The sequence below is a fragment of the Rhizobium sp. NLR10b genome (assembly GCF_019685435.1).
Lineage (GTDB): Bacteria > Pseudomonadota > Alphaproteobacteria > Rhizobiales > Rhizobiaceae > Rhizobium.
In genome coordinates this window covers 1-223,774 of sequence record NZ_JABDWV010000012.1, presented here as the reverse complement: position 1 = coordinate 223,774, position 223,774 = coordinate 1, and the positions used below count along the sequence as shown (strand labels likewise).

The window sequence follows — 223,774 nt, the reverse complement described above, 5'->3', positions numbered from 1 at the left end:
CGATAAATATGAAGAAGACGACGGCCACCATGAAGAAAATCGATTCCGAGGAAGGGACCGGGCAAGCCTCTCCCTCTCAACTGATTGATGCGAGGATCGAGGAACTCAAGGATTGGCGCGGCGACGTGCTCGCGCGGGTCCGCGCGCTCATCAAGCAGGCCGAGCCCGAAGTGGTCGAGGAATGGAAATGGCGAGGCGTTCCGGTGTGGGAGCACGCCGGCATCATCTGCACCGGTGAGACCTATAAGAGCGTGGTCAAGCTTACCTTCGCCAAGGGAGCCTCGCTTGAGGATCCGAAAAGCCTTTTCAACTCCAGTCTCGACGGCAACACCCGGCGCGCCATCGACCTTCATGAAGGCGACGAGATCGACGAGGAGGCGCTGAAGGCGCTCATTCGAGCCGCCGCGGCGCTAAATGCGTCGGTGCGGGCGGCCGGTTCGCGGAAGAAATCAAGCAGCGTGTGACGCTTCATCCGGCCGCGTTAGTGAATTGGGCTTGCCTCGCGTTCGAGAAAGAGTTCGAGATTGGTGAGGCCGATTTCTGTGCCCTGAAGGCGGGCGCCGTTGTCGGCGTAGCCGTCGAGGAAAACCACTTGCTCGGTGAAGACCATTCTGGTTCCGCTGGCTTCGGTGTCGAAGGCGACGGTGACGAGCGAGGCTGAGATGCGGCTTTGCCCGAGCTTCATCTCATAGGCATAGATGATGCGAGTATCCGGGACGATATCGATGTAGTGGGCGTCATAGGCGTGCAGAAGCCCCTCGGTGTCGGCGGTATAGTTCCTCTCTGTACCGCCCGGCCTGAAATCGAGCGCGTATTCTATGGGCACCCATTCGCCGTGGCAGGCAAACCATTGCCGCTTGGACTCCGGCGTCGACCAGGCGCGGAAGACCCGGGCGACGGGTGCCGTCAGGCGGCGTTCTATGACGAAGGTGGCATGTTCGGCAGATCGTATCGTCATTCGGGGAGTGTCTCCGGCTCATCGGCGAGAAATTGATCCAGCCCGTCAAAGGCGGCGGTCCAACGGGTCTTTCGCTGTTCCACCCAGCGTTCGACAGCGGCGAGCGCATCCTGCTGCAGCCGGTAGGTCCGCACTCGGCCGGATTTTTCGGAGAGGACGAGCCCGCTCTCCTCCATCACCTGCAGATGTTTCATCACCGTCGGCAGGGCGACGGCGAGCGGAGCGGCCAGTTCGGTGACCGAGGCCGGGCCGCGGCCGAGCCGGTCGATCATGCCGCGGCGGCTGCGGTCGGAAAGCGCGTGGAACATGCGGTCGAGATCCGCCTGGCTTTCGATCATTCCGCTTCATCCCGAAAGCGGGCGGGCAGTCTGTCGTGATAGGGATAGAACTTGAAATAGGGGCGGGCCTCTTCCAGCGCCCTGGCGAAGGACGGGCGCGCCAGCAGCCGCTCGTAATAGGCGCGAAGCTTCGGCTGATCTGATGAAAACGCAACCAGCGTCTCGGCGTAGAAGAGAGAGGGGGCTGCGGCGCAGTCGGCCATGGTGAAGGCCTCGCCGGTTATCCAAGGGCTTTCGCCCAGTTGTTTTTCGATCATGGTATAGGCCGTGGCTAGCGTCGCCCGGGAAGCGGTCATCTCGATTTCGTCCGCCTTGCCTTCAGGGCGGCGGCGATTGCTGACCAGCGTCTGCATCGGCATCTGGACATAATGGTCGAAGAAGCGGTCCCAGAGACGGACCTGCAGTGCCCGGTCGATCTCCAGCGGCAGCAGGGGCACGGCGCCGGGATAATAGTGATCGAGATATTCGATGATAATCGAAGTCTCGGGGATGGTGCTGTCCCGGGCTTCGTCGCGGAGCAGCGGCATCTTGCCGATCGGCCAGAAGCGAAAGAGATCGGCGCGTGAGGCCTCGTCGGACAGATCGACGATACGGTTCTCAAAGGGGGTCTCGTTTTCATAAAGCGCGATCAGCACCTTGTGGCAGAAGGAGGCGAGCGGATGCCCATAAAAGACGAGCGACATGCGGCGACCTTTCCTGTCTGGCTGAAAACTTTGCCGACTGACTAACTATCAGGTCCGCAGGCATCGCGCAACAGATAGTTCACCGATCGTGAAACTATTATCTTCAGCCGATGTATCTGGCGATCACCAGATGGCCCGGCGTCGGCTGTCCGTCTTCCATGCGCACGTTGATGTCGGATATCTCGACAAGCGCGAAACCGGTGGCCGTCAGCCGTTCTCTCACATAGGCGTCGGCATGGGCGAAGCGCTGGTGTGGTCCAACCATGTAGGGGCGGCCGGCAAGCAATTCGTCAGGCAGGGTCTCCGAGGAGAAAATGAACAGGCCGCCCGGCGTCAGATTTTCGGCGGCGCCGAAGAAGAGCGGTTCGAGCGCGCCGAGATAGGGCAGCACGTCTGTGGCGGTGATGAGGTCGAAAGCGTCCTCGTCATTGTCGTCGAGAAAATCCTCAACCTCGGCGACGAAGAGCGTCTCGTAAAGATCTTTTTCGTGGGCGATCTCGACCATCTTCTCCGATATGTCGATGCCGGTCATGTCCTCGCACAGCTCGCGCAGCGCGCCGCCTGTGAGACCGGTGCCGCAGCCGAGATCGAGCAAACGCTTGAACGGCCCGAGCTTCAATGCCTGCAGGCGCTGGCGCACCAGCATCGGCACGTGATAGCCGAGTTGCTCGACGAGCACGTCCTCGAAGACCTCGGCATGCTGATCGAACAGGGTCTCGACATAGGCGTCGGGCGCCTTGACCGGGGTTTCGCCGCGGCCCATCGCCGCGATGCGCACGGCGGCTCCGCCGTGGTCCTCGGGATCGATCGCCAAAACGTCCTCGTAGGCCGCTACGGCCGCCTCGACATCACCTGATTTCTCCAGCGCCAGTGCACGATTGTAGGCCTCGGCAAGGGCTTCTTCGTCGATCTTCTTTGCCATCGCGGTGCATGTCCTTCTGTTTCAGGCATGGCTCTACGGCGGCTTTCGAAGTTTTGCAATGGCGCGGCAACAGGCGCAGAATGGCCAAAAAGAAGACGATGGGAGGAAACGCCATGAAAGCGGAGCACGACAGGGTGCCACCGGCAAGGAAAGAAGGGGGCGAGCGCCCCTTGCTGCTGCCCACGACGCCGGGCGAGATCACCAATACGCTCAGCCATTATTACCGCGGCGAACTCGGGCGGATGACGAGCTGGCGCGACCGCATCGACCGGACGTCCAACTGGGCGATCACCGTGGTCGCGGCGCTGCTTTCGGTGTCGTTGTCGACACCAAGCTCGCATCACGGCGTGTTGTTGTTCGGCGTGATGCTGATTACGCTGCTTCTGATGATCGAGGCGCGGCGCTACCGCTTCTTTGATATCTACCGCGCCCGAATCCGGCAGGTCGAGCGCTGTTATTTCGCGCAGATCATGGCGCCGAACGCTGCGGCCGGCAGCGAATGGGCCGCGGTGATTGCCAACAGCCTGCGTCATCCGCGCTTTCTGCTCAGTTATGGAGAAGCGATGCATCGGCGGCTCAAACGCAATTACGGCTGGATGTATTTAATCCTGCTGCTTGCCTGGTGCCTGAAGATCTCGACGCCAAAACTGCAGACGGAGGGCGCGCCGGCGCTGCAGGCGCAGTCCTGGGCCTATGTCATCGACAATGCCGTGCTCGGGCCACTCCCCGGCCTTGCGGTCATTTCGATCGTCGTCACCTTTTACCTGGGCATGCTCTATTTCGCCCTGCGTCCAGACCGGGACGAAGGCGAATTCGGCCATGGCGAGGCGCATGTGTGATCAATGCAGGATGAACTCGCCCTTCAACGCCCGCCACTCTGTCGCCGAGATCAGCTTGCGGTGGACGTAGCGCACTGAATGCAGCGGCCCGTCGAGCTTCTCCTGCCAGAATTTAAGGAAGCCCCGCATCTCGGGAAAATCGGGTGCCAGATCATAATCCTGCCAGACATAGGTCTGCAGGATCGTCGGGTGATCCGGGAGGTGGTAGAGGATCTGGGCGGTCGTCAGACCGTAACCCTGCAGTTGCTTTTCCATGTCCTTGTGCATCGTATTCAGCTTCTTCTCGTTCCCACTCGCGCTTTATTAGCGCCACGTGAAATGGAAGCACGCGAATGGTTAACGCAAGCTTAACAGATACGTTGCGAAGGAAGTATTGTTTTTTGTTTTCAACGGTTTGGCAGCATGATAATACGAGTGCTGCCACGCTTCTTTAGCAATCCCAAAACCGCGATACACTTTTGCCCTTCATGCTCAGCGCTTGAGATGCCGCGTCAGTCGACGCTCGATCCAGGCCCAGAGATGGCGCAGCGCCTCGACAATGGTGAGGTAGAAGATCGCTGCCCAGAGATAGGTCTGGTAGTCGAAGGTGCGGGAGAAGGCGTAACGGGTTTCGCCCATCAGATCGAGGACGGTGATGATGGCGACGACCGCCGAGCCTTTGATCAAAAGGATGATCTCGTTGCCGTAGGGGCGAAGCGCCACGATGAAGGCCTGCGGAAGGATGATCTTGCGGAAGGCGATGGTCTTATGGATGCCGAGGGCTGCTGCTGCTTCGCGCTGGCCGTGCGGCACGCTTTCGATCGCGCCGCGCAGAATTTCCGCCTGATAGGCCGACGTATTGATCGTCATGGCAAAGAGGCCGCAATACCAGGCTTCGCGGAAAAACCACCAGATGCCAACGGCTTCCAGCTGCGGGCGGAAGACGCCGAGGCCGTAATAGACCAGGAACAGCTGGGCAAGCAGCGGCGTGCCGCGGAAGAAATATATATAGCCATAGGCGAACCAGTTAAGAGCCCGGTTCTTCGACAGCCGGGCCATGGCGAGCGGCAGGGACAGGATGGCGCCGCAAACGACGGAGATGGCAACCAGACTGAGGGTTACCCAGAGTCCGTGCAGATAACGCGGTCCGTAGCGAGTGAATTTGTCCGGATCCCAGCCATTGATGACGGTGAAGATCAGCAGCGCGGCAAGCAGAGCCCAGACCGCAACGAAGACGTAGCCGCACAGGCGTGCCACTGTGACCGGCTTTGCCACCTCGCGGGGCGCAGGCTGCGGGGGGATCAATGTCTCAGCGTAGCTCATCGGCGGACATCCGAACGTTTGGCCCAGCGGTCGACATAGATAAGCAGGAAGGAGGAGAGAATGGCGAGCACCAGATAGAGACAGCAGGCAATGCCATAGAAGAAGAACGGCTCCTTGGTCACCCGCACTGCGACGCTCGTCTGGCGCAGGATATCGGCAAGGCTGATGATCGAGACGTAGGAGGTGTCCTTCAGGAGCACCATCCAGAGGTTCGTCAGACCGGGAAGGGCGATGCGAACGAGTTGCGGCAGGATGACGAGCCGTAGCGTGCGGCCGCGATGCAGGCCGAGCGCATCTCCTGCCTCATATTGGCCCTTGGGAATGGCGCGGAAAGCCGAAAGCAATACTTCCGAGCAATAGGCGGAGAAGACAACCGACAGAGCGATCACGCCGGCCAGGAAGGCGTTGATCTCGACCGGCGGCCCGACATAGCCGGCAAGCTCCAGAAGAGACTGGATGAGCATCTGCATGCCGTAATAGATGATGAAGAGCGTCAAAAGCTCCGGCAGGCCGCGGAAGATAGTCGTGTAAATGCCGGCCGCCAGCCGCAGCGATTTTTCTTCCGACTGCTGGCCGAGAGCCACGAGGAAGCCGATGACGAGGCCGATCGGCAGGGTGACGATCGCCACCGATACGGTGACCTGCAGGCCAAGGGCGATCTCGTCGCCCCAGCCGGTGTCGCCACAGGCTAGGATCGTCGACGGACCCAACCAGGTGAAGATGCCGACGGGTCCGCATAGCGGATCGAAAATGTGCACAAGTGAGCTCCAGAAGGAGCCGAGCGCGGAAAACAATCCGCCCATGCGTGAATTCCCCTCACGGCTTTTGCCGTTTTGATCTTGCCACCTTTGTCAAACAAAAATGGCGGAAGAGCAAGCCTTCCGCCATTCGCTTGATCGGCCAGATACCGAATTTCTTATTCGCCGTAAACGTCGAAATCGAAGTACTTGTCCTGGATCTTCTTGTACTCACCGCTGGCGCGGATCGCAGCGATCGCGGTGTTGAGCTTTTCCTTCAGCGGGTCGCCCTTGCGGATGGCGATACCGGCGCCGTTGCCGTTGATTTCCTTGTCGACCGGCAGGGTCGTCAGGATCTTGCAGCAGGCACCGGCGTCGGACTTGACCCATTCGGAGAGAACGACGACGTCGTCGATGACAGCATCGACACGGCCGCTGGAAACGTCGAGCTTGTATTCGTCGGCCGTGGGGTAGAGCTTCAGCTCGGTGTCGGCGAGGTGCTTCTCGGCGTAGTTGGCATGCGTCGTGGAAGTCTGTGCGCCGATCACCTTGCCCTTGAGGCCGGCAACGTCAGTGATCTTCGAATCCTTCGGTACGGCGATGGCCGGAGGGGTGTTGTAGTACTTGTTGGAGAAGTCGACGAGCTTGAGGCGCTCGGGCGTGATCGACATGGAGGAGACGATCATGTCGAACTTCTTGGCGTTCAGCGCCGGAATGATGCCGTCCCAATCGGTGCTGACGAAGGAGCATTCGGCCTTCATCTCGGCACAGAGCGCCTTGGCGATATCGATGTCGAAGCCCTGGATGGTGCCGCTGGCATCGACAAATTCGAAGGGCGGATAGGTCGAATCGGTGCCGATCACGTATTTCTCGCCATCGGCCATGGCGGAGCCGGCAAAGAGCGACATTGCCGCGAGCGAGGCTGCCGCGAAGATACGGGTGGAGATATGCATGAGGATCCTCTCTGTTGGTAGCCATCGCGCTTTTTTCTCTTGGGCTGACGGCTGCTGTTCAACGGTGACGGGCACCGCCTTGCGGCGATAATCAGACTTTTTTTCATGGAAATGCAACAGAAATTCCCGGGCTATTCGCGGCGCAAACAGCAGGCGAGATGAACGGCGGCAGACCGCTACATTCACCTGAGGTTAATCCCCGGCTTCCTAGAACCGGAACAAATCGGCGGGTTGGCGCTTTGCCATTTCGCCGTTTCGCCTCAATGCGACGCTAGGGGCGGAACTAGGGCCTGTCGGCCTTCAGGAAGCTCAAACAGGATCGAGGAAACCCGATGGGCAAGAAATCAAGATTGTTCGCAAGCGCGGCTTTTCCGCTGCTTTCCCTCTCGCTGGCGCTGCAGCCGGTGTCGGCGATGGCCGCCGTGCGCGGCGCTGAGACGCAGGCAGCCGCCGCGCGGCAAGTCGAACAGGGGAGCTTCGAAGTGGCGCAGGATGCGCCCCAGGATGCACCTTCCGAAGAAGAGCTGCTGAAGAAGAAAAAGCACAAGGAGAAGCAGGAGGCCCCAGCCGAACAGGCGCCAGCCGCCGAGAAGCCAAAGGAAGCACCTGCGGAAAAGCCGAAGGCCGAAGCACCCAAGGAGGCTCCGGCGCCTGAACCCAAGGCCGCGCCCGAACCCAAGGCAGCACCCGAACCCAAGGCCGCGTCACCGAAAGCCGAGGCGCCGAAAGAGGCGCCGGCGGAACAGCCCGAAAGCAAGCCCGCGCGGAAAGCCAAACAGGAGGCTCAGCCCGAGGCAAAGCCGGAGGCCGCGCCGCAGCAAGAACAGCAGCCGGTAACGCAGGAAAAGCCGAAAAAACCCAAGAAGCCTGAGGCTCAGCAGGCCGAGCCCGAGGCGCAGCAGCCAGCCGCAAAGGAGGCCCAGCCGCAAACGGAGCAGGCTGCACCGGAGGCCAAGCCGGAAGGAAAGCAGCGCCCCCGCGATAAAGGCAAGAGCAAGGCCGAGACAGCCGCTCCCGAGGCGGTGACGCCGACCGAAGAACAGGCCAAGCCCGAAGCCAAGCCGGAGGCAAAACCCACAGCCGAAGCGCCGGCCGAAAAGAAGCCCGCAGCCGGCGAGACTGTGGCGCCCGCAGATAAAGCGAGCCAGGACAAGGCGACCCAAGACAAGGCGACCCAGGACAAGGCCGTTGCCCCGGAAGCCGCTCCGGCCGAAAAACCGAAGGAAGGCATGGCGGCGAAACCTGCAGGCGAACAGCCCGCCGGCGAACAGCCGGCAGCACCCGCCACCGGCGCGGCCCAGCCGCTGCCTGAAGCCAGCGGCGGTCAGCAGGCCGAGCAGGCCATTCCTGCGCCTGAAAAGGTTTCGCCGGAAGAGCTGCAGCGCCGCAAGAAGATTGCCGAAGATCCGGCCAAGAGCAACGAGACCGTTGTCCTGCCGGTTGAAAACGGTGCGGCCGTGCTCGACAGCGATAAGGATGCCGACCGCAGCAAGGGCAGGGAAGTCCGCCGCGACCGCGACAAGATGCGCGCCGAGAGCAAGGACTTCAAGGTGCCGACCTCTGATGCCGAGGCGCAGGCCGCCACCGCGGATAGGGCACCGACGGTCAAGCTCGAGGCGGTGACTAGCGAGAAAGGAACCAGACTCGACGCCCGGCCGCAATTCGTTCGCCCGGACGGGGCGCGTGTCGACGACCAGACTGACGACAATCGCGTGATCATTCAGTACAACAATCAGGTGATCGTGCGCAGCGACGACGACAGGCGGTTCCTGCGCGACGGCGAACGGCCGATCTACGAAGAGCTCCCGGGCGACCGTTACCGCGAGACGATTGCGCGACCGGAGGGTTACCGCATCGTCACGATCCGCAACCGCTACGGCGACATCATCCAGCGGTCGCGCGTCGATGCCCGCGGGCGTGAGGACGTTCTCTACTATTCGCCCGATCTCTATGAGGATCCGGACCGCGACTATTTCGAGGATGCGGGTGCCGACTTGCCGCCGATGCGGCTGCGCGTGCCACTCAACGAATACATCATCGATACTCGCAGCGATCCGGACAGGGACTATTACGAGTTCCTGAGCGAACCTCCCGTCGAGCCGGTGGAGCGTGTCTATTCGCTGAATGAGGTGAAGTATTCCGCTCGTATTCGCGACAAGGTCCGCCGAATCGATCTTGATACGATCACCTTTGCGACCGGCAGCGCGGAGATCCCGATGACTCAGGCGCGCACATTGCGTAAGGTCGCCGACGCGATCAGCCAGGTGCTGAAGAAAGATCCGAGCGAGACCTTCCTGATCGAGGGCCATACGGATGCTGTCGGTTCCGACCAGAGCAACCTGGTCCTCTCCGACCAGCGGGCGGAATCGGTCGCCAATGTGCTCTCCGACGTCTATGGCATTCCGCCGGAAAACATGGCGACGCAGGGCTACGGCGAACGTTACTTGAAGGTCAACACGTCGGGCCCCGAACAGGAAAACCGCCGCGTCACCATCCGCCGCGTCACTCCGTTGGTGCGTCCGGTCGCCGCCAACCAGTAGCTGCTTCCGCCCCTCCCCGGTGTCAGGGAGGGGCGCTGACCTCCTCTTCTCCCGCCGGGAGAAGGGGGCGCGCTCTTGTCTTACCCCTCTCTATCGGCCGGCTTTCGCAGCCGCCTTTTCAATGACGTCGGCGACTTTTTCCGGCTGGGATGCGAAGACGGCGTGGCTGGCCGTGATCTCGGTCACTTCGCTGCCAGCTCGTTTCGCCATGTCACGCTCCAGCTCGGGATTGATGGAGCGATCCTGGGTGGCGACGATCGTCCAGCTCGGCTTCGTTCGCCATGCCGGCTCTCCGATCTTGGTCGAGAAGGCCTGCTTGGCGGCGAAGACCTGCGATCTTGCCAGGAAATCGGCTTCGGCTTTCGGCAGGTCGGCCGCGAAAGCCGCGGCGAAGGCGCCGGGGTCGAGGTAAAGATATTTGCCGTCCTCAGTTTCCTTGATGTCCATACTGCCGGCCGGCTTCGAGCTGGCGAGGCTCAGCAGGCTTTCCCCCTTGTCTGGCTGTAAGGCGGCGACGTAGACGAGGCCCGCAACGCCTGGATTGTTGCCGGCTTCGGTGATGACCATGCCTCCATAGCTGTGGCCGACGAGCAGCGTCGGTCCTTCCTGCAGGTCGAGAATCCGCTTCGTTGCCGCCACATCGTCATCGAGCGATGTCAGAGGCTCCTGGACGATGGTGACGTTGAAGCCGCGCTTTTCGAGGATATCGGTCGCTTTTCGCCATCCAGAGCCATCGGCCAGCGCACCGTGGACGATCACGATGTTCTTGACCGCGGCAGCCTCGGCCGCAAAAGCGATTCCGGCGGTGGCAAAGGCCAGGCTTGCGATGAAAGTCAGATGCTTGTTCATGGGGTCACTCCTTGTGGTTGACGTTGCGGGGCGGGAATCTTGAGGTTCAGCCGAAGGTGAAGGCGTAGCCCTGGACGCCCGGATCGAGGAAGCGGATTTCGAAGGTGCGGGCTGCGACGGCGCCGGCCTGGCGAACGAGTTGGTAAAGCCGCGTTCCGGTGACCGTGCCGTTGCCGTCGGCATCGATGTCGGAGCCATGATCGGGTCCCGGCGCCTTGCCGTCGAGCCTCACCTGGAAACGGATCGGTTTGGCGTCGGCGCCGGGTCCGAGAACGAGATGCAGATCGCGGGCGCTGAAACGATAGGCGATGCCGCCGCCTGCCTCATCGAGCGTTGCCTGATCCTTACCGATGGTCCAGGTGCCGGACAGGCCCCATGCGTTAATGCCGGGCTCGGTGATCGAGTAGTTCTGCGGCATATCGGCTTGCAGCCCTTCGGGCGAGACAAAATTTTCGGCCTGCCCGTAGCCGAGGTAGGTCTCTCCGGACCGGATATTGGCGAGGTCGGGACCTGCCTCCACGCCCTTGGCAGCGGGCGCAACCGGTGCCGTTTCCGCCATCTGGCTGCCCGCTTCGCGCAGCAGATCCTGGATGGCTTTTTCGGTCCTGCCGTAATTGCCTTCGCCGAAATGGTGATAGCGGATCTGGCCTTTGGCATCGATCAGATAGGCGGCAGGCCAGTAGCTGTTTTCAAAGGCGCGCCAGATTTTGTAATCATTGTCGATCGCAACCGGATAGCCGATCCGAAAGTCGCCGACAGCCTTCTTGACATTGTCGATCGTCTTCTCAAAGGCAAATTCCGGGGCGTGCACGCCGATGACGACCAGGCCCTGATCCGCATATTTTTCCGCCCAGGCACTGACATAGGGAATGGTGCGAATGCAGTTGATGCAGGAATAGGTCCAGAAGTCGACGAGCACCACCTTACCCCGCAGTTGCTCCTTGGTCAGAGGCTCCGAGTTCAGCCATTCGACCGCGCCGTCGAACGAAGGCGCATAAGCTTCGACGGGCAGATCACTGCGGAAAGGCTTGCTTCCATCGGCCGCGGGAATGATCTTGTCGTTGCTCGCCACCTCAGAGGGCGTGCCCCCGGCCGGCCTGGCATGCAGCCTGTCCAGAACGGCCTGTTCCAGCGAGGCAGTGCTGGCATAGGAAAGCCGCGCCAGCAGGCTGGTGTCGAGACCGAGCGCGATAACCGCCACGCCCGCCAACACGGCAGCGCCGACAGCCTGGCGGATTCGATCACCAAGGCCGAGCGAGCGCTTCATCGCGGCGAAGATTTTACCGCCGACCAGCAAGGCGACGGCAAGCGAGGTCGCAGCACCGGCGGCATAGGCGATCAAGAGGGCGGTTGTCTGCAGGTTGGCGCCCTGCAATGCCGCGCCCGTCAGCACGAGGCCGAGAATTGGTCCGGCGCAGGGCGCCCAGAGCAGGCCGGTGGCGACGCCGAGGATGAGCGCGCTCCTGACCGTCGGCGCAGTGCGTCCGCCGCCGCTGGCGTTCAGTAGATTGTTGCCGAGATCGACGATCGGGCGGGCAAGCGTGCTTGCGAAGCGGGGCGAAAGCAGGCTCACTCCGAAGAGCGCGAGCAGGACGATCGCGGCAAGCCGGCCATATTCATTGGCACGGATCGCCCAGCTGCCGCCGACCGCGGCAAGCGTCGCGACCAGCGCGAAAGTGGCGGCCATGCCCGCTAGCATCGGCAGCGTGCTCTTGAGGAAAGGCTGGCCGGAGCGGGCGAAGACGAAGGGGAGGATAGGGAGGATGCAAGGGCTGAGAATGGTCAGCACGCCTCCGAGATAGGCAATGATCAGAAGTGTCATCATCGTTTCCTTTGAAACCGTTTGATCGGGCTCTGGACGGCGATGGGCCCGAACCAGCAACGGCGGCGAGATAGCCGGGCGGAGGTATCTCCGATGTGTCTGGTTTGACGGGAAAATGTACCGAACTATTGCGCTGGAGCGCGGACGATACAAACGAATACAAACTGCCTATCCGCAGAGGCGGCGGCGAAAACTGCGACCGTCCGCCCATGCCCTGCCGAGGCGGCGCTTTTGTATCAGAATGTATCTCGGCAGGCGGAGGTTACACTCGCATTCAAAAACCGCAGCCTGTGACATATGGCCGATACAAGCCGAACGTCATCTCAGCGCCGTGATCCATTCGACAGGAGAGACCGATGTCAGAGCAAATCAATCATCATCGCCGCCGTTTCTTTGGCATGACGGCAATCGCGCTTGCAGCCGTCGAATTCGGCGTGGCCGGAGCGGCCGCAGCCCAACTGCCGCAGTCTTCCAGCGCCGCGCTGCCTGACGTAAAGGCCGGGACCAATGCGTCATTCGAAGCGCTGAAGCAGGTCAAGACCGATGTGCTCGATATCGGTTATGCCGAGGCCGGAAAGGCCGATGGTCCGGTCGTGCTGCTGCTGCACGGTTGGCCCTATGACATCCATAGCTTTGTCGATGTCGCGCCGCTGCTTGCCTCGGCCGGCTACAGGGTGATCGTGCCTTATCTGCGTGGCTACGGCACGACCCGCTTCCTCGATGACAAGACACCGCGCAACGGCCAGCCTTCGGCGCTTGCCGCCGACATGATCGCCCTGCTCGATGCGCTCAAGATCGAAAAGGCTGTCATTGCCGGTTACGACTGGGGCGGACGGACCGCCAATATCATGGCCGCGCTGTGGCCCGAGCGCTGCAAGGCGATGGTATCGGTGAGCGGCTACCTGATCGGCAGCCAGGAGGCCAACAAGAAGCCGCTGCCGCCGAAGGCGGAACTTGCCTGGTGGTACCAGTTCTACTTCGCCACCGAACGCGGCCGCCTGGGCTATCGGAGCAACACTCACGACTTTGCAAAGCTCATCTGGCAGACGGCGTCACCGAAGTGGAATTTCGACGACGCGACTTTCGACAGATCGGCGGCCGCCTTCGATAATCCCGACCATGTGGATATCGTCATCCACAATTACCGCTGGCGCCTGGGGCTTGTCGAAGGCGAGGCGAAATATGGTGCCTATGAGAAGAAGCTTGCCGCTCTGCCGATGATTTCGGTGCCGACGATCACCATGGAAGGCGATGCAAACGGTGCGCCGCATCCGGAACCTTCCGCCTACGCCGGAAAATTTTCCGGCAGATACGAACATCGCACGATCGGTGGCGGCATCGGCCACAATCTGCCGCAGGAGGCGCCGCAGGCCTTCGCCCGGGCGGTCATCGACGTCGACCGCTTCTGATTGGCGGCAAAGCTTCGTTGCTCACGCGGGCGGAATATGCGTAGGTCGCGTCTGGCACTTCGACAAGAGCGAGGCGGCGGGCGCGGCCGCAATCGTTGAGGAATAGGCAATATGGATCATGTCGATCACATCCTGATCGTCGACGACGATCGTGAAATTCGCGAGCTGGTCTCGGTCTATCTGCAGAAGAACGGCCTCAGGACCAGTGTTGCCGCGGATGGGCGCCAGTTGCGCAGTTTTCTGGAAGCCAATGCCGTCGATCTGATCGTACTCGACGTGATGATGCCCGGCGACGATGGGCTGGTGCTGTGCCGGGAACTGCGCGCCGGCCGGCACAAGGCGATCCCGATTCTGATGCTGACGGCCCGCACCGACGATATGGACAGGATCCTCGGGCTGGAGATGGGCGCCGACGACTATCTTGCCAAACCCTTTGCGGCGCGCGAGCTTCTTGCCCGCATCAAGGCGGTGCTGCGGCGTACGCGCATGCTGCCGCCCAACCTGCAGATCAGTGAGGCGGGTCAATTGCTGACCTTCGGCGACTGGCGGCTCGATACTGTCGCCCGTCATCTTCTCGACAAGGACGGGACCGCGATTGCGCTGAGCGGCGCCGAATACCGCCTGCTTCGTGTCTTCATCGACCATCCGCAACGGGTGCTTAACCGCGACCAGCTTCTGAGCCTGACGCAGGGCCGTGACGCCGAACTCTTCGACCGCTCGATCGATCTTCTCGTCAGCCGCCTGCGGCAGCGTCTCGGGGATGATGCGCGCGAGCCGACCTATATCAAGACGGTTCGCAGCGAAGGTTATGTCTTCTCGGTTCCGGTCGAAATTTCGGAGCCGCGCCGATGAGGGCTGATATCCCCATGCTATCGGGCCTGATGTGGCCGAGAACGCTCAGATCGCGGATCTTCCTCATTCTTTTGGTGGGCCTGGCCTTCGCCTATGGGCTCTCCTTCAGCGTGCTCTACATGGAGCGCTACATGTCGGCCAAGGCGGTGATGCTCGGCACGCTGGAGAACGACGTCGCGACATCGATTGCCGTTCTCGACCGACTTCCGGCAAGTGAGCGCGGCGACCTGCTGGATTGGCTGAGCCGCGGCAACTACCGTTTCGAGCTCGGACCCGGCCTGGCCGGTGTGCCCGACAGCTCCAGCAAGGCGAGGGAGATCGCAGGAAAAATAGAGGCGGCCGCCGGGCATCGCTTTCCCATCCGCATCGAACGGATTCCGGGTGAGGTGAACCGGCTGCAGGCGCATCTGACGCTGAGCGACGGAACGCCTCTGACGATCGATGTCACGCCGAGAGGCGTCATGCCGATCGCCGCATGGCTGCCTTACGTCTTCGCAATCCAAATGGCGCTGCTCATTCTCTGCACCTGGTTTGCCGTCCGCCAGGCGATCCGGCCGCTCGGCGAACTCGCTGCTGCCGCCGATGCACTCGATCCTGATAAAGACGGTCAGGCTTTGAGTGAGGCCGGGCCTAGCGAGGTGGCGCATGCGGCAAGAGCATTCAATGCGATGCGGGAGAGGATCGCCCACTATCTCGAGGAACGGGTCCAGATACTGGCGGCGATCTCGCATGATCTGCAGACGCCGCTCACCCGGATGCGGCTGCGCGCCGACATGGCGGAGGATTCACCCGAGAAGGACAAGCTGGTGCATGATCTCGCCGAGATCCAGCGTCTCGTCCAGGACGGCATCGCCTATGCGCGCAGCGCACACGGCAGCGGGGAAAAGAACACTCGCATCGATTTAGCATCGTTTATCGACAGCATAGCCTACGACTATCAGGACACAGGAAAGGCCGTGACGGTCGTCGGGCTGGTTGAAGGCGCCGCCTTCACCAGGCCGCACGCCCTTCGCCGCATCCTATCGAATTTCATCGACAATGCCTTGAAGTTTGCCGGCGCCGCCGAGCTCAGCGTCGAGCGCGGCGCTGACAATTCCGTCGTCATCAGCGTCATGGATCGCGGACCCGGCATCCCGGATGATATGCTCGAAGCCGCGATGCAGCCCTTTTTCCGGCTCGAGCAATCTCGCAACCGCGAGACCGGCGGCACAGGTCTCGGGCTGGCGATTGCCCAGCAGCTGACGGCGAAGATCGGCGGATCTCTGAAGCTCTACAATCGCTCGGGTGGCGGACTGGCGGCTGAAGTCACCATTCGGTGATGTCAAAACTATCAGAATGTTTTGTAGGCGAAAATGTCGTGGACGCCGGATGCTACGTTTTGTGACATTTCGGCCGTTTCCGGAAACATGCCTGATATATCGATCCATCAAACCAACTCCGTCAACCCGGCCGCAGTAGCGGCCAGTCGCATGAAGCGACGCAACAAGGAGTGTTTCCATGACCAAGATCGACAAGGTTCTTTATACCGGCAGAACCCGCACCACCGGCGGGCGCGACGGCGCTTCGCAGAGCGATGACGGAGAGCTGGACATCAGGCTCTCGCCTCCCGGCAGCGCCCAGCCCGGCACCAATCCCGAACAGCTTTTCGCAGCCGGCTGGTCGGCCTGCTTCATCGGCGCGATCGGCATTGCCGCCGGCAAGTTGAAGGTCAAGGTGCCGGCAGAGACCGCCGTCAATGCCGAGGTCGATCTCGGCACAACCGATGGCGACTATTTCCTGCAGGCCCGCCTTAAGGTCAGCCTGCCTGGCATCGAAGCGGATGCCGCAAAGGCGCTCGTCGATGAGGCGCACCGGACCTGCCCCTATTCGAAGGCGACACGCGGCAATATCCAAGTCGAATTGAGCATTGCCTGACGGGCAGGAGCCGAAAGCACAAAGGGCGAGGCCAGTCGGGGCCTCGCCGACGGAGGATAAAATGAGATTGATGATCATCTGCGTGCTGGGGGCGGCAGTGTTTGCCGCACCCTGCATCTACGACATAAGCTCGCAGGAGCCTTCGCCGCTTGCAGGCCTGGTGAAAGCGGCATCGGCAGCTTCCGCGGCGCAAGGGCGGCCATTCATCCGAGGCCATGAGGGAGAAAGACAATGAAGCTCTATCAGAACGAAATCTCCTCGGCGACGTCGCGCGTCAGGATCGCGCTCGGCCTGAAGGGGCTGACGGCCGAGGCGTTGCCGGTCACCATTCTTGGCGAGGAGGCCGAGAGCCGGCAGGCCGGATACCGCAAGATCAATCCGCAGGGGCTGGTGCCGGCCTTGCTGACGGATAGCGGCATCCTCATCACCCAATCGCTGGCGATCATCGAGTATCTCGAGGAAATCGAGGCTGAGCCGCCGCTGTTGCCTGACACGGCGGAGGATAGGGCGCTGGCCCGCTCGATTGCACTTGCCATCGCAGCCGAGATCCATGCGCTGCTGCCGCCGCGGATCGGCCTGCATCTCAAAAGCACCTTCAACGCCGATGCCGATGCGGTCGCCGCATGGAGCCGTCACTGGGTCGGTGAGGGAATGTCGGCTGTGGAAACGATGATTGCCGGCCGCAGGCAAGGCGCCTTCGCCGTCGGCGACCGGCCAAGCATTGCCGATATCTTCCTTTTTCCGCAAGCGGTTAGCGCCCGGCGCATGGGATTCGATCTCGCCCGGTGGCCCAATATCTCGGCGATTGTCGCCAAGCTGGAGGCGATCCCGGCTTTCCAGGAGAACGCGCCGGCGCCGCGACGGTGATGCGGTCAATCAAGAAGCGGCCGTCAAAGAAGGTGGTCGTTTTTCTTTTGAGCGGTTGACCCTTGCCTGCAGATGCGCGGGATACCGGTCACCTTCCACCTTGATGGTGGCGAGCGCGCTTTCGATATCGGCGAGATCCTCGGCGATGACATCGGTCTTCAGGCGCTTCAGCGCCTGATCGGTAACCGCGCGGATCTGTTCCGGCCGGCTGTTCATCCCACCCTGGCCGCCATTGGCATCGAAGTCGAAGCCGAATTTCGTGGCGATCACCACCTCGCTGCGGAAGAGAGCAAGCGCCTCTCCTAAAGCTCTTCGTGGCTATAGGGTCCCTAGGCCTCGGCAGTATCGAAGAAGGTCACGCCGCGTTCGAACGCCTTCCGGATCAGCGCGACCGCTTCCTGAATGTCTTTCCCCGGGCCATAAATACTTCAGCCCCATGCAGCAGAGACCGATCCCCGAGACTTCGAGACCGCTCCTTCCAAGTTCACGCTTCTCCATAGCCGTTTGCCTTCCAAGCCTGATACTCACTGTCGGTGACATGCTCCATCCAGTCGACGACCTTGCCATCGAGCTGTTCCTGGATGGCGATATGGGTCATTGCCGTCGTCGGCGATGCGCCATGCCAATGGCGTTCACCGGGGGAGAACCAGACGACGTCGCCAACGCCGATCTCCTCGATTGGCCCTTCCTTCGCGCTGCACGCGGCCGCAGCCGGATGTGACGATCAGCGTCTGACCGAGAGGATGGGTGTGCCAGGCGGTCCGCGCGCCGGGCTCGAAAGTGACACTGGCGCCAGCCGCGCGTGCCGGGTGGGTCAGCTGAAAGAGAGGATCGAGGCGCACCGTGCCGGTGAACCAGTCCGCCGGTCCCTTGGCTGAAGGCTGCGAGCCGCTTCGCTTGATTTCCATCATCGTCCTTTCCTGTGTCTGAGCTTGTGGAACGGTTCGTCCACCCCGTGGCGCATGTCTTCGTCCTGCGATGACCGATATTTAGCGCGTGCCTTTGGTGGCGATTAGATGGTAGTCATGGCAAGGACCTATGAGAAAGTTTCATGAATGCCGCGTCCTGCCGTCAATGATCTGATCGTCTTCCTTGCCGTTGCCCGCGCACAGAGTTTCACGAAGGCGGCGGCGAGGCTGGGTGTGTCGCAGTCGGCGCTCAGCCATACTATCCGGGGGCTTGAGGAGCGGCTTGGTTTGCGATTGCTGACACGTACGACGCGCAGCGTCTCGCCGACGGAGGCCGGTGAAAGGCTGCTTCTCACCATTGGTCCGCGGCTCGACGAGATCGAGTTCGAGCTTGCCGCCCTGAGCGCATTTCGGGAGAAGCCGGCCGGCAGTATCCGCATCAACGCCGGCGAACATGCGGCGGATGCCATCCTCTGGCCCGCCCCTGGAAAGGCTCCTACCTGATTATCCCGATATCAATGTCGAGATCATCGTCGATTACGGCCTGACCGACATTGTCGCGGAACGCTACGATGCGGGCGTGCGGTTGGGGGAGCAGGTGGCGAAAGACATGATTGCAGTGCGCATCGGTCCGGACATGCGCATGGCCGTGGTTGGTGCCCCCGCCTATTTCGAAGGGCGCCCAAAACCGCTGACGCCGCAGAATCTTACCGAGCACAATTGCATCAATCTCCGCCTGCCGACCTATGGCAGTGTTTATGGATGGGAATTCGAGCGGGCCGGGCACGAGTTGAAGGTTCGCGTCGAGGGACAATTGACCTTCAACAATATCGCGCTCAGGCTGAATGCGACGCTCGCCGGGCTAGGGCTGGCATATCTGCCGGAGGACGCCGTGCAGGCGCATCTAACGAATGGGCGGCTGGTGCGCGTGCTCGAAGACTGGTGTCCGCCGTTTCCCGGTTACCATCTCTATTATCCAGGCCGCCGGCACGCCTCGGCGGCTTTCGCTCTCATCGTCGATACGCTTCGCTATCGAGGATAGTTGGCGGATTCGGGTCCCCAACAAGCGGTTGTCCATGCTTGCTGTAACACTATGAGAGGCGTTTTGCCGGGGGTGAAAACCTGCAGTGCCGGCGATTTGACATTCCATCACTCCCCACTAATTCACACTTGAAAATGAAGGAAACAATGAATGAATACTGCGCTGCCTGCCGCGAAAGCCCGGACCGGAGTGTCCGGTTTGGATACAATTCTGGCGGGAGGGCTTTCGGCGGGCCATGTGTTCCTCCTCGAGGGAAATCCGGGAGCAGGCAAGACCACCATTGCGCTGCAGTTTCTGATCGAAGGCGCACGGCTTGGCGAACAGGGGCTCTACATCACCCTTTCCGAAACCGAGAGCGAATTACGGGCGGGTGCGGCGTCGCATGGCATGGTGATCGACGGCAATATCGAGGTCTTCGAAGTCGTGCCTCCAGAAAGCCTGCTGGACTCCGACCAGCAGCAGAGCCTGCTTTATTCGTCGGATCTCGAACTGGGCGAGACGACGAAGGAAATCTTCGCGGCTTTCGAGCGGGTAAAGCCACAGCGCGTCGTGCTCGACAGCCTGTCGGAAATCAGGCTGCTTGCGCAAAGCTCGCTCCGCTATCGCCGGCAGATCCTGGCGCTCAAACATTATTTTGCCCGGCAGGGAGCGACCGTCCTATTGCTCGACGACCTAACGTCCGACGTACTCGACAAGACGGTGCACAGCGTCGTGCACGGTGTCATCCATCTCGAGGAACTTGCGCCGAGCTACGGCTCCGAACGCCGCCGTCTGAGGGTCGTTAAATATCGTGGACAGGCCTTCCGAGGCGGTTATCACGATTTCATCATCCAGACCGGCGGCGTCATGGTGTTTCCGCGCCTGGTCGCCGCCGAACACAAATCGACTTACCTCCGCGATCGGATTTCCTGCAATATCCCGAAACTGGACCTTCTTTTAGGAGGCGGCCTGGAGCGAGGTTCCAGTACCCTCATCCTCGGTCCTGCCGGCACAGGAAAAAGCACTTTTTCGTTTCAGTTCCTGGCGGCAGCGGTTGCGCGCGGCGAGAAAGCGGCGGCCTTCATTTTCGACGAGGAGCTCAGTCTGCTCTTTGCCCGGCTGAAGGCATTTGGAATGGATCTCGAAGCGATGAGGGACGCGGGCCAGGTCCATATTGAACAGCTCGATGCCGCCGAACTGTCGCCGGGCGAATTCGCCCACCGCGTGCGGGACTGCGTCGACAAGTCGGATGCGAAAACTGTCATCATCGACAGCATTAACGGTTATCAGGCTTCGATGCCGGATGAGAATTCACTGATCCTTCACATGCATGAATTGCTGCAGTATTTGAACAGGCAAGGCGCCAACACCTTCCTCACCGTTGCCCAGCACGGGCTGGTCGGTGACATGAAGGCACCTGTCGACGTTACCTATCTCGCCGATACCGTCATTCTGCTGCGTTATTTCGAGGCTGCCGGAAAGGTGCGCCGCGCCGTCTCCGTGATCAAGAAGAGGACCGGCTTTCATGAGGATACCATCCGGGAGTATCGCATCGACAGTTCCGGCCTGACGTTCGGAGATCCTCTCGTCGAGTTCCAAGGCGTCCTTCGTGGCGTTCCCGAATTCATCGGAACGTCGGCGCCGCTCCTGTCGACCGATGGCGGGGATGGCGGCGATTCCTAATTCCGGCAAACCGAAAGCATTGATCTACACGCCCGCCGGCCGTGATGCCTGGGTGGCGGTTTCGCTGGTCGACGAGGCCGGACTGGCCTCGATCGCCGCCGCCGACCTTTCCATGTTTGCGTCGTCGCTCAGCGATGACATCGCGCTTGGTGTCCTGACGGAAGAGGCCGTTCGCTCGGGCGACCTCAAGCCGATCGCCGCCTGGGTTTCGGCCCAGCCGAGCTGGTCGGACCTGCCGTTCATCGTGCTCACCACCCGCGGCGGGGGGCCTGAGCGAAATCCATCCGCTGCCAGGCTTTCCGAGGTTCTCGGCAACGTCACCTTCCTGGAGCGGCCGTTCCATGCGACTTCCTTCATCAGCATCGCCCGTACCGCGTTGAAGGGGCGCCTGCGCCAATATGAGGCGCGCGCACGGCTCGAGGCTCTGAGCGAAAGTGAGCGGCGATTGCAGACGGCGCTCGCCGCCGGCCGTCTCGGGGCGTGGGAGCTCGAACTATCGTCGATGGCATTGTCCGTCTCGGCGACGTGCAAAGCCATCTTCGGCCGAGAGCCGGATGAGGAGGTGACGTACGACGAGCTGATTGCAAGCATTCATCCCGGCGACAGGGATCTCGTGCAGGCGCGCCTGCGCCAGACGATAGACACCGGACGCGACTATTCGATCGCGCACCGGACGATCTGGCCGGATGGATCGCTGCATTGGACCGAGGTTCACGCGCAGCTCTATGCAGGCAAATATGGCTCCGCCAGGAAACTCGTAGGCGTCTGCTCCGATACCACCGCCCGCAAGGCGGCCGAGGAGAATCTGAGACGTCTCAACGAAAACCTCGAAGAACGCGTCAGGGAGCGGACCAGAGAGGTCAACGCCGCCCACCAGACACTGCTCGAAGAAGTCGCCCAGCGCGAGAGAGCCGAGGAGCAGCTTCGCCAATCCCAGAAAATGGAAGCGATCGGCCAGCTCACTGGTGGCGTCGCGCATGATTTCAACAATCTGCTGATGGTAGTTCTCGGAAATCTGGAGCTGCTCGGCAAGCACGTTGCGGGAGATGCCAAGGCCACACGTCTGGTGGAGGGTGCGCTCCAGGGTGCACGTCGGGGAGCGGCGCTGACGCAGCGCCTGCTGGCTTTCGCCAGGCAGCAGGATCTGCAGGTCAGGCCCGTCGATCTGGCCGAGCTCGTCTCCGGGATGAACGACTTGCTACGGCGCTCGGTCGGACCTTCGGTCAGCATCGAGACCCTCCTGCCGAATGGGCTGCCGCCGGCGCTTGTTGACGCGAACCAACTCGAACTGGCGCTGCTCAACCTTGCGGTCAATGCCCGCGATGCGATGCCGGAGGGGGGAAGGCTGTCCATCTCGCTGCGCGAGGAAGAGGTCGTCGGCAATGGCGCCGATCTCGGCGAGGGGGCCTACCTCGTCTTGGCGGTGGCCGACAGCGGCACCGGCATGGACGCGGAGACGCTGAAGAAGGCCGTCGATCCGTTCTTCTCGACCAAGGAACTCGGAAAGGGCACGGGTCTGGGTCTATCGATGATCCACGGACTTGCCGTTCAGCTCAATGGCGCACTCCTTCTGAAAAGCGAGCTTGGGGTGGGAACGACCGCCGAGTTGTGGCTTCCGGCGACCGAACGGCGCCCCGTGCTGCTGGCCGAGGCGGAGCTCTCCGTCCCGCAGGCCGCGTCCAGACTGAAGATCCTTCTGGTCGATGATGATGCCTTGATCGCCATGAGTTCGGTCGACATGCTCGAAGATCTCGGCCACGAGGTCATCGAGGCAAATTCCGGCTCGCAGGCGCTTGATCTGATCAGGAGCGGCCAGCCTTTCGATCTGATGATCACCGATTATTCGATGCCCGGTATGACCGGCGCACAGCTCGCTGAAGCCGCGCGGGACATCCTGCCAGCGCTGCCAATCGTGCTGGCAACTGGCTATGCCGATCTACCCGCCGGCACCGACATCGATCTTCCGAGATTGGGAAAGCCCTATAATCAGGCGCAGCTTGCCAAGGAAATCAGCAAGGCGGTGACAGGCGAAGCGGCGCCGGGTCTCAGATGTGGCAGCGGCGCCGGTGCTTCAGGACCTCGCCCGGCCAAGGCCGACGACCGCTGCGATGAAATCGGCGATGGCGCCCGTATCGTCTAGATCGAAGACGGGCAGGGCCGTATCCCCGACGGCATGATCGGCGGCGATGGCGCAGATATTGGGATCGCTCGGCGCCAACGCTTCACGATTGGCGGCCTCCAGGCGGCGAGCCTCGATCTTCGGGATCGGCTCGCGCTTGTAGCCTTCGATCAGCACGAGATCGCAGGGGGCGAGACGCGCGAGAATCTCCTCGAACGCGGGTTCGGGCGCGCCGCGCAGCTCATGCATGATGGCATAACGCGTGCCGGAGACGATGGTGACCTCGTGGGCGCCGGCCTGGCGGTGGCGGTAGCTGTCGGCTCCGACTTTGTCGATGTCGAAATCATGATGCGCATGCTTGATCGTCGAGATCCGGTAGCCGCGGCGGGTGAACTCCGTCACCAGCCGGACGGCAAGCCCTGTCTTGCCCGAGTTCTTCCAGCCGGCAATGCCGAAGATTTTCGGTGCGGTCATGTGCGCAGGGCCTCCAGCCAGCGTTGCGCCTCGATGAGATCGTCAGGCGTGTTGATGTTGAAGAAGGGGTCGAGCAGGCTGGCGCGGGTCGGATGCAGCGGAAAGTCCACTTCCGTAACGTCATGCCGCAACAGGAAGTCGCGCACGCGGCGTTTCTCGTCGGTAGCGATCCAGGCTTCCAGATCGGCTGCCAGTGTCACCGGCCAGAGACCGAAGACGGGATGATTGCGGCCCTCGGAGGCGGCAATGGCGATCTGCGACGGCCGCGCCAGGGCTGCGGCCAGGCGGGCGACGAGATCGGTGGGAAAGAACGGGCAATCCACCGAGACGGTGACGACATGGGTAATCGCGGGAAGGCCGGCGCCGTAGACCATGGCCGCGTGGATGCCGGCCATCGGCCCGGCCTTGCCAGGAATGCGGTCGGGAACCACCGGCACGTCCTCGGCGACTGCGTCGGCGTTAACGGCAACGGAGATGACCTGCTGCGAGAGACGGAGCAGTACATGGCGAAGCAGGCTCTCGGTTCCGAGCATCACCTCCGCCTTGTCGCGACCCATGCGTTGCGAGCGGCCGCCGGCCAGCACGACGCCTGCTATATCGGATCTGTCGAGCGGGAATTCAGTCATCATCCTGCCTCAAACCGGTGAGCGCGGCGCCGATTCCTGCGCGATCGGAGGCACGCGGCGCTTGGCTTCACGATAGAACGTATAGAGGCCGGAAGCGATGACGATTGCGGCACCGAGGAGCGTCCAGTTGTCAGGTACTTCGGCGAAGAAGAAAAAGCCGAGCAGCGAGGAGAAGATCAGGCTGGTATAGCGGAAGGGCGCGACGAAGGAAATTTCCCCGGTGCGCATGGCGAGGATCACCGACTGGTAACCGACGAGCACCAGCACCGAGGCAAGCAGGAGATGTCCAAGGGAGGTCGCGCTGACCGACTGCCAACTGCCAAGCACGGGAATGAGAAGCGCGCCGAAAAAGGAGATGGAGGTCGCGGTGATGACGGTGATCATCAGCGAGGGAATCTTCGGATCGATGGAGCGGGTAGCGAGATCGCGGCCGGCCGTCGTCAGTACCGCGCCGACGCAGAGCAGGGCGGCAGCGGTGAATCCTTCCGGTCCGGGGCGGATGATGATCATGACGCCGACAAGACCGACTGTTATCGCCGACCAGCGCCGCCAGCCGACGGGCTCGCGGAAGAAGAGCGCCGCACCGAAGGTGACGACCAGCGGCAGCGATTGCAGGATCGCCGAGGCATTGGCGATCGGCATCATGCCGAGTGCGGTGATATAGGTGACGGCGGACAACATCTCACAGATGATGCGCAGGATGATAACCGGCTGCAGCACGACACGCCAGGAGCGCAGAGCGCCCATTTTCCTGGCGATCAGATAGACGAGCAGGCTGGTGAAGAGGCCGCGCAGGAACATGATCTCGCCGGCATTCATATAGGCGACCACCGATTTGGAGAGGGCATCGCTCGCGGAAAAGCCGGCCATCGCCATGCTCATATAAATGGCGCCCTCAGTATTGCGTGACCGCGGCATGAAGAGATTCCCTTACCTGTGCGCCCTTTCTTAGTCGGGAAGATACATGAAGGGAATCGGATGAATGTCACACCTGGGATAAATCGATGGTGCGCTGCACAAAGCTGCTGACGTAACGGCAGGCGCTTATGTGGAAACTACAGCAAGCGGCGGTTTTGTCTGGTGAAACCGGCATGTCGGATGCGGCGATCCCGACGAAACTGATCTGACCGAGACGATATGCCATCGGGGCCTTTGTTGTTGCGCGCAGGAACCGGGTGGCTGCAGCGCCGAATGTCTGAGATCTGGGATGCCTCAACAATCGAGGAGAACCGACATGACACTTCTGAACGGAAAAACCGCAATCGTCACCGGCGCAAGCTCGGGCATCGGCCGCGCGGCTGCCAAGGTCTTTGCACGGGAAGGTGCGAAGCTGGTGATCAACGGCCGGCGGCAGGATGCACTCGACGCCGTTGTCGCCGAAATCGAAGCGGAGGGTGGAGAAGCCGTCGCCGTTGCCGGCGATGTCAGGGACGAGGTGCTGCAGGCAAGGCTTACCGACATGGCGGTCTCGCGCTTCGGCGGGCTCGACATCGCCTTCAACAATGCCGGCGGTCTCGGCGAGATGGGGCCGGTTGCCGGATTGTCGCTGGAGGGCTGGCGCGAGACGATCGAGACCAATCTCACCGCCGCTTTCCTCGGCGCGAAGCACCAGTCGGCGGCGATGGGTGAGGGTGGCGGTTCGTTGATCTTCACCTCCACCTTCGTCGGCCACACTGCCGGCATGCCCGGCATGGCCGCCTATGCGGCGAGCAAGGCGGGGCTGATCGGCCTCGTGCAGGTGCTCGCCGCCGAACTCGGGCAGCAGAATATCCGCGTCAATGCCCTCCTTCCCGGCGGCACCGATACGCCCGCCAGCATCACCAATGCACCGGATGCAACGCCTGATCTGCTCGCCTTCGTCGAAGGATTGCATGCGCTGAAGCGCATGGCGCAGCCTGAAGAGATCGCCAATGCGGCGTTGTTCCTGGCGTCGGATCTGTCGAGCTTCGTGACGGGGACGGCGATGCTGGCGGATGGTGGGGTTTCGATCAGCCGGACGTAGGATGGGTGAGGGGGCATTTTGCCCAGGCAATGAAAGATGTGCCATGTGCCGTGCGCCCCCTCATCTGCCTGCCGGCATCTTCTCCCCGCTGGGGAGAAGCGGAATCGCGGCGGCGCCTCGCTCCATTTGAGACGTCGCGATAGGTGTGGCCACCGTGTGTTGCTCCCCCTTCGCCCCAGCGGAGAGAAGATGCCCGTAGGGCGGATGAGGGGGGTGAGGAGCGTCAGCGACGACGCCTTGAGCGGGAAGCCAAAGGCAGTGGCTGCTTCAATGCCGCCCCAAGGCCACCTAAGACATAATCAACCCGCCGTCGACATTGATCGTCTGGCCGGTGATGTAGGCGGCGTCGTCGCTGGCGAGGAAAGTGACCAGGCCGGCGACGTCCTCGCCGGAGCCGGCGCGTTTCATCGGGATGCCTTCGACCCATTCCTTCATCAGTTCGCCGGGGGCATAGTTGCCGAGCAGTTTGCCCCAAGCCTGGTCGTTATAGGCCCACATATCGGTTTCAATGATGCCGGGGCAGAAGGCGTTGACGGTGATGTTTTCGGTCGCGACTTCCTTGGCCAGGCTCTGGGTGATGCCGACGACGCCCATTTTCGAGGCGGCGTAATGCGGGGTGTAGATGAAGCCGTCGCGGGCCTGGCCGGAGGCGGTGTTGATAATGCGGCCGCCGCGCTTTTGCTTGCGCATTCTTGCAATGGCCTCCTGGGCGCAGAGGAAGACGCCCTTGGTGTTGACGGCCATGACCTTGTCCCACTCATTTTCGGTCAGGTCCTCGACACGGGCGATGGTGATGACGCCGGCATTCTGGATCGAGACGTCGAGAGTGCCGAATTCCTTTTCGGCCGCATCGTAGAGCGCTACGACGCTCGCCTTGTCGGTGACATCGCCCACGAAAGAGATCGCCTTACCGCCTTCGGTTCTGATGTGCTCGGCGACACCGTGGACCAGATCTTCATTGGCCGAGACGACGAGATTGGCGCCTTCGCGCGCAAAGCGCCTGGCGATCGCGGCGCCGATACCGCGGCTGCCCCCGGTAATGACGACAGTCTTTTGCTCAAAGCGTTTCATGGCTTTCCTCGCATCCTTCAATAGACGGCAAATGGGCGCGGCAGCGGCTGTCCGGCGTGAAGGGCGGGCAGACGACGATATCGCACGTCATCATGCCCGTTAGTCCCTTCAGCGCCTCGATCTCAGCCAGGGAGGGAGCGAGACCGTTCATATTCCAACTGCCGGCTTCTGATCGCATCACCAGCAGCAGAAACCGCCGTCGACGAGAAGATCGACGCCGGTTACAAAACTTGCTGCATTCGACAGCAGGAACACCGCCGGACCCACCATCTCGTCGACCGTTGCCATGCGCTGCATTGGCGTCTGCTCTTCGAAGAGCTTGGTCTGGTGGACCATTTCCGGACGGGTGTTCATCGGCGTTGCCGTGTATCCGGGGGAGATTGTGTTGACGCGAATGCCGCGGTCGACCCATTCCATCGCCAGGGATTTCGACATGTGGATGACGCCCGCCTTGGAGGCGTTGTAATGCGCCTGGCTCAGGCCGCGGTTGACGATCACACCGGACATGGAGGCGATGTTGACGATGGAGCCGCGTCCATTCTTCAACATGGCACGGGCCTCGGCCTGGCAGGACAGGAATATGCCCTTGAGGTTGATATCCATCAGCGTCTGATATTGATCTTCCTCCATCTCTTCCGCCGGGTTGGCGTTGGCGATGCCGGCAGCATTGACGGCAAGCGTCAGAGCGCCGAGATCGGCTTCGGTGCGTGCGACCGAATCTGCAAGGGAGGATTTGTTGGTAACGTCAGCCGCGATCTGGATCGAGCGGCAGCCGGCAGCGCGGATATGTTCAGCCGTCCTGGCCAGTCCGTCATCGGTCCGGCGGTCCAGCAGAGCCACGTCGGCGCCGCATTGCGCAAGGCCGATAGCAATTCGCTGCCCAATGCCGCTCCCGGCGCCGGTAACGATGGCAACCTGACCGCTGAGATCGAAAAGCTTAGGGGCGTTCAGAGTGATGTCGGACACCGCTCTTCCTTTCTCTGTCTGTTCAGAGCATTTCCGTTTTTCTTCGAATCTCGAAAAAGCTCTATCTCTTTTTTTTCACACAGTTCCTAACGCAAAACCGCTGCACACTTTTGCTGGAATTGCTTTAGATGGTAGCCAGTTCCATGACCGAAACGTCATTGGCCTGGTCACGATTGAGGATCCCCGCCTGCTTGCCTTGTGCAAGCACGAGAATGCGATTGGAGACGCCGAGAACTTCCTCGAGGTCCGAGCTTACGACGATGACCGCCACGCCCTGTTTGGCAAGATTGACGATGATGTCGTAAATGCCGGCGCGAGCGCCGACATCGATGCCTCTGGTCGGTTCGTCAAGCACGACGACCTTGGGATCGCGCATGAGCCACTTGGCGATCACGACCTTCTGTTGGTTGCCGCCTGAAAGGTCCGAGGCGTATTGCTCGGCACGGCCCTTGACGCCGAACTTGGCCACCGCCTTTTCCGCAAAGGAGCGCTTGAGGCGCGGTGTGATCCAGCCACCGCCCAGCTTGTCGAGATTGGCGTAGATAATGTTCTCGCTGATCCGGTGCCCGACAATCAGGCCTTGCTCCTTGCGGTCTTCCGGAACCATCACGATTCCCTTGGCGATCGCGTCCGCCGGGTCGCGCAGCCTGAGTTCCTCGCCTTCCAGCTTGATCGAACCGGCACTGATCGGATCGGCGCCCGAAATTGCGCGCACCAGTTCGGTGCGGCCGGCGCCGACCAAGCCGGCGATGCCGAGAATTTCACCGGCCCGCACCTCGAAGGTGACGTTACGGAAGGAGTCGTCCGGCGAGCTCAACCCGGAGACTTGAAGCACCGGACGATCTGTCGGAACGGGCAGGGTGGGGAACAAGCGGTCGAGCGGGCGTCCGACCATGCTCTCAACGATCGTTCGCACCGGGGTCGCGCTGTCGGAGAATTCCTGCACGCGCTCGCCGTCACGAAGAACGACGATGCGGTCGGTGATCTGCTTGATCTCTTCCATGCGGTGGGAAATATAGACGATGCCGACGCCTTCCGAGCGAAGCTTGCGAACCTGTTCGAACAGAGCTTCCGTCTCTGCGCCGCCAAGGGCGGCTGTCGGCTCATCGAGGATCAGCAGCTTTGCGTTGAGAGCCAGCGCCTTGGCGATCTCGATAAGTTGCTGATTTGCGGTGGAGAGGCCGGCGACCGTCCGCGTCGCGGGTATGTGAAGGTTCAAGCGGGCGAGCTGGTCTTGGGCCCGGCGAACCATCTGGGCACGGTCGACGGCGCCGTTCTTCATCGGCCAGCGTCCGATGAAGACGTTTTCTGCGATCGACAGCTGCGGCAGAAGCTGCAGCTCCTGGTGGATCAGGACAACGCCCTTGTCGATCGCTTCCCTCGGGGTGGCCGGGGCATAAGGTTGCCCCAGCCATGTCATCGATCCTTCGGAGGGCGTGCGGGATCCGGCAATGATGCCCGACAGCGTCGACTTGCCCGCTCCGTTTTCACCGAGAAGTGCAACCACTTCGCCCGGATAGACGTCCAAGCTGACATCCTTCAGAACTTGGAGCGGCCCATACCACTTGGATATGCCCCTCAGGGAAAGAACGGGATCAGTCACGGCACACCTCCTCAAGACCTACTTTATCAGGGATGGTTGGCGATGAAGCCTGCCACGTTTTCCTTGGTTGTCAGCGTGGCATCCAGGAGCTGGACCGGCGGCACCTTTTCTCCGGCGACAAGCTTGGCGGCATTTTCAACCGCATCGCGGCCCATCTTCTGCGTCTGCTGCGTCGCAGTCACGTTGAAGACACCTTTGCTGAGGGCTTCGAGCGCTGCGGTGTCGCCATCGAAGCCGCCGACCACGATCTTCTGCGACGGATTGGCGACCTTGATCGCCTGGGCGGCGCCAAGGGCGAGACCGTCAGCCTGTGCGAACACGATCGAAACGTCCGGATTTGCCTGCAGCATATTCTGCATGATCTGGAAGCCTTCGTCCTGGCTCCAGATGTTGGAGAACTGCTCGGCGACGACCTTGACATCAGGATATGCCTTCAGGGATTCAGCGCAGCCCTTCGAGCGATCAACTTCCGGCGTCGTGCCCTTCTGGCCATGGATGATGACCATCTTACCCTTGCCGCCGGCTTCCTTCAGAATGTAGTCGCAGACGGCCTTGGCAGAGGCGACGGAGTCCGTCGCAAGGAATGTATCGCCCGGTGCTCCCTCGGCGTTGCGGTCAACGTTTACGACCGGGATGCCGGCGCTCTTTGCGAGCTTGACCGGAACGGTCGCAGCCGCCGCACCGGCCGGAATGTAGATCAGAGCGTCGATTTTCTGGGTCAGAAGATCCTGGATCTGGTTGACCTGTGTCGGCCCGTCGCCCTTTGCGTCGACCGTGATGACTTCGATGCCGCGCTTCTTGGCTTCGGCCTCGACCGATTGCTTGATCTGGTTGAAGAAGTTTGCCTGAAGGTTGGCAACGGCGAGGCCGAGCTTCTTCAGTTCCGCCGCGTGTACGGGGCCAAGCATGAGGCCGAGCAGTGCAGCAGACGCGAGCATGGTGCGCGCTATTTTCATTGTATTTCCTCCGTTGTTTGATGGAACCCTCGGGTATGTCCTCCCCCTCGGGGTATTGATCCGTCCCGAAGCCCGGGGCGGAATTCCGGGTCCGCCAACGCGGCGGACCCCGCTCGTCAGGCGCGACGCCGCCGAATGGTCTCCGCGCCGACCGCAAGCACGATGACGATTCCGATGATCACTTGCTGAAGAAACGGTGAGACGTTGAGAAGGTTGAGACCGTTGCGCAGGACACCGATGATCAGAACGCCGATCAGCGTTCCGCCGATGCCGCCGGCGCCGCCGGAGAGCGAAGTGCCGCCAATGACGACCGCAGCGATGGTGTCCAGCTCATAGCCCAGACCACTGGACGGCTGGACGGAATCCAGCCGGGCGGCGAGCACGACGCCGGCAAGCCCCGCAAGGACCGCACTCATGACATAGACGCCGATCGTCACCAGCGGAACGTTGATGCCGGCGAGGCGCGCGACTTCGGCGTTGCCGCCCACCGCATAGAGCATCCGGCCTTCGGACCGAAAGTGCAGGAAAAGCCAGGCCGCAAGAACCACCGCCAGCATCAGAAAGACCGTGGCTGTCATGACGCCGAAATGGCGATCGATCGCCAGCATCATGAACCAGTCGGGGAAGCCGACGATCTGCTGGCCATCGGTGATCATGTTTGCAACGCCGCGGGCGGCCGACATCATTGCCAGAGTGGCGATAAAGGCCGGAACCCTGAATTGCGTCACCAGCAGTCCGACGATCAGGCCCGATACCGCCGAGGCGATCAGCGCAAAGGCGATCCCGACCGGCAGCGGCAGGCCGGCGACGTTGGCAGTCCAGCCCATGACCATCATCGCCAAAGCGAGTGCCGAGCCGACGGAGAGATCGATGCCGCCGATCAGGATGACGAAGGTCATTCCGACCGCCATGATGCCGAGAACGGTGATCTGGTCGAGGATGTTGAGGCCGTTTCGAAGCGAAAGAAACGTGTCTGTGCTGACGCTCAGAAAGACGCACAGCACGAGCAGCCCGACGAGTGGGCCGGTCGCTCCCTTGAGCTTGCTCAACCACGCACCGGACGAAAGCCTGTGTTCATTGATATCGAGCGCCACCATTGCTCCTCCCTCTGCGTAGGCCTGTATCCGATATTTGTTCAGGCTAGAATAATTATTCACTCCTGCTGGAAAATTCATTAACAACTTGCTTTCCAGCTGTCAACAGGATTTCGTCGGGTGGATGTCTGTGGTACTTGGTACAAGGGGGGTTGACTAATCAGAGTCTTGTGCAAAAATATTGACTAGTGAATATTTATGCACGCGAGGAAATCGATGGATACGACAGAACTTGAGCGCATCGCCCGCGAGATCCGATTGCGCGATCTTCAGGCGGTCTTTGAAGCGGGCGCCGGCCATATTGGCGGGGAAATGTCAGTGATCGACATATTGACGGCGCTCTATTTTCGTGTGCTGAAAGTCTGGCCAGATCAGCCGAGACATCCCGACCGCGACAGGTTCGTTCTCTCAAAGGGACATACGGCATGCGCCCTCTATGTGACACTCGCAAAACGCGGTTTCATCCCGGAGGAGGAGATTTCCACCTTCCTGCAGCCGCATTCGAGGCTGAACGGACATCCGAACTGCAACAAGGTTCCGGGCGTCGAAACGAATACCGGCCCGCTCGGCCACGGTCTCCCGGTCGCAGTCGGAATGGCGAAAGCGGCCAAGCTCTCGGGTGCGAAATTTCACACCTACGTTGTCACCGGTGACGGCGAGATGCAGGAAGGCTCCAACTGGGAAGCGATCATGGCGGCAGCCCAGTTCAAGCTCGACAACTTGACGCTGGTCATCGACCACAACAGGTTCCAGCAGGGCGCGGCGCTGGCCGAAACCAACGATCTCGCGCCGCTTCGTCCGAAGCTTGAAGCCTTCGATTGGGAAGTCACCGAGATCAACGGCAACACGATGAGCGAAATCGTTCCTGCTCTCGAACACCGGGGGGCGAGACCGCATTGTATTGTCGCCCGTACCAACAAGGGCCATGGAATCTCGTTCATGCAGGACCGGGTTGACTGGCACCACAAGGTGCCGAGCAAAGAACAATACGAAATCGCATTGGCAGAATTGTCGGAGGCACTGTAATGAACGCGACAATCAACCCTCCCAAGCTCTATGATTGCCGCGACGCATTCGCCGCCACGCTTGAGCGGCTGGCCGCTGAAAACGAAACGATCGTTGCCGTCTGCAACGACTCTGTCGGTTCGTCCAAGCTCGGCGGCTTCAAGTCCAAATTTCCCGAACGCCTCGTCAATGTCGGCATCGCAGAGCAGAATATGGTCGGCGTCGGCGCAGGGCTCGCCAATGGCGGACGGCTTCCGTTCGTCTGCGCCGCCGCTCCATTTCTCACCGGGCGGTCGCTCGAGCAGATCAAGGCCGACATTTCCTACTCGAACGCCAACGTCAAGCTGGTCGGCATCTCCTCCGGCATGGCCTATGGCGAGCTCGGCCCGACCCATCACTCGATCGAAGATTTCGCCTGGACACGGGTCCTGCCCAATCTTCCGGTCATTGCGCCTTGTGACCGCATCGAAACCGCTGCTGCCGTTGCCTGGGCCGCGACCTATGACGGGCCTTGTTTCCTGCGTCTGTCACGGGTCGGCGTGCCCGACCTGCTTCCGGAAGGCCATAAGTTCGAACTTGGCAAGGCAAATCTCCTTCGCCAGGGTTCCAACGTCACCCTGATCGCCAACGGCACTTTGACCCATCGCATTCTCAAGGCGGCCGAAATCCTCGCTGAGCGCGGCATCAATGCCAGAGTACTCAACCTTGCAACGGTTCGTCCCATCGACGAGGAGGCTATCATCACTGCTGCCAGGGAGACCGGGGCGATCGTCACAGCCGAAGAGCATTCGATCTTTGGCGGGCTCGGCTCCGCCGTCGCCGAAGTGGTGGTCGACAATGCGCCGGTGCCGATGAAGCGTCTCGGCGTTCCCGGCGTCTACGCCCCGACCGGATCGGCAGAATTCCTGCTCGACGAATTCGGGATGGCGCCTTTCGCAATCGCCGACGCCGCGCAAGCGCTGATCAAGCGCAAGTAATAGGATCCAGCGACCGGCCGAAACGTTTTTGCCGTTTCGGCCGTGACTTGATCCGGGGAGGATAGAATGCGGGCAATTCTGGCAATCGACCAGGGCACGACCAATTCGAAGGCGGTTCTGGTTTCCGAGAACGGAGAAATCGTCGGCAGAGGTTCGGCGCCGGTCGGCATCTCCTATCCGAAGCCGGGCTGGGTCGAACAAGACCCACGCCGGCTCTACGCCTCGGTCTGCGAGGCGGTCGACGCCTGCCTGACGGCCGGTCGCGATGTGACGATCGAGGCCGTGGCCGTTTCCAACCAGCGCGAGTCCGTCACTGCCTGGGACGCCGATACTGGAGAGGCTCTTGGGCCGGTGGTCAGCTGGCAGTGCCGCCGAACGGCGCAGGATTGCGAACGTCTGATTGCCGAAGGCCAGCTTGACCGGGTGCAGGCGCTCACCGGCCTGCCATTGGATGCGATGTTCCCAGGTTCGAAATTCCGCTGGCTGCTCGACCGGGTTCCGGCTGGGCGATCGGTGCGGCTGGGAACGATCGACAGCTGGCTCGTCCACTGCCTGACGGGCGGGCGCCGGCATGCCTGCGACGCGTCGAATGCCGCCAGGAGCCAGTTGTTCGATCTGAAGGAGCAGAGATGGAGCGAGGAACTCGGCGAGATTTTCGGCGTCGATATCGCGCTGCTGCCCGAGGTGCTCGACAGCTCGGCCGATTTCGGCAGAACGCAAGGGTTGCCGGGTGTGCCGGACGGCACCCCCATCATGGCCGCGATCGGAGACAGCCACGCCGCCCTGTTCGGTCATGGGGCATTCAAGCCGGGCGACGGCAAGGTGACCTTCGGGACCGGCTCGTCGGTCATGACGACGCTTCCGCACTTCATTCCCCCGCGTAACGGCGTGACAACAACCGTCGCGTGGCGTATCGGGGGGAGGCCGACTTTCGCCTTCGAAGGCAATATTCTCGTTTGTGCCGCCAGTCTTCCCTGGATGGCCGATATTCTCGGCCTTGCGGATGTGGCGGCGCTCGTCGAACTTGCAGCGAGCGCCGAGCCGGGCGGGCCTGGCTTCGTGCCGGCATTCGTGGGACTGGGGGCGCCTTACTGGAATGCCGACGCCCGAGCCCTGTTCTCCCAGATCAACTTCAATACGACACGCGCGCAAATGGCCCGGTCGGTGACCGACTCCATCGCCCTGCAGGTGCATGACGTGATCGCGGCCATGCGGACGCAGAGCGGCGGCGCGCTTGGCGCGCTCTATGTGGATGGCGGCCCGAGCCGGAACCGCTTCCTGATGCAGTGCGTCGCCAACCTTATCGAACATCCGGTGATCCAATGCGAGGCACCCGAGGCGTCGGCGTTGGGCGCGGCCTATTTGGCGGGGCTGTCACTCGGTCTGTGGGGCGATCTTCAGATTGTCGCGGAGCTGCCGCGAAACACCGAGATTATCGAGCCGCAATCCCTCGATCGGGCGGGACTTCTCGATCGCTGGAATGATGCGCTCGTCCGCTCGACGTTCCGCGAAACAAAGGCTAAAGGTGAATAAAAATTCAATCTGGGATTAGCGATGACTCGCCTCAACGAACTCCGCCTCATTTCAAGGGTCGCCCAGATGTACCATATCGAGGGACGGCGACAGGCGGAGATCGCGGAGCACCTTCGCTTGTCGCAGGCGACGGTGTCGCGCATGCTGAAGCGCGCCGAGGCTGAAGATATCGTCAGAACCAGTGTGATCCCTCCCGTCGGCACCTATAGCGAGCTCGAGGCGGCGCTTCGCGAGAAATACGATCTGCCGGAGGCGATCGTCGTCGAGTGCACGGAAGATCGGGACGGCGCCATCATGGCCCGTATCGGCGAGGCAGCGGCTCATCTCCTGGAGGTGACGCTTGCGCCGGGTGAGATCATCGGCGTTTCGAGCTGGAGCCAGACCATTTTCAAGATGGTCGAGAACATTCATCCTCAGAAAAGCGCCCAGGCGAAATACGTCGTCCAGACCCTTGGAGGCATGGGAGATCCTTCGGTGCAGACGCATGCGACGCAGCTGACCACGCGGCTTGCACGGCTGACCGGGGCCGAGCCGAAACTGCTTCCCGTGCAGGGCGTGACGACGTCAAGGGAGGCAAAACTTCTGATGCAGTCCGATCCGTACGTCCGCGAGACGATGGACCTCTTCGGCAGCATAACGCTTGCGATCGTCGGCATCGGCGCCGTCGAACCATCCGAACTTCTTGCGCGTTCCGGCAACATTTTTTCGGCCCGCGAACTCTCCGATCTCGCGGAAGCGGGAGCCGTGGGCGATATTTCGCTTCGCTTCTTCGATAGGAACGGCAAGCCGGTCAAGACACCGCTTGATGATCGGGTGATAGGGCTTCCGCTCGAGGATCTCGAACGGGTGGACCGGGTCATTGCCCTTGCCGGTGGCGCCAAGAAGACCGAGGCGATCGCCGGCGCGCTGCGCGTCGGGGTGATCGATATGCTTGTGACTGACAAGTTTACCGCGCAGCGACTGACCGATTGATGGGGTAGGGGGAAGGCCCGCCTCGTCCTTCAAGGCTTCGCTCCCCTGAGTCAATGCGCCGTCCCATCGACGATGACATGATCGTGGTCCAGCGAGCATTTCTCGATCCGGGCTTTGACCATGTAAATCTCCCGCAGCATCTCCGCAGTGACCACATCTCTCGGCGCGCCGCAGGCGCGCATGCGGCCGTTGGCGATGACCATCACCTTGTCGGCGAAGCGCAGCGCCTGGTTGAGGTCGTGGATGGCGATCAGGACGAGCATGCCTTTGGCACGCGCCCGGCGGCGCATGAAATCGAGGACTTCGATCTGGCGGTGCAGGTCGAGGGCGCTTGTGGGTTCGTCCATCAGCATGATTTCGGGCTCGCGCACCAGCGCCTGGGCGATCGAGACGAGCTGGCGCTGGCCGCCGGAGAGCGCGCCGAGATCGCGGAAGGCGAGCAAAGTGATATCGAGCGCTGCCATGATCTCGTCGATGAAGCGCAGGTCGCCATCGCCGACGGCCCAGGACTGGCCCTGCTTGCGGGCGAGCAGGATGGATTCGTAGACGGTCAGCACCGCATTGGCGGAGGTATCCTGCGGCATGTAGCTGATGGCGTTTTTCGCCTTTGAGCCTTCGACGACGACACGGCCCGGGCCCTTGAGCAGGCCGGTGATGCGCTTGAAGAGCGTCGACTTGCCGGCGGCGTTCGGGCCGATCACCGCGATCAACTCGCCCGATGTCATCACCGGCGTCGTCACATCTTCGACGAAAAGCTTGCGGCCGTGATAGGCGCCGACCGACTGCAAATGAAGCGCTACCATGATCGGCTCCTGTTCGAGAGGATGAGCGAAAAGAAGAAGGGCACGCCGACGAGTGCGGTGATGATGCCGATCGGGAAGACGACGCCTGGGATGATCGATTTCGAGACGATCGAGGTCAGCGACAGCAACAGTGCGCCCGAAAGGATCGAGCCCGGCAGGAAGAAGCGCTGGTCCTCGCCGAGGATCATGCGGGCGATGTGCGGTCCGACGAGGCCGACGAAGCCGATGGTGCCGACGAAGCTGACCGGCACGGCGGCAAGCAGCGAGACGACGAGCATGGTTTCCAGCCGGATGCGGCGGACATTGACGCCGAAGCTTGCGGCCTTGTCCTCGCCGAGGCGGATGGCGGTCAGCGCCCAGGCATTGCGGGCAAAGAGCGGAAGGGCAGCCAGCAGTACGGCGAGCGTCACCCAGATCTTCGGCCACGTCGCCTTAGTGAGGCTGCCCATCGTCCAGAAGACGACCGCCGACAGTGCCTGTTCGGAAGCGAGATATTGCAGGAAGGCGAGGGCGGCATTGAAGGTGAAGACCAGGGCGATGCCGAGCAGCACCACCGTCTGTACCGAGACCCCGCGGGCCTGCGAGACGAAATGTATGAACAGCGTGGCGATCAGCGCCATGATGAAGGCATTGACCGGCACCAGCAGGCCGGCAGCAACGGGCAGAAGCGGAACGCTGGTGACGATCGCCAGGGCCGCGCCGAAGCTTGCCGCCGCCGAAATGCCCAAGGTGAACGGGCTGGCGAGCGGATTGGCGAGGATCGTCTGCATCTGCGCGCCGGCGACGGAGAGCGACGCGCCGACGACGATCGCCATGATGGCGACCGGCATGCGGATGCCCCAGACGACGGCGCGGATCTGATCGGAAACGGAGGCGGGGTCGAGGAGGGCGGAGACGACGTCGCCGAGACTGTAGCGAGCCGGCCCCCAGGCGAGATCGACGGCGAAGGACAGGCAGAGCGCTGCCGTCATGGCGAAAAGGATCAGCAGCTTGCGCCGGGCGAGAGCGCGGTAGCGCTCCCTCCCGGCTTCCACGTCGATCGAATGTGCGGCAATCTCGGCCATAGCGATTTACTGTCCGATCCTGGCGTCGACCCAGTAACCCGGCTGATAGGCGACCGGCAGGAATTTTTCGTGAAACTCCTTGAAGGTGGCATCGGGATCGAGATCGGCAAAGAGGTTCGGGTGGAGCCATTTGGCCAGTTGCTGGACGGCGACGAACTGGTAGGGGCTGGTATAGAACTGGTGCCAGATCGCATGAACATTGCCGCCGGCCACGGCCCTGGAGCCGGTGAAAGCGGGGTTTTCCATCAGCGTGATCAGCGCCTTGCGGCTGTCGCCGATGGTGGCTGTGGCATTCGGGCCGACATTGACATAATCCTTGGCATTCTTGGTCTGGCTCCAGTTGGAGCCGGTGACGACGATGACCTCGGGATTGGAGGCGACGACCTGTTCGGCATTGATGGAGCCGGTATAACCGGGCAGGAAATCGGAGCCGAGATTGTGGCCGCCGGCCAAATCGACCATCAGGCCGAAATTATCCGGGCCGAATGTGCCGCAGCATTCCACCAGGCCGGCGGCGCGATACATGAAAACACCAGGCTTCGGCGGATTGGCCGCCTTCAGCCTGTCGGTGACGCGCGCCATCTGTTCCTTCCAGAAGCTGGCGACAGCCTCGGCACGGTCCTCATGGCCGAAGAGCTTGCCGAGAATCTTCAGGCTCGGCACGGTGTTGGCGAGAATATGCTCGCGGAAATCGATGTAGACGATCTTCACTCCGATGCCGGAGAGCATCTCCTCGAGCTTCACTTCGTCAGCCGCGTTCTTGTTGCCGATCGGCAGAAGCAGCACGTCCGGGTGAAGCTTGACGACCGCTTCGGTCTGCAGCGTGCCGTCGGTCAGGTTCCCGAGGAAGGGCAGGTCCTTGCCCTTGGGAAACTTCTCGACATAGGCGGTGAAGCCGTCCTTGTCGGTGGTCCAGAGATCGTTGCGCCAGCCGACGATCTTGACGAAGGGATCTTCCTTCTCGATCGGCGCGACGGCGTAGAGCATGCGGCCTTCTCCAAGGATCACACGTTCGACCGGCTTGTCGAAGCTGACTTCGCGGCCAGCCACATCCTTGATGGTAAAGGACTGGGCGGGCGCCGAAAGCGGCATCAAGCCGGCAATCGCAGCTGCGGAAACTGCGAGCATTTTCACGAAATTCATCTGGAAATTCCCCTGACGTCTGAATAATGTCCGCAGGCATAAGAAATATGACTTTGTGAATCAAGTTATATGTTTTAGAGCATTTCCAAACTGATACGACCGGGGGTGCCTGCGATGAATTCCATGAACACGAACTACACGATCCGCGATGAAATCCGCGATTTCTGGTCGGAAAGAGCGGCGACCTTCGATCAAAGCGTCGGCCATGAAATCTTTTCCGAAGCGGAACGGAAGGGCTGGCGGCGGCTGATCCGAAAGCATCTCGGCGAGGGGCAGGGGCGCGCGGCGCTCGACCTTGCCTGCGGCACGGCCGTCATTTCGCATCTGATGAACGATGCCGGCTTCAAGGTGACGGGGCTCGACTGGTCGGATGCGATGCTGGCGCAGGCGCGCGCCAAGGCGAAGAAGCGCGGTACCGATATCCGCTTCGTCTCCGGCGACGCTGAAAACACCATGGAGCCGAAGGATAGCTACGACGCCATCACCAACCGCCATCTCGTCTGGACGCTGGTGGACCCGGCTTCGGCCTTCAAGGAATGGTTTTCAGTGCTGAAGCCGGGCGGCAAGGTGCTGATCGTCGACGGCAATATGGGCCGGGAAACCTGGGTGAAGAGCCTGCAGAAGTTTTGGACAAAGGTGACGGGCAAACCGGCGGCAAGCCACATGTCACCGGAGATGATGGCACGGCACCAGAGTATCCGCTCCCGCGTGCACTTTTCCCACGAGATGCCGGCCGAAGCGATCGTCGATCTTCTCAGCAAGGCCGGCTTCGTGGAGATTGTGGTCGACCGCAAGCTTGGCGATATTCATTGGGCGCAGGCGCGCAAGATGCCGTTCCTGCGCGGGCTGGAGCGGATGATGCAGGAGCGGTTTGCGATTTGTGCGCGTAAGCCTGGGTGATGGGGAGGGCGCTGAGCGCCGCCAGCCGTGAATGACCCCTATCACAGGAAGGGACTCTCTCGCGCCCAAGGACTTGGACGCATTGGATTCCTGTGACAGGCACAGGAATGAGGGTGGATGGGCTTTCTCGTCAAACATCACCCGCCAGTGACACTCATATGCCGGGCCACAGCGGGACGATTATGAGTCCGGTCGATAATGAAGTCGTGGCCTTTGGGCTTGCGGGTGATGGCTTCGTCGATGGCGGCGTGGAGGAGGGCGTCGTCTTCGGTGGCGCGGAGTGCGGCGCGGAGATCCGCGGCGTCGTTCTGGCCGAGGCACATATAGAGCGTGCCGGTGCAGGTGAGCCGGACGCGGTTGCAGCTTTCGCAGAAATTATGGGTCATCGGTGTGATGAAGCCGAGACGGCCGCCGGTCTCGGCAACCCTGGCGTAACGCGCCGGGCCGCCGGTCTGGTAATCTATGTCAGTTAGCGTGAACTGACGTTCGAGATCGGCGCGCAGCTCGGAGAGCGGCAGGTATTGATCGGTGCGGTCCTCTTCGATCTCGCCCATCGGCATGGTTTCGATGACGGTGAGGTCCATGCCGCGGCCATGGGCGAAGCGCAAGAGATCGGGAACCTCGGCATCGTTAAAATTCTTCAGCGCCACGGCATTGAGCTTGATCTTCAGACCGGCTTTCTGCGCCGCGTCGATGCCTTCCATGACTTTGTCGAAATCGCCCCAGCGGGTGATCTTACGGAATTTGTCGGGATCGAGCGTATCGAGCGAGACGTTGATGCGGCGCACGCCGCAATCATAAAGTTCGGCGGCATGGCGGGAAAGCTGCGAGCCGTTGGTCGTCAGCGTCAGTTCGTCGAGGCCGGAACCGATCTTTTCGCCGAGCTTGCGCACCAGATACATGATGTTCTTGCGCACCAGCGGCTCGCCGCCGGTCAGCCTGATCTTGCTGACACCCTTGGCGATGAAGGCGGAACAGAGACGGTCGAGCTCTTCGAGCGTCAAGAGATCCTTCTTCGGCAGAAAGGTCATATTCTCCGCCATGCAATAGGTGCAGCGGAAGTCGCAGCGGTCCGTGACGGAGACGCGGAGATAGGTGACCGTCCGGCCGAAAGGATCGATCATCGGATGTGCATCTGCCTTGAGCGGCGATGCGCTGCCTATCGTTCCCACTCTCGTATTCACCAATTCCTCCGCGGCGCGATTGTAGCGCGCCAAGCCGAACCCCGGCCGTTTTCAAGCGACATGTTTCTATTTGTGCATATGTGATTGCCCCGTCAAGGGAAACGGATTTCGCACACGCTAATTTGCGCTTGCCTCGAAAAAGCCGAACGCCTACTTCTCCAAGGGAAAGAGGGTGATAGAGATGAACGATATCTGGCCGAGCGAACTTCGCGTTTCAAAGGACCGGCAGCGGCTGGTGGTGACCTTCAACGACGGCCAGAGATTCGATCTTTCGGCCGAACTCCTGCGCGTTCTGTCACCGTCTGCCGAGGTGCAGGGCCACGGGCCGGGACAGAAGGTGACGGTGCCGGGCAAACGCAATGTCGCGATCATCTCGATGACGCCGACCGGCAATTATGCGGTTCGAATCGGTTTCGACGACATGCACGATACCGGTATCTACACCTGGACCTACCTGCGCGAACTGGGCGAACGGGGGGCAGAGCTGTTTTCGGCCTATGAGGACGAGCTTCGGGAAAAGGGCATGAACCGCGACACGGCGGAAAAGCCGCGCTGAATTTCAATACATGGCCACCGGGGGACACATGGCGAAAGCGAATAGGAAGAACTGGCTGCGCGCCAAGGGCAGCGCCGCCGGCAGCAAGGTGACCTTCCTTGAACTGTTCTTCGACCTGGTCTTCGTCTTTTCGATCTCGCAGCTTTCGCATGCGCTCGCCGCTCATTATACGCCGCTCGGCGCCGTCGAAGCGGCGCTGATGACCTTCGCCGTCTGGTGGGTGTGGATCTTCACCGCCTGGGTGACGAATTGGCTCGATCCCGACAGGATGCCGGTGCGTGGCATGCTGGTGGTGCTGATGATGCTCGGGCTGGTGCTTTCCGCCTCCATCCCCGAGGCCTTCGGAGACAAGGGATTGCTCTTTGCCGGGGCCCATGCGGCGATGCAGGTCGGACGCTCATTGTTTACGACCTACGCGATGACCCGCGTCGACCGGGCCAATACGCTGAATTTCGTGCGCATCACAAGCTGGCTAGCGGCGGCCGGCGTCTTCTGGATCGCCGGTGGCTTGCTCGAGCATGAAGCCAGGTTGATTGTCTGGATGATTGCGCTTGCTATTGAATATGCCGGGCCAGCCGCAGGCTTTGCAGTGCCGGGGCTCGGCCGTTCGGTTCCAAGCGACTGGGACGTGTCCGGCGCGCACATGGCCGAGCGCTGCGCGCTCTTCGTTATTATCTGCCTCGGCGAAGCGATCCTCGTTTCCGGCCGTACCTTTTCCGAGTTGCCGATCTCAGGACTGACGAGCATCGTCTTCGTCACCGGCTTCGTTGGCACCGTCACCATGTGGTGGCTCTATTTCCGCTTCGGCCACGGGCGCGCAGCTCATCGCATTGAGCATGAGGAAACGCCGGGTGCCTTGGCCCGGCAGGCCTTCACCTATGGGCATATTCCGATTCTGGCCGGCATCATCGTGCATGCGGTGGCGGTCGAATTCATGTTCTCGCATCCGCACGAGACGGGCGATTTCGGCGTCGCCGCGGCGGTGCTCGGCGGCTCCGGCCTGTTCCTCGTCGGCAATCTCTGGTTCAAGGGCGCGACTAGCGGTCAGATACCGCTGTCGCATCTTGCCGGCCTCGTGCTTGTGGTCCTGCTGGCCTTCGTGGCCCCCTTCATCGAGATCTATCTGCTGGGTATTCTGGCGACGCTGGTGCTGATCATCGTCGCCGCCTGGGAGTACCGATCGCTGAGCGGCGCGTCGACGGCACCGTCGCTGCATTGATCATCACCCGTCATCGCGCAGATCTTTCAGCAGCACGGCGATGATGCGCTCCATCGAGGTGGCGGTCGCCGTGCATTGCTCGATCGGCTCGTCGGAGAGCGTGCGCTCGATGAGATCGGTCTGGATCGCCATCGCTGCCTCGGTTACTTTGCGGCCTTCTCCGGTGAGATAAAGGCGCAGCACCCGCTTGTCACGCTCGTCGCCGCGCCGCTCGATCAGCCCGCGCCTTTCCATCTGCGGTAAGAGCATGCTCATATTGGAGCGGCCGACGAGGAGCTTGCGCGCCAGTTCCTGCTGCGAGATGGCCTCGAAACGGTAGAGATTCACGAGGATATCGAGATGCGGCGGCTTGATGTCGAGATCGGCAAGCGAGCGCGCCAGGGACTGTTGCATGAGCTGACAGGCGCGCGCCACCGCAATCCAGCTGCGAAAACGCGGATGATCCCAGGGAAGGGATTGATTTTTGTTCATCGTTGCACTTTATTGTTCAGTGTTGAACAGTCTTTTGGATTCCCACTATGGCAAATTTCGCGCTTAAGGTCACCCGCCTCGGATTCCGGCTTCTGCAGACGATTTCGCCGCGGCTGGCGGGCAGGGCGGCATTCCTGCTGTTCTGCCGCACACCATCGCGACGGCCGACGGGCGAAAAGGCGAAGGCAGCGTATGCTGCTGGTGCGGCACGGCTTGCCGGCGCGGAACGTTTCGTGCTCAGGCTCGCCGGCGGCGCCAAGGCGCATGCTTATCGCCTGAACGGAGGGCCAATCGGCCAGCGCAAGCGCTACCTCGTCACACATGGCTGGGGCTCGAGCGCCGTCTATATGACAGATCTCGTTTCGGTGCTGGCGGCGACGGGCGCCGAGGTGGTGGCGCTCGATTTTCCCGGTCACGGGCGGGCGGGCGGGCGCTTCCTACATATGGGACTTGCTGTCCAGGCAGTCGCAGCGGCAGGAGAGCGGTTCGGTGCATTCGACGCTGCAATCGGCCATTCCTTCGGGGGCGCAGTACTGATGGTCTCGGCGGCAGGCCTGATTCCCGATGCGGCGCCGGCCATCTGCGAGCGACTGGTGCTGATCGGCGCGCCGAGCGACATGGCCTGGCTCTTTACCGATTTCGGCCGGATGATCGGGCTTCACCCGGCTGCGCAGGCTGCGCTGGAGAATGAAGTCCATCGTGTCACTGGGCGGAGACTCGAGGATTTCGAAGCTAGCGAGACGGCCGGCATGCTTGGTTGGCCTGTGCTCGTCATCCACGCCGAGGACGACAAAGAGGTGTCGCCGGCCCACGCCAGGCGTTATGACGCGGCGGGCGAGACTGTGCGGCTGTTCTGGGCGAACGGCTTCGGTCACCGGCGCATCGTCGGCGCGGCTCCCGTGCTCGGTGCGATCGCGGCCTTTCTTAAAGGCGACGCGGACGAGGACGCCGGCGAAAGCATCAAAAAAGATGCAGAGATCATTCCGTTTTTTGAGCTTCCGGCGAGGCGCGCGGCATTGTAGCGTCCGTGGCAAAGATCAGCCGCGGCGGGACGCTTCATGAAAATCATCAGCAGCATCGAAGAGCTCAATACGATCTATGGCGCCGGGCTGTCGCAGGCCTCGGTCGACAAGGTGACCCAGCGGCTGACGCCGCTCTATCGCCAGATGATCGAAAGCTCGCCGTTTGCGGCACTGGCGACCGTAGGCCCGGAAGGGCTCGATTGTTCGCCACGCGGCGATCTCGGTGGCGTAGTTCGCGTTGTCGACGACGAGACGCTGCATCTGCCGGATTGGCGCGGCAACAATCGCGTGGATTCGCTCTCCAACATCGTGCGCGACCCTCGGCTTGCGCTGATGTTCCTGATCCCCGGCTCGAACACGACGATGCGTATCAATGGCCGCGGTGTCGTTTCAAATGACGAGATACTGCTTTCGAGTTTCGAAATGGACGGCAAACATCCACGCACCGTCGTCGTCATCTCGATCGACGAGGTCTATTTCCAGTGCGCGCGAGCGGTGATGCGGGCCGAACTGTGGAACGCTGCGCATTTCACCGATCCGGCGAACTTGCCGACGCCGGGCCAGATGCTGAAGGCCGCCGTCAGCGATTTCGATCAGGAAACCTACGACCGGGAATGGCCGGGACGGGCGGCGAAGACGATGTGGTAAACACTGTCATCTCATTGCGACGGTGCAGTTTTGACAAAGCTCGCCCTTTAATCGACGTCATCCTTGGCCTTTGCCGAGGAGCTGCTGCACTGGCGGCAGATGCTCGAGACAAGCCCGAGCATGACGAAAGAAGGGTTGTCACCTAGTGGCGACAGCGTGCCCTATCATGAGGGTTCAGCGTCAAGCCTTGTAGATCAGCCAGCTCTTGCTGAAGTCCTTCTGCATGCCATCCTGATAGAGGACGATGCAGTTGCGGCCGGCGTGCTTGGCGCCGTACAGCGCGATGTCGGTCTTGCTGTAGAGTTCGCCGGCATCCTCGGCATTCGAGGCCATGCAGATGCCGATCGAAACAGTGATCGGGCCGTAATTCACCCGGGTCCGGGAATTCTTGAACGGCGTGGTTTCCAACGTGCGGCGGATGCGTTCGGCGATCGCCGTCACTTCCTCGGCCGTGTTGCCCTCGATGATCAGGGCAAATTCCTCGCCGCCGGCACGGGCGACAAAGACATCTCGCCGGACATTGCTGCGGATGACGGAAGCGACGGTGGCCAGGATCTTGTCGCCGACAGGATGGCCGTAGGTGTCGTTTATCTTCTTGAAATTGTCGATGTCGGCGAGCAGCAGGGCCGTTATCGGCCGCATGCCGGGATTGTTGAAGACCGCTGCCAGCCGGTCGTCGAAGGCGCGACGGTTGGAAAGGCGCGTCAGCGAATCGGTGTTGGCAATGCGCTTGTATTCGTCGAGTTCCTTTCGGACCTGGTCCATCTCCTGCGAGCGCTGGACAACGTCCTCGACGGTACGTTCGCCATGCGCCATGGTATCGCCGGTCGCCTGGCTCAAAAGTTCGATAGCGCTTTCGATCAGTTCGACGCTGGCATTGCTTTTGGAGGTGATGCGCTTATGAGTCTCGCCGAGCAGCCTTGTATAGCTTTCGAGCGAACTTTGCTCCTGCCTCAGTATCCGCAGCAGGCCGTCGAGTTCGCCTGATATGCGCGTATGGGCATCGTCGAAAACGCGTACGGGGGTGCTGGTGAAATACTGCGCGCCCAGCGCATCGAGTTCGGCCTGTGTCGCCTGGCTGCCGAGAGCTGCGAGTTCGCGGGTGAGGGCCGGATTGGAGCCGATATAGGCTTCGTAGAAGAGTTCGTAATTGCGGGGTATCGGCGCAACGCCCATCGAGCGCATGGCATAGGTGATCTGGCCCGCTACGTCGGGAACCTGCACCTTGGGCGCGACAGCCGTATTCATTCGGCAAACTCCTCATTTTTTCGAAGGCAATATTTATTTGTTAGCTTAAATTTCTTGGGAAAAGATTAAAGCGATATATACCAAAGATTACATATGAAAACTTCGCAGTGGGTCTATACTTCAGGCAGGTCTCTGATTCTTCATGGAAAAATGCATCTTCATCGGGACAGTGTATACCCGTTGCGCGGGAGGCGTATTTAAAAAACTTACACATCTTTTCTGGTTGAAGATCGTATTCATCTTGTCGACAGCAAGTTTGGTTGTCTCCTATTTCGTATGCATATTGCGGAATGACAATTTTCACCGGCAAACCTGAAATACTGCCAGAAAATCAGGACGTGAGATTATGGAAAGGTCCCGCGCCATTTCTTCGCCATCCTCGTTTTCACCGTCTTCGCAGGGGGCGCCGTGCTGCTGGAGCACACCGGTCTCGCCTTGCGCATTCGGACGGAGATCCTGGGGTGGGTGATGATGGAGATGTGACAAGCGCTGGAGATATTCAGTGAGCGCGCAAATATCTGAAAGGCGTGCGGCACCTTCTCCGGCAGGCGGACAGGGGCTTGACGGCAAGCCGTCAGTTGCCCTTCACCTGCCTTCGAAGACCACACCAGACGATTATCCCAAATTCAATTCCTGGAAGAAATCATTGCCCTTATCGTCGATGACGATGAAGGCGGGAAAATCTTCCACCTCGATCTTCCAGACTGCTTCCATGCCGAGCTCGGGATATTCCAGCACTTCGACCTTGCGGATGCAGTCCTTGGCGAGACGGGCGGCGGGGCCGCCGATCGAACCCAGGTAGAAGCCGCCATGTTTCTTGCAGGCTTCGCGCACGGCGCGCGATCGGTTGCCCTTGGCGAGCATCACCAGCGAGCCGCCGAAGGACTGGAACTGGTCGACGTAGCTGTCCATGCGGCCGGCCGTCGTTGGGCCGAAGGAGCCGGAGGCATAGCCGGCCGGTGTCTTGGCGGGACCGGCATAGTAGACCGGGTGATTTTTCAGGTAATCGGGCATGCCTTCGCCCTTTTCCAGGCGATCGCGGATCTTGGCATGAGCGAGGTCGCGGGCGACGATAATGGTGCCGGTCAGCGAAAGGCGCGTCTTGACCGGATGCCTGGAGAGTTCGGTGAGCACTTCGGCCATCGGCTTGTTGAGGTCGATATGCACGGTCGATTCCGACAGTTTCGCCTCGTCGATCTCGGGCATGTATTTCGACGGATCGGTTTCGAGCTGCTCCACGAAAATGCCGTCGCGCGTGATCTTGCCCTTGGCCTGGCGATCGGCGGAACAGGAGACGCCGAGGCCGATCGGCAGCGAGGCGCCGTGGCGGGGCAGGCGGATGACACGCACGTCATGACAGAAATACTTGCCGCCGAACTGGGCGCCGACGCCCATCTGCTGCGTCAGCTTGTGGATTTCCTTTTCCATTTCGACGTCGCGGAAGGCATGCCCGCTCTCGGAGCCTTCGGTCGGCAGCGCGTCGAGATAACGGGTCGAGGCGAGCTTGACCGTCTTCAGGTTCATCTCGGCCGAGGTGCCGCCGATGACGATCGCCAAATGGTAGGGGGGACAGGCTGCCGTCCCCAACGTCAGAATCTTCTCCTTAAGGAAGTCGATCATCTGGTCATGGGTCAGGAGCGAGGGCGTGCCCTGATAGAGGAATGTCTTGTTGGCCGAACCGCCACCTTTGGCGACGAAGAGGAAGTCGTAAGAGTCGGTGCCTTCCTGATAAATATCGATCTGAGCCGGCAGGTTGTTCCTGGTGTTCTTCTCTTCGAACATCTTGATCGGCGCGAGCTGCGAATAACGCAGGTTCTTCTTTTCATAAGCGTCGAGCACGCCTTTCGAAAGCGCCGCCGCATCACCGCCCTCCGTCCAGACCCTGCGGCCCTTCTTGCCCATGATGATCGCCGTGCCGGTGTCCTGGCACATCGGAAGCACGCCGCCGGCGGCGATATTGGCGTTCTTCAGCAGATCGTAGGCGACGAAACGATCATTGTCGGTCGCTTCAGGGTCGTCGAGGATGGCGGCAAGCTGCTTCAGATGCGTGGGGCGCAGCAGGTGGTTGATGTCGGCAAAGGCAGTTTCGGCAAGCAGCCGGATGCCCTCGGGATCGACCGTCAGAATTTCCTGACCCTTGAAGCTGTCGGCCGAGACGTAGTCGCTGCTGATCTTGCGGTAGGGGGTGGCATCCTCGCCGAGGGGGAAGAGATCGTCAGCCATCCAAGTGACCTTTCTGGTGGGCGTCGCTGAAATTGGAACCGGTCTAAATCTGCTGCGATGCAAATGCAATTGGGAACGGCGGAGTGTGGAGTTGGAGCCATGTCGTGCCACGTTTTGCAACCCGCCCGTTGCACGCAATAAGAGAGTGAAACAAGGGAGAACTCGACATTTGTCGCGAAACAACCGACTTCAGGTTGCCTTCAATTCAAGCCCAGTTCATATTCTCGGCAGCGTTAACCTGCCGGGGCTTCCAATGACAAATGCAAAGCCAACTGCTGTCGACGACCTTCTGGTTTTTTTCGAACATGACTGGATCAGGGGCGATCTGCTGCGCCTCGCCAGCGATCCCGAAGGTGCGGACATGTATGTTCGCTTCGTCAATGGCGTCCGTATCGACGCCAAACATGGGCCTGACCACGAAACGATCATTCAGGGCAAGTACGGAACCTTCAAGGTGAAGCCTGACGGTCACTTCACATATGAGCTGGATACCACGCTGGATGTGGTGAAGAATTTAGGGAAGTCCGATCAGCTCATCGAAAAACTGAGTTACAAGATGTCCGACGGCTCGGGGGGCACGGACCTCGGCGTGTTGACCCTTGCGATCGACGGCGTCAACGAAGGCGAAAAATACCACGAAGTCCTGGATTTCGATGATATGGGCGTCTTATCGAGGGCGGATAATTTCTCTCTCCCCAATTATCGGGGCTTTGCGCTCTCCGTGAACGGCAGCCACGATGTGACGCTTCTGAACGGCATTGTCTACGATACCATTCCGGGCGTCGACGCCATCACCGAAGACGGTTTCAGCGACACCGTTTTATCCCCCGGCTCGGCGCCCGTAAGCTTGAAAATGGTCGATGGCGGGGAGTTCACCTTTCAGAGCGTCTCGATCGCCGAACTGTCGGCATCGCCCTTTCATCTGACGCTCACTGCCCTGAACGACGGCCAGATCGTCTATCAACAGGAGCTCGAGGTTACCGGGCCCAATCTCGAGGTCAATCTCGAAGACATCGAAGAAATCCGCTTCGACTTCATGGGCAATTCTGTGGTGATGGACAATTTTTCGCTGTTGGTTTGAGGCTTGTCTGATGTCGTGCGGGGTTCCCCGTCCGATGCCAGCAGGGGCGACCGCGATGGCAAGAAATATGAGGGCGCCTACTCACCCCCTCATTCCTGTGCTCGTCACAGGAATGAGGGAGCAAGTGCCAAACTTGCCCGCTCCCTCTTGCTTCGACCATGGAGAAGAAGGAACGAGTGGAGAAGAGGAGCAGACCTCCTTAACCGATTACTTCGGCCCGATCATCGTCTCCGGACGCACGATCGCGTCATATTCTTCCGATGTCACCAGTCCGCTGGCAAGTGCCTCTTCCTTCAGCGTCGTGCCGTTCTTGTGCGCCGTTTTGGCGATCTTGGCGGCGGCGTCGTAGCCGATCTTGGGGGCGAGGGCGGTGACCAGCATCAGTGAGCGTTCGAGGCCGGCCTTGATGTTGTCCTCGCGCGCCTCGATGCCGACGACGCAGTTGTCGGTGAAGGAGACGGCGGCGTCTGCGAGCAGCTGCACCGACTGCAGGAAGTTATAGGCCATCATCGGATTGTAGACGTTGAGCTCGAAATGGCCCTGGCTGTCGGCGAAGGTCAGTGCGGCGTGGTTGCCGAAGATGTGGATGCAGACCTGCGTCAGGGCTTCGCATTGGGTGGGGTTCACCTTGCCGGGCATGATCGAGGAGCCGGGCTCGTTTTCCGGCAGCGCCAGCTCCCCCAGGCCGGCGCGCGGGCCGGAGCCAAGCAGGCGGATGTCGTTGGCGATCTTGAAGAGAGCGGCAGCCGCCGCATTGATGGCGCCGTGGCTGAACACCATGCTGTCATGGGAGGCGAGCGCCTCGAATTTGTTCGGCGCGCTAACGAAGGGCATGCCGGTGATGTCGGCGATCTCCTCGGCGACTTTCTCGGCAAAGCCGACCGGCGCGTTGAGGCCGGTGCCGACGGCGGTGCCGCCCTGGGCGAGTTCGCAGAGGCCGGGCAGGGTCATCTCGATGCGCTTGATGGCCGAGCCGAGCTGGGCGGCGTAGCCGGAAAATTCCTGGCCGAGCGTCAGTGGTGTGGCATCCTGAGTATGGGTGCGGCCGATCTTGATGATATGGCTGAACTCGGTGACCTTCATGTCGAGGGCGGCATGCAGGTGCTTCAGTGAGGGCAGCAGGTGGTGAGCGATCCGCTCGGCGCAGGCGATGTGCATGGCCGTCGGGTAGGTGTCGTTCGACGACTGGCTCATATTAACGTGATCGTTCGGGTGCACAGGCTTTTTGGAACCCATGACTCCGCCGAGCATTTCTATGGCACGATTGGAGATGACTTCATTGGCGTTCATGTTGGATTGCGTGCCGGAGCCGGTCTGCCAGACGACCAGCGGAAAATGGTCGTCGAGCTTGCCGTCGATCACTTCCTGGGCGGCATCGACGATGGCGTTGCCCAGCGCCGGATCGAGCTGGCCGAGCGACATGTTGGCGCGGGCGGCCGCCTGTTTGACGATGCCGAGCGCGCGAAGGATCGACAGCGGCTGCTTTTCCCAGCCGATCTTGAAATTGCCGAGCGAACGCTGCGCCTGGGCGCCCCAATATCGGTCGGCGGCGACTTCGATGGGGCCAAAAGTATCGGTTTCGGTGCGGGTTGCGGTCATGAGCCTTGCCTTCCTGTCACATGCTGTTTTCTGGCATCTTCGAAAGATGTGGTCTTATAGGTTGGAAACCAGAGCAAGAAAACCGAATGCCGTGCGAAATATTGATGATCACAGTCATGTTTGTGCCTGCCGGGCGGCGTGCTTTTTCGGCCACGTTGGAAATTTTATGCATCGGCGCGTTTTTGCCACACTGGTCCGGCGGCGAAAATTCGGTAAAAAATTAACTAATAATTTCATAATTTTGTGTGAACTGCTGTGCGGCGCCGCGCAGGATTCCTCTCACATGAAATTGAGTCCGCCGGCGCTGGCGGCGAAGGCCGGTTTCTGATCAATGAGGCCCTACGCTGCTTGAGTTTCGCGGGATTTGAGCTGAGAACAGCATGACATCGGGACTGGAATATATATGACGTTCGTTTTGAAAAGCGCGGTATCCGCATTGGCAGTTTCCTGCGGTCTGGCAATGATGGCCGCTCCCGCGCATGCCTATACGCTGATGGATATGCTTCGCGGCGACAGGCAGCGGACCCAGAGCACCATTTTCATGGATCAGATGCCGCCCGGGCGTGTGGCGCCGCGTGGCGGCGAAGGTGGATCGCTTGGCGGACTTGACCCGGAGGCGCCGCTGCCGAAGGTGAGCGGTCCGCGTTATTATACCTACAAGACCGAAGCCCTGCAGTTCGTCGATACCAGCAAGTTCGCCGATCCGATCGTCACTGGTGCGGTTGCTGAGGTTTCGCCGGCGGGCGATTCCGAACCGGTGGTGCAGCGCCGTTTCCTGGCGCAGGCCAAGGTTCGCGCCAATTCCGACGTCGCCAAGGCACTCGAAACCTATTACAGCGATAGCCGTAATCCGCTCGTCTGGGTCGACGGCAACCAGATCAGCGAACGCGCCCAGTCGGCAATGGCGGCGCTGGCCGATGCGGCTTCCGTGGGCCTCGACCCTGCCGATTACGCCGTGCAGGCGCCGGCGGTCGATCCGGCCAATCCTGATCCTGCCGCGCGTGACCGGGCGCTGACGCAATTCGAGCTGGAACTTTCGGCCAAGGTGCTTGCCTTCGTGCAGGACACGGTCCGCGGCCGCATCGATCCGAACAAGATTTCGGGTTATCACGATTTCCAGCGCAAGGCGGTCAATCTGGCGCCGGTGCTGAAGCTTGCCCGCATGAGCCCGAATGCCGGCGCCTATATCGCCAGCCGGTCGCCAGATAGCGCGCAGTTCGAGGCGCTGAAGGCGGAGCTGGCCAAGCTTCGCGCCGCGGATAGCAATGAGGAGCAGGTCGTCATTTCGCTCCAAGGGCTGCTCAGACCCGGCGACAGCTCGTCCGAGATCGCCAATATCGTCAAGGCGCTGCAGAAGCACGGGTCCGAGACGTTGAAGACTGATCACGCGGCGACGTTTGCAGCCTACGCCGGCGGCAGCGACTATTCGCCCGACATCGTCTCGCTGGTCGAGGACTTCCAGAAAGAGCACGGTCTGAAGCCAGATGGCGTCATCGGCCAGGCGACGGTGCGCGCCATGACCGGCGGCGACACCAATGCCTCGAAGATCGACAAGCTCGTCGTTGCCATGGAACAGGTGCGCTGGCTGCCGGAAGATCTTGGTTCCCGCTACGTCATGATCAATCAGCCGGCCTACATGGCCTATTACCATAATGACGGCAAGGAGCAGCTGTCGATGCGCGTGGTGGTCGGCGGCAAGAACAACCAGACCTATTTCTTCAACGACGAGATCGAGACGGTGGAGTTCAACCCGTTCTGGGGCGTGCCGCAGTCGATCATCATCAACGAAATGCTGCCGAAGCTGCGCTCGGACCCCAACTACCTCGATCAGCTCGGTTATGAGGTTGAGGTGAATGGCCATGCTGTCGCCTCGTCCAGCGTCGACTGGTACGGCTCGACCGCGAATGTTTCGGTGCGCCAGCCGCCAAGCGGCGATAACGCCCTCGGCGAACTGAAGATCCTGTTCCCGAACAGCCACGCGATCTATATGCACGATACGCCCTCGAAGAGCTTCTTCAAGCGCGACATGCGAGCGCTGAGCCACGGCTGCGTGCGCCTTGCCAATCCGCGCGCGATGGCAGCCGCCGTGCTCGGCACGACGGCGGACGATGTCGCCAAGCAGATCGCGAGCGGCCAGAATCATGCGGTGAAGGTGCCGCAGAAGATCCCGGTCTACGTCTCCTATTTCACCGCCTGGCCGAACAAGGATGGCGTGGTGGAGTATTTCGACGACGTCTACGGCCGTGACGCCTATGTCGACAAGGCTTTCGATGCGACGACCAAGGCGCGTGGGGCGCAGATCTGACGCCTAATTTTGTGATGGTTTGACGGGCGGTTTTCGGGCCGCCCGTTTTGTTTTTGAGGTTGTGAGTAGTGAGCCTTGGCAGATTGGCGCCACAAACTCGTCCCTCATTCCTATGCTTGTCACAGGAATCCAGCAGACGCGTTTCCACGCGGCGGAAGAATCGCAGCCTGTCGGTACATGGTTCCGCTGCTGCCAGCGATCTCCCCAGCAAGTCGCGCGTATTGTTCCCGACTCTAAAGTCTTATCGGCTTGCGGACGGAAGCCGGCTGGATTCCTTTGACAAGCACAGGAATGAGGGAGGATAGGCGAGCGGAGAACTCAAACAGCAATCTTCTCCGCAAACTCCCGCAGCAATCTCTCCACCAGTTCCGGCGTCAGTTCATCGTAGTGGGTGATGATGACATCCGGATCGAGGCTTGAGACCGGTACATCCGAATAGCCGAAAGGCACGGCGATCGACGGCACGGCGGCGTTTCTGGCCACGGCGATATCGTTGATGCTGTCGCCGATCATCACGGTTCGGGAAATATCGCCGCCGGCGCGCTCGATGGTGCCGGTGAGATGGCGGGCGTCGGGTTTGCGGTATTGGAAGGTGTCGCCGCCGGTGACTGCTTCGAAATAGCTGTGGAGGTCGAGCTTGTCGAGTAGGCCGAGCGCGAGGCTCTCCATCTTGTTGGTGCAGACGGCGAGGCGGTAGCCAGCGGATTTCAGGCGGTTCATGGCGGCGACCAGACCGGGATAGGGTTCCGTATGGCCGGGCATGTTGCCTGCATAATGGGCGACGAAGCGTTCCACCAGCAGCGGCAGGTCGTCTCCAGCGAGCGAATGGCCGCGCAGCCGGCAGGCGCGCTCGATCATAACCCGCGCGCCCTGGCCGACGAGATGGGTAAGATCGTCATAACTGACCGGGTCGAGGCCGAGGGCTGCGACCGTATGATTCAGGCTTTCGACCAGATCGGCATGGGTGTCGAGAAGGGTGCCGTCGAGATCGAAGACGACGAGCGGAGCGGGGGCAGGGGTCAAGGGTTTGCCTCTTTGTGCGATGGGCGTCTTGCGAGCGGCGTTCGATCGACGAGGTGTCATTCCTGGGAAAGACGCGTCATTCCCGAGAACGATGATATTGCTCCTGAGGTAGGCGATCGCGCGACGGAAAGCAACGGCCTGAGGATTAGCGGGAAGGCCGCAGGCGTTTGTTTCGGCTTTTCATTTTCCGTGATGATTTTGACTTTCGTTTGCCAGGCGAGCCGTGTAAACAGCACATCCAACGCAATAATTCGGAGCTGGCGGCGCATGGATGCCCGCGAAATGAAGATCAAGGCCGCCGAGGCCGCGCTCGCCCATGTCGAAAGCGGGATGCGTCTCGGCATTGGAACCGGGAGTACGGCGGAAGAATTCGTCCGCCTGCTGGCGGAGAAGGTCGCAGGCGGCTTCCAGGTCGAAGGTGTTCCGACGTCCGAACGAACGGCGCGCCTCTGTGTCGAGCTCGGTGTTCCGCTAAAGTCGCTTGACGAGCTGCCGGCTCTCGATATGACGGTCGACGGCGCCGATGAGATCGATCCGGCGCTCAGGCTGATCAAGGGCGGCGGCGGCGCGCTGCTGCGCGAGAAGATCGTCGCTGCGGCTTCGCAGAGGATGATCGTCATCGCTGACGAGAGCAAGCTGGTCGAGACACTCGGCGCCTTTGCGCTGCCGATCGAGGTCAATCCGTTCGGCCTCGTCTCGACGCGGATGGCAATCGAAAAAGTTGCGGCCCGGCTCGGCCTTTCCGGCGAACTCAGCCTGCGCCAATCCGGTGACGGAGAGTTTACCACGGACGGCGGCCATCACATCATCGATGCATTTTTTGGCCGCATTCCTGATGCAGAGGCGCTGTCGAGCGAGCTGAATTCCATACCCGGCGTCGTCGAACACGGGCTCTTCATCAATATGGCGGCACTTGCGATCATTGCCGGTCCTGCGGGTGCGCGCACGCTGCAGGCAAACAGATAACAGGAGCATACACTCATGATGAACATTGCAGGTCTTGGCCGTCTTGCCGCTGCGACCGTGGTTCTTTCCGGTCTTGCCTTCGGCTCCGCCGTCAAGGCGCAGGAAGTTTCCGAAGAGCAGCTGAAGGCTGCGCGCGCGGCGATCGACGCGATCGGTGCTACGGCCCAGTTCGACAATATCCTGCCCGGTCTTGCCGAACGCCTGAAGGCCGGCCTGATCCAGGATTCGCCGAACTACCAGGACATCATCTCGTCGACCGTTGATGCGCAGGCGCTGGCACTGGCGCCGCGCCGCGGCGATCTCGAGAAGGAAGCAGCACTTACATACGCCAAGGCCTTCACGGTCGATGAGCTGAAGGCGATCGCCGCCTTCTACACGTCCGACGTCGGCAAGAAGCTGCTGAAGGACGGCCCGGTCGCCTCGCGCGAGACAGCCAAGGCCGCGGATATCTGGGCCCAGGGCATTTCGCGCGACCTGGAAAAGCAGAGCAACGCCGAGCTGTCCAAGGTCATCAAGGCACCGCCACCGGCGACCGACAGCCCGGTTGCTCCGGCTCCCGCTGCCCAGCAGTAAGGCCTGCCTCATCGAATTTGCAAAAGCCCGGCATCGCCCGGGCTTTTTTGTTATGATGGATCCGGCAATAGCGGCGAGCTCTTGGTGAGGCTACATGTCCGATCATTACGAGGCAGTGCGAGTGCGGATATCGGGCAGAGTCCAAGGTGTCGGTTTTCGCCTGTGGACACGCGATCAGGCCTTGCAGCTCGGAGTAACGGGTTGGGTGCGCAATGAAGCGGACGGATCCGTCACCGCTCTGATCGCCGGAGCCGGTAGCGCGATCTCGACGATGTTGGAGTGCTTGAAGCGTGGTCCTGCAGGGGCATCGGTCTCAAGCATAGAGACGGAAACGGCTGAACTTGAGGATATGCTGACGGGTTTCCGCGTTACCGGCTGACGGCCGCAAATCCCCGAGAGCCAAACACGCTGCTGGCGATCAGCCCCAATCCTTGGAACTCTTGGCCAATCGCCACATGCCAGTCTCATCCGGCTCCACGCGTTTGTTGCCGCGGTAGAAGATCGGCAGTCCGGTTTTCTTGTCCATGGCAAAGCGGCTCGGCGTAAATTTCTCGTTCTCGTGGCCCTGGATGGCGAGGTTCAGCGCTTCCTTGAATTTGCCGGCCTTGCACAGGTTGGCGAAGAGAGTTTGATCCATCTTTTGCTCCGGCATCCTTTCAGTCTCGTGCATTGCCTGCCAGCCTCCGTCGACGGGGTCAACCGTAAACGGTGACCGGGTCAGATTCCGGCCAATATTCGGCAATGGAGTACAGGAAGACGCGGGAGCGGGGCTTTTGTTTTCGTGACGATCGCCCCTATATCAGGAACGTCCTTCCTGCGATTCCCTTCCGGAGCTTCTTATGTCTTCCTATGATTACGACCTTTTCGTCATCGGCGGTGGTTCCGGAGGCGTGCGCGCTGCGCGCGTTGCCGCCTCGCTCGGCAAGAAGGTGGCGATCGCCGAGGAATACCGCTATGGCGGCACCTGCGTCATCCGCGGCTGCGTGCCGAAGAAACTCTTCGTCTATGCTTCGCAGTTCCACGAGCACTTCGAGGATGCAGCGGGTTTCGGCTGGACGGTCGGCCGAAGCAGCTTCGATTGGAAGAAGCTGGTCGCCGCCAAGGATGCGGAAATCGCGCGGTTGGAAGGCCTCTACAAGAAGGGGCTCGCCGGCGCCAATGCCGAGATCCTGGAAACGCGCGCCGAACTCGTCGATGCCCATACGCTGCGGCTCGTGAAAACAGGGCAGACGGTGACGGCCAAGACGATCGTGATCGCGACCGGCGGACGCCCGAACCCGCATGTCGCGCTTCCCGGACACGAGCTTTGCATTTCCTCCAATGACGCCTTTCATCTCGAGGAACTGCCAAAATCGATCGTGATCGCAGGCGGCGGTTACATCGCCGTCGAATTCGCCAATATCTTCCATGGTCTCGGCGTGGCGACGACACTGATCTATCGTGGCGCCGAAATCCTGTCTCGCTTCGACGAGGATCTGAGGCGGGGCCTGCACGAGGCAATGGTCGCCAAGGGCATCCGCATCCTCTGCCACGATACGCTGCGGCAGGTTTCCAAGGCCGACGATGGACTGGTGCTGGAGACGCTGAACAGCGGCACGCTGCAGGCCGATGTCGTCATGCTGGCCCTCGGGCGCGATCCGAATACGGAAGGTCTCGGTCTCGAGGCAGCCGGCGTAGCCGTCGACGAGCGCGGCGCCATCATCGTCGACGATTATTCCCGTACCAATGTCGAAAATATCTATGCTCTCGGTGATGTCACCAATCGAGTACAACTGACGCCGGTGGCGATTCACGAAGCGATGTGCTTCATCGAGACCGAGTACAAGAACAATCCGACCCGGCCGGACCATGAACTCATCCCCACCGCCGTCTTCTCACAGCCCGAGATTGGCACCGTCGGCCTGTCGGAAGAAGAGGCGGGCAAGCGGCACAGTGAGCTCGAAGTATACCGCGCGCAGTTCCGACCACTGAAAGCGACGCTTTCCGGCCGGCCCGAGCGGATGATCATGAAACTGATCGTCGATTCTGCGAGCCGAAAGGTTGTGGGGGCTCATATCCTCGGGCACGATGCCGGCGAGATGGCGCAGTTGCTCGGCGTCACGCTCAAGGCCGGCTGCACCAAGGACGATTTCGACCGGACGATGGCGCTGCACCCGACAGCGGCCGAAGAGCTCGTCACCATGTATGCGCCGAGCTATCGAATCCGCGACGGAAAGCGCTTCTAGGCAAGACTCTCAACTGGTGATGCGCGGCGCACGGATGACTTTAAGGAAAAGAGCCTTCATAGCATCGGCGATGCCTTCGGTCGGCGTCACCTCGAAATAGAGGCCCGGCGAGGCGCATTCCTGCATCTTGGTCGGGATCTGGCTCTGGAAGGGGCTGATCCAGGTATTGTACCAGCTGTTTTTCGGGAGAGGCAGGTAGGTCGTGTAAAGTACCGCGATCCTTATGCCCTTATCCTTCAGCGGCTTGCAGAAGGAGGTGTCGATCGGTTCCTGACAACGCTTGCCGGTGAGTTTCTTGGTGCAGCCCTTCGGCTTCTCGCTGTCACCGACCCCATCCGAGACAAAGAACAGGATCTTCTGCGGCGTCGTTGAGGTGCTGCCGTCTCCGGGGGTAGTAATGATGTCTTTCATCTGTGTCAGCGCGTTGTCAAAGCTCGTCTGCTGGTCGTTGTTGTAGCCCTGATATGGAATGGTCATCAGGTCGACGGCGTCGGTGTAGGTGCGCACCTTGTCGAGGTCATCCGTCGGCTCGGATATGGTCGTGAGCTTCGCATCTTCGGCCTTGGTGCCGAAAGTATAGACGCCCATTTGGAATTGATTGGAGGAAACCCGCGTCGCTTTTGCGGTCTGCGTCAATTCCTTGGTCGCCTGGCGCACGACGTCGATACGCATGCTGACGCCGAGCTTCTTGGCAAGATTGTAGTAGTTGTTTTTGTTTTGAGTTTCGTGGCAGGCGAAGGCGCAGCTGTCACTGGTGTTCTTTTCCATCGTCGAGACGTCTTTGGCGGTGGCGCCGACGCCCATCGACGGCGTGTTGTCCAGCAGGATGTAGAAATCCATGAAAGAAGCCGTCTGATACTCGGCTGTCGCCGTGCCCGAGATTGTGATCGAATCCCGGCCGAGAACGCGCATGAAGGTGGTCGGCACGTTCGCCGTAAAAGAAACCTGAGAGTTCAGCTTGTTTGCGGCCTTGGTGACGTCGATGCCGAGATCGACTTGAATGCCGGTCAGCTCGCCTGACATCTGGGACATGAATATGTTACGGGCGTCGGTGCTGCCAAGCGATATCGTGCCGTTGCCGCTCATCGTCATCGCGGCGGCGACCGCGCCCGATTTTTCGGCGATCGAACCGACGGCAGCGGCATCGGCGGCGGCGTAGAGCTGCGTCCTCAGACTCAGTGCGTGGGCCACATCCACCGCCATGCCGGCCGCACCCACGAGCGGCACCATAAGCAATGCGGTCATGATGCCGAAATTGCCCGAGCGGTCCAAAATGAAGCCGGGCGGAAGGATCGCCATGACATGTCCCCAATGTTGAAACTCCTTCGGGTTCTACATGCAAAATCTGAAATATGGGGAAATCGACATGGTATATGCTGGTTTAAAGCGGCCGGTGATTGGCCTTTGCAAGCTTGATCTAAAGGTCTATAAGCCGCCGGATATTAAGACAGGGCATCCGAGGATTGGATGTGAGTGAGGTTAGTAAGATGGCAGAGAACTGGACCCCGAGCAGCTGGCGGCAAAAACCGATCCTGCAGGTTCCCGAATATCCCGATGCAGCCGCTTTGGCGGCAACAGAGGCCACTCTCGCCAGCTATCCGCCGCTCGTCTTCGCAGGCGAAGCGCGCCGTCTGAAGAAGCATCTCGCCAATGTCGCTGAGGGCAATGGTTTCCTGCTGCAGGGTGGCGACTGCGCCGAGAGCTTCGCCGAACACGGCGCCGACAACATCCGCGACTTCTTCCGCGCTTTCCTGCAGATGGCCGTCGTGCTGACCTTCGGGGCGCAGCTGCCGGTCGTCAAGGTCGGCCGCATCGCCGGTCAGTTCGCCAAGCCGCGCTCCTCGAATGTCGAGAAGCAGGGTGACGTGACGCTTCCGGCCTATCGCGGCGACATCATCAACGGCATCGAGTTTACCGAGGAGTCGCGGATTCCGAACCCCGAACGCCAGGCCATGGCCTACCGCCAGTCGGCCGCGACGCTGAATCTTCTGCGCGCCTTCGCGATGGGCGGCTACGCCAATCTCGAAAACGTGCATCAGTGGATGCTCGGCTTCGTCAAGGACAGCCCGCAGGGCGAGCGTTACCGCAAACTTGCCGACCGCATCAGCGAAACCATGGATTTCATGAAGGCGATCGGCATCACTTCGGAAAATCACCCGAGCCTGCGCGAGACCGATTTCTTCACCAGCCATGAGGCGCTGCTGCTCGGCTACGAGGAGGCGCTGACCCGCGTCGATTCCACCTCGGGCGACTGGTATGCCACGTCGGGCCACATGATCTGGATCGGCGACCGCACGCGCCAGGCCGACCATGCGCATGTCGAATATTGCCGCGGGATCAAGAACCCGATCGGACTGAAATGCGGCCCGTCGCTGCAGGCCGACGATCTGCTGCAACTGATCGACATTCTGAACCCCTCGAACGAGGCCGGGCGTCTGACGCTGATCTGCCGCTTCGGACACGAAAAGGTCGCCGAAAACCTGCCGCGCCTCATCCGCGCCGTCGAGCGCGAGGGCCGCAAGGTCGTCTGGTCGTGCGATCCGATGCACGGCAACACGATCACGCTTAACAACTACAAGACACGTCCCTTCGAGCGGATCCTGTCGGAAGTCGAAAGCTTCTTCCAGATCCACCGCGCCGAAGGCACGCATCCCGGCGGCATCCATGTCGAGATGACCGGCAAGGACGTGACGGAATGCACCGGCGGTGCCCGGGCCGTCACCGCCGACGATCTGCAGGACCGCTACCACACGCATTGCGATCCGCGCCTCAACTCCGACCAGGCGCTCGAACTCGCCTTCCTGCTTGCCGAGCGCATGAAGGGCGGCCGAGATGAGAAGCGCATGGTTGCAAACGGCTAAGCCAGCCGGAAACGTGATAAAAAACCCGGCGCGATGCCGGGTTTTTTGTTGCCTTCAGATGCTCGCCTGAATGCTGTGCAGGTTGGCATAGACACCGCCCTGCGCCATCAGATCATCATGCGTGCCCTGTTCGACGATGCCGTCGCCGGTCAGGACCAGGATGCGGTCGGCATGTCGCACTGTCGACAGCCGGTGGGCGATGACCAGGGTGGTGCGGCCGTTCGCCAGAGTGAGCAGCGCCTGCTGCACCGCCCGTTCGCTCTCGTTGTCGAGGGCGCTGGTCGCCTCGTCGAAGATCAGGATTTCCGGATCTTTCAGGAAGGCGCGGGCGATCGTGATGCGCTGGCGCTGGCCTCCTGACAGTTTGACGCCGCGCTGGCCGATATCGGTATCATAGCCAATGGGCAGGGCCATGATGAAGTCGTGCGCATTGGCGGCGCGGGCAGCCGCCTCCAGCTCGGCATCGGTCGCATCCGGCCTGCCGTAGCGGAGGTTTTCCGCGACGGTGCCGGCAAAGAGATAGACGTCCTGCTGCACCACGCCGACATGGCGCCGGAGCGAGGCCAGCGTCACGTCGCGGATATCGATTCCGTCGATGCGGATCGCTCCGGCGTCGATATCGTAGAAGCGCGGTATGAGCGCGCAGAGCGTGCTCTTGCCGACCCCCGAAGGCCCGACCAGGGCGACGAATTCTCCGGGGGCGATGGTGAGGGAAAGCCGCTCCAGCACCCTGGGACCATCGGCTTCGTAGCCGAAGGCGACGTCGGAAAAACTGATCTCGCCCCTCGGCACCGGCATCGGACGGGCGTTCGGCCGGTCGGTGATATCGGGATCGATCTCCAGGATTTCCATGGCTCTGATGAAGCCGGTATAGCCTTCCTGCCAGAGGCGCACGAAATTGGCGAGCCGCTGCACGGGATCAACCAGCACGCCGACGCAGAGCAGGAAGGTCAGCATATCCGGGACGGTCAGGTCCGCCGCCAGGATGCGCAAGCCTCCTGCGATGATTACCAATATGGTAACGAGCTGGGCGAAGGTTTCGGTGCCGACCGAAAACCACGCCTCGCTGCGGTAGCCTTCGGCGCGGCTTTGCAGAAAACGCTGGTTTTGCGCGGCGAAGCGCTGCCGTTCCAGTGCCTCGTTGGCGAAGGACTGGACGACACGGATGCCGGCGAGCGCATCTTCGACACGCTCGTTGACGGCGGCGATCTGCCGCTTGCTGGCTTCGAGCGCACGGTTCATGCGCCGGTTGAAATAGAGCGCATAGACCACTGCCACCGGAGTGAGCAGCAGGATGAGAGTCGCCAGCAGCGGATCGATGAAGAACAAGACCAGCATGGCCCCGCCATATTTCAGAACGGCAATGGAGAGATCCTCCGGGCCGTGGTGAAAGAGCTCGCCCAGCCAGAGGGAGTCATTGGTGATGCGGCTCATTAGCTGGCCGGTGCGCTGGCGGTCGTAGAAGCTGAACGAGAGTTTCTGGCAATGCTCGAAGAGTTCCTGCCGCACTGTCGCTTCGATGCGGGCGCCCATGACATGGCCGCGATAATCGACGAAGAAGATCGCCGCTATCTGGACCGCGAGAACGGCCAGCATCACACCGCCCATCGCAAGGATCTGAGCGAAGGCCTGCGGGGTGTCCGGTAGAGCAAGAAGCCGGCTCGTGACGATGTTGGCGCAGAGCGGCAAGGCAACCGCCGTGCCGGCGACGAGGATGGCGCAAAGCAGATCCGCAAGTAGCAACGGCAGATGCGGACGGTAATAGGAGATGAATTTGCGCATTCGCGACCGGCGCCGCTCGCGGTCGGCGGCTTTCCAATCGCCCCGGAAGAGGTTCAGAAAGAGGTTATGGCGTCGCGAGCTTTTCCTCGCGCGGGAGAACGGAGTATGCATGAAGCAGAATGTCCTTGTGGGCGATGTTTCCTTTCTGTTTGGACAGGGTCGCTCTCATTTCAGTCTCCCGGCGGTTGAATAAATCGAGGCTATAGTATCACCGAGAACGGCGTCCGGTTCAACGCGGTGACGATAGGCGATGGGCCGGTGTGGTCGATGGGCAACAGCGAGGGGTCGCCAGCCATGCTTGGGCGAGTGCCGCTTTTGGCGTGCACCTTCAAGATTTCTGATCGCTCGTTCAGGGGAATGGATTTGACGGCAGGGCCGAGTGGCCGCACTTTCTCCAGGAGCGAGGAGAGAACGATCATGCGCGAACAAAACACAGGCGGCTGCCTTTGCGGCGCCGTGCGATATTCAATCGCGGCGAAGCCAGGACCGGTGGTTGGCTGCCATTGCTCGCAATGCCGCCGGCAGACGGGATTTTACTATGCCGCGGTCAACGTGCCGCGCGCCTCTCTTTCGATCGAGGGAGCAGAAGCCATCCGCTGGTATCGGTCCAGCGAAGAGGCGCAGCGCGGCTTCTGCTCGAATTGCGGCTCGGCATTGTTCTGGCAGGGTGACGGACGATCGGAAGTCTCGGTGATGGCAGGCACTTTCGACGAACCGAGCGGCCTCACCTTCAGCCACCATATCTACTGCGCCGACAAGGGCGATTTTTACGAGATATCAGACGGTCTGCCGCAATATGACAGGTATCCGCCTGGTTGATGTGAGGATGCCTCGCGTCAGGTCTTGGTCGCGAGCGCGGCAGTGAGACGCGCGACGTCTTCGCGCAGCGCCGTCAGTTCGGTCAGCACGCTCATGTCGATCTTCTGATGCAGCGAGAGCACTTCGAGTTCGGCCTTGAGGTTGACTTCGTAATCCTTGGCGGCCTCGAAGCGGTCGCGCTCGGCCTGGCGGTTCTGCGACATCATGATGATGGGCGCCTGGATGGCGGCGAGCATTGACAGGATCAGGTTCAGGAAGACGAAGGGGTAGGGGTCGAAAGCGCCACTCGCCAAAACGATGGTATTGATCACCGTCCAGACGACGAGGAAGGCCAGGAAGCCGAGGATGAATGACCATGAGCCGCCGACACGGGCGATGCTGTCGGCGACACGTTCTCCAAACGAGGCCTCGGCAGAAAGGGCGGCGTTGACGTCGGTCGAGATGATCTTGCGCTCGTGCGCTTTCGCCAGCACGCGCTTTTCGGTGTCGCCGAGTTCTTCGGCCGGTTTGTCGAAATGATGGTGCACGAAATTCGAGAGATTATTCATGGCCTGTTTCCGATGACCGTTATCGATATTGCCGCTTTCGCGCGTCAGTATTCCGCTCCGCCGGTAAATTGCAATGCATCGGTGCCGTAAGCCTTCAGCGCGCCTGTTCACAAAAAATTCGTGAGCCCGATGCAACGCTTTGGCCGCGAACGTGTTGCGGTAACGGGAGCCGCAGGCTAAACAGATGACATGACACAGGAAAACGCTCTCTCCGATATCTTCCGCATCGCGATCGGCCAGCTCAATCCAACGGTCGGCGATGTCGCCGGCAATCTTGCCAAGGCACGTGAAGCGCGCGCCGAGGCAGCCCGAGAGGGCGCGCACCTACTCGCGTTGACCGAGCTTTTCATCTCCGGCTATCCGCCGGAGGACTTGGTGCTGAAGCCGGCCTTCATCCGCGCCTGCTGGAACGCGGTGGAAAGCCTTGCGGCCGACACCGCCGATGGCGGGCCGGGCGTCATCATCGGATTCCCCAGGCAGGACGAGACGGGGCGCTATAATTCTGTTGCCGTGCTCGACGGCGGCAAGGTCGTCGCGGTGCGCGACAAGGTCGATCTGCCGAATTACGGCGAGTTCGACGAGAAGCGGGTCTTCGTGCAGGGGGCCATGCCGGGGCCGGTGAATTTCCGCGGCGTGCGGCTCGGCATTCCGATCTGTGAAGATATTTGGGGCGAACTCGGCGTTTGCGAGACGCTTGCCGAAAGCGGGGCGGAGATACTGCTGTCGCCCAATGGTTCTCCCTATTATCGAGGCAAGGTGGATATCCGGCATCAGGTGGTGCTGAAGCAGGTGCTGGAGACCGGCCTGCCGCTGATCTATGCCGCCCAGCTCGGAGGCCAGGACGAGCTCGTGTTCGATGGGGCGAGCTTCGCCTTCAACGCCGACAAATCGCTCGCCTTCCAGATGAGCCAGTTCGAGACGGCGCTTGCAGTGACGACCTGGAAACGTCGGGAAGCAGGTTGGCACTGCGCCGAAGGGCCGATGGCGCGTATCCCCGAAGGCGAGGAGGCCGATTACCGCGCCTGCCTGCTCGGCTTCCGCGACTACGTCAACAAGAACGGCTTCAAAACCGTCGTTCTCGGCCTTTCCGGCGGCATCGACTCGGCGATCTGCACAGCGATCGCGGTCGATGCTCTCGGAGAGGAGCGGGTGCGAACGGTCATGCTGCCCTATCGCTACACCTCGGAAGATTCACTGAAGGATGCAGCCGACTGCGCCAAGGCGCTCGGTTGCCGTTATGACATCGTACCGATCGAGCAGCCAGTAACCGGATTCAGCAGCGCGCTGTCCAACCTCTTCGAGGGTACAGAGAGTGGTATCACCGAGGAGAACTTGCAGAGCCGCGCGCGCGGCGTCATCCTGATGGCGATCTCCAACAAATTCGGCGCGATGGTGGTGACGACGGGCAACAAATCGGAAATGTCGGTCGGCTACGCCACGCTCTATGGTGACATGAACGGTGGCTTCAATCCGATCAAGGACCTCTACAAGATGCAGGTCTATGCGCTGGCGCGCTGGCGCAACGAAAACGTGCCGCCGACTGCGCTCGGGCCGTCGGGCGAGGTGATCCCGCAGAATATCATCGACAAGGCGCCGTCCGCGGAGCTGCGTCCCGACCAGAAGGACCAGGATTCGCTGCCGCCTTATCCCGTGCTCGACGATATCCTCGAATGCCTCGTCGAAAAGGAAATGGCGGTCGAGGAGATCGTGGCGCGCGGCCATGATGTGGCGACGGTTCACCGGGTCGAGCATCTGCTCTATCTTGCCGAATACAAGCGTCGGCAATCGGCGCCGGGCGTGAAGATCACCAAGAAGAATTTCGGCCGCGACCGGCGCTATCCGATCACCAACCGATTCCGCGATCGCTGACGTAATCGACATATCGGGGAGGCAATATGCGAAGCTCGGTCGAGATCTACAATGTCAGGACGGGCAGGGCTCGCGAGGTCTGGCAGACGGACAGGCTGGTGGAGGCGCCGAACTTCTCGCCCGATGGTTCCTATCTCCTGCTGAACGGCGACGGGCTGCTCTTCCGGCTGCCGCTCAATGGCGGCGAGGTGGTTCAGGTCGATACCGGCTTTGCCGTCAACTGCAACAATGACCATGGTATCTCGCCTGATGGCACCGAGATCGCCATCTCCGACAAGACCGAATTCGGCAAGTCAGCGATCTATATCCTGCCGATCGAAGGCGGCACGCCGCGGCTCGTCACCCAAAACCAGCCATCCTACTGGCACGGCTGGTCGCCGGACGGGCGTCAGCTGGCCTATTGCGGCATTCGCGACGACCTCTTCGATATCTATACCATCTCCGTCGATGGCGGCGTCGAGACGCGGCTGACCCATGGCGAGGGCCGTAACGACGGGCCGGATTATTCCGCCGACGGGCAATGGATCTATTTCAACTCCAGCCGCACCGGGCTGATGCAGATCTGGCGCATCCACCCCGATGGCACGGGTCTCCAACAGGTGACTTCGGATGATCAAGGGAACTGGTTCGCCCATCCGTCACCCAGCAATGACAAGGTGCTGATCCTGTCCTACGACCCATCGGTTTTCGACCATCCGCGCGACCTCGACGTGCGGCTGCGGCTGATGGATATGGACGGCGGCAATCTGAAGACGCTGTTCGAGCTTTTCGGCGGGCAGGGCACGATCAACGTGCCCTGCTGGTCACCGGATGGTGATGAGTTTGCCTATGTCAGGTATTTTCCGGTGAGATCTTGAAAGCGGCGCACCGCCATTTGATGATGGGGCGGTGGGAATTTGATGATATCGAGAGACCGCCTACTGAGGATGAATCTGGAGGTATAGACTTGCTGGCTGTCTTGAGATGGGCGTGGACGCTGCGTGGTTTCACGATCGCCGGCTCCGTGGTGGGAATGGGTTTCACGCTCGCAGGATGTTCATATCTTTTTGTCCGCGGGGTCGAGGGAAGCTACCTCGCAACGGGTACTCCGGTGCTCGGAAAGGTGATCGCAAGTAACGAGAGTGAGCAGACGGGGGGAACGATTGAGATTGGCTCGGCCGAAAGGCAGCAATGCAAGGGTCGCTACAGCGTGTCGCAGGTGAAGACAAATTTCTGGAAGCTGGAGACCGGCGAGCGAACCTATCGCGGGAAGATCTACTGTCTGGATGGTCGAGCAGGGGCGTTTGAACTCATATCGAAGGATAAGGGGAAAACCGGCTCGATCACCGGCGAAATCAATGGCGAGGAATTTCAACTCGATATGTTCGAATCGAAGAGCCGTGAGTGCATGACGGACGAATGCAGATGGGGCTTGAAGTGGACTTACGAAAAAGAGCGCGACGATATGCGTACCTATTACAGGGTCGCGACTGAACACGAGCCCGATTCAACGGATCCATGGCTGCTCTATTAAATCTGCTCCTATTCCGCGTGCTGCTGATCCGGCCCGGACCCCACCCATGATGGCGGGCGGTGGGTTAGTAACCCACGTTGCTCGTGCCAGTTTCAAATCGGAACTTGGATCGATCAACTGGGCGTGAGTTATGAGCCGTATCCGGTAGGCGTAGCCGTGAGATAACGGGGTTGGCCCCACCGCCCTGTTAGGCGGTGGGTCTGCTCGCCGTGCTTGATGTTGTCTGTCAGGCTGCGACGGCTGCCTTGCGCCGCTCGCGGGCAGCTTTCGCCAGATCTTCCAGCACGCCAACAGACATATCCCAGTCGATGCAGCCATCGGTGATCGACTGGCCGTAGACCAGCGGCTTGCCGGGAACGAGATCCTGGCGGCCGGCGACAAGGTTGCTTTCTACCATCATGCCCTTGATATGATGGTTTCCGGCGGCGATCTGCGAGGCCACGGAATGGACGACGAGCGGCTGGTTCATCGGATCCTTGCCACTATTGGCATGGCTGGCGTCGATGAGGATGCGGGGGACGACGCCGAGTTTAAGGCATTCCGCTGTGACGGCTTCGACATCAGCCGCCTCGTAATTCGGCCGCTTGCCGCCGCGCAGAATGATGTGGCAGTCCTCATTGCCCTTTGTCGAAGCGATTGCCGCCTGTCCGTCCTTGGTGACGGCCGGGAAGTGATGCGGCTGTGAAGCGGCCAGGATCGCGTCGAGCGCGACGCGTGCGCCGCCGTCGGTGCCGTTCTTGAAGCCGATCGGACAGGAGAGGCCGGAGGCGAGCTGGCGGTGGATCTGGCTCTCGGTCGTGCGCGCGCCAATCGCGCCCCAGCTGACGAGGTCGGCAATGTATTGCGGCGTGATCGTCTCAAGGAATTCGACGCCGGCGGGAAGGCCCATCGCATTGATGTCGAGCAGCAGGCGTCTGGCAGTCCTCAGTCCTTCCTCGATACGGTAGCTGCCATCGAGGTGCGGGTCGTTCATCAAACCCTTCCAGCCGACCGTGGTGCGGGGCTTTTCGAAATAGACGCGCATGACGATTTCCAGATCACTGGAGAAGCGCTGTCGCTGCTCGGCCAGCCGCGAGGCATATTCGAGCGCGGCAACCGGATCGTGGATGGAGCAGGGGCCGATGACGACGATCAGGCGGTCGTCTTCAGCCTTGAGGATCTGGTGGATGGCACTGCGGTTGCTGGTCACCGTCTCGCTGACTGAAGCGGTTCGGGGAATTTCCGCGATGATATCGGCGGGTTTGGTCAGTGGGGTGATCTCGAGGATACGCAGATCATCGATGGTATCGGACACGGCATGGCTCCTGTTTGGTCATACCGTGCGGAACAAAAAAGCCGCCAGGTAGACTAGCGGCTGTTCGGGTGGTCGTCGCGTCGAATTCAGTTACGCACGGACCCGCATCCGCTGAGAGCAGCGGTACGAATAAAATCGCGAGGCGTAGATTGAAGTCGTGGACATGGCGCGTATGTAGCGTCGCCGCCGTCCATTGTCACGCAAAATTTGCAAGCTGAAATCACCGTTCAAGGGAGCGGCTTCCTGGTTCGGGAGGCAAAGCCTATGGCCCGGAAGCGTCCACTTCCGGGCCATATGGTCTATAATTCGCGCGAAAAATGCGCATGCCGCAATCAGAGGGCGTCGACGTTCACGCCGACGGTGACCGCGCCGATCGGCGTTCCCGCTTCGTCCGAGATCGTGATGCTTGCCTGCGACTGCAGTGTCTGGGTCGATTCGTCCTTCTCGATCTCGTCGACGAAGACGGCATCCTTGCCGGCGCCGAAGGACTTCTGGAATTTCGCCTCGTCGCCCTGCCAGTAGTCGGAGGTGACGTCGCTTTGACCGACATTCAGCCCTTTTGCGTCCATGACAAAGATCTCGGTAATCTTGCCGCCAGACGCTTCTTTCTTCGCCTGAAGGAATTTCGACAGCTGATTGCCAAGCACGCCATCGATCATGGAATGGTCGGAGCCGTCGACCTCGCCACGCCATTTCTTGTCGAGAGCGTCGATGTCGGCTTCGCTTAGCTTGGCGTTCGCAGTGTCCTGCGCCTTGATGGCCTCGATGATGGCGGGATCGTTCAGCCAGGGCTTCACGTCGCTCTTCACGTAGTCGGCGATAGGGGCAAGCTTGGCATCCTCAGCCATCGATACGCTCATGGGCGCGACGATAGCGGCAGAGGTGAAAAGCAATGCGGTCACAACTCTCTTCATAACTGTTCCCTTCCTGTGATCAGTTGCTGAAAAATAAAGTCTCGTCGGGGGGGCGGCGTCAGAACTCCTCCCAGGCACCGGGAGAAGCGGCAACGGCTGCATTTCCTGCAAGCCGCGGCACGACGGTTCTGGTTTCCGGACGAGATTGACTGGCGCTCGGCTGGACCGGCCTGGGCTGACTCGCCAAGGATGCGCCGACGAGGAACCGGCCGGCCGAATCCTGCAGCCGGCGTCCCTGCGACAGCAGTTCCTGGCAGGCCGCGTTCGTTTCTTCGACCATCACCGCGTTCTGCTGCGTCGCATGATCCATCTGGTTGATCGCGCCGTTGATTTCCTGCAGACCGGTCGCCTGCTCGCGATAGGACTGAACGAGGGTAGCGATGCTGTCGCTGATGCGGTTGATCTGCTCCTCGATCTTCAGGAGAGCGTCGCCGGTCTCGTTCACCAGCCCGACGCCGGCAGCAACCTCTTGGCCGGAAACGTTGATCAGGTTCTTGATTTCCTTTGCCGCATTTGCCGAGCGCTGGGCGAGTTCACGAACCTCCTGTGCGACAACCGCAAATCCCTTGCCGGCCTCGCCGGCACGTGCGGCCTCGACGCCGGCATTCAGCGCCAGCAGATTCGTCTGGAATGCGATTTCGTCGATGACGCCGATGATGCGGCCGATCTGACTGGAGGAGGTTTGGATCCGGTCCATCGCGCCGATCGCGTCGCGCACCACCGTCGCCGAGACGTGAGCACCTCGCTTGGTTTCCTCGACCAATTGTCCAGCATTTTCAGCCCGCTGCGACGATGTTTTGACTGTCGTCGTCACTTCATCTAGTGCCGCAGCGGTCTGTTCCAGTGCTGCCGCCTGCTGTTCGGTCCGTTTGGCCAGCTGATCTGCGGAGGAAGCCAGCTCGCTCGATCCGCCCTCAACCGCGACGGAAGCGATCTTTATCTCTGTCAGCGCGGCTGCGACGGCCTGGACCATGTTGTTGAAGTCCTGCCGCAATTTATCGAATTCAGGGCCGAGATCGGCAAGCTGGATCGAGAAGTCGCCGGCGGCCAGTCTTTCCAATGCGTTCGCAAGAGTGGTCATCACCAGCCGTTGCCTGTTGCCGGCTTCTTCCGTCAGCAATGCGTTGCGGGCCCGTTCGGCGTCGAACGAGGCGGTCTGCTCGGCAGTGACTTGCTCTCTTTCGACCTTTGCGATCGCCTCGTGACGGAAGACCTCCAGCGCACGGGCGAGGAAGCCGATTTCGTCGCCATTCTCCTTGTAGGCGACGGAGGAGGCGAGGTCGCCATTCTGCAGCGCGCCAATTCGTTTGCTGAGGATCCTGAGCGGCCTGCCAACGAGGCTGCGCATGGCGAGGAGGAAAGCGATGACGGCGAGAACGGTGATGGCGGACTGCGTGAGCAGCGAAACGAGGACCTTCTGGCGGACTTCGGAAGTGATTTTTTCGACAGACCAGTTCGTGACGATGTAGCCGGTTGTCTTGCCCGACTTGTCCAGCGGCAGCGGCGCGATAATCGTGACCAAACCGGCGGACATTCCGCTGTCATCGATCGTCGTTTTGTCGGGTTTTGCGCTGAGGCGGGTCGCCAGGTCGGCCGGCGTTGGCAAACCGGAAACGCCGTCGCGGGTCCAGCTGTCGACGGCAGCGAGCTCTGCGTTGAATGCGGCAAATTGCACAAGATCGAGCGAGGGATCGTCACGATACAGCGAATAAGCCTCGCGAACGGCGTTCGCCTTGCCCCATTTGACGCCGCCGGCGGCCAGAGATGCAAACTGCTCCGCATCCTTGGACCAATTTGCGTGGGCGCCGTCAACCAGCGCCCGGGTTTCATACATCCATGTATAGGTGGCCAAGGCGGAAATGCCGCAGAGATTGACGGCAACGATAATCGCCGCCAGCTTGGCTGTCAGGGGCATCGTTTTCAAGAATTGGAACATCCGTGGAGCCTGGAATTGCGGCTCGGTCGACCATCTTCGCGACCGGCACATCAGCGCGGCATCGACGCTGACGGTCACATCACGAGCGCTCATGCCCATGTCGGAGTTTGCGACCCAAAACGCGCAAAGGCAGTGTGGATTTGATGTGTGAATAAATCATAAAGTAGAGGAGGATGGGCGGGCACACAGAGGCTGTTTCCTCCTGCGACCAAAAGATCGCCGAGGAGGGGGTTGTCTGCCCGGTGATCCGCCCCTCGATCAGCCATATGCAGCCGTGGTTTCAGGTTCGGTCTGCGTGCACTTGCCGCCGCGTCGGTTTCCTGAAATAGATGCGCCGTCAGGTGCCCGCCGTCCAGGCGGGAGAATCGGGAATCCGGTGCAAGGCCGGAACGTGCCCAACGCTGTAAGGCCGACGTCTGCCGCTTCATCGCGCCACTGGCTTTTGCCGGGAAGGCTGCGGCAGATGGATGAAGCCAAGTCAGAAGACCGGCCTGGCGAGATAGACCCAACCCGCGCGGACGGCGGGCGGTTGCGTTGTTGGGGATTTGACGATGCGACCCTTTGATGCGGATGCCCTTTCGGCGGCGTCCGGTTTTTCGCTGGCTGAGCGCGAAGCCGTGTATCACGCGATCATGACGCGGCGTGACGTGCGCAGCCAGTTCCTGCCCGATCCGTTGCCCGACGACGTCGTGGCGCGGCTCCTGACAGCCGCCCATCATGCGCCGTCGGTCGGCTTCATGCAGCCATGGAATTTCATTCTGGTGAATAGTCCAGCTGTCCGTGCGCGCGTGCGCGACGCCTTTGCCAAGGCCAACGAAGAGGCGGCGTCGATGTTCGAAGGCGAGCGGCGGCAGGCCTATCGGTCCCTCAAGCTCGAAGGCATCGTGGAGGCGCCGCTCGGCATATGCGTGACCTGCGATCCCACTCGCGGCGGCAGCGTGGTGCTGGGACGGACGCACAATCCGCGGATGGATTCCTATTCGACCGTTTGCGCCATCCAGAACCTCTGGCTTGCGGCCCGCGCCGAAGGGGTCGGCATCGGCTGGGTCAGCATCTTTCGTGAAGGCGACCTGAAATCAATTCTCGGCATACCCGAGCATATCGAGGTGGTCGCTTGGCTCTGCGCCGGCTTTGTCGATCGGCTTTATGATGAACCGGAACTCTCGGTCAAAGGCTGGCGGCAGCGGCTGCCGCTCGAGGAACTGGTTTTCCACGACGGATGGGGACGCAACGACCCTTAGCAATTACTGCTGTTGTGGTTGCGGGCCCGGCGTCGCCGGATTGGCAAGGTCGATCGAGCCCTGGTCGCCAGCAAGGAATTGCGGGCCGACCTGACGGACCTTGTTCTGCGTGGGGTCGTAGGGACGCTCGGGAACGGATGGCTGCGGCGGGACTGCTGCTGCCGCAGTATCTTTCGCCGGCGGATTGGTGCGGACCGTCGTGATCGAGCCCTGCTGCGGCGGTTCGCCCAGGGTCTGCTTGCCGCGCATCTCCTCGTAATAGGCGGTCAGATTGCAGGCGCAGGTATTTTTCTCGCCGGGAGCGCGGTTCTTGTAGGCAAAGGCGTTCTTCATGGCGCTATAGGGCGCGCCTGTTGCGACCGAGATCATGTTCGAGGCTTCGGTGCTGGTCACGTCGCGATAGAAGAGCTCGGTCTCGATGCCGGGGCACATCTTGGCGCAGGTCTGCGCATCGCGGCCGAAATCGACCGAGGTGGTGTTCGAACTGATCGGGAAGAAGCCGCCGTCGCAGCTGCGAACGCAAATGGTGCTGACCGGCGAAAACATTTCGGCCCTCGGCAGGCCGTAAAATGGATCGGCCTCTTCACCGCCGCCAAGCGGGATGAAGGTGTCGGTGCGCATCGCCTGTTCCTCGACGCTTGGGGCAGGATCGCTGGCGCTGCGCTCGGTCGGGGCATAGAAATTGTCGCTGCTGCAGCCATTGCGTTCGAGGGCCGCCGTCAATTCCCGGCGCGCGTCGTCATCGCCGGCCTGGCTGCGCAACTCGTCGCGCTGATCCTGGAGATAACGGATATTGTCGACCATCCGGGCTTCGGCATCAGAAAGCTCGGCGCAAAAATCGGCATTCTCGCCGCCGATCACCACCATGCTACCCGAGGTGCAGCCATAGCTGCGCAGATCGTTGCGGACCTTGCGCAGCTCGAGGTTCTGCTCGGCGATTGCGCTGGCATATTGGCGCGCTTCCTGCCCGTTATTGTTGCCGATCGATCGTGGTAGGTCGGCCAGGCGACCACGCAGGTCGTTGCAGACGGCGCTGCTGTGTGCGGCAGCCGGCGATGCCAGCGCAAGCACAAGAGCAAGAGACAGGTTTCGGCGTTTCACGGCATCGTCCGGAAGTGAGAAAGTGTCGATCGGTCAAAGGTGGCGTCCATTCGCCGTACCTTGTCTCTTAAGGTATTTCTCTTAATAAGCTTGGATCAATTCCTAGCGCATTTTCGCGATTTTATCCAGAAGATGCGGGCAACAGCGTTGCCCCGGCGACGGACACTGCAGCCGTTAACAGCAGTTCCCTTCTTCATCCGAATTGTTATTCTCCCAGCTTGCTCCTGCTGGGGATTGGTTTTCACTGGGGATAAAGCAAATGCGCTACATGCTGATGCTGCATGCGGACGAAGCTGCCGGGAAGTCCATAGCGCCCGAGGACATGGCGCGCTTCATGGGCCAGATGTATGCCTATCAGCAAGCGCTGGAGAAAGCGGCAGCATTCGTCTCCAGCAATGCCCTGGTCGGTTCCTCTGAGGCGAGTGTCGTTCGCGTTCAAGGGAATGACGTCAGTGTTCTGGACGGCCCTTATGCGGATGTTCGCGAACAGTTCGGTGGGTACTTTATCATAGACGTTGCCGATATGGACGAAGCCAACAAATGGGCGGCGCGCTGCCCTGCTGCGTCCTGGGGAACGGTTGAGGTTCGTCGCATCAGGGATGCGTCGGAACATGCAGGATGACGGTTTCGGGTTCCACCGTTGCCCGAGGTGTAGCAGAGCGAGTGGCGCGCGAGAGCTATGGTCGCCTCGTCGCCTATCTTGGCGCGCGCTTGGGTGATATCGCGTCCGCCGAGGATGCGCTCGCGACTGCTTTCCTCACGGCTCTCGAAAAATGGCCTGTCGATGGCGTGCCCGATAACCCCGATGCCTGGCTGTTGACGATCGCGCGCAGGCGCAAGCTCGACGACTGGCGCAAGGACAAAGTGAAGGCGAAGAGCGCCGATCGTCTTACCCTCATCGCCGAGGAACTCTCGGCAGCGGCGGAAATGGATGAGGAAATTGCGGACAGGCGACTGGCGCTCATGTTTGCCTGCGCACATCCTGGCATCGATGCCTCCGCGCGAACGCCGCTGATCCTCCAGACCGTGCTGGGCCTGACCGCTGCAGACATCGCCGCGCGGTTTCTCGTCTCTCCGAGGGCCATGGGCCAGAGGCTCGTAAGAGCCAAGGCGAGGATCAGGGATGGGAAAATTCCGTTCCTCGTGCCGGAAAAGGAGGAACTATCGCACCGGCTGCCGCCGATACTCGCCTCCATCTACGCCGCCTATACCAGCGGGTGGATGGACATCGACAGGGCGGAAGCGCTTGGACAAGAGGCAATCTGGCTTGCAAGCGTGGTTGTATCCCTGCTTCCGCATGAGCCGGAGCCGAAAGGTCTTCTTGCGCTGATGCTTTATACGGAGGCGCGGCGATCATCCCGCAGGGCCCCCGACGGTGCATTCGTACCGCTGGACAGCCAGGATGTCGGACTTTGGGATCACGATCAATTGCGCCTCGCCGAGGGTCTCCTGCGAGAAGCCAACGCAAAGGGTCCGACTGGCCGCTACCAGATAGAGGCGGCCATCCAATCTGCCCATGTCGCGCGCCGTTTGAGCGGCATCTCAAACTGGCAGGACGTCGTTTCCCTCTATGACGTGCTGGGCAGGATTGCTCCGTCGCCCGTCGTGACGCTCAATCGGTCCGTGGCTCTCGTGCGGATAGGGCAGGCAGACGCGGCGCTTGGTGACATACATGCGCTTGCCGGCGATCCGCGAATGGCCGACTACCTGCCGTACTGGACGGCCCGCGCGCAGATTTGCGCCGAGCTAGGCAGGCATGTCGAGGCGGCGGAAGCTTTCACAGTCGCTATCGGATTGTGTTGGTCGGAGGCAGAACGGCGCCACCTCGAAGAACAGCGCTCAAAAGTTTTGTGATGACCGCAAGCTTTTTTGCGCGGCCTGTCGAAATCGAGAACTCCTGCACGACATCCATTTGTCCAACAAGGAGTACAACATGACCACCACTTCAATAACTGTCCAGAGCATCTTCGCCTCCGCCACCGTTTCCAACTTTGACGAGGCGCTCATCTGGTATGAAAAGCTCATGGGACGCCCCGCAGATAGCAAACCGATAGCGGGCATGGCTCAGTGGCGTAACATGGGCGGGGCCGGCCTGCAGGTCTGGAAGGATGACAAACGCGCCGGCAACGGGATCATAACGATCGTCGTCCGCGAGCTCGAGGTTGAGCTCGAAAGGCTTTCGCGTCAGGGCTTGCAACTCGCCAAAAAAATCGAAGGCGACTTTGGGCTCGTGGCTCAGATATTCGACGGTGAGGGCAACCGGATCAACCTGGCCGAGCCTCCCAAGCCACCTGCGAAGAACTGACTTCGCCGTCTCCAGACCATTGAGCCCTTTGGCCCAGAGCAATGCCTGCTTTGGGCCAAGACCGGTGATGACTGAATGGCGCCAGAAGCGGCTGCCAGACCATCAAACACCCTTGGAGCGGGCTATTTCGGCACGCATCCAGCTTGAGTCTCCCCATGTCGAGAGCCAGATCATCTGGTCCGTGAGCGCGGCGATGACTGGCAGAAGCAGGGCGTGGCCGATGCCGCGTTTCGTCTGGTTCCTCTCGGCCTCCCTGAGATGCGCCAACTCCTCTTCTTGGATCGAAGCGATGAGGCCGTGAAGCTGTGGATCGCGGCTCTTGAGGAAGATCAATTGATCTTCGAGATGGCGGTGAACTGTGCTTTCAACCGCCTCGGTGCAGACCCAGATCATGTTACGCCCGCCGAGGGCCGTCAGGAAACCGAGCAGATAACCGCCGAGGCTCCAGAATGCCATGACGCGACATGGCTTGGCATTCCTGGATGGCATCGCGTCGCGAAACAGGCGGCAATGCTCGATCTCGTCGTCCCGCATTTCGCGAAGTGCGGGCCCGATCTCAGGAAACAGCCGACGGGCCATCCAGATCTGTGCCCCGTAGATGCGAATTGCGCCGAATTCGCCGGCGTGATTGACCTTGAGAATACGGCGAACGGTTACGGCATGATCCCGCTTGCCGGCCCTGCTCAACGGATTGTCCATGGCGCTGCCCCTCACAGTTTCCCATCGGCAGTAGGCGCTGTCGGCCCCACGGTCGTCAATAGTTGACACAAGGGAACGTTCAATTCCAATGTCGGCTTCGGGTGGCCGTCGCAAATCGCGCCGGTCCGGGCGGGGCGCAGCGAAGGCGAAAATGGCGGGCATTTCCAATGAGCTAGGCTCCCCCACAACGACGGCCGGACTACCGAAAAGCCACGGTCTCCACGTCTTTGTGGACGGTTGTTATGACCCCGGTTCCGGGCACGGAGGCTGGGCCTTCGTCGCCTATCGCGAGGCTGCGGAAATCGCGTCCAGCTTCGGCGGTATGCGTGATTCCGCCAATAATTCGATGGAATTGACCGCCGTCTTGAAGGCAATCATGTGGATCAATAGCGAAGCAACGGGCGAAGCCGCGACCATCTGGTCGGATTCGATCTATGCCGTCAAAGGCTGCAACGACAGGCGGCACATTTGGAAGAATAACGGCTGGAAGAAAAGCAGTCCGAATGGGAACGCCCGAAGCCGGACGATCGCTAATGCGGAACTCTGGAAAGCGGTCGATCTTCAATTCTCGCAGAACGCCCTGGTGACCATTGCCTGGTGCAAGGGCCATTCCGGCATAGCCGGCAACGAACGCGCGGATGAGCTTGCGTATGGAGGGCGGCTGTCGGTACGAGGTGCATGATATGGGGATATCAACTGGCTGCGGATGGTTGAGATGGCACGGCGCCAAAACTCCAGGCGGTTCCATTGCATAAAAGCCACGAGGTCATGCCGGAGGTGGCGAAAAATGCACCCTCCAGCGATTTCCGGTTATCCCAAGTTCCAGCAACAGCTGCCGCGTCATCGAGGCCGATCAAGCTTGAAGAATGTGCCTGCGCGTCAGCTCCATCAGACCATCGGTGTCGCGTCTCTCTATCGCATCGACCATCTGTTGATGTTCGCGACCGGATTGCTCGATGCGGGCGCGCGTTCGCCACTGCGACACCGGCGCAGAGGATGTCCGCTGCCGAATCTCCGTGATCAGTTCCACGAGTTCCTGGTTGCCTGCGAGAGCAAGCAGATGGCGGTGGAAGGCGAGATTGGCTTCGTAAAGTTCAAGCATGGTGCCGTTCAGCACCAGATCGTCGAAGCGTGAAGCTAGAACCCGTAAGTTCGCAATATCCGTCTCGCTCGCATTCGCGACGATGCGGTCGCTGACGGCGACTTCGAGGATGACGCGAATGTCGCTGACCTCCTGGGCGCGGCGCCCGTCTTGCTCATGGACATGATAACCTCGATTGGGGACATGCTCCACCAGTCGCTTCTGCACCAATCTGTCGAGAGCCCTGCGGACCTCGGGTCGCGTACAGTTATACCGCCTTTCGAGATCGATCTGCTTCAACCAGGTTCCAGGCGGGAGACGGCCGGCAAGGATATCCTGGAGAATGAGTTCGGTCACATCGGAGGTTTGCGGCTCTTGTGCTTGCGCCGTCGCTCCGCTTTTCAGCGAATTCATGTAGTTCTCCCCAGCCCGATTTCGGCGATGACTATCATAGCTCTCCCCAGGCCAACAACGAGGCCGATTGACAGCCTGAAAAATATTCCAAGCTCATGGCTTGCGTGTCCGATTCAATTGGAGCATAAAATTGGCGCCAATTTGATTACCATTATACGAGGCGGATTGTAAATCCATGCAGAACTCCGATGCGGTTTGGGAAATAGTCGAGAGAAAGCGCGCGTCGTTCTTCGAGTTGAGTGATCGCATCTGGGATATTCCCGAGACCAATTACCTCGAATATCAGTCCGCCGAAGAGCACGCCCGCATGCTGGAAAGGGAAGGCTTTCGTGTCGAGCGCGGCATTGCCGGTCTGCCGACAGCAGTCATGGGAGAGGCAGGCGAGGGTGGCCCGGTCATTGCAATTCTTGGCGAGTTCGACGCGCTGCCGGGACTGAGCCAGGAGGCCGGTATTGCCGAGCAGCGCCCCTTGGTCGACGGCGGCAATGGTCATGGCTGTGGCCATAACATGCTCGGAGCCGGATCCATGCTCGCTGCCGCCGCGGTCAAGGATTTCCTGGCCGAAAGCGGCTTGAAAGGAAGGGTGCGCTATTACGGATGCCCGGCCGAGGAAGGCGGCTCTTCGAAGGGCTTCATGGTGCGCGCCGGCGTTTTCAACGACGTCGATATCGCGATCTCTTGGCATCCGGCAGCCTTTGCCGGGGTCAATAACCCCATTTCGCTCGCCTGCAATGAGATCAATTTCCATTTTTCGGGCCGCGCATCGCATGCCTCCGCCACACCGCATCTCGGCCGTAGCGCTCTCGATGCGGTGGAGCTTATGAATGTCGGCGTCAACTATATGCGCGAGCACATGCCTTCGACCGCGCGCATCCACTATGCCATCACTGATGCGGGCGGCGGGGCGCCTAACGTCGTGCAGGCGCGCGCGACGGTACGCTATCTCGTCCGCGCGAGGACCTTGCCGGAACTCCTGTCTCTGGTCGCCCGCGTCAAGAAGGTTGCCGAAGGTGCGGCTCTGATGACCGAGACGGCCGTCCGCAGTGAAATCGTCAGCGGCGACGCCAACCTCGTCGGCAATACACCACTCGAAGAATGCATGTTCTCGCATCTGCAGCGCCTTGGCCCGCCCGTGTTCGATGACGCGGATCGAGAAATGGCCCGCAAGTTCCAGCAGACCTTCAATGCAGAGGATATCGCAGCGTCCTATGGTCGTTTCGCGCTGAAACCGAAGGAGGACCAGCCGCTCTGCGAGGAGATTTTTCCGTTGAATGCCGGTGACGGCACATTGGTTGGTTCCACCGATGTCGGGACCGTCAGCTGGGTGGTGCCGACCGTGCAGATGCGAGGAGCTACCTATGCTGTCGGAACGCCAGGACATTCCTGGCAGCTGGTTGCGCAAGGGAAGCTACCGGCTGCCCACAAGGGAACCGAACACGCGGCCAAGGTGATGGCGAGCACGGCCGCCGATCTCATCGGTAACCCCGGATTGATCGAAGCTGCCAAGGCCGATCACAGGGCGCGTCTGGAGCGTACGCCTTTCATCAATCCGATCCCGGATGACGTTGAGCCGCCATTGCCGGAGCAGGCTGATGCCTAACCAGGACTTGCAGCCCGATCGTGAACGCCTGACAGCGCTTATCCGCGAGTTTGCCCGTCGGGTGAAATTGTCCGGAACGCGGGAGGAGCTCGAGAGCTTTCTGCATCTGAAGGACCGGCCGGTGTCTCCTCTGCCGATGCTCGGCGAACGGCCGAATTTGAACGACAAGTCCAAGGCCGATCCGGTGATTGCCGGAATCGGCGAAGCCCTCAAAGGCAAGACGGTCGGCGTCGTTCAGTCGACCAGCCACGCTATGACAATGTCAGTTCCTGCAAAAACATGCTCTTCCGGGGCAGCAACATGAGCCAGCCTGGTTTTTTCGAGCTTGCCGGCTTCGGTCCGGATGGCTGGGGCCATGCTCTTCTAGCCGGAGCGTGGATGACCATCCTTGTTGCAATCGCCGGCTATGCCGTCGGCGCCTGTATTGGGACGCTTGGGGCATGGGCCAAGATTGCAGGTAACGGCTTTGCTCGCGCAGTCGCCGACGCTTATACAACGGTGCTGCGGGGCATTCCCGATCTGCTGGTCATCTATCTCTTCTATTTCGGCGGTAGCGCCGTGGTTACGGCGGTGGGCCGGCTTTTCGGCGCCGAAGGTTTCCTCGGCTTTCCGGGCTTTCTTGCCGGCTCCCTCGCCGTGGGCGTCACCTCCGGCGCTCAGTTCACGGAAGTGCTGCGAGGTGGTTTCAAGGCGGTCCATCCGGGTGAGATCGAGGCGGCTATCGCCTGCGGCATGCCGCGCTGGCTTCGTCTGCGGCGGATCGTTGCGCCGCTGACCCTACGTCACGCGCTTCCCGGTCTCGGCAATGTCTGGCAGGTCGTCCTGAAGGAGTCGGCACTGGTATCGATCACCGGTGTTGCCGAGCTTCTGCGCCAAGCCCAGGTCGGCGCCGGATCGACCGGGCTTCCGTTCGATTTCTATCTGATGGCCGGCGCGATCTACCTGATGATCTCGACAGTTTCGAGCCTCGTCATCCGACAGGCGGAGCGGCGCCTGTCGCGCGGCGTGAGGAGCGCGTGATGGACTGGCCCTTTCTCCAGGAAACATTTCTGAGCCTGGTCTCCGCAATTCCGCTGACGATCGAGCTTGCCGTGACGTCGATCTGCCTTGGGGCCATTCTGGCGATGCTGCTGGCGCTTGCCCGCCTCTCCGGGGTTGCAGTGCTGGACTGGTTCGCACGGCTCTATGTCTTTGTCTTCCGCGGCACGCCGCTATTGGTGCAGATATTTCTCATCTATTACGGTCTCGGTCAGTTTCCAGCCATACGGCACAGCGTCTTCTGGCCGTTTCTCCGCGATCCTTACTGGTGCGCGGTTCTGGCGCTGACCTCGAATACAGCCGCCTACGCCAGCGAAATCATACGCGGCGGGCTGCTCTCGGTACCGCACGGTCAAATCGAGGCTGCCCGCGCCTGCGGCATGAACCGTTTCCTGATGTTTCGCCGGATCGTCCTGCCGCTGGCAATCCGACAGGCATTGCCCGGATACGGTAACGAGATGATATCGATGGTCAAGGCGACATCGCTTGCCTCGATCATCACGCTGATGGAGGTAACGGGAGTTGCCGCGAAGATCATCTCCGAAACCTATCGGGCAATCGAGGTCTTCGCCGTCTCTGGGGCTATCTATCTCGCTCTCAATTTCTTGCTCACACGTCTCATTCAATTTGCCGAATACAGGCTTAGCCCGCATTTGCGCGCGCCTCTTCCCGTCATCCGAGTGAGTGCCGTTACGGCGTCCCCTGCAGGAGAACATCGATGACAACTACACCGATCGCCCTCAGCGTGCGCGACATGCACAAGAGCTTCGGGCCTGTACAAGTCATCAAGGGCATCTCCCTTGACGCTTTAGAAGGCGATGTCGTCTCCATTGTCGGTTCGTCCGGCTCCGGAAAATCGACTTTCCTGCGTTGCATCAATCTGCTGGAAACGCCGGATTCCGGTGAAGTGACCGTTGCCGGCGAAACGATCTCGATGCAGCGCAGTGCCGGCGGCGCACACCGCGCGACGGATCGATGGCAGGTCGACCGTATCCGCTCTCAGCTCGGCATGGTGTTCCAGAGTTTCAATCTCTGGTCTCACAAGACGGTCCTGGAAAACCTTATCGAGGCGCCGATCCATGTTCAGCGCCGTTCACGCGCCGAATGCATCGAGGAAGCTGAAGCTTTGCTCGCTAAAGTCGGCATCGCCGATAAACGCAATTTCTATCCCGCTCATCTTTCCGGCGGCCAGCAGCAGCGCGCCGCCATTGCCCGCGCGCTGGCCATGCATCCAAAGGTGATGCTCTTCGATGAGCCGACATCGGCGCTCGATCCGGAGCTTGTGGGAGAGGTTCTGCGCGTCATGCGCGCCTTGGCAGAGGAAGGGCGCACCATGCTGGTCGTCACACATGAGATGGGATTTGCGCGCGACGTCTCCAGCCGCGTTGTCTTTTTACACAAGGGTGTGGTCGAGGAAGAGGGCAAGCCTCAGGATGTCTTCTCGAATTCGAAGTCGGAGCGCTTCCGCCAGTTCATCAATCAATAGTTCATCAGGCTCAATCAAGAAGGGGAACTCAAGTATGAAATACCTGACCGCAATCATGGCCGCGATCACTATGGTCGCCACCTTAGCCGTTTCCACGGCGGCACGCACCGAGGAGAAGAACTGGACACATGTGACGATTGCGACCGAGGGAGCGTTTCGGCCGTGGAACTTCACCAAGGCAGACGGTAGCCTGGATGGTTACGAAATCGAGCTGATCAAGTATTTTTGCGCCCATATGAAGGTCGAATGCACGACCGTGATCCAGCCTTTTGACGGTATGATCCCGGCCCTGAATGCCGGAAAGTTCGACGCAATCATTTCGGGGATGTCTGCAACCGCCAAGCGTGAGGAGGTCATTGCCTTCAGTGATTCCTACGGCACGACCGGGCAGACCTTTGCGACATTGAAAGACTCCCCGCTTGCCACTCTGCCTTTGAAGGGAGAGGTGTTTTCGCTCGCAACGGACGAGGCCGGCGCTGTCGCTGCGCTGAAGCAGCTCGAGCCGTTGCTCAAGGGCAAGACAATCGGCGTGCAGACTGCATCGATCGCCGCGACCTTCCTCGACAAATATTTGAAGGGCGTCGTCGATATCCGTGAGTACAAGACGACGGAACAGCACGATCTCGATCTGAAGGCCGGTCGCGTCGACCTCGTCATGGCGTCGATGGCATATCTCTCGACAGCGGCGGCAAAGCCGGGCAACGAGGACTTGATCGTCACAGGCCCTCGTTTCCAGGGCGGCATGCTCGGGCGAGGCAGCTCGGTTGGTTTGCGTAAGGAGGATATAAAACTGAAAGCCATGTTCAACGACGCGATCGCAGCAGCCAAGGCGGACGGCACGATCGTCAAGCTATCGCAGAAGTGGTTCGGCTTTGACGTAACGCCGAGGTAAAACGCGGCAGGATGCCAGCACTTGCGAAATATCTCGGCGAGTGCTGGTTATCCGTGAATCTCCTGGTCGCAAAGCCGGCTTATGCCGGCTGCGATGCCTCGACGACGGCGAGTGCGGCCATGTTGACGACGCCGCGGGAAGTGACCGAGGGAGCAAGAATGTGAGCGGGCAGGGCGGCGCCGAGCAGGATCGGGCCGACATGCAGTCCGTCTGTCATCGACTTCACCACGCCGAAGGTAATGTTGGCGGCGTCGAGGTTCGGGAAGACGAGCAAGTTCGCCTCGTCATGCAGCGTCGTATCCGGCATGACCCGCTTGCGCAGCGCTTCGGTGATGGCGCTTTCGCCGTGCATTTCGCCGTCGACTTCAAGATCGGGCGCGGTTTCACGAATGAGTTGCAGGGCGTTGCGCATCTTGGTCGCACTTTCGGATTCGCGCGAGCCGAAATTGGAATGCGAGACGAGGGCGGCGCGCGGCGTGATGCCGAAGCGGCGAATTTCCTCGGCCGCCATCACCGTCGCCTCGGCGACCTCTTCTGCGCTCGGGTTGAAGGTCACGTAAGTGTCGGTGAAGAAGGTGGCGCCGCGCTGCGAGATCATCAAGCTGAGGGCCGAGAAATCGCGGACATTCTTGCGCTTGCCGATGATCTGGCGGACGTCGCGGAGGTGCTTTTCGTAGCGGCCTTCCAGGCCGCAGATCAGCGCATCGGCCTCGCCGCGCCTCAGCGCCAGCGCGCCAATGACGGTCGTGTTGGTGCGCACGATGGTGCGGGCGGCTTCCGGAATGACGCCGCGGCGGCCGACGAGCGAGAAATAGAGATCGACATATTCGCGGAAGCGCGGATCGTCTTCCGGGTTGATGACCTCGAAATCCTGCAGTGGCCGGATGCGCAGACCGTAGCGCTTGAGGCGTGTCTCGATGACCTGCGGGCGGCCGATCAGAATCGGTTTGGCCAAGCCTTCCTCAAGCAGCACCTGGGCGGCGCGCAGCACGCGCTCATCCTCGCCTTCGGAGAAGATGACGCGCTTGCGCTCGGCGGCCTTTGCCGCAGTGAAGATCGGCTTCATGACGAAGCCGGAGCGGAAGACGAAGCGGTTCAACTGATCGAGGTAGGCGTCGAAATCCTGGATCGGGCGGCGCGCGACGCCGCTCTGTTCGGCGGCCTTGGCGACGGCAGGGGCGATGCGCAGGATGAGGCGCGGATCGAAGGGGGAAGGGATCAGATAGTCGGGGCCGAAGACCGGGGTCTCGCCGGAATAGGCGCGAGCAGCGACATCGGAGGGTTCTTCGCGGGCAAGCGCTGCGATGGCGCGCACGGCGGCCATCTTCATTTCCTCGTTGATCGTCTCGGCGCCGCAATCGAGCGCGCCGCGGAAGATGTAGGGGAAGCAGAGGACGTTGTTGACCTGGTTGGCGAAGTCCGAGCGGCCGGTGCAGATCATTGCGTCGGGGCGGGCAGCGCGGGCGAGATCCGGCATGATCTCCGGCGTGGGATTGGCGAGCGCCATGATCAGCGGCTTGTCGGCCATCTGCGCCAGCAGTTCCGGCTTCAGGACGCCGGCGGCCGAGAGACCGAGGAAGACATCGGCGCCGCCGATATTTTCGGCGAGCGTGCGCGTGTCGCTCTTCTGGGCATAGACGGACTTCCATTCGTCCATCAGTTCGGTGCGGCCCTCATAGACGAGGCCTTCGATATCGTGGACCCAGATATTTTCGCGCTTGGCGCCGAGCGTCACCAGCAGATTGAGGCAAGCAAGGGCGGCCGCACCCGCGCCCGAGGCGACGATCTTGACGTTATCGATCGCCTTGCCGGCGAGTTCCAGCCCGTTCAGGATCGCGGCGGCAACGATGATCGCGGTGCCGTGCTGGTCGTCGTGGAAGACCGGGATTTTCATCTTCTCGCGCAGGCGCCGCTCGACCTCGAAGCATTCCGGCGCCTTGATGTCTTCAAGGTTGATGCCGCCGAAGGTCGGCTCCAGCGAGGAAACGGTCGAGACCATCTGTTCGACGCTCGCGGCGTCGATCTCGATGTCGAAGACGTCGATACCGGCGAATTTCTTGAAGAGCACGGCCTTGCCCTCCATGACCGGCTTCGAAGCCAGCGGCCCGATATTGCCGAGTCCGAGCACGGCGGTGCCGTTGGAAATCACGGCGACGAGATTGGCGCGCGAGGTATATTCGGCTGCCATTTCCGGGTTGTCCCGGATGGCAAGGCAGGGGGCGGCGACACCCGGCGAATAGGCGAGCGCGAGATCGCGCTGGTTACCGAGCGGCTTGGTCGCCTGGATCTCCAGCTTGCCGGGGCGGGGATAGCGATGGAAGAAGAGCGCCTGCTCGTCGAGATCGCCGCCCGGCAGGTTCTTGTCCGTCTTGGATTTATCCTGGTGATCCATTGCCGCCTCCGTGCACGTCTTTTTCTGGAGTTCCCTCCATACATCAATCGGATACGGGCGACAGTATGGAAATGAGGGCTGGAAGAAGTTTTCGCGAGACGGGCGTGTCCCACGACGCCGCAGGCCGGCCGAGTATCGGCATCGCCAGTACTAATCCTTTTGGAAAACTTGTTTGACGCCCCCTGCGAGCGCAAGATGCTGGCCGCGACGGTGCGGGGCGCCGGTCGCATGGAGGAAATCATGGACAATTTGAACCTCACGACCCTGCAGCGGGGTCAGACGATGGTCAATGACGTGGCCATGGATGCGTTTGCCGCCGGTTTTCGCGGCAGTCTCCTGACCAGCAACGACGTGAATTACGGCGAGGCGCGGGCGATCTGGAATGCGATGATCGATCGCCGGCCGGGGCTGATTGCGCGCTGCGCAGGGGCAGCTGATGTCGTGCGCGCGGTGCGTCTTGCGCGCGATAACAATCTGCTCGTTTCGGTGCGCGGCGGCGGGCACGGCATTGCCGGCAATGCCGTCTGCGAGGGTGGTGTTGTCATCGACCTGTCGCCAATGAAGTCAGTGCGGGTCGATCCCGAGACGCGCCGCGCCAGGATCGAGCCGGGCGCTACGCTCGGCGACGTCGACAAGGAAACGATGGCTTTCGGGCTGGTGCTGCCGACCGGCATCAATTCCACGACCGGCATAGCCGGCCTGACGCTCGGCGGCGGTTTCGGCTGGCTCACCCGGAAATTCGGGCTAACCCTCGACAATCTGATTTCGGTGGATGTGGTGACGGCCGATGGCGAACTGGTGAAGGCGAGCGAGACCGAGCGGCCGGACCTGTTCTGGGCCCTGCGCGGCGGCGGCGGCAATTTCGGCGTCGTGACCTCCTTCGAATTCCAGCTCAACCCGCTCCATCCCGAAGTTTTCGCCGGACTGGTGGTGCATCCCTTCGCCGATGCGGAAAAAGTTCTCAGAGAGTATCGCGAGGCGCTGGAAACAGCACCCGACGAGCTGACCTGCTGGGTGGTGATGCGCCAGGCGCCGCCGCTGCCGTTCCTGCCGGCTGAATGGCACGGCAAGGAAATCGTGGTGCTCGCCATGTGCTATTGCGGGGACATGGCGGCGGGCGAAAAGGCGGCGGCGAGATTGCGTGGGATCGGAAAGCCGATCGCCGACATCGTCGGCCCGATGCCATTCATCGGCTGGCAGCAGGCATTCGACCCGCTTCTAACGCCCGGCGCCCGTAACTACTGGAAGAGCCAGGATTTCGCCTCCCTCTCCGATGCGGCGATCGAGGTTCTCACCAATGCCGTGCGGAAGTTGCCAGGGCCGGAATGCGAAATATTCATCGGCCATGTCGGCGGCGCCGCCGGCCGCGTGCCGACCGAAGCCACAGCATTTCCACAGCGCAGTTCGCATTTTGTCATGAATGTCCATGCACGCTGGCGGGAATCCGAGATGGACGGAAACTGCATCGGCTGGGCACGCGAACTCTTTGAGGCAACCAAACCGCATGCTGTGGGTACTGCCTACATCAACTTCATGCCGGAGGACGAGACCGATCGGGTCGAAATGGCTTACGGGGCCAATTATGCGCGCCTTTCCGAAATCAAGCTGCGCTACGATCCGAACAATCTGTTCCGGATGAACCAGAATGTGAAGCCGATGGCGGCCGTGCGGGCTGCGTGACGGGCCGCGACGCGCGTCGGCTCAAGCGGTCTGGTCAGGCACGAGTATTGGACCGATGGAGGCAGGTGATTGGCAAGCCACCAATGTCGACGCTGTACCTCAATTGGAACGCTTCTTGTCGCAGGAGACAGGCCTTTGCGACAGGTTTGCGAAATTAGGCTGCCGCACTTCAAGCGCTGGCAGCTTTTCGCGGAATTGCGAATTACGCGGCAACTGTGGTTGGAGCTGCGGAATCGTTGGAGAACCATACGTCGCGGAAGATCGCGGCGGCGCTTTCGTCGGGTTTGCGATCTCTGGTGAGCCAGGCGGAGCGGATGGTTCGTGCGCCGGTGCGATCCGGGACTCTAAGGCTCTGGCGAGGGTCACTTGCGCCAATGCAGGGAATGAACCAAGCTGGCATTAATGGCTGCGCCGAGAATTCCGATTGACCTCGAGTGATGAGCATCGTGACGGCAACATCCTCGTTCGGGCGCCAAGGAAAGATCATACGACCGCCTGGACGCAATGATTCGAGCCAATGTGCTGGCGGGGCCACAACGCCGGCATTCACGTAGATCACGTCGGATGACGGCAGCGTCAGCACAGTAGCGTCACCATGAGTAACCGAAACCCCTTCGAAGGGAACGAGGTTCTCACGCGCACGCTCAGCAAGATTGTCATCGATTTCAAAGGCATGCACGCTGCCGTATGGGAGCGTCAACATCGAGAGCATTGCGGTGTAGTAGCCAGTGCCTGCTCCGATATGGGTCACCACTTCGCCGCGCTGTGGATTCACGCTCCCGAGCCAACCTGCATGCAACAGGGGCTCGCCGTTGTTGATGCCCTTCGTCCGATCAAGTGCGACCAGCACGTTCTGATTAACATGCACCGGATCGTCGCTCGGAGTTTCAATGTAGCGATGCCGGTAGGATTTCTTCCAAGGATGGACGGCGATATGCCACGGACCGGGACCAAGGAAGGCTTCGCGGGGTACAAGGTCGAAAATGCGTTCATACCGTTCATCCGGCGAGCCTGTGGCCGCGGCCATCATCCTTGCGTTTAGCCGACGGACTTCTTGCAGTACGAGACTTGATCTCCTCGTCATTTCGACATCTCTCCTTCATCGTCTCCGAACCGTCATGCGGATGGCAGTGTTGAAATAGAGCTTTCAGAATGTCTCACGAGCTATTTCGGGAAAATGAACCATCTGCAACTCTGTGCCGCAAGTGAATATGGCACCAATCTCTGCTTGAATTCACATTTGCCTGGGACTGGCCGAACCTCGTGCACATGGATGAGTGCGCGAACTCAGGAACGGTTTACCCACCGCACTTCGGCGTCATCCTCACGTCAGCGCCATAGGCATCGCGCAGTTTGTCCTCCTGTCCCGGCTGCCGGTCGGCGGCCTGGTGGAGCAGGATCGTGTCGTAGCCCTGCAAACGCGTTCCCTCGATCAGCGTGACGTCGGAATTCCCAGGATTGTCGGATCGCTCGAACCAGTCGACGGAGTGGTGCAGGAAATTCATTTCGACCGCGCGGTTGGTGACGCCATGGCCGACGATCGCGACATTGTGGTCGCCGGTCTCGGCTTCGCGCATGACGGTCTGGAGGAAGAGACGCACCCGCTGCGCCACGTCCGCCCGGCTTTCGCCGTCCGGCGGCCGTGCATAGAACTTGCCGCTGTTGTTGCGGAGCCTCGCCCATTTTTCGAATTCCTCGGGGAATTTCTGTTTCTGCTCGGCATGATCGTAGATTTCGGTGAAGAGGCCGAAATCCTGCTCGCGCAGAAGATAATCTTCCCTGACATCGCCGACGAAGTTTTCCGGCAGCACTTCGAGCAGCGCATCCTTGCTCTGGCGCGTGCGCAGGAACGGCGAATACCAGATATGCAGCTTCTGGAATCCCTCGCTCGGCAGCCCTCTCAGGTACGAGGCGATGACAGCGCCTGCCTCCGCCGCCTGGCGATAGCCCCACTCGGTCAACGGCACGTTATGATCGCCGAACTGACGGTAGGCCTGTTCGTTGATGTTGCCGAGGGATTCGCCGTGGCGAACGAGAAAGAGACGCATCGGCCATCCCCGCTTCATCGGATATGGAATCGTCGTCATCATGAACGCGCTCGATTGGCAGGGCAATATCGTCGGTCGGAAAAGGGGGCGAGCGTCTGGTCGCCGCTTGCCCCAATCCGCTTGGCCCGTCGATCTTGTTCACTCGGTTCCAAAATCAAGGAGCGAGGGAGGGTCTTCCGCGCTATCAGCGGCCCTGGAAGATCTTGACGAGCTTTGGCGTAAACCGGTGAGCCTTGATGTCGAGCAGATCCTGATACGTGGCCCGACCGGAGATCGCGGCCGCCAGATATCGCTGGCAGGCGACCCTCGGAGCGTCCTTGTCAGAGACGTTTGTCACGATCCCGGCGGTGCGACGCGCATTTGCATCGAAATCCTTTGCGCACACTTTGACGAACTCATTTCTCGCTCTGGTGCTGCCTTGCAGCAACGTGACGGTCGCATCATAATCCTGCTGCGTCGGTGCACAGCCTGCAAGTATTGCAATAGAAATCATTATCGTCGCGGTGCGGACATGCATCATCAACCCCCAAGGATACGCCAAATCGGCACCTGCTGTTAATTTGATTCTCGGCATGCGGGAAAGATCTAGAACCTCGCGGCACGAAATTATGGTGATCGGATTTCCGATTTCGGTTTTGCGACCTTCGTGACCGACGGGATCGGCGTTTACCATCCAGACGGTATGGGTCGGTCTGCAGGGCTTTTCCCCAGCTTGTCATCTTCCTGAAACACGAGTCTGGTTTTGGAGGGCTAGATGAAAGATGGGGCACGAGCACTGTTCGTGACAAACATGATGGAACCCAGACATTTCCGCACGCTCTTCATTTCCGATATTCATCTCGGCTCGAAGGCCGCGAAGGCTGATTTCCTGCTCGATTTCCTGCGCTACCACGAGGCAGACACCATCGTGCTCGTCGGCGATATCGTCGACGGCTGGCGTCTGAAACGCAGCTGGTACTGGCCGCAGGTCTGCAACGACGTCGTCCAGAAGCTGTTGCGCAAGGCGCGCAAGGGCACGCGCGTCGTTTATATCCCAGGCAATCACGACGAATTTCTGCGCGACTTCCCGGGCATGCATTTCGGCGGCATCGAGGTCGTCGAGCGTATGATGTATGACGGCGCGGACGGCAAGAGATACCTGATCCTGCACGGCGACGAGTTCGATGTCGTCGTCCGCAACGCCCGCCTGCTCGCCTATCTCGGCGACTGGGCCTATGATACGGCGATCCGCATCAACATCCTGCTCGCGGCCGTACGCCGCCGCCTCGGCATGCCTTATTGGTCGTTCTCCGCCTGGGCGAAGCTGCAGGTCAAGCACGCGGTCAATTTCATCGGCGAGTTCGAGCGCGTCGTCGCCGAAGAGGCCCGCAAGAGCGGCGCCGACGGCGTGATCTGCGGCCACATCCACCACGCCATGATCCAGGATATGGACGGCATTCGCTACATCAACACGGGTGACTGGGTGGAAAGCTGCACGGCGGTTGCCGAACATGCCGACGGCACCTTCGAACTGATCACCTGGCGGGCGCTTGCCACCGCCGTACCGGCGCTTACCGCCATCGAGAGTACCGAAGAGGCGGAACTCGCCCCGCAGGCGGCGTGATTTTACGGCCGTCGCTGTCGCGGCGGCTCGCCGGCAATTTAGCCGTTACCGCGAGGTAACAGGCCATATTTATTTTCTAAAACGTTTCCGGACTGCTATTTCTCGCAATAGTCGCCCCCCGGGTGGTGTGTTAGGAAAACATCCAGTTTCCTTCAGGTCCACAGATGATTCCCGCTCAACATTCCACGGGTGAGGGAGCGCCGCCGCGCTTCCGGCTGCTCAGTGCGCTGTCTTATTGCGCGCCGCTGCTCGTCAATGGCGTCGTGCTGCCATTCTTCCCGGTATGGCTGGAAACCCATAGTTTCAGCGACCATGAAATCGGCATTATCCTCGCCATACCGATGGTGGTTCGAGTCTTGGTGGCGCCTGTCGTCGCCATGATCGCCGACCGCATGAAGGAGCGCGCCACCGTGCTGCTCTGGTCGGGGAGCCTGTCGCTGCTGACGGCGATCGCGCTTTACTGGTCGACCAGCTTCTGGCCGGTGACAATCGTCTTCGCGCTGCAGGGCGCCAGCTTTGCGCCCTATGTGCCCGTGGTCGAATCGATCGTCATTTCAGGCGTGCGGCGTTGGGGGCTCGATTATGGGTCGATGCGCGTGTGGGGCTCCATCGCCTTCATCGTCTCGACGCTGGTCGGCGGTCAGCTGATCAGCCGGTGGGGCGGCGGCATGGTGCTCATCGTCATGGTGTTCGGCTTCATGATGACGGTAGTGATGGCGATCTTCTGTCCGCGTATCGGGCCGACCCGGCGGCGCGGTCTGCCGATCGACCTTCCTGCCGCCACCGGCAGCGGCCTGCGCGAACCGCATTTGCTGCTGCTTCTGATCGGCGTCGCCATCCAGCAGTCGAGCCATGCCGTGCTCAATGCTTTCTCCTCGATCTATTGGCATCAGCTCGGCTTTTCCGGCACGCAAGTCGGCCTGCTCTGGAGCGCCGGCGTTGCCTCGGAGGTGACGGTGTTCTTTCTGTCGAAGCGGCTCAATCGGCGCTTCACTGCCTGGACCCTAATCCGCTTCGGCTGCGCCGTCAGCGTCTGCCGCTGGATCCTGTTTCCCATGAATGCCGGCTTTGCCGGCTTCCTTCTGCTGCAATGCTTCCACGGCTTCACCTATGCCTTCGTGCATACCGGCGTGCAGCGGCGGATCGTGGCGACAGTGCAGGAGACGCAGGAGGCCTCGGCGCAGGGCGCCTATTTCTTTTATGTCGGCATGGCGATGGGGTTAATGACCATCGCTTCGGGTTATCTCTACGCTTGGCTCGGTCTCGTCAGTTATTACGTCATGGCGCTCGTCGCTCTTACGGGCCTCGGGATCGTCATCTCAGCCTATTATCTTCAGCCCCAGAGGGCGCTTTCCGGCGGAAAGACCAGGGAAGCGGCGTAGCGCAGGCCGGGCTCGCGGTCGTGGGCAAGCAGCAGCGGGCCGTCGAGATCGACAAAATCGGCATTCTGCGCGAGCAGCACGGCCGGCGCCATGGCGAGCGAGGTGCCGACCATGCAGCCGATCATGATCGAAATGCCGAGTCTCTCGGCTTCGGTCTTCATTGCCAAGGCCTCGGTGAGGCCGCCTGTCTTGTCGAGCTTGATATTGATCGCATCATAGCGGTCGGCAAGGCTTGCGAGATCGCCGGTGTGGTGCACACTCTCGTCGGCGCAGACCAGCAGCGGGCGGCGGATTTCGGCAAGCAGCGCATCGCGGCCCGCTGGCAGCGGTTGCTCGACGAGGGCAACACCCGCCTCTGCGGCGATCTGCAGATGACGTTCCAGCACCGCCTCCGGCCAGCCCTCATTGGCGTCGAGAATGATCGCAGCTTCGGGTGCCGCCGCGCGGACGGCGCGGATGCGGCTTTCATCGTCGCCGGTTCCCACCTTGACCTTGAGCAGAGCGCGACCGGCATGTTCGCGCGCCTGCGCGGCCATTACGTCCGGCTCACCGAGCGAGATGGTGTAGGCTGTCGTGAGCGGTTTGAGCGATGTGAGGCCGAGGCGGGCGGCGACCGTTTGGCCCGTCCGTTTTGCTTCGAGATCCCAGAGAGCGCAATCAACCGCGTTGCGTGCCGCACCCGGCGGCATCGCCGACAAGAGATCGTCGCGCGAAATGCCGGATTCGATCAGCGGGCGCGCCGCCTCGATCTGGGCGAAGACGCTCTCCATGGTCTCACCGTAGCGGCGGTAGGGCACACATTCGCCGTGCCCTTGCGCGCCTTCTTCCGTGACTGTGCAGGTAATGACCTCGGCCTTCGTCTTCGCGCCGCGCGAGATGGTGAAGGTCCCGGCAATCGGAAAGGAATTCATCTGGATATCGAGGGTGCGCGGCATTATTGCTATCCTGCGAGCATGGAAATTGGACGTTGCTTCTGTATATTGACGCGCCGGCGGCGATCCGCTTCGCGAGTCGGCAATGTCGCCGTAAGCCTTGAAAGACACAAGTATCTTGAACGCCGAGAATCGCAACGCCGCCTCACTGCAAGTGGACGACCGGCCAGATGGTTCGGGGCAGCATGTTCGTCTCAGCGGCAATTGGCGCAGCGCCTATGTGCATCTTGTGCTGCGCGACTTCGATAAGCTTCGGCGAGAGAAGATCGGCAATCTGACGCTGGACCTTTCTGATGTATCGGACATCGATACTGCCGGTATCTGGCTTCTTTGCCGGCTAAAGAAGGAGGAGGAAGCGGCCGGGCGCACGGTGCGCTTCGTCGGCACCAATCCGCATATCGACGAAATGCTGGAGATGTTTTCGGAGGAGCCAGCCAAACCGGAGCCGGAACAGAAGGAGAAGGTCTCGCTTGCCGCGCGCATCTTGGCGCCGATCGGCAAGATGACTTACGACATCTGGGACAATCTCGCCGCCTCGATGTATATCCTCGGCTCGGCGGTGCGCGGCGCGCAAATGAAGCTCGGCCGCGGCAGCGGCGTCTCGCCGGCCTCGATCGTCAACCAGATCGATCACATGGGTGTGCGTGCCGTTCCGATCATTCTGCTGATGTCATTTCTGATCGGTGCGATCATCGCCCAGCAGGGTGCCTTCCAGCTGCGTTATTTCGGGGCGGAGGTGTTCGTTGTCGATCTGGTTGGAATTCTGCAGCTGCGCGAAATCGGCGTGCTGCTGACCTCGATCATGATTGCCGGTCGTTCCGGCAGCGCGATTACCGCCGAAATCGGCTCGATGAAGATGCGCGAGGAGATCGACGCGCTGAAGGTGATGGGGCTGAACCCGATCGGCGTGCTGATCTTCCCGCGGCTGGTGGCGCTGACCATTGCATTGCCGCTGCTGACGGTGTTGGCGAACTTCGCGTCGCTGGCGGGGGCTGCGGTCGTCGCCTGGGGCTATTCCGGCATCACTTTCGCCAATTTCCTGGCGCGGCTGCACGAGGCTATTACGCTGTCGACCGTGCTGTCGGGCATGATCAAGGCGCCGTTCATGGCGCTCGTCATCGGCATCGTCGCCGCCGTCGAGGGGCTGAAGGTCGGCGGCAGTGCGGAGTCGCTCGGTCAGCATGTGACGGCCTCGGTGGTGAAGGCGATTTTCGTCGTCATCCTGATGGACGGGCTTTTTGCGATGTTCTATGCAGCGATCGATTTCTAGCATGGCGGGCAGCGTGGACGAGCAACCGATAGAAAGCGAAGGACAGGGCAGGGATGTCGTGCTTTCGGCGCGCGACGTCACCGTCGCCTTTGGCTCCAAGGTGGTGCTCGACAAACTGAACCTCGATATCTATCGCGGCGAGATCCTCGGCTTCGTCGGCGCGTCGGGCACCGGCAAATCGGTGCTGATGCGCACGGTGCTGCGGCTGCTGCCGCGCCGCTCCGGCACGATCAAGATCCTCGGCCAGGACTTCGACGAGCTCAATGAGCCGCAGCGCAACGCGCTCGACATGCGGCTCGGCGTGCTCTTCCAGCAGGGCGCTTTGTTTTCGTCGCTGACCGTCAAGGAAAATATCCAGGTGCCGATGCGCGAATATCTCGACCTGCCGCGCTCGCTGATGGATGAGCTGGCGCACTTGAAGATCCGCATGGTGGGGCTTGCGGCCGACGCCGCCGACAAATATCCGTCCGAGCTTTCGGGCGGCATGATCAAGCGCGCCGCGCTTGCCCGCGCCCTGGCGCTCGATCCCGAGCTCGTCTTTCTGGACGAGCCGACTTCAGGTCTCGATCCGATCGGCGCGGCCGAGTTCGACGAACTCATCGCCAATCTGCGCGATAGTCTCGGACTGACCGTCTACATGGTGACGCACGATCTCGACAGCCTGTTTTCGGTTTGTGACCGTATTGCCGTGCTCGGAAAGAAGCGGGTAATGGTGGAAGGCACGATCGACGACATGCTGGCCTATGACGATCCGTGGGTGCAGGCCTATTTCAAAGGTAAACGGGCACGGTCGATCGTGCCGCAGGACAATGGCGCGCGGCACGGCAACGGCAGCGGCGGGAAGTGATCGGATAGATGGAAACCAAAGCCAATTATACGATTGTCGGTTTTTTCACGGTGCTGGTGATCGCGGCCGCCTTCGGCTTCGTCTACTGGATGGCCGAATATGGCCGCGGTGGCCCGATGACGGAGCTGATCGTGCGTATTCCCGGCTCGGCGAACGGGCTCAGCGTCGGCTCGCCCGTGCGCTTCAATGGTATCCAGGTGGGCTCGGTGCAGACGCTGTCGATCGATGCCGACGATCCGCAATATTCGCTGGCCTTCACCCAGGTGCGCGCGGACGCACCGATCTACCCCTCCACCAAGGCCGCCCTTGAAATTCAGGGCCTGACGGGGGCCGCCTATATCGAACTGTCGGGCGGCCGCAAGGGTGAGGAGAGTATCCTCAAACATGCGATCGAAAACGGCAAACGCGCCGTCATCGTGGCCGACCAGTCGAGCGTCACCAATCTTCTGGCGACCGCGGACAAGATCCTCGATCGCGCCAATGACGCGGTCGGCGAACTTCAGGGTTTCATCGAAGATTCGCGTGCTCCGCTGACCCAGACGTTCAAGAATGCCGAAACCTTCTCGGATGCGCTGGCCAAGAATTCCGACAATATCGACTCCTTCCTGCAGAGCGTCGGTGAGCTCTCCAATACGGTGAAGGCGGTTTCCGGGCGTCTCGATTCGACGCTCCAGGCTGTGGAATCGCTGGTCAAGGCGGTCGACGCTCAGAAGATCGACAATATCGTCTCCAATGCCGAGAAGATCACTGCCAATGTCGCCGACGCCTCGGGCGATCTCAAGGGCGCGATCCAGAAGTTCGACGAGACGGCCACCACCTTCAACGATTTCGGCAAGCAGGCGCAGGCGACGCTCGATCGCGTCGACACGCTCGTCGCCCAGATCGACCCGGCGAAGATCAAGGGTTCCGTCGACGATATCTCGCAGGCCACAAAGGATGCACGTGCGGCAGTCGCCTCGATCCGCGACGTCGCCAACACGGTTTCGTTGCGCCAGAAGGATATCGACCAGACAATTCAAGACGTGTCGCAGCTTGCCAACAAGCTGAATTCAGCCTCGACACGTATCGACGGCATTCTCATCAAGGTCGATGCGTTGCTCGGCACCGACAATACGCAATCTCTGTTTACCGAGGCGCGCGCGACGCTCGAATCGTTTAAGAAGGTCGCGGACAATCTGAATTCGCGCATCGGTCCGATCGCCGACAATCTACAGAAATTCTCGAGCGGCGGCTTGCGCGACGTGCAGACTCTCATCAATGACATGCGCGGAACCGTGAGCAATCTCAACGATACGATCAGCAACTTCGACCGCAATCCGCAACGCCTGATCTTCGGCGGGGACACGGTCAAGCAGTACGACGGCCGGACGCGGCGTTAACAGGGGAAGTCAGGGGTAGCCTAATATGGTCGCATCGCATCTGCTGTCGCGCCGTTCTTGGATCAGGGGAACGGCGATCGCGCTGCCGCTGACGGCGCTGATCCTTTCCGGGTGCGGTACCACTGCCAAGAACGACACCTATGACCTGTCGGGCGCCGTCGATGGCGATGGGCCCGCGGCCAAATCCCGCCAGATCCTGATTGCCACCCCGACGGCGCTGAGGGCGCTCGACAGCGACCAAATCGTCATCCGCGTCTCGTCCTCGGAAATCCAGAATCTGTCGCGAGCGCAGTGGGGCGACAAGCTGCCGCGCATGGTGCAATCGAAACTGGTCGAGGCCTTCGAGAATTCGGGCAAACTCGGCGGCGTCGGGATGCCGGGCCAGGGGCTTGCAATCGATTACCAGGTCGTCACCGACATCCGCTCATTCGAGATCGACGCTTCGAGCGGCAACCTGGCGGTGGTGGAAATTTCCGCCAAGATTCTGAACGACCGAAATGGCTCGGTGCACGCTCAGAAGGTGTTCCGCGCCACGGCCCCGGCGGGCGGCGACAATACGGGCTTTGTCAAAGGTCTCGACCGCGCCTTTTCGGCGGTAGTTTCGGAGATCGTAAGCTGGACCCTGCGTTCAATCTGAGAGGGCGTTTCGCGACTGCCGCGTCAACATCAAGGGTTGCGGGTTCCAAAAAAATTGGGCGCCACGAGGTTGAGGCGTTCGTCGTATTAAATTTCTTCACGAATTTGTGGAATGCCTCGTGTTAGCGCTGTCAGGAGGCATGCTGCATGGTGGTCGCACGAGTATTCGGAAAGTCGTCATCGGAAGCGCTTCAGCGAGAAAAGGACCGGCTGGCCGCGTTGCAGCAGCTCGATCTGCTCGACACGCCGAGGGACGAGGGATTCGAGCGGATCGTCCGCCTGATAAAGCAGATCTTTTCCGTCGACATCGGCATCGTGTCGCTGATCGATGCGCACCGGCAATGGTACAAGGCCTGTTCCGGCATGTCGGCCGACGAGGTGTCGCTGGAAGACACGTTCTGCCGCTGCGTAGTCGACTGTGATGAGCCCGTTATCGTTCCGGATGCCAGCAAGGATCTCCGCTTTGCAAGGCATCCAGCGGTCACGGGCGAGGACCATATCCGCTTTTATGCCGGCGTTCCGCTTAGAACGAAGGCTGGCCACATGATCGGAACCGTGTGCGCCATCGATCGCCGGCCGAGATCATTCGGCAGCAAGGACCTCGGTCTTCTCGAGGAATTGGCGGGAGCGGCGATGGACCGCATCGAGCTCGTGCAGTCTGCCGCCACCGACAGTCTGACCGAGGCGATGACGCGGCGTGCATTCAAGCAGGAAGCCGATCAGCTGATTTCGCTCGCGCTGCGGCGTCAGCACGACCTGTCATGCATCGTTTTCGATATCGATCACTTCAAGCAGGTGAACGATGGGCACGGGCATGCCACAGGAGACGCGGTTCTCAAGGCGGTCGCATCGATCTGCAGGTCGACGCTTCGCGCCGGTGATTTGTTTGGCCGTATCGGGGGCGAGGAATTCGCCGTCGTTCTGCCGCATGTCGATCGGGAAGGAGCGGCGGCCGTCGCCGAAAAACTCAGGGCCGCCATCGCCTCGCAGGTCATTTTCGGCCATCACGGCTCTCTGAACGTCACGGCAAGCCTCGGAACGTCGGCGCTTTCGATCGTCAGCAAAGACATCGAAACGCTGCTCGCTCAGGCGGATGCGGCGATGTATCAGGCAAAGCAGAGTGGGCGCAACCGCTGCGTCTCATCGAGTTCCATTCACGCCGACCACGCCATCGGCGCGCGGCGGCGCGTGCTGAAGGCAGGTGCGATCCTGTTCAACGACCGGCGCTCGACCATCGACTGCACGGTGAAATCGATCGGCGTGGAGAGCGCCGGCATTTCGGTCTCCAGTACAGCGGGCATTCCTTTGGAATTCATTCTTGCCATCAAGGGCGAAGGTTTTGAAACCAATTGCCGGGTAATTGCGCAAGACCGGCAAAACCTGGAGGTGGCTTTCCGGTAGCGAAAGTGCGCCGCGCCCTTTCAGCTTGGCTTGCCGGTTATTTCGTCGGTTGCGCGTCGGTCATCGTCGCTGCAGGCTGGCTGCCTGGGGTGGTGGAGGCGGTGGCGGTTGGTGATGAGGGCAGGGTGCTGTCGAGGAGGCTCGCCATTTTGTCGTCGCGCAGGCTTGCAGTCTTTTCACCCATGACGACGCCGACGACGCGGCGGCCATCCTTCAACGCCGAGGTCACGACATTGTAGCCCGATGCATCGGTATAGCCTGTCTTGATGCCGTCGACACCGTCATAGCGATACATCAGATTGTTGTGGCCGCGCAGTTTCATGCCTCGGAACTGAAAGCCGCGCATCGAGAAGAGCTTGAATTCCTCGGGGAAGTCCCGCATCAGCGAAAGGCCGAGCGTGGCCATGTCACGCGCCGTGGTAACCTGCTCCGGATCGGGAAGGCCCGATGGGTTCTTGAAGACCGTGTCCTGCATCCCCAGCTGGCGCGCCTTGTCGGTCATCGCTCTGGCGAAAGCCTGTTCGGAGTCGCCGAGCTGTTCAGCGATTGCCACGGCGGAATCGTTGGCAGACAGCACGACGATGCTTTCGACCGCTTCACGCAGCGTCACCTTGCGGCCAGCGCCGACGGCAAGCTTGAAGGGTTCCTTGCTCTCGGCGTTTTCCGACATGGTGAGCTTCTGATCCCAGGTGAGGCGTCCATCATGCAGCGCCTCGAATGCGAGATAGAGCGTCATCATCTTGGTCAGCGACGCGGGATAGTTGAGATCGTCCTGGTTGGAAGCTTCAAGAACCTTGCCAGACTGCGCATCGATGACGAAGCTTGCCTGACCGGCTTCTGCCGGAATGAAAGCGCCCATCAGCAGGGTGGAGGAGAGCGCGATGGCAAGGAGCCGGGATGTCGTCGTGGTCATCGGTATTGCTGTCTCTTTCGTTGCACGGCCGAGGAGCCGTTGGCTTTAAACGCAAGCGGATCGAAAAAGTTTGTGACGGAATGAAGGAAGGCGGGCAAATAAAAAAGGCCCATCCACAGATGATACCTTTTGTCCCGGGCCCTGCGGTTTTGACAATCGCGCGCATGGCACGTCTAAATTCGTCATGAGCATGAAGCGCGCCTTTCACACGAATTTTCCGCTGCACTTCGAATTGCTGCAGGCGTGGGGGGGCGATCATGGTCGAAACGGCTGCAGGAGGCGCCAGGAGATCGACCAGGCGCTGATCGGACCGATTACCTGCTTCCGATTTGATGTCAGGCGTTGTTGCCAGAGCCTTTACGAAAAGGCAATGTCGACGGCGGGGCGGACCTCCACCGTCGCGTCACCCGCATCGAAACCATCAAGCGTTTCGTTGTGGTGGGCGACAATCTCGGAGAAACTGAAGGTCGCCGTGTCGCCGGTTGTGTGGCCGTCGGCAACCAAGGTCACGTCATAACCGAGCGAAACGGCACGCCTGACGGTCGTGTCGACGCAGAATTGCGACATGCAGCCGCCGACAACGAGGTGGGTAATCGAACGTTCTTGCAAGCGGTCGGCAAGATCGGTCCCGAAGAAGGAGTCGGCGCTCGTCTTGCGCACGACGACCTCACCTGTTTGCGGTGCAATTTCGCGGCGCAGCGCCCATCCTGGCGTGTCTACGGCCAATCGATGGCCGCTATCGCCATCATGTTGCACCAGCACGATCGGCACGCCCGCCTGTCGCGCCTTTTCCTTGAGCAATGCCAGTCGAGCAACGGTCTCATCAAGTGCGGAATCGACCTGTGGTTGGCGGTCCGGCATGGCCTTTCCCGAGAGAATTGCATTCTGCACGTCGATAATCAAAAGGGCCTTGGTCATTTCGTTCGCGGTTCCGGGCTGGGGAGCAGAGCATACCCCCGTCATCAGTGAAAGCCGCCTGACACATGTTCAGGCGGCTTCAGCTCCACGATATCGGCCAGACTCTATCTCAGCCTGCCCGCTGCATGGGCGAGCATGGTGTAAACCTTCCCCGTATCCGAGGTCAGATAGGACTGTGTGACTGTCTGGTTCGGGTCGGTTCGGGCGACGTCGGCGAGCAGCTTTTCGAAATCGCCGATATAGCGGTCGACAGCGGTGCGGAATTCCGGTTCGCGGTCGTATTTGCGCTTGATCTCGTCGAAGGTCTGCTGGCCCTTCAGCGTGTAGAGGCGGCGGGTGAAGACGTCGCGCTCACCGCGCTGGTAGCGGCGCCAGAGATCGACCGACGCATCGTGATCGATGGCCCGGGCGATATCGACGGAGAGCGAATTCAGCGATTCCACGACATGGCGCGGATTGCGGCTGTCGTTGCTGCGTGCGGCCGGTGCGGCGGTTTCCGCCGGGCGGGCGGGAGCACGGGTCGGCGCTTGGTCCGCGGCCTCTTCACGGGATGCGCCCCGCAGAAGATCGCTGATCCAGCCGCCACTTTCCCGGGCCGGTTCCTGGCGGCCCAATTCCTGGCGAGTGGGAGCTGGCTGCTGAGCGGCCCGCTGAGGAGCGGCGGCCGGAGCGGACGGCGCAATCGTACCGCGCAGACCCGCCGCTTCGATCGGCGCAGGCGCTGACGGCTGCGGCGGCTGAGCTGCGACCGGCGGAGTCGGGCGCGGAGCCGGCTGCGCCTGGGCAAGCGAGCGGGCGGCAGGCTCGGAGATTTCCAGCTGCTGGCTGGAGCGGCCGACAAGCTGCGAGATATCCTGCAGGGCCTTGATCTGTTCGGCGACGGCGCGGCGCATGGCCGAGGCGCTTTCCTTGGCTTCCTCGGGCAGGTCGAAGGCGCCGCGCTTCAGTTCGGCGCGGGTGGCGTCGAGCTCGTTGCGGATGTCGGCAGCGGAGCGGCGGATGTCCTCGGTGGCGCCGGAGAAGCGGCCGACGGCATCCTCGATCGCCTCGCGCAGCGATTCCCGCATGTGCTGGGCGGCACCGTCGGAGGCGCGGCCGGCTTCGCCGAGCATGCGCTCGACTTCCGACAGCGAGGCGGTGAGGCCGCCGCGAATACGGTTGGAGAGATCACCGGAACGGCGCTCGACATTGGCGAAGGTGCTGTCGATCGTCGTGTTGGCCTCGTCGCCGGCGCGGGTGATCGCCTCGCGCATCGTCTCGGCGGCCTCCTGTGCGCGCTTCTCGGTTTCCGTCAGAACGCGGCCGATATCGGCGAAGGACGACTGCACGCCCTGGCGCAGATTGCCGGTGACCTGGTTGGAGCGCTGCTCGGCCCGCTCAAACACGGTTTCAATCATGCCGCCGAGGCCGCGCATGGTCTTTTCGATCTCGTCGGAGCGCTGGACCAGGCTGACGGAGAGGGCCTGCAGCGCACCTTCACGCTCCTCGAGCGTCGAGGCGAGGTTGGATTGGGCAGCACCCAGAAGCTGTGAGGCCTGAGTCAGAACCTTGGAGTGTTCGTCGAAGCGGCCGATGATGCTGCCGACTTGGGCCAGCGTCTGGCCAGATATGTCGGATAGGCGGTCGACCTTGCCTTCGAGAAGCCTGGTCGAGGCATTGACCATTTCGGCAGCCTTGGTGGCGGAGTCGGCAAAGCGGGTCGTGGTTTCGCCGAGACGCCCGTCGACGCTCGTCAACTGTTCGGCGGCGCGGTTCATCATCATCGCCATCGCCGCGCTGCTTTCCGACATGCGCTGAACCAGGCCGTTGACGTTGCCGACCAGACTGTTCTCGATGGCGCTGACGGCGTTGGCGACATTCTCGGTGCGGGCGGCAACGGCGCTGGCGAGCGCTTCGTTCTCGGCGCGCAGGCGGTCGGCGCTGAGATTGGCTGCGGCGGTAATGCGGGCAGCGGCCTGCTCGCCGGCATCGGTGTAGCGATCGATGATCGGGCGGGCGGTTTCGTCGAGAATGCGGGTCAATTCGACAGAGCGGCCTGATAGCATCGAGTTGAGGTCGCGGGTGCGTTCCTCAAGCGTCGAGCGGATCGAGTTGCCACGCGCTTCGAGCGCCCGGTCGACGTCGGAGAGGGAAGTATCGATCTCGCGGACGCGCTCCTCGAGATTGGAGCGGATGGCGCTGCTGCGGGCTTCGAGCGCCCGCTCGACATCCGCCATGGTGGCGGAAATCTCGCTGCCGGCCCCGGACAGGGTCGTGCGGATGGCATTGCCGCGTGCCTCGAGCGACTGGCCGGCATCCGACAGGGCCTTGGAAATGGCATTGACCTGGGTGCCGACAACCGTCTCGGCCTCGGCGACCTTGTTGACGATTGCATTGCCGGCTTCCGAGAAGGTCTGGGCGACGGCAGCGGCCTGAGTTGCCAGGCGGTTCTGCGCTTCGGCAACCCGCGTGACGATCTGCGACGAGCGCTCATCCATGGTGCGGGTGAATTCGTCGCTTTTCGCATTGAGATCCTCGGCGAACTGCTGGCCGGTCTTGCCAAGCAGTTCCGTCGTTCTCGTTGCTTCGCCTTCCATTCCCTGGGCTGCTTCGGCCACCGCGCTGCGCAACGTCGAGGCGAGGCCGGCGGCCTTGCCCTCGATGGTGCGGTTGACGGCTTCGAGGCCGACGGTCAAGGCGCGATCCATGGTGGACAGGCGTTCCTCGATGCGTTCGTTGCCGCGGTCAAGGGTTTCGCCGAGACTTGCCGTGCGGCCCTCGATGGCGCCTGCAAGTGTGGTCGTGCGGCTGTCCAGCGTCTCGGCCAGACTGGCCGTGCGGCTGTCGATTGCCTGCGTAAGATTGGCGGCGCTGCCTTCGAGCGTCGTCGAGATGCGTTGAGTGGCGTCGTCACCGAGTGCGCCAAGTCGGGAAATGCCGTTGGCAAGCACGCCGGAGAGGTGGCTGCTGGCGGCTTCGATCTTTTCGGCAACGCCGCCGACGCCGTCGCGGATGCGGGTCTCGATCGCTGTAAGGCCGGATTCCATGCGAGAACCGGTTTCTTCAAGGCGTCCAGCAAGGTTCTCGACCGACTGGTCGAGATGGGTGGAGAGGTTCTGTGCGGAGCTCGAGATCGTGTTCGCCGCCTCCTGGAAGCGGCCGGCGATCTGGCCGGCGCCGGCGCGCATGCGATCTTCCAGCGTCTGGGCGCCGGCATCGATCGCCTGGCGGATCGAGGCTTCTCGGTCTTCCAGCGACATTTCGAGCATGCTGACGCTCGTCGCCACCGAAGTGCCGATGTTGGTCGCCTGTTCGGTGAGTGTATCGCTGATCTGCGCATGCGCCTGGCTCAGCGACAGCTCGATGGCATTGCCGCGGTCCTCGAGCGTCGTGCGGATCCGCTCATGGGCGGAAGCAAGCCCGCCTTCGATGCGTGCCGCGGCCTCCTCGGCCAGACCCCCAAGCCGCGCATGGGCGTCGCTGAGGCGGCCCTCGATGCGGCCGGTCAAGCCGCCGACGAGATCCTCAAAGCGGGCGCCGCCCGCATCGAGAATGCCCGAAAGAGCCGCGCTGTGCTCGGAGAGCGCCGATTCAAGCCGCCGCTGATTGTCGGCATAGGCGTTGTGGATGGCATCCGTCTTGTCGGCAAAGGCGCCGGCAACACGGGCCTCGGCACTGGTGACGGCCTCCATGATCGCATTGCTGCGGGCTTCGAGGGCGCTGTCGAATCGGCTCTGGTTGTCATCGAGCGAAATGGCGAGCGCCATGGTCTTTTCGTCGAGCCTATCGGTGAGCCGGTCATGGCTTGCCGTTACGGCACCGACAAGCGCGGCTGCGCGATGTCCCAGGGCTTCCTCGAGGCGGACCTGCCCTTCGTTCAGCGAGGCGGCCAACGCGCTGGCCTTCTGGTCGAGCACGCCATTCAGGCGTTCATGTGTGCCGGAGACCGCATTGGTGATCGCATCGGCGCCTGATGTCAGCGTCTCCTCGAGACGGCTCTGGCTCTCGTTCAGCGATATGGCAAGGGCCATCGCCCGATCGTCGAGCGTCTCGGACAGGCGGTCATGGGTGGTGGAAACCGCATTGAGGAAGGATTCCGAGCGGCTCTCCAGCGTGTCCTGCAGGCGGCTCTGGCCTTCGTTCAAGGAGGCGGTCAGTGCCGATGCCTTCTCGTCAAGGGTTTCGGCGATGCGCTCATGCGTACCGGAGACGGCCTTGAGGAAAGCTTCGGAGCGGGCTGCCAGCGTGTCTTCGATCCGCGTCTGATTCTCATTGAGCGAGATTGCGAGCGCCATCGCTTTCTCGTCCAGCGTTTCCGACAGGCGATCATGGGTGCCGGAGACTGCATTCAGCAGCGCTGCCGACCGGGTCTGCAGCGTGTCCTCGATGCGGGCCTGGCCTTCGGTCAGTGACATGGCAAGCGCCATCGCCTTTTCGTCGAGCGTCTCGGCGAGGCGGTCATGAGTGCCGGATACAGCATCCAGCAGGGCCGCGGAGCGGCTTTGGAGCGTATTTTCGATGCGTGACTGGGTCTCGCTCAGCGAGTTGGCAAAAGCTGCCGCCTTACCTTCCAGCGTCTCGGCAAACAGGTCATGAGTGCCGGAAACGGCGTTCAGCAGGCCCGCCGAACCGGTTGCGAGCGTTTGCTCGATGCGGGTCTGGCTCTCGTTCAAGGAAATGGCAAGCGCCATCGCCTTTTCATCAAGGGTTTCGGCAAGCCGGTCGCTCGTGCCGGACACACTGTTCAACAATGCTTCGGCGCGGGTTCCAAGCGCGTCTTCGATGCGGGCATGGCGCTCGTCGAGCGAAGCCGTCAGGGCTGCTGCCTTGGTATCCAGCGTTTCCGATAGCCGATCATGCGTGCCTGAGACGGCGTTGAGGAAAGCCGCGGAACGGGTCTCCAGCGTGTCTTCGATGCGGCTCTGGCTTTCGTTCAAGGAGATGGCGAGCGCCATCGCCTTTTCATCAAGGGTTTCGGAGAGGCGGTCATGGGTGCCGGAAACGGCGGTGAGCAGCGCCTCGGAGCGGGTTTCGAGCGTATCCTCGATGCGGGCCTGGCTCTCGTTCAGGGAAATGGCAAGTGCCATCGCCTTTTCGTCAAGCGTTTCCGCAAGACGGTCATGGGTGCCGGAAACGGCGTTGATGATAGCGTCGGAGCGGGTCGTCAGCGCTTCCTCGAAGCGGCCGTGATGGGTGGTTAGCGCGTCGATCAGCGCTCCGCCGCGCTCCGACATGACGCTGTCAATACGCTCATGGGCTGTGCCAACCGCGTCCCGGATTTCTGCTGCGCGCGCTGTCAATACGCTGGTGAGTTCCTCTGCGCGGCCGCCGAAGGCCGTCGTGACCTGCTCGGTGCCGGCGGCAACGGCGGCGGTCAAATCGGTAGTGGTTGTGCGCAGCGTATCGCGGAATTCGGCCGAGCGGGCCTGAAGATTGTTCTGCAGATCGGAGGTGCCTGATGCAAGCGCCAGCGCGATGTCCGACGTGGCGCTCTGCAGCGCCGAGGTCAGCTCGCCGGTGCGGCTGGTGAGTGCGGTGGTGATTTCTTCCGTGCGGCTGTTGAGCGTGCTCTCCAGCACTTCATGACCGGTTGCGAGCGCAGTCGCGAGCGCCAGCGACTGGTCGGTCATCGAGGAGCCGAGCCGGTCGATGCTGGAAGTCAAAATGCCCTCGATCGAATCCGAACCGCCGGTCAGGGTTTCGTTGATGCGGGCAAGGCTCTCCATCAGCTTGGTGTCGAGCGAGCCGGTGCGCTTGTCGAAAGCGCTGGTGAATTCGGCGACACGCTCGTCGAAGGCGGTCGACAGCTGGGCAACGGTCGTCTGCAGGCGTTCTTCCAAGAAGCCCGAGCGCAGGTCGAGATCCATGACGGCGTCGTCGGCGGTGCTCTGCAGGCTCTGGCGGAAGCTTGCGCCCTTCTCATCGAGCGCGCTGTTCAGCTTGGACAGCACGTCGTCCAGCGTCCCGCCGATGGTGCGTTCGCCCGATGTCAGGCTCTCGTTGATCTCGCGGGTGCGGGCGATCAGGATCTCGTTCAGCTGATGCGTGCGCTCGTTCAGCGCCGCGTTCAGCTTCTCGGTGCTGCTGTCCATGGTCGAGGCGCGCGTCTCGAACTGGCTGAGCAGTCTTTCGCCGTGTTCGTTGAGGTTGACGGAGAGCGCCTCGAGGCGGTTATCGAATTCGGTGGCGAGCGCAAAACCGGAGGCGTTCAGTGTCTGGAGGAGGCTGTCGGTCTTGGCGGCAAGCAGGCTGCCCATCGACTGCAGGGCGCTGTCCGATTTTTCCAGGATCGTCGCTGCGCGCGTGTCGATCAGCGAGGCAAAGGCTTCACCCGATGTGGCGAGCCGCACGGCGATCTCTTCGGTCGCCAGCGACAGTTCTTCCTTCAGCTGGTCGTGGACGCTGCCGATCGAGGTGCGGATGCGGTCGGCATGATTGACGATCGCCTCCCGCTCCGAGCCGAGTTCATGGACAAGACCGCGCACGCGCAGCTCGTTGTCCGCATAGGAGCGTTCCAGCGCGTTGACTTCGGAATGGACCAGCGTTTCCAGCTCGGAAGCGCGCGCGATGGTGCGCTCGATGCCTTCGTTCATGGCCGAGACCTCGCGGCGCACCGCCTGGCCAACGGTCATGATGCGTTCGGAGGCGATTGTTTCCGGCTCCGCCAGGCGCAATGCCACCTCTGCCATGGAGCGGGCGGCGTTGCGCATGTCCTGGGCGCGGGAGATCATGATGGCGAAAGCATAGAACAACATCACCGGAATGATGATGCCGACCAGGCCGGCAATGACGCCGGGCAGGGCGACGAGATCGGCGATCGAGCGGATCTGCCAGATCTGCGGCGCATAAAGCAGCGACATCAGGCCGAGGCCCGCCATGACCCAAAGCACGGAAAACAGGGTAGCGGTGCGCATGGCCGAGCGGCTGGAAGCGCCGTCGAAGGATTTCAGGATCGAGGCGGGCGTATTGCGGCTGGCATCATTGGCGGGCGCGAAGGCCGAAGCCCTGGAAGCCTGCTCGGCCCCGGCGCCGCGGCGGCTGCGGCGCCGCGCTTCTTCCTGGGCCTGCTGATTGCGCGCATTCGATGGATCAGACACATTACCCTCCGGCGCCTGGGGCGCGTCGCCGTGGCGAGACGGCACATTGTCCTTGCCAAAGTCGATCTGGAGCGCCTCGTCCAATGCCTTGAACGCCTTGTCCTCGATCGACTCATTATATTTGTTATTCGCCATTCGGTTACGCCTCGTTACTGTCGGCCGGCCCGGCAGCGCACCCCCGGCTTCCGCCTGCCCGGGAACAACTTTGCCGTTGCGGCCCTCCATCCCAACCGCGGACGGATAAGCATGTCATTTCAGAGTAGATAGCCGCTTTTTCAAACGGAAGGTATCAAAACACTACCATTATCCACTCACTCGGCAAAGGCGCGTGCCATAAACCCGCTCCACCAGTATCGTAGTGACACATCTGGGCTCTGCACACAATTAATGAAGGCTTGAGATTCATGGCTCGTTAACCCGTTGTTAACACCTTTGAATCCGAGGCCCTGCTTAAAAACCAATAATTTAGTGATATTTAACGGATGTTAACCATATGGTGAGATTTTCGCGCCCGATGTGCCGGAATTTAACGCGATGGCCACCCTCCCGACGCAGAACTGTAGCAAGTGCGGACGACCTGAGACGGGAGAAATGGCAAATGGCGGCCCAGCTGGCAGCATTGAAGATCGTATTCGAGGCGCCTGATAATGCAAAGGGGCCGTGCCCCTCGAAGGTCCGGCCGATCGATCTCGTCCATCTCGCAAAGCAGACGATGGGCGACAAGTCTCTGGAAATCGAAGTCCTTCAGATGTTTGCGCGCCAGGCGCGGGCGTGCCTCCAGGATATGGCGAGCGGTGAGACCGTGCGTGTCGGCGCGGCCGCGCATCGGCTGAAAGGTGCGGCGAGTTCGGTCGGCGCATTCCACGTGTCGCAGACGGCTGAAGTCGTCGAGGAGACCGGCGGCGATGCCAGCGCGATGGCGGCGCTCGGCGCTGCCGTTCTCGATGCCGAGAATTTCATTCTCAAGCTCTGCCGCGGCTGACCTCCAACTTTTCTTTCGTTGATCGAACGAGGCCCGTTGTTTCATTGCGGAACCACGGGTCTTTTTGCGACGCCCCAGATGACGCTTTGAAGACGGCGGGCGAGGGCCGGATCTGCGAGGTTAGGGCGGATTTCCGAATGTTGACTGACGCGTCGAATTGTCGGAAGAAACTCCGCCCACCCATTTGAAGACCGGAAATAGTCCTGATGCCCAAACTTACCATCGTCGCCTTCGACGGCACGCGCTTCGACCTCGACGTCGACCAAGGCTCCACCGTGATGGAGAATGCCGTGCGCAATTCGGTGCCCGGCATCGAGGCCGAATGCGGCGGCGCCTGCGCCTGCGCCACCTGTCACGTCTATGTCGACGAGGAATGGACGGAAAAGGTCGGCCAGCCGGAAGCGATGGAAGAGGATATGCTCGACTTCGCCTTCGACGTGCGCCCGACCTCGCGGCTCTCCTGTCAGATCCGGATGAAGGCCGCTTATGACGGGCTCGTCGTGCACGTGCCCGAACGCCAGGCCTGAGGCGCTCTGCGTTTCGCGCCAGCGCATCGGCCCGAAAATCGGAATCGATTTTCGGAGGCGAATATCCGACATCATCACCACAAAAAAGACGCCTCGCGCGCTGGTGCGAGCGAGGCGAGGCGGGCGCATTACCAACGGATGAGGGAGGAACATCCGCGGCTTCGGAACGCGCCAGGAGAACCCAACGAGGAAAGTCCAGATGCCGTACCTGAACTTTCGAATGTGTTCATATTAACGCGTTCCGGTTGAGTCTGCCAGAATGAAAAATGACCATTAAAACGCTGGGGAAGGGGTAAGTTTCGCACAAGTTTCGTTGCGCAGCTAAGTTTTTCCGCTCGTCACCAGCTCGAAAAGGCCTTAATTTCCGCCGGCTCGACCATTGATTCGATTTTTCAGCAATCTCAGCATGCGCTTCTGGAAGTTGACCGCCTCAACCCGGTCGAATCGCGCCTGCAGCCGATCGTGCTCCTCTATGCCGCGAGTTGATTCGTTGGAGACGAGCTCCTGCATGGCCTCGCAGTTGCGCTGCTGCGGCAATGCGCGGATGGCGCGCTCCATGGCGCGGGCCTGGTCTCTGGCGATTTCGGCATGACGCTCCTCATGGCGCTTGATGTCGCTCGACAGTGCGTCCCATATCATCGACAGCTCCTTGCTGGCGCCTCTGCGGCTGTTCCAGCGCGGCAGTATGACCTGGGTGTGAACGGTGACCTTGACATTGCCGACGCGGCATCGGCCATTATCCTGGATATAGGTGGCCTCGCCGCCGAAGCGTATCTTGGTGGCGCCGGGATGGCGTGCCGACGAACCGCTCGCCGTCGGGCCGCGCCGGCTGAGCTCCCGGTCGAGCTCATCGGCGGTTTTGCCGCGGATGTCGAAATAGGAATAACTTTTCGATGCGATCACTTCGGCTGCCGCTGGACTGCTGACGGAAAGAGCAATGGAAAAGGCGACAGGAAGGCACATATAACGCATTGCAAGCGGCATTCTGAACGCAACCCATGTTGAAATCGGCAGGAGCTTGGGGCATAGCCACCGTAAGCGCAATATCGGATGGCGGCTTTTTTCGTCATCAATAGGACAAGTCTGGTGACAGGGCTCGAAGGCAGTTTCTGGCGTGTCGGCCATGGCCGGGAAATCGAACTCGGCGGTCGTTCGGCGATCATGGCGATCATCAATGTTACGCCGGACTCCTTCTCCGACGGCGGACGTTTTGAAACCGTCGATGCCGCCGTCGAACATGCATTGCAGGCGGTCAGCGATGGTGCTGCGATCATTGACATCGGTGGCGAATCGACCCGGCCTGGTGCGTTGTCGGTCAGCCCTTCGGAAGAGCAGGCGCGGGTGTTGCCCGTCATCGAGGCGCTGCGCGGTCGCACCGAGGCGCTGATCTCGATCGATACCTATCGTGCCGAGACGGCGCGGCTTGCCGTCGGCGCCGGCGCCCATATCGTCAACGACGTCTTCGGACTGCAGAAAGATGCAGGTATTGCGGATGTGGCCGCGGCCAGCGGCGCGGGGCTCTGCATCATGCATACCGGCCGTGACAGGGTTAAACTTGCCGATGTGATCGCGGACCAGGCGCATTTCCTCGAACGGTCGCTGGCGATCGCCGCCGCGGCCGGAGTCAACATCGACCAGATCGTGCTCGATCCGGGTTTCGGCTTCGCCAAGGAGATGGCTGAGGAGAACCTGGAGCTGATGGCGCGGTTTTCCGAACTGTCGCGCTTCGGCCTGCCGCTGCTTGCCGGCACGTCACGCAAGCGCTTCCTTGGCGCGGTGACGGGGCGCGAGGCGCTGGAGAGGGATGTGGCGACAGCCGCATCAAGCGCGCTGCTCAGGCTTCAGGGGGCTGCGGTTTTCCGGGTGCACAATGTCGCAATCAACAGGGATGCGCTTGCTGTCGCCGATGCTATGCTCAATGCGCGCCAGGAATTCGAGAGGAAGCGGCCGACATGACCACCTACACGATCACGCTGCAGAACTGCGCCTTCTTCGCGCGCCACGGCGTGCATGACGAGGAGGAATTCCTCGGCCAGCGCTTCTTCGTCGACGCCGAGCTCGATGTGGTTGCCGGCGAAGCGCTGGAAAGCGATTCGATCAACGACACCGTCAATTACGGCATTGCCTTCACGGTGATCGAGGAGATCGTCACTGGCAAGCGACGCTACCTCATCGAAGCCCTGGCGCTCGATATCGCCAAGGGCCTCTGTCAGACATTCCCGCAGGTGCGCCGGGCGAAGATCACGGTGCGCAAGCCGAATGCGCCAGTGCCAGGCGTGCTCGATTTCGTGCAGGTGAGTGTTGAACATTTTGCCTGAGGCTGAATCACAATCGGCCACACTCGGCCTCGGCGGCAATATCGGCGATCCGGTAAAGGCGATGGCCGCGGCGCTGCAGAGGCTGGACGGGCGCGACGACTGTCGTGTCACCGCCGTATCGCGGCTCTATCGCACGCCGCCTTGGGGCAAAACGGACCAATCGTTCTTCTTCAACGCCTGCGCAGCCGTCGAAACCCGGCTCCCTCCGGAGGCGTTGCTCGATGTCTGTCTTTCGATAGAGCGTGAGATGAAACGCGAGCGTATCGAGCGCTGGGGACCGCGCACGCTCGATATCGACGTGCTGACCTATGGCAATGTCGTCCAGCAGGCGCCGCGGCTGGAGCTGCCGCATCCCCGTATGACCGACCGCGGTTTCGTCCTGATGCCGCTTGCCGATATCGCCCCAGGCCTTCTCGTCAAGGGCAGGACAGTCAGTGAGTGGCTGCAGGAGGCCGATGTGGCCGGCATCGAGGTCGCCGATGATAGCGGCGACTGGTGGCGCAGCGCCTGAGGCTCTGAAACGCGAACGGCGGGAAACCCGCCGCTTCAGGAAAACCCGTAATCCAGTCGGTCTACTGGATGGAGCCGACGGCCATTTCGTCGACCTGACGAGTCAATGTCAGGCCGATAACCGGGATCATCTGGCTTTCGACCTTGACCGACACGGTAACGTTCATCGTCTTGTCGTCACGCACGCGGGCGATCATCGCGCCATTCAGCTTGGCGCGGTTAATGCCGACCACGACCGTATCCTCGGTGACGGCGCCGGAGACGACGTCAAGACCCTTGCCGGCGGCGCCGTCGAGGAACTTGCCCTTGTAGGTGGAGCCCGACTGCGAGATGACGGCGCTCATCGGCTGCTTGAAGACGCCGACGCGGCAGGTTCCATCGAGCTTGATGCCGGCAGTGCTGTCGCCGGTGGGTTCACCGGTCAGGTTGCAGGTGAATTTCGTGCCCTTGTACTTGCCGGCGACGATCTCGCCCGGGCCCTTCCAGGAGCCGGTGACGGATTCGAAGAAGGCCTTGTCGCGGGTTGCGGCAGTGGCTGCCGGAGCGACGTCTGCGACAGGAGACAATGCCGCGGCGGCGAGGCCGCATAAGAAGAGAAACTGGCGCGAATACATGGATTTTCCTTGGCAAACACCACTCACGAACTGGTGCCAAGTTTTGCCGAAGAATGGTTAATCCTTCCTTTCGATTGTGCCGAAATGCGAGTGATTGGATTTCTGTCGTGCCGCGCGGATTTTAGGATCCGGCGGCTACAGTGTTGAATCTGCTTAACTTCGCCAACTTCACCTACGGGAAGGTGAGAGCTGCGGAATCGCCTCGTCGCTTAAGGATTGTTGCCGCGCGGCGACATTGAAGGCGTGAGGTCGCCGATAAAATCGCCGATTCCCGGTCGCTTCACCGCACGAAAGGCAAGCGGGCGACAGAGATCCATCGCCGCGATTCCGATGCGAGCGGTCATCAGGCCGTTGATCACGCCTTCGCCGAGTCGAGCCGATAGCTTCGAGGCCAGCCCATGGCCGAGCACCTGCTGGACGAGACTGTCGCCGACAGCGATCGAGCCGGTGACGGCGAGATGGGCCAGCACGTCACGCAGGAGGCGGCACATGCCGAGCGTGCCGGGGCGGCCTCCGTAAAGCTCGGCCATGGCGCGGATGAGGCGCACGGACTCGTAGAGCACATAAAGCAGATCGACGATCGCGCGCGGGCTGACGGCGGTAACGATCGAGACGCGCTTGGAGGCGTTGACGATGAGCGCCCGCGCTTTGCGGTCGAGTGGGGCCAGGAGTTCGCGTTCGGCCAAGGCGATCAGATGCGGGGGGTCGATGACCTCGCCCTCGGTCGCCTTCAGCGTCGCGCGGCCCTTCGATGTCTCGGGGCTGGCCGCAAGAAGCGTGGTGAGGCGCGCAACGACGGCGCGCGCTTTCGCCGGCCGTGTTTCGAGGATCGCCGCCTCTGCTTCCGCCTTGATCGCTTGAACAGCGGCAAGGCGCATCATGCCCGCGGTCTCGCGGATGACGAGGGCAAGAACGGCGAGAATGCCGATCGCCAGCACGCCAAGAGCTGCATAACCCAGCCAGTCGGCGCGGGTGAAGAGATTGCGGATCAGCCGGTCGGTCCAGAGGCCGATGCCGAGCGATAGCAGGATCCCGAAGGCGCCTAGTGCGATCTTGCCGAAGGAGGTGCGCCGCTTGCGTGGCGTCGCCACCGGCACTGCGCTCGCATCCCTGTCGGGATTGATGAAGGGATCCTCCTCGTCAGGCGTCAAGACGATGTCTTCCGAGAAGCTTTCCGGTCTGCGTCGGCCTTGCTGTTGCCGACCATTGTCGCGCGGCACGGCAGCCTCATCCTCATAGGCGAAGGCGGCGGGTGGCCGTTGCGGCAAATCGGAGGGGGGCTTACTCATGCGAGACGGTCTCCGAACAGGAACTGCATGGCGCGGTCAAGGCGGATATGCGGCACCGACAGCTTGATGCCGCCGCCGGTCTCCTCGAGATGCGGCGGGCGGAATCGGACGACGTTAACGTCGGGCAGGGTATCGGCGGTCTCGCCGGAAGCGATGCGGTCGAACAGGCTTTCCGGATCCAGCGGCAGGTCTCCGGGGAAGATCGCGGTCTTTTTCTGGCCGTCGAATCGCTCGCCGGCAATGGTTTCACCCTCCATCGGCGTGCCGACGATGACAGGCAGTTCATGGCCGTCGCGTTTGACCGATGCCTCGCGCGTGGCGCGCACGGAAGCGAGCGCCATCACGTCGATTCCGGCTCCGGCCATGCCGATGCGGGCGATGGCGCGATCGACGAGGCGGCGGGTCAGCGCATCGAGCCGATCATGGCTCTCATGATGGAGATGGTCGGCCTTGGTGGCGGCGACCAGCACACGGTCGATACGGCGCCCCAGCAGCGACGAGAGCAGCGAGTTGGTGCCGGGGCGGAAGCAGGCGAGCACGTCGGTCAGCGCGCGCTCCAGATCCTGGACGGCTTCGGGGCCGCGGTTCATGGCCTGCAGCGCGTCGACCAGCACGATCTGCCGGTCGAGCCGGGCGAAATGCTCGCGGAAGAACGGTTTGACGACCACGGATTTATAGGCCTCGTAACGCCGCTCCATCATCGTCCAGAGCGAGCCGCGATGGGGACGCGCGCCCGGCGGCAGGACGAGCGGGGCGAAAGTCAGTGCCGGCGAGCCGTCGAGATCGCCGGGCAGAAGCAGACGCCCGGGCGGCAAAGTGGAGAGTGAGCGTTCGTCGGCCTTGCAGGCCTTGAGGTAATCGGCAAAGGCGGTGGCAAGCGCGCGGGCTGCCATCTCGTCGGCGCCGGCATTTATATCGGCGGCACGTGTCAGAGCCAACCATTCCCGCGACAGTTCGGAGCGCACGCCGTTTTGCGCAAGCGCAATCGTTTCCTCGCTGAACGTGCGGTAATCCTTGCCGAGCAGCGGCAGGTCGAGCAACCATTCGCCTGGATAATCGACGATATCGATTGACAGCCTGCCAGGCGAGAACAGGCGGTTCCACCCGCTGGCGCTCTGATAATCGACCGTAATGCGCAGTTCGGAAATGGCGCGCGTGGAATCCGGCCAGACGCGGTCCTTCACCAGCGCCCGGATATGATCCTCATATTGGAAACGGGGCACGGCATCATCGGGCTGAGGCTCCAGCCGCACGGCCGAAACGCGTCCCGACTGCACCGGCTCGAACAGCGGCAGCCGGCCGCCATGCAGGAGATTGTGGACAAGCGAGGAGATGAAGACCGTCTTACCGGAGCGGGAGAGGCCGGTGACGCCGAGCCGCACGGTCGGATTGACGAGGCCGCTTGCCCTGTCGGCGAGATTATCAAACGCGATGCGGGCGTCGTCGGCGAGGGATGTCAGGCGTGGCGGCAAGGCGCAATTCCGGTTGATGACTGCCGGCAATATAGGAAGACTGCACCGCCCGAAAAAGAAGCGGAGCGAAAGACTTCAGACGACGAGAAAATCGATCAGGCGCCAGCCGCTGGCGGAAGCATCGAAATCGACAACGGCAAGACCTGCCGTTGGAAAGCCGGCGGGAAGGGCGTTTACCATGGCCTCGCGGCCGATCAGCGCCTCGAGCGCCTGCTCGATCGTCGGGTTGTGGCCGACCAGCATGACGGCGGCATTATCCTGCGCATCGACGATTTCGACATAGGTATCGACCGTGGCGTTGTAGAGCGCGTCGATGTAACTCACGTCGAGTGTCAAACCCATTGCCCGATGGACGGCGTCGGCGGTGTCGCGGCAGCGAAGCGCCGTCGAACTGATCAGAAGATCGGGACGGTAGCCCTTGGCGGCGGCTTTGTTGGCGATAACCTCGGCATCGCCGTAGCCTTTTTCGTTGAGCGGGCGGTCGAAATCGCGCTGTCCGGGTTCGGCCCAGGCGGCCTCGGCGTGACGCAGGAGATAGATGCGATTGGGCGGAGGCAGGGGTACGGTCATGGGTAAATCCGGGATCGGCGGGTCTTTTCAGTAGCGGTTGCGATCATCCGCCGTCAACCGCCAGCCATGCCGCAACGGCCCAAAACGTGGGCGACCACAAGGCGTTTTGAAGACGAGACGAAAATTGCGAACGCGAATAATCATGAGAAAATAGTCCCTTAGCCAAAAATTGTAACAGATTTAAAAATCTGTTTAGCTGTCGTATTTGGCTTGAATCGCGGCTAGCGCTTGGGATATACACCCGCCCAGATGAGATGTTCTTCAGGAGAATCGCGTTGAGTGAGAAGATCGATCTTAGCAATTACGTTCCCTCGGAAGAGGAAGAATTCATGAACGTAAACCAGCGTGCCTACTTCAGGGCAAAGCTGGTCGCCTGGAAAAACGATATCCTTCGAGAAGCGCGCGAAACACTCGACCATCTGGCCGAGGAAAGCGCAAACCATCCCGATCTCGCCGACAGGGCGTCGTCGGAAACCGACAGGGCGATCGAACTTCGCGCCCGCGATCGGCAGAGAAAACTGATCTCCAAGATCGACGCGGCGCTGCAGCGCATCGAAGACGGCACCTACGGCTATTGCGAGGAAACCGGCGAACCGATCGGTCTCAAGCGTCTCGACGCCCGTCCGATCGCGACGCTGTCGATCGAGGCGCAGGAGCGCCACGAACGTCGCGAAAAGGTCTACCGCGACGAATGACCATTCCCATGCAGAGATGAGACACATTCAGCGCCGCGATCCGATCGCGGCGCTTTTTGTTGAGCCATCTCCCGATGTGTCGAAGAGGCGGTTACGGGAAAGCGTCCGTCGCCAGAGCTTTCCAGAATGGTTCCCGCTCCGCCTCCGTGGCGAGATCGATTGTGACGAGGGTGCCATTCTTGATCCGCCGCCGCATGATGTCGGCCCGCTCGGGCTCTGTTCGACAGAGGCCCCGATCGTGAAGAGCCTGCAGGCGGGAGCGTGATATCTTCAACTCGCCGGCCAGCAGCCGATCCAGGCGTATGCTTGCTGGAAACGGAGCCGCCAGTTCGATTTCCAGCCTCGTCCAGCCTGGGGTCTCGTGCCGGATCTCCTTGGCGATGTCGAATTCGGCGAACTCGTCCACACGCTGTGACTTGCGCCGCAGCGAATCAAGATTGAAGGTTTCCGCCCGAATCCAGCTCGGGTCGTTGGACTGCAGCGCGTCGAGAATCATCGGATCGACGTCCGGAATATTTCGGCGTTCGAAGATCGGGCGGTTCCATGTCCTTTCGCAGATCAGGCATTTGTAGATCAGCCAGGCGTCGAGCTTGCGACCGTTTGCATTAAGCCGGATCTTGCCGCTGGATCGGAAAGCTCTGAGGCCCCCGCATCCACCGCAGGCAATCCATGGCTGCGGCGCCGTTTTGGGAGTGATGGTCCATCGGACCCGAAGTGTCTTGCACATATCGTCTTGGTCTTCCGTTCGGAAGTCCACCAAGATGGTGCATGAGAAAACCCTTGCGGGCGCGGTATGGCGATGTTGTGGGCGGCTGAAGAGCTGAGACAGCAGAGCTGCACATGGCACATTGTAACAATGCCAAACCGGTCTCTCGCCACCACCCGATGAACATGTTCGCATGCCGTCAGCGCGTCGCTCACGGCTACACGGGTGAAACTGGGGTGAGACCGGTATTTACTTAGGCAAAGTCTACCTCGGATGCGCCAATGCTCTTCAACCTGATCGATAGCAAATGATCGGCGTGATAGGGAGTCCCCGAGGTGTTGGCGAGGTGAAAGCCGCAGCATTGCGGCTTTTATGCAACTTCATGACGAAGCTAACGGATGACAACCGAGATGTAAGCGTTTGTCTTACTTGTCGCGGTTGACGCTCATTTCGCCGAAGATGCGGGCGACTTCTTTCTGCAGGTCGGTGTCGGCACCGGTGATGGGGGCAAGCTCGGGATCACGGCGCGGCTGGTTGGCCGGCTGCGGCGCGGCCTGACGAGGGCCCTGATTTGCCGGGGCCGGCACGATGCGCTCGGCCGTCAAATTGTTTGACATTTCCTCTTCCAGCACCCGTTGGAAATCACGGCGGATCGCCGCTGCCGATTGCACAGCCGCATCGTCCTCGGCCGTAGCGGCAGCGGCGCGCGGCGCCGGCATATCCGGGGCGGAGACCTCGGGCTCGATGCGCTGCTGAGGCAGCACGCGCTGGCGGGCGGCATCCAGGATTTCGGCGGCGCTTGCGGTATCGCGGAACGATGCCGGCTGCGCGCCGGCGGCAGCAGAGGGGCGCTCCGGGGTGCGCGCTTGGGGCGGGACAGCGCGTAGGGATTGGTCGTGTTCGGTCGATAGAGGTGCCGTCGCCGGTTCTGGCGGAAGAGGGCCGGTGGCCACCGGCGGCGGCATGGTGGGCGCGGCCGATGGTTCGGGGCGCGGCCGCGGCTCCGATGCGGTGGGCGCAGCGAAGGGGGGGCCGGCGGCCGGCTCGGCGCGGGGTGTGACCGGCGCACGGGCGGCGGAAACAGGCGGTGTTTCCGGCCGCGGGACTGAAATCGGCCGCTCGGCGGCAGGCTCCGGGCGTGAGAGGCTTTCCGGCTGCTCGGTCGTCTGCGGCAGGATCCGGCTTTCAATGACGATATCGGTCGGGCCACCGATCATGATAAGATGCTCGACATCATCTCGGCGCACCAGCACCAGCCGGCGGCGGGCGTCGACGGCTGCCGCGTCCAGCACCTGCAGGCGGGGCTGACGGTTGCGACCGCCGCGTACAAAGGGCGACGGGGCGCGGCCTCGCATCAGCCAGAGTGCCAGAATGAGCAGGAGGAGCGCCAGGCCAACGCCACCGGCCGCAAGCAGGAAACGGCTGCCATAGGCTGCGACAAGATCATCGAACATAGTCACTCACTCCATTTCACATTCGGCACATATTGACGACTTTTCCGTCCCTTAGGCAAGGGCAGCCGGCCCTGTCCAGCCATGCACGAATGCGATTTCGTGTTATGCCGAATTGCAGCTGCCGGCGTCGCGCGCAGGCAGCTGCCGCAGGCATCAGCCGCAGATGGCGCTCTTGCCTGTGAATTCAAGCGGTCTTGCCGGCGACCGGTGTTTTTGCCGGCTTGGCAAATTGCTAAGAAGGAAAGAGCGCCTGATTCCCGCTTCTTATTCGTGCTACGAGGTGGGGGGGGCATATGCGAGGAATATATGACGAAACCGCGTCAGGTCGACGACTATAACGCACCGCTTGTGGATCGTGGGGGGCGTTCTGGCACGGTTTTGCGCATTCTTCTCCTGGCGCTCGTGCTGATCGCGGCCGCCGGGGCTTTTGTCGTCTTCAAGCGATCGCTCGACAACGAGATGGTGCTCGGCGGTCTAGGCGTTCTCGCCATGGTCGGCATCTTCTTCCTGGTATCTTCCGTCATCGGCTTCATCGAGGTGATGCCGCAGCGCCAGTCCGACAGCCTGGCGCGCGCCTTCCTCAACAGCCACCCGGATGGCACGCTGATCACCGACGAAAAGGGCCGTATCATCTATGCCAACGCCGCCTATGGCGCGCTCACCGGCGCGCGCAAGGCAACAGAAGTGCAGACGCTGGAAACGCTGCTGTCGCGGCATCGCGAATCCAACGAGGCGCTCTACCGGCTGGTCAACGGTCTGCGCGAGGGCAAGGAGCGCCGGGAGGAATTCCGCCTGCTGCGCGCCGTCGGGCCCGGCAGCAACAGCTCGGGCGCGCATTGGTACCGGCTGAAGGTGCGGCTGCTGCAGCCGGAGGATGATGGCGGCAAGCCGCTTCAGATCTGGCAGATCACCGACATTACCGCCGAACGCGACGATCAGGAGCGCTTCTTCAAGGAGCTGCAGAATGCGATCGACTATCTCGATCACGCTCCGGCCGGTTTCTTCTCCGCCGGCAGGAAGGGCGAAATCTTCTACCTGAACGCGACACTTGCCGAGTGGCTGGGCCTCGACCTGACCAAGTTCCTGCCCGGCTCGATGTCGATTGGCGATCTGGTGGCGGGCGAGGGGCTGGCGCTGATCCAGTCGGTGCAGGCCGAGCCTGGCCTGAAAAAAACCGTGACGCTGGATCTCGATCTGCGCAAGACCAACGGCCAGAGCCTGCCGGTGCAGATCATCCACAGCGTCACCTCGATGCGCGACGGCGCTCCAGGCGAAAGCCGGACGATCGTGCTGGCGCGCGGAAAGAGCAGCGAGAGCGGCCAGTCCGCTTCGGCCGCCGCCATGCGCTTCACCCGCTTCTTCAACAATACGCCGATGGCGATCGCCTCGGTCGACGGCGATGGACGCATCCTGCGCACCAACGCTCCGTTCCTGAAGCTGTTCTCCGGCATCGTCTCGCGCGACGACCTGGAAAAGGCGCCGTATCTCGAAACCATCGTGCAGGAGAGCGACCGGCCGCAACTGGCCGCGGCGCTGACGGCCGCCAAGGACCGGCAGGGTGACATCCCGCCGCTCGACACCCGCACGCCGACCGACGAGGCGCGCTATTTCCGCTTCTATGTCAACGCCGTCATCGACCAGAGCGACGAGGCGCCGGAAGAAGCGGCGATCGTCTATGCCGTCGAGGTGACCGAGCAGAAGGCGCTGGAAGCGCAAATGGCGCAGACGCAAAAGATGAACGCTGTCGGAACGCTCGCCGGTGGTATTGCACATGACTTCAACAACGTCCTGACGGCGATCCTGCTTTCTTCCGATCACCTGCTGCTGCAGGCGCGTCCTTCCGATGCAAGCTTCGCCGATCTGATGGAAATCAAGCGCAACGCCAACCGCGCCGCGGTGCTGGTGCGCCAGTTGCTCGCCTTCTCACGTAAGCAGACGATGCGGCCCTCGGTGCTGAACCTCACTGATGTCGTCGGCGACCTGCGCATGCTGGTCGACCGGCTGCTCTCCGGCACCAATGTCAAGCTCGATGTGCAATATGGCCGCGATCTCTGGCCCGTCAAAACGGACCTTTCGCAATTCGAGCAGGTGCTAATCAATCTCTGCGTCAATGCGCGCGACGCAATGCCCGACGGCGGCACGCTGACGCTGCGCACCCGTAATCTGACTGCAGCCGACGTCGCGGCCTTCAACTATTCCTACATGCCGGCCGAGGACATGGTGCTGGTCGAAGTCGCCGATACCGGTACAGGCATCGCGCCCGAGATCATGGACAAGATTTTCGAGCCCTTCTTCACCACCAAGGATGTCGGCAAGGGCACCGGGCTTGGTCTCGCCATGGTCTACGGCATCGTCAAGCAGTCCGGTGGCTACATCCAGCCAGAATCCGAAGTCGGCAAAGGCACGACCTTCCGGGTCTTCCTGCCGCGCCACATCCCGGAGCCGGCGATTGCCGCGGAGGCGGGTTCGATCGACAGTGCCATCAATGAAGTCCCAGCCGCGCCCGCGGTGACCGCGCAGCAGCCGGAGGACCTGACCGGCTCGGCCGTCGTCCTTCTCGTCGAAGACGAGGAAGCGGTGCGCCGCGGCGGCAAGCGCATGCTGGAAACGCGCGGCTACACCGTGCATGAGGCGGGCTCGGGCGTCGAGGCGCTGAGCATCATGGAGGAGCTCGAGGGCAAGGTCGACATTGTCGTTTCCGACGTGGTCATGCCCGAAATGGACGGCCCGACGCTGCTGCGCGAGTTGCGAAAGAATTATCCCGACCTGAAATTCATCTTCGTCTCCGGCTATGCCGAGGACGCCTTTGCCCGCAATCTGCCCCCGGATGCGAAATTCGGATTTTTGCCCAAGCCGTTCTCGCTGAAGCAGCTTGCCGTGGTGGTGAAGGAAACGTTGGATAGCTAATTACGGCTTGATGGTTTCCGGAGAGAGCACACTGTGTGGCACCCGCTCTGTCCTGCCGGACATCTCCCCCACAAGGGGGGGAGATCGATGAGCGGCTTAGCCGTCCCACACAGCCACCGCTTTGCCGAGCTACAACGCCTATTGTTTTGGTAAACCTTGGGTCCAGCCAATCTCCCACCTGTGGGGGAGATGCCCGGCAGGGCAGAGGGGCGGCTCAACGGCACTATCTATCTGTATGGCGGGACCGGCCCGGCCGTCAAAAATTACTCACCCAAAGCCACGGCAATCTCCGCCGCAAGTCTTGCATTGTTCTCCACCAGAGCGATGTTCGTCTTCAGGCTCTGACCATCCGTCAGGTCGAAGATGGTCGAGAGCAGATAAGGCGTCACCGCCTTGCCGGTCACTTCGTCGCGCTCGGCGCTATCAAGTGCCCGCTCGATATAGATTTCCATCTCTTCACGCGCGATTTCGTCGGCTTCCGGCACCGGATTGGCGACGAGCATGCCGCCGTCGATGCCGAGCTGTTCGCGCACCGTCTGGAAATTGGCGATGGCCGCCGGGCTGTTCAGCGAGAGCGGGCTGCGGATACCTGATGAACGCGACCAGAAGGCTGGGAATTCTTCGCTCTCATAGGTGACCACGGGCACGCCGCGCGTCTCCAGCACTTCAAGCGTCTTTGGAATGTCGAGGATTGCCTTGGCGCCGGCGCAGACGACGATAACGCCGGTGCGCGCGAGCTCTTCGAGATCGGCTGATATATCGAAGCTTTCCTCGGCGCCGCGATGCACGCCGCCGATGCCGCCTGTGGCGAAGACACGAATGCCGGCGCGGGCCGCCGCGATCATCGTCGCCGCGACCGTGGTGGCGCCGGTGCGGCGCTCGGCGATCGCGAAGGCGAGATCGGCCCGCGACACCTTCATCACCTCAGTTGCCTTGGCAAGCTGCTCCAGTTGCGCAGCTTCAAGGCCGATATGCAGCGTGCCGTGGATGACCGCGATCGTTGCCGGCACGGCGCCCTGTTCGCGAATGATCGTCTCGACGCTGCGCGCCATTTCGATATTGCCGGGATAGGGCATGCCATGCGTGATGATGGTCGATTCCAGCGCCACCAGCGGTGCGCCGCGCTGCTTGGCGCTGGCGACCTCCTTCGAATAGGCGATCGGCAGAAGAGGGGAGATGGGCTTGGTCATGATCTTGTCCTGTGATCGGCGGAGCATGAAACCGAAAAGCGTGGGCGGTTTTCGAACGGCATCATGCTCAACTCTTTAATTCAGTCGCTTCAATGTAGAATTCTGACCTCGGGAACAAGGGCAAGTGCCTCGTTCAAGAGATCCGGCGTCAGATTTTCGTTGACGGCGTGCCGTGACTGCACCGTGAGCGCTGCCGCCGCCGCGCCGTGGCGAATGGCCTCCTCAAGCGGCAGGCCAAATATCAAGGCGGCGAGCGTGCCGGCGGCAAGGGAATCGCCGGCGCCCGTGACATCGGCGACGGTGTCGGCGATTGGCGGCTGCAGCGCCACGGCGCGGTCTTTGCAAATCGCAACAAGCTCACGCCGGCCGCGGGTGACCACGGCGTTTCTGATGCCGATCTCGTTCAGGAGCGGCGGCCAACCGCCCAAATCCTCCGGCTGCACGCCGGTAACGGCAGCGGCTTCGGCCTCGTTCAGGAACAGATAGTCGATATCCGCGATGCAGGGTTTCAGCCGGACCACCTTGGCCGGCGAGATTGCGATGGCCGCGACGGGTTTGGCCAGGGAGTTCGCCTTGGCGACGATCGCCGCGATCGTCTCTTCCGGCAGATTGGCGTCGACGAGAATGAAATCATGCGCGGCGAAGGCCTCGCGCACCCAGCGGATGGACAGGCGCCGCGGCACGAAGAAGCGGTAGAGATCCATGTCGGCAAGGGCGATCACGAGGTCGCCGTTCTTCTCGATGATCGCTGTGTAGCTCGGCGTCTTGCGGTCGAGGAAGACGAAGGGCCGGTCGTCGATGCCGGCGAAATCGGCGGCTTCGCCGACCATTTCGCCGAAGGGATCGCCGCCGCGCGGCGAGATCATCGTCACGTGAAAGCCCAGTCTTGCAAGGTTGCGCGCCGCATTGAAACCGCCGCCGCCCGGCTCCTCGAACCAGGTGCCGGGGTTGCTGGCCCCTGGCGCCGTTTCGCCGGAGATGCGGCCACGCCTGTCGATATGGGCGCCGCCGAGAACGAGAATCTTTTTCATCAACTCACCCGCTTCTCATAACCCGGGAAAGGCGAATCGAAGCGGTCCGCCTGGCTGCGACAAAGCCGGCTCATAAGGCCTAAGCCGTTGCTTTGCATTGATAAAACAAATGTAGAACACGGGCCGTTTTACCTTTTTCTTTCAAATGTTTGTACGCCTATTGCGGGAATGGAACAAATAGGGTACAAACTCGACATTGCTTGAGCGGCTTCAATAACCTAAAGGTGGATCGGATGTCTCAGAATTCATTGCGGCTGGTAGAGGACAAATCGGTGGACAAAAGCAAGGCGCTTGAAGCGGCACTCTCACAGATAGAGCGGTCGTTCGGCAAGGGCTCGATTATGAAACTCGGTTCCAACGAGAACGTTGTCGAGATCGAGACGGTTTCGACGGGCTCGCTTGGTCTTGATATCGCGCTCGGCATCGGCGGTCTGCCGAAGGGCCGTATCATTGAAATCTATGGGCCGGAAAGCTCGGGCAAAACAACGCTTGCGCTGCAAACCATTGCGGAATCGCAGAAGAAGGGCGGCATCTGCGCTTTCGTCGATGCTGAACACGCGCTCGACCCGGTCTATGCCCGCAAGCTTGGCGTCGATCTGCAGAACCTTCTGATCTCGCAGCCAGACACCGGCGAGCAGGCGCTCGAAATCACCGACACGCTGGTGCGCTCCGGCGCCGTCGACGTTCTCGTCGTCGACTCGGTCGCCGCGCTGACGCCGCGCGCCGAAATCGAAGGCGAGATGGGCGACAGCCTGCCGGGCATGCAAGCCCGCCTGATGAGCCAGGCGCTGCGCAAGCTGACCGCTTCGATCTCCAAGTCGAACTGCATGGTGATCTTCATCAACCAGATCCGCATGAAGATCGGCGTCATGTTCGGTTCGCCGGAGACAACGACGGGCGGCAATGCGCTGAAATTCTATGCGTCCGTGCGCCTCGACATTCGCCGCATCGGCTCGGTCAAGGAGCGCGAAGAGGTGGTCGGCAACCAGACCCGCGTCAAAGTCGTCAAGAACAAGATGGCGCCTCCCTTCAAGCAGGTCGAGTTCGACATCATGTATGGCGAAGGCGTGTCGAAGACAGGCGAACTCGTCGATCTCGGCGTCAAGGCCGGTATCGTCGAGAAGTCGGGCGCCTGGTTCTCCTATAACAGCCAGCGTCTCGGCCAGGGCCGCGAAAACGCCAAAACCTTCCTGCGCGACAATCCGGATCTCGCTCGGGAGATCGAGCTGGCGCTGCGCCAGAATGCCGGCCTGATCGCCGATCGTTTCCTGCAGAATGGCGGTCCGGATGCCGATGACGGCGATGCCGCCGCGGAAATGTAATTTTCGCGCTTGAACTTGATCTGATATCTCAGCCGGCTGCATTCCCTTATCAGAATGCGGCCGGTTTTGTTTGTCGGCTGGACAGTGGCGGAGGCGAACGTTAAAAGCCGATGGATTTGTATTTACCGGCCTCGGGCAGCATTGAAGGGCATAGAATGAGCGGCGTGAACGATATCCGGTCGACCTTCCTCGACTATTTCAAGAAGAACGGCCACGAGATCGTTCCGTCCAGTCCGCTCGTGCCGCGCAACGACCCGACGCTGATGTTCACCAATGCCGGCATGGTGCAATTCAAGAACGTCTTCACCGGCCTGGAAAAACGTCCTTATGCGACGGCGACAACCTCGCAGAAGTGCGTGCGCGCCGGCGGCAAGCATAATGACCTCGACAATGTCGGCTATACCGCGCGTCACCTGACCTTCTTCGAAATGCTCGGCAATTTCTCCTTCGGCGACTATTTCAAGGAGAATGCGATCGAGCTTGCCTGGAAGCTGGTGACCGAAGGGTTCGGCCTGCCGAAGCATCGTCTGCTGGTGACCGTCTATTCCGAAGACGAGGAAGCTGCGGCTTTGTGGAAGAAGATCGCCGGTTTCTCCGACGACAAGATCATCCGCATCCCGACCTCCGACAACTTCTGGCAGATGGGCGATACCGGCCCCTGCGGCCCGTGCTCGGAAATCTTCATTGACCAGGGCGAGAATGTCTGGGGCGGCCCTCCCGGTTCGCCCGAGGAAGACGGTGACCGGTTCCTGGAATTCTGGAACCTGGTTTTCATGCAGTTCGAGCAGACCGAGCCGGGGGTTCGCAATCCGCTGCCGCGTCCGTCGATCGACACCGGCATGGGTCTGGAGCGCATGGCCTGCATCCTCCAGGGCGTTCAGAGCGTCTTCGATACCGATCTTTTCCGCATGCTGACCGGCACCATCGAGGACACGATAGGAGTCAAGGCGGAAGGCAGTGCCAGCCACCGCGTCATCGCCGACCATCTGCGCTCCTCGGCCTTCCTGATCGCCGACGGCGTGCTGCCGTCGAATGAGGGCCGAGGCTATGTGCTGCGCCGTATCATGCGTCGCGCCATGCGGCACGCCCAGCTTCTCGGCGCCAAGGAGCCGCTGATGTACAAGCTGCTGCCGACGCTGGTGCAGGAGATGGGCCGCGCTTATCCGGAACTCGTGCGCGCCGAGGCGCTGATCTCAGAGACGCTGAAGCTTGAAGAAGGCCGCTTCCGCAAGACGCTGGAGCGTGGCCTGTCGCTGCTGTCGGATGCGACCACAGATCTCGGCAAGGGCGACATGCTGGATGGCGAGACCGCCTTCAAGCTTTACGACACCTACGGCTTCCCGCTCGACCTGACGCAAGACGCCCTGCGCGCTCGCGAGATCGGCGTCGACATCGCGGGCTTCACCGATGCCATGGAGCGCCAGAAGGCCGAAGCCCGCTCGCATTGGGCCGGCTCCGGCGAGAAGGCAACCGAAACCGTCTGGTTCGAGCTTAAGGAAAAGCATGGCGCAACCGAGTTCCTCGGTTACGACACAGAGAGCGCTGAAGGCGTGGTGCAGGCGATCGTCAAAGACAGCGCCGTTGCCGACGAAGCCAAGGCCGGCGACAAGGTGCAGATCGTCGTCAACCAGACGCCGTTCTATGGAGAATCCGGCGGTCAGATGGGCGATACCGGCGTCATCTCCTCGGACCACGGCAAGATCGAGATATCGGACACGCAGAAGAAGGGCGAGGGCCTCTTCGTGCATACCGGCACCGTCGTCCAAGGTGCCTTCAAGACCGGCGATGCTGTCGTTCTGACTGTCGACCATGCACGCCGTTCGCGTCTGCGCGCCAACCATTCGGCAACCCACCTGCTGCACGAGGCGCTGCGCGAAGTGCTCGGAACCCACGTTGCCCAGAAGGGCTCGCTGGTTGCGCCCGAGCGCCTGCGTTTCGACGTTTCGCATCCCAAGCCGATGTCGGCCGAGGAGTTGAAGGTGGTCGAGGACATGGCAAACGAGATCGTGCTGCAGAATGCGCCCGTCACGACCCGCCTGATGAGCGTCGACGACGCGATCGCCGAAGGCGCGATGGCGCTCTTCGGCGAGAAATACGGCGATGAGGTGCGCGTCGTTTCGATGGGCACGGGTCTGCACGGCGCAAAAAGCAACAGGCCTTACTCGGTCGAACTTTGTGGTGGCACGCATGTGTCGGCGACCGGTCAGATCGGCCTCGTGCGCATCCTCGGCGAAAGCGCCGTCGGCGCCGGTGTTCGCCGTATCGAAGCGGTGACCGGTGAATCGGCGCGCGAATATCTCGCCGAGCAGGATGATCGCGTGAAGACGCTCGCTGCCTCGCTGAAGGTGCAGCCTTCGGAAGTTCTGTCGCGCGTCGAAGCGCTGATGGACGAGCGCCGCAAGCTCGAAAAGGAACTGGCCGACGCCAAGCGCAAGCTCGCCATGGGCGGCGGGCAGGGCGGCTCTGCCGATGCGGTGCGCGAGGTCGCTGGAGTGAAATTCCTCGGTAAGGCCGTGGCCGGCGTCGATCCGAAGGACCTGAAGGGTCTTGCCGATGACGGCAAGGCCAGCATCGGTTCCGGCATCGTGACGCTGATCGGTGTATCCGAAGATGGCAAGGCGAGCGCCGTCGTTGCGGTGACGCCGGATCTCGTTGAGCGTTTCAGTGCTGTCGATCTGGTGCGTGTCGCCTCGGCCGCCCTCGGCGGCAAAGGCGGCGGCGGACGTCCCGACATGGCGCAGGCCGGCGGTCCGAACGGCGCCAAGGCTGATGAGGCGCTCGAGGCTGTTGCAGCGGCACTTGCAGGCTGATCGTCGAGCGTGAGAACTGTTTGAAAGAGCAGCCGGCTGCGAGATCTTGGATTTCGCAGCCGGTTTTGTTTTCGCTGCGCGGCGGCGGCGGTCAGTTTCTCGTCTGCAGTGCGAAACGGCACGCGAGCCCGGTAAAGACTGTTGCGAGCATATATTGCGGCAGTTTCGGGAAACGGCGCATCGAGCCAAGTCGTGAACGGATCTACATGCAGATCGGCAAAGCCTTCGAGACGTTGTTCGGCACACTTTACGCCCGCGGCCTTGGCAGACCCGCTATGCGGATGATCGGCGTCTATGTCGATGACCCGGACATCGTGCCGGCTGAGAAGCTGCGCTCGATCGCCTGCGTCACGAGTGGTTCGGACGTTCCAGCCGAGGCGCCGTTCGAGCGGCGCAGTTTCGACGGTGGCGACTATGCCGTGCTACGCCACAAAGGTCCCTATGCCGACATGTATAAGGCCTATCAGTGGCTCTACGCGGAGTGGCTGCCAAAGTCAGGACGGCAGCTGAAGGACAGCATCATGTTCGAGGAGTATCTGAACAACCCGCGCGAGGTGCCGCCGACCGAACTGATGACGGATATTCACATGCCGCTCGCCTGACGGCGGACATCCCCGACGCGGCGGCTTGGCCGTCGCGCCGGATTGAACGTCAGGCGGCCTGCATCGTCTTGCCGGCCTCGTCGTCCAGGTCATTGGCGCGTTTGTAGGCTTCCCGCTCGCTGATGCGGCCGAAATAATCGATGAAGGCCTGGCGCTTTTCAATGCTGCCGAAACCGAGGCCCCAGCCGATATGGGCGCCGACATAGACGTCGGCGGCGGTGAAGCGTTCGCCGGTGACATAGGTCGAGCCGGAGACGGCCATTTCGAGCGTGTTCATGACGTCGCCGAAACCGCCGCAGCCGGCCATGCGCAGGCGTTCGGCGGGAATTTCGAAGCCGAGCGCTTTCATCGTTACCGCCGATTCAAGAGGGCCGGCGGCAAAGAACAACCAGCGGTAATAGGCGGCGCGCTCCTCCGGCCTCGGCGCCAGACCCTTTTCCGGAAAGGTTTCGGCAAGATAGGCGCAGATCGCTGCGCATTCGGTGACGATGGTGTTGCCGTGACGGATCGCCGGCACCTTGCCCATCGGATTGACCTTGAGATATTCCGGCGCCTTCATGGTTTCACCGAAGGTCAGGAGTTCGGTGCGATAGGGCTGCCCGATCTCCTCCAGCATCCAGCGCGCGATGCGTCCGCGCGACATCGGGTTGGTATAGAATACCAGTTCTTCGGTCATGACATCCTCATCGTGTAGCGATTATTTCAGGCGTTTCCCGCTCGGCAGAATCAATAGAGCGGCAAGATCCTTGTGCAACCCCCGGCGTTCAAAGCGCCTTGCGGTACTGGATGAACCCCGAGCGTTCGGCGATCCTGTCGTAGAGGCGCCGGGCGGTGACATTGCCTTCATGGGTCATCCAGTAGAGCCGGCCGGCACCGTTTTGCCGTGCCAGCCCGGCGACAGCCTCGATCAGCGCGGCTCCGCTGCCGAGCCCGCGTTGGCTGTCCTCGACATAAAGGTCCTGCAGATAGCAGGTCCATTGCGGCAGCCAGCAGGAGCGATGGAAGATCGCGTGGGCGATGCCGACGAGGCGGCCGTCTTCGTCGAAGGCGCCGAGCGCGTGCATCGGTTCGTCGGGATCGTGGAAGCGGCCCCAGGTGAGGTCCGTGGTTTCAGGCGGGATGACTACTTCGTAGAAACGCTGGTAAGCCGCCCATAAGGGCTCCCAGGCGGCGCGGTCAGAGGGTTGGAGCGGGCGCACGGTCGCCGTCATTTTCAATTCTCCCAAAACGAAAAACGGCGGGGAAATCCCCGCCGTCAATGCTATTCCGAAAAGACCTGATTACGCCATGGCCTTCTGCAGGTTCTGGTCGATCTTGTCGAGGAAGGCGGTGGTCGAGAGCCACGGCTGGTCGGGGCCGATGAGCAGCGCCAGGTCCTTGGTCATGAAGCCGGATTCGACGGTATCGACGCAGACCTTTTCCAGCGTCGAGGCGAACTTGGCGAGTTCGGCATTGTCGTCGAGCTTGGCGCGGTGCGCGAGGCCGCGGGTCCAGGCGAAGATCGAGGCGATCGAGTTCGTCGAGGTTTCCTGGCCCTTCTGGTGCTGGCGGTAATGGCGGGTCACCGTGCCGTGAGCGGCTTCGGCTTCAACCGTCTTGCCGTCGGGCGTCAGCAGAACCGAGGTCATCAGGCCGAGCGAGCCGAAGCCCTGCGCAACCGTGTCGGACTGGACGTCGCCGTCATAGTTTTTGCAGGCCCAGACGTAGCCGCCAGACCACTTCAGGGCCGAAGCGACCATGTCGTCGATCAGGCGATGTTCATAGGTGATGCCGACTTCCTTGAACTGGTCCTTGAATTCGGTCTCGTAGACTTCTTCGAAAATGTCCTTGAAGCGGCCGTCATAGGCCTTGAGGATGGTGTTCTTGGTCGACAGGTAGACCGGCCACTTGCGCATCAGGCCGTACATCATCGAAGCGCGGGCGAATTCGCGGATCGATTCATCGAGGTTGTACATGGCCATGGCAACGCCGGCGCCCGGAGCGTTAAAGACTTCCTTCTCGATGACCGTGCCGTCTTCGCCGACGAACTTGATCGTCAGCTTGCCCTTGCCGGGGAATTTGAAGTCGGTGGCGCGATACTGGTCGCCGAAAGCGTGACGACCGACGACGATCGGCTGGGTCCAGCCGGGAACCAGGCGCGGCACGTTGCGGCAGATGATCGGCTCGCGGAAGATGACGCCGCCGAGGATGTTGCGGATCGTGCCGTTCGGGCTCTTCCACATTTCCTTGAGGTTGAATTCCTTGACGCGGGCTTCATCGGGCGTGATGGTCGCGCACTTGATGCCGACGCCGTACTTTTTAATGGCGTTGGCGGCGTCGACGGTGACCTGGTCGTTGGTGGCGTCGCGGTTTTCGACCGAGAGGTCGTAGTAGTCGATGTCGAGGTCGAGATACGGATGGATCAGCTTATCCTTGATGAGCTGCCAGATGATGCGCGTCATTTCATCGCCGTCGAGATCGGCGACGGGATTGGCGACCTTGATCTTCTTCATGTATCTGCCTCGTTAAGCTTGGAATGGGGCGGTTGCCCCGGCTGGGTGATGTAATCCGGAGCGCTATAGCATTGTGAGCCGGGAACGCAAAGCTGCAACGGGCAGGGACATGACGTTTTTGCCGCCATTGCCAAGGGCCGGAAAATGGCTAACCTCCGCGGCATAAGCCCGACTGAGTCCCGGACATTTTGCCATGAAGAAGATCGCCGTTCTGTTCGCCGGCCTCGTTGTCGCCGTGTCTGTTGCACCTGGCCTTTTGCTTGCGGCCGATGCGACTGAGCCGGTCAAGGAAATCATGAAGGACACGCAGACAAACTGGGCGAGCGATGTCAGCGACTGGATCGATATTTTCGAGGAAAGCGTGCTCGGCCGGCTCTACAGCAAGGACTTCGGCGACAAATACAAGGCAGCCGCCCAGAACCCGGCGGCCGACGAGGATGGCATTTCGCCCTTCGACTATGACGTCATCGTCAACGGCCAAGATGCCTGTCCGCTGCAGGACCTTTCCATCGAACGCGGTCAGCCGGCAAACGGCACGACAGAGGTGACGGTGAAATTCAAGGCGGCGACCTGCATGGAAGGCGCACCTAACAAGGATGACTTCACGACTGTGCGTTTCGAGGTCATTGAGGAGAACGGCAAATCCGTCATCGACGACATCATGATTCAGGGTGAAGAGGGGCAGGGGCCGACCTCGCTCAAGGAAACTATGGTGCTGATCGCCAAGGGCGAGTAAGCGCGACATTCGATCGGCATTGGGTGTCAGCGGTTTGATTTCCGCTCCGGCGGCGGTATCTATCGATGCTTCATGGCATGAGGGGCTCATGCATTTGTTTTCCCGTTTTCAGTTCCGCGACTGGCTGCATGCCAATGATCCGGCGCTTTCGCGCCTGCGCATGGCCTCGCGGGTGACGCTGACCATCGTCCTCGTGTTCCTGACGCTGCTTGCGATAAAAGCTTTCATCTTGCCGCTGCCGACGGCGGCCTTTGGCCTCGGCATCGTGCTGTCGATCGAAGGTGGGGTGGCGGTGCGCGATAAGGGCAACGCGCGCCAGCTGGTGACGCGGCTGTTCGGCTGCGCCGCAAGCCTTGCTGTCGTCGCCATTGCCGCAGGGCTCGAGGATCAACGCGTTCTCTCCGACCTCGTTTTTCTCGTCATCATCCTGCTCGCATCGGCGGGCCGCGTGTTCGGGCCGCGCGGATTTGCGATCGGCATGTTCGCCTTCACCTCCTATTTCATGGGGGCCTATTTCCAGCCGCCGCTTGCCGAACTGCCCGAGGTGACGATCGGGCCGGTCGTCTCCGTGCTTGTCGGCCATGTGGTAAGGGTGGTGCTTCTACCTGATGACTGGCGGCGCGATCTGCTGCGCTCGCTCGAAAGTGTCAGCGGGCGGATCAATCAGATCCTCTTCAAGCTCGCTGCCCTTGCCGCCAGTGGCGACATCGGCGATGCCGATCGGCAGGAACTGCGCCAGCTGGAAGACCGGCTGAAGGAAGTGGTGCTGATGGCCGAGACCTTCATCCCGCGCCCATCAGCGGGCGTCTTCGACGGCGCTTCCGATCCCGCTGCGGAGCTGGCGATCCGGCTCTTCGACGCGCATCTTGCCGCCGAAAGCGCTATCGTGCTGAGCTTCCAGAGTCCACCGCCCTTTGCACTCGTTCACGCGGTGATCGAGGCTGAGGCGGCGGAACTCAAAAGATATGAGGGAATGGCCGAGGCCATCAAGGATCAGCCGCAGGGCGAAACCGTACGGGCGCTGCTCTGGCTGGGCGAAGCGCGGCGGCAACTGGTCGAGGCGATCAACAAGGGACGGGCATCCGGTTTCTCCGGCATTGATGCGGCCAAGGATATCGCGCAAGTTCAGGCGATCGATTTTTCGCTGGCCAATCCGCTGTTGCGTTCAGCGCTGCAGATCACGCTCGCCTCGGCGATCGCCATGGGCTTTGGTTTGCTCTTGTCGCGCGAGCGCTGGTTTTGGGCGGTGCTTGCCTCTTTCCTTGTCTTTACCAACACCAATTCGCGCGGCGATACAGCCATGAAAGCGTTATCGCGTTCGCTCGGCACGGTGTTCGGCATCGCCATGGGCCTCCTCCTGGCGACGTTGATTTCGGGTGTGCCCGGTGTCGCTATTCCGGTCATGGCCATAGGCATCTTTCTCGCCTTCTATTTCCTGCAGGTTTCCTACGCGACGATGACCTTCTTCGTTTCGATCGTGCTCTGTCTGGTCTACGGCATGACCGGCGTATTGACGCTCGATCTGCTCAAACTGCGCATCGGGGAGACGATGATCGGCGCGGCGGCCGGAACGGCAGTCGCTTTCGTCGTTTTCCCGGCGCGCACGCGTGGCGCGCTCGATACGGCGCTCGCCCGTTGGTTCCAGGCGCTGCGCGAGCTGCTAGGCGCAATCGGCGCGGGCAAGAGCGGTTTCGAGTTGATCGAATTGTCGCAGAAGATCGACGCCTGCTATCGCGACGTGACGGTGGCGGCTCGCCCGCTTGGCTCCTCCTGGTCGGTGGTGACGCGGCCCGGCCAGATCCGCCAGACATTGGCGATCTTTCTTTCCTGCACCTATTGGGCGCGCATCCTGGCGAGGAGCTACGAAGCACCGCCTGCCGACAATGATCAGAAGAGGCTGATCGCGGCGGATCTCGCGTTGATCGCTGACGCGGCGCCGCGCGGCTCTGCTTGTTTCTTCGTCAGGCGCAAGGCGTCGCGAACGACAGGGCGGCATTTGCCAGTGTCGCGAGAAGGCGCCCGGGTGGGGCTCGAGATGATCGGTTCGGCGCTGGAAAGGCTCTATCCGCAGGCAGACACCTTGCCGTTTGCGTCGGGCGAGGCTATTGCGCGCTCGAAACAGGGATAAGACTATGGCAGGCACGAACAGCGAGCGTCAACTTGTGGCCGAAGGGCCGGCCATCATTCTGGTCGAGCCCCAGATGGGCGAGAATATCGGCATGGTGGCACGCGCCATGGCGAATTTCGGCCTGGCCGAACTGCGTCTCGTCAATCCGCGCGACGGCTGGCCGAACGAGAAAGCGCAGGCGACCGCCTCCAAGGCCGATCACGTGATCGAAGCGACGAAGGTCTACGCCACGCTGGAGCAGGCAATCGCCGATCTCAATTTCGTCTATGCAACGACGGCGCGCAGCCGCGACAACTATAAGCCGGTGCGCTCCCCGGTCTTTGCCGCGCAAACGCTGCGCACAAAGTTCCGGGCAGGCGAGGCAACGGGCATTCTCTTCGGTCGTGAGCGCTGGGGTCTGACCAATGAGGAAGTGGCGCTGGCTGACGAGATCGTGACCTTCCCGGTCAATCCCGCCTTCGCGTCGCTGAATATTGCTCAGGCCGTGCTTCTGATGTCCTATGAATGGATGAAGTCCGGCATGGAAGATCTGGAAGCCGTGCCGTTCCAGGCGCTCGGGCAGCGGCCTTCCACAAAGGAGCAGCTCTTCGGCCTGTTCGACCAGCTGGAAGAAGCGCTCGATTCGCGCAACTATTTCCATCCGCCCTCGAAAAAGCCGAAAATGGTGGACAACCTTCGCGCTGTTCTCTCCCGCCGGGCCTTCACGGAACAGGAAATCAGCGTGCTGCGCGGCGTCATCTCCTCCCTCGATCGCTTTTCGCGAAACAGTCCGCGCAAAGGCGGTTTCACCAGATCCGGCAAGGAAGCGCCAACCGATGACAGCGCCGACCAATGAGCTGAAACCCGTCCTCATCTTTGATTCAGGCATAGGCGGGCTGACCGTGCTGCGCGAGGTGCGTGTGCTAATGCCGGAACGCGGCTTCATCTATGTCGCTGATGATGCGGGCTTTCCCTATGGGGGGTGGGAAGAGCAGGCGCTGAAAGAGCGCATCATCGGGCTCTTCGGCAAGCTGCTTCAGGAGCACGATCCAGAAGTCTGTATCATCGCCTGCAACACCGCCTTCACGCTCGTTGGCGCCGACCTGCGGGCCGCCTTTCCCCAGATGACCTTCGTCGGCACAGTGCCGGCGATCAAGCCGGCGGCGGAGCGGACGCGCTCAGGTTTGGTTTCGGTGCTGGCGACGCCGGGGACGGTCAAGCGCGCCTATACGCGCGACCTCATCCAGTCCTTCGCGCAGCAATGCCACGTGCGGCTTGTCGGCTCGGAAAACCTTGCGCGCATGGCCGAAGCCTATATTCGTGGTGACGCCGTCTCCGACGAGGCGGTGCTTGCCGAGATCGACCAGTGCTTCGTCGAGAAGGGCGGCCAGAAGACAGATATCGTGGTGCTTGCCTGCACACACTATCCTTTCATGGCCAATCTTTTCCGCCGCCTTGCGCCCTGGCCGGTCGACTGGCTCGATCCAGCCGAGGCAATCGCGCGGCGCGCCCGCACGCTGGTGCCGCTGGTTGCCGATGCAGTGCATCCTGATAATTTCGACTTTGCAGTCTTCATGTCAGGCAATCCCGATTTTGCGACGCGGCGGCTGATGCAGGGATTCGGCTTGAGGGCATGAGCGGAATTGTCCTGTGGGTTGGCGAAATCCGGCCCTGAAAAACTGTCCATTCTTTGATAGACGGAGCGTTGCCGTTTCGGAAGAATGGCGCTTCATTCATGTGAGTCTCTTCGCCGCGAGGATCAGCATTGCAGGTTGGCATCGATATGGGATTGGCGTCCGGCGCTCCGGCGACACTTGATATCGAGGAGTTGCTGGCGACCCGTCTGCTCGTGCAAGGCAATTCCGGCTCCGGCAAATCGCATCTCCTGCGCCGCCTGCTCGAGCAGTCCGCCCAATGGGTGCAACAGGTCATCATCGATCCCGAAGGTGATTTCGTCACCCTTAGCGACAGGTTCGGCCATGTGGTCGTCGACGGCGAGCGCACCGAGGCGGAACTGGCAGGCATCGCCAACCGCATCCGCCAGCATCGAGTTTCCTGCGTTCTGACGCTCGAGGGCCTCGATATCGAGCAGCAGATGCGCGCGGCTGCCGCCTTTCTCAACGGCATGTTCGATGCCGATCGCGAATATTGGTATCCTGTCCTCGTGGTCGTCGACGAGGCGCAGATGTTTGCGCCGTCGGTCGGCGGAGACGTTTCGGAGGATGCGCGCAAGATGTCGCTCGGCGCGATGACCAACCTGATGTGCCGCGGCCGCAAGCGCGGGCTTGCCGGGGTGATCGCAACGCAGCGGCTCGCGAAGCTCGCCAAGAACGTCGCGGCCGAAGCCTCGAACTTCCTGATGGGCCGCACCTTCCTCGATATCGACATGGCGCGCGCCGCCGACCTGCTCGGCATGGATCGGCGCCAGGCGGAAATGTTCCGCGATCTGAAGCGCGGCAATTTCGTCGCTCTCGGGCCGGCCCTGTCGCGCCGGCCGCTGCCGATCCAGATCGGCGCGGTGGAGACCTCGGCGCGCTCATCGAGCCCGAAGCTGATGCCGCTGCCGGATGCGCCGCAGGATGTCGAGGACCTGATCTTCACGCCCGACCCGGAAGAGTTTCAGCGCCCGCTCGTGCGCCGCGCACCGCCGGCGCCGAGACCGACGACCGATATCCTGGCCGAACTCTCGCGCTCAGCGCCAGCCACATCCCCAGCGCCGGTGGAGACGAGGGCGAGCCAGGCGGAGATCTCCGCCGAGGAACGGGAGGAGCGCCTTGCCGGTGTGCTTGCCGAAATACTCGACGATCCCGCATCCGCCTTCCGCACCGATTCCGTGCTCTATCAGGACTTTCTTGTCCGGCTGCGCATGCGCCGCGTGCCGGGGCCGCCGATCGCGCTGCCGGATTTCCGCCGGCGCGTGGCGATCTCGCGCTCTGGCGTCGATGCGGCAACAGCGGCAAGCGATGAGTGGGCGACGGCGCTGTCGCTGTCGGCGGGCGTCACCGACGATTTGCAGGGTGTCTTCCTGATGCTGGCCAAGGCCGCCGTCCGCGCTGAGGCGTGCCCGTCGGATGCGCGCATTGCCCGCGCCTATGGCACACATTCGGCGCGGCGCGCGCGGCGCCTGCTCGGCTATTTCGAGGAGCAGGGTATCGTCGTCGTGCATACGGATTTCTCCGGCAAGCGCATTGTGGCGTTTCCCGACATGAATTGTCAGACGGCTCCAGGCGACGCCAACGCGCCGGATACGGGCGATCAGCCTCTGGCTGCGGAATAGTGGCGTTTTCGGGCTTTGGCTCAGTTGACATTTTCATAGCAGGCCTCTAAAGACCGCGCCAAGCACCGGGCAGCAATGTCCGGTGTTTCATTTGACATGTCCCGTGGATCGTTCCTGTTCGCGTAACCGGAACATCCTGTCAGGCCTCGGCAGAGGTCAGAGGAGGGCGTGTTTCCTTCGCACGGTTTGGCAACAAGCCGCCATAAACATTTGAAAGGAAATACGATGAGCAAGCGCGAATCGTCCAAATACAAAATTGACCGCCGTATGGGCGAAAACATCTGGGGTCGTCCGAAGTCCCCGGTGAACCGCCGCGAATACGGCCCGGGCCAGCACGGCCAGCGCCGCAAGGGTAAGCTGTCGGACTTCGGTGTGCAGCTGCGCGCCAAGCAGAAGCTCAAGGGTTACTACGGTGACCTGCGCGAGAAGCAGTTCCGCGCGATCTTCGCAGAAGCCGCCCGCCGCAAGGGCGACACCTCGGAAAACCTGATCGGTCTGCTGGAATCGCGCCTCGACGCGATCGTCTATCGCGCCAAGTTCGTTCCGACGGTCTTTGCTGCCCGTCAGTTCGTCAACCATGGCCACGTCACCGTCAACGGCGTCCGCGTCAACATCGGTTCCTACCGTTGCAAGGCCGGCGACGTCATCGAAGTTCGCGAAAAGTCGAAGCAGCTCGTGACTGTTCTGGAAGCCGTCAGCCTCGCCGAGCGCGACGTTCCCGACTATATCGAAGTCGATCACAACAAGATGGTCGCCACCTACGGCCGCGTTCCGACCCTCAGCGACGTTCCGTTCCCGGTCGTCATGGAACCGCATCTGGTCGTCGAATTCTATTCGCGTTAACAAAAACCAGGCGTTTTCGCATATGGAAAAGCCGCTCTTCCGGGCGGCTTTTTTGTTATTCGGAGAGAAGCGATGGCGGATTTGCAGGCGACCCTCGATAGCATTTACAGCGATATCCTGCCGCGTATCGGCGAGGGCAAGGTCGCCGACTATATTCCCGAGCTTGCCAAGGTGGACCCGCGGCAGTTCGGCATGGCGATCGTCACCGTCGACGGTCAGGTCTTTCGTGTCGGCGATGCGGATATCGCCTTTTCGATCCAGAGCATATCCAAGGTCTTTACGCTGACCTTGGCCCTCGGCAAGGTCGGCGAGGGACTGTGGAAACGCGTCGGACGCGAACCTTCGGGATCGGCCTTCAATTCGATTGTGCAACTCGAACACGAGAGCGGCATTCCCCGCAATCCCTTCATCAATGCCGGCGCGATCGCCGTCACCGACGTTGTCATGGCCGGCCATGCGCCGCGCGAGGCGATCGGCGAGCTGCTGCGTTTCGTGCGTTATCTCGCCGATGACGAGTCGATCACCATCGACGACAGGGTGGCGCGGTCGGAAACGCAGACCGGCTACCGCAATGTTGCGCTTGCCAATTTCATGCGCGCCTATCGCAATCTCGATCATCCCGTCGATCACGTGCTCGGAGTCTATTTCCATCAGTGCGCGCTCGCGATGAGCTGCGAGCAGTTGGCCCGCGCCGGGCTGTTCCTGGCGGCGCGGGGCAGCAATCCGATGACCGGTCATTCCGTGGTCTCGCCGAAGCGGGCGCGGCGCATCAATGCATTGATGCTGACCTGCGGCCATTATGACGGTTCGGGCGACTTTGCCTATCATGTCGGCCTGCCCGGCAAGAGCGGCGTCGGCGGCGGCATTTTTGCGGTAGCGCCCGGCATTGCCTCGATCGCGGTCTGGTCGCCGGGGCTGAACAAGGTTGGCAATTCGCAGCTTGGCGCCGTGGCGCTTGAGATGCTTGCGGCCCGCACCGGCTGGTCGGTTTTCGGCGATTGAGGCTGTGTTGCCGGATGACTTTCTGCTAAGGCAGGCAGACCTTCGATAGGACGGAGCAATGAATATCGCAGCCAACATCGCTGATGATCCGGAAACTGGCGAAATCGACGATGGCGCCGGCCCGGCACTCTTTGCCGATGCGCCACGTTCGGTCTCCTTCAACAAGCTGCGCAAGCGCCTGCTCAGGCAAATACGTGAGGCTTTCGATGACTTTGACATGCTGAAGGGGCAGAAACGCTGGCTGGTCGGCCTTTCCGGCGGCAAGGATTCCTACGGTCTCATGGCGCTGCTGCTCGATCTCAAATGGCGCGGGCTGCTGCCCGTCGAGCTTATCGCCTGCAATCTCGACCAGGGACAGCCGAACTTTCCAAAGCATGTGCTGCCGGATTATCTGACGAAGATCGGCGTCCGGCATCGGATCGAATATCGCGACACCTATTCGATCGTGAAGGAAAAGGTGCCCGAAGGCGCCACCTATTGCTCGCTCTGTTCGCGGCTGCGGCGCGGCAATCTCTACCGGATCGCGCGGGAGGAGGGCTGCGACGCACTGGTGCTCGGCCATCACCGTGAGGATATTCTGGAAACCTTCTTCATGAATTTCTTTCATGGCGGGCGACTTGCCTCCATGCCGGCAAAGCTTCTGAACGACGAGGGCGACCTGATGGTGCTTCGGCCGCTCGCCTATGCCGCCGAGGACGATCTTGCCAGGTTCGCCGTCGCCATGCAGTTCCCGATCATCCCCTGCGATCTCTGCGGCTCCCAGGACGGGTTGCAGCGCAATGCGATGAAGGACATGCTCGCCGATATCGAACGGCGCATGCCTGGACGCAAGGACACGATGCTGCGGGCGCTTTCGCATGTGAACCCGTCGCATCTGCTCGATCCGAAGCTCTTCGACTTTTCCAGCCTTGGCGTCACCGATCCTTCATCAAAGGGCGGCTAAGCAGGCTGGCTCTTTGCATGAAGGACAGCAATTCGCATGACTATTTCAGATCAGGATATTCTCTTTCTCGGCGAATGCGTAAAGGAGGCGGCGCGTGCGGAGATCATGCCGCGTTTTCGCAACCTCGGCGACACGGATGTTTCGGAAAAAACCTCGGCAACCGATCTGGTGACGCAGGCGGATCTGCTTGCCGAACACCGGATCACCGCGGCCCTGAAAGAGCGCTTTTCCTCTGCACTCGTCGTCGGCGAAGAAGCCTATGACGCCGATAAATCGGTGGTGCCGGCGCTTGCCGATGCCGAGCTTGCCTTTGTCATCGATCCTGTCGACGGCACGTTCAATTTTGCCGCCGGACTTCCCGTTTTCGGAACGATGCTTGCGGTTACCGTCAGGGGCGAGACCGTCGCCGGCATCATTCACGATCCCGCTCTCGGCGACACGGTGACGGCGATCAAGGGGGCGGGCGCCTTTCTGACGCGCCAGGACGGGCAATCGAGCAGGTTGACGGTGGCTGAGCCTGCCGCCTTGAACCAGATGGTCGGCGGCATGTCGTGGGGCCATATGGAAGAGCCCGATCGCTCGCGCATCTGCGCCAACATGGCAAAGGCGCGTATGACCTTCGCTTTCAACTGCTCGGCCTATGAATATTGGATGGTCGCGTCTGGCAAGATGCATTTCATCGGGCACGCGAAGCTGATGCCCTGGGATCACCTGGCGGGCGTGCTCGCGCATCAGGAGGCGGGCGGCCACACGGCGAAATTCGATGGCACGCCCTATCGTCCGGGCGAGACGGTCGGCGGCATCATCTCTGCGCCTGACAAGGAAAGCTGGCAGCTGATCAGGCGCGAGATCGTCGGCATCTGATATAAGGCCTCGGCCGAAGTGAGAGGATTTGATATGACAACAAGCGTTGACGTGACCGCTCTTGCCGATCTCTTGCGCCGCGCGGCGAAGGCCGAGATCCTGCCGCGCTTCCGCCGGCTCGGTCGGGATGAAGTGCGCGCCAAGAGCGAGGCAACCGATCTTGTCACCGAGGCCGACGAGCAGGCCGAGCGGATGATCAAAGCGGAAGCGCAACGGCGCTGGCCGGACGCGCTGTTCCTCGGGGAAGAGTCGGTCGCGGCCGATCCGACCCTGCTTGGCAGGCTTGCCGATGCCGATCTCGCGATCGTAGTCGATCCGGTCGACGGAACGTTCAACTTCGCCGCCGGCATCCCGGCCTTCGGCGTCATGGCCTCGGTCATTTCAGGCGGCGAGACCATTGCCGGCATTATCTACGATCCGATGGGCGACGACTGGGTGATGGCGGAGAAGGGCGGTGGTGCCTGGCTGCGCAGGCCGGATGGCGAGGCGCAGCGGCTGCAGGTCGCCGACCCTGTCGCGCTCGACCAGATGGTTGGCATGGCTTCGACCGGCTACCTGCCGGTGGCGAAGCGTGCCGAGGTCCTTGGCAATCTCGCCAAGGTGCGTTTCCTCACCAACTACCGCTGTGCTGCCCACGAATACCGCACCCTTGCCGGCGGGCACGTCCATTACCTGATGTACAACAAGCTGATGCCTTGGGATCATCTTGCCGGCACGCTGATCTCGCAGGAGGCCGGCGCGTATGCCGCCCGCTTCGACGGCTCGCCCTACCTGCCGCAGCATCTCGACGGTGGACTGCTGATTGCGCCCGACAAGGCATCGTGGGATACGCTACGGCGTGAGGTCGTTACCATCTAAATCTATGCGACCGGCCGTCGCAAAGCCGGTCGCAAATGACAATTCAGGCGTAGAATTTTTCCATCAGGAAGTTTTCCAGGCCCTGTCCGCGCTTCTCGACGATTTGCCGGGTTATCACGCGAAATCCTTTGCGTTCAAAGAACGAGCGAGCAGTTCTGCTTGCTTCCGTATGTATTCGGCGAAACCCCAGCCTGAGAGCCTCTTCTTCGACCCGGCCCAATAGGCGGGTTGCTGCGCCGACCCCTTGACAGCCAGGGTGCACGAACATCATGTCGACGCACCCATCGCTGGTGAGATCTGAAAAACCCACAGGGTTTCCGGCGATCTCTGCCATCCAGGCCGGTCTGCTCATCCTTCGCTTTGCCCATAGGCTGCGATCTTCCACCTTCGCCCAAGCTTCGATCTCGGCGGCGGAATAGTCTTTCGACGAGACTTCCCGGATGGAGCGCAGAAAAATCTCGATTGTGGCGTCCACGTCACCCGGCGCATAAGGCCTGATCAGAATTCGCTCGTCCATCAAGACCGCCTTGAATTGATCCGGTTCACCTGCCTCAGAAATGGGCGGCGCCCGGATCGAGCTGCGGACTGTCGCCGGGATGGGTGAAGAGCTTGCCGTTCTCAGCCCACAGCGTGGCTGCGATCGTCACCAGACCGAACAGCGCGAATCCGCCGAAGAGCGGCTGCACCGTGCCGTTGAACATCTGGCCGACCAGGCCGCCGAGAATAGCGCCGAAGGTCGTCGAGACGAAGCCGGTGATGGCGGTCGCCGTGCCGGCGAGATTGCCCATCGGTTCGAGGCTGATGGCGGTGAAATTGGTGGCGATCACCGCAAACATCATCAGAACGATAGTGAAGATGCTATAGGCGGTGGTGAAATCCGGCGTGCCCGCCAAGGCGATGACGAAGCCGAGAGCCGACAGTGCCGTGAAGATCAGCAGGGCGGCATGCGAGATCCGGCGCATGCCGAATTTGCGGACGAAGAAGCCGTTGGCGAAATTGGCGACGGCAATGCCGCCGGCGGTCGCCGCAAAGGCGATCGGCAGCCAGTCACCGAGGCCATAGACCTCGCCGAACACCTGCTGCACGGAAATCACATAGGCGCTGATGACGCCGGTGAACATGGTCAGACCGATCATGTAGCCGCAGGTGATGCGGTTGGTCAGCACGGTCCTGAGGCCGTCCGCGACCGAGCCGACCGACAGCGGCAGGCGTTCTGCCGGAGGAAGCGATTCCTTCAGCCGCAGAAGAGCCCAGACGAACAGGATGCTGGCGACGGCGCCGAGCAGGATGAAGATCCAGTGCCAGTTGGCATAGAGAATGATGAGCTGGCCGACCGAAGGGGCGACGATCGGCACGATCATGAAGACGATCATGACATAGGACATGACGCGGGCCATTTCGCGGCCGCCGAAGCAGTCGCGGACGATGGCCATGGTGGTGATGCGCACGGCCGCGCCGCCCACGCCCTGAACGAAGCGCATGAGGAGCAGCATTTCGAAGCTCGCTGTTGCGGCAGCGGCAAACATCGCGACCACATAGCAGGCGAGGCCACCGAGCAGGATATTGCGGCGGCCGAATGTGTCGGAAAGGCTGCCGAAGAATATCTGCGAGACGCCGAAGCCGAGGAAGAACACGCCGATGATGAGCTGGGCATCGTTGGTGTTGGTAACGCCGAGGGAATGGCCGATATTGGGCAATGCCGGCAGCATGCTGTCGATTGCCATAGCAATGCTGGCGGTCATGATGGCGATGGTGACGACGAATTCGCCGAAGCCCATGCCGATGCGGCGGGAACCCTGGTTTTCCTGGTGCGGTTTATGCGGCGGCGTCATGTGGTGAAATCCTGGATGCGGAAGGGACCGGCCATTCAAACGGCCGGGTTGTGCTGATGGAAGAGGCGGCCCTTTTCAGCAATCAGCACGAAGACGAGCCCGACGATCGATACGGCAAAATAACCGGCCACCATCGGCAGCGCCGTGTCGTCGAAGGCCTGGCCGATGCCGGCGCCGATAAGGGAGCCGCCGACCGTGCTCATGAAGCCGAGAACGGAGGAGGCGGTGCCGGCGACGTGCCCGAGCGGCTCCATGGCAAGCGAATTGAAGTTCGAGCCGATCCAGCCGAACTGGAACATGGCGAGGCCAAAGAAGGAGATAAACAGCGCAAACGGCATCGGCTCGGAGCTTGCCGTCTGGACGATCAGCCAGATGGTGTTGATGGCGATGAAGCCGAGGAGTGAGCCGTGTGACAGGCGGCGCATGCCGAGCTTGCCGACAAAACGGGAATTGAAGAAGGACGACAGCGACATGAAGATCGCCACGCCGGCAAAGGCGAACGGGAAATAGACGCCGAGGCCGTAGATGCCGACATAGATCTGCTGGGCGGAGTTGATGAAGCCGAATAGCGCGCCGAAGATGAAGGTGCTGGCGATGGTGTAGCAGAGCGCCACGCGGTTGGTCAGCACCAGCTTGAAGGCGCCGAAGATCGCGCGGGCGGTGAAGGGGCGGACATTCTGCGGATGCAGGGTTTCCGGCAGGCGGACATAGGCCCAGACGCCGATCGCCGTTGCCATTGTTGCGATGAAGAGGAAGATCAGGTGCCAGTTGCCGAAGAACATGACGACCTGGCCGGTACCCGGCGCAATGACCGGCACGATCATGAAGACCATCATGATGAGCGACATGACTTCCGCCATCTGCCGGCCGCCATAGATGTCGCGGACGATGGAGATGGTGATGACGCGGGTGGCGGCCGAGCCGACGCCCTGGATGAAGCGCAGCACCAGCAGCCCGGCGAAGGAGGGAACGAAAACGATTCCGATGGCGGACACGATATAGACGACGAGACCGATCAGCAGCGGTGTGCGACGGCCGAAACGGTCGGAGAGCGGACCGTAGAACAGCTGGGCGCAGCCGAAACCGAGCAGATAGGACGAGACGACGAACTGCCGGTGATTCTCGCTTTCGACGCCGAGGCTCGCGCCGATCTGCTGCAGGGCCGGGAGCATGATGTCGATGGCAAGCGAGTTGATGGCCATCAGGAAGGCGGCAAGCGCGATGAACTCACGCTTGCCCATGGGCAGGCGGCCCGCGGACACGGCTTGTAATGAATCTGTCACAATGAAATTCCCATAAACAGGCCAAGGCGCTGCTCACCGCAGCGCCTCGGACTCGAGAAACAGATTTGGAAACCGGGCGGACGCCCGGTGACCGGTCAGGTCAGGCGGCGCCGCGCACGGTGATGCCATTTTCCTGGAGATGCTGCTGCAGCTCGCCAGCCTGGAACATTTCCCGGACGATGTCGCAGCCACCGACGAACTCGCCCTTTATGTAGAGCTGCGGGATCGTCGGCCAGTTGGAATAATCCTTGATGCCCTGGCGGATTTCCGAATCGGCGAGCACATTGATGCCCTTGTAGTCGACTCCGATGTAATCGAGAATCTGCACGACCTGGCCGGAGAACCCGCACTGCGGAAACTGCGGCGTGCCCTTCATGAAGAGGACGACGTCGTTGCTCTTGATTTCGTTGTCGATGAATTCGTGAATGCCGCTCATGGGACTTGATCCTTTCAACAGGCGAGTTAAAGGCCCGCCGTTTCAATCGTTTCCCTTAGATAGCATGTGACAGCAGGAATTCCAGCCGCCGCAGCCAAAAAAAGACTATCCGGTCAGACCACTTTGCGATTGTTGCCGTCGCGTTACGGTCGGAAGTCTGCTTCGCGCCTCAGACGCCACGCTGACGGCTGCGGCCGGCGGCGGTGCGGCGCTTGCTGACCTGTTTGCGGGCGCGCTTGCGCTTGGCCGTGGCCGTCTTCCGGCCAGCCGTCGTCGTCGCGGCGGGGCGGGCCTTGCGCCTCCTGCGCTTCGTCGTGACGCGACCGGTGGTCTTCTTCAGGATTTCCTTCAGCACGCTGTCGACGACACCCGATATCAGTTCTTTTACAAGATCGGCCACAAAACCCCTCCGTTCGCTTTGAAAAACGACGTGCTCGCTATTGAATTCCGGATGAGTTCGGTTAGCAAGACGGCTTTGAAATCATACCTGCTTTTTCGCTATATCGGCGGCCAGCAGGTGGTTTGCAGCAATATGCCGGCTATTTGCCCGGCCGGAACAGCGGAATGACATTGATAAAGAAGCGGGTCGTCCTGCATTTCCCGGGCTTCGAGCCGCTCGACGGTCTTGCCCATAGGGCGCGGTACGAACGCTCCGCCAGACAGAGTGCGGCCGCCTGGGGCTACTCCGTCGAAACCGGCGCGCCGGAGGCGGGAAGCGATCCTCTCAGCTTCGAGGTCACGACGGGCAGCGCAGGAACGCGCGAAACGGCGTCTGCCGCGGAGACCGGTTCCGCCGGCTGGTGGACGATGAGCCGGATCCACATGGTTGATCACGACATGCTCGTGCGCAGGCTGCGTGGGCGCAACATGCTGAGCCGGATCATTGCAGGCTTTCGGAGCTGCGCCGAGATCATGCTTGAAGGTGGCATGCGGGGATATTTCAGGCATGCGTGGCGTTTCGGCCTGTTCTTCCTCTTTCCGTTCCTGCTGACGGCGCTGGCAATCGCGCTGACCGCCGAGATGGTTATCCTGCCCTTTTGTCTCGGCTTCTCCGCCTGGCACGTGCTCTGGAGCGGGCCACTGGCGCTCTGCTTCTTCATCTTCGCCTTCCTGCCTTTTTCCGAGCGCTTCCATACGCTGCACCTTTTTGCCGATTGGGAAATGGCAGTGGCGCTCGGCCGTATGGATCGGGCCGACTTCAACGACTGGCTGGAAGAGCGGGCGACTGCGGTGCGCAAGTCTCTCGCCGAGGAGGCGGACGAGTACGTGATCTCCTCGCACAGCATGGGATCGAGCGTCGCCGCCCATGTCATCGGCATATTGCTTGAAAGGGAGCCGGAGATTTTCAAGGGCAGGCGCGTCGTGTTTGCCACGCTCGGCAGCGCCATTCTGCAATGCGCCCTGCTGTCATCGGCAACATTGCTTCGCGCCCGCGTCGGCCTGATCGCCCGCTGCCCGGAGATCTCCTGGCTTGACGTTCAATGCCTGACGGATTCGATCAATTTCTACAAGGTGCCGGTCGTTGCCGTCGCAGGCCATGCGGACGCGCCTCCGGCGAAGATCCTTCTTATCCGCGTCAAGCAGATGCTGACGGGCGAGCACTACCGGAAGATCCGCAAGGACCAGCTGCGCGTCCACCGGCAATATGTGCTGGGGCCAGATCTCAAGGCACCCTTTGATTTCACGCTGATGACGTCAGGTCCGATGCCGGCGTCGGTCTTTGCATCTCCGGATCAGAACAAGCTGCCGACTTGAGGGCTGGGTTCCGTCGGCAGCGTAGACTGAGGGGGACGTGGTTGTGTTGAATTGCTCCGTGAAGGAGCTCGACCCATTTCCGCATGCCGCCATCATGGGAGATTCTCTTCACCGTCGCCGGCCATGTGAACGTCTCCCGCAGCAGTTTCGTCCAGACGCCGTACGAAGTCCGCAAAGAAGGCCGAGGCATAAATGGATCTTCGGTGCACGGCGATCGTCTGGGGAATTTCGGAGAACGCTCCCTCCACCAGTCGGAAGCCGGAAATCCGCTCCGACGTCCGAACGAGGAATTCGGTCAATCCCGCAGCCGCGTCGCATTGCGACCCGACAAGGAGATCGATGGCAGCTGCCGGGCTGTCAGTAAGCGAGACAGTGGCTTCTTCAAGGATACGTTCGAGCTGCTTCGTATAGGCGGCGCTTCTTGCGGAGGCTATCCGCACTCCTTCAGCATCAACGTCTCCGACCGTTCGAAACGCTGAGTCCTCCGGCACCAAATAGGTCGCTCTGACCGAGATGTAGGGAGGTGAAAAGGAAAACCGGTCGGCTCTCGAGGGATCCGAGGCAATGAAAGCAATGTCCCACTCGCCGCGATCCGCACCCGCGAGGATGTCGGCGGCCGAACCGTACTGGATCAGCGACACTCTGCGATCCAGCTGTTCGGCAATTTGGTGGCCGATCCGAGCGCTTGGACCGACCAAGGCGCCGGCCTGATCGTCCCAATGGACCAATGCTGCATTCGACATGTTGACGGCGGCCCGGATTACGCCCGCGGGCGCTATCTCGGACAGAACCTTCTTCCGCGTCGACATCGGCGCGAACTCCCTAAGATGCAAACCGAGATGCGAGCGCTTCCGATCCTCTCGCAAGGAGGGCGACGTCTACGCCAACGGCGGTGAACAACGTCCCGAGCGAAATGCAACGGGCTGCGAACGACTCGTCCGGCGTGAGGATGCCTGCCGGCTTTCCAAGAATTTTCAGACGTCCGATCGCGTCCTCGATCGCCGCGATCACCTCGGGATGCCCCGGTTGGCCGGGATGGCCGAAGCTAGCCGCCAGGTCGGCGGGGCCGATGAAGATGCCGTCGACGCCTTCGGTCGCTGCGATGGCCTCCAGCCGACCGAGTGCCTCTCGGGTCTCGATCTGCAGAAGCAGGCAGATCTCCTGTTCCGCAATCCGCGCGTAGTTCGGCACGCGCCCGAAGCGGGTGGCGCGCGTCAAGGCGGAGACCCCGCGAACCCCGTGCGGCGGATACCGTATGGCGGCGACCGCCGCCTTCGCTTCCTCTTCGTTCTGCACATAGGGAACGAGGAGCGTCTGGACGCCGATATCCAGAAAGCGCTTGATCAGCACCGGATCGTTGAATGCCGGGCGTACGACCGGGGAAACGTCGTAAGGCGCGACCGCCTGCAATTGCGGCAGGACGGTGAGGACGTCGCTTGGAGAGTGCTCGGTATCGAACAGCACCCAATCGAAGCCTGACGGCGCGACGATTTCTGCCGCGTAGCTTCCGGGAAGGCCGCACCAGAGACCGATCTGGCTTTCACCGGCTCTCAGTTTCCGCTTGAAGTGATTGACGGGAAGTTCCATCGGCGCCTCACACGAACGAGACGCCGATGGAGCCGACCGGACCGTAGTCGGCCTGGATGACATCGCCCTTGACGATGTCCACGGGGCGGGTGAACGAGCCGGCAAGCACGATCTGGCCCTTCTTCAAGCCGCCTCCGACGGCATGGAGTTTGTTCACGAGCCAGGCGACACCCGCGGCCGGATGCCCCATTATAGCTGCGGAAACACCAGATTCCTCGATGATGCCGTTTTTCGAAAGCGTCGCGCCGACCCAGCGGATGTCGATATCCATCGGCCGGATGATGCGGCCGCCCACGACGATCGCTCCGAACGCGGCGTTGTCGGCGATCGTATCGGTGATCGCTCTGGGCACCTCGGTTCGGTAGTCGATGATCTCAAGCGCGGGAACGACAAATTCAGTCGCGCGCATGACGTCATAGATCCGAGCGCTCGGTCCTTCGAGATCCTCTCCCATTACGAAGGCGAGCTCGACTTCCAAGCGAGGCTTGATAAACAGCTCCGCCCTGATCTGCGCGCCGTCGTTATAGAGGGCGTCGTCGAGAATGACGCCGTAGTCGGGCTCGGTCATTTTCGAGGCCATCTGCATCGCCCGAGATGTCAGCCCGATTTTATGACCCGCGATCCGCGCGCCCTTTGCAATCCGTGCCTGCGCCCAAAGCGCCTGGATCTTATATGCGTCTTCAAGTTCGAGATCCGGGTATGTCTTACTTGGCTGGACGATGGGTCTGCGGTCAGTTTCTGCCCTCAGCAGCGCGTCGGCTGCGGCCTGGCGTTCCTTTTCGGTGATCATTATTTAGCTCTGCTGGTTGCTTACTTGATCGGGGGACGCGGCAGGATGGCCTCGCCCGGCTCCATGACGTAGGTGTAGTCGAGCGAGAACCACGGGCCAGTGACGTCCGCGTTGGACGGGTGCGGCTCGTCATGACGGACAAAGTCGCCTGTCAAAGCCGCGGTGACGCCGAACTGCACATCGGAATCAATGTTCGGATCGCTCGGGTCGAAGACCTGGGAGATGAGAGTTTTGTATCCCTCTTTGAAGATCAGGGCGTGCAGATGCGCAGGTCGGTAAGGGTGGCGGCCTTGCACTTGGAGAAGCCGACCTACGACCCCGTCGACAGGGATGGGATAGCCCACCATCTTGACCGTTCTAAACCAGAACCGACCCTCGTCGTCCGTGGTGAACTTGCCGCGCAGGTTCATTTCCGCCTGATCAGGATCCTGGTTCTCGTAAAGGCCGACAGGAGAGGCGTGCCATACGTCGATTTCGGCGCCCGGGATGGGCTTGCCACCCCGATCAACCACCTTCGCGTGGACGAACAAGGGTGTTCCCGGCGTTTCCGACCGGATGATGGTTCCGCCGTTTTCGACCCGCGGAGAGTTGAGCCGCCAGAACGGCCCGAGTAGCGACTGTGAAGTCTCGGTTTGCCCGTTGTCGCCGTTGTTGAGCAGGCACACAAGCGAGGAGACGCCAAGCGATCCGGCCATGAGCACGAATTCGTTGTGGCTGTCGGTCTGCAGCCGGCCGATTTCGTTGAGGATGGCGGTCGCTTCGCGAAACTCGACTTCCGACAGCCTGACTTCCCGCACGAATGCGTGGAGATGCTTCACCATTGCGACGAGTATGTCCCGCAACCGTGGATCTTCGGTGCGGTTCATCACGGCGAGGACGGCCGGCGTCAACTCGCTTTCCGTTCTGATTGTCATAAGGCTACCTCCCAATGAGGTTCGACTATCAAAATAATCGATTATCTGTCAAGCTGTAACTGTACATTCCATCCTGACGGCTAATGTAAATACGCCTGAATATGGCAATAAACCTCTGAAATATCATGATTAAAATGGCGTTCTAAAGGCGCGGCCACGGAAGCTCAATACTTTTCGGTGCGTCCGGGTTGACACGAATAATCGTTTATTGTACCGATAATCGAAACTTGCGCTGGATTGCTGGGAGGAAGAATGGACACGGCCGACGACAGCTCTCTTGGGCCGTTGACAGAAGATGTGCCGTCAATCGGCTTTCTCGACGATGGCAAGAACACCATCGGCAGCCAACTCGCATCGCGCCTTCGGGAGGCGATTATCTCCGGTGAGCTGGAAGCGGGAAGCAAGATCAATCTCGACAAGGCGCGGAAGACTTTCAACGTCAGCCTAAGCCCGTTGCGGGAGGGCTTAGCCCGGCTCATTTCAGACGGCCTGGTCGAGTTTCAGGACAACAGAGGCTATCGCGTCGCGCCAATCTCGCTGGCTAATCTCGAAGAGGTCACGAGCCTGCGCGAGGAGCTCGAGGTTTTCGCGCTGCGTGAATCCATGCGTCTTGGCGACGTCGAATGGGAGGGCAACATCATGCGTGCGCTTCATCGTCTTAACCGCACGGAGCGCGACGCCGCGCGTCCCGAAACGCTAGAGCACTGGGAAGCGCTTCATCGCGAATTCCACCTCACCTTGATCTCTGGCTGTGGCAAACCTCTGCTATTTCACTTCTGCAGTCTTCTGCTGAATCTCAATGACCGATATCGCCGCGTTTTCCTGATCCGTACATCGGGAGACCGCAATGTAGGGCAGGAGCACAGCGAGATTGCCCAGGGAGCGGTCGCGCGTGATGTCGACTATGCCTGTGAGAAGCTCCGCCAGCACATCCATCGCACCGGCACCAATCTCCGCAACCATCTCGCGACGAAAGGGATCGCATGATGGCCGCCGCGACATCGAAATCGGCGCCCCTGATTGGCGTTGCGCATTTCTCATCGATATTGCTGCCTCCCGTGCAATTTGCGAAGGTCGCCGCCCGCGCAGGGTTCTCCAGGATCGGGCTCAGGCTGAATCCGGCGTTCCCTGGTGCGCCTTACTACGAGCTGCCTGTCGGTGGTTCGGCTGCAGGCGATCTGAAATCCGTGCTTGCCGGCGAAGGCGTCGAGGTTTTCGATATCGAATTCTTCGTAATCGACCCCTCATTCAAGGCCTCGTCGGTTGAGGCCACCATCGCTGCGGCTGCAAACATTGGAGCGCGCCGTCTCAGTGTCTGCGGCGACGATGCTGACCAAGCCAGATTGGTATCGAACTTCTCGGATTTCTGCGGCCTCGCGGGCCAGTACGGCTTAGCTGTCGACATCGAGAACATGGGTTGGCGGGTGATTAAAACCTTTCAGGACAGCGTCAATCTTGCGAAGGCGAGCGGTGCCCGCAATGCCGGTGTCCTCGTCGACGGAGTCCATTTCTTCAGGAATGGCGGCACACTCGCCTCGCTCCGAACCGAGATCGGCTGGGTAAAGCACGTTCAGTTGTGCGATGTCGCTGGACCGGCGCCGGTGACAGCAGAGGAGATGGTCGCTGAAGCTAGAGGTGGGCGGCTCGCACCGGGGGAGGGCGAATTGCCGTTGAAGGAACTCGTCGCAACGGTCGATAGCTCCGCGGCGATCTCGGTGGAAGTCCCACTCGCAGGGTCTGTCCCGCCTGAGACGCATTTGAAACATCTGTACGACAACGCCGAAGGATTATTCGGGCCGGATCGCTGATCCGGCGCCGGCGAGGCGTGAGCCGCGTCGGAGGGAGGAAGTCAACATATGGGTTATACGTTCGATTTTGGTGCGGTCTTCGACCGCGCCCCGGAATTGCTGTGGGGTTCGCTTGGAACGCTCGGTCTGGCGGTTGTCGGAATGATCCTTGCGCTCGCGATCGGTATTGTCGGCGTCGCTGCGAGAACGTCCAAGAACAAACTCGTTCGGGCTCCGGTGATTGCCTTTGTCGAGATTGTCCGAAACACACCGTTTCTGGTGCAGATATTCTTCATCTACTTCGCGCTTCCGCTCATGGGTATCCGTCTCAACCCCACCGCTACCGCCATCATCGCGCTGGGGATCAACGGGGGCGCCTATGCGATTGAGATCATACGAGGCGGCGTGGAAAGCGTGAGCAAGGGGCAGGTCGAGGCGGGCTTTGCGTTAGGCCTGCATAAAACCGATGTGTTCCGGCTGATCGTTCTGAAGCCGGCTCTCCGGGCGATCTATCCGTCCCTGACCAGCCAGTTCGTGATGCTGACCTTGACGACTTCGGTCTGCACTTCGATCGCCGCCTACGAGCTGACCTCGGCGGCGCAGCGAATCGAATCCGACACTTTCCGGAGTTTCGAGGTCTATTTCAGCGTGACCGCAATCTATCTGCTCATCTCGAGCCTGATGATGGGCATCTTCGCCCTTATCTCCCGTTCCTACTTCAACTACCCGACCCGATAGGAGGCGTTCATGGGTCCCATCGGTGAAAACGAGCTGTTCTTTCTCTTGCAGGGTCTGAAGTGGACTGTGCTGCTGGCCATCATCGGGTTTGTCGGAGGAGGTGTATTTGGAATCCTGATCGCTCTGGTGCGCACGTCGCAGAACCCTGTCGCACGCTACGCATCGTCGGGCTACATAGCGCTCTTCCAGGGCACGCCGCTCCTGATGCAGCTCTTCGTCGTCTACTACGGCGTCGCGCTATTGGGCGTCGACGTCAATGCATGGATCGCTGTGGCCATCGCGTTCACCCTCCATGCAAGCGCCTTCCTTGGCGAGATCTGGCGCGGCTCGATCGAGGCCGTTCCGAAGGGCCAGACCGAAGCCGCGAACGCACTGGGGCTGCATTACGTCTCCCGGATGAAGGACGTTGTCCTGCCGCAGGCGCTGAAGATTTCGATGCCTGCAACCATCGGATTTCTCGTTCAGCTGATCAAGGGCACATCGCTCGCAGCAATCGTCGGCTTTATCGAGCTTACCCGTGCCGGACAGATCATTTCAAACCAGACCTACCGTCCACTGCTCGTCTTTGGGATCGTCGGAATGGTCTACTTCATTATTTGTTGGCCTCTTTCCCACATCGGGAGCGGCCTCGAAAAACGGATGGCGAAAGCTGCCCGGTAACCTTGCTTCGCCCGAAGCAAGACCACAGAGGAGGAGAACGTAATGCATAGCAATCGCAGACAATTTCTTGGAATGGCCCTGGCTACGGCCGCCTTCGTCACGGTGGGCGCAGCTGCGGCTTCCGCGGCGACCGTCGAGGAGATAAAGGCCAAGGGCACGATCGTCGTCGGCATTCAGGGCGACAACGCGCCATGGGGCTTCGTCAACACGAGCGGCAAGCAGGACGGGTTCGATGCCGATGTCGCGACACTTTTCGCCAGGGAACTCGGAGTTAAAGTCCAGTTCCAACCGCTTGCCGTCGCCAACCGCATTCCGGCCCTGACCACCGGCAAGGTCGACATCCTGTTCGCCACGATGGCAATGACGGAAGAGCGCGCCAAATCGATCCAGTACAGCAAGCCATACGCGGCGAACACGATCTCGCTTTATGCGGCAAAGGCCGACACCGCGAAAACGCCTGCCGATGTTGCTGGGTGGGAAATCGGCGTGCCGAAGTCCAGCTCGCAGGACAAGGCCATTACCGACGCTGTGGGATCGACGGCGACCGTCCGCCGCTTCGACGACGACGCTTCAACCATTCAGGCGCTGGTCTCCGGACAGGTCAAGGCCGTCGGAGGCAACATGTTCTACGGACAGCGGCTGGATGCCGCCAGCCCAGGCACCTACGAGCGGAAGATCGACTTCCTGACGACTTACAATGGCGTCGGAACGCGACTGGGCGAGAAGGACTGGAACGAGGCCGTCAATGCCTTCCTCGACAAGATCAAGGCTAATGGCGAACTTGCAGCCATCACCAAGAAGTGGATGAAGATCGATCTGCCGACGTTCCCGGAATCCATTCCCAACATCCCGTTCACCGTCAAGTAAAGCATAAATGGAGGGCGCCGTGCTCAGTTCCGCTAACGACCAGCCGACATTGATATCGCTTGAAAAAGTGGAGAAGTGGTACGGCTCCTTCCATGCGCTGAAAAACATCAGCCTGTCGGTTCGCAAAGGCGAGAAGATCGTCCTCTGCGGGCCTTCGGGTTCCGGCAAGTCGACGTTGATCCGCTGCATCAATGCCCTCGAGCTAATTCAGGAGGGCAGGATCGTCGTCGAGGGGCAGTTGCTCGACGGCACCAGCAAGGCGGTTGATGCCATTCGGCGCGAAGTCGGGATGGTGTTCCAGAACTTCAATTTGTTCCCGCACATGACCGTTCTGCAGAACTGCGCGCTCGCGCCCATGAGGGTCCGCGGAACGAGCCGCGCTGACGCCGAGCGACTGGCGAGAAAATACCTCGAACGGGTTCGAATCCTTGATCAGGCGGAGAAGTATCCCGCGCAGCTCAGCGGAGGGCAGCAGCAGCGTGTCGCTATTGCCAGGGCCCTTTGCATGGAACCCAAGGCGATGCTGTTCGACGAACCGACATCTGCGCTCGATCCGGAAATGGTCAAGGAAGTGCTGGACACGATGATCGGACTGGCACGCGACGGCATGACCATGATCTGCGTCACCCATGAAATGGGCTTCGCCCGCCAGGTTGCAGACAGGGTCATCTTCATGGCTTCCGGCGAGATCGTAGAGGAGGCCGAGCCCGAGGTCTTCTTCAAGTCTCCGAAGCATGAGCGCACCAAGGCTTTCCTTGGCGAGATCCTCGCACATCACTGAGGTGATTGGGTTATTGAAATGAATAACAAAAAATTTCTCGTCGGTCTCATCGGGGCCGACATCCAAATGTCGAAGTCTCCCGCACTGCACGAAACCGAGGCGCGGCACCTGGGGCTGGATTACCATTACGAACTCTTCGATTTCGCCGAACGCGGTCTAACCGCTTCTGCCCTGCCTGAATTGCTCGCCGAACTTGAGGACCGCGGCTTCGCTGGAAGCAACATCACGCACCCGTGCAAGCAGACGGTCATCGCTCATCTCACAAGCCTATCCGAGGACGCCGAGATGCTCGGAGCAGTCAACACGGTCGTGCTTCGGGACGGAGAGCGGATCGGGCACAATACGGACTGGTATGGATTCTACAAGAATTTCGAGCGCGGTATGGCTGGTGTCGCCAAAACTCACGCCATCCTGCTCGGGGCAGGCGGCGCAGGGGTCGCCGTCGCGCATGCGGCAATCAAGCTCGGCATCGGGATGCTCTCGATCTTCGACCAGGACGCACATCGCGCCGCCACACTTGCCGATCAGCTCAACCGACGCTTTTCAAGAACCTGCGCCCAACCGATCAGAGACGTCGGTGCGGTGCTCGCTTCGGCCGACGGGCTGATTCACGCTACGCCGACGGGCATGCGAAGTCATCCGGGTCTCCCGATCGAACCGGAATGGCTTCACCCACGTCACTGGGTCGCCGATATCGTCTACATGCCGCTTGTGACCGAACTTCTGGCTCTGGCAGAGAAGAAGGGGTGCAGGACCTTGCCGGGAGGCGGCATGACGGTGTTCCAGGCGGCGGCGGCCTTTGAACTGTTCACGGGTGTAAAACCGGATGCGGAGCGCATGTCGCGCCACTTCGAAGAATTGTGTAGAGCTACAGCCTGACCGGGAGGACACGCCTTGCCGCACATCATTATCGACTATAGCCAGGGTGCTGCCGAACGGGTGGCGATCGATGAATTGACCAGAGCGGTCCACCACCGGGTGCGAGACGGAGGCCTGGTGAAGCCCACTGCCGTGCGGACCTTCGCCAGGGAGGCGACCTTCTCCTGCGTCGGCGACGAGCATCCGGAAAATCACTTCATCCAGATAATCGTGCGCATGGCGCCAGGCCGGCCGGCAGAAACCAAGCGGGAATTGTTGAAGTCGGTCCTCGAAGCTGCGCGCGCTGTCGCAGCTCCCGCGCTGCAAGCAGGCCGGCTGGGGCTGCGGGCCGATCTTTACGAATCCGATCCGAATTTCGCATTCCAGGAAATAGCGTTCGCCTGAGCTTGGCAACGCCTTACACAAGGAAAATCGCAATGAGCCTGATCTACGTTCTTAATGGCCCAAACCTCAATTTGCTCGGCAAACGTCAGCCTCACATCTATGGTCACGAGACGCTGGCCGGTGTCGAGGCAGACTGCCGGAAACTGGCCTCGGAACTCGGCCACGAGATCCGTTTCCACCAGAGCAACCGTGAATACGAAATCATCGACTGGATCCACGAAGCGCGCGAAGACGGAGCCGGTATCGTCATCAATCCGGCCGCATTCACCCACACGTCGCTTGCGATACTCGATGCCTTGAACACGTTCGAAGGTCCAGTCATCGAGATCCATATCTCCAACATGTATAAGCGCGAAAGCTTCCGTCATCATTCCTTCGTTTCCCACCGCGCCGACGGCATCATCACCGGTCTTGGTACGGAGGGCTATCAGCTCGGAATCCGGCGCGTCGCGACGATGCTCACGGCAACGACGAAGGACTGACAAATGACTCCTCCGGTCAAACTGGCGGTCCTCGGCGCGGGGCTTATCGGGAAGCGCCACATCAAACACGTGCTGGACGAACCGATGGCGGAGCTTGTCGCTATCGTCGACCCGAGCCCGGTTGGAGAGGCGATCGCCAGCGAGGTCGGCGCCAAATGGTTTTCGACCTTCGCTGAGATGGTCGCCGCAGCGCGCCCTGACGGCGTCATCATTGCGACACCCAACCAGATCCACGTCAGAAACGGTTTTGAAGCCGTAGAGGCCGGCATCCCGGCATTGATCGAGAAGCCAATCGTCGACGATATTGCCGCTGGCGAGAGGCTCGTTGAGATGGCCGAGGCCAAAGGGGTTCCGCTGCTGACCGGGCATCATCGCCGACATAATCCGATGATGCAAAAAGCTAAACAGGTTATCGAAAGCGGAAAGCTCGGGCGAATACTGATCGTGAATGCCATGTTCTGGCTATTCAAACCGGAGGAATACTTCGACACTTCCTGGCGGCGCGAACGCGGCGCGGGACCAGTCTTTCTCAATCTGATCCACGACATCGACAACCTCCGCTATTTATTCGGGGATATCACGGCGGTCCAGGCGCTCGAATCCAACGCAGTTCGCGGAAACGCCGTTGAGGAGACCGCAGTGATCCTGATCGAGTTCAAAAACGGAATTCTCGGCACTGCTTCCGTTTCGGATTCCGTCGTCGCGCCATGGAGTTGGGAGATGACGACCGGCGAAAACCCCGCCTATCCTAAAACTGAGGAGGCCTGCTACATGATCGGCGGCACGCACGGGTCGCTGTCGGTGCCGTCACTCAACATGTGGAGCAATCCCGGCAGCAGGGGCTGGACGGAACCGTTCGAATGTCATCGCGCCAAAATCGAAAACCAGGATCCGCTGGTCCTGCAGATACGCCAGCTTTGCAGGGTCATTAGAGGGGAAGAAGCGCCGCTGGTCAGCGGACGTGAGGGACTAGAAACCTTAAAGGTTATCGACGCCGTGAAGCGATCCGCCGCAGCGGGCAAGCGAATCAGCCTGACCTAAATGGTTGCGTGCCAGCTCACGGCGATCGGGAGCGTTACGCGCGGTGGCGGCATCCCTGGGACATCCCTCGAGTCAGGCCCGAGGACAGGAATGAGGGAGGTTGAAGTACGGCGCACAACGAGGCCGGACACCTTTGTCATCCAGAACCGCTTTGCAGAGAACTAAAGACCCGGCAGGAAGGAATCCTTCCATCCGGGTCTCTTTATTTCAAAGCTTCAACCGGCCGAAGCCGGTATGTCAATCCGGCGCGGATGTCTGCAGAGCGAGAGCGTGCAATAGGCCGCCCATGTTGCCCTTCAGCGCCTCGTAGACCATCTGGTGCTGCTGCACGCGGCTCTTGCCGCGGAAGGCTTCGGCGACGACTTCGGCGGCGTAGTGATCGCCGTCGCCCGCGAGATCGCGGATCGTCACCCTGGCACCGGGAATCCCAGCCTTGATCATGTCTTCGATATCGCCGGGTTTCATGGCCATGATGTTACTCCTTGCGCATCATTCCGCGGCAAGTTCGCCGCGGCCTTCCATGAAATCAGGGAACCACGATTCATGGGCATCGCGCAATTGCTGAATCGGCAGTGAAATAAGATCGCCGACATCAAGTGCATCTCCACCGACCGTGCCGAGGCGACGGAAGGGAACGCCGGCACCTTCCGCATTGACGCAGACGAAATCGGCAACATCGGCCGGCACAGCCAGCACGTAACGGGCCTGGTCTTCGCCGAAGAGCAGCGCATGCGCAGCACCCTTGCCTTCGCCCATATCGATCTTCATGCCCTTGTTCGAGGCCATGGCCATTTCGGCGAGCGCGACGGCCAGGCCGCCCGAGGAAATGTCGTGGCAGGCGGTCGCCTGGCCGTTGCGGATGACGGAGCGGACGAAATCGCCGTTGCGGCGCTCGGCGAAGAGATCGACTTCCGGCGCCGGCCCTTCACGGCTGGAGAGCAGGTCCCTGAGATAGACGGACTGACCGAGATGGCTGCCGTCCACGCCGATCATGATCACCTTGTCGCCGTCATTGGCGCTGCCGATGCGGACCATCTTGCGCCAGTCCGGCAGCAGGCCGACGCCTGCAATCGTCGGGGTCGGCAGGATGGCGACGCCATTGGTCTCGTTGTAGAGCGAGACGTTGCCGGAGACGATCGGGAAATCGAGCGCCCGGCATGCTTCGCCGATGCCCTTCACCGCCTGAACGAACTGGCCCATGATCTCAGGCTTTTCGGGGTTGCCGAAGTTGAGATTGTCGGTGGCGGCAAGCGGCTCGGCGCCCGTCGCGGTGATGTTGCGCCAGCATTCGGCGACCGCCTGCTTGCCTCCCTCGAACGGATCGGCCTCGACATAACGCGGCGTCACGTCGGAGGAGAAGGCGAGCGCCTTGCTCTTGTGGCCATCGACGCGCACGACGCCGGCGTCGCCGCCGGGGAGCTGCAGCGAATTGCCCTGGATCAGCGTGTCATACTGTTCGTAAACCCAGCGGCGGCTCGACTGATTGGCGGAGCCGACGAGCTGGAGCAGCGCCTGGCCGTAATCCTTGGGGGCGGCGACGAGATTGGCGGGCAGGGGCGCAGGCTTGCCGGATTCGCGCCAGGGGCGATCATATTCCGGCGCCTGGTCGCCGAGATCCTTGATCGGCAGGTTGGCGACTTCTTCGCCCTGGTGCATGACGCGGAAGCGCAGGTCGTCGGTGGTCCTGCCGACGATGGCGAAATCGAGGCCCCATTTGACGAAGATCGCCTTGGCTTGCTCTTCCTTCTCCGGCTGCAGCACCATGAGCATGCGCTCCTGGCTTTCCGACAGCATCATCTCGTAGGCGGTCATCCGCTCTTCACGGACCGGCACCTTGTCGAGTTCCAGAAGAATACCGAGATCGCCCTTGGCGCCCATTTCGACGGCCGAGCAGGTGAGGCCGGCCGCACCCATATCCTGGATAGCGATGACGGCGCCGGTCTTCATCAGTTCGAGGCAGGCTTCGAGCAGGCATTTTTCGGTGAAGGGATCGCCGACCTGAACCGTCGGGCGCTTCTCCTCGATCGATTCGTCAAATTCAGCCGAGGCCATCGTCGCGCCGCCGACGCCGTCGCGGCCGGTCTTGGCGCCGAGATAGACGACCGGAAGGCCGACGCCCTTGGCTTCAGACAGGAAGATGGCATTCGATTTCGCGATGCCGGCGGCAAAGGCGTTGACCAAGATGTTGCCGTTATAACGCGCATCGAACTCGACTTCGCCGCCGACGGTGGGAACGCCGAAGGAATTACCGTAGCCGCCGACGCCGGAGACGACGCCGGAGACGAGATGGCGGGTCTTGGGATGATCCGGCTCACCGAAGCGCAGCGCGTTCATCGCGGCGATCGGCCGCGCGCCCATGGTGAAGACGTCGCGAAGGATGCCGCCGACGCCGGTCGCAGCACCCTGATACGGTTCGATGTAGGAGGGGTGATTGTGGCTCTCCATCTTGAAAACCACGCAATCGCCGTCATCGATATCGACGACGCCGGCATTCTCGCCGGGCCCCTGGATGACGCGCGGCCCCTTGGTCGGCAGTGTCCGCAGCCATTTCTTCGAGGATTTGTAGGAGCAGTGCTCGTTCCACATGGCCGAGAAGATGCCGAGCTCGGTGAAGGTCGGCTCGCGGCCGATCAGATCCAGAATGCGCTGATACTCATCCGGCTTCAGGCCGTGGTTTGCAATGAGGTCCGGCGTGATCGGGATGGTGTTTGGAATGGTCATGAGCGGAAAGTCCCTGGCGCGTTTTGCGCTGTCTTTAGCTTATGTAGCGGCGACGCGCGACAGAAAAAAGCCCACCCTCAACAGAGGGCGGGCAGGCTTTTCTCGTAAAGGCGGCAATCGCTCAGAACTTGTAGCCGATCTGGATGCCGGCGCGCGTCATGCCGTCGTTCGGGCCGTCGCAGAGATTGGCATGAGAGGAGTGGGCGATCTGGGCCATCACGTTCCAATTGCGGGTGAAACGGTAACCGGCGCCGACATATTCGTGGAACAGAACGCGACAGCCGAGTTCCGGGCCGTCATCATTGTCGTCCAGCTCGCCGGTGTGGATGACGCCGCCGAATCCGGTTTCGGCAAAGAGCTTTTCGTTGAGATCGACCGTCCAGGTGAAGCCCGTGAAGAATTGCGTTGCTTCACCCGAGGTGCCGATCGAGGTCCCGAGATGGACGCGGGGATGCAGCAGCTGTTGTTGCCAGCCGACAGCCCCCTCATATCCGAAAGGATCGAAGAGAGCGGTAATCTCCGGAAAGACGCCATCTTCCCCGGCCCGACCCGATTGCACCGAGGCGGAAGCCCCGAAACGCAATTCATCGAATATCTGCTCGCTGGCATTGGCCGAATCCACCATCGAGGCGGCGGCTACGACTGCCACGGATGCCAGCCCCAAGAAGCGTAACGCGATCCTTCCGAACTCGACCCTCATCTGCCGTCCTTTGATTCGCACCAAGCGGGAATAACAAAGAGGTAGCACGGGGGGCGAGGCGGTAAAGCGCTCTCGTCAGGCGTGTGCGTTTTTTCGAAATTATGGCGTGCATTTGCAACAGATCATATTTCGCCGTCATAGGCGGAACCGCCATTTTCCAGCAGCCGGCGCAGGATCATCAGGCCTGCGGTCAATTCCTGGCCTGTTTTGGGTGAGGAGAAGCCGATGCGAATGCGGTAGTAGGTTTTCTCGCCGCGGGCCGCCTTGAACTCGTCTTCGTCATCGACCAGCACGCCGTCGCGAAAGGCGGCATTCTTGAAGGTGCCGGACATCCAGGGCTCCGGCAATTTCAGCCAGAGGAAGGGCGCATGCGGATGCGACGCGAAGTCGAAACCCTGCAGATGTTCGCGGGCGAGATGGGCGCGCCGGGAGAGTTCCCCGATAACCTCCTTGCGGATGTCGTGCGCCCGGCCGCTTTCGACCAGGCGGGCACAGGTCTCTGCCAGGATGAAAGGCAAGCCGCCAGTGACCATCCTGTGCGTCACCTTGATGCGCTGGGCAAAATGCGGCGGGCAGGCGACCCAGCCGCCGCGCACACCGGCGGCGACTGATTTCGACAGGCCGTTGACCAGAAAGGTGCGGTCGGGCGCAAGGGAGGCGATGAGCGGCGTCTCATCGTCGGCCATGCCGCCGTAGAGGTCGTCCTCGATCAGCCAGACGCTGTGCTTTCGGGCGATTGCGGCAATTGCCGCGCGCCGCTCATGGGGCATGATCGTCACTGTCGGATTGTGGACAGTCGGCATCAGGAAGGCGATCTTCGGATGCTGCTGCTGGCAGAGCCGTTCGAAATCATCGGGAATGACGCCGAATTCGTCGGATGCGACCGTTACCGTGCGGCGGCCGAGAAGGCGGGCGCTGCGGCTGACCTGGGTGTAGGTCAGATTTTCGAAAACGATCTTGTCGCCCGGCGCCGAGACAGCGGCAATAACGGCGACCGCCGCGGCATGGGCGCCGAGCGTCGGCACGATGTTTTCGACTTCCGGCGTCCAGCCGCTGCGGGCAAGCCAGCGGCGGCCCGCCTCGAACCAGTTGCGCGGAAAACTTCGGGAATAGGAGGAAATCTCGGTGAGATGCTGTTCGCCGATCTCGGCGAGGATGGCTGAGATGATCTTGCCCTGGCCGAGGTCGGGGGCGGCTGTCGTATCGAAACGGATCTTGTCGGCAGGCGCGTCCTGAAAGCGAGTGCCGCCGAGCGAGACGGCCACTGGATCGGCTTGTTCACCGGGCGGCGTCTCGGCACGGTTCAGCACATAGGTGCCGCGGCCAACCTCGCCGGCAACCAGGCCGCGCTCGTGCACCAGCGCATAGGCGCGGCCGATCGTGCCGATCGTCACGCCGATATCATAGGCAAGATTGCGCTGCGGCGGCAGTTTGCTGCCGGCGGGCAGGGCGCCGCTCGCAATGGCGGATTCGATGCTGTCGGCAAGCCGGAGATAGACCGGCCCGGAGCCGCGGGAAAGATCTGGAAGCCAATTTGTCATGGTGACAATTGCTATATTGTCACCATGTCCCTGTCAAGATTAAGAGTCAATTCCAAGGACGAGCCGAGAGGATTCCTGGAATGTCTGCATTGCCCGAAATCAATACGCCAATTGTGCCGATTGTCTCTTATGAGGACCGGCGCGTCATCCTTCCCAGTCCGCCTGCCGAGGCGACGACGCGTCTGGGATGGATCTGGGCTGCCATTCGTCTCTGGCATCAGAAGCGGGAGGGCCGCCGCGCGCTCAGGGAGCTTTCGGCGGCGGGACTCAAGGACATCGGGGTATCGCAGTCCGAAGCCGCACGCGAAATCAGCAAGTCATTTTTCTGGGACTGACGCTGCGGATGATCACAGCGATCAATTGCAGGCCCTGTTGCCGCCGGACCAGCGGTTGACGTCGGCGGCGATGCGGCCGGCGACAGGCTCCTGCATCATCGGACCAAAGGCCTGCAGATGGGCAGGGCTTCCCTCGGCCTGGACGACGAGCAGCGGCCGGCTTTCCGGGCTGCCCTTGTGGACGAGCAGGATACGCGGCCGACCGGAGAAGGAATTGAGTTCCGGAGCGAGCTTATAGGCTGCAAAGGCCGGATCGCCCGATTTGAACCAGCAGGCATTGGCGCCGAGCGCTACGCGCTCCATCGTCGGCAACGCCGCCCGGTTTGGACCTGCTGCCGGTGCCGGCGACTGGCAGGCCGCCACAATGGTTGCCAGAGCAGTCAACAAAGCGGTGTTTGCGACGGTGAGGCGAGGGCGCATTGATCTTGCTCCAGTGATCCGGATGAAAGTCTTCTGAGTTACATGCCGTTGCCCGCGGCGCGCCTACGGGCGGCATGGCTGAGGTGGGGTCAGGCGGCGACGACGTCGAGCGCCGAGGCGAAGAGGCCTCGGCCATCCGAACCGCCATGGGCGGTCTCGATCAGGTTTTCCGGATGCGGCATCATGCCGAGCACATTGCCCTTTTCGTTCATCACGCCGGCAATGTCGTTGATCGAACCGTTCGGATTGGTGCCCTCGGCATAACGGAACAGCACCTGACCATTGCCCTCGATCTTCGCCAGCGTCGCTTCGTCGGCAAAATAATTGCCGTCGTGGTGGGCGACAGGGCAACGGATGACCTGCCCTTGCGCGTAGGCGCGGGTGAAATCCGTCTCGGCATTGACGACTTCGAGCTTGATCTCGCGGCAGACGAATTTCAGCGAGGCGTTGCGCATCAGCGCGCCAGGCAGCAGGCCCGCTTCGACGAGGATCTGGAATCCGTTGCAGACGCCGAGGACCTTCACGCCCCTTGCAGCCTTGTCGATGATCGCCTGCATGACCGGCATGCGGGCGGCGATCGCGCCGCAGCGCAGATAATCGCCATAGGAGAAGCCGCCGGGGATGACGATCAGGTCAACGTCAGGGATTTCCGTCTCCGTCTGCCAGATCGTCACCGGTTGGTGACCCGAGATCTTGGTGAGAGCTGCGATCATGTCGCGATCGCGGTTGAGGCCCGGAAGTTGAACGACGGCTGATTTCATAGAGTCCCCGCATTTCGCGAAAGATATTGGACTGGAACGCTCTCGGCGAGCCATACTCCATTGTCCGCGACAAAGAAAGAATGGCCTTCTGAAAACATGGCGGCTGCGTCGACACGCAGAATGATATAGTCGCCCTTGCGGCGCACGGCGACTATTTTCGCCGTATCGATGTCAGCCGACAGATGGACGTGGTGCCGCTCCATCTTCTTCAGGCCTTCGCGCTTGATCGACGGCCAGTTCGTGAGTGACGTGCCGTGAAAGAGAACTGCCGGCGGTTCAACCGGGGTCAATCCCAGATCGACCTCGACACTGTGGCCCTGGTTGGCGCGAATCCTGTTATCAACAAGCGTGAAGCGTTTCTTCGGACTGTTGTCGATGATCTCGACGATATCGGCGCGGGAGATGCCGTATTTCGACGTCAGCACCCTTTCGAGATCATCGAACGATACCCAACCCTCGGCATCAAGCGTCAAGCCTGCGGCATCCGGCGCATGGCGCAAAACATAGCTCATGAATTTCGAGACTTCCGTCTCCAGCTTTGCCTTCAGCATGACGCTCAATCCATAAGACCCGCCGGTTGACGGGCAGGTCAGCAATGGTCAGTCGATTGCGATCGCGTAGTTCTCGATGACCGTGTTGGCGAGCAGTTTTTCGCACATCGCCTTGAGGTCTGCCTCGGCCATGGCCTTGTCGGCGCCTTCGAGCTCCAGGTCGAAGACCTTGCCCTGCCTTACATGGCCGACGCCCGAAAAGCCGAGGGCGCCGAGCGCGCCTTCGATGGCCTTGCCCTGCGGATCGAGAACGCCGTTTTTCAGCGTGACGGTGACACGAGCCTTGATCACTTTGTCTTTCCTGCCTTACTTGACCAGACGAATTTTTATTTAACCAAAACGGGGCCGGTGCCGCGCACAGGCTCATTTTCATTGATGATGCCGAGACGGCGAGCGACTTCGGAGTAGGCTTCGAGCAACCCGCCGAGGTCGCGGCGGAAGCGGTCTTTGTCCATCTTCTCGCGGGTTTCGATGTCCCAGAGCCGGCAGCTGTCCGGCGAGATCTCGTCGGCGAGGATGATGCGCATCAGATCGCCTTCGAAGAGGCGGCCGCATTCGATCTTGAAATCGACGAGCTGGATGCCGACGCCGAGGAAGAGGCCGGTCATGAAATCGTTGACGCGGATGGCGAGCGCCATGATGTCGTCGAGCTCGGCCGGATTGGCCCAGCCGAAGGCGGTGATGTGCTCTTCGGAGACCATCGGATCGTCGAGCGCGTCGGACTTGTAATAGAATTCGATGATCGAGCGGGGCAAAACGACGCCTTCCTCGATGCCGAGGCGTTTGGCGAGAGAACCGGCGGCGACATTGCGCACGACGATCTCCAGCGGGATCATCTCCACTTCCCTGATCAGCTGCTCGCGCATGTTGAGCCGGCGGATGAAATGGGTGGGAATGCCGATCTTGTTCAGATGGCTGAAGATATATTCGGAAATGCGGTTGTTCAGGACACCCTTGCCGTCGATGACTTCATGTTTCTTCTTGTTGAAGGCGGTGGCATCGTCCTTGAAGAACTGGATCAAAGTGCCCGGCTCCGGACCCTCATACAGAATCTTTGCCTTGCCCTCGTAGATACGGCGGCGACGGTTCATCTTGGTCATTCTCTGTTGTTGGCGCTCTTGGGATAGCGCGAGTGGATCGATCTCGTGGCGTCCCCTTAAAGGAAAAGAGAGTGTTTCACAATCCGCCTGTCGCTCCTTCCCCGGTTTCCGGATTTCGTGGCCCCGGTTTCCGGATTTCGTGGCCCCGGCTGCCGGTTTTCATGGCCCTGTTTCCGGATTTTACGGAATAGCGCGAAGAGAATCGAATGAATTCGCTTTACGACTCTAGCCGCTTTTTCTCTACGGTGGAATGAAGGCGAAATGGCGGGCCGCATATACAGGTTTTATTTGGCGGTTCTGCTTGGCGTCGCGCGGAGAAGATGCGTCTGCAAGCCGCGCGCGGCGGTCAGATGGCGCCAGCTTCCGGCGCGGATGAAGGAGGGGATCTGTATGGCCGGCATCGGCCGGGCGAGCGCATAGCCCTGCAGCGTGTCGCAGCCGAGTTGCTCCAGAATGCGCACATGATCCGCCGTTTCGACGCCCTCAGCGATGACGAGAATATTGAGCGAGCGGCCGATATCGATGATGGAGCCAACGAGTTTACGCTGCTCGGCAGATTGCGGCAGCATGCGGATCAGCTCGCGATCAATCTTCAGCGTGTTCGGGCTCAGGCGCAGAAGGCTGACGATCGAGGCGTGGCCGGTACCGAAGTCGTCGATATGGATGTCGATGCCGAGCTTGCGCAGCTTTTTCAAATTGGCGGCCACCGCCTCGTCGCAATCGTCGAGCGAGATCGATTCCAGCAGTTCGAAGGCGATGGCGCCGGGTTCGATTTTCAAGGCGCGCAGCTTCTTGCCGAGGTCGGGATCGGTCAGCCGGCGGGCGGAAACGTTGACCGATATTTTCGGGATCGACAGCCCATCCTTGATCCAGGTACGGCGGTCTGCCAGCGCGCGCTCCAGGATCAGGGCGTCGATCGTCGAAACGACGTCGAGATCCTCTGCGATATCGAGAAAGCGATCTGGCGTCAGCAGGCCGTGTACGGGGTGTTGCCACCGGGCGAGCGTCTCGACGCCCGTGACATCGAGCGTGCGGGCGTCGAATTGCAATTGATAGAACGGCACGAATTCATTGCGCTCCAGGCCGATCAGGATTTCGTCGGCGAGTTGCTTGGCCGAGACGATATCGTTGCGGGCCGATGCCGAGAAGAATTCGAAGCGATTTCGGCCGAGCCCTTTGGCGCGATAGAGCGCGATGTCGGCGTCGAGCAGCGTCTGCTTGGCGTCGAGCTTGGTGCCGCCATTGACCGCGATGCCGATGCTGGCGCCGAAACGGCAGTCATGCCCCTCGTATCTGACGGGCCGGCGCAATTCGCGGATCAGGCGTTCGGCCAGGCTGGCGATCTTCTTCGATGCAGCATCGACGGCGCAGAGGACGACAAATTCATCACCGCCGATACGCGCGACAAAATCGGCGGCGCGGACCGAATGTCTGAGCACATTTGCGGCGTGCTGCAGCATGGCGTCGCCCGCCCGATGGCCGAGGGTATCGTTGATCTGCTTGAAGCGATCGAGATCGATATGCAGAACCGCCAGAGCAAGACCGCTGGCCCGGCATTCCGCCGCGCGGTCGTCCAGCATCTTGTCGAGATAACGGCGGTTGGGCAGGCCGGTGAGGTAATCGTGCAATGCCAGGTGCTCGATGTTTTCCTTGACGGCTTCGAGTTCGCGGTTGCGGGCTTCCGCCAGTTCCTTGGCGCGCTGCAGCTCGTTGCGAAGCGCGACCTCCTCGGTGACGTCCCAATTGGCGCCGATCAGCTTGCGTTGGCCGTTGCCGTCGACGAAGAAGGCCGAGCGGGCACGGATGATCCGTTCGACGCCGTCGCCGCGGATGATGCGGTATTCCTGCTGAAAGTCGCTGCCGCTTTCGACGCTGCGATCGGCGAGGCCGAGCACGCGCTCACGGTCGTCCGGATGCAGGCTTTTGGCCCAGGCGTCGGCGCCGATCTTGCGCGCCGCACCCTGCAAGCCGTAGATGGCAATCAGGCGATCGTCCCATTCGACGACGTCATTTTCGATATCGGCCTCGAAGACGCCGATGCGGGAAACTTCCAGCGCCAGGTCGAGCCGGCGCGACAGACGCGACAGCGTCTCCTCGGCTTCCTTGCGGGCGGTGATATCTGTATCCGTTCCGACGATGCGCGTCGGGACCCCGTTCTCATCCCATTCGACGCAGGCACCACGGCAATCGATCCAGACCCAATGGCCGTCCCTGTGGCGTTCACGATATTGGAAGATCTGATAGGCCGGATCGCCGGCATTCTGCCGCTCGATCGCATGAGCAACGAAGTCGCGGTCGTCGGGATGGACGAGTTGCAACCAGGCCTCATAGTCGCCGGCGACGTCCTCGTCCGGCGCCATTCCGCGGATGGTTTTCCACGTCGGCGAATAATATTTCCGGTCGAGACGGTAATTGTGATCCCATACGCCGAGGCCGGAACCAACAAGCGCATGGTTCCAGCGGCTCTCGCGCTCAGCCAGATCGGAACCGTCGGTTGACCCGTTGCCGACGCCGGCCTCAGCCGCTGCGAGATCGCCATGCGGTTCATCGGCCTCCGGGCGGGCTTTCTTCACGGGCATTCTCGCTGATTTCATCTCGGCGCAGTCTGCGGGCTTTCTATTAAGAAAGGCTTAGAAAGCGGTCGCTGAAAAGGCGAGGGCCGGGTTTTCCAAATCAGGCAGAAAGGCGACTGAGGAACTGGGCGAAGACCATTGTTCCTTCGGGCCACGGGCCATGCCCGGAATCAGCATTGATATGCCCCGCCTCGCCGGCATCGACGAGGAAGGAACCCCAACTGCTGGCGATATCGTCAGCATGGTCGTAGCTGCCGAACGGATCGTTGCGGCTGGCGACGGTGATCGAAGGGAAGGGCAGCGGGTCACGCGGATAGGGGCCGAAGGTCATCAGGTGCTTGGGGCGAATGTCTGGATTGGTGACTTCAGGCGGAGCGACAAGGAAAGCGCCTGCCACCCGCTTTCGGAAATGCGGGATGGCATGGATTGCCGAGGGCACGCCGAGCGAATGGGCGACGAGCACGACCGGGCGGGTCGAGGCGTTCACCTCTTCGGCGATGCGGGCGATCCAGTCCTCGCGGACCGGCTTCGTCCATTCGGCCTGTTCGACGCGCCGCGCCGTGCTGAGCTTCGCCTGCCAGCGGCTCTGCCAATGGCTGGGGCCGGAATTGGTGTAGCCGGGGATGATGAGAATATCTGCGTCTGAGGCTTTCATAGTGCCGCCGATGTGAGAAGGCTTGACCAAGATGTCAAGAGGGGGCGGCAAGGGAGCGACACGGGCGCTGAAGTTTGTTATGTTGCTCCAGTGCCGGTTGCGGATTTCGTATCGGCTTATCCGCCGATGCATGTCCGCGGCCGACCAAGTCTCGGCTGAGGAGGAGAAAGCCATGGCGGCATTTCATGTCATGACGGGTGCCAGCGAAAATTTTGTTTGGCCCGTGGTCAACCGCATCGGCATCGCCGATGTTTTCGATGCGCTGAAGCGCGGGCTCGACGATTTCAGTGAAAAGCCTTCGCACTACGTGTTCCTGTGCCTGATGTATCCGATCGCCGGCATCTTCCTGACGCTGTGGACCTCCGGCGCCAACCTTCTGCCGATGGTCTTTCCGCTGATGTCCGGCTTCGTGCTGATCGGTCCGATCGCGGCGATCGGCCTATATGAGATCAGCCGCCGCCGGGAGGAAGGCCTCGACACCTCATGGACGCATGCGCTCGAGGTGCGCCGTTCGCCGGCGCTGCCGTCGATCATCGCGGTCGGGCTGATGCTCTTTGGCCTGTTCGTCGTGTGGCTTGTGACGGCGCAGACGCTGTACACCAATCTTCTTGGCGACGTGTTTCCGCGCACCATGGCGGATTTCAGCCGCCAGGTCTTCGGCACGGCCGAGGGCCTGCAACTGATCATCTGGGGCAATCTCATCGGTTTTGTCTTCGCGCTTGTTGTGCTGGCCATATCGGTCATCACCTTTCCGCTTCTGCTCGATCGTGACGTCGGAGCGGTTGCCGCCGTCGTGACCTCGATCCGCGCGACGATCGCCAATCCGGTGCCGGTACTGCTCTGGGGCCTGATCGTCGCCGCACTTCTCGTCATCGGCACGATCCCGGTCTTTGCCGGGCTCGCGCTCGTCATCCCAATCCTCGGCCATGCGACCTGGCATCTCTACCGCAAGCTGGTCGCTCGCGAAGCCGTATGATCACGGCTTCTCCCGGGACCTCAGCCCAGACCGGGGTCCCGGGGGAACATACGAACCTGCCACGGCGTTTTTAGCATGGACTTCGATTTCAGAGGTGACGATGAAGCATCTGTTCGCCCGCTTCGCAACCAAGATATCGGAATGGGCGGGTAAGCCCGTCATCTTCATCCTGGCCCTGAGCGTCGTCATCATCTGGGCCGTGCTCGGCCCCTTCTTCAACTATTCGGAAACCTGGCAGCTCATCATCAACACGGGCACGACGATCATCACCTTCCTGATGGTCTTCGTGCTGCAGAACGCCCAGACGCGCGACACCCGGGCGATCCAGGCCAAGCTCAACGAAATCATTCTGACAAGCCATGCGGAGAACCGCTTCATCGGCATCGAAAATCTCGACGAGGAAGAGCTGAAACATCTGGACGAACTGGTCGCCAAGGCGGCCAAGGGACGGGGGCAGACGGAGGCCTGCCAAACGACCGAGATCGCGCAAGCGACGCCGCCGCCGAAAAAAGCGCAGGCGCGCAAACGCTCTGTCAATGCCAAAGCATTGAAGCAGAAACAACGGCCACTTGAGAAAAGCTGACCATCATCCATTCTGCAATCACAAAAATAACAAGGCACAATTGAAAACGACGCCCTGAAGGACCGTCAGTTTGTTGGAAAAATCTCCTCAGTCATGCTCGGCCTTGCGCCGAGCATCTTACCTCTGCAATTTCCTAACGGGAATTTCAGCCACTTATTGGGTCAGCGCAGTTCCTCGGCACAAGGCCGAGGATGACGTCGCGAGTCTCGCAGTGGTTTGTCAACAGCCTGACGACGCCTGAAAGACGCCGTCATATCGTTGCAGCCCACTCAAGCGTTGCCGAAGACGCGGCGGAAGATCGTATCGACATGCTTGGTGTGATACCCAAGGTCGAACTTCTCCCGAATATCCTCTTCGGACAACGCAGCCCTGACCTCGGCATCAGCCAGCAGCTCTTCCAGGAAATCCTTGCCCTGTTCCCAGACCTTCATGGCGTTGCGCTGGACGAGGCGGTAAGCATCCTCGCGGGAAACACCGGCCTGGGTCAGTGCAAGGAGAACACGCTGGGAGTGGACGAGGCCGCGGAACTTGTTGAGGTTCTTCTCCATGTTCTCCGGGTAGACCAGCAGCTTTTCGATGACGCCGGCGAGGCGGGAGAGGGCGAAGTCGAGGGTGACCGTCGCGTCGGGACCGATCATGCGTTCGACCGAGGAATGGGAGATATCGCGCTCGTGCCAGAGGGCGACGTTTTCCATGGCCGGCACGGCGTAGGACCGGACCATGCGGGCGAGGCCGGTGAGGTTTTCGGTTAGCACCGGGTTACGCTTGTGCGGCATCGCCGAGGAGCCCTTCTGGCCGGGCGAGAAGTATTCCTCGGCCTCCAGCACCTCGGTGCGCTGCAGGTGGCGGATCTCGGTCGCCAGACGCTCGATCGAGGAGGCGACGACGCCGAGGGTGGCGAAATACATGGCGTGGCGGTCGCGCGGGATGACCTGGGTCGACACCGGCTCGGCCTTCAGGCCGAGCGCTTCGGCGACATGTTCCTCGACGCGCGGATCGATGTTGGCGAAGGTGCCGACGGCGCCCGAGATGGCGCAGGTCGCGACTTCCTCGCGGGCGGCGACGAGGCGCTGGCGGCAGCGCTCGAATTCGGCATAGGCAAGCGCTAGCTTGACGCCGAAGGTGGTCGGCTCGGCATGGATGCCGTGCGAGCGGCCGATAGTGACCGTGTCCTTGTGTTCGAAGGCCCGGGTTTTCAGCGCTGCGAGCAGCCGGTCGAGATCGGAGATAAGGATGTCGGTGGCACGCACCAGCTGGACGTTGAAGCAGGTGTCGAGCACGTCGGACGAGGTCATGCCCTGGTGGACGAAGCGCGCATCCGGGCCGACGATCTCGGCGAGGTGGGTGAGGAAGGCGATGACGTCATGCTTGGTGACGGCCTCGATCTCGTCGATGCGGGCGACGTCGAAGGTGGCCGCGCCGCCTTTTTCCCAGATGGTCCTTGCCGCCGATTTCGGGATGACGCCGAGTTCGGCTAGCGCGTCGCAGGCATGCGCCTCGATCTCGAACCAGATGCGGAACTTGGTTTCGGGAGACCAGATGGCGACCATTTCGGGCCGGGAGTAACGCGGGATCATGGGCGGCTGCCTTCACTTCGAGAGGTTTGAACGTCTAAGACGCAATTCCCGGCAAAACCGCTTCGCGCTTTGCCTAGCAAAACCGCTGGGCACTTTTGCTGAAATTGCTGCATCGAGCTAGCGCCCCTTTAGCAAAGACGGGCGGTAATCTCAACGCATGCGTTTGGCGAGATGATAGCTGCTGACGACAAGGCAGGCGAGGCCGAGCGGCAGGAAAAGGCGAAGGCCGATCACCAGGAACTGGTAGACGGCACTGATGCCGGTGAAGACGAACTGGAAGGCCCAGGCGATGCTGCCGAAGGGCGCGTGCCAGCGCGAATAGAAGATCCGGTATTCCATGGCGAACAGGAAGGCGGTCATCAGGATCGTGGCTGCCGTCAGCGTCACGAAAAAGGCGGCGAAGCGCGCTTCCGGTGGCCTGTTAAAGGCACAAAAGCGAGCGACCGGCAGGGCGAAGGGCCAGGAGAGCAGGCCGCCGAGAAAATAGAGTGCCGCCACCTCGGCGAGCCGGCTCGTCTCGAGGCCGTTGCGGAGGTAAAGGCCGAGCATGGCGGCGGCCAGCATCTGCACGCCCCAGAGCAATGCGCCGGCAAAGAGATCGGAGGAGGGCGGCTTTGCCGCCCTTAGACGATCCATCCTGGGGCGATCCATGCTCAGGGATGGACCGGAACGGCGATCCAGCGTCCGTTCCTTTCAGCATCGAAGGCGAGGACCAGCGCAATGTGAATTTGATTTCCGCCTTCCGGCTGGTAGACCACCGCGCCGCCGATCCTGAATTCGACCGAGCATGTCCGCTCGGCTGGAACAATCGTTGCCTGCCGCGCTGCCTGACGGTTCGGGACACCTTCCTTCTCGATCATCTGCAGGCTGAAACCAAGGACCCGCTTATCGACTGTCGCGCATTCCTTCGGCGTCGGCACCGGCATCTCGCCGAGTGAGAGCGTATAGGGCGTTTTCGGCGGCCCATCGATTGCGAGTGTGGTGTAGCGAAGCGTCTTCGAGGGCGAGCCGAGCTCGGTTGGCGGGTTGAAGGCGGCAATCAGACCCGGATTTGTCAGAAGGTCGTACTTATCCATCTGGCTGCGCGCCGCCGTCAGGTTCTGGCGGCGGGCCTTGGAAAGATTGGCGTTCTTATCCGTCAGTTCGGTACGAAAGGGGGTGCCTTCGAGATATTGGCCGCTGTCGGTATCGATGAAATAGGTTTCCGAATAGGGAGTCTTGCTGTTCTCCTTGATGCCGAATTCCTGAAATGCGAAAACCTTGCCGTCGGCGGAAAAACCGATCGGCTGGATGCTGGCAATGTCTCCGGCCAGTGACAAGCCAGGCAGGCCGGCGACTGCTGCTAGCATGCCGCCAAAGATCAGACGCTTCGTCATGTACGTGCCCCTTCGGCTGCCTGACGCAATTCGGCGACGGTCTTGCGATAGTTGTCGACCGTACCACCCTTGAAAATTGCCGAGCCGGCGACGAGGACGTTGCCGCCGGCGCGCGCGATATCAGGCGCCGTTTCCACGGTGACGCCGCCGTCAACCTCGAGTTCGATCGGCCGGTCACCGATCAGAGACCTTGCCGCGGCGATCTTGGCCGTCATCGCGGGAATGAATTTCTGTCCGCCGAAACCGGGATTGACCGACATGATGAGGATGAGGTCGACGTCGTCGAGCACGTTCTCGATGGCGCTCAGCGGCGTCGCCGGATTGATCGTCACGCCGACCTTCTTACCGAGATTGCGGATCGTCTGCAGCGAGCGGTGCAGATGTGGCCCGGATTCGGCATGGACGGTGATGCGGTCGCAGCCGGCCTTGGCGAAGGCTTCGAGATAGTCATCGACCGGAGAGATCATCAGATGGCAGTCGAAAGTGGCTGGTGTGTAGGAACGCAGCGACTTGATGACATCGGGACCGAAGGAGATGTTCGGCACGAAATGTCCATCCATCACGTCGAGGTGGATCCAGTCGGCGCCGGCGGCCGTGACGTCGCGCACCTCCTCGCCGAGCCTGGCGAAATCCGCCGCGAGGATCGAAGGGGCAATGCGAATGGGCAGCTTCATCAAGTCTTACTCCCGTAGGGGCGCCATCTGCGCACGGCGCCGGAATTCAGTGCTGGCGGCCGCTCATTGCGTCGGCGCAGCAGGTGGAAAAAAGCCATTGCCCCGCCATTCAAGCAGCCGGTAGGGGTTTTGCGAAAGTTCATGCGCGCCGGTGAAGGCGACGGCGCCGATCGGTGTCTGGAATGTAGCGCCGACAAGGGTTTCCCGCAGCGGCTTGCCGGCGGCAGCGGCGGCTTCGGCCGCCCGGCCGGCAATCAGCGCGGCCGCCAGGGATGGCAGGACATAACCTTCCGGCTCGGTGCCCTTGGCGCGCAGCGCGTCGGCCGCCGGCGCGCCTTCGGGCGAAAGCGCATATTCGGGTAGGGCGACCGCACGCACGCCGGGAGTGAGAGGCAGCGGCTGATCGGCGGCGCGCATGGCATCGCCGCCGAGGATCGACAGCGGAATGTTTTCCGCCTTGGCGTCGCGGGCGATGACGGCGACATCGTTGCGATCGCCGCCGACGAAGACCCTGGTGGCGCCGGCCCGTTTCAGTCGGCGCACGAGGGCGATCTGCTGCTCCTGTCCCGGCCGGTAGGTATCGGTGAAAACCGGCTTCAGGCCGTTCTGCTCGAGCGCATTGCGCACGGCTTCCGTCAGTTCGCGGCCATGAATGGTGCCGTCCTCGATCAGCGCGATCGGGTCGGCGGCCCAGTCCTTGAGGATCACCTCGATGATCTTTGCCGCCTCAGTGCCATCGGCAGGTGCCAAGCGGAAGAGTGGCCAGCCGTTTTTCAGCGCATCCTCCATCAGGATGCGCGAACGCGCCGAAACGGTGATCGCCGGAATATTGGCGTCCTTCAGCTTCGGCAGTGCGCCCTCCAGCGTCTCACTGCAGAGAAAACCGACGGCAATCTGCACCCTGGCACTGACGAGCGCATCGGCAACCGCCGCGCCGCTATTGTCCTCGCAGGTCTCGTTGACGGCGACGAGCGTATTGCCGGATTGCTGGATCTCGAAACCGGCGCCGGCGGCGATCTGCGCGCCTAGCAGGCCGAGCGGCCCGCCCTGCGGGGCGACGACGCCGATCGTCACACCGGCCGCATGGCCTTGCGCCGCCGTTCCGAGCAGCGTCAGAAAGGCTGCTATGCCACGCAGGTTGATCATGAAAGGCGAAGATCCCTAGCCATCGTCCATGCCCTTTTATCCGCAAGGCCGCAATCGTCAAAGAAAAACAAGCGGAACCCAGCGCTTTTCACCGGTCCTATTGTAGAAAAGGTAACCGATGCTCGCCATATTGGCGCGATAAAGCGCATGGCGACCTTTCAGATTCGCTCCTCGAGCTTTACGTCTTTGTTTTTACGCATGTCGTTGTCGCAAAACCGCCGCACGCTTTTCGGCGATATGCTCTAGCAAGATGATCCAGGCAGATGAACGTGCATGGGAGAAGCAGGTGTTGAACAGACAGCATATCGATCCCGGCCTTTATCGCGATGCCATGAGCCGTTATGCCGGTCATGTGCAGCTCGTGACGACGGCGATGGAAGGTCTGCGCCGCGGCGTCACCATCACTGCCGCCTGCTCGGTCTCGGACAATCCGGCTTCGGTGCTGATCTGCCTCAACAACACCAATCCGAAAAACGAGATCTTTTTCCGCAGCGGCATCTTCGTGCTCAACACGCTCGGCGCCCACCATCAGGCCGTCGCCGACGCTTTCTCCGGGCGCACCGCGATTGCCAATGACGAGCGCTTCGCCAGCGCCCGTTTCGACACGCTCGTCACCGGCGCGCCCGTTCTTGCCGATGCGCTTGCCGCCTTCGATTGCCGGGTGACCGACATCAAGGAAATGCCGACGCACAATGTCATCTTTGGTGAGGTTGCCGCCGTCCGCTTCAGCGAGAAGCACCCGGCGCTCATCTATATGAACCGGGATTATCACACGCTGTAATCCGGCTGGCAGGTATGCGAGGAAACAGAGAATGGATAATGCCGGGATCGAGGAAATGTTTCAGGGGCTCGGCCCCGTCACGATCAAGCGCATGTTTGGCGGCAAGGGCATTTATCATCTCGGGCGCATCGTTGCCGTCGAAGTGCGCGACGAGATGCTGCTGAAAGCCGATGAGACGAGCGCTCCGGAATTTGCTGCCGCCGGCGCCACGCAATGGGCCTATGAAGGCAAGAAGGGCAAGCCGGTGAAAATGCCCTACTGGTCAATCCCCGAAGAAGCCTACGACGATCCCGATCTGATGGCGAAGTGGGTGCGGCTTGCCTATGAGGCGGCGCTTCGCGCCGAAGGTTGAGCGGGCTAGAGCTTTTCCGTGCTCCGGCAGAATGCTTCAATCTAACCCGGAAAGCTCAAGCCTCGCGGCAAGGCAGCGATCGCCGCCTTGGTGAAGGCTGACAGCGGCTCGGGCAAATCAGTCAAGGGAAACCAGCCGAAATCCGAAAGCTTGTCCGGCTCGGTCAATTGCGGCTCGCCATCGACGTCGCGCGCGAGATACAGGATGGAGATCCAGTGCTGGCGGTCGGCATCGATGATTTGTTCGGTCATGCCGATGCGCTCAATCCCGCCGATCGTGAGGCCGGTTTCTTCTTCGGCCTCGCGGCGCGCAGCTTCTTCAGCCGGCTCCATGTGATCGACCTTGCCGCCGACGATGTTCCAGTAGCCGGCTTCAGGCGGGCGTATGCGCCTATAGAGAAGGATCCTGCCCTGGCGCAGAATCACCAAACCTACCCCAAGGCCCGGGAAGTCGACGCCAGGCCTACCCATGGGATGCTCAGACCTTGGCGCTGCCGGCGATCAGCATGAAGGCGGGGATATCGTCGCCGAAACCGACCGGGGTCGGCCCGTCGTCGTGATCGCGATGACGGCGGCGATCGCGGCTGTCGTCATTTGCCGGATAGGGCCGATTGTTGCGCGCATTGTTTTGCGGCTTCTGCTCTGCTTTGCGCTCGTTCTTCACGACTTCGGCCTTTGCTGGTGCTGCTGCGATCACTTGGACGTCACTATCCTGTATGTCGTTATCAGATTTATGACTCGCAGCACTGTGCCTGCCGCGTCCGCGCCCGCGATCCTTGTCGCCACGTTCGCGTCCGTTGCGGCGCGGACGGTCGCTGTCCTTGCCTTCTTCCGCCGGTGGCAGCGAGTTCAGGTCGCCATTCAACCATTCGACATTTTCGCCGATCAGCTTCTCGATCGCGTCGACGAATTTCGTGTCGCGCTTGGTGACGAGAGTGAAGGCGGCACCGGAGCGGCCAGCGCGGCCGGTGCGGCCGATCCGGTGGACATAGTCCTCGGAGTGGATCGGCACGTCGAAATTGAAGACATGGCTGACATCGGGAATGTCGAGACCGCGGGCGGCAACGTCGGAGGCCACCAACAGCTGGAGGTTGCCGTCACGGAAATTCTGCAGCATCGTCGTGCGGGAACGCTGGTCCATGTCGCCATGCAACGCCCCGACGTTGAAGCCGTGGCGTTCGAGCGAACGGAAGAGATCGGCGACATCCTTCTTGCGGTTGCAGAAGATGATGGCGTTCTTGAGCTCAGTCTGTGCACGGACGAGTTCACGCAGAATCGCGCGTTTCTCGTAATCCTTGCTGTGCGAGGCGACGAAGCGCTGCGTCACGGTCTTTGCGGCCGAAGCGGGCTTTGCCACTTCGATGCGCTCCGGGTTCTGCAGGAACCGGTCGGCCAGCTTCTGGATCTCCGGCGGCATGGTCGCCGAGAAGAACAGCGTCTGGCGGGTGAAGGGGATGAGCTTGGCGATGCGCTCGATATCGGGAATGAAGCCCATGTCGAGCATGCGGTCGGCTTCGTCGATGACGAGGATTTCGACGCCGCTCATCAAGAGCTTGCCGCGCTCGAAATGGTCGAGCAGGCGGCCGGGCGTGCAGATCAGAACGTCGGCGCCGCGCTCGAGCTTGCGATCCTGGTCCTCGAAGGAAACGCCGCCGATCAGGAGGGCGACGTTGAGGCGGTGGTTCTTGCCGTATTTCTCGAAATTCTCGGCAACCTGGGCGGCGAGTTCGCGCGTCGGCTCGAGGATCAGCGTGCGGGGCATGCGGGCGCGGGCGCGGCCCTTTTCAAGAAGCGACAGCATCGGCAGGACAAAAGATGCCGTTTTGCCGGTGCCCGTCTGCGCGATGCCGCAAATGTCGCGACGCTCGAGCGCAAAGGGAATAGCCCCCGCCTGGATAGGTGTGGGGATCGTATAGCCCGCGTCTGTGACAGCGGATAGCACTTTTTGGCTCAAGCCAAGGTCAGCGAATGTCGTCAAAGGGAAAACAGTTTCCGTTCCGGTTCGGCCGAGCTCTGAACGAGTCGGCGGGATTGCATGCCGCAATGCAGCGCGACATAGCCCCGAATGGCCGGCAAGTCAAGAAATACAGAGGCCGCACCCCGTGCAGAGTGAAGCTTTGGTTACCAGGCGGGTATTACTTGATATAGGTGGCGAGTTTAAGGCCTGCATTCATGAAATATACTGGATCGACCGCATGGCCGTTCTGGCGCACTTCATAATGCAAATGCGTGCCAGTCGAGCGGCCGGTGCTGCCGGCAAGGCCGATGACGTCGTTGCGGTCGACAGTATCGCCGGCCGTGACCAGGACCTGGGACATGTGGCCGTAACGCGTCGAGATGCCGTTGCCGTGATCGATCTCGACCATATTTCCGTAACCGCCTGTCCAGCCGGCTGATATCACCTTGCCCGGCGCCGTCGGGCGGATCATTTCGCCCGGCGAAAAGCGGAAGTCTATGCCGGAATGCAGCGCCAGGCGGCCGAGGAAAGGGTCCCGGCGGTTGCCGAAGGGGCTGGTCATTTCCTTGCCGACGGCGGGGTTGCGGAAGGGCAGGGATTCGGCGGTGCTGCGTACAGCTTCGAGCCGTGTCAGTGCGCCGTCGAGAGCGATCAGCGAATTGTTGAAATCGTCATTGCTCTCCGGCTCGACATAGGGGCCGCCGACGGCGCTGTCATCCAAGTCCTGCTTGGCAGCGGTCTCGGGCATGGCGATCTTGAACCGGGTCAGCACGCTCTCGATGGCGTTGGCAGCGTTGCCGGCGTCGCTCGTCAGCTGCTCGACGCGGTTGCGCTGGTCCTGTTCGACATCCTTCAGCGACAGCGTCACCTTGGAGAAGATGCGGTCGGCGCGGTCGCCGACCGTCTCGGTGGCCGGGACGTAGGCGAGGGTCGTATTGTCGGGAGTGGCGTCGGCTGGTGCGCCGCCTGCCAGCTGTTTCTCGATCGCCTCGATGCCGCTTTCGCCGAGCGAAGCGCGCTTGTCCTTGATGGCGGGGGCATAGGATTGCGCAGGCGAAGACGGCGCGCTGTCCTTGTCCGTGAGCCCGGAGCTTTCGGCACGGTCGAGCAGGTTGTCGAGCTTGCCGTGGCGAGAGGTGAGCGCCATCTGCTGCTCCATCAGCTTGTCGACCTTGTCTTCCACCACCTGCTGATCGAGAAGCTGGCGGGAGGTGATGCGATCGACCTGGGCGCGAAGGGCGGCGATGCGGTCCTCATAGTCGTGCTGCATGCGGGCCTGGCGCGCCATGGTGGCGCCGATCAGGTCGTCGCGCAGCACGAGATAAGAGGTCGCCAGGAGATAGCCGATGGAAAAGACGCCGACGAAGCAGAATGCGAGGGCGGCCATCCACGGCCGGACCGTCATGTGGCGGACCTTGTCACCGCTTGCCAGGATGAGAATATGCTCCTGCGCCCGCCTGCCGAATACCCGGTGCTGATGTCCGCCGTTCACGCAGGCTCTCCCGATTGATGCTCTACGCCTCTTTCGGAAAATTAGACACGTTTATGGTTAATGAACGCTTACTCTGCCGTTATGCGGGTCGAAATGGTGCATCAATTCCAGGTGCTACAGCGTCCTCACCGGAATGTTCTCACGCATGGCTGATCGATGCCAGGGAGCGGTAGAAGGATGGCGTCAGCCCGGCCTCGGCGCGGGCGAGATCGTTGAAAGGCGGCTTCAGCGGCCCGCGGAAATTGGCGCGCACCAGTTCCTGAAAGGCCTTCGCCGGATCGCGCTTCTCCCGCGCACAGAGGAAGCGAAACCATTTGGCGCCGACGGCGACGTGACCTTTCTCGTCGTTGTAGATGACATCAAGCACCGCAGCGCTTTCGAGATCGCCGGTCTCACGCATCTTCGCCTGCAGCGATGGCGTGACGTCGAGACCGCGGGCTTCGAGAATCAGTGGCACGACGGCGAGCCTTGCCGTCAGGTCGTTGCGTGTCGAATGGGCCGCCTGCCACAGCCCGTCATGGGCGGGAAGATCGCCGTAATCGGCGCCGAGATCGTTGAGGCGGGCGCGCACCATGCGGAAATGCTTCGCCTCCTCGAAGGCGACCTGCATCCAGCCGTCGAAGAAGGAATTCGGCACCGGCTCAGTCGCGAATCGCGCGACGATATCGAGCGCGAGATCGACGGCGTTGAGCTCGATATGGGCGATGGCATGGAGGAGGGCAATGCGGCCTTTCAGCGTGTGCAGCGAGCGTTTCTCCACGTGGGTCGGCGGTGTCAGCACCGGTTTCTCGGGCCGGCCAGGCCTCTCCGGCAGGGCTCCGTCGAGCGGTGATCGCAGCGACACCCGGCGGGCGAACCAGCGGGTGGCGCTTTCCTGCGCAAGGGCGGTCTTGCGGTCGAGGTCGGCCGAGCGGATGGCGTCGATAGCGCCGCCGCGCAGCGAGCTTATCGCGAGATCACCGGTCACGCGGCCAGATTCCTGACGGCCTCGAGGACGGTCTCGGCATGGCCCTGTACTTTCACCTTCTGCCAGATTGTCGCGATCGTGCCATCCTGGCGGATAAGGAAAGTCGTGCGTTCGACGCCCATGAAGTTGCGGCCGTACATGCTCTTTTCCTTCCAGACGCCATAGGCCTGCAGCGTCGTCTTGTCCTCATCCGAGGCGAGCGCGACCGAAAGACGATGCTTTTTGATGAACTTGTCATGGCAGGCTGCCGAATCGGGCGACATGCCGACAACGGCAGCACCTGCTGCTTCAAACTCCGGCGCCAGCGCTGTGAAAGCCAGCGATTCGGCCGTGCAGCCCGTCGTGTCGTCCTTGGGGTAGAAGAAGATAACGAGCGGCCTGCCGTGAAAATCCGAAAGCGACACACGGCCGCCGCCATCGCGGGGGAGATTGAAGTCGGGGGCCAGGGCACCGATGCCGGGAACCGCCATTGGGAAAACCTTTCTTTTGCCGGGTTTATGGATGACACTCTCCGTCCCCGAATTATATAGTGGACGGAAACCCGTCCAGCATGGCCGGGTTCAATTCTTCGATTTATGGGAGAGCCCGAAGGCGCATGTCAGCCATCCGCGGCGAAAAGGTCACGTTTCGCAAGAAGGATATCGTTGCGCTGGACCGCTTGCCGTCCGCTCAGGCCGAGGATCCGATCATCGTTCATTGCCCGCCGCCGCGTTCGCCGATGCGCCGGACGGCGAAGCTGACGTCAGTTTTTCTCGCACTGATTCTCCTCATCATTGCTGCCATCGTGTTCACCATCGAAAGCGGCATGTTCGACAAGCCGCTGTCTCAGCAGGCGCAGGCGGCGCTTGATGGCGTGGCGGGACCGCGTTACCGCGCCGAAGTCGGCTCCACCGTTATCCGTTTCACCTCCGACTTCCGGCTGGCGCTGGAAGCGCGCAACGTCAACATGATCGACCAGAAAAGCGGCCAGCACCTGTCGACGACGGGTTCGGTGCGCCTGGGCCTCGATCCGCTGCAGCTTTTCCGCGGCCGTATCGCCGTCGCGGATATCGAAGCGGAGGATATCGCGCTCGACACCGCGCTTCTGCCCTCCGGCAACCCGGTCAAGCTTGACGATCTGCGCATCGACGCCATGCCGGCGACGATGGAGACGATCTTCGAGCAACTCGACATGTTCGACAGCATCGTGACGCGCGGCTCGACGAATTCCGTGCGCATCTCCGGCATTGACATCAAGCTTGCCGATACGGCGAATGGCCCGCTGTCGCTCGTCGTCGACAATCTGGTGTTCGCTCATGCCGGGCCATCCTCGCTGCAGTTGAGAGGCGAGGTGGCGCTTAACGGCGAGGTGGCGGAACTCGACGTGCTGGCCGAGAAGGAAGACGGCCAGGTGTCGAAGGTGATGGCGACGCTCACGCATGCGAACCTGACGCCGTTTGCGCTGAAACGCAACGATCAGGGTGCGATACGGCAGGGGCTCAGTGCCTTTGCCGATCTGACCGTGTCGGCGACCAGGGCGCGCGATAGCGTCGAGCCGGCGCTCGCGGCGACGATCGACGTCGATCCTGGTCTGATCTATGCGGACGGCGATCCGCAGGAACTGTCGGGCGGGCAAATCAATCTCACCTACGATTTCGCCAAGCAGACGCTGGAGATCGCTCGGTCGAACGCCCGGTTTGGCGCGACCATACTGCCCCTTAACGGCGCGCTGATCGATCTCGACAAACTCGATCCTAAAGCCGGCAAGGGCTTCGGTATCGATCTGCTGGTCAGCGGCGGCACCGCCGCCCCGAGCAGTTCCGGCGAACAGCCTGTTGCCTTCGACATCCAGGCGACCGGACGCTATCTGGTCGCCGGCCGGGAATTCCTGTTTCCCAACATGACCGTCTCCAGCCCGCTCGGCGCGCTTTACGGGGCGTTGCACGTCAGGCTCGGCGACAAATCGCCGGAAATCAGCTTTGCCGGCCAATCCAGAGAGCTGCAGACGACGGCGATCAAGCAGCTGTGGCCGTTCTGGATGGCGCCGAAGGTGCGCACATGGGTTCACGGCAATCTCTTTGGCGGCACCGTCACTGACGCCGCCATCTCCGTCTTCATCCCCTTCGGTCGGCTCGACGAGGCAGCCGGCGGCAAAGGATTGAAGCTCGATGCCAGTCAGATCCGCATCGGCTTCGATATTGCCGGCGCGCGGATGAACGTTGCCGGCGACATTCCGCCGGTCCGCGATACGGCGGCGCATTTCGACCTGACCGGTCCCGTTGCAACGATTTCGATCAAGAGCGGCGTGTCCTATTTCCCCTCCGGCCGGTCAGTCGACCTCGGGCAGGGAACGTTCGTCATACCGTCCGCCTACGACAAACCGCTCATGGCCGATATCGACCTGGCGGTGTCGGGTGCGGCGGACGCCATAGGCGAGCTCCTGACCTACAAGCCGATCCGGGTGCTGCAGCGCGCCGGCTTTACGCCCGACGATTTCAAGGGGCACATCGACGCGAATGTGAAGGCGCATTTCGGACTGCTGTCGTCACAAAACCCGCCGCCGGCTGAGTGGAAGGCCGCCATGAAGCTCGCTGACGTCGATCTTGCCAAGCCGTTTTCCGGCCGCACGATCAGCAATGTCAGCGGCATGCTGAATGGCGATCCGAAGCAGATTACGCTCGACGCCAAGGGTGAGATCGACGGCATTCCCGCCGACATCGACCTGACCGAGCCGGTCGAGGCGTCGTCCGGCGTTGAGCGGCAGCGCGTGATCACGGCCACGCTCTCTGATGAGCAGCGCAGCAAGGTGATGCCCGGGCTTTCCGATATCGTCAGGGGCAACCTGAAGATGGTGATGACGCGGATCGACGACGACCGGCAAGACGTTCAGCTCGACCTCACCAAATCGATGCTCGACCTGCCCTGGATCGGCTGGTCGAAAGGCAGCGGCATTGCCGCCTCCGCGGAATTCGAGATGTCCGGCCCGCCCGAGAATACTGAGATCAAGAATTTCCGGCTGAAGGGCGACGGCTTCGGCGCCAGCGGATCGCTTGTTGTCGGTAAGGCCGGCCTTGTCTCCGCGGATTTCGACAGCGTGCGGCTCTCCTCGCTCGACGATTTCGCTCTGTCGGTCAAGCGCAGCAAGGGTAATTTCGACGTCTCCGTTTCGGGCGACAGCGCCGATGCGCGGCCGGTCATCGCGCGATTGAAATCGGGCTCGGAGGGCGGCGAGGACGGCGACAACGACAACACCGGGGTGTCGGTGCGCGCCAGACTGAAAAATGTCGTCGGCTTCAATGATGAGAAGGTCGGCAATTTCCAGGCGCAGGTGTCGCTGCGCGGCGACAAGCTGCAGACGCTGAATTTTTCCGGCATCACGGACAGCGGCGAGGCCGTTGTCAGCCAGATGAAGGACGGCGGCGTCATCAATATCACCAGCGGCGATGCCGGTGCGGTGTCGCGTTTTGCCGATCTCTATCAGCACATGCAGGGCGGCCTGCTCAACCTGGCGATCCGGCTTTCGCCGCAGGGCGGATGGGACGGCTCGCTCGATGTGCGCCGCTTCTCGATCGTCAACGAACAGCGCCTGCATTCCATCGTCTCAACACCTGTCGGCAACGAGCAGCGCAGCCTCAATGAGGCGGTCAAACGCGACATCGATACCTCGTCGCAACGCTTCCAGCGCGGCTTTGCCCGCATCGTCTCGCGCAATGGCATGGTCGGTATCGAGAACGGCGTGCTGCGTGGCGACCAGATCGGCGCGACCTTCCAGGGCGTGGTCCGCGACCGCAAGGGCAATATGGACATGACCGGAACCTTCATGCCGGCCTATGGCCTCAATCGCCTCTTTGCCGAACTGCCGCTGATCGGCGTCATCCTCGGGAACGGCAGCGATCGCGGCCTGATCGGCATCACCTTCAAACTCACCGGCAAGTTCGACCAGCCGAACCTGCAGATCAATCCGCTGTCGATCATCGCCCCGGGCGTCTTCCGGCAGATTTTCGAATTCCAGTGAGGGAAAGCAAGATTAAATATCCTTCCGCCTGAGGAGATAGTCGAGGCCGCCGACGCGATACCAACGGTAGCCATAGGCATCGAGCATGACCGTATGGCGCCCCTTGTCGTCAGCTTCGCTACTTGCCCCATCGGCAATATCGATCAGCGATCGCCCGAGTTCACCAACATTAGGATCGAAGGTCACTTCCATCGGGTGCGGATGCAGGTTGTGCAGGATCAGCACCGAATTGCCGCGCCAGTCATAACGCAGCGCCAGGACGCCGTCGTCACCTGTGTCGACCGCTGAGAAATCGCCCCAGCCGATCTCGGGAGCCTCCTTGCGCATCCGGATCATCCGCTCGGTCCAGTTCAAGAGCGAATTGGCGTCGCGCCGCTGGACGGCGACGTTGATATGTTCGAAGCCGTAGGGGCCGTCCTTGATAACGGGCGAAACGGGCTTCGCGCTTTTGGTGAAACCGCCTTCCGGTTCCCTCGACCATTGCATCGGGGTGCGCGCGCAATTGCGCTCCGGCAGGCACAAATCATCGCCCATGCCGATTTCATCGCCGTAGCGGATGACCGGCGTTCCGGGCAGCGAGAACAGCAGGCTGTAGGCGAGTTCGATCCTGCGACGGTCGCCGCCGAGCATGGGCGCCAGGCGCCGGCGAATGCCCCTGTCATAAAGCTGCATGCCCTTCTCGGGTCCAAACGCGGCGAATACCGCTTCGCGCTGCTTATCCGTCAGGCGACCGAGATCAAGTTCATCGTGGTTGCGAAGGAACAGCCCCCATTGCGCGGTCTCCGGGCGCGGCTTCGTGGCCTCCATCGCCTTCTTCAGAGGCCGCGTGTCAGCGGTAGCGAGAGCATAAAACAGCGTCTGATTGACCTGGAAATTGAACATCATCTGCATGCGGTCGCCATCGTCGCCGAAATATTCGAAATTGTCCTTCGGCAGGATATTGGCCTCCGCCAGCACGATGGAATCTCCCATGCGCCATTGCAGGAATTCGCGAAATTTCCTCAGCATGTCGAACTGCTCGACCGGCTTGGTGACCTCGGCGCCCTTGGTGGCGATGATGAAGGGGGCGGCGTCCATCCGGAAGCCCGAGACGCCGAGCTGGATCCAGAAGCCCATGATCTTGAGTATCTCGGCCTGCACTTCGGGATTGGACGTGTTGAGATCGGGCTGATGATCGTAGAAGCGGTGGAAATAATAGGCCTTGGCTCTTTCGTCATAGGTCCAAGTCGTCTTCTGGACGCCCGGGAAGACCATGCCCTGATCTGAGTTTGCAGGCTTCTTGTCCGACCAGACGTACCAATCGCGATAGCGTGAATGCGGATCGCTCCTGGCGTCTTCGAACCAGGGATGATCCTTGGAGGTGTGATTGATCACCAGATCGATCAACACCCGTATGCCCCGCTGTTTGGCACCATGGGTGAATTCGACGAAATCGCCGAGCGAGCCATACCGCGGGTCGACATTATAGTAATCCGAGACGTCGTAGCCATCGTCGCGACCGGGCGAAGTCTGGAACGGCATGAGCCAGATTGCCGTCACGCCGAGGCCGGAGAGATAGTCGAGACGGCGCATCAGGCCCTGAAAATCACCGACGCCATCGCCGTTCGCATCCATGAAGGTCTCGACGGACAGGCAGTAAATGACGGCGTTCTTATACCAGAGGTCGTTGATCATGCCGGCGCTCCAAATGCATCTGGTCGCAAATCCCGTCGGGCGGAAAATGTTCCGGCAAGGCGATATTGTGCGCGGCCAGTTGGATAATTCACCTATAGCGACAGGCTGGTCATTGATGCTTTGCTTATTTTAGATAATTCTGATGTAATGTGGGTGCCAGCTGCAACAGCGATCGGTGCAATGTCGGAGGATGCCATGCAGTGCGCTCGGACGGTCTCTTTCCTATCGGCCACCATGATGGCCGTGACAGTTGGCGAGGCCTCGAATTCTGCAGAAAAAGGCGCACGGCTGAAGCCGGTGAAGAGCATCCCCTCCGAGCATGTCCTTCTGGTTCCCCTCGACGCAAAGATGACGCCGCCGATCTTCTCGATCGGCTGGTGGTCGCGCGTACGACCCGCTTCGGAGGTCAACCCGCCCGGACCTCTCCATCGAGAGACTAAACAAGACGAAGCGGAATACCGATGGCAGGCGGACTGATCCCGCGCCAAAGGAAAAGCCGGCGCGGGGCGCCGGCTTCAAGATCCTTTCAGTTGAAGCCACCTACGCCGCGCGGCGGATCAGGATGTGCTTCTTCTTGCCGAGGGAGAGCTTGATGACGCCGTCGGCGGTAATTTCGCCGCTGCCGATCAGCCGGCGTTCGTCGCTGACAGCCTCGTCATTGATGCGCACTGCGCCGCCCTGGACGTGGCGGCGGGCCTCGCCGTTGGAACCGGCAAGGCCGGCGCGGACCATCAGCGAGAGCAGGCCGATGCCGCCGTCGAGTTCGGTGGCCGGGATCTCGACCGAAGGCAAGTTTTCGGCGACGCGGCCTTCCTCGAAGGTGGTGCGGGCCGTTTCGGCGGACGCTTCGGCCGCCTCGCGACCGTGGACGATCGCGGTCGCTTCCGTGGCGAGAATCTTCTTCGCCTCGTTGATTTCGGCGCCGCCAAGGGCCTCGAGCCTGGCGATCTCGGCGAGCGGCAGGCGGGTGAAAATCTTCAGGAAGCGGCCGACATCGGCATCCTCGGTGTTGCGCCAATACTGCCAGAAATCATAGGGGCTGAAGACATCCTCGTTCAGCCAGACGGCGCCGGAGGCGGTCTTGCCCATTTTGGCGCCGGAGCTCGTGGTCAGAAGCGGCGTCGTCAGCGCGTAGAGCTGCGGCGTCCCCATGCGATGGCCGAGATCGACGCCGTTGATGATGTTGCCCCACTGATCCGAACCGCCCATCTGCAGGCGGCAGCCGTAGCGGCGGTTGAGCTCGACGAAGTCGTAGCCCTGCATGATCATGTAGTTGAACTCGAGGAAGGAGAGCGACTGCTCGCGGTCGAGGCGCAGCTTGACGCTGTCGAAGGAGAGCATGCGGTTGACCGAGAAATGCCGGCCGACATCGCGCAGGAATTCGACATAGTTGAGCTTCATCAGCCAGTCGGCATTATTGACCATGAGGGCATCGGTCGGGCCGTCTCCGAAGCGCAGAATGCGCGAGAATATCTTCTTGATGCCCTCGATGTTGGCGGAGATCGCCTCCGGCGTCAGAAGCTTGCGCTGCTCGTCACGGAAGGAGGGATCGCCGACCATCGAGGTGCCGCCGCCCATCAGCGCAATCGGCCGGTGGCCGGTCTCCTGCAGCCAGTGGAGCATGGTGGCGGAGATCAAATTACCGATATGCAGGCTCGTCGCCGTTGCGTCGTAGCCGACATAGGCCGTCACGACCTCCTTCGCGAACAGGTCGTCGAGGCCGCTTTCATCGGAAACCTGATGAATGAAGCCGCGCTCTTTCAGCGTGCGGAGGAAATCGGACTTGAACTCGGACATGGCTTTCGTCTCTTCGTGCCTGCGCTGCGCCCACCGGGCTTCACGCAACTTCGTTGTTGTTGATCTGTCGCGGCGCGTTTAGCACTGTTTTTACAAAAGTGCATCCGGGAATCGCATGGGAGACAAGCCTCATGGATGTGGTCAGAACCGCGATCGGACTGATGAGCGGCACGTCAATGGATGGAATCGACGTCGCGCTCATCAGGACCGACGGCCGCGGCTTCATCGAGCGCGGGCCCTTCCTCGGCGTGCCCTATGAGGCCGATTTTCGCGGGCGTCTCAAACGGGCGCTGGAACTGGCGCGGCCGCTGACCGACGGGCGCGAGCGGCCCGCGGAACTCCGCGAAATCGAACTCGAGCTGACCGAACGGCATGCTCTTGCCGTTACGGCATTTCTGGAGCGATACGGGCTCTCAGCCGGTGCCGTCGATGTCCTCGGCTTTCACGGTCAGACGGTGCTGCATCGTCCTGACGACGGGCTGACGATCCAGATCGGCGATGGCCGGGAATTGGCGCGCCGGACGGGCCTATCAGTTGTCTACGACATGCGTGCCAACGACATGGTGCATGGCGGGCAGGGTGCGCCGCTGGTGCCGGCCTATCACGCAGCACTGGCGGGAAAACTGCAGCAGGCGGGAGAGGCGGTGTGCTTCGTCAATATCGGCGGCATCTCCAACCTCACCTATATCGGCGCTGACGGCCGGATTGCCGCCTTCGACAGCGGCCCTGGCAATACGCTGATCGACCAATGGATAGAGATGCGGACCGGCAGACCCTATGATCCCGGGGGGGAGATCGGCGGGCGCGGCAAGGTCGTCCCCGCCTTGGCCGAGCGGTATCTGGACAGCCCGTTCTTCCGCGGCAATATCCGTCGGTCGCTCGATCGCGGCGATTTCGCGCCGCTTCGGCCAGATGAGGCGAGCCTCGAAGACGGTGCCAGGACGCTTGCGCATGTCGCCGCAGCATCGATCGTCAAATCCGCCGGATTTCTGCCCGAACGTCCCTCGGCCTATATCGTCTGCGGCGGCGGGCGGCTGAACGGCACCTTGATGGCCGAGCTCTCGGCGATGGCCGAGGGATCGAGAGTGTTGAGCGCCGAGGCCGCGGGCTTCGACGGCGATGCGATGGAGGCCGAAGCCTGGGCTTATCTCGCCGTACGCTCGCTGGACGGGCTGCCGCTGACCTTTCCCGGCACGACGGGAGTTGCGGCTCCCGTCAGCGGCGGCGTGCTGGCAACGCCGTGACAGGCGAAAGAACCCCAGTGCGTCGTGACGATGGCGGTGGCAGACGTCGGTGCTCTGCCGGTCAGCGGATCCGCTTGGCCGCCGGCTCTGGCACCAGCTCGCCATTGAGGCGACGGTCGAGATAATCCTCGCATTCGCTCATCAGCGTCTCCACCTGACCGTTGAAGAAGTGGTTGGCGTTGGCGACCGTGCGATGGGTGATGAGGATGCCCTTCTGGGTCTTCAGTTTTTCGACCAGACCATTGACATCCTTTTCCGGCGCCACCTTGTCGGCCTCGCCGTTGATGATCAGGCCGGAAGAGGGGCAGGGCGCCAGGAAGGAGAAGTCGTAGGTATTCGGCTGCGGGGCGATCGACATGAAGCCCTCGATTTCCGGCCGGCGCATCAGAAGCTGCATGCCGATCCAGGCGCCGAAGGAATAGCCGGCGACCCAGCAGGTCTTGGAATCGGGGTGCAGGCTCTGCACCCAGTCGAGCGCGGAGGCGGCATCCGACAATTCGCCGGCGCCATGATCGAATTCGCCCTGGCTGCGGCCGATGCCCCGGAAGTTGAAGCGCAGCGTCGTGAACCCGCGCTTCTGGAACATGTAGAAGAGCTGGTAGACGATCTGATTGTTCATCGTGCCGCCGAACTGCGGATGCGGGTGCAGGATGAGCGCGATGGGCGCGCTTTTTTCCTTGGAGGGCTGGTAGCGGCCTTCAAGACGGCCGGCTGGGCCGTTGAAAATTACTTCGGGCATTGGTACTCCGGGTTTTATTTCGCGTTCGCGCTGCGTTGGACGACAACATGACTTGACTAACGTTGTCAGCTTTTCTAAAACGCAGTTTAGAACAATTCGAAACTTGCATGGCGATCCACGCTTCGTGGAACGTGTCATAAGGCAAGCCCGGCGGAAATTTCAAGAAAAATGCACCGCGGATGCTGAAGCAAGCTCGTCAAGCGCAGGACTGAAGATCATGGCGCCGCCACGCCTTTATCTCGACTGGAACGCCACAGCGCCGCTGCATCCCGCAGCACGCGAGGCGATCATGCGCGCCATTGACATATTCGGCAATCCGAACAGCGTGCATGGGGAGGGCCGCGCCGCCCGCGCCGCCATCGAAGGCGCACGGCGCAAGGTGGCAGCTCTTGCCGGCACCGATCCGGGCAATGTGATCTTCACCAGCGGCGCGACGGAGGCCGCCAACTTGGTGCTGACGCCGGATTTTCGCATGGGCCGCACGCCGCTTCAGCTCGGCCATCTCTATTTTTCCGCCGTCGAGCACCTGGCTGTACGAGAGGGAGGCCGATTCCCGAAGGACCGCACGACCGAGATCCCGGTGACGGACGCCGGTATCGTCGATCTGCAAGCGCTGGCCGCATTGCTCGATGCCCATGACACATCGACAGGCCTCCCGATGGCCGCGATCATGTTCGTCAACAACGAGACGGGCATTGTCCAGCCGGTCGAAGAAGCGGCCAGGATTGTGCGGGCGCACGGTGGTCTCTTTGTGGTCGACGCCGTGCAGGCGGCCGGTCGTCTGCCGATCGAGATCGAGCGCATCGGCGCGGATTTCATCATCGTCTCCTCTCACAAGATCGGTGGACCGAAGGGGGCGGGTGCACTGATCGCGCGCGGCGAGGCGCTGATGCCGAAGGCGTTGATCCGCGGTGGCGGGCAGGAGAAGGGTCACCGGTCGGGGACACAGAATTCGCTGGCGCTGATTGGCTTCGGAGCTGCGGCGGAAGCCGTGCTTCAGGATCTTGAGGAACGGAACGCTGCGATTGCTGCGCTGCGCGACAGGCTGGAAGCCGGCATGCACGCTACCGCGCCCGATGTCATCATCCATGGCGCCGGTGGTCCGAGGGTCGCCAACACGATTTTCTTCACGCTCCCTTGCCTGAAGGCGGAGACCGGGCAGATCGCTTTCGATCTTGAAGGCGTTGCCCTTTCGGCGGGCTCTGCTTGCTCATCCGGCAAGGTCGGCGAAAGCCATGTGCTGACGGCGATGGGGCGCGACGCCAAGCTGGGGGCGCTGCGCATCTCGCTCGGCTTTTCCACAACGGAAGAGGATATCGATAGGGCGATTGCCGCCTTCGCGAAGATAGCCTGCCGGCGCAGGTCGGCGGGCGAGGCGGCTTGACCGCCTCATAAACTTGCGGAAACACAAATTTCCGCTTGCCAATCGGGCTGAAAAGTTCCTTTTGGCCTCCTACATCAGGGCAAAGGATTTTGCCCGGGGCAAGTCAACTGCCCATACGCTACAAGCTGCCGGACCTTGTATCCGGCGAGATTGGAGAACGAAATGGCTGCCGTGCAGGAAACGATCGACCAGGTGCGCCTGATCGATGTGGACCAGTACAAATACGGTTTCGAGACCGTCATCGAAATGGACAAGGCGCCGAAGGGCCTGTCCGAGGATATCATCCGCTTCATTTCGGCCAAAAAGCAGGAGCCGGAGTGGATGCTGGAATGGCGTCTCGAGGCCTATCGGCGCTGGCTGACGCTGGAAGAGCCGACCTGGGCACGCGTCAATTATCCGAAGATCGATTTCAACGACATCCATTATTATGCCGCGCCGAAAAGCGCGCCGGGTCCGAAGTCGCTCGACGAGGTCGATCCGGAGCTCTTGAAAGTCTATGAGAAGCTTGGCATCCCGCTGCGTGAGCAGGAGATCCTGGCCGGCGTCGAGAAGCCGAAGATCGCCGTCGACGCCGTTTTCGACAGCGTCTCGGTCGTCACCACCTTCAAGGCGGAGCTGAAGAAGGCCGGCGTGATCTTCATGTCGATCTCGGAAGCGATCCGCGAGCATCCCGATCTCGTGCGCAAATATCTCGGTTCCGTCGTGCCGACCTCGGATAATTATTATGCGACGCTGAATTCGGCGGTCTTCACCGACGGTTCCTTCGTTTTCGTGCCGAAGGGCGTTCGTTGCCCGATGGAGCTTTCCACCTATTTCCGCATCAACGAGAAGGGCACCGGCCAGTTCGAGCGCACGTTGATCATCGCGGAAGAGGGCGCCTACGTCTCCTACCTCGAAGGCTGCACTGCGCCGCAGCGCGATGAAAACCAGCTGCATGCGGCCGTGGTCGAGCTCGTGGCTCTCGACGATGCCGAGATCAAATATTCCACCGTCCAGAACTGGTATCCGGGCGACAAGGAAGGCAAGGGCGGCATCTACAACTTCGTCACTAAGCGCGGCGATTGCCGTGGCAATCGCTCGAAGATTTCCTGGACGCAGGTCGAAACCGGGTCGGCGATCACCTGGAAATATCCGTCCTGCATCCTGCGCGGCGACGACAGCCGCGGCGAATTCTACTCGATCGCCGTGTCGAACGGCCATCAGCAGATCGACAGCGGCACCAAGATGATCCATCTCGGCAAGAACACGTCGAGCCGTATCGTCTCCAAGGGTATCGCGGCCGGCGTTTCCAACAACACCTATCGCGGCCAGGTCTCGGCCCACCGCAAGGCGTCGAACGCGCGCAATTTCACCCAGTGCGATTCGCTGCTGATCGGCGACAAGTGCGGCGCTCATACCGTGCCCTATATCGAGGCGAAAAACTCGACGGCGCAGTTCGAGCACGAAGCGACGACCTCGAAGATCTCCGAGGACCAGCTTTTCTACTGCCTGCAGCGGGGCATCCCCACCGAAGCGGCGATCGCGCTGATCGTCAACGGTTTCGTCAAGGAAGTCCTGCAGGAACTGCCGATGGAATTCGCGGTCGAGGCCCAGAAGCTGATCAGCATCTCGCTGGAAGGCTCGGTCGGTTGATATGAACGAGACGGACAAAAAGCGTATTTTTGGACGTCTGGAGAATATGCGGGGCGAAATATTGGCGAAAATTCGCCCCCGCGAGCAAAGATACGAAACGGAAAAGCCGCCGGAGCAGCCTTACGTGTTTCTCCAGCAGCGCATGGAAAAACCGGGGAAGATCATTGAAGGAATTCCGGAATTCCTCGAATGGCTTTGGCTCATAACAGTCGCGGTTTTCCGTGTCATCCGTTTCATTTGGCGATAGCGCCGAGCACAACATGTCGATGCCCTTAGAAATTACGCGAGGCTCAGACGAGCTACGCAGAGGAACGCAGGAACGAAAAATGCTTGAAATCAGAAACCTTCATGCCCGCATCGCCGAAGACGGCACCGAGATCATCCGTGGTCTGAACCTTACGGTAAAGGCCGGCGAAGTTGCGGCGATCATGGGGCCGAACGGCTCCGGCAAGTCGACACTTTCCTATGTGCTGTCCGGCCGCGAAGACTATGAAGTGACCGAAGGCGACATCCTTTATAACGGCGAGAGCATTCTCGAGCTCGATCCATCCGAGCGCGCCGCCAAGGGCATCTTCCTCGCTTTCCAGTATCCGGTCGAAATCCCGGGCGTCGCCACCATGCAGTTCCTCAAGGTGGCGATGAACGAGCAGCGCAAGGCGCGCGGCGAGGACGAGCTGACGACGCCGGATTTCATGCGCCGCGTCAAGGAAGCCGCGGCCAAGCTGCAGATCAATACCGAGATGCTGAAGCGGCCGCTCAATGTCGGCTTCTCCGGCGGCGAGAAGAAGCGTGCCGAGATCCTGCAGATGGCGCTGCTGGAGCCGAAGCTCTGCGTGCTCGACGAAACCGATTCCGGCCTCGATATCGACGCGCTGAAGATCGTTGCCGATGGCGTCAACGCGCTGCGTTCGCCTGATCGCGCCGTCGTCGTCATCACCCATTACCAGCGCCTGCTCGACTATATCGTGCCTGACACCGTCCACGTTCTCTACAAGGGTCAGGTCATCAAGTCGGGCGACAAGACCTTGGCGCATGAGCTGGAAGCCAATGGTTACGCCGACATCATCGGCGCAGCGGCCTGAGTTCGGGTGGAAAGGACGACGTCCATGAACATGCAGACGACGAGCCGCCTGACCGCGGCCGAAACGGCGCTGATCGACGCCTTCAATCAGCAGATCGGCGACCTGCCCGGCAATGGTGCAGTGACGGCCCTGCGTGACCGGCTTCTCGACGACCTCAAGAAGGCGGGCCTGCCGACGCGCCGCATCGAAGCCTGGCACTATACCGACCTCAAGAATCTGCTGCGCGCCTTGCCGGCGCAAGTGGGTGATGCCGGCTCCAACGCGCTTGAGCCGGTCGTTGCCGGTTCCTCGGTGCTGGCGGTCATTCAGGGCCATGCCAATCAGAAGGCGGCCGTCGACGGTCTTGGCCTGTCGGCCTATTCCGAACGGCTGATCGACGGTTCCGCCGTCGAAAGGCTCGATGCGTTGGGCAGCGACGATGCGGTCGGTCGGATCAACGGCAGCTTCGTGCGCGACGGCTATGTGGTCGACATGCCTGATGAAACCGAACTTGAAAATCCGCTGGAAATCCAGTTCATCCATGCCGGCGGGCAGACGCATACGCGTCTTCCGGTTTCCTTCGGCGCCGGCGTCAAGGGAACTGTCATCGAGCGTCACCGTGCGGTGACGGGCGATGCCGCCTTCGTGTCCCATATCAGTGACATCACAGTCAGCGAGGGCACGGAGCTGACCTGGATCATCCTGCAGCAGCAGGGTCCCGACGATACGCATCTTGGCCAGATCCGCATCGATCTCGGCGCCGACGCCAAGCTCCGGCTGTTCGTCATCAATGCGGGCGGCAAGCTGGTGCGCCAGGAACTGAATATCAAGGTGACGGGCGAGGGCGCCGATCTGACGCTGCGCGGCATCAACCTGCTCGGGGCCGATAGCCATACCGATGTGACGATGGTGCTCGGCCACGACGTCCCGCATACCGGTTCGACCGAAGTGATTCGCAACGTCGTCTTCGACCGCGCCAAGGGTGTCTTCCAGGGCATGATCCGGGTTGCGCCCGATGCGCAGAAGACCGACGCCAAGATGGCCTGCAACACGCTCTTGATGTCCGACGACGCCGAGTTTTCGGTCAAGCCGGAGCTCGAGATCTTCGCCGACGACGTGCAATGCGGCCATGGCGCGACGGTCACCGATATCGATGCCAATCATCTCTATTACATGATGGCGCGCGGCATTCCGGAGAACAAGGCGCGGGCGATGCTCGTCAACGCCTTCGTCGCCGAGATCGTCGAGGAACTGGAAGACGAGGCCCTGGTCGAGGCGCTGGAAAGCGTGATTTCGGCCTGGCTCGAAAAGCACGCCTGATTGGATAAATGCCATGGACAAGATAGTGCCAGCCACTGAGTACGACGTCGAAGCCATCCGCCGGGATTTCCCGATCCTGGCGGAGAAGGTGCACGGCAAGCCGCTGGTCTATCTTGATAATGGCGCCTCGGCGCAGAAGCCGCAGGCGGTCATCGACGCCATCTCGCATGCCTACGCGCATGAATATGCCAATGTGCATCGCGGCCTGCACTACCTTTCGAACGCCGCCACGGATGCCTATGAGGCAGCGCGCGAGAAGGTCCGCCGCTTCCTCAACGCGTCCTCGGTCAACGACATCGTCTTCACTAAAAATTCGACCGAAGCGATCAATACTGTCGCCTATGGCTGGGGCATGCCGAAGATCGGCGAAGGCGACGAGATCGTCCTGACGATCATGGAGCACCATTCCAACATCGTGCCCTGGCACTTCATCCGCGAGCGCCAGGGCGCGAAGCTGGTCTGGGTTCCGGTCGATGACGAAGGCGCCTTCCATATCGAGGATTTCGAGAAAAGCCTGACGGAGCGCACCAAGCTCGTCGCCATTACCCATATGTCGAATGCGCTCGGCACGATCGTTCCGGTCAAGGAAATCTGCCGGATCGCGCATGAACGCGGCATCCCGGTGCTGATCGACGGCAGTCAGGGTGCCGTGCACCTGCCGGTCGACGTGCAGGACATCGATTGCGACTGGTATGTCATGACCGGCCACAAGCTCTACGGCCCGTCGGGTATCGGCGTGCTCTATGGCAAGAAGGAGCGGCTCTCGCAGATGCGCCCCTTCCAGGGCGGCGGCGAGATGATCTTCGAAGTCGCCGAGGACGCGGTCACCTACAACGATCCGCCGCATCGCTTCGAAGCCGGCACGCCGCCGATCGTCCAGGCGATCGGGCTCGGTTATGCGCTCGACTATATGGAGAAGGTCGGGCGCGAGGCAATCGCCCGCCATGAGGCCGATCTTGCGGCTTACGCAGCCGAGCGCCTCAGATCGGTCAATTCGCTGCGGATGTTCGGGACGGCGCCCGGCAAGGGGAGCATCTTCTCCTTCGAGCTTGCCGGCATCCATGCCCATGACGTCTCGATGGTGATCGACCGGCAGGGCATTGCAGTGCGGGCCGGCACGCATTGCGCCATGCCGCTCTTGAAACGCTTCGGCGTCACCTCCACATGCCGAGCATCGTTCGGCATGTACAATACCCGCGCCGAGGTCGATGCGCTGGCCGATGCGCTTGATTATGCGCGCAAGTTCTTTGCCTGAGGAGTGTCCGTGATGAGCCTGGACGAAAGCGAACAGAAGATCGACGTGCGCGAAGGCATCGTGCATTCCAGCATCCCGGCCGATGAACTGGCGCGGCTCAGTGATGACGTCATCGCCGCGCTGAAAACCGTCTACGACCCGGAAATCCCTGCCGACATTTTCGAACTCGGCCTGATCTACAAGATCGACATCGAGGACGACCGGATGGTCAAGATCATGATGACCCTGACCGCTCCCGGCTGCCCGGTCGCCGGCGAGATGCCGGGCTGGGTGGAGAATGCCGTTGGCGCCGTCGAAGGTGTGTCGGGCGTCGAGGTCGAAATGACCTTTGATCCGCCGTGGACGCCGGACCGCATGTCCGAGGAGGCGCAGGTCGCCGTCGGCTGGTACTGAGCTACGCTAGTACACAGTACCGCGCGCGGTATTGATCCATTTACCTCGGGCGACTACATTTGATTCACGAAGCACCGGATCTTGACCCCGGTTGTGGAAGGAGATGAAGCCGATGGGCTTTGCAGTGATGAGCATGACGGAAGGGGCTGCCGCCCGCGTCAAGGCGATCGTCGAAAATTCCGGGCCGGAAGCCAAGGGCGTTCGTGTCGGCATCAAGAAGGGCGGCTGCGCCGGGATGGAATATACCATTGACCTGGTGACCGAGCCGAATGCAAAGGACGATCTGATCGAGCGCGACGGCGCCAAGGTCTGGATCGAGCCCTCAGCCGTGCTTTATCTTCTCGGCACCGAGATGGGCTTCGAGCAGACGACGCTCCGCTCCGGCTTCACCTTCACCAATCCGAACCAGACGTCGGCCTGCGGCTGCGGCGAATCCGTCGAGCTGAAACCTGCCGATCTTGCGGCTCTCGCCGCACAGCGCCAGAGCGAGCCGGCGCATTCGTGATAAGATCCGGTGGCCTTGGTCGGGGCCGCATCGCTCTTTATTGTGGGTGAGCAAAGCGAGGCGCCGCACCGCAGGTTCCGTCCTGCTCAGCAGAACCTGTCATAAGAAACGATGGTGCGTGTTGCGTCTCGATATCTAGGTATGAGACGACACGGCAGCCATGAGGGTTGTCGCCGGCCAGCCGAACACCGAGGTTCGTGGAAAATACAGGATCGGGATTCCACTGCTCGTAGTATCCAGTGCTAAAGAGTCTATCTCGTTCCGCAACAAATGCGGCCGTCAGGCGCGCTTCCTCGGCTGCCGATATCGACTCCGCTCTCGGACCGAGTTCAATTTTGCATGAACGTCTCGATTTGCCACGAACAGGTGCATATTCGGCTTCCACGATGACAAAACGAGCACCGGGAACTTCCCAGTGCTGCTCGGTTACCTGGTATCCAGGTAAAAATGGAAAGGGCACCCCGGGAGCGGTCTTCGGGGCTACCGTCCTCATGTCGCGCCCAAGGTCACGTAATCCTTTTGCATCAAATTCTTTGCCTGTCTCCACGGCAATTCGACATCGTGTGAACAGGTCGCGCCAAACACCAGACAGGTCTTCGCTAGCACCGGCGCTGGTTATCAGAGATAAATTCAGAAGTACGAACAAGGTAATGCGGCGCAAGCGGAATTCTTCGCTGAAAACGTAATAGGGTCTAGATATAGCAATTACTGTAAGCGGGTCAGCTGATTTCGCGACGACTGAAGCACTATGTGGATCGTCACAGGCATGATGCAAACAAAATAACAACCAGTGCAGCGGCTGATAATCGCGCTCAGTCGCGCTTGATGCTCATGAGCATTTCCCACATGTCGGCGCCGGTCTCGAAGACCATGGCGTTCGCCTTGTAGCTTTGCTCGGCTTCGATCAGCTCGGTGAGTTCGGTGGCCGGATCGACATCCGAATCCGTGGGACCGACGCCTGAGGCAACGGAGGTGAGGCTGGTGTTCAGACTGTTATAACCAGGGGTGCTGCTGATTGCGACGTTGCTGGCGATCGCGCTGATCCGCGTCGTCTGTGCCCGCATTCCCAAAAGAGCAGTGCCTGCAATACTCGATATGCACATCAGCCGTTTCCCCAGAACTGGATAGTCGTCTTTTACCCGGAGGGATTTAGGGAATGCTGAAGGCGTTGCGTTAGCAAAGACCTATGGGTACGCAACCATGCCGTCAGATGTGCCTCGCAATGGCACGGCGCGCAGCCATATCGGGATCTCCACGGGCACAAACCTACAGAACCAAGACGCCTGGACGGATCAGGTAAGGACGAGCATCACAGCAACATCGAGGCTCCGCGATCGATATAGGTATCAAGAAACTGCTCGAGGCGCGGGTTTCTCGGTCGCTTGAAAACCTCTTGGGGCGGACCGGTGAACAGCACCTTGCCGTGATCGAGAAAGATGATCTGCTGGCCGACCGTTGCGGCAAACCCGATCTCGTGAGAAACGACGACCATTGTCATGCCTTCGGCGGCGAGATCGCGCATGACGTTCAGCACTTCGCCAGTCAGTTCCGGATCGAGTGATGAGGTTGGTTCGTCAAAGAGCATGATCTTCGGGTTGAGAGCCAGGGCCCGCGCGATAGCAACACGCTGCTGCTGTCCTCCCGAAAGTTGCGACGGATAGTGGTTTGCCCGACCCTCGAGACCGACTTTGGCGAGCTGGGCCATTGCCCGCTCCTCCGCGTCCTTGCGGTTCATCTTGTGAACCGTCTTCAGCGCCTCGCTGACGTTGCCGAGCGCCGTCATGTGCGGCCAGAGATTGAATTGCTGAAAAACCATGCCGATCTGGGCACGAATCCGCCGATTTGCGGCGGCCGGCAATCGCTCCCTTACGCCCTTCGCATTTTCCGCAAAGCCGAGCACCTCGCCATTGACGGCAATGGTGCCCTTTGTCGATTCTTCCAGAAACGCCATGCAGCGCAGCAGCGTGCTCTTGCCGGATCCTGATGGACCGATCACGCAGGAAACCCGTCCCTGGGCGATATCAAGATCGATACCGTTCAGCACGGTGGAATCGCCAAACGTCTTGACTAGATTTTTGACTGCGATCGCGGGAACGCTCATATGTTGAAAAACCTGAATCTGGTGAGTTTCGTTTCGGCGAGACGACCGAGCCAGCCGGTGATTTCGACCAGCGCCCAGTAGAAGAGGGCGAGGACAAAAAGCGCTTCGACAAAAGCATATTGCTGCGATCCGATGGCGCTCAGTGTTGCCGTCAGTTCCGGCACGGTGATGATCGACAACACGGCCGTCTCCTTCATGAGGATGATCGTCATGTTGAGCGAAGGCGGCAGCACCAGCATGGTCATCTCAGGCAGCAATATGCGCCTGACGATCTGCGTGTGTGTCAGCCCAACGCATAGACCCGCCTCGATATGCCCCTTCGGGACGGCGGCAAAGCCCGAGCGGAATATCTCGCTGAAATAGGCCGCGCCGTAGATGGACAGGCCGACGACGCCTGCTGGGATCGGATTGAGCGACAATCCAACGAAGGGGCCGCCGTAGTAGACGAGGAATATCTGAATGAGGAAGGGCGTGCCGCGCAGCACTGCGATGACAATCCCGAACGCCCTGTCGAAGAGCACCCCGCCAAAACGCCGCGCGACAGCGACAAGGAAACCCAGAACGGCAGCGGCAAGAGCGGCGACGATCCAGATAACGATTGTCACGAAGGCACCGCTGGCGATCTCCGGCAAATGGCTGAAAATCACATTGATATCGAACGTCATCGCGGTGCTCCCGGCAGGGAGCGCTCGATCAGACCGCCGGCAAGCGCTACGATCCAATTGATGGCGAGGTAGATCAGACCGGCGGAAGCGAAGATTTCGAGCGGCAGAAAGGTGCTGCCGGCAAGGTCCTGGGCCATGCGCGTCAGCTCAACGATCCCGACAACGGAGACCAGCGAAGAAGCCTTCAAAATAAGGATCGCTTCGTTGACGAGCGCCGGAAAGGTCAGCCGCAGAGCGATTGGCGCCTTGATCCGGCGGAAAATCTGCATGGGCGTGAGACCGACCATCTCGGCGGACTCGACAAGGCCCGAGGGGACGCTGGCAAAACCGCCGCGCAGATTTTCAGCCTGATAGGCAGCCGTGCACAGCGAAAGGCCAACGACGGCCGCAACGATACTCGGCACGTTGATGCCGATCACCGGCAGAAGGTTGTAGATCAGCAACAGCTGCACCAGCAGCGGTACGCCGCGAAAGAAGCTGATGAAAACCTGCCCCAGCAGCATGAAAAGCCGTTGCCGCGAAAGGAGCATGGCGGAAACAATGATCGAGATCGCAAAGCCGATCAGAATCGAAACCACGCTGATCGTGACCGTGTAGATCGAAGCTTGCAGAAGAAGTTCGAAAAGTTTGGTGGACATGGGCGGTACTTGCCTGCGTGCTGCGGCCGTGACGTCTGTTCGCACGGCAAATTGCGCCCCGACCGATGGCGGGGCGCGAGCATTTCACCGGCAATGATTAGAATGCCGGATCCTTGACAGCGTCCGGTGTGTCGAAAGACGCACCGAACCACTTCTTTTGCAGCTCTGCCATACGCCCGTCTGCCTTGATCTTGAGCATCGCGGCATCGACCGCGTCCATCAGCGGGGCGTGATCGGCGTCCTTGAGACCGATGAAGCCGAAATAGGACTTCTTTCCGAAAGGCGGCAGGACAACTTCGAAAGTGCCCTTTCGCTGGCTCGCGACAAAGGCGATGTTCGGGAGCGAATTGGCAACGCCGGCAATACGGCCGGCTGCGAGATCGGCGTAGGTCTCCGTGAAGGCAGGATATTCGCGCACATCGACTTTGGTCGGCAGCGTGTCGGAGAATTCCTTCAGCTGGTCGAGCTGGGCAGTTGCCTTGCCGACACCAATCGTCTTGCCGGCAATGTCTTCCGGCTTGCTGATCGTCGTGTCGCCGGCCTTCTTAAGGATGGCAATCGTCGCTTCGGCGATCGGCGGCGTGAAGCGATAGCGCTCCATGCGCTTCTTGGTGATCGTTGCAGGACCTGCGACGATATCGAACTTGCCAGCCTCAAGCGCGGGGAAGACGCCGTCCCAGGGAAGTGCCACCCACTCGATCTTGACGCCAAGTTCCTTGCCGATCTCGGCAAAAAGGTCGACGTTCAGGCCCGTATGTTCACCGGCGTCGATATAGTCAAACGGTGCGAAAGCCGTTTCGGTGCCAACCTTGAGCGTGCCGGCTGCCTTGACGGCCGCCAGCGTATCGGCTGCGTGGGCGGAAAAGGCTGCTCCTAACAGGAACGCAGCGCCGACCAGACCCGTCAGCAGTGACTTTGCCTTCATGATCATCTCTCCAGTTTTATTCCTCCGACGGAGGAGTTTTGTTCCCGATTTTGATTTCAATGCGCGGATTTTTATGCTCCGCTTTTGACTATACAAATAGATATAGGCTGGCCTAGAGTGTCAATGTAAAAGTCAAGGAACGCAAAAATTGTGCCGGGTGGCGGCAATCTTTGCCGGCGTGACGCGACCGCTCCGGCACTTTGATAGTGACGCCCAACGAGGTGTGGACTTGGTGTCGATTTATCAGCGCATTTACATGGATATCGAGGCGAAGATCATTAGCGGCGATTGGCGGCCCGGCGACCGTATTCCCATAGAACATGAACTGGTCGCGGAATATCAATGCTCGCGCATGACCGTCAGCAAGGCACTGTCGGCTCTGGTCGAGCGCGGCATGATCGTCAGAAGGCGCAAGACCGGTTCGTTTGTTGCGTCGCCCCAGATCGACCGCACGGTAATGGATATTCAGGATATCAGCACCGAAGCGGAACTGGCCGGGCACGAACACCGCTTCGAGCTTCTCACCCGTAAAGTCGAACGCCTTGGAGAAACGGACGCACAACAGCTGTCGGAAGCTCCCGATGCGGAGATACTCAGGCTTCAATGCCTGCATATCGTGGACGGCAGACCCAATGCCATCGAACGGCGGATCATCATGCTCGACGCCGTCCCACGTGCGCGCGACGAGAGCTTCGCCTCGATCCCGCCCGGCAAATGGCTGCTTGCAGAAGTTCCCTGGTCCAAGGCCAAACACGTCATCCGCGCCGTCTCGGCCGATACGGCGACGGCGCGAATGCTGGAGATAAAAAGAGGCCAGGCGTGCCTTAGCCTAATCCGGCAGACCTGGCAGAACGGCCGGACGGTGACATATGTTGAGATTACCCATCCAGGCGACCGGTTCCAGTTCGCAGGGACGTTTCATCCGATGGCAAATTGAGTTGGCGCACACCACGGGAGGTTCTGCAAGTGATCGATGAGCGCTTCAAGACGATCCCGCTCAAGGGTCTGCAAGCCTTCGAGGCGGTGGGGCGTTGCGGCGGCGTGACGGCTGCGGCACTGGAGCTCAAGGTCTCGCCGGGGGCAATCAGCCAGCAAATTCACAAGATCGAAAGTTTTCTTGGAGTTTCGCTGCTGGAGCGGAGCGGGCGAACCGTTGAGCTGACCGCCTGGGGCCGGCTTTATCATCAGGAGATTTCGAAGGGATTTGAGCAATTTGCGTTCGCTCAGCAGTTATTGGAAAGGGCACGCAACGAGACGCCGCTGGTCCTTAGCGCACTTTCTTCCGTCGTCAACAAATGGATCGGCAGGCGAATCTTCGACTGGCAGGCCCTACACCCCGATGTTCAAGTGAGAATTATTGGACGGGACAAGGAGCCCAGGATTGGTTTCGACGATGTCGATTTCCGCGTAAGCTACGGGTCGGACGTCCTGCAGCACGACCATTATACTGAACTGTTTCGCGATTGGGTCGTGCCTGTCTGCTCGCCGTCGCTAATGCAGGATCGCGCGCACGCGGCCCGAGATCTCTTCGAGCAGCCGCTTCTGCATGTCGAGTGGGAAAGGCACTTCACGCCTTACCCAAGCTGGGCGGAGTTTGCGGCCATGGCCGGTATACCGTTCGACGCGTCGACGCCCGGCCTCTCCTTTACCCTGTCGAGCAGCGCGATCGATGCAGCCGTCAACAAGCGTGGCGTCGTCCTCGCGCAGATGTCGATGATATCAGATGAGCTCGAGGCGCAGACGCTCGTCACTCCCGTCGATATGCGGATTCCGCTGCGCGAAAGCTACTTTCTCGCCTGGGACCGCGCGGCACTGCAAAAGCCGCGCGGCCGCGAATTCCGCGACTGGCTCGTCGCCATTTCCCGTCAGCAAGCTTTGGTGTCAGCCCCCAAGTGAACGTTTAGAAAATCTAAAACGGACCTTAGCGCCGCGATGTTGATGAAAATTTGCGCCTGGTGATAATTTGCGCGGCCACCTTCAATCGGCAGCATGCATAAGGGGGAGAGCTCGATGGCGCGAACTGACAAGATGAAACTTGGGACCTTCGTCTACACTTTCGGCTTTCATCCAGCCTCGTGGCTGCATCCGGCCAGCGATGTCGGCGGCGCCAATGACTTCGCCCATCTGCTCGATGTCGCCAAACGATCCGAGGCGGCCAAGTTCGATTTCATGTTCATGGCGGATTCTCCGGCTGCCGCCGTCGGTGATCCGAATGCGCTTGCCCGTATTCCGACCAAGATGAATCGCTTCGAACCCCTCTCACTGCTATCAGCATTGGCGGTCACGACCAGCAATCTCGGTCTCGTTGCGACGGTGTCGACAAGTTATTACGAGCCATACAATGTCGCCCGCCTGTTCGCCTCGATCGACCATCTGAGCAACGGGCGCGTCTGCTGGAATGTTGTCACCTCCGACCATGACGAAACCGGCTACAACTTCAATCGCGAGGGACTTGATCCGCACGCGCTACGCTATGAGCGCGGCAACGAATTCGTCGATGTCGTTTTCGGCCTTTGGGACAGCTTCGAGGAAGGTGCTCTGCTTCTCGACCGCGAAAACGGTGTCTATTATGACAAGGACAAGCACCACACCCTCAATCACAAAGGCAAGCATTTCCAGGTCCGCGGACCCCTCAACATTGCGCGAACGCCCCAGGGCCGTCCCGTCATCGCCCAGGCCGGCGGTTCAGAACCCGGAATGGACATGGCGGCGCGCACTGCCGAGATCGTCTTCAGCCTCGCGTCGAATATCGAGCGGAACAGGGCCTTCTACGAAAACGTCAAGAGCCGGATGCCGGCCTATGGGCGCGATGCCGACGACCTGAAGATCATGCCGGGCATCGTTCTCAACGTCGGTGAAACGGTAGCCGAGGCGAAGGCGAAGGTCGACTATCTGATCGACAAGATGCATCCTGATGTCGGCCGGTTAATGCTTTCCGAATTCCTGGAAGCGGACTTGCGCGACGTGCCGCTCGATAAGCCCTTCCCCATGGATCGGCTTCCGGCGGCGCCGAAGGGTTCACGCGCCTTGTTCGACGAACTGGTCGGTTTCGTCAGGAGCGGCCATACCGTCGGCGAGCTCATCCGGCACTATGCCGAGAAGCATACCGGAAATGGCATTACAGGTACGCCCACCCAGATCGCCGACTTTATGGAGGAATGGTTCGAGACGCGGGCCGCCGATGGCTTTATCCTGATGTTCCCGACTCTGCCGTCCAGCCTCGAGGATTTCGTGGGGCTCGTCCTGCCCGAGCTTCGCCGCCGCGGTCTGTTCCGCGAGGAATATGAGGGAAGGACCTTGCGCGAAAACCTCGGTCTTTCAATGCCGGCAAACCGTTTTGCCAAAACGCAGACGCCGGCCCGATGAGTGCAGCGGCTTTGATCAGCGAAGCAGATTTCAAGCTTTCGATGCGTCATCTGGCGGGTGCGGTCAGTGTGATCACGGTCGGCGACGGACAAGACCACACCGGCTTCACCGCAACCTCGGTCTCTTCATTGTCGGCGGAGGTGCCCTCCGTCATCGTCAGTGTCAACCGCGCATCTTCCTCGTGGCCGGTATTGCAGCGGTACGGCTGTTTCTGTGTCAACGTGCTCGCGGCCGACCAGCAGCAGGTGGCGCAATCCTTTGCAGGTTTCGACGGACGCAAGGGCGTGGAACGCTTCGGTAATGCGGGATGGTATCGCCTCACGACTGGCGCGCCCGTTCTCGAAAACGCTCTTACCGTGCTGGACTGCAAGCTCGAAACGGAATTCCACCATCATTCCCATGCGATTCTGATCGGGCATATTTGCGCCATCCAAGTCCGACAAGGCATAGGGCCGCTCATCTATTGGCGCGGCGGCTATCGTGAACTTCCGGCGGAGGTCGATTGCCACGTTCTAGCGGAGCCGCTCCGACAATAGCCCTATCGAGGCAACATCCGCATTGGCAAAGGCAAGTCTGAGGTAATGCTCTTGTCTCTCGCCGAAATAGGCGCCGGGCAAACAGACGATGCCCGATTCCCTGGCGAGTCTTTCGGCGATCTCTGAAGATGATCGATCGGCGAAAGGGTGACGGACGAAGGCGAAATATGCGCCGATCGCTCCTATTTCCCAATCATGCAAGCTGGAAAAGACCAGCTTTAACGCATCCGCCCGGCGCGCGATTTCCAGCCGGTTGCCGGCCCGCCAATCGGCAAGCGCGGGGATAGCCGATGCAACGGCGATCTGAGCCGAGCGCGGTGCGCAGATCTGCATATTGTCCATCACCTTGGCGATCTCGGCGACGAGCTTGGGTCCTGCCGTGATGGCACCCAGCCTGTGGCCGGGGATGCAAAAGGATTTCGAAAAACTGTAAAGAAGGACGACCGTGTCCTCCCAACCCGGCTCGGACAGGAGTGAGTGCGGCCGGCCGTAATCCTCGCCCAGGAAATCGCGATAGGTTTCATCAAGGATCAGCCAGGTGCCATACTTCCGGCAAAGAACTGAAAGCTCGTGCAGCAGGCTTGGCGGATATACCGCTCCGGTCGGATTGTTGGGTGAGACGACTGCCAGCACCTTGGCGCCGGCCGCAAGTGCTGCTTCGGTCGAACTCGGGTTAGGCAGAAAACCGCTGGCAGGATCGCACTCAACCAATCGACGTCCGATTCCCAGCATCGACAGCGTCGTATCGTGATTGAAATAGAAGGGATTGGTGAGAGCCACCGTATCGCCCGCGCCAGCAAGGGCGATCGCCGCGCACATGAACGCCTGATTGCAGCCGGCGGTGATGTGGATATTGCCTTCGGAAAGGTCGGCGCCGTAAAGCGCGGCGAGATGTGCTGCATAGGCCTTGCGTAACAGGGGCTCGCCTTCGATTGGACCGTAGCCTGTCATCGCCTGTTGTCCGGCCGCCTCGGCAAGCCGGCGAAGCATCTCCGGATGGGCGGGATAGCCGGGTACGGCTTGCGATAGATCGATGAGCGGCCCCTTGTTGCCTTTATATTCGCGGCTCCAGGCAATGACGGAAGGAATGGGCGGGGCAGAGAGTCGGGAAACACGTAAATTGGGTTTTGCAGCGATCATGTCGATTTCTCATTGATAGCAATTGCTACAACGATACCAATTACCTTCTCAATCCCTTTGTCGCCTGAGACGGGACCGAAGCGAAGACATATGCTCATGGTGTGGGACAAAAACCGACTCGAACAGATGCGCGCAGATTTCGCGGACGCCAATGGTGGTGAGATATTCGATGAGAGGTTTCGGAAAGTGGCGGAGAAGATCATCTCCAAGAACGGCACGAGACTGGCGCCATATGCCGGCGTACCGACATTCCTCAGCGCACCCTATATGCAGGTCGCAGACGATGAGCCGGACTTCGGCAATCTCCAGGTTGCGATCACCGGGATACCCATGGATCTCGGCGTCACCAACCGCCCGGGCCCCCGTTTCGGACCGAGAGCGCTTCGCGCCATAGAAAGGATCGGCCCCTAATGAACTGGTGCGTATTGATTTTGAGGATTGAGGGGTCTTTTGTCCAGGCATCGCAGATTGCCTGGTAGGGCGTTCGCCACCGCAAAGCCTTGAGGTGCTTGGCACAGTAATAGGCTGTGACGAAGGCAAGGACATGGGCTTTCAGGCTGTCGAGATTAACGTGACACCACCCAGTTGTGCCAATCGCTTTCACTGCCGTTGAAGACGTTGAGGTCGATCTTGCCGTCGACGCCGTCGGAGAGGCCGGAGCCGGAATATTGCCAGAACAGCCATTTGCGGCCGGGATAGACCTTGGACGGGTGAGCGGCGACCGAGCGCAGCCAGAAGGGATAATCGAGCATCTGACCTTTCAGATTGTCGCGATAGAAATCCGGCGCCGTGTAGATGATCGGGCGCTGGCCGTAATGACGCTCGAGCTTGTCCATGAAGACCTGCATCTTTTCTCGAACCCGAGCCGGGGAGATGCGGCGCTTGCAGCTCGACTCACCGTTCCACTCGACGTCGATGACGGGCGGAAGCGCGTTGGCTTCCTTCGGAACGTTGCGGATGAACCAGTCGGCCTGTTCGCCGGCTGTCCGGCACCAGTAGAAGAAGTGATAGGCGCCGTGTTTCAGGCCTGCTTCCTTGGCCCGGCGCCAGTTCTTTCTGAACATCGGATCGAGGTGATCGCCGCCGTCGGTCGCCTTGATGTAGACGAAATTCGCGCCTTGCTGCCGCAGAGTGTCCCAATCGATCTCGCCTTGCCAGCGCGAGACGTCGACGCCATGCACGGCGAGCTTTCGGGGTGAGGTCGAGCCGAAGTTGATCGGTTTGGCGTCGCGGAATCGGTGGCTATAAATTCGCGAGCGCGTCGGTGATTTCGGGCCGGCATCCGGATCAATCCCCGGATTGGCAGGCATCAACATCGCAACCGGCCGTTCCGTCGGCATCGGCATGCCGACCGGTCTCTCCGTCGGCACCAGCGCCTGAGGTTCCGGAACCGGTCCGGTCCAGCTCAATGCTTCCTGCGGCGGGCTTGCCTGCGGGGCGGCGTCGCCAACGGCAGCGGCCGGTATCGGGCCGCTCGGCTTCGTGATGGCGTTGGTAGTTTCCTTCGACGGCACAGGGGTGAGTACATCTTCGGCGCCGGAACTTGTAGAGCATCCCGACAGGATCACGGCGGCGAGGAGAATTGCTGATACAGCCGATGGACGCATAAGAACCTGCACGCAAAACCAAGATCGATGGCGACGTTTCCGGTAGGGAAAACCGCCCATTTGAAATTGCTAACAGACACTTGCTAAGAAAGGTTAAATTTGAATCCAATGCCTTGAAAAGGGGCCGGGTTCAGTCCGCCGTTCGCCGCCTGTGCAATGCCGGCGTGCAAGCCCTCCCGAACGGCACGGGAGGGCTTGTGCAATTGCTGTTATTCCGCCGCCTCTGCGTAACTTTCCACCGGCGGGCAGGTGCAGATCAGGTTGCGGTCGCCATAGACATTGTCGACTCGGTTGACCGGCGACCAGTATTTGTCGACGCGGAAGGCGCCGGGCGGAAAGCAGGCCTGTTCCCGGCTGTAGGGACGATCCCATTCGCCGACAAGGTCTTCCACCGTGTGCGGGGCGTTCTTCAGCGGGTTGTCGGCCTTGTCCATGCGGCCTTCCTCGATGGCCCGGGCTTCCTCGCGGATCGCCAGCATCGCCTCGCAGAAGCGGTCGAGTTCGGCCTTGGTCTCGCTTTCCGTCGGCTCGATCATTAGCGTGCCTGATACAGGCCAGCTCATCGTCGGCGCATGGAAGCCGCAGTCAATCAGGCGCTTTGCGACGTCATCGACGGTGACGCCGGCGCTGTCGACCAGCGGGCGCGTGTCGATGATGCATTCATGCGCGACGCGGCCGGTCTTCGATTTGTAGAGCACGTCATAAGCGCCCTTCAGCCGGGCAGCGATATAGTTTGCGTTGAGGATCGCCACCTTGGTCGCCTGCGTCAGGCCTTCGCCGCCCATCATCAGGCAGTAGCTCCAGGAGATCGGCAGGATCGACGCGGAGCCGAAAGCGGCTGCTGAAACCGCGCCCGGACGACCGTCGGTTTCAGGGTGGCCCGGCAGGTGGGGCGCCAGATGTGCCTTGACGCCGATCGGGCCCATGCCGGGGCCTCCGCCGCCATGCGGGATGCAGAAGGTCTTGTGCAGGTTGAGGTGGGAGACGTCGGAGCCGATGTCACCGGGGCGGGACAGGCCGACCATGGCGTTCATGTTGGCGCCGTCGAGATAGACCTGGCCGCCGTGCTGATGCACCAGTTCGCAGATTTGCTTGACCGTCTCCTCGAACACGCCGTGCGTCGAGGGATAGGTGATCATGCAGCAGGAGAGATTGGCCGCATGCTCCTCGGCTTTGGCGCGGAAATCCTCCATGTCGATGTCGCCGTTTTCGCGCACCTTGATGACGACAACCTTCATGCCGGCCATCTGCGCCGAGGCAGGGTTGGTGCCGTGCGCCGAGGTCGGGATCAGGCAGACGTCGCGATGGCCTTCGCCGTTGGCGATGTGGTAGTTGCGGATGGTCAGCAGGCCGGCATATTCGCCTTGCGCGCCGGAATTCGGCTGCATGGAAAAGGCGTCGTAGCCCGTGACGGCGCAGAGCTTTTCCGTGAGATCATCAAGCATTTCGCGATAGCCGAGCGCCTGGTCTGCCGGCACGAAGGGATGGATGTCGGAAAATTCCGGCCAGGTGATCGGCAACATTTCCGCGGTGGCATTGAGTTTCATCGTGCAGGAGCCGAGCGGGATCATGGCGCGGTCGAGCGCGAGGTCACGGTCGGAGAGCCGGCGGATGTAACGCGTCATCTCGCTTTCGGCCCGGTTCATGTGGAAGATCGGGTGGGTGAGATAATCACTGGTCCTGAGCAGGTCCTTCGGCAGGCGGTAGGATGGCTCGAAATCAGCAATGGCAAAATTGCCGCCGAAGGCGCGCCAGACTGCTTCGAGCGTCGCGGGGCGCGTGCGCTCGTCGAGGCTGATGCCGATTCCGGTTTCGCCGACCTTGCGCAGATTGACGCCCTCGGCGACGGCGGCGCGCAGGATCAGGCCTTGCATGTGGCCGACATCGACGGTGACCGTATCGAAGAAGCTTTCGGGCTCGACCTTGTAGCCGAGTTTCTCCAGGCCCTTGGCCATCAGCACGGCCTTCTGGTGCACCTGCTGGGCGATTGCCTTGATGCCCTTCGGGCCGTGGAAGACGGCATACATCGACGCCATGACGGCAAGCAGCACCTGGGCGGTGCAGATGTTGGAGGTCGCCTTCTCGCGGCGGATATGCTGTTCGCGGGTCTGCAGCGACAGGCGATAGGCGCGGTTGCCGCGGGAATCGACGGACACGCCGACGAGGCGGCCGGGCATGGAGCGCTTGATGGCATCCTTGACCGCCATATAGGCCGCATGCGGACCGCCGTAGCCGACGGGAACGCCGAAGCGCTGCGAGGAGCCGATGGCGATATCGGCGCCCATTTCGCCAGGTGATTTCAGCAGCGTCAGCGCCAGAATGTCGGCTGCGACCACGGCGATTGCGCCGGTCTGGTGCAGGCGGGAGATCAGGCCGGTGAAGTCATGCACGTGACCATGCGTGCCAGGATACTGGAAGATCGCGCCGAAGACATCGACCGGATCGAGATCGGTGAAGGGATTGCCGACGATGACGCTCCAGCCCAGCGGCTCGGCGCGGGTACGGATGAGGGCGATGGTCTGCGGATGGCAGTCGGCATCGACGAAGAAGGCCTTCGCCTTCGACTTGGAGACGCGCTCGGCCATCGCCATGCCTTCGGCGGCGGCGGTCGCCTCGTCGAGCAGCGAGGCGTTGGCGACGTCGAGGCCGGTCAGGTCACAAATCATTGTCTGGTAGTTCAGCAGCGCTTCGAGGCGGCCCTGGCTGATCTCCGGCTGGTAAGGCGTATAGGCCGTATACCAGGCAGGATTTTCCAGGATGTTGCGCTGGATGACCGGCGGCGTGATCGTCCCGTAGTAACCCTGGCCGATCAGCGAAACGAGCACCTTATTCTTGTTGGCGGTCTCGCGCAGCTTGTCGAGCGCCTCGCGCTCGGTCATCGGCGCCCCCCAGACGAGCGGCGCCTTCTGGCGGATGGCGGGTGGTAGCGTCGCATCGATCAAGCCGTCGAGGCTGCTATAGCCGATCACCTTCAGCATCTCGGTCATCTCCGTCGGCGAGGGGCCGATATGCCGGCGATTGGCGAAATCGTAGGGCTGATAGTCGGTGAACTGGAATTCGGTCGGCGTCGTCATTACGCGGTGAGCTCCCTGTAGGCGGCCTCGTCGAGCAGGCCGTCGGCATCGGCTGGGTTCTTGAGCTTGAGCTTGAAGAACCACCCGGCGCCTTGAGGATCGGAGTTGATGAGCGAGGGATCGGCGACGATTGCCTCGTTGACCGCGGTGATCTCACCGTCGAGCGGACAATAGACTTCGGAGGCCGCCTTGACGGATTCGACGGTTGCCGCATCGTCGTTCTTCGCAAAGCTCTTGCCGACTTCCGGCAGTTCGACGAAGACGAGATCGCCGAGCTGTTCGACGGCATAGGTGGTGATGCCGACGGTTGCGACATCGCCGTCGAGCTCGAGCCATTCATGTTCAGCGGTAAATTTCAGCATGGAAAAATCCTTTCGGAAAACAGGGTTTCAGCGTTTGTAGGTCGGCGTGACGAAGGGCAGGGCGGAGACAGTGACGGGCAGGAACTTGCCGCGCACCTCGGCATAGACCTGGGTGCCCACCGCAGCATGGGAGATCGGCAGATAGCCCATGGCGACGGGACCTTCGACGCTGGGGCCGAAGCCGCCCGATGTGACTTCGCCGATTTCGGTCTTGCCCTCGGCATCGGCGTAAAGCTTGGCATGGCCGCGCACCGGCGCCTTGCCCTCCGGCTTCAGGCCGACACGACGGCGGGCCGCGCCGTTTTCGAGTTCGGAGAGGATGCGGCCGGAGCCCGGAAAGCCGCCGGCGCGTGCGCCGCCGGCCCGCCGCGCCTTCTGCATCGCCCATTCGAGCGCTGCCTCGACCGGCGAGGTGGTGGTGTCGAGGTCGTTGCCATAAAGGCAGAGGCCGGCTTCCAGACGCAGGGAGTCACGGGCGCCGAGGCCGATCGCCTGGACGTCCGGATGTTCGAGCAACCGCATGGCGACATCTTCGGCCTTGTCAGCCGGGACGGAGATTTCGAAGCCGTCCTCGCCGCTATAGCCGGAACGCGAGACAAGGCAGGAAACGTCGTGCAGGCGGCAGTGGCGCACATCCATGAATTTCATCGCCGCGACGTCGGCCCAGAGTTCGGCGAGAACCTCGACCGCCCGCGGTCCCTGCAGCGCGATCAGCGCGCGATCCAAAAGGGTGATATCGCACTGGTCGCCGATATGGGCCTGCAGATGGGCGAGATCGGCCTCCTTGCAGGCGGCGTTGACGACGACGAAAAGGTGGTCGTCGAGATGGGTGATCATCAGATCGTCGAGAATGCCGCCGGTATCGTCGGTGAAGAAGCCATAGCGCTGGCGGCCTGCCGGGAGCCCGAGAATATCGACAGGCACAAGGCTTTCGAGCGCCAGCGCCGCATCCTCATAGCTGCCCGACTTCGCCTTCACGATGACCTGGCCCATGTGGGAGACGTCGAAGAGGCCAGCCTCGGCGCGGGTATGAAGATGTTCCTTCATGACGCCGGCGGGATATTGCACCGGCATGTCGTAACCCGCAAACGGCACCATGCGGGCGCCGAGCGAAAGATGCAGGGCATGCAGCGGGGTTTTCTTGAGGGCAGCAGTATCGTCCAAACGACGCCTCCGGGGTTTGCGCCTTTTGCTGAGGCGCGGGCTCAAATCTGAAGGCGCGGCTGCGCGCTTCTCTCCTGAGCCCCCTCTGTCCCTTTGCCTGAGATTGTTATCCCTTCGGCGAGCGTTTCGAGAACGCTTCTCTCCAGAGTTCCGTCTGCCCCCTTGCTGGTCCTTTGGCCTGAGAGTTTCCGGGGCGGTTGCTCCTTCGGCACCGGTGGCACAAGCACCGGATTCTCCCAACAGGGTTGGCCGCAATTATCCGGCGGGCGCAGCACTTGGCAAGGCCAAATGTCGTGACCTGACAAATTTTTGTCGCCATACTCACGGCAGGGCGCGATCTGCGGCAAATCTGCTTTTGCATTCGGCCGTGAAAACGGCTATCGCGACTTGCTGTTGAAGGGGATTTCATGCGGCGGACAGGACTGAAAGCGATGCTCTTCCTGCGCATGTTTTGCGCCTTGGGCCTGCTTTTGCTCGGATTCTCCCATCAGGCCCCGCAGGCTGCCGCTTCAGATGGTTATGATGCCGCGGCCTACATGCTGCCGGATGGCAGCTTTGCGTCGCTCTGCGTCACAGTGAAGGAGGCGGGAGGCAAGACTGTCGGCTTCAAGCCGAATTGCGAAGCCTGCCGGCTGTCTGCGTCGGTGATCCTGCCGATGCCGGATGCGGGTTCGTGGCTCGCGCGCAAGCTCGCCTCGCTCGTCAATGTTCCGATGGAGGCCGCGGCCGTTGCCGGCGTCAGCGCCGTCAGCCGGGCAAATTCGCGTGCGCCTCCTTCCCTCATCTGATCTGCCTCCGCAACCTAAGACGCAGAATGCCGGTTCGCCCAAAGAAGATAGCGACCGGCGAGGAGATATCCGATGAAAACAATCAAGACTTTCGCGCTTTCCGCGCTTCTTTCCGCTACCGCCTTCGCCGGCGCCGAGGCGCATGTCAGCTTCCTCGACCGCGAGGTGCCGCTGGACACCACGATTCTCGCCACGCTGCAGGTGCCGCATGGCTGTGATGGCAAGGCGACCACGGAAGTGCGGGTGAAACTGCCGGAAGGTTTCGTCTTCGCCAAGCCGCAGCCAAAGGCCGGTTGGGAGCTCGAAGTGATCAAGGGCGACTACCAGAAGACCTACGACAATCACGGCGACAAGGTGAAGACGGGCGCTATCGAGATCCGCTGGAAGAATGGCAATCTTTCTGATGATTTCTACGATGCTTTCGTCATCCAGGGGAAGGTTTCGGGCGTCGAGGCCGGCAGCTCGCTTGCCTTTCCGGTGACGCAGCTCTGCGGCGCTGCGGTCACGGTCTGGGATCAGGTGGCAATGGCTGGCGGCGATGCGCATGAGCTAAAAAGCCCGGCGCCGCTGCTGAAGATCGTTGCCGGCGAAGATCATGGCCACGACCATGACGACATGGCTGGGATGAGCATGCCCGGCATGGACGCGACCGGCAAAGCCGGCATGGACGCGACCGGCAAAGCCGGCATGGACATGTCCGCTATGGCGGCTGGGGCCCCGGCCGGGGAAACGGTCAAGGCTGGCGACCTCGAAATCTCCGGCGGCTTCGCCAAGGCGATGCTGCCAGGCCAGCCGGTCGGCGGCGGCTTCTTCACGGTGAAGAATAACGGCCAGACGGACGATCGACTGGTGTCGGTAAGCTCGCCGGCAGCCGGTGAGGTTCAGATTCACGAGATGGTGACGAAGGACAATGTCATGCGGATGCGCCAGCTGAAGGATGGCATCGCCGTTGCTGCAGGCCAGACCGTGAAGCTTGAGCCCGGCAACCTGCATCTGATGTTCCAGAAGGTGAAGACGCCGTTCAAGCAGGGCGATACGGTGCCGGTGACGCTGAGCTTCGAGAAAGCCGGCAAGATTGACTTGGTGCTGCAGGTACTTTCGGCGCAAGGCAAGTGAGCACAGGCTGGTTAAGACAGAAAAGCCCGCGACGCGGGCTTTTCGCTGGAGAGGCGGTTGCCTCAGACGTCTTCGTAGGACTGCAGCGCCTGCTTGAGGCCGGCCTGCGGCTGACGATTGCCCCTCTCCATCAGGTCGAGTGCCACTTCGGTCGACTGGATGATACTGGCGGGATCGTCGACTCCTTCGGTGCCTTCGGCCTTTAACTGCCGGTCAGCGAGCCGGCGCGAGTCGCGGGCGGCGGTGCTCGTGGCGACGCGCTGCGGTATTCTCAGCGTTTCCAGGGCAATGGCGGCGGTGCTTGCCGAAATGGACAGGAGCTGGGTCATGCCGGCACAGTATCGACAGGACCTTGGCGCCGGCATAAGAAAGTTGTTAGCATTTTACTGAATTTAAAGAATTTATTCCGTCACGATCGGCTGCGTTCTCAAACTCGGATATTCCGCCCATGATCCAGGCTCTCCTCGTCGCCGTCGGTGGCGCCATCGGTTCCGTCCTCAGATATTTTGTCGGTCAATGGGCGCTGAGGCTCCTGGGGCCGGCCTTTCCCTGGGGCACTCTCGCGGTCAATGTCGTCGGCTGCTTCGTCATTGGTGTCTTTGCCGAACTGGTCGCGCGGAAGTTCAACGCATCGGTGGAACTGCGCCTGCTGTTGATCACCGGTTTTCTCGGCGGCTTCACCACCTTCTCGGCCTTCTCGCTCGATGCCATCTCGCTCTTCGAGCGCGGCGAGGCTGTCGCCGGCGGCCTCTACATAGCAGCCAGCGTCGGCCTTTCGATGGCGGCAGTGTTCGCGGGCCTCGCCATCATGCGCGCTTTGGTCTGATTCCGGTTTCCGTTTTGCATGAAAATGCTCTAAGGCTGCGGCAAGAACGCCGGCTTGGCCCGCGCTGCAATTTCCGAAAGACTATTCATGGCTGGCATAGAACATATAAAGGTTGAACCTGACGAGGCGGGCATGCGGCTCGATCGCTGGTTCAAGGTGCATTTTCCCGGGCTGGGCTTCGGGCCGCTGCAGAAGCTGCTGCGCTCCGGCCAGATACGCGTGGACGGCGGACGCGTGAAATCGGATGCACGCGTGCAGCCCGGTCAGACGGTGCGCGTGCCGCCGCTCGATGTCGACGCCAGGCTGAAAACCGGGCCGATCGCCGGCAAGGATCTCAAACATTCCACGGATTTCGACCTCCTGTCACGCATGGTGCTGCATGAGGACGACAAGGTGATCGTCCTCAACAAACCGGCCGGCCTTGCCGTGCAGGGCGGTTCAGGTGTCGCCAGGCATATCGACCAGATGCTCGAGGCCTGGACCAGCCCGAAGGGCGAGAAGCCGCGCCTCGTTCACCGCCTCGACCGCGACACGTCAGGCGTGCTCGTCATCGCCCGCACCCGGGGCGCGGCACAGAAGCTGACGGCCGCCTTCCGCGAGCGCGATACGAAGAAGACCTATTGGTCTCTGGTGAAAGGCGTGCCGCGCAAGCGTGAGGACAAGATTTCGACTTGGCTCGTCAAGGAGCCGACGGCTGATGGCGACCGCATGCGCATCGCCAAGCATGGCGAAGAGGGCGCCGATCATGCCGTGTCCTATTACCGCATCGTCGAGACGGCGGCGCAACGTCTCGCCTGGCTGGAGATGGAGCCCTATACGGGGCGCACACACCAGCTTCGTGTTCACGCTTTGCACATCGGCCATCCGATCATCGGCGATCCCAAATATTTCGACGATGATCCGAACTGGGATTTTCCCGGCGGTATCCAGAAGCGGCTGCATCTGCACGCCCGCCATATCGACATTCCGCATCCCTCCGGCGGCCGGCTGCGCGTCACCGCGCCTTTGCCGCCGCATATGGTGCAGAGCTGGAATTTGCTCGGCTTCGATGAAAATTCGGCTCCCATCCTGGACGACGAAGCATGAAACTTGCGCTTTTTGATTGCGACGGCACATTGGTCGACAGTGCCGGGCTGATCCACGAAACGATGCGCCGCACCTTCGCGAAGTTCGGCAAGGCGGAACCTCGATTTGACGACACCAAGGCCATTATCGGCCTGTCGCTGGATATCGCGATCGCCCGCATGCAGGGCAGGCCGCATGTCGAGCAGGAAGACATCGACATGACGGCGCATTATAAATCGCTGTTTACGATCGTGCGTAGGGATCTCGACCACAGAGAGCCGCTGTTTGCCGGCATTCGCGAGATGATCGATGCGATCAGCGGCCGCGAGGATCTGCTGATCGGGGCGGTGACCGGCAAATCCCGGCGCGGGCTGAAGCTGGTGATGGAGACGCACGGCTTCGACAAGCATTTTGTCGTTGCGCGCACCGCCGACGACTGCCCCTCCAAGCCGCATCCGGCCATGGTGACGGAATGCTGCGACGAAACCGGGATGAATGCCGCCGATACCATTGTCATTGGCGACGCGGTTTACGATATGCAGATGGCAAAGGCTGCCGGCGCAAAAGCGATCGGTGTTGCCTGGGGTTATGCCAGCGTGGATGAGCTGATCGCCAACGGCGCCGATGCGATCGCCTACCATCCGAACGAGATATTGCGCCATTTTTCCTGAGGTGAGCCCATGCGCGATCTGCTGAACGATCTGTCCGAGGGACTGAGCCATCCCGATCCCATCCGTCGAGCCCAGATCCAGACGAAAAAGCCGCTGCCGAAGCGTTTCTACACCGACGTGGCGGTCGCCGAGCACGAGGGCAGTTTCGCAATCATGCTCGACGGCAAGTCGGTGCGCACGCCGGCACGGCAGGTTCTTGCCGTTCCTACAGAGGCGCTCGCACAACTTGTCGCCGCCGAATGGCGTGGGCAGGGCGAGGAAATCGATCCGGTCACTATGCCGGTGACCCGGCTGGTCAACACCGCGCTGGATGGTGTGACAACCAATACGCAGGCGATCTTCGAAGACATTCTCCGCTTTTCCTCGAGCGACCTCATCTGCTACCGCGCCGACGGGCCGGAGCTGCTGGTCGAGCGCCAGAGGGAACGTTGGGACCCGATCATCGACTGGGCGGCCAGCGATCTCGGTGCCCGTTTCATTCTCGTCGAGGGGGTAATGCATCACGAACAGCCGCGTGAGGCGACCGCTGCCTTCGCCGTGACGCTGGCGCGGCATCAGAGTGCGATGGCGCTCGCCGCCCTCCATACGATCACGACGCTGACCGGCTCGGCGATCCTAGCGGTTGCCTTGGCCGAGGGCCGGGTGACGGTGGAGGAGACATGGTCGCTTGCGCATCTCGATGAGGACTGGACGATCGAGCATTGGGGGCGCGACGAGGAAGCCGAAGAGCGGCGGGCCAAGCGCTTTGCCGAGTTCAAAGCGGCAGCGGACGTTTTTTTCGCCCTAAGCGCCTGAAACATATTGCCTTCTCAGACATTATGGCGAAATCTGCGACTCCAACGGGTGGTGCGGGATTTTGCGATGGATTGGCTGAGGTCGTGTTTTTGCCGGACCGTGCTCGTCTGTATCGCGCTGACGGCCTGCGGCAGCCTCTCGGCCAACAAGCCGAAGGCGCCGCTCTATGATGTGCGCAGCGCCGTCGTTCTTTCCGGCCCGAACATCCCGGCCGAGCTGCTTGCCGGGATCAACGACCGCGTCAATGCCGCGATCAATGCAACGATGCGCGACACCGTGCTGCCGCGGGTGGTGCTGACGATCCGCGTGGTCTCGATCCAGAAGGGACTCGGTTTCCAAAAGGATCGCAACGTCGCCAAAATCAGCGTCGACGCGGCTTCGGTCGAGGATGGCTCGGTGATTGCCGTCAGCGCCTTCGATGTGACCAGTATCGCCGCCGATCCGAAACTTGCCGACGACATCATCGCCGAGGACGTCGCTGCACGGATTCGCTCGGTTTTCTCGCTTAGCGGACGCAGCCGCTAGCGCATATCGGCCGCGAGAGCGGCGAGGGGAGATCGCATGAAGGAAATTCTCGAAGAACTGGAACGCCGCCGCGGCATCGCCCGCCTAGGCGGCGGCAAGGAGCGCATCGATGCTCAGCACAAGCGCGGCAAGCTGACGGCGCGCGAGCGCATCGACCTCTTCCTCGACGAGGGCTCCTTCGAAGAGTTCGACATGTTCGTGGAGCACCGCTCCACTGATTTCGGCATGGATAAGAGCCGTATCGCCGGCGACGGCGTCGTTACCGGCTGGGGCACGGTCAGCGGCCGCACGGTTTTCGTCTTCGCCAAGGACTTCACCGTCTTCGGCGGCTCGCTTTCGGAGGCGCATGCAGAGAAGATCATGAAGGTGCAGGACATGGCGCTGAAGAACCGCGCGCCAATCGTCGGCATCTACGATGCCGGCGGCGCGCGCATCCAGGAAGGAGTGGCCGCGCTTGGTGGTTATGCCGAAGTCTTCCAGCGCAATGTGCTTGCCTCGGGCGTCATTCCGCAGATTTCCGTGATCATGGGCCCCTGCGCCGGCGGCGACGTCTATTCGCCCGCCATGACCGATTTCATCTTCATGGTGCGCGATACCTCCTACATGTTCGTCACCGGCCCCGACGTGGTGAAAACGGTGACCAACGAGACGGTTACGGCTGAAGAACTCGGCGGCGCCGTGGTGCATACGGTGCGCTCGTCGATTGCCGACGGCGCCTATGAGAATGATGTCGATACGCTGTTGCAGGTGCGCCGGCTGATCGATTTCCTGCCGCTTTCGAACACGTCGCCGGTGCCTGAGATCGAATGTTACCAGTCAGTGACCGAGACCGATGCGTCGCTCGACACGCTGGTGCCGGCGAGCGCCAACAAGCCCTATGATATCAAGGAGCTGATCCGGAAGGTGGCGGACGAGGGGGATTTCTTCGAGATCCAGGAGAGCTTCGCCAAAAACATCGTCTGCGGCTTCGGCCGCGTCGAAGGCTCTACCGTCGGTTTCGTCGCCAACCAGCCGATGGTGCTGGCCGGCGTGCTCGACAGCGATGCCTCGCGCAAGGCGGCGCGTTTCGTGCGCTTCTGCGACTGCTTCAATATTCCGATCGTCACGTTCGTCGACGTGCCGGGCTTTCTGCCGGGCACGGCGCAGGAATATGGCGGCCTGATCAAGCATGGCGCCAAGCTGCTCTTCGCCTATGCGGAAGCAACGGTGCCGAAGCTCACCGTCATCACCCGCAAGGCCTTTGGCGGTGCCTATGACGTGATGGCGTCTAAACATCTGCGCGGCGATTTGAATTATGCCTGGCCGACGGCGCAGATCGCCGTGATGGGCGCCAAGGGCGCGGTCGAGATCATCTTCCGCAAGGATATTGCCGATCCGGAGAAGATCGCCGCCCATACGAAAATGTACGAGGACAGGTTCCTGTCGCCCTTCGTCGCTGCCGAGCGCGGTTATATCGACGAGGTGATCATGCCGCATTCGACCCGGCGGCGGCTGGCGCGCGGTCTGAAGATGCTGCGCAACAAGGATCTCGCCAATCCCTGGAAAAAACACGACAATATCCCGCTCTGATATCCGGCCGCGTGTTGCCTGCTGTCGAAAAAGTGAACGGCCGTCAGCGATCCGTGTGTTCAATCGCGGCCGGGGACGGGCTAACGCTCGGCTGCAATTTCTTTAATGGAGAGGTTTAATGTCAACTTTCGAGCGTCTTTCCGCCTATCGCCCCTATGGGCTGGCCGCTCTCAGAATCATCACTGCACTGCTGTTCATCGAGCATGGCACGATGAAGCTTTTCGCCTTTCCGGCTGCGCAGATGCCAGGCCCGCTGCCGCCATTGATGCTTTTCGCGGCTCTTCTGGAGCTTGTCGGCGGTCTCCTCATTCTGGTCGGCCTGCTGACGCGTCCGGTCGCCTTCCTGCTGGCCGGCCAAATGGCGGTCGCTTATTTCATGGCGCATGCCCCGAACAGCTTCTTCCCTGCCCTCAACCAGGGCGACGCCGCGATCTTGTTCTGCTTCGTCTTCCTCTACCTGTTTTTCTCCGGTCCCGGCGCTTTTGCGGTCGATAACCGCAAGATGGCTTGAAACGGACAATGACTGCGGGGCGTTTCGGCGCCCCGCAGCATTTCGGAATCAGGCGGTGAGCTTGAGGCCGGCGATGCCGGTGACGATCAGCGCGATGCAGGCGAGACGGGAGACACTTGCCCCATCACCAAGCAGCCAAATGCCGAGGAGCACGGTGCCGACCGTGCCGATGCCGGTCCAGACCGCATAGGCGGTGCCGATCGGAAGATACCTCACCGCCAGGCCAAGCAGGACGACGCTCACGACCATTGAAATGACGGTCAGCGCCGTCGGCAGCGGCCGCGTGAAACCCTCGGTGTATTTAAGGCCGATCGCCCAGCCACATTCGAAAAGACCGGCGAGAAAAAGCAGAAACCAGGCCATACGCCTCTCCTTGTTCAAGAGCGAGGCCGTCCCCGCGACGGTTGCATCCTCTGGACGCCGCAGTCGTCTGCGATAGTGCCTATATCAGTGAGGGAACGGCCGTCTTCAAGGTAGGAATCGGCATGGCTGCCATGCCACCCGTTTCTTGCCGGCCTGCGGAGGAGATCATGGCCGGCCGCCGGCCTCGCTGGAAAGGTTCTTGGCGCGGCGGCAGAGGCGATCGAAGGTCTCGAGGAATCGCGAGCGGTCTTTCGGGCTGAAGGCGGCGTTGTAACCTTTGCTTTCCCCGGTTTCGCGCAGATACGCACCAAGATCGCGCATGGCGCTCGCCATGCCGATATTGGTTTCATCGAAGACACGTCCGGTCGGGCCGCTGACGAAAGCGCCGGTCGCGACGCAGCGTACGGCCAGCGGCACGTCGGCAGTAACGACGACGTCGCCCGCGCCTGCGCGCTCGGCGATCCAGTTATCGGCGGCATCGAAGGCGTTGGAAACGATGACGTTGTGGATCATGGGATCGCGGGACGGGCGCAGGCCGGAATTGGCGACGAAGGTAACTTCAAGGCCGTGGCGTTCGGCAACCTTCAGGATTTCCGGCTTCACCGGGCAGGCATCGGCGTCGACATAGATCATGGCGGTATCCTCATGCCGGATGAATGGCAGGCTGTCTGACCATATCGACATGGGGAATGCCGTCTTCCAGATATTCCTGTGACGTCCCGACAAAGCCGAAGGATTCATAGAAGCGGCGCAGATGGGCCTGCGCCGACAAGGCGATCGGATTTGCCGGATAAAGCCGCTCACAGGCGGTGATCGATTCGCGCACCAATGCATCGCCCAGACGTTTGCCGCGATGGGCAGGCGAGACGACGACGCGGCCGATCTTTGACGGCTCCTGTGGCTCATGTGGTTTCAGGATCCGCGCCGCCGCCAGGAGGTCACCGCCCTCCAGCAGTCGCAGATGCAGAGCATCGATGTCCTTGCCGTCGAGTTCCGGATAGGGACAGTTCTGCTCGACGACGAAGACATCGACCCGCATTCGAAGGAGGTCGTAGAGCTCCCGCGCGGGGAGCTCATCGAAATGCCTGAGATCGACCCGGTAGTTGGCTGCCGCCATCAGTACACCACCACGCCGCGGATGCTTTCGCCCTTGTGCATCAAGTCGAAGCCCTTGTTGATGTCTTCGAGCGGCATCGTGTGGGTGATCATCGGATCGATCTGGATCTTGCCCTGCATGTACCAGTCGACGATCTTCGGCACGTCGGTGCGGCCGCGCG

General features: G+C 61.3%; 216 protein-coding genes, 8 pseudogenes and 3 riboswitches. Of the genes and pseudogenes, 113 read left to right on the top strand and 111 right to left on the bottom strand.

The features are described from left to right. Positions 1-8: 8 nt before the first annotated feature. Positions 9-464: a DUF1801 domain-containing protein gene (locus tag HJB91_RS20865; protein WP_210631611.1), complete on the top strand. Its 456-nt coding sequence runs from the start codon at positions 9-11 to the stop codon at positions 462-464. Positions 465-481: 17 nt separating this feature from the next. Here HJB91_RS20865 and HJB91_RS20860 read toward each other — a convergent pair whose 3' ends face one another. From HJB91_RS20860 to HJB91_RS20845, 4 genes are all read right to left on the bottom strand, one after another. After that, the gene (locus HJB91_RS20860; RefSeq protein WP_221147577.1) at positions 482-958 is read right to left on the bottom strand and encodes an SRPBCC family protein; all 477 of its coding nucleotides are present in this window, start codon (positions 956-958) and stop codon (positions 482-484) included. Continuing rightward, positions 955-1,296: a helix-turn-helix transcriptional regulator gene (locus tag HJB91_RS20855; protein ID WP_221147578.1), complete on the bottom strand. Its 342-nt coding sequence runs from the start codon at positions 1,294-1,296 to the stop codon at positions 955-957. The genes HJB91_RS20860 and HJB91_RS20855 overlap by 4 nt, the downstream gene beginning before the upstream one ends. Further along, positions 1,293-1,979 (bottom strand): glutathione S-transferase family protein, encoded by a 687-nt coding sequence (locus HJB91_RS20850; RefSeq protein ID WP_221155833.1) that lies wholly within the window; start codon positions 1,977-1,979, stop codon positions 1,293-1,295. Before HJB91_RS20850 ends, HJB91_RS20855 begins: the two co-directional genes overlap by 4 nt. A gap of 103 nt (positions 1,980-2,082) precedes the next feature. Then, positions 2,083-2,901 (bottom strand): methyltransferase, encoded by an 819-nt coding sequence (locus tag HJB91_RS20845; protein ID WP_210631030.1) that lies wholly within the window; start codon positions 2,899-2,901, stop codon positions 2,083-2,085. A 113-nt stretch (positions 2,902-3,014) separates the two neighbouring features. Between HJB91_RS20845 and HJB91_RS20840 the strand changes: the two genes are divergently transcribed. Beyond that, on the top strand, positions 3,015-3,740 hold the full coding sequence (locus tag HJB91_RS20840; protein WP_210631031.1) for a DUF2270 domain-containing protein: 726 nt from the start codon (positions 3,015-3,017) through the stop codon (positions 3,738-3,740). Here HJB91_RS20840 and HJB91_RS20835 read toward each other — a convergent pair whose 3' ends face one another. The 4 genes from HJB91_RS20835 to HJB91_RS20820 form a co-directional block, all read right to left on the bottom strand. Beyond that, positions 3,741-4,007, bottom strand: coding sequence for an usg protein (locus HJB91_RS20835; protein ID WP_011425678.1), 267 nt, complete (start codon positions 4,005-4,007; stop codon positions 3,741-3,743). A gap of 204 nt (positions 4,008-4,211) precedes the next feature. Further along, positions 4,212-5,042 (bottom strand): ABC transporter permease, encoded by an 831-nt coding sequence (locus HJB91_RS20830; protein WP_221155832.1) that lies wholly within the window; start codon positions 5,040-5,042, stop codon positions 4,212-4,214. After that, positions 5,039-5,845, bottom strand: coding sequence for an ABC transporter permease (locus HJB91_RS20825; protein ID WP_221147580.1), 807 nt, complete (start codon positions 5,843-5,845; stop codon positions 5,039-5,041). Before HJB91_RS20825 ends, HJB91_RS20830 begins: the two co-directional genes overlap by 4 nt. Positions 5,846-5,958: 113 nt before the next feature. Further along, positions 5,959-6,732: a transporter substrate-binding domain-containing protein gene (locus tag HJB91_RS20820; protein WP_210631034.1), complete on the bottom strand. Its 774-nt coding sequence runs from the start codon at positions 6,730-6,732 to the stop codon at positions 5,959-5,961. Between the two features lie 332 nt (positions 6,733-7,064). Here HJB91_RS20820 and HJB91_RS20815 point away from each other — a divergent pair, with 332 nt between their 5' ends. Next, positions 7,065-9,272, top strand: a complete 2,208-nt coding sequence (locus HJB91_RS20815) for an OmpA family protein (protein ID WP_221155831.1) — start codon at positions 7,065-7,067, stop codon at positions 9,270-9,272. A 90-nt stretch (positions 9,273-9,362) separates the two neighbouring features. Here HJB91_RS20815 and HJB91_RS20810 read toward each other — a convergent pair whose 3' ends face one another. After that, a complete protein-coding gene (locus tag HJB91_RS20810) occupies positions 9,363-10,121 on the bottom strand; it encodes an alpha/beta fold hydrolase (RefSeq protein WP_221155830.1) in 759 nt (252 codons plus the stop codon). A 46-nt stretch (positions 10,122-10,167) separates the two neighbouring features. Beyond that, positions 10,168-11,943 carry a cytochrome c biogenesis protein DipZ gene (locus HJB91_RS20805; RefSeq protein ID WP_221155829.1) on the bottom strand — a complete coding sequence of 592 codons (1,776 nt, stop codon included), beginning with the start codon at positions 11,941-11,943 and terminating at the stop codon, positions 10,168-10,170. Positions 11,944-12,299: 356 nt separating this feature from the next. Here HJB91_RS20805 and HJB91_RS20800 point away from each other — a divergent pair, with 356 nt between their 5' ends. The 5 genes from HJB91_RS20800 to maiA all read left to right on the top strand — a co-directional run bounded on the left by HJB91_RS20800 (position 12,300) and on the right by maiA (position 16,985). Further along, on the top strand, positions 12,300-13,352 hold the full coding sequence (locus HJB91_RS20800) for an alpha/beta fold hydrolase (protein ID WP_221155828.1): 1,053 nt from the start codon (positions 12,300-12,302) through the stop codon (positions 13,350-13,352). Between the two features lie 111 nt (positions 13,353-13,463). Continuing rightward, the gene (locus tag HJB91_RS20795) at positions 13,464-14,204 is read left to right on the top strand and encodes a response regulator (protein ID WP_221155827.1); all 741 of its coding nucleotides are present in this window, start codon (positions 13,464-13,466) and stop codon (positions 14,202-14,204) included. Then, complete coding sequence (locus HJB91_RS20790) at positions 14,201-15,523, top strand: ATP-binding protein (RefSeq protein WP_221155826.1); 1,323 nt, start codon at positions 14,201-14,203, stop codon at positions 15,521-15,523. Before HJB91_RS20795 ends, HJB91_RS20790 begins: the two co-directional genes overlap by 4 nt. Positions 15,524-15,701: 178 nt before the next feature. Continuing rightward, positions 15,702-16,118, top strand: coding sequence for an organic hydroperoxide resistance protein (locus tag HJB91_RS20785; RefSeq protein ID WP_221147586.1), 417 nt, complete (start codon positions 15,702-15,704; stop codon positions 16,116-16,118). A 231-nt stretch (positions 16,119-16,349) separates the two neighbouring features. Next, positions 16,350-16,985: a maleylacetoacetate isomerase gene (gene maiA, locus HJB91_RS20780; RefSeq protein ID WP_221155825.1), complete on the top strand. Its 636-nt coding sequence runs from the start codon at positions 16,350-16,352 to the stop codon at positions 16,983-16,985. Positions 16,986-17,129: 144 nt separating this feature from the next. On the opposite strand, the pseudogene HJB91_RS20775 reads toward maiA, so the two are convergent. Next, positions 17,130-17,483, bottom strand: a pseudogene (locus HJB91_RS20775) (aldo/keto reductase); the annotation flags it as partial. Then, positions 17,470-17,893: pseudogene (locus HJB91_RS20770) on the bottom strand (cupin domain-containing protein). The pseudogenes HJB91_RS20775 and HJB91_RS20770, both read right to left, overlap by 14 nt. Positions 17,894-18,040: 147 nt before the next feature. Here HJB91_RS20770 and HJB91_RS20765 point away from each other — a divergent pair. The 3 genes and pseudogenes from HJB91_RS20765 to HJB91_RS20755 all read left to right on the top strand — a co-directional run bounded on the left by HJB91_RS20765 (position 18,041) and on the right by HJB91_RS20755 (position 22,737). Continuing rightward, positions 18,041-18,935 (top strand): annotated as a pseudogene (locus HJB91_RS20765) (LysR family transcriptional regulator). Positions 18,936-19,085: 150 nt separating this feature from the next. Then, positions 19,086-20,597: an ATPase domain-containing protein gene (locus HJB91_RS20760; protein ID WP_221155824.1), complete on the top strand. Its 1,512-nt coding sequence runs from the start codon at positions 19,086-19,088 to the stop codon at positions 20,595-20,597. After that, entirely contained in the window at positions 20,572-22,737 is a 2,166-nt protein-coding gene (locus HJB91_RS20755) for a hybrid sensor histidine kinase/response regulator (RefSeq protein WP_221155838.1), read from the top strand. Before HJB91_RS20760 ends, HJB91_RS20755 begins: the two co-directional genes overlap by 26 nt. Here HJB91_RS20755 and mobB read toward each other — a convergent pair. From mobB to HJB91_RS20740, 3 genes are read right to left on the bottom strand one after another with little or no spacing between them, the layout of a single operon-like run. Then, positions 22,669-23,190 (bottom strand): molybdopterin-guanine dinucleotide biosynthesis protein B, encoded by a 522-nt coding sequence (gene mobB, locus HJB91_RS20750; RefSeq protein ID WP_221155823.1) that lies wholly within the window; start codon positions 23,188-23,190, stop codon positions 22,669-22,671. The two genes, HJB91_RS20755 and mobB, sit on opposite strands and share 69 nt — an antisense overlap. Next, on the bottom strand, positions 23,187-23,816 hold the full coding sequence (mobA, locus tag HJB91_RS20745) for a molybdenum cofactor guanylyltransferase MobA (RefSeq protein WP_210631047.1): 630 nt from the start codon (positions 23,814-23,816) through the stop codon (positions 23,187-23,189). The genes mobB and mobA overlap by 4 nt, the downstream gene beginning before the upstream one ends. 9 nt (positions 23,817-23,825) lie before the next feature. Beyond that, positions 23,826-24,734 (bottom strand): DMT family transporter, encoded by a 909-nt coding sequence (locus HJB91_RS20740; protein ID WP_210631048.1) that lies wholly within the window; start codon positions 24,732-24,734, stop codon positions 23,826-23,828. Positions 24,735-25,050: 316 nt separating this feature from the next. Here HJB91_RS20740 and HJB91_RS20735 point away from each other — a divergent pair, with 316 nt between their 5' ends. Next, complete coding sequence (locus HJB91_RS20735) at positions 25,051-25,818, top strand: SDR family oxidoreductase (RefSeq protein ID WP_210631049.1); 768 nt, start codon at positions 25,051-25,053, stop codon at positions 25,816-25,818. Positions 25,819-26,106: 288 nt separating this feature from the next. On the opposite strand, the gene HJB91_RS20730 is transcribed toward HJB91_RS20735, so the two are convergent. The 6 genes from HJB91_RS20730 to HJB91_RS20705 all read right to left on the bottom strand — a co-directional run bounded on the left by HJB91_RS20730 (position 26,107) and on the right by HJB91_RS20705 (position 31,511). Beyond that, positions 26,107-26,889 carry a glucose 1-dehydrogenase gene (locus HJB91_RS20730; RefSeq protein ID WP_221155822.1) on the bottom strand — a complete coding sequence of 261 codons (783 nt, stop codon included), beginning with the start codon at positions 26,887-26,889 and terminating at the stop codon, positions 26,107-26,109. Next, positions 26,876-27,040 (bottom strand): hypothetical protein, encoded by a 165-nt coding sequence (locus HJB91_RS20725; RefSeq protein WP_210631720.1) that lies wholly within the window; start codon positions 27,038-27,040, stop codon positions 26,876-26,878. Before HJB91_RS20725 ends, HJB91_RS20730 begins: the two co-directional genes overlap by 14 nt. 26 nt (positions 27,041-27,066) lie before the next feature. Next, positions 27,067-27,855, bottom strand: a complete 789-nt coding sequence (locus HJB91_RS20720; protein ID WP_221123390.1) for an SDR family oxidoreductase — start codon at positions 27,853-27,855, stop codon at positions 27,067-27,069. 124 nt (positions 27,856-27,979) lie between these two features. After that, positions 27,980-29,458 carry a sugar ABC transporter ATP-binding protein gene (locus HJB91_RS20715; protein ID WP_210631052.1) on the bottom strand — a complete coding sequence of 493 codons (1,479 nt, stop codon included), beginning with the start codon at positions 29,456-29,458 and terminating at the stop codon, positions 27,980-27,982. Positions 29,459-29,484: 26 nt separating this feature from the next. Beyond that, on the bottom strand, positions 29,485-30,414 hold the full coding sequence (locus HJB91_RS20710) for a sugar ABC transporter substrate-binding protein (RefSeq protein ID WP_003540275.1): 930 nt from the start codon (positions 30,412-30,414) through the stop codon (positions 29,485-29,487). Positions 30,415-30,530: 116 nt separating this feature from the next. Further along, the gene (locus HJB91_RS20705) at positions 30,531-31,511 is read right to left on the bottom strand and encodes an ABC transporter permease (RefSeq protein WP_221155821.1); all 981 of its coding nucleotides are present in this window, start codon (positions 31,509-31,511) and stop codon (positions 30,531-30,533) included. A 213-nt stretch (positions 31,512-31,724) separates the two neighbouring features. Here HJB91_RS20705 and HJB91_RS20700 point away from each other — a divergent pair, with 213 nt between their 5' ends. From HJB91_RS20700 to HJB91_RS20685, 4 genes are all read left to right on the top strand, one after another. Next, a complete protein-coding gene (locus HJB91_RS20700) occupies positions 31,725-32,534 on the top strand; it encodes a transketolase (RefSeq protein ID WP_221155820.1) in 810 nt (269 codons plus the stop codon). Next, entirely contained in the window at positions 32,534-33,490 is a 957-nt protein-coding gene (locus HJB91_RS20695) for a transketolase family protein (RefSeq protein ID WP_221155819.1), read from the top strand. Before HJB91_RS20700 ends, HJB91_RS20695 begins: the two co-directional genes overlap by 1 nt. Positions 33,491-33,556: 66 nt before the next feature. Beyond that, positions 33,557-35,023, top strand: a complete 1,467-nt coding sequence (locus tag HJB91_RS20690) for an FGGY family carbohydrate kinase (RefSeq protein ID WP_210631055.1) — start codon at positions 33,557-33,559, stop codon at positions 35,021-35,023. Positions 35,024-35,044: 21 nt separating this feature from the next. Then, positions 35,045-35,995, top strand: a complete 951-nt coding sequence (locus HJB91_RS20685; RefSeq protein ID WP_210631056.1) for a sugar-binding transcriptional regulator — start codon at positions 35,045-35,047, stop codon at positions 35,993-35,995. Positions 35,996-36,045: 50 nt separating this feature from the next. Here the strand turns inward: HJB91_RS20685 and HJB91_RS20680 are convergent, their stop codons facing one another. Genes HJB91_RS20680 through HJB91_RS20670 form a run of 3 tightly spaced genes read right to left on the bottom strand, consistent with a single transcriptional unit; the run spans position 36,046 to position 39,005 of the window. Beyond that, entirely contained in the window at positions 36,046-36,798 is a 753-nt protein-coding gene (locus tag HJB91_RS20680; RefSeq protein WP_221123388.1) for an ABC transporter ATP-binding protein, read from the bottom strand. Beyond that, positions 36,792-37,862 carry an iron ABC transporter permease gene (locus HJB91_RS20675; RefSeq protein ID WP_210631058.1) on the bottom strand — a complete coding sequence of 357 codons (1,071 nt, stop codon included), beginning with the start codon at positions 37,860-37,862 and terminating at the stop codon, positions 36,792-36,794. The genes HJB91_RS20680 and HJB91_RS20675 overlap by 7 nt, the downstream gene beginning before the upstream one ends. Before the next feature lie 6 nt (positions 37,863-37,868). Further along, positions 37,869-39,005 (bottom strand): ABC transporter substrate-binding protein, encoded by a 1,137-nt coding sequence (locus HJB91_RS20670; RefSeq protein ID WP_221155818.1) that lies wholly within the window; start codon positions 39,003-39,005, stop codon positions 37,869-37,871. Between the two features lie 114 nt (positions 39,006-39,119). Between HJB91_RS20670 and HJB91_RS20665 the strand changes: the two genes are divergently transcribed. After that, positions 39,120-39,905, top strand: a complete 786-nt coding sequence (locus tag HJB91_RS20665) for a methyltransferase domain-containing protein (RefSeq protein WP_210631060.1) — start codon at positions 39,120-39,122, stop codon at positions 39,903-39,905. Positions 39,906-40,042: 137 nt separating this feature from the next. On the opposite strand, the gene moaA is transcribed toward HJB91_RS20665, so the two are convergent. Next, positions 40,043-41,089 (bottom strand): GTP 3',8-cyclase MoaA, encoded by a 1,047-nt coding sequence (moaA, locus tag HJB91_RS20660; RefSeq protein WP_221123387.1) that lies wholly within the window; start codon positions 41,087-41,089, stop codon positions 40,043-40,045. A 181-nt stretch (positions 41,090-41,270) separates the two neighbouring features. Here moaA and HJB91_RS20655 point away from each other — a divergent pair, with 181 nt between their 5' ends. Next, positions 41,271-41,645 carry a gamma-butyrobetaine hydroxylase-like domain-containing protein gene (locus HJB91_RS20655; RefSeq protein WP_210631062.1) on the top strand — a complete coding sequence of 125 codons (375 nt, stop codon included), beginning with the start codon at positions 41,271-41,273 and terminating at the stop codon, positions 41,643-41,645. A 28-nt stretch (positions 41,646-41,673) separates the two neighbouring features. Beyond that, complete coding sequence (locus tag HJB91_RS20650; RefSeq protein ID WP_221155817.1) at positions 41,674-42,864, top strand: low temperature requirement protein A; 1,191 nt, start codon at positions 41,674-41,676, stop codon at positions 42,862-42,864. Positions 42,865-42,867: 3 nt separating this feature from the next. Here the strand turns inward: HJB91_RS20650 and HJB91_RS20645 are convergent, their stop codons facing one another. Further along, on the bottom strand, positions 42,868-43,335 hold the full coding sequence (locus HJB91_RS20645) for a MarR family winged helix-turn-helix transcriptional regulator (protein WP_210631064.1): 468 nt from the start codon (positions 43,333-43,335) through the stop codon (positions 42,868-42,870). A gap of 47 nt (positions 43,336-43,382) precedes the next feature. Between HJB91_RS20645 and HJB91_RS20640 the strand changes: the two genes are divergently transcribed. Both HJB91_RS20640 and HJB91_RS20635 read left to right on the top strand, forming a co-directional pair. Beyond that, positions 43,383-44,357 carry an alpha/beta hydrolase gene (locus HJB91_RS20640; RefSeq protein ID WP_210631065.1) on the top strand — a complete coding sequence of 325 codons (975 nt, stop codon included), beginning with the start codon at positions 43,383-43,385 and terminating at the stop codon, positions 44,355-44,357. 36 nt (positions 44,358-44,393) lie between these two features. Continuing rightward, complete coding sequence (locus HJB91_RS20635; RefSeq protein WP_210631066.1) at positions 44,394-45,005, top strand: pyridoxamine 5'-phosphate oxidase family protein; 612 nt, start codon at positions 44,394-44,396, stop codon at positions 45,003-45,005. 180 nt (positions 45,006-45,185) lie between these two features. On the opposite strand, the gene HJB91_RS20630 is transcribed toward HJB91_RS20635, so the two are convergent. Continuing rightward, positions 45,186-46,253: a GGDEF domain-containing protein gene (locus HJB91_RS20630; RefSeq protein ID WP_210631067.1), complete on the bottom strand. Its 1,068-nt coding sequence runs from the start codon at positions 46,251-46,253 to the stop codon at positions 45,186-45,188. A gap of 615 nt (positions 46,254-46,868) precedes the next feature. After that, on the bottom strand, positions 46,869-48,476 hold the full coding sequence (locus HJB91_RS20625) for a fumarate hydratase (protein WP_221155816.1): 1,608 nt from the start codon (positions 48,474-48,476) through the stop codon (positions 46,869-46,871). A 253-nt stretch (positions 48,477-48,729) separates the two neighbouring features. Here HJB91_RS20625 and HJB91_RS20620 point away from each other — a divergent pair, with 253 nt between their 5' ends. Continuing rightward, a complete protein-coding gene (locus tag HJB91_RS20620; RefSeq protein ID WP_210631613.1) occupies positions 48,730-49,557 on the top strand; it encodes a VCBS domain-containing protein in 828 nt (275 codons plus the stop codon). Positions 49,558-49,764: 207 nt separating this feature from the next. On the opposite strand, the gene fumC is transcribed toward HJB91_RS20620, so the two are convergent. Beyond that, positions 49,765-51,156 (bottom strand): class II fumarate hydratase, encoded by a 1,392-nt coding sequence (fumC, locus tag HJB91_RS20615; protein ID WP_210631069.1) that lies wholly within the window; start codon positions 51,154-51,156, stop codon positions 49,765-49,767. On the opposite strand from fumC, the gene HJB91_RS20610 reads away from it, so the two are divergent. Continuing rightward, positions 51,155-51,484, top strand: coding sequence for a hypothetical protein (locus HJB91_RS20610; RefSeq protein ID WP_210631721.1), 330 nt, complete (start codon positions 51,155-51,157; stop codon positions 51,482-51,484). The two genes, fumC and HJB91_RS20610, sit on opposite strands and share 2 nt — an antisense overlap. Before the next feature lie 75 nt (positions 51,485-51,559). Next, positions 51,560-53,461, top strand: a complete 1,902-nt coding sequence (locus HJB91_RS20605) for a murein L,D-transpeptidase (RefSeq protein WP_221155815.1) — start codon at positions 51,560-51,562, stop codon at positions 53,459-53,461. A 318-nt stretch (positions 53,462-53,779) separates the two neighbouring features. Here HJB91_RS20605 and HJB91_RS20600 read toward each other — a convergent pair whose 3' ends face one another. Beyond that, positions 53,780-54,484, bottom strand: coding sequence for an HAD family hydrolase (locus HJB91_RS20600; RefSeq protein ID WP_210631071.1), 705 nt, complete (start codon positions 54,482-54,484; stop codon positions 53,780-53,782). Between the two features lie 267 nt (positions 54,485-54,751). Between HJB91_RS20600 and rpiA the strand changes: the two genes are divergently transcribed. The 3 genes from rpiA to HJB91_RS20585 all read left to right on the top strand — a co-directional run bounded on the left by rpiA (position 54,752) and on the right by HJB91_RS20585 (position 56,402). Next, entirely contained in the window at positions 54,752-55,450 is a 699-nt protein-coding gene (gene rpiA / locus HJB91_RS20595; RefSeq protein ID WP_221147595.1) for a ribose-5-phosphate isomerase RpiA, read from the top strand. A gap of 15 nt (positions 55,451-55,465) precedes the next feature. Continuing rightward, on the top strand, positions 55,466-56,023 hold the full coding sequence (locus HJB91_RS20590; RefSeq protein WP_210631073.1) for a DUF2059 domain-containing protein: 558 nt from the start codon (positions 55,466-55,468) through the stop codon (positions 56,021-56,023). A 94-nt stretch (positions 56,024-56,117) separates the two neighbouring features. Beyond that, the gene (locus tag HJB91_RS20585) at positions 56,118-56,402 is read left to right on the top strand and encodes an acylphosphatase (RefSeq protein WP_221155814.1); all 285 of its coding nucleotides are present in this window, start codon (positions 56,118-56,120) and stop codon (positions 56,400-56,402) included. Between the two features lie 39 nt (positions 56,403-56,441). On the opposite strand, the gene HJB91_RS20580 is transcribed toward HJB91_RS20585, so the two are convergent. Beyond that, on the bottom strand, positions 56,442-56,660 hold the full coding sequence (locus HJB91_RS20580) for a hypothetical protein (protein WP_247241728.1): 219 nt from the start codon (positions 56,658-56,660) through the stop codon (positions 56,442-56,444). A 202-nt stretch (positions 56,661-56,862) separates the two neighbouring features. On the opposite strand from HJB91_RS20580, the gene gor reads away from it, so the two are divergent. Continuing rightward, on the top strand, positions 56,863-58,248 hold the full coding sequence (gene gor / locus HJB91_RS20575) for a glutathione-disulfide reductase (protein ID WP_221147597.1): 1,386 nt from the start codon (positions 56,863-56,865) through the stop codon (positions 58,246-58,248). 9 nt (positions 58,249-58,257) lie between these two features. On the opposite strand, the gene HJB91_RS20570 is transcribed toward gor, so the two are convergent. Next, entirely contained in the window at positions 58,258-59,547 is a 1,290-nt protein-coding gene (locus HJB91_RS20570; RefSeq protein WP_210631077.1) for a VWA domain-containing protein, read from the bottom strand. Between the two features lie 188 nt (positions 59,548-59,735). Between HJB91_RS20570 and HJB91_RS20565 the strand changes: the two genes are divergently transcribed. Next, entirely contained in the window at positions 59,736-61,109 is a 1,374-nt protein-coding gene (locus tag HJB91_RS20565; RefSeq protein WP_210631078.1) for a class II 3-deoxy-7-phosphoheptulonate synthase, read from the top strand. A 54-nt stretch (positions 61,110-61,163) separates the two neighbouring features. On the opposite strand, the gene HJB91_RS20560 is transcribed toward HJB91_RS20565, so the two are convergent. Continuing rightward, positions 61,164-63,002 (bottom strand): ABC transporter ATP-binding protein, encoded by a 1,839-nt coding sequence (locus HJB91_RS20560; protein ID WP_221155813.1) that lies wholly within the window; start codon positions 63,000-63,002, stop codon positions 61,164-61,166. A gap of 306 nt (positions 63,003-63,308) precedes the next feature. On the opposite strand from HJB91_RS20560, the gene HJB91_RS20555 reads away from it, so the two are divergent. Beyond that, positions 63,309-63,710: a GFA family protein gene (locus HJB91_RS20555; RefSeq protein WP_210631080.1), complete on the top strand. Its 402-nt coding sequence runs from the start codon at positions 63,309-63,311 to the stop codon at positions 63,708-63,710. 17 nt (positions 63,711-63,727) lie between these two features. Here HJB91_RS20555 and HJB91_RS20550 read toward each other — a convergent pair whose 3' ends face one another. Further along, complete coding sequence (locus HJB91_RS20550; protein ID WP_210631081.1) at positions 63,728-64,258, bottom strand: DUF1003 domain-containing protein; 531 nt, start codon at positions 64,256-64,258, stop codon at positions 63,728-63,730. A 189-nt stretch (positions 64,259-64,447) separates the two neighbouring features. Between HJB91_RS20550 and HJB91_RS20545 the strand changes: the two genes are divergently transcribed. The 3 genes from HJB91_RS20545 (at position 64,448) to HJB91_RS20535 (ending at position 67,640) form a co-directional block, all read left to right on the top strand. Then, positions 64,448-66,127, top strand: a complete 1,680-nt coding sequence (locus HJB91_RS20545; protein WP_221147600.1) for an NAD+ synthase — start codon at positions 64,448-64,450, stop codon at positions 66,125-66,127. A 26-nt stretch (positions 66,128-66,153) separates the two neighbouring features. Next, entirely contained in the window at positions 66,154-66,984 is an 831-nt protein-coding gene (locus tag HJB91_RS20540) for a hypothetical protein (RefSeq protein ID WP_221155812.1), read from the top strand. Between the two features lie 89 nt (positions 66,985-67,073). Continuing rightward, positions 67,074-67,640, top strand: a complete 567-nt coding sequence (locus tag HJB91_RS20535; protein ID WP_221147638.1) for a hypothetical protein — start codon at positions 67,074-67,076, stop codon at positions 67,638-67,640. Positions 67,641-67,866: 226 nt separating this feature from the next. Here HJB91_RS20535 and HJB91_RS20530 read toward each other — a convergent pair whose 3' ends face one another. The 3 genes from HJB91_RS20530 to HJB91_RS20520 all read right to left on the bottom strand — a co-directional run bounded on the left by HJB91_RS20530 (position 67,867) and on the right by HJB91_RS20520 (position 71,784). Further along, a complete protein-coding gene (locus HJB91_RS20530) occupies positions 67,867-68,934 on the bottom strand; it encodes a 3-deoxy-7-phosphoheptulonate synthase (protein WP_221147602.1) in 1,068 nt (355 codons plus the stop codon). A 332-nt stretch (positions 68,935-69,266) separates the two neighbouring features. Beyond that, positions 69,267-69,848 carry a hypothetical protein gene (locus HJB91_RS20525; protein WP_210631087.1) on the bottom strand — a complete coding sequence of 194 codons (582 nt, stop codon included), beginning with the start codon at positions 69,846-69,848 and terminating at the stop codon, positions 69,267-69,269. A gap of 58 nt (positions 69,849-69,906) precedes the next feature. Continuing rightward, positions 69,907-71,784 carry a HAMP domain-containing methyl-accepting chemotaxis protein gene (locus tag HJB91_RS20520; RefSeq protein ID WP_221155837.1) on the bottom strand — a complete coding sequence of 626 codons (1,878 nt, stop codon included), beginning with the start codon at positions 71,782-71,784 and terminating at the stop codon, positions 69,907-69,909. Between the two features lie 322 nt (positions 71,785-72,106). Beyond that, positions 72,107-72,294, top strand: a riboswitch (cobalamin riboswitch). 41 nt (positions 72,295-72,335) lie between these two features. On the opposite strand from HJB91_RS20520, the gene bluB reads away from it, so the two are divergent. Further along, positions 72,336-73,025, top strand: a complete 690-nt coding sequence (bluB, locus tag HJB91_RS20515; RefSeq protein WP_221155811.1) for a 5,6-dimethylbenzimidazole synthase — start codon at positions 72,336-72,338, stop codon at positions 73,023-73,025. Between the two features lie 3 nt (positions 73,026-73,028). Here bluB and HJB91_RS20510 read toward each other — a convergent pair whose 3' ends face one another. After that, entirely contained in the window at positions 73,029-74,126 is a 1,098-nt protein-coding gene (locus tag HJB91_RS20510) for a DUF2865 domain-containing protein (protein ID WP_221155810.1), read from the bottom strand. Between the two features lie 259 nt (positions 74,127-74,385). Here HJB91_RS20510 and HJB91_RS20505 point away from each other — a divergent pair, with 259 nt between their 5' ends. The 3 genes from HJB91_RS20505 (at position 74,386) to HJB91_RS20495 (ending at position 76,431) form a co-directional block, all read left to right on the top strand. Beyond that, on the top strand, positions 74,386-74,748 hold the full coding sequence (locus HJB91_RS20505; protein WP_210631090.1) for a YciI family protein: 363 nt from the start codon (positions 74,386-74,388) through the stop codon (positions 74,746-74,748). Next, positions 74,745-75,980 (top strand): RNA polymerase sigma factor, encoded by a 1,236-nt coding sequence (locus HJB91_RS20500; RefSeq protein WP_221155809.1) that lies wholly within the window; start codon positions 74,745-74,747, stop codon positions 75,978-75,980. The genes HJB91_RS20505 and HJB91_RS20500 overlap by 4 nt, the downstream gene beginning before the upstream one ends. Before the next feature lie 79 nt (positions 75,981-76,059). Continuing rightward, a complete protein-coding gene (locus HJB91_RS20495) occupies positions 76,060-76,431 on the top strand; it encodes a VOC family protein (protein WP_221155808.1) in 372 nt (123 codons plus the stop codon). Positions 76,432-76,533: 102 nt separating this feature from the next. Here HJB91_RS20495 and HJB91_RS20490 read toward each other — a convergent pair whose 3' ends face one another. Beyond that, positions 76,534-77,130 (bottom strand): demethoxyubiquinone hydroxylase family protein, encoded by a 597-nt coding sequence (locus tag HJB91_RS20490; RefSeq protein WP_221155807.1) that lies wholly within the window; start codon positions 77,128-77,130, stop codon positions 76,534-76,536. 151 nt (positions 77,131-77,281) lie between these two features. Here HJB91_RS20490 and HJB91_RS20485 point away from each other — a divergent pair, with 151 nt between their 5' ends. Next, the gene (locus tag HJB91_RS20485) at positions 77,282-77,812 is read left to right on the top strand and encodes a ribonuclease H (RefSeq protein ID WP_221155806.1); all 531 of its coding nucleotides are present in this window, start codon (positions 77,282-77,284) and stop codon (positions 77,810-77,812) included. 171 nt (positions 77,813-77,983) lie between these two features. On the opposite strand, the gene HJB91_RS20480 is transcribed toward HJB91_RS20485, so the two are convergent. Next, positions 77,984-78,625: a GntR family transcriptional regulator gene (locus HJB91_RS20480; protein WP_221155805.1), complete on the bottom strand. Its 642-nt coding sequence runs from the start codon at positions 78,623-78,625 to the stop codon at positions 77,984-77,986. Positions 78,626-78,800: 175 nt separating this feature from the next. On the opposite strand from HJB91_RS20480, the gene HJB91_RS20475 reads away from it, so the two are divergent. From HJB91_RS20475 to HJB91_RS20450, 6 genes are read left to right on the top strand one after another with little or no spacing between them, the layout of a single operon-like run. Next, positions 78,801-80,225: a M20 family metallopeptidase gene (locus tag HJB91_RS20475; protein ID WP_221155804.1), complete on the top strand. Its 1,425-nt coding sequence runs from the start codon at positions 78,801-78,803 to the stop codon at positions 80,223-80,225. Continuing rightward, entirely contained in the window at positions 80,218-80,529 is a 312-nt protein-coding gene (locus HJB91_RS20470; RefSeq protein WP_210631097.1) for a hypothetical protein, read from the top strand. The genes HJB91_RS20475 and HJB91_RS20470 overlap by 8 nt, the downstream gene beginning before the upstream one ends. Then, positions 80,526-81,245, top strand: coding sequence for an ABC transporter permease (locus HJB91_RS20465; protein WP_221155803.1), 720 nt, complete (start codon positions 80,526-80,528; stop codon positions 81,243-81,245). The genes HJB91_RS20470 and HJB91_RS20465 overlap by 4 nt, the downstream gene beginning before the upstream one ends. Next, positions 81,245-81,985, top strand: coding sequence for an ABC transporter permease (locus HJB91_RS20460; RefSeq protein ID WP_221155802.1), 741 nt, complete (start codon positions 81,245-81,247; stop codon positions 81,983-81,985). Before HJB91_RS20465 ends, HJB91_RS20460 begins: the two co-directional genes overlap by 1 nt. Beyond that, positions 81,982-82,749: an ABC transporter ATP-binding protein gene (locus tag HJB91_RS20455; protein ID WP_221155801.1), complete on the top strand. Its 768-nt coding sequence runs from the start codon at positions 81,982-81,984 to the stop codon at positions 82,747-82,749. The genes HJB91_RS20460 and HJB91_RS20455 overlap by 4 nt, the downstream gene beginning before the upstream one ends. A 34-nt stretch (positions 82,750-82,783) precedes the next feature. Then, positions 82,784-83,641, top strand: coding sequence for a transporter substrate-binding domain-containing protein (locus HJB91_RS20450; protein ID WP_221155800.1), 858 nt, complete (start codon positions 82,784-82,786; stop codon positions 83,639-83,641). 79 nt (positions 83,642-83,720) lie between these two features. Here HJB91_RS20450 and HJB91_RS20445 read toward each other — a convergent pair whose 3' ends face one another. After that, positions 83,721-86,033 carry an NADP-dependent malic enzyme gene (locus tag HJB91_RS20445; RefSeq protein WP_210631102.1) on the bottom strand — a complete coding sequence of 771 codons (2,313 nt, stop codon included), beginning with the start codon at positions 86,031-86,033 and terminating at the stop codon, positions 83,721-83,723. A 240-nt stretch (positions 86,034-86,273) separates the two neighbouring features. On the opposite strand from HJB91_RS20445, the gene HJB91_RS20440 reads away from it, so the two are divergent. Then, positions 86,274-87,713 carry an FAD-binding oxidoreductase gene (locus tag HJB91_RS20440; RefSeq protein ID WP_210631103.1) on the top strand — a complete coding sequence of 480 codons (1,440 nt, stop codon included), beginning with the start codon at positions 86,274-86,276 and terminating at the stop codon, positions 87,711-87,713. A gap of 202 nt (positions 87,714-87,915) precedes the next feature. On the opposite strand, the gene HJB91_RS20435 is transcribed toward HJB91_RS20440, so the two are convergent. The 3 genes from HJB91_RS20435 to HJB91_RS20425 all read right to left on the bottom strand — a co-directional run bounded on the left by HJB91_RS20435 (position 87,916) and on the right by HJB91_RS20425 (position 90,434). Beyond that, the gene (locus tag HJB91_RS20435; RefSeq protein WP_259672827.1) at positions 87,916-88,740 is read right to left on the bottom strand and encodes a protein-L-isoaspartate O-methyltransferase; all 825 of its coding nucleotides are present in this window, start codon (positions 88,738-88,740) and stop codon (positions 87,916-87,918) included. 271 nt (positions 88,741-89,011) lie between these two features. Beyond that, entirely contained in the window at positions 89,012-89,761 is a 750-nt protein-coding gene (locus HJB91_RS20430) for a histidine phosphatase family protein (RefSeq protein ID WP_221147640.1), read from the bottom strand. Positions 89,762-89,945: 184 nt separating this feature from the next. Further along, positions 89,946-90,434, bottom strand: a complete 489-nt coding sequence (locus HJB91_RS20425; protein ID WP_405047674.1) for a hypothetical protein — start codon at positions 90,432-90,434, stop codon at positions 89,946-89,948. 117 nt (positions 90,435-90,551) lie between these two features. On the opposite strand from HJB91_RS20425, the gene HJB91_RS20420 reads away from it, so the two are divergent. Continuing rightward, entirely contained in the window at positions 90,552-91,364 is an 813-nt protein-coding gene (locus HJB91_RS20420; protein ID WP_210631617.1) for a UDP-2,3-diacylglucosamine diphosphatase, read from the top strand. Between the two features lie 164 nt (positions 91,365-91,528). After that, positions 91,529-92,746 (top strand): MFS transporter, encoded by a 1,218-nt coding sequence (locus tag HJB91_RS20415; RefSeq protein ID WP_221155798.1) that lies wholly within the window; start codon positions 91,529-91,531, stop codon positions 92,744-92,746. On the opposite strand, the gene dgcA is transcribed toward HJB91_RS20415, so the two are convergent. Next, on the bottom strand, positions 92,698-93,681 hold the full coding sequence (gene dgcA, locus HJB91_RS20410) for an N-acetyl-D-Glu racemase DgcA (RefSeq protein ID WP_210631106.1): 984 nt from the start codon (positions 93,679-93,681) through the stop codon (positions 92,698-92,700). The two genes, HJB91_RS20415 and dgcA, sit on opposite strands and share 49 nt — an antisense overlap. Before the next feature lie 97 nt (positions 93,682-93,778). Between dgcA and HJB91_RS20405 the strand changes: the two genes are divergently transcribed. The 5 genes from HJB91_RS20405 (at position 93,779) to HJB91_RS20385 (ending at position 99,211) form a co-directional block, all read left to right on the top strand. Further along, the gene (locus HJB91_RS20405; protein WP_210631107.1) at positions 93,779-94,948 is read left to right on the top strand and encodes an MlaE family lipid ABC transporter permease subunit; all 1,170 of its coding nucleotides are present in this window, start codon (positions 93,779-93,781) and stop codon (positions 94,946-94,948) included. Between the two features lies 1 nt (position 94,949). Then, complete coding sequence (locus HJB91_RS20400; protein WP_210631108.1) at positions 94,950-95,795, top strand: ABC transporter ATP-binding protein; 846 nt, start codon at positions 94,950-94,952, stop codon at positions 95,793-95,795. Between the two features lie 8 nt (positions 95,796-95,803). Continuing rightward, the gene (locus HJB91_RS20395; RefSeq protein ID WP_210631109.1) at positions 95,804-97,174 is read left to right on the top strand and encodes an MlaD family protein; all 1,371 of its coding nucleotides are present in this window, start codon (positions 95,804-95,806) and stop codon (positions 97,172-97,174) included. Positions 97,175-97,199: 25 nt separating this feature from the next. After that, positions 97,200-97,811: an ABC-type transport auxiliary lipoprotein family protein gene (locus HJB91_RS20390; protein ID WP_221147617.1), complete on the top strand. Its 612-nt coding sequence runs from the start codon at positions 97,200-97,202 to the stop codon at positions 97,809-97,811. 146 nt (positions 97,812-97,957) lie between these two features. Next, positions 97,958-99,211, top strand: coding sequence for a sensor domain-containing diguanylate cyclase (locus HJB91_RS20385; protein WP_221155797.1), 1,254 nt, complete (start codon positions 97,958-97,960; stop codon positions 99,209-99,211). 37 nt (positions 99,212-99,248) lie between these two features. On the opposite strand, the gene HJB91_RS20380 is transcribed toward HJB91_RS20385, so the two are convergent. From HJB91_RS20380 to HJB91_RS20370, 3 genes are all read right to left on the bottom strand, one after another. After that, complete coding sequence (locus HJB91_RS20380; protein ID WP_210631112.1) at positions 99,249-100,124, bottom strand: D-alanyl-D-alanine carboxypeptidase family protein; 876 nt, start codon at positions 100,122-100,124, stop codon at positions 99,249-99,251. A gap of 357 nt (positions 100,125-100,481) precedes the next feature. Further along, entirely contained in the window at positions 100,482-101,042 is a 561-nt protein-coding gene (locus tag HJB91_RS20375) for a cysteine hydrolase family protein (RefSeq protein ID WP_210631113.1), read from the bottom strand. A gap of 104 nt (positions 101,043-101,146) precedes the next feature. Beyond that, complete coding sequence (locus tag HJB91_RS20370; protein WP_221155796.1) at positions 101,147-108,253, bottom strand: hypothetical protein; 7,107 nt, start codon at positions 108,251-108,253, stop codon at positions 101,147-101,149. A gap of 463 nt (positions 108,254-108,716) precedes the next feature. On the opposite strand from HJB91_RS20370, the gene HJB91_RS20365 reads away from it, so the two are divergent. Continuing rightward, positions 108,717-109,100 (top strand): Hpt domain-containing protein, encoded by a 384-nt coding sequence (locus HJB91_RS20365; RefSeq protein ID WP_210631115.1) that lies wholly within the window; start codon positions 108,717-108,719, stop codon positions 109,098-109,100. A 206-nt stretch (positions 109,101-109,306) separates the two neighbouring features. Further along, on the top strand, positions 109,307-109,627 hold the full coding sequence (locus HJB91_RS20360; protein ID WP_011425597.1) for a 2Fe-2S iron-sulfur cluster-binding protein: 321 nt from the start codon (positions 109,307-109,309) through the stop codon (positions 109,625-109,627). Between the two features lie 357 nt (positions 109,628-109,984). Here the strand turns inward: HJB91_RS20360 and HJB91_RS20355 are convergent, their stop codons facing one another. Next, a complete protein-coding gene (locus HJB91_RS20355; RefSeq protein ID WP_210631116.1) occupies positions 109,985-110,611 on the bottom strand; it encodes a DUF922 domain-containing Zn-dependent protease in 627 nt (208 codons plus the stop codon). A gap of 102 nt (positions 110,612-110,713) precedes the next feature. On the opposite strand from HJB91_RS20355, the gene folP reads away from it, so the two are divergent. From folP to folK, 3 genes are read left to right on the top strand one after another with little or no spacing between them, the layout of a single operon-like run. After that, positions 110,714-111,583, top strand: a complete 870-nt coding sequence (gene folP / locus HJB91_RS20350) for a dihydropteroate synthase (protein WP_221155795.1) — start codon at positions 110,714-110,716, stop codon at positions 111,581-111,583. Then, positions 111,580-111,945 carry a dihydroneopterin aldolase gene (folB, locus tag HJB91_RS20345; RefSeq protein WP_008525873.1) on the top strand — a complete coding sequence of 122 codons (366 nt, stop codon included), beginning with the start codon at positions 111,580-111,582 and terminating at the stop codon, positions 111,943-111,945. Before folP ends, folB begins: the two co-directional genes overlap by 4 nt. After that, a complete protein-coding gene (gene folK, locus HJB91_RS20340) occupies positions 111,938-112,456 on the top strand; it encodes a 2-amino-4-hydroxy-6-hydroxymethyldihydropteridine diphosphokinase (protein WP_210631618.1) in 519 nt (172 codons plus the stop codon). The genes folB and folK overlap by 8 nt, the downstream gene beginning before the upstream one ends. A gap of 61 nt (positions 112,457-112,517) precedes the next feature. Here the strand turns inward: folK and HJB91_RS20335 are convergent, their stop codons facing one another. From HJB91_RS20335 to HJB91_RS20320, 4 genes are all read right to left on the bottom strand, one after another. Beyond that, on the bottom strand, positions 112,518-113,069 hold the full coding sequence (locus HJB91_RS20335) for a hypothetical protein (protein WP_011425593.1): 552 nt from the start codon (positions 113,067-113,069) through the stop codon (positions 112,518-112,520). A 209-nt stretch (positions 113,070-113,278) separates the two neighbouring features. Next, positions 113,279-114,358 carry a YcjF family protein gene (locus tag HJB91_RS20330; RefSeq protein ID WP_210631118.1) on the bottom strand — a complete coding sequence of 360 codons (1,080 nt, stop codon included), beginning with the start codon at positions 114,356-114,358 and terminating at the stop codon, positions 113,279-113,281. Then, complete coding sequence (locus HJB91_RS20325) at positions 114,355-115,830, bottom strand: YcjX family protein (RefSeq protein WP_210631119.1); 1,476 nt, start codon at positions 115,828-115,830, stop codon at positions 114,355-114,357. Before HJB91_RS20325 ends, HJB91_RS20330 begins: the two co-directional genes overlap by 4 nt. A 75-nt stretch (positions 115,831-115,905) precedes the next feature. Continuing rightward, the gene (locus tag HJB91_RS20320; RefSeq protein ID WP_221155794.1) at positions 115,906-116,400 is read right to left on the bottom strand and encodes a histidine phosphatase family protein; all 495 of its coding nucleotides are present in this window, start codon (positions 116,398-116,400) and stop codon (positions 115,906-115,908) included. 275 nt (positions 116,401-116,675) lie between these two features. Between HJB91_RS20320 and dksA the strand changes: the two genes are divergently transcribed. Beyond that, a complete protein-coding gene (gene dksA, locus HJB91_RS20315) occupies positions 116,676-117,095 on the top strand; it encodes an RNA polymerase-binding protein DksA (protein ID WP_008525884.1) in 420 nt (139 codons plus the stop codon). Between the two features lie 91 nt (positions 117,096-117,186). Here dksA and HJB91_RS20310 read toward each other — a convergent pair whose 3' ends face one another. Together HJB91_RS20310 and HJB91_RS20305 are read right to left on the bottom strand one after the other, a co-directional pair. Beyond that, positions 117,187-117,822: a DUF1062 domain-containing protein gene (locus HJB91_RS20310; RefSeq protein ID WP_221155793.1), complete on the bottom strand. Its 636-nt coding sequence runs from the start codon at positions 117,820-117,822 to the stop codon at positions 117,187-117,189. Positions 117,823-118,226: 404 nt separating this feature from the next. Further along, a complete protein-coding gene (locus HJB91_RS20305; RefSeq protein ID WP_221155792.1) occupies positions 118,227-119,255 on the bottom strand; it encodes a flagellar biosynthetic protein FliO in 1,029 nt (342 codons plus the stop codon). Positions 119,256-119,561: 306 nt separating this feature from the next. On the opposite strand from HJB91_RS20305, the gene cckA reads away from it, so the two are divergent. Then, complete coding sequence (gene cckA, locus HJB91_RS20300) at positions 119,562-122,162, top strand: cell cycle histidine kinase CckA (protein ID WP_221155791.1); 2,601 nt, start codon at positions 119,562-119,564, stop codon at positions 122,160-122,162. A 263-nt stretch (positions 122,163-122,425) separates the two neighbouring features. Here cckA and HJB91_RS20295 read toward each other — a convergent pair whose 3' ends face one another. Together HJB91_RS20295 and HJB91_RS20290 are read right to left on the bottom strand one after the other, a co-directional pair. Next, a complete protein-coding gene (locus HJB91_RS20295; protein ID WP_064806159.1) occupies positions 122,426-123,352 on the bottom strand; it encodes a pseudouridine-5'-phosphate glycosidase in 927 nt (308 codons plus the stop codon). 89 nt (positions 123,353-123,441) lie between these two features. Continuing rightward, the gene (locus HJB91_RS20290) at positions 123,442-124,386 is read right to left on the bottom strand and encodes a carbohydrate kinase family protein (protein ID WP_221155790.1); all 945 of its coding nucleotides are present in this window, start codon (positions 124,384-124,386) and stop codon (positions 123,442-123,444) included. Positions 124,387-124,616: 230 nt separating this feature from the next. On the opposite strand from HJB91_RS20290, the gene recA reads away from it, so the two are divergent. Both recA and alaS read left to right on the top strand, forming a co-directional pair. Continuing rightward, a complete protein-coding gene (gene recA / locus HJB91_RS20285) occupies positions 124,617-125,705 on the top strand; it encodes a recombinase RecA (protein WP_011425583.1) in 1,089 nt (362 codons plus the stop codon). A gap of 155 nt (positions 125,706-125,860) precedes the next feature. Then, positions 125,861-128,515, top strand: a complete 2,655-nt coding sequence (alaS, locus tag HJB91_RS20280) for an alanine--tRNA ligase (RefSeq protein WP_221123381.1) — start codon at positions 125,861-125,863, stop codon at positions 128,513-128,515. A 91-nt stretch (positions 128,516-128,606) separates the two neighbouring features. On the opposite strand, the pseudogene HJB91_RS30875 reads toward alaS, so the two are convergent. Further along, a pseudogene (locus tag HJB91_RS30875) lies at positions 128,607-128,717 on the bottom strand (LysE family translocator); the annotation flags it as partial. Between the two features lies 1 nt (position 128,718). Between HJB91_RS30875 and HJB91_RS20275 the strand changes: the two are divergent. Beyond that, positions 128,719-129,117: pseudogene (locus HJB91_RS20275) on the top strand (GyrI-like domain-containing protein); the annotation flags it as partial. A gap of 49 nt (positions 129,118-129,166) precedes the next feature. On the opposite strand, the gene HJB91_RS20270 reads toward HJB91_RS20275, so the two are convergent. From HJB91_RS20270 to HJB91_RS20260, 3 genes are all read right to left on the bottom strand, one after another. Further along, positions 129,167-129,793: a glutathione S-transferase family protein gene (locus HJB91_RS20270; RefSeq protein WP_210631126.1), complete on the bottom strand. Its 627-nt coding sequence runs from the start codon at positions 129,791-129,793 to the stop codon at positions 129,167-129,169. Positions 129,794-129,881: 88 nt separating this feature from the next. Further along, a complete protein-coding gene (locus HJB91_RS20265; RefSeq protein WP_210631127.1) occupies positions 129,882-130,328 on the bottom strand; it encodes a GNAT family N-acetyltransferase in 447 nt (148 codons plus the stop codon). 69 nt (positions 130,329-130,397) lie between these two features. Continuing rightward, the gene (locus tag HJB91_RS20260; protein WP_088674229.1) at positions 130,398-131,609 is read right to left on the bottom strand and encodes an NADP-dependent isocitrate dehydrogenase; all 1,212 of its coding nucleotides are present in this window, start codon (positions 131,607-131,609) and stop codon (positions 130,398-130,400) included. A gap of 193 nt (positions 131,610-131,802) precedes the next feature. On the opposite strand from HJB91_RS20260, the gene HJB91_RS20255 reads away from it, so the two are divergent. The 10 genes from HJB91_RS20255 (at position 131,803) to HJB91_RS20210 (ending at position 142,239) form a co-directional block, all read left to right on the top strand. Next, the gene (locus tag HJB91_RS20255) at positions 131,803-132,345 is read left to right on the top strand and encodes a hypothetical protein (protein WP_221123380.1); all 543 of its coding nucleotides are present in this window, start codon (positions 131,803-131,805) and stop codon (positions 132,343-132,345) included. An 88-nt stretch (positions 132,346-132,433) separates the two neighbouring features. Then, positions 132,434-134,473: an FUSC family protein gene (locus tag HJB91_RS20250; RefSeq protein ID WP_221123379.1), complete on the top strand. Its 2,040-nt coding sequence runs from the start codon at positions 132,434-132,436 to the stop codon at positions 134,471-134,473. 4 nt (positions 134,474-134,477) lie between these two features. After that, complete coding sequence (locus HJB91_RS20245) at positions 134,478-135,308, top strand: RNA methyltransferase (protein ID WP_210631131.1); 831 nt, start codon at positions 134,478-134,480, stop codon at positions 135,306-135,308. After that, a complete protein-coding gene (gene murI, locus HJB91_RS20240; RefSeq protein ID WP_210631132.1) occupies positions 135,289-136,089 on the top strand; it encodes a glutamate racemase in 801 nt (266 codons plus the stop codon). The genes HJB91_RS20245 and murI overlap by 20 nt, the downstream gene beginning before the upstream one ends. A 128-nt stretch (positions 136,090-136,217) precedes the next feature. Next, on the top strand, positions 136,218-137,729 hold the full coding sequence (locus tag HJB91_RS20235) for an ATP-binding protein (RefSeq protein WP_221123378.1): 1,512 nt from the start codon (positions 136,218-136,220) through the stop codon (positions 137,727-137,729). Positions 137,730-137,954: 225 nt separating this feature from the next. Beyond that, a complete protein-coding gene (gene rpsD, locus HJB91_RS20230; protein ID WP_064685423.1) occupies positions 137,955-138,572 on the top strand; it encodes a 30S ribosomal protein S4 in 618 nt (205 codons plus the stop codon). Between the two features lie 72 nt (positions 138,573-138,644). Beyond that, positions 138,645-139,574: a glutaminase gene (locus tag HJB91_RS20225; RefSeq protein ID WP_210631134.1), complete on the top strand. Its 930-nt coding sequence runs from the start codon at positions 138,645-138,647 to the stop codon at positions 139,572-139,574. Positions 139,575-139,632: 58 nt separating this feature from the next. After that, complete coding sequence (ttcA, locus tag HJB91_RS20220) at positions 139,633-140,517, top strand: tRNA 2-thiocytidine(32) synthetase TtcA (RefSeq protein WP_210631135.1); 885 nt, start codon at positions 139,633-139,635, stop codon at positions 140,515-140,517. A 36-nt stretch (positions 140,518-140,553) separates the two neighbouring features. Next, on the top strand, positions 140,554-141,381 hold the full coding sequence (locus HJB91_RS20215) for an inositol monophosphatase family protein (RefSeq protein ID WP_210631136.1): 828 nt from the start codon (positions 140,554-140,556) through the stop codon (positions 141,379-141,381). A 33-nt stretch (positions 141,382-141,414) separates the two neighbouring features. Beyond that, positions 141,415-142,239 (top strand): inositol monophosphatase family protein, encoded by an 825-nt coding sequence (locus tag HJB91_RS20210; RefSeq protein ID WP_221123377.1) that lies wholly within the window; start codon positions 141,415-141,417, stop codon positions 142,237-142,239. A gap of 43 nt (positions 142,240-142,282) precedes the next feature. Here HJB91_RS20210 and HJB91_RS20205 read toward each other — a convergent pair whose 3' ends face one another. From HJB91_RS20205 to HJB91_RS20185, 5 genes are all read right to left on the bottom strand, one after another. After that, positions 142,283-142,756 carry a GNAT family N-acetyltransferase gene (locus tag HJB91_RS20205; RefSeq protein WP_221123376.1) on the bottom strand — a complete coding sequence of 158 codons (474 nt, stop codon included), beginning with the start codon at positions 142,754-142,756 and terminating at the stop codon, positions 142,283-142,285. Positions 142,757-142,790: 34 nt separating this feature from the next. Next, positions 142,791-144,071, bottom strand: coding sequence for a multidrug effflux MFS transporter (locus HJB91_RS20200; RefSeq protein ID WP_210631139.1), 1,281 nt, complete (start codon positions 144,069-144,071; stop codon positions 142,791-142,793). Positions 144,072-144,106: 35 nt separating this feature from the next. Continuing rightward, positions 144,107-145,312, bottom strand: a complete 1,206-nt coding sequence (locus HJB91_RS20195; RefSeq protein WP_221155836.1) for a multidrug effflux MFS transporter — start codon at positions 145,310-145,312, stop codon at positions 144,107-144,109. Between the two features lie 142 nt (positions 145,313-145,454). After that, positions 145,455-145,790: a Grx4 family monothiol glutaredoxin gene (grxD, locus tag HJB91_RS20190; RefSeq protein WP_210631140.1), complete on the bottom strand. Its 336-nt coding sequence runs from the start codon at positions 145,788-145,790 to the stop codon at positions 145,455-145,457. A gap of 169 nt (positions 145,791-145,959) precedes the next feature. Next, complete coding sequence (locus HJB91_RS20185; RefSeq protein WP_210631141.1) at positions 145,960-146,190, bottom strand: hypothetical protein; 231 nt, start codon at positions 146,188-146,190, stop codon at positions 145,960-145,962. Between the two features lie 164 nt (positions 146,191-146,354). Here HJB91_RS20185 and HJB91_RS20180 point away from each other — a divergent pair, with 164 nt between their 5' ends. Then, positions 146,355-147,545 (top strand): hypothetical protein, encoded by a 1,191-nt coding sequence (locus HJB91_RS20180; RefSeq protein ID WP_210631142.1) that lies wholly within the window; start codon positions 146,355-146,357, stop codon positions 147,543-147,545. 92 nt (positions 147,546-147,637) lie between these two features. On the opposite strand, the gene HJB91_RS20175 is transcribed toward HJB91_RS20180, so the two are convergent. From HJB91_RS20175 to HJB91_RS20160, 4 genes are read right to left on the bottom strand one after another with little or no spacing between them, the layout of a single operon-like run. Next, positions 147,638-148,354 carry a transporter substrate-binding domain-containing protein gene (locus HJB91_RS20175; protein WP_221155789.1) on the bottom strand — a complete coding sequence of 239 codons (717 nt, stop codon included), beginning with the start codon at positions 148,352-148,354 and terminating at the stop codon, positions 147,638-147,640. 13 nt (positions 148,355-148,367) lie between these two features. Next, positions 148,368-149,132 (bottom strand): 4-hydroxy-2-oxoheptanedioate aldolase, encoded by a 765-nt coding sequence (hpaI, locus tag HJB91_RS20170; RefSeq protein ID WP_210631144.1) that lies wholly within the window; start codon positions 149,130-149,132, stop codon positions 148,368-148,370. A 7-nt stretch (positions 149,133-149,139) separates the two neighbouring features. Next, on the bottom strand, positions 149,140-149,922 hold the full coding sequence (hpaH, locus tag HJB91_RS20165; protein ID WP_210631145.1) for a 2-oxo-hept-4-ene-1,7-dioate hydratase: 783 nt from the start codon (positions 149,920-149,922) through the stop codon (positions 149,140-149,142). A gap of 20 nt (positions 149,923-149,942) precedes the next feature. Further along, positions 149,943-150,836: a dioxygenase gene (locus HJB91_RS20160; RefSeq protein WP_210631146.1), complete on the bottom strand. Its 894-nt coding sequence runs from the start codon at positions 150,834-150,836 to the stop codon at positions 149,943-149,945. 252 nt (positions 150,837-151,088) lie between these two features. Here HJB91_RS20160 and HJB91_RS20155 point away from each other — a divergent pair, with 252 nt between their 5' ends. Genes HJB91_RS20155 through HJB91_RS20110 form a run of 10 tightly spaced genes read left to right on the top strand, consistent with a single transcriptional unit; the run spans position 151,089 to position 158,455 of the window. After that, the gene (locus tag HJB91_RS20155; protein ID WP_210631147.1) at positions 151,089-151,823 is read left to right on the top strand and encodes a GntR family transcriptional regulator; all 735 of its coding nucleotides are present in this window, start codon (positions 151,089-151,091) and stop codon (positions 151,821-151,823) included. Continuing rightward, the gene (locus HJB91_RS20150; protein WP_221147630.1) at positions 151,823-152,644 is read left to right on the top strand and encodes a sugar phosphate isomerase/epimerase; all 822 of its coding nucleotides are present in this window, start codon (positions 151,823-151,825) and stop codon (positions 152,642-152,644) included. Before HJB91_RS20155 ends, HJB91_RS20150 begins: the two co-directional genes overlap by 1 nt. A 48-nt stretch (positions 152,645-152,692) precedes the next feature. Continuing rightward, a complete protein-coding gene (locus HJB91_RS20145; protein WP_210631149.1) occupies positions 152,693-153,361 on the top strand; it encodes an amino acid ABC transporter permease in 669 nt (222 codons plus the stop codon). Positions 153,362-153,370: 9 nt separating this feature from the next. Further along, on the top strand, positions 153,371-154,021 hold the full coding sequence (locus HJB91_RS20140; RefSeq protein ID WP_210631150.1) for an amino acid ABC transporter permease: 651 nt from the start codon (positions 153,371-153,373) through the stop codon (positions 154,019-154,021). A 42-nt stretch (positions 154,022-154,063) separates the two neighbouring features. Next, positions 154,064-154,888, top strand: a complete 825-nt coding sequence (locus HJB91_RS20135; RefSeq protein ID WP_210631151.1) for a transporter substrate-binding domain-containing protein — start codon at positions 154,064-154,066, stop codon at positions 154,886-154,888. Between the two features lie 7 nt (positions 154,889-154,895). After that, positions 154,896-155,669: an amino acid ABC transporter ATP-binding protein gene (locus HJB91_RS20130; protein ID WP_282615049.1), complete on the top strand. Its 774-nt coding sequence runs from the start codon at positions 154,896-154,898 to the stop codon at positions 155,667-155,669. 18 nt (positions 155,670-155,687) lie between these two features. Further along, complete coding sequence (locus HJB91_RS20125; protein ID WP_210631152.1) at positions 155,688-156,548, top strand: shikimate dehydrogenase; 861 nt, start codon at positions 155,688-155,690, stop codon at positions 156,546-156,548. A gap of 15 nt (positions 156,549-156,563) precedes the next feature. Then, positions 156,564-156,932 (top strand): 5-carboxymethyl-2-hydroxymuconate Delta-isomerase, encoded by a 369-nt coding sequence (locus HJB91_RS20120; RefSeq protein ID WP_210631153.1) that lies wholly within the window; start codon positions 156,564-156,566, stop codon positions 156,930-156,932. A 32-nt stretch (positions 156,933-156,964) separates the two neighbouring features. Next, positions 156,965-157,414 (top strand): type II 3-dehydroquinate dehydratase, encoded by a 450-nt coding sequence (aroQ, locus tag HJB91_RS20115; protein WP_210631154.1) that lies wholly within the window; start codon positions 156,965-156,967, stop codon positions 157,412-157,414. A 3-nt stretch (positions 157,415-157,417) separates the two neighbouring features. Further along, the gene (locus HJB91_RS20110; protein ID WP_210631155.1) at positions 157,418-158,455 is read left to right on the top strand and encodes a Gfo/Idh/MocA family protein; all 1,038 of its coding nucleotides are present in this window, start codon (positions 157,418-157,420) and stop codon (positions 158,453-158,455) included. 237 nt (positions 158,456-158,692) lie between these two features. On the opposite strand, the gene HJB91_RS20105 is transcribed toward HJB91_RS20110, so the two are convergent. The 4 genes from HJB91_RS20105 to HJB91_RS20090 all read right to left on the bottom strand — a co-directional run bounded on the left by HJB91_RS20105 (position 158,693) and on the right by HJB91_RS20090 (position 163,417). Then, entirely contained in the window at positions 158,693-158,926 is a 234-nt protein-coding gene (locus HJB91_RS20105; RefSeq protein WP_210631156.1) for a BolA/IbaG family iron-sulfur metabolism protein, read from the bottom strand. Positions 158,927-158,944: 18 nt separating this feature from the next. Next, positions 158,945-161,176 carry a phosphoribosylformylglycinamidine synthase subunit PurL gene (gene purL / locus HJB91_RS20100; protein ID WP_221155788.1) on the bottom strand — a complete coding sequence of 744 codons (2,232 nt, stop codon included), beginning with the start codon at positions 161,174-161,176 and terminating at the stop codon, positions 158,945-158,947. A gap of 121 nt (positions 161,177-161,297) precedes the next feature. After that, positions 161,298-161,876, bottom strand: a complete 579-nt coding sequence (locus HJB91_RS20095; RefSeq protein ID WP_221124332.1) for an acyloxyacyl hydrolase — start codon at positions 161,874-161,876, stop codon at positions 161,298-161,300. 122 nt (positions 161,877-161,998) lie between these two features. Next, on the bottom strand, positions 161,999-163,417 hold the full coding sequence (locus tag HJB91_RS20090; RefSeq protein ID WP_210631159.1) for a PLP-dependent aminotransferase family protein: 1,419 nt from the start codon (positions 163,415-163,417) through the stop codon (positions 161,999-162,001). A gap of 80 nt (positions 163,418-163,497) precedes the next feature. Here HJB91_RS20090 and HJB91_RS20085 point away from each other — a divergent pair, with 80 nt between their 5' ends. Then, the gene (locus HJB91_RS20085) at positions 163,498-163,752 is read left to right on the top strand and encodes a DUF1127 domain-containing protein (RefSeq protein WP_221147631.1); all 255 of its coding nucleotides are present in this window, start codon (positions 163,498-163,500) and stop codon (positions 163,750-163,752) included. Between the two features lie 21 nt (positions 163,753-163,773). On the opposite strand, the gene HJB91_RS20080 is transcribed toward HJB91_RS20085, so the two are convergent. From HJB91_RS20080 to HJB91_RS20050, 7 genes are all read right to left on the bottom strand, one after another. Then, on the bottom strand, positions 163,774-164,172 hold the full coding sequence (locus HJB91_RS20080) for a hypothetical protein (RefSeq protein ID WP_210631161.1): 399 nt from the start codon (positions 164,170-164,172) through the stop codon (positions 163,774-163,776). Between the two features lie 89 nt (positions 164,173-164,261). Next, on the bottom strand, positions 164,262-164,933 hold the full coding sequence (gene purQ, locus HJB91_RS20075) for a phosphoribosylformylglycinamidine synthase subunit PurQ (RefSeq protein WP_221124335.1): 672 nt from the start codon (positions 164,931-164,933) through the stop codon (positions 164,262-164,264). After that, complete coding sequence (locus HJB91_RS20070; RefSeq protein ID WP_210631163.1) at positions 164,930-165,484, bottom strand: RNA 2'-phosphotransferase; 555 nt, start codon at positions 165,482-165,484, stop codon at positions 164,930-164,932. The genes purQ and HJB91_RS20070 overlap by 4 nt, the downstream gene beginning before the upstream one ends. 48 nt (positions 165,485-165,532) lie before the next feature. Then, positions 165,533-165,775 carry a phosphoribosylformylglycinamidine synthase subunit PurS gene (gene purS, locus HJB91_RS20065; protein WP_011425539.1) on the bottom strand — a complete coding sequence of 81 codons (243 nt, stop codon included), beginning with the start codon at positions 165,773-165,775 and terminating at the stop codon, positions 165,533-165,535. Between the two features lie 35 nt (positions 165,776-165,810). Further along, positions 165,811-166,575, bottom strand: coding sequence for a phosphoribosylaminoimidazolesuccinocarboxamide synthase (gene purC, locus HJB91_RS20060; protein ID WP_085780082.1), 765 nt, complete (start codon positions 166,573-166,575; stop codon positions 165,811-165,813). Positions 166,576-166,868: 293 nt separating this feature from the next. Continuing rightward, positions 166,869-169,163 carry a bifunctional diguanylate cyclase/phosphodiesterase gene (locus HJB91_RS20055; protein ID WP_221155787.1) on the bottom strand — a complete coding sequence of 765 codons (2,295 nt, stop codon included), beginning with the start codon at positions 169,161-169,163 and terminating at the stop codon, positions 166,869-166,871. A gap of 94 nt (positions 169,164-169,257) precedes the next feature. Continuing rightward, entirely contained in the window at positions 169,258-169,812 is a 555-nt protein-coding gene (locus tag HJB91_RS20050) for an alpha/beta hydrolase (protein WP_210631165.1), read from the bottom strand. Positions 169,813-169,984: 172 nt separating this feature from the next. On the opposite strand from HJB91_RS20050, the gene HJB91_RS20045 reads away from it, so the two are divergent. After that, positions 169,985-170,788, top strand: a complete 804-nt coding sequence (locus HJB91_RS20045; protein WP_210631166.1) for a DUF2189 domain-containing protein — start codon at positions 169,985-169,987, stop codon at positions 170,786-170,788. A gap of 100 nt (positions 170,789-170,888) precedes the next feature. Next, on the top strand, positions 170,889-171,371 hold the full coding sequence (locus HJB91_RS20040) for a low affinity iron permease family protein (RefSeq protein WP_221155786.1): 483 nt from the start codon (positions 170,889-170,891) through the stop codon (positions 171,369-171,371). 269 nt (positions 171,372-171,640) lie between these two features. On the opposite strand, the gene purB is transcribed toward HJB91_RS20040, so the two are convergent. The 5 genes from purB to HJB91_RS20015 all read right to left on the bottom strand — a co-directional run bounded on the left by purB (position 171,641) and on the right by HJB91_RS20015 (position 176,144). Next, positions 171,641-172,948 (bottom strand): adenylosuccinate lyase, encoded by a 1,308-nt coding sequence (gene purB / locus HJB91_RS20035; RefSeq protein WP_221155785.1) that lies wholly within the window; start codon positions 172,946-172,948, stop codon positions 171,641-171,643. 150 nt (positions 172,949-173,098) lie between these two features. Continuing rightward, positions 173,099-173,584, bottom strand: coding sequence for a hypothetical protein (locus tag HJB91_RS20030; protein WP_210631169.1), 486 nt, complete (start codon positions 173,582-173,584; stop codon positions 173,099-173,101). Between the two features lie 17 nt (positions 173,585-173,601). After that, positions 173,602-174,324: a DUF2259 domain-containing protein gene (locus HJB91_RS20025; protein ID WP_210631170.1), complete on the bottom strand. Its 723-nt coding sequence runs from the start codon at positions 174,322-174,324 to the stop codon at positions 173,602-173,604. Continuing rightward, the gene (rpe, locus tag HJB91_RS20020) at positions 174,321-174,998 is read right to left on the bottom strand and encodes a ribulose-phosphate 3-epimerase (RefSeq protein ID WP_210631171.1); all 678 of its coding nucleotides are present in this window, start codon (positions 174,996-174,998) and stop codon (positions 174,321-174,323) included. The genes HJB91_RS20025 and rpe overlap by 4 nt, the downstream gene beginning before the upstream one ends. A gap of 63 nt (positions 174,999-175,061) precedes the next feature. Beyond that, on the bottom strand, positions 175,062-176,144 hold the full coding sequence (locus HJB91_RS20015; protein WP_221147635.1) for an ABC transporter substrate-binding protein: 1,083 nt from the start codon (positions 176,142-176,144) through the stop codon (positions 175,062-175,064). A gap of 286 nt (positions 176,145-176,430) precedes the next feature. On the opposite strand from HJB91_RS20015, the gene HJB91_RS20010 reads away from it, so the two are divergent. Beyond that, entirely contained in the window at positions 176,431-176,925 is a 495-nt protein-coding gene (locus HJB91_RS20010; RefSeq protein WP_210631173.1) for a flavin reductase, read from the top strand. Between the two features lie 31 nt (positions 176,926-176,956). Then, positions 176,957-177,277, top strand: a complete 321-nt coding sequence (locus HJB91_RS20005; protein WP_038689192.1) for a TfoX/Sxy family protein — start codon at positions 176,957-176,959, stop codon at positions 177,275-177,277. 41 nt (positions 177,278-177,318) lie between these two features. On the opposite strand, the gene HJB91_RS20000 is transcribed toward HJB91_RS20005, so the two are convergent. From HJB91_RS20000 to HJB91_RS19980, 5 genes are all read right to left on the bottom strand, one after another. Then, complete coding sequence (locus HJB91_RS20000) at positions 177,319-177,747, bottom strand: NUDIX domain-containing protein (protein ID WP_221155784.1); 429 nt, start codon at positions 177,745-177,747, stop codon at positions 177,319-177,321. Between the two features lie 7 nt (positions 177,748-177,754). Continuing rightward, a complete protein-coding gene (locus HJB91_RS19995; RefSeq protein ID WP_221147776.1) occupies positions 177,755-179,254 on the bottom strand; it encodes a DEAD/DEAH box helicase in 1,500 nt (499 codons plus the stop codon). A 157-nt stretch (positions 179,255-179,411) separates the two neighbouring features. Then, entirely contained in the window at positions 179,412-180,725 is a 1,314-nt protein-coding gene (locus HJB91_RS19990; protein WP_221155783.1) for a M23 family metallopeptidase, read from the bottom strand. A 139-nt stretch (positions 180,726-180,864) separates the two neighbouring features. Beyond that, positions 180,865-181,692: a ferritin-like domain-containing protein gene (locus HJB91_RS19985; RefSeq protein ID WP_221147774.1), complete on the bottom strand. Its 828-nt coding sequence runs from the start codon at positions 181,690-181,692 to the stop codon at positions 180,865-180,867. Further along, entirely contained in the window at positions 181,689-182,162 is a 474-nt protein-coding gene (locus HJB91_RS19980; RefSeq protein WP_210631178.1) for a peroxiredoxin, read from the bottom strand. Before HJB91_RS19980 ends, HJB91_RS19985 begins: the two co-directional genes overlap by 4 nt. A gap of 125 nt (positions 182,163-182,287) precedes the next feature. Between HJB91_RS19980 and HJB91_RS19975 the strand changes: the two genes are divergently transcribed. After that, positions 182,288-185,686, top strand: a complete 3,399-nt coding sequence (locus HJB91_RS19975) for an AsmA-like C-terminal domain-containing protein (protein WP_221155782.1) — start codon at positions 182,288-182,290, stop codon at positions 185,684-185,686. A 12-nt stretch (positions 185,687-185,698) separates the two neighbouring features. Here HJB91_RS19975 and HJB91_RS19970 read toward each other — a convergent pair whose 3' ends face one another. Continuing rightward, on the bottom strand, positions 185,699-187,360 hold the full coding sequence (locus HJB91_RS19970) for an alpha-amylase family protein (protein WP_221155781.1): 1,662 nt from the start codon (positions 187,358-187,360) through the stop codon (positions 185,699-185,701). Between the two features lie 180 nt (positions 187,361-187,540). Between HJB91_RS19970 and HJB91_RS19965 the strand changes: the two genes are divergently transcribed. Then, positions 187,541-187,837, top strand: coding sequence for a hypothetical protein (locus HJB91_RS19965; RefSeq protein ID WP_221155780.1), 297 nt, complete (start codon positions 187,541-187,543; stop codon positions 187,835-187,837). Between the two features lie 63 nt (positions 187,838-187,900). Here HJB91_RS19965 and tyrS read toward each other — a convergent pair whose 3' ends face one another. Further along, positions 187,901-189,157 (bottom strand): tyrosine--tRNA ligase, encoded by a 1,257-nt coding sequence (tyrS, locus tag HJB91_RS19960; RefSeq protein WP_221155779.1) that lies wholly within the window; start codon positions 189,155-189,157, stop codon positions 187,901-187,903. A gap of 131 nt (positions 189,158-189,288) precedes the next feature. On the opposite strand from tyrS, the gene HJB91_RS19955 reads away from it, so the two are divergent. Continuing rightward, positions 189,289-190,401: an anhydro-N-acetylmuramic acid kinase gene (locus tag HJB91_RS19955; RefSeq protein ID WP_221155778.1), complete on the top strand. Its 1,113-nt coding sequence runs from the start codon at positions 189,289-189,291 to the stop codon at positions 190,399-190,401. Positions 190,402-190,462: 61 nt separating this feature from the next. Here HJB91_RS19955 and HJB91_RS19950 read toward each other — a convergent pair whose 3' ends face one another. Then, positions 190,463-191,140 carry an alpha/beta hydrolase gene (locus HJB91_RS19950; protein WP_064705075.1) on the bottom strand — a complete coding sequence of 226 codons (678 nt, stop codon included), beginning with the start codon at positions 191,138-191,140 and terminating at the stop codon, positions 190,463-190,465. Between the two features lie 217 nt (positions 191,141-191,357). Here HJB91_RS19950 and HJB91_RS19945 point away from each other — a divergent pair, with 217 nt between their 5' ends. The 8 genes from HJB91_RS19945 (at position 191,358) to sufA (ending at position 198,690) form a co-directional block, all read left to right on the top strand. Continuing rightward, complete coding sequence (locus HJB91_RS19945; protein WP_221155777.1) at positions 191,358-192,524, top strand: cysteine desulfurase family protein; 1,167 nt, start codon at positions 191,358-191,360, stop codon at positions 192,522-192,524. 162 nt (positions 192,525-192,686) lie between these two features. After that, positions 192,687-194,156: a Fe-S cluster assembly protein SufB gene (sufB, locus tag HJB91_RS19940; protein WP_064705073.1), complete on the top strand. Its 1,470-nt coding sequence runs from the start codon at positions 192,687-192,689 to the stop codon at positions 194,154-194,156. A gap of 1 nt (position 194,157) precedes the next feature. Further along, the gene (locus tag HJB91_RS19935) at positions 194,158-194,403 is read left to right on the top strand and encodes a hypothetical protein (RefSeq protein ID WP_221155776.1); all 246 of its coding nucleotides are present in this window, start codon (positions 194,158-194,160) and stop codon (positions 194,401-194,403) included. A gap of 79 nt (positions 194,404-194,482) precedes the next feature. Then, a complete protein-coding gene (sufC, locus tag HJB91_RS19930) occupies positions 194,483-195,238 on the top strand; it encodes a Fe-S cluster assembly ATPase SufC (protein WP_221155775.1) in 756 nt (251 codons plus the stop codon). Positions 195,239-195,262: 24 nt separating this feature from the next. Further along, on the top strand, positions 195,263-196,537 hold the full coding sequence (sufD, locus tag HJB91_RS19925) for a Fe-S cluster assembly protein SufD (RefSeq protein ID WP_221155774.1): 1,275 nt from the start codon (positions 195,263-195,265) through the stop codon (positions 196,535-196,537). 13 nt (positions 196,538-196,550) lie between these two features. Continuing rightward, positions 196,551-197,792 carry a cysteine desulfurase gene (locus HJB91_RS19920; RefSeq protein WP_221155773.1) on the top strand — a complete coding sequence of 414 codons (1,242 nt, stop codon included), beginning with the start codon at positions 196,551-196,553 and terminating at the stop codon, positions 197,790-197,792. 12 nt (positions 197,793-197,804) lie between these two features. After that, complete coding sequence (locus HJB91_RS19915; protein WP_210631188.1) at positions 197,805-198,185, top strand: SUF system Fe-S cluster assembly protein; 381 nt, start codon at positions 197,805-197,807, stop codon at positions 198,183-198,185. A gap of 112 nt (positions 198,186-198,297) precedes the next feature. Beyond that, entirely contained in the window at positions 198,298-198,690 is a 393-nt protein-coding gene (gene sufA / locus HJB91_RS19910) for a Fe-S cluster assembly scaffold SufA (RefSeq protein WP_221155772.1), read from the top strand. A 37-nt stretch (positions 198,691-198,727) separates the two neighbouring features. On the opposite strand, the gene HJB91_RS19905 is transcribed toward sufA, so the two are convergent. From HJB91_RS19905 to HJB91_RS19880, 6 genes are all read right to left on the bottom strand, one after another. Continuing rightward, positions 198,728-199,351, bottom strand: a complete 624-nt coding sequence (locus HJB91_RS19905; protein ID WP_221155771.1) for a hypothetical protein — start codon at positions 199,349-199,351, stop codon at positions 198,728-198,730. Between the two features lie 151 nt (positions 199,352-199,502). Continuing rightward, entirely contained in the window at positions 199,503-199,793 is a 291-nt protein-coding gene (locus tag HJB91_RS19900) for a flagellar basal body rod C-terminal domain-containing protein (RefSeq protein WP_221155770.1), read from the bottom strand. Positions 199,794-199,999: 206 nt separating this feature from the next. Next, complete coding sequence (locus tag HJB91_RS19895; RefSeq protein WP_221155769.1) at positions 200,000-200,791, bottom strand: amino acid ABC transporter ATP-binding protein; 792 nt, start codon at positions 200,789-200,791, stop codon at positions 200,000-200,002. Continuing rightward, positions 200,788-201,456 (bottom strand): amino acid ABC transporter permease, encoded by a 669-nt coding sequence (locus HJB91_RS19890; protein ID WP_210631192.1) that lies wholly within the window; start codon positions 201,454-201,456, stop codon positions 200,788-200,790. The genes HJB91_RS19895 and HJB91_RS19890 overlap by 4 nt, the downstream gene beginning before the upstream one ends. Next, entirely contained in the window at positions 201,453-202,094 is a 642-nt protein-coding gene (locus HJB91_RS19885) for an amino acid ABC transporter permease (RefSeq protein WP_210631193.1), read from the bottom strand. The genes HJB91_RS19890 and HJB91_RS19885 overlap by 4 nt, the downstream gene beginning before the upstream one ends. Before the next feature lie 97 nt (positions 202,095-202,191). Beyond that, positions 202,192-203,025 carry a transporter substrate-binding domain-containing protein gene (locus HJB91_RS19880; protein ID WP_405047675.1) on the bottom strand — a complete coding sequence of 278 codons (834 nt, stop codon included), beginning with the start codon at positions 203,023-203,025 and terminating at the stop codon, positions 202,192-202,194. 223 nt (positions 203,026-203,248) lie between these two features. Between HJB91_RS19880 and hutC the strand changes: the two genes are divergently transcribed. From hutC to HJB91_RS19860, 4 genes are all read left to right on the top strand, one after another. Beyond that, positions 203,249-203,956, top strand: a complete 708-nt coding sequence (hutC, locus tag HJB91_RS19875; protein WP_210631622.1) for a histidine utilization repressor — start codon at positions 203,249-203,251, stop codon at positions 203,954-203,956. A 29-nt stretch (positions 203,957-203,985) separates the two neighbouring features. Continuing rightward, entirely contained in the window at positions 203,986-204,915 is a 930-nt protein-coding gene (locus HJB91_RS19870) for a LysR substrate-binding domain-containing protein (RefSeq protein WP_221147770.1), read from the top strand. 114 nt (positions 204,916-205,029) lie between these two features. Next, the gene (locus HJB91_RS19865) at positions 205,030-206,385 is read left to right on the top strand and encodes an LLM class flavin-dependent oxidoreductase (RefSeq protein ID WP_210631196.1); all 1,356 of its coding nucleotides are present in this window, start codon (positions 205,030-205,032) and stop codon (positions 206,383-206,385) included. Then, complete coding sequence (locus tag HJB91_RS19860) at positions 206,382-206,921, top strand: flavin reductase family protein (protein WP_210631197.1); 540 nt, start codon at positions 206,382-206,384, stop codon at positions 206,919-206,921. Before HJB91_RS19865 ends, HJB91_RS19860 begins: the two co-directional genes overlap by 4 nt. On the opposite strand, the gene HJB91_RS19855 is transcribed toward HJB91_RS19860, so the two are convergent. Beyond that, positions 206,898-208,061 (bottom strand): aminotransferase, encoded by a 1,164-nt coding sequence (locus HJB91_RS19855; RefSeq protein WP_221155768.1) that lies wholly within the window; start codon positions 208,059-208,061, stop codon positions 206,898-206,900. The two genes, HJB91_RS19860 and HJB91_RS19855, sit on opposite strands and share 24 nt — an antisense overlap. 96 nt (positions 208,062-208,157) lie before the next feature. Here HJB91_RS19855 and HJB91_RS19850 point away from each other — a divergent pair. Continuing rightward, a pseudogene (locus HJB91_RS19850) lies at positions 208,158-208,469 on the top strand (arginase family protein); the annotation flags it as partial. On the opposite strand, the pseudogene HJB91_RS30870 reads toward HJB91_RS19850, so the two are convergent. From HJB91_RS30870 to gcvT, 5 genes and pseudogenes are all read right to left on the bottom strand, one after another. Beyond that, positions 208,405-208,629 (bottom strand): annotated as a pseudogene (locus tag HJB91_RS30870) (hypothetical protein); the annotation flags it as partial. The pseudogenes HJB91_RS19850 and HJB91_RS30870 overlap by 65 nt on opposite strands. Then, positions 208,628-209,668 carry a GH25 family lysozyme gene (locus HJB91_RS19845; protein WP_210631199.1) on the bottom strand — a complete coding sequence of 347 codons (1,041 nt, stop codon included), beginning with the start codon at positions 209,666-209,668 and terminating at the stop codon, positions 208,628-208,630. The gene HJB91_RS19845 and the pseudogene HJB91_RS30870, both read right to left, overlap by 2 nt. A 209-nt stretch (positions 209,669-209,877) precedes the next feature. Continuing rightward, positions 209,878-212,742 carry an aminomethyl-transferring glycine dehydrogenase gene (gcvP, locus tag HJB91_RS19840; protein ID WP_221123370.1) on the bottom strand — a complete coding sequence of 955 codons (2,865 nt, stop codon included), beginning with the start codon at positions 212,740-212,742 and terminating at the stop codon, positions 209,878-209,880. Then, a complete protein-coding gene (gcvH, locus tag HJB91_RS19835; RefSeq protein WP_210631201.1) occupies positions 212,742-213,104 on the bottom strand; it encodes a glycine cleavage system protein GcvH in 363 nt (120 codons plus the stop codon). Before gcvH ends, gcvP begins: the two co-directional genes overlap by 1 nt. A 27-nt stretch (positions 213,105-213,131) precedes the next feature. Beyond that, entirely contained in the window at positions 213,132-214,268 is a 1,137-nt protein-coding gene (gcvT, locus tag HJB91_RS19830) for a glycine cleavage system aminomethyltransferase GcvT (protein WP_221155767.1), read from the bottom strand. Positions 214,269-214,343: 75 nt separating this feature from the next. Beyond that, a riboswitch (glycine riboswitch) is annotated at positions 214,344-214,424 on the bottom strand. Beyond that, positions 214,425-214,517: riboswitch (glycine riboswitch) on the bottom strand. It abuts the riboswitch before it with no gap. A gap of 158 nt (positions 214,518-214,675) precedes the next feature. Between gcvT and HJB91_RS19825 the strand changes: the two genes are divergently transcribed. Next, complete coding sequence (locus HJB91_RS19825) at positions 214,676-215,056, top strand: hypothetical protein (RefSeq protein WP_221155766.1); 381 nt, start codon at positions 214,676-214,678, stop codon at positions 215,054-215,056. A 72-nt stretch (positions 215,057-215,128) separates the two neighbouring features. Further along, complete coding sequence (locus HJB91_RS19820) at positions 215,129-216,172, top strand: copper chaperone PCu(A)C (RefSeq protein WP_221155765.1); 1,044 nt, start codon at positions 215,129-215,131, stop codon at positions 216,170-216,172. Positions 216,173-216,234: 62 nt separating this feature from the next. Here the strand turns inward: HJB91_RS19820 and HJB91_RS19815 are convergent, their stop codons facing one another. After that, positions 216,235-216,501, bottom strand: a complete 267-nt coding sequence (locus HJB91_RS19815; protein WP_210631205.1) for a hypothetical protein — start codon at positions 216,499-216,501, stop codon at positions 216,235-216,237. A 119-nt stretch (positions 216,502-216,620) separates the two neighbouring features. On the opposite strand from HJB91_RS19815, the gene crcB reads away from it, so the two are divergent. The 7 genes from crcB (at position 216,621) to HJB91_RS19780 (ending at position 222,134) form a co-directional block, all read left to right on the top strand. Further along, a complete protein-coding gene (crcB, locus tag HJB91_RS19810) occupies positions 216,621-216,998 on the top strand; it encodes a fluoride efflux transporter CrcB (RefSeq protein WP_210631206.1) in 378 nt (125 codons plus the stop codon). Between the two features lie 87 nt (positions 216,999-217,085). Next, on the top strand, positions 217,086-218,084 hold the full coding sequence (locus tag HJB91_RS19805) for an RluA family pseudouridine synthase (RefSeq protein WP_210631207.1): 999 nt from the start codon (positions 217,086-217,088) through the stop codon (positions 218,082-218,084). Next, positions 218,081-218,734 (top strand): HAD-IA family hydrolase, encoded by a 654-nt coding sequence (locus HJB91_RS19800; protein WP_210631208.1) that lies wholly within the window; start codon positions 218,081-218,083, stop codon positions 218,732-218,734. The genes HJB91_RS19805 and HJB91_RS19800 overlap by 4 nt, the downstream gene beginning before the upstream one ends. 9 nt (positions 218,735-218,743) lie before the next feature. Further along, positions 218,744-219,529 (top strand): ATP12 family chaperone protein, encoded by a 786-nt coding sequence (locus tag HJB91_RS19795; protein ID WP_221147769.1) that lies wholly within the window; start codon positions 218,744-218,746, stop codon positions 219,527-219,529. A gap of 66 nt (positions 219,530-219,595) precedes the next feature. Then, on the top strand, positions 219,596-220,054 hold the full coding sequence (locus HJB91_RS19790) for a hypothetical protein (protein WP_210631210.1): 459 nt from the start codon (positions 219,596-219,598) through the stop codon (positions 220,052-220,054). Positions 220,055-220,090: 36 nt separating this feature from the next. Next, on the top strand, positions 220,091-221,623 hold the full coding sequence (locus HJB91_RS19785) for an acyl-CoA carboxylase subunit beta (RefSeq protein ID WP_210631211.1): 1,533 nt from the start codon (positions 220,091-220,093) through the stop codon (positions 221,621-221,623). Positions 221,624-221,741: 118 nt separating this feature from the next. Beyond that, positions 221,742-222,134: a DoxX family protein gene (locus HJB91_RS19780; protein WP_210631212.1), complete on the top strand. Its 393-nt coding sequence runs from the start codon at positions 221,742-221,744 to the stop codon at positions 222,132-222,134. A gap of 48 nt (positions 222,135-222,182) precedes the next feature. On the opposite strand, the gene sugE is transcribed toward HJB91_RS19780, so the two are convergent. The 4 genes and pseudogenes from sugE to HJB91_RS19760 all read right to left on the bottom strand — a co-directional run. Continuing rightward, positions 222,183-222,497, bottom strand: coding sequence for a quaternary ammonium compound efflux SMR transporter SugE (gene sugE / locus HJB91_RS19775; RefSeq protein ID WP_210631213.1), 315 nt, complete (start codon positions 222,495-222,497; stop codon positions 222,183-222,185). A gap of 165 nt (positions 222,498-222,662) precedes the next feature. Next, positions 222,663-223,130, bottom strand: coding sequence for a YaiI/YqxD family protein (locus HJB91_RS19770; protein ID WP_221155764.1), 468 nt, complete (start codon positions 223,128-223,130; stop codon positions 222,663-222,665). A 10-nt stretch (positions 223,131-223,140) separates the two neighbouring features. After that, positions 223,141-223,614, bottom strand: a complete 474-nt coding sequence (locus HJB91_RS19765) for a GNAT family N-acetyltransferase (protein ID WP_210631215.1) — start codon at positions 223,612-223,614, stop codon at positions 223,141-223,143. Beyond that, positions 223,614-223,774 (bottom strand): annotated as a pseudogene (locus HJB91_RS19760) (S-(hydroxymethyl)glutathione dehydrogenase); the annotation flags it as partial. The gene HJB91_RS19765 and the pseudogene HJB91_RS19760, both read right to left, overlap by 1 nt.

Bases quoted from the DNA above. Each gene is read 5' to 3' on its own strand.
- HJB91_RS20865 (WP_210631611.1), top strand. From the start codon at position 9: ATGAAGAAGACGACGGCCACCATGAAGAAAATCGATTCCGAGGAAGGG.
- HJB91_RS20860 (WP_221147577.1), bottom strand. From the start codon at position 958: ATGACGATACGATCTGCCGAACATGCCACCTTCGTCATAGAACGCCGC.
- HJB91_RS20855 (WP_221147578.1), bottom strand. From the start codon at position 1,296: ATGATCGAAAGCCAGGCGGATCTCGACCGCATGTTCCACGCGCTTTCC.
- HJB91_RS20850 (WP_221155833.1), bottom strand. From the start codon at position 1,979: ATGTCGCTCGTCTTTTATGGGCATCCGCTCGCCTCCTTCTGCCACAAG.
- HJB91_RS20845 (WP_210631030.1), bottom strand. From the start codon at position 2,901: ATGGCAAAGAAGATCGACGAAGAAGCCCTTGCCGAGGCCTACAATCGT.
- HJB91_RS20840 (WP_210631031.1), top strand. From the start codon at position 3,015: ATGAAAGCGGAGCACGACAGGGTGCCACCGGCAAGGAAAGAAGGGGGC.
- HJB91_RS20835 (WP_011425678.1), bottom strand. From the start codon at position 4,007: ATGCACAAGGACATGGAAAAGCAACTGCAGGGTTACGGTCTGACGACC.
- HJB91_RS20830 (WP_221155832.1), bottom strand. From the start codon at position 5,042: ATGAGCTACGCTGAGACATTGATCCCCCCGCAGCCTGCGCCCCGCGAG.
- HJB91_RS20825 (WP_221147580.1), bottom strand. From the start codon at position 5,845: ATGGGCGGATTGTTTTCCGCGCTCGGCTCCTTCTGGAGCTCACTTGTG.
- HJB91_RS20820 (WP_210631034.1), bottom strand. From the start codon at position 6,732: ATGCATATCTCCACCCGTATCTTCGCGGCAGCCTCGCTCGCGGCAATG.
- HJB91_RS20815 (WP_221155831.1), top strand. From the start codon at position 7,065: ATGGGCAAGAAATCAAGATTGTTCGCAAGCGCGGCTTTTCCGCTGCTT.
- HJB91_RS20810 (WP_221155830.1), bottom strand. From the start codon at position 10,121: ATGAACAAGCATCTGACTTTCATCGCAAGCCTGGCCTTTGCCACCGCC.
- HJB91_RS20805 (WP_221155829.1), bottom strand. From the start codon at position 11,943: ATGACACTTCTGATCATTGCCTATCTCGGAGGCGTGCTGACCATTCTC.
- HJB91_RS20800 (WP_221155828.1), top strand. From the start codon at position 12,300: ATGTCAGAGCAAATCAATCATCATCGCCGCCGTTTCTTTGGCATGACG.
- HJB91_RS20795 (WP_221155827.1), top strand. From the start codon at position 13,464: ATGGATCATGTCGATCACATCCTGATCGTCGACGACGATCGTGAAATT.
- HJB91_RS20790 (WP_221155826.1), top strand. From the start codon at position 14,201: ATGAGGGCTGATATCCCCATGCTATCGGGCCTGATGTGGCCGAGAACG.
- HJB91_RS20785 (WP_221147586.1), top strand. From the start codon at position 15,702: ATGACCAAGATCGACAAGGTTCTTTATACCGGCAGAACCCGCACCACC.
- maiA (WP_221155825.1), top strand. From the start codon at position 16,350: ATGAAGCTCTATCAGAACGAAATCTCCTCGGCGACGTCGCGCGTCAGG.
- HJB91_RS20760 (WP_221155824.1), top strand. From the start codon at position 19,086: ATGAATACTGCGCTGCCTGCCGCGAAAGCCCGGACCGGAGTGTCCGGT.
- HJB91_RS20755 (WP_221155838.1), top strand. From the start codon at position 20,572: ATGGCGGGGATGGCGGCGATTCCTAATTCCGGCAAACCGAAAGCATTG.
- mobB (WP_221155823.1), bottom strand. From the start codon at position 23,190: ATGACCGCACCGAAAATCTTCGGCATTGCCGGCTGGAAGAACTCGGGC.
- mobA (WP_210631047.1), bottom strand. From the start codon at position 23,816: ATGACTGAATTCCCGCTCGACAGATCCGATATAGCAGGCGTCGTGCTG.
- HJB91_RS20740 (WP_210631048.1), bottom strand. From the start codon at position 24,734: ATGCCGCGGTCACGCAATACTGAGGGCGCCATTTATATGAGCATGGCG.
- HJB91_RS20735 (WP_210631049.1), top strand. From the start codon at position 25,051: ATGACACTTCTGAACGGAAAAACCGCAATCGTCACCGGCGCAAGCTCG.
- HJB91_RS20730 (WP_221155822.1), bottom strand. From the start codon at position 26,889: ATGAAACGCTTTGAGCAAAAGACTGTCGTCATTACCGGGGGCAGCCGC.
- HJB91_RS20725 (WP_210631720.1), bottom strand. From the start codon at position 27,040: ATGAACGGTCTCGCTCCCTCCCTGGCTGAGATCGAGGCGCTGAAGGGA.
- HJB91_RS20710 (WP_003540275.1), bottom strand. From the start codon at position 30,414: ATGAAAATAGCGCGCACCATGCTCGCGTCTGCTGCACTGCTCGGCCTC.
- HJB91_RS20705 (WP_221155821.1), bottom strand. From the start codon at position 31,511: ATGGTGGCGCTCGATATCAATGAACACAGGCTTTCGTCCGGTGCGTGG.
- HJB91_RS20700 (WP_221155820.1), top strand. From the start codon at position 31,725: ATGGATACGACAGAACTTGAGCGCATCGCCCGCGAGATCCGATTGCGC.
- HJB91_RS20695 (WP_221155819.1), top strand. From the start codon at position 32,534: ATGAACGCGACAATCAACCCTCCCAAGCTCTATGATTGCCGCGACGCA.
- HJB91_RS20690 (WP_210631055.1), top strand. From the start codon at position 33,557: ATGCGGGCAATTCTGGCAATCGACCAGGGCACGACCAATTCGAAGGCG.
- HJB91_RS20685 (WP_210631056.1), top strand. From the start codon at position 35,045: ATGACTCGCCTCAACGAACTCCGCCTCATTTCAAGGGTCGCCCAGATG.
- HJB91_RS20680 (WP_221123388.1), bottom strand. From the start codon at position 36,798: ATGGTAGCGCTTCATTTGCAGTCGGTCGGCGCCTATCACGGCCGCAAG.
- HJB91_RS20675 (WP_210631058.1), bottom strand. From the start codon at position 37,862: ATGGCCGAGATTGCCGCACATTCGATCGACGTGGAAGCCGGGAGGGAG.
- HJB91_RS20670 (WP_221155818.1), bottom strand. From the start codon at position 39,005: ATGAATTTCGTGAAAATGCTCGCAGTTTCCGCAGCTGCGATTGCCGGC.
- HJB91_RS20665 (WP_210631060.1), top strand. From the start codon at position 39,120: ATGAATTCCATGAACACGAACTACACGATCCGCGATGAAATCCGCGAT.
- HJB91_RS20655 (WP_210631062.1), top strand. From the start codon at position 41,271: ATGAACGATATCTGGCCGAGCGAACTTCGCGTTTCAAAGGACCGGCAG.
- HJB91_RS20650 (WP_221155817.1), top strand. From the start codon at position 41,674: ATGGCGAAAGCGAATAGGAAGAACTGGCTGCGCGCCAAGGGCAGCGCC.
- HJB91_RS20645 (WP_210631064.1), bottom strand. From the start codon at position 43,335: ATGAACAAAAATCAATCCCTTCCCTGGGATCATCCGCGTTTTCGCAGC.
- HJB91_RS20640 (WP_210631065.1), top strand. From the start codon at position 43,383: ATGGCAAATTTCGCGCTTAAGGTCACCCGCCTCGGATTCCGGCTTCTG.
- HJB91_RS20635 (WP_210631066.1), top strand. From the start codon at position 44,394: ATGAAAATCATCAGCAGCATCGAAGAGCTCAATACGATCTATGGCGCC.
- HJB91_RS20630 (WP_210631067.1), bottom strand. From the start codon at position 46,253: ATGAATACGGCTGTCGCGCCCAAGGTGCAGGTTCCCGACGTAGCGGGC.
- HJB91_RS20625 (WP_221155816.1), bottom strand. From the start codon at position 48,476: ATGGCTGACGATCTCTTCCCCCTCGGCGAGGATGCCACCCCCTACCGC.
- HJB91_RS20620 (WP_210631613.1), top strand. From the start codon at position 48,730: ATGACAAATGCAAAGCCAACTGCTGTCGACGACCTTCTGGTTTTTTTC.
- HJB91_RS20610 (WP_210631721.1), top strand. From the start codon at position 51,155: ATGAGCCTTGCCTTCCTGTCACATGCTGTTTTCTGGCATCTTCGAAAG.
- fumC (WP_210631069.1), bottom strand. From the start codon at position 51,156: ATGACCGCAACCCGCACCGAAACCGATACTTTTGGCCCCATCGAAGTC.
- HJB91_RS20605 (WP_221155815.1), top strand. From the start codon at position 51,560: ATGACGTTCGTTTTGAAAAGCGCGGTATCCGCATTGGCAGTTTCCTGC.
- rpiA (WP_221147595.1), top strand. From the start codon at position 54,752: ATGGATGCCCGCGAAATGAAGATCAAGGCCGCCGAGGCCGCGCTCGCC.
- HJB91_RS20590 (WP_210631073.1), top strand. From the start codon at position 55,466: ATGATGAACATTGCAGGTCTTGGCCGTCTTGCCGCTGCGACCGTGGTT.
- HJB91_RS20585 (WP_221155814.1), top strand. From the start codon at position 56,118: ATGTCCGATCATTACGAGGCAGTGCGAGTGCGGATATCGGGCAGAGTC.
- HJB91_RS20580 (WP_247241728.1), bottom strand. From the start codon at position 56,660: ATGGATCAAACTCTCTTCGCCAACCTGTGCAAGGCCGGCAAATTCAAG.
- gor (WP_221147597.1), top strand. From the start codon at position 56,863: ATGTCTTCCTATGATTACGACCTTTTCGTCATCGGCGGTGGTTCCGGA.
- HJB91_RS20570 (WP_210631077.1), bottom strand. From the start codon at position 59,547: ATGGCGATCCTTCCGCCCGGCTTCATTTTGGACCGCTCGGGCAATTTC.
- HJB91_RS20565 (WP_210631078.1), top strand. From the start codon at position 59,736: ATGGCAGAGAACTGGACCCCGAGCAGCTGGCGGCAAAAACCGATCCTG.
- HJB91_RS20560 (WP_221155813.1), bottom strand. From the start codon at position 63,002: ATGCATACTCCGTTCTCCCGCGCGAGGAAAAGCTCGCGACGCCATAAC.
- HJB91_RS20555 (WP_210631080.1), top strand. From the start codon at position 63,309: ATGCGCGAACAAAACACAGGCGGCTGCCTTTGCGGCGCCGTGCGATAT.
- HJB91_RS20550 (WP_210631081.1), bottom strand. From the start codon at position 64,258: ATGAATAATCTCTCGAATTTCGTGCACCATCATTTCGACAAACCGGCC.
- HJB91_RS20545 (WP_221147600.1), top strand. From the start codon at position 64,448: ATGACACAGGAAAACGCTCTCTCCGATATCTTCCGCATCGCGATCGGC.
- HJB91_RS20540 (WP_221155812.1), top strand. From the start codon at position 66,154: ATGCGAAGCTCGGTCGAGATCTACAATGTCAGGACGGGCAGGGCTCGC.
- HJB91_RS20525 (WP_210631087.1), bottom strand. From the start codon at position 69,848: ATGAAGAGAGTTGTGACCGCATTGCTTTTCACCTCTGCCGCTATCGTC.
- HJB91_RS20520 (WP_221155837.1), bottom strand. From the start codon at position 71,784: ATGTTCCAATTCTTGAAAACGATGCCCCTGACAGCCAAGCTGGCGGCG.
- bluB (WP_221155811.1), top strand. From the start codon at position 72,336: ATGCGACCCTTTGATGCGGATGCCCTTTCGGCGGCGTCCGGTTTTTCG.
- HJB91_RS20505 (WP_210631090.1), top strand. From the start codon at position 74,386: ATGCGCTACATGCTGATGCTGCATGCGGACGAAGCTGCCGGGAAGTCC.
- HJB91_RS20500 (WP_221155809.1), top strand. From the start codon at position 74,745: ATGACGGTTTCGGGTTCCACCGTTGCCCGAGGTGTAGCAGAGCGAGTG.
- HJB91_RS20495 (WP_221155808.1), top strand. From the start codon at position 76,060: ATGACCACCACTTCAATAACTGTCCAGAGCATCTTCGCCTCCGCCACC.
- HJB91_RS20490 (WP_221155807.1), bottom strand. From the start codon at position 77,130: ATGGACAATCCGTTGAGCAGGGCCGGCAAGCGGGATCATGCCGTAACC.
- HJB91_RS20485 (WP_221155806.1), top strand. From the start codon at position 77,282: ATGGCGGGCATTTCCAATGAGCTAGGCTCCCCCACAACGACGGCCGGA.
- HJB91_RS20480 (WP_221155805.1), bottom strand. From the start codon at position 78,625: ATGAATTCGCTGAAAAGCGGAGCGACGGCGCAAGCACAAGAGCCGCAA.
- HJB91_RS20475 (WP_221155804.1), top strand. From the start codon at position 78,801: ATGCAGAACTCCGATGCGGTTTGGGAAATAGTCGAGAGAAAGCGCGCG.
- HJB91_RS20470 (WP_210631097.1), top strand. From the start codon at position 80,218: ATGCCTAACCAGGACTTGCAGCCCGATCGTGAACGCCTGACAGCGCTT.
- HJB91_RS20465 (WP_221155803.1), top strand. From the start codon at position 80,526: ATGAGCCAGCCTGGTTTTTTCGAGCTTGCCGGCTTCGGTCCGGATGGC.
- HJB91_RS20460 (WP_221155802.1), top strand. From the start codon at position 81,245: ATGGACTGGCCCTTTCTCCAGGAAACATTTCTGAGCCTGGTCTCCGCA.
- HJB91_RS20455 (WP_221155801.1), top strand. From the start codon at position 81,982: ATGACAACTACACCGATCGCCCTCAGCGTGCGCGACATGCACAAGAGC.
- HJB91_RS20450 (WP_221155800.1), top strand. From the start codon at position 82,784: ATGAAATACCTGACCGCAATCATGGCCGCGATCACTATGGTCGCCACC.
- HJB91_RS20445 (WP_210631102.1), bottom strand. From the start codon at position 86,033: ATGGATCACCAGGATAAATCCAAGACGGACAAGAACCTGCCGGGCGGC.
- HJB91_RS20440 (WP_210631103.1), top strand. From the start codon at position 86,274: ATGGACAATTTGAACCTCACGACCCTGCAGCGGGGTCAGACGATGGTC.
- HJB91_RS20435 (WP_259672827.1), bottom strand. From the start codon at position 88,740: ATGGCCGCGGCCACAGGCTCGCCGGATGAACGGTATGAACGCATTTTC.
- HJB91_RS20430 (WP_221147640.1), bottom strand. From the start codon at position 89,761: ATGCGTCTCTTTCTCGTTCGCCACGGCGAATCCCTCGGCAACATCAAC.
- HJB91_RS20425 (WP_405047674.1), bottom strand. From the start codon at position 90,434: ATGGTAAACGCCGATCCCGTCGGTCACGAAGGTCGCAAAACCGAAATC.
- HJB91_RS20420 (WP_210631617.1), top strand. From the start codon at position 90,552: ATGATGGAACCCAGACATTTCCGCACGCTCTTCATTTCCGATATTCAT.
- HJB91_RS20415 (WP_221155798.1), top strand. From the start codon at position 91,529: ATGATTCCCGCTCAACATTCCACGGGTGAGGGAGCGCCGCCGCGCTTC.
- dgcA (WP_210631106.1), bottom strand. From the start codon at position 93,681: ATGCCGCGCACCCTCGATATCCAGATGAATTCCTTTCCGATTGCCGGG.
- HJB91_RS20400 (WP_210631108.1), top strand. From the start codon at position 94,950: ATGGCGGGCAGCGTGGACGAGCAACCGATAGAAAGCGAAGGACAGGGC.
- HJB91_RS20395 (WP_210631109.1), top strand. From the start codon at position 95,804: ATGGAAACCAAAGCCAATTATACGATTGTCGGTTTTTTCACGGTGCTG.
- HJB91_RS20390 (WP_221147617.1), top strand. From the start codon at position 97,200: ATGGTCGCATCGCATCTGCTGTCGCGCCGTTCTTGGATCAGGGGAACG.
- HJB91_RS20385 (WP_221155797.1), top strand. From the start codon at position 97,958: ATGGTGGTCGCACGAGTATTCGGAAAGTCGTCATCGGAAGCGCTTCAG.
- HJB91_RS20380 (WP_210631112.1), bottom strand. From the start codon at position 100,124: ATGACCACGACGACATCCCGGCTCCTTGCCATCGCGCTCTCCTCCACC.
- HJB91_RS20375 (WP_210631113.1), bottom strand. From the start codon at position 101,042: ATGACCAAGGCCCTTTTGATTATCGACGTGCAGAATGCAATTCTCTCG.
- HJB91_RS20370 (WP_221155796.1), bottom strand. From the start codon at position 108,253: ATGGCGAATAACAAATATAATGAGTCGATCGAGGACAAGGCGTTCAAG.
- HJB91_RS20365 (WP_210631115.1), top strand. From the start codon at position 108,717: ATGGCGGCCCAGCTGGCAGCATTGAAGATCGTATTCGAGGCGCCTGAT.
- HJB91_RS20360 (WP_011425597.1), top strand. From the start codon at position 109,307: ATGCCCAAACTTACCATCGTCGCCTTCGACGGCACGCGCTTCGACCTC.
- HJB91_RS20355 (WP_210631116.1), bottom strand. From the start codon at position 110,611: ATGCCGCTTGCAATGCGTTATATGTGCCTTCCTGTCGCCTTTTCCATT.
- folB (WP_008525873.1), top strand. From the start codon at position 111,580: ATGACCACCTACACGATCACGCTGCAGAACTGCGCCTTCTTCGCGCGC.
- HJB91_RS20335 (WP_011425593.1), bottom strand. From the start codon at position 113,069: ATGTATTCGCGCCAGTTTCTCTTCTTATGCGGCCTCGCCGCCGCGGCA.
- HJB91_RS20330 (WP_210631118.1), bottom strand. From the start codon at position 114,358: ATGAGTAAGCCCCCCTCCGATTTGCCGCAACGGCCACCCGCCGCCTTC.
- HJB91_RS20320 (WP_221155794.1), bottom strand. From the start codon at position 116,400: ATGACCGTACCCCTGCCTCCGCCCAATCGCATCTATCTCCTGCGTCAC.
- HJB91_RS20310 (WP_221155793.1), bottom strand. From the start codon at position 117,822: ATGTGCAAGACACTTCGGGTCCGATGGACCATCACTCCCAAAACGGCG.
- HJB91_RS20305 (WP_221155792.1), bottom strand. From the start codon at position 119,255: ATGTTCGATGATCTTGTCGCAGCCTATGGCAGCCGTTTCCTGCTTGCG.
- cckA (WP_221155791.1), top strand. From the start codon at position 119,562: ATGACGAAACCGCGTCAGGTCGACGACTATAACGCACCGCTTGTGGAT.
- HJB91_RS20295 (WP_064806159.1), bottom strand. From the start codon at position 123,352: ATGACCAAGCCCATCTCCCCTCTTCTGCCGATCGCCTATTCGAAGGAG.
- recA (WP_011425583.1), top strand. From the start codon at position 124,617: ATGTCTCAGAATTCATTGCGGCTGGTAGAGGACAAATCGGTGGACAAA.
- alaS (WP_221123381.1), top strand. From the start codon at position 125,861: ATGAGCGGCGTGAACGATATCCGGTCGACCTTCCTCGACTATTTCAAG.
- HJB91_RS20270 (WP_210631126.1), bottom strand. From the start codon at position 129,793: ATGACCGAAGAACTGGTATTCTATACCAACCCGATGTCGCGCGGACGC.
- HJB91_RS20265 (WP_210631127.1), bottom strand. From the start codon at position 130,328: ATGACGGCGACCGTGCGCCCGCTCCAACCCTCTGACCGCGCCGCCTGG.
- HJB91_RS20260 (WP_088674229.1), bottom strand. From the start codon at position 131,609: ATGAAGAAGATCAAGGTCGCCAATCCCGTCGCCGATCTCGACGGCGAT.
- HJB91_RS20255 (WP_221123380.1), top strand. From the start codon at position 131,803: ATGAAGAAGATCGCCGTTCTGTTCGCCGGCCTCGTTGTCGCCGTGTCT.
- HJB91_RS20250 (WP_221123379.1), top strand. From the start codon at position 132,434: ATGCATTTGTTTTCCCGTTTTCAGTTCCGCGACTGGCTGCATGCCAAT.
- HJB91_RS20245 (WP_210631131.1), top strand. From the start codon at position 134,478: ATGGCAGGCACGAACAGCGAGCGTCAACTTGTGGCCGAAGGGCCGGCC.
- murI (WP_210631132.1), top strand. From the start codon at position 135,289: ATGACAGCGCCGACCAATGAGCTGAAACCCGTCCTCATCTTTGATTCA.
- rpsD (WP_064685423.1), top strand. From the start codon at position 137,955: ATGAGCAAGCGCGAATCGTCCAAATACAAAATTGACCGCCGTATGGGC.
- HJB91_RS20225 (WP_210631134.1), top strand. From the start codon at position 138,645: ATGGCGGATTTGCAGGCGACCCTCGATAGCATTTACAGCGATATCCTG.
- ttcA (WP_210631135.1), top strand. From the start codon at position 139,633: ATGAATATCGCAGCCAACATCGCTGATGATCCGGAAACTGGCGAAATC.
- HJB91_RS20215 (WP_210631136.1), top strand. From the start codon at position 140,554: ATGACTATTTCAGATCAGGATATTCTCTTTCTCGGCGAATGCGTAAAG.
- HJB91_RS20210 (WP_221123377.1), top strand. From the start codon at position 141,415: ATGACAACAAGCGTTGACGTGACCGCTCTTGCCGATCTCTTGCGCCGC.
- HJB91_RS20205 (WP_221123376.1), bottom strand. From the start codon at position 142,756: ATGGACGAGCGAATTCTGATCAGGCCTTATGCGCCGGGTGACGTGGAC.
- HJB91_RS20200 (WP_210631139.1), bottom strand. From the start codon at position 144,071: ATGACGCCGCCGCATAAACCGCACCAGGAAAACCAGGGTTCCCGCCGC.
- HJB91_RS20195 (WP_221155836.1), bottom strand. From the start codon at position 145,312: ATGGGCAAGCGTGAGTTCATCGCGCTTGCCGCCTTCCTGATGGCCATC.
- grxD (WP_210631140.1), bottom strand. From the start codon at position 145,790: ATGAGCGGCATTCACGAATTCATCGACAACGAAATCAAGAGCAACGAC.
- HJB91_RS20180 (WP_210631142.1), top strand. From the start codon at position 146,355: ATGACATTGATAAAGAAGCGGGTCGTCCTGCATTTCCCGGGCTTCGAG.
- HJB91_RS20175 (WP_221155789.1), bottom strand. From the start codon at position 148,354: ATGTCGACGCGGAAGAAGGTTCTGTCCGAGATAGCGCCCGCGGGCGTA.
- hpaI (WP_210631144.1), bottom strand. From the start codon at position 149,132: ATGGAACTTCCCGTCAATCACTTCAAGCGGAAACTGAGAGCCGGTGAA.
- hpaH (WP_210631145.1), bottom strand. From the start codon at position 149,922: ATGATCACCGAAAAGGAACGCCAGGCCGCAGCCGACGCGCTGCTGAGG.
- HJB91_RS20160 (WP_210631146.1), bottom strand. From the start codon at position 150,836: ATGACAATCAGAACGGAAAGCGAGTTGACGCCGGCCGTCCTCGCCGTG.
- HJB91_RS20155 (WP_210631147.1), top strand. From the start codon at position 151,089: ATGGACACGGCCGACGACAGCTCTCTTGGGCCGTTGACAGAAGATGTG.
- HJB91_RS20150 (WP_221147630.1), top strand. From the start codon at position 151,823: ATGGCCGCCGCGACATCGAAATCGGCGCCCCTGATTGGCGTTGCGCAT.
- HJB91_RS20145 (WP_210631149.1), top strand. From the start codon at position 152,693: ATGGGTTATACGTTCGATTTTGGTGCGGTCTTCGACCGCGCCCCGGAA.
- HJB91_RS20140 (WP_210631150.1), top strand. From the start codon at position 153,371: ATGGGTCCCATCGGTGAAAACGAGCTGTTCTTTCTCTTGCAGGGTCTG.
- HJB91_RS20135 (WP_210631151.1), top strand. From the start codon at position 154,064: ATGCATAGCAATCGCAGACAATTTCTTGGAATGGCCCTGGCTACGGCC.
- HJB91_RS20130 (WP_282615049.1), top strand. From the start codon at position 154,896: ATGGAGGGCGCCGTGCTCAGTTCCGCTAACGACCAGCCGACATTGATA.
- HJB91_RS20125 (WP_210631152.1), top strand. From the start codon at position 155,688: ATGAATAACAAAAAATTTCTCGTCGGTCTCATCGGGGCCGACATCCAA.
- aroQ (WP_210631154.1), top strand. From the start codon at position 156,965: ATGAGCCTGATCTACGTTCTTAATGGCCCAAACCTCAATTTGCTCGGC.
- HJB91_RS20110 (WP_210631155.1), top strand. From the start codon at position 157,418: ATGACTCCTCCGGTCAAACTGGCGGTCCTCGGCGCGGGGCTTATCGGG.
- HJB91_RS20105 (WP_210631156.1), bottom strand. From the start codon at position 158,926: ATGGCCATGAAACCCGGCGATATCGAAGACATGATCAAGGCTGGGATT.
- purL (WP_221155788.1), bottom strand. From the start codon at position 161,176: ATGACCATTCCAAACACCATCCCGATCACGCCGGACCTCATTGCAAAC.
- HJB91_RS20095 (WP_221124332.1), bottom strand. From the start codon at position 161,876: ATGAGGGTCGAGTTCGGAAGGATCGCGTTACGCTTCTTGGGGCTGGCA.
- HJB91_RS20090 (WP_210631159.1), bottom strand. From the start codon at position 163,417: ATGACAAATTGGCTTCCAGATCTTTCCCGCGGCTCCGGGCCGGTCTAT.
- HJB91_RS20085 (WP_221147631.1), top strand. From the start codon at position 163,498: ATGTCTGCATTGCCCGAAATCAATACGCCAATTGTGCCGATTGTCTCT.
- HJB91_RS20080 (WP_210631161.1), bottom strand. From the start codon at position 164,172: ATGCGCCCTCGCCTCACCGTCGCAAACACCGCTTTGTTGACTGCTCTG.
- purQ (WP_221124335.1), bottom strand. From the start codon at position 164,933: ATGAAATCAGCCGTCGTTCAACTTCCGGGCCTCAACCGCGATCGCGAC.
- HJB91_RS20070 (WP_210631163.1), bottom strand. From the start codon at position 165,484: ATGCTGAAGGCAAAGCTGGAGACGGAAGTCTCGAAATTCATGAGCTAT.
- purC (WP_085780082.1), bottom strand. From the start codon at position 166,575: ATGAACCGTCGCCGCCGTATCTACGAGGGCAAGGCAAAGATTCTGTAT.
- HJB91_RS20055 (WP_221155787.1), bottom strand. From the start codon at position 169,163: ATGCCCGTGAAGAAAGCCCGCCCGGAGGCCGATGAACCGCATGGCGAT.
- HJB91_RS20050 (WP_210631165.1), bottom strand. From the start codon at position 169,812: ATGAAAGCCTCAGACGCAGATATTCTCATCATCCCCGGCTACACCAAT.
- HJB91_RS20045 (WP_210631166.1), top strand. From the start codon at position 169,985: ATGGCGGCATTTCATGTCATGACGGGTGCCAGCGAAAATTTTGTTTGG.
- HJB91_RS20040 (WP_221155786.1), top strand. From the start codon at position 170,889: ATGAAGCATCTGTTCGCCCGCTTCGCAACCAAGATATCGGAATGGGCG.
- purB (WP_221155785.1), bottom strand. From the start codon at position 172,948: ATGATCCCGCGTTACTCCCGGCCCGAAATGGTCGCCATCTGGTCTCCC.
- HJB91_RS20030 (WP_210631169.1), bottom strand. From the start codon at position 173,584: ATGGATCGTCTAAGGGCGGCAAAGCCGCCCTCCTCCGATCTCTTTGCC.
- HJB91_RS20025 (WP_210631170.1), bottom strand. From the start codon at position 174,324: ATGACGAAGCGTCTGATCTTTGGCGGCATGCTAGCAGCAGTCGCCGGC.
- rpe (WP_210631171.1), bottom strand. From the start codon at position 174,998: ATGAAGCTGCCCATTCGCATTGCCCCTTCGATCCTCGCGGCGGATTTC.
- HJB91_RS20015 (WP_221147635.1), bottom strand. From the start codon at position 176,144: ATGATCAACCTGCGTGGCATAGCAGCCTTTCTGACGCTGCTCGGAACG.
- HJB91_RS20005 (WP_038689192.1), top strand. From the start codon at position 176,957: ATGGATAATGCCGGGATCGAGGAAATGTTTCAGGGGCTCGGCCCCGTC.
- HJB91_RS20000 (WP_221155784.1), bottom strand. From the start codon at position 177,747: ATGGGTAGGCCTGGCGTCGACTTCCCGGGCCTTGGGGTAGGTTTGGTG.
- HJB91_RS19980 (WP_210631178.1), bottom strand. From the start codon at position 182,162: ATGGCGGTTCCCGGCATCGGTGCCCTGGCCCCCGACTTCAATCTCCCC.
- HJB91_RS19975 (WP_221155782.1), top strand. From the start codon at position 182,288: ATGTCAGCCATCCGCGGCGAAAAGGTCACGTTTCGCAAGAAGGATATC.
- HJB91_RS19970 (WP_221155781.1), bottom strand. From the start codon at position 187,360: ATGATCAACGACCTCTGGTATAAGAACGCCGTCATTTACTGCCTGTCC.
- HJB91_RS19965 (WP_221155780.1), top strand. From the start codon at position 187,541: ATGTCGGAGGATGCCATGCAGTGCGCTCGGACGGTCTCTTTCCTATCG.
- tyrS (WP_221155779.1), bottom strand. From the start codon at position 189,157: ATGTCCGAGTTCAAGTCCGATTTCCTCCGCACGCTGAAAGAGCGCGGC.
- HJB91_RS19955 (WP_221155778.1), top strand. From the start codon at position 189,289: ATGGATGTGGTCAGAACCGCGATCGGACTGATGAGCGGCACGTCAATG.
- HJB91_RS19950 (WP_064705075.1), bottom strand. From the start codon at position 191,140: ATGCCCGAAGTAATTTTCAACGGCCCAGCCGGCCGTCTTGAAGGCCGC.
- HJB91_RS19945 (WP_221155777.1), top strand. From the start codon at position 191,358: ATGGCGCCGCCACGCCTTTATCTCGACTGGAACGCCACAGCGCCGCTG.
- sufB (WP_064705073.1), top strand. From the start codon at position 192,687: ATGGCTGCCGTGCAGGAAACGATCGACCAGGTGCGCCTGATCGATGTG.
- HJB91_RS19935 (WP_221155776.1), top strand. From the start codon at position 194,158: ATGAACGAGACGGACAAAAAGCGTATTTTTGGACGTCTGGAGAATATG.
- sufC (WP_221155775.1), top strand. From the start codon at position 194,483: ATGCTTGAAATCAGAAACCTTCATGCCCGCATCGCCGAAGACGGCACC.
- sufD (WP_221155774.1), top strand. From the start codon at position 195,263: ATGAACATGCAGACGACGAGCCGCCTGACCGCGGCCGAAACGGCGCTG.
- HJB91_RS19920 (WP_221155773.1), top strand. From the start codon at position 196,551: ATGGACAAGATAGTGCCAGCCACTGAGTACGACGTCGAAGCCATCCGC.
- HJB91_RS19915 (WP_210631188.1), top strand. From the start codon at position 197,805: ATGAGCCTGGACGAAAGCGAACAGAAGATCGACGTGCGCGAAGGCATC.
- sufA (WP_221155772.1), top strand. From the start codon at position 198,298: ATGGGCTTTGCAGTGATGAGCATGACGGAAGGGGCTGCCGCCCGCGTC.
- HJB91_RS19900 (WP_221155770.1), bottom strand. From the start codon at position 199,793: ATGTGCATATCGAGTATTGCAGGCACTGCTCTTTTGGGAATGCGGGCA.
- HJB91_RS19895 (WP_221155769.1), bottom strand. From the start codon at position 200,791: ATGAGCGTTCCCGCGATCGCAGTCAAAAATCTAGTCAAGACGTTTGGC.
- HJB91_RS19890 (WP_210631192.1), bottom strand. From the start codon at position 201,456: ATGACGTTCGATATCAATGTGATTTTCAGCCATTTGCCGGAGATCGCC.
- HJB91_RS19885 (WP_210631193.1), bottom strand. From the start codon at position 202,094: ATGTCCACCAAACTTTTCGAACTTCTTCTGCAAGCTTCGATCTACACG.
- HJB91_RS19880 (WP_405047675.1), bottom strand. From the start codon at position 203,025: ATGATCATGAAGGCAAAGTCACTGCTGACGGGTCTGGTCGGCGCTGCG.
- HJB91_RS19865 (WP_210631196.1), top strand. From the start codon at position 205,030: ATGGCGCGAACTGACAAGATGAAACTTGGGACCTTCGTCTACACTTTC.
- HJB91_RS19860 (WP_210631197.1), top strand. From the start codon at position 206,382: ATGAGTGCAGCGGCTTTGATCAGCGAAGCAGATTTCAAGCTTTCGATG.
- HJB91_RS19855 (WP_221155768.1), bottom strand. From the start codon at position 208,061: ATGATCGCTGCAAAACCCAATTTACGTGTTTCCCGACTCTCTGCCCCG.
- HJB91_RS19845 (WP_210631199.1), bottom strand. From the start codon at position 209,668: ATGCGTCCATCGGCTGTATCAGCAATTCTCCTCGCCGCCGTGATCCTG.
- gcvP (WP_221123370.1), bottom strand. From the start codon at position 212,742: ATGACGACGCCGACCGAATTCCAGTTCACCGACTATCAGCCCTACGAT.
- gcvH (WP_210631201.1), bottom strand. From the start codon at position 213,104: ATGCTGAAATTTACCGCTGAACATGAATGGCTCGAGCTCGACGGCGAT.
- HJB91_RS19825 (WP_221155766.1), top strand. From the start codon at position 214,676: ATGCGGCGGACAGGACTGAAAGCGATGCTCTTCCTGCGCATGTTTTGC.
- HJB91_RS19820 (WP_221155765.1), top strand. From the start codon at position 215,129: ATGAAAACAATCAAGACTTTCGCGCTTTCCGCGCTTCTTTCCGCTACC.
- HJB91_RS19815 (WP_210631205.1), bottom strand. From the start codon at position 216,501: ATGACCCAGCTCCTGTCCATTTCGGCAAGCACCGCCGCCATTGCCCTG.
- crcB (WP_210631206.1), top strand. From the start codon at position 216,621: ATGATCCAGGCTCTCCTCGTCGCCGTCGGTGGCGCCATCGGTTCCGTC.
- HJB91_RS19805 (WP_210631207.1), top strand. From the start codon at position 217,086: ATGGCTGGCATAGAACATATAAAGGTTGAACCTGACGAGGCGGGCATG.
- HJB91_RS19800 (WP_210631208.1), top strand. From the start codon at position 218,081: ATGAAACTTGCGCTTTTTGATTGCGACGGCACATTGGTCGACAGTGCC.
- HJB91_RS19795 (WP_221147769.1), top strand. From the start codon at position 218,744: ATGCGCGATCTGCTGAACGATCTGTCCGAGGGACTGAGCCATCCCGAT.
- HJB91_RS19790 (WP_210631210.1), top strand. From the start codon at position 219,596: ATGGATTGGCTGAGGTCGTGTTTTTGCCGGACCGTGCTCGTCTGTATC.
- HJB91_RS19785 (WP_210631211.1), top strand. From the start codon at position 220,091: ATGAAGGAAATTCTCGAAGAACTGGAACGCCGCCGCGGCATCGCCCGC.
- HJB91_RS19780 (WP_210631212.1), top strand. From the start codon at position 221,742: ATGTCAACTTTCGAGCGTCTTTCCGCCTATCGCCCCTATGGGCTGGCC.
- sugE (WP_210631213.1), bottom strand. From the start codon at position 222,497: ATGGCCTGGTTTCTGCTTTTTCTCGCCGGTCTTTTCGAATGTGGCTGG.
- HJB91_RS19770 (WP_221155764.1), bottom strand. From the start codon at position 223,130: ATGATCTATGTCGACGCCGATGCCTGCCCGGTGAAGCCGGAAATCCTG.
- HJB91_RS19765 (WP_210631215.1), bottom strand. From the start codon at position 223,614: ATGGCGGCAGCCAACTACCGGGTCGATCTCAGGCATTTCGATGAGCTC.